The sequence below is a fragment of the Curtobacterium citreum genome (assembly GCF_006715175.1).
Taxonomy (GTDB): domain Bacteria; phylum Actinomycetota; class Actinomycetes; order Actinomycetales; family Microbacteriaceae; genus Curtobacterium; species Curtobacterium citreum.
This window is the reverse complement of sequence record NZ_VFMQ01000001.1, coordinates 1,537,915-1,767,037: the sequence shown is the minus strand read 5'-3', so window position 1 is coordinate 1,767,037 and position 229,123 is coordinate 1,537,915. Positions and strand designations below refer to the sequence as shown.

Genomic DNA, 229,123 nt, shown 5'->3' with positions numbered 1-229,123 from the left:
GCCGGGTGGCGACGACCTGGACGACGAGCGCGGCGGCGATGAGGACCGCCATCACCCCGCCCATCGCGAGCGCGGTCCCGCCGAGCACGCCGGCCAGCGGGGTCCCGAGCCCGCCGAGACCGAACGTCAGGCCGCCCTGCAGCGCCGCGGCCGTCCCGGGGTGCGCCGCACCGACGTGCTGCGTCCGCGTCATCGCCGCGGGCAGGACGAAGCCCCAGGCGCCGGTCACGACCGCGAGCCCGCACCACACCGGCACCGGCCCGGCACCGGTGAGCGCCGCGACGAGCACGACCGTGCTGCCGACGGTGCCGACGAGCAGCCCGACGGTCAGCAGGGTGTCCTCGGAGACACGGCCGACGACCCGGCGGAACACGAGCGTCGTGACGACCATCATCGTGGCGTTGGTCGCGAACACGAGGGTGTACAGCTGCTCGGAGAAGCCGTACTGCCGCTGGAAGACGAACGAGCTCGTCGCGATGTAGGCGAAGAACCCGATCGTCGAGAGCACCCCGGTCAGGACGTACGCGCGGAACCGCCCGATCGCGAGCAGGTCCCGGATCCGCCGGCCGTTGTCGCGGAAGCCGGTGCCCCCGCGGGACGCCGGGGGCAGCGTCTCGCCGAAGCGCAGCACGACGGCCGCCGCGAACCCCACCCCGAGCACCGCGAGCACGACGAACATGAGCCGCCACGACCCGACGGTGAGCACGGCTCCCCCGGCCAGCGGCGCGACGACCGGTCCGAGGGCGTTGATCGCCGCGAGGGTCCCGAACACCTTCGCCGTGCGGGCCCCGGTGGTGGTGTCCGACACCATCGCGCGTCCGGCCACCGCCGCCGCGGCCCCGGCGAGGCCCTGCAGGACCCGGGCAGCGACGAGCGTGCCGACGTCCGGCGCGACCGCGCAGCCGACCGACGCCAGGGCGAACGCCGTCGTCCCGACGAGCAGGAGCGGTCGCCGTCCGATCCCGTCACTGACCGGTCCGGCCAGGAGCTGCCCCACCGCGAACGCGACGAGGAACGCGGTGAGCGAGAGCTGCACGACACCGGGCGTCGTCCCGAGCTCGCGGGCGATCGCGGGGAGCGCCGGGATGTACATGTCCGTCGCGAACGGTGAGACGCCGACGATCAGCGCGAGCGGCACGATCGGCGGCAGCACCGCTCCGGTGGTCGGTCGGGTCCCCCTGCGCTTCGTCGTCACCCGCGCAACGCTACGCGCCCCGGATCGATTCGACAGTGCGACCGCGGCGGGTGGGTGGTGACCCCACGACGGACGGGAGGCACGTGGCGGGTCCGCCACGTGCCTCCCGTCCGTCAGGGGGTCGCGATCGCGACCCGCGGGGTCACCCGGTGTTCTGCAGGCCGGCGGCCACGCCGTTCACGGTGAGCAGGAGCAGCCGGTGGTCGGCGTCCGTCGGGTCGGTGCTGCCGGAGGTGCGGATCGCCCGCAGCGCGCGGAGCTGCAGGTGCGACAGGGCGTCGACGTACGGGCTGCGCAGGCGGACGGCGCGGGCGAGCACGGGCCGGTCCTCGAGGACGTCGCTCCCGCCCGAGACCCGGAGCACCCAGTCGCGGGTGCGGAGCATCTCGTCGAGGACCTTCGCGGCGAGGTCGTCACGGTCGGCGAGCTCGAGGTACCGTCGGGCGATCTGCTCGTCGGTCTTCGCGAGCGACATCTCGACGTTCTTGATCATCGCGCCGAACAGCGGCCACTCGGCGTACGCCGTCCGGAGCAGCTCGACGTCGCCGACCGCTTCGAGCGCGGAGCCGAGGCCGTACCAACCGGCGAGGTTGATCCGGGCCTGCGTCCACGAGAACACCCACGGGATGGCGCGGAGGTCCTCGAGCGACTCGACGCTCAGGCCACGGCGGGCCGGGCGGGAGCCGAGGGGCAGGAGGCCGATCTCCTCCATCGGGGTGACCCGGGCGAACCAGGGCGCGAAGCCGTCGGCCTTGACGAGGTCGTGGAACGCGGTCCGCGACACGTCGTCGAGCTGCTGCGCGAGGTCGGCGAACCGGGTCGCCGCGGCGGCGGTGCGGTCCTCGTTCGAGGGCGACGACGCGAACAGCGTGGCCGAGGCCATCTGCTCGAGGTGCCGCGCGGCGATGTCCTGGTCGCCGTACTGGGCGAAGATGACCTCGCCCTGCTCGGTGAGCTTGAGTCGACCGTCGATCGACCCCGGCGGCTGGGCGAGGACGGCTTCGTTCGCCGGTCCGCCGCCACGGCCGAGCGAGCCACCGCGGCCGTGGAACAGCGTCAGCTCGACGTCGTGGTCGCGTGCCCAGTCGGCGATGCGGGCCTGCGCGTCGTACAGCGCGAGGTTCGCCGAGACCGGGCCGACGTCCTTCGACGAGTCGGAGTAGCCGAGCATGACCTCGAGCTTCCTGCCCGTCGCGGCGAGCCGGCGCTCGAACGCCTCGGTGTGCACGGCCTCGTCGAGGATGTCGACGCTCGCGTGCAGGTCGGCGAACGTCTCGAAGAGCGGGATGACGTCGAGCACGGGTGCTGCCTCGACCGATCCGAGGGCCGCGACCGCGAGCTCGTGGACGTTCGCCAGGTCCTGGGCGGACTGCGTGAACGAGACGATGTAGCGGTGCGCCGAGCGGACGCCGTAGCGGCGCTGCAGGTCGGCGATCGTGCGGAAGACCGCGAGGACCTCTTCCGTGGTCTCGCTCAGCTCGCCGCCGGCGCGGATCTCGGCGAGGGCCGTGCGGTGCACCTGCGAGTGCTGGCGGACCTCGAGCTCGGCGAGGTGGAACCCGAAGGTCTCGACCTGCCAGACGAGGTTCTGCAGTTCGCCGTTCGCGGTGCGGGCGGCACCGGCGGCGACGAGCGAGGCCTGGATGACGCGCAGGTCCGCGAGCAGTTCCTCGGGTCCGGCGTAGGCCATGCCGTCCTGCCCACGGCGCGTGGCGCGGATGCGGGCGGCGACGAAGAGCAGCGCTCGACGGTGGGTCTCGTTCGGGGCGCGCACCCCGATGCGCTCGGCGACGGCGGGGTCGAGCGACTCCTGCGCGGCGACGAGGGCCTGGAGCCCGGCGTCCGCCGGGGTCTCGGCGGCGTCGAGCGTCAGGGCGGCACCGATGCGGGTGGCGGCGCGGGCGAGCCCGAGCAGGATGTGCTCGGCGGCGATGTCCGCGGCCTGCCTGGTGACCTCGGCGGTGACGTGCGGGTTGCCGTCGCGGTCGCCGCCGATCCAGGTGCCGAACCGCACGAACGCCGGTGCCGTGACGGGCAAGCTGCCGGCGTCCTCGCCGAGCAGCCGGTCGTCGAGCAGTCGGTAGACCTGCGGCACGATCTCGAACAGCGTCTGGTCGAACACGCTCATCGCCGTGCGGACCTCGTCGAGCGGGGTCGGCCGGGTCGTGCGGAGCGGCGAGGTGCGGAGGAGCGTCGTGATCTCCTCGAGCAGCCGGCGCTCGTTCTCGGCGCGGGCGGTGGCGTTGCGGGCCGCGTCGCGCTCGTCGATCAGGTCGGTGATGCGCCGGACGGCCGTGGTGACGGCACGGCGGCGGGCCTCGGTGGGGTGGGCGGTGAGCACCGGGTGGAAGCGGAGGTCACGGAGCCGCGCGGCTGCCTCGTCCGCGCCGACCTGCTCGACGAGGGACGCGTAGGTGGCGGGGAACGAGTCACCAGCGACACCGCCGTCGTCGCCACGGGCACGCAGCACGCGCACGCGGTGGTGCTCCTCGGCGAGGTTCGTCAGGTGGAAGTACGTCGTGAAGGCCTGGGCCACGGCCTCGGCACGCTCCGCCGACATCCCCGCGACGATCCGTTCGGCCCGGGCGGCACCGTCGGTGTCGGACCCCTCGTACGCGCCGATCACGGCGGCACGCAGGTCCTCCACGTCGTGCAGGAGTCCGTCTCCACCGGTCTCCCGCAGCACCCGCCCGAGCAGGTTGCCGAGGTACCGGACGTCCGCGCGCAGGTCGCTGTCGACCGCTCCGCTGACGTCGTCCCGTGCGCGCCCGTGGCGCGTCGATCCGTCGATCGCCGTCATGGGTTCCTCTCACGTCCGCCGGGAACGCGGCCCGGGTCCCCAGCAGCGTACCGGCGCGGACACGACCGTGACGACGACCGTCCGGACGGTCCCCGCGTCGGGCTCAGGCGGTCGCCGCGGGCAGGCCGTGGCCGATCGACCGGAGCACGGCGCGGTCGAGTGCGGCGGCCGTCTCGACCTCGGCCAGGACGGCGTCGCGCTCGGCGTCCGTCCACGGTGCGGCGTCGAGCTCGGCGCGGTAGGTCTCCTGGAACGCGGCCGGGTCGGCGACCTGGTCGAAGATCGTGAACAGGACGCCGTTCGTGTCGAAGCCGAACCGCTCCTCGAGCAGCGCGGCGAGGGTCGGACCCCCGCTGAGGTCGCCGAGGTAGCGCGTGTAGTGGTGCGCCACGAACCCGCCCGGCGAGGTCGCGGCGACCTCGTTGAGCCGCCGGACGTACGCGGTCGTCGCGGCGGTCGGGCAGCACAGCTCCGACCAGTCCGGACCGACGAGGTACTCCAGGTCCGCGGTGATCGCGGGCAGCCGGGTGAGCTGGTTCGTGACGAAGGGCGCCGCGACGGGGTGGTCGGCCATCCGCTCGGCGGCCCGTTCGAGGGCGGCGTAGACGTGGGCGTACTGGCCGAGCAGGTCGGCGTAGTCCGCGACGTCGCACTCCCCCGCGAACAGGCCCTGTGCGCCGGACGCAGCCGCCCCGGATGCGGCCGCGTCCGACCGGCCCGCCCGCCGCCGCAGCAGCTCGGAGAACGTCGTCACGGTCGCACCCATGAGGTAAGGCTAACCTCAGTGCTCGGAACGTCAAGCAGTCGACTGACAGGAAGTCCCCCGATGCACCCCAAGCCCCAGCGCCCGCAGCACGTCTTCGTGGTCGAGCGCACCGAGCGGCTCACGCCGCACATGGTCCGCGTGCACCTCGGCGGTCCGGCGTTCGCGGACTTCGTCGCCGCCGCCGACCCGGAGCGGCTCGCGTCGACGGACCGGTACGTGAAGCTGCTGCTCCCCGCACCCGGCTCCGACCTGCGGCCGCCGTACGACCTCGACGCACTCCGGGCGACGCTGCCGAAGCACGAGCTGCCCGCGCGCCGCACCTACACCGTGCGCGCGGTCGACCACGAGGCAGGCACCATCGCGGTCGACTTCGTGGTGCACGGCGACGAGGGGCGCGCCGGCCCCTGGGCCGCCACGGCGCGGCCGGGCGACCTGCTCGCGCTCTCCGGCCCCGGCGGCGGCTACGCGCCGTCCACGGACCCCGCCGTCACCCACGTGCTGCTCGGCGACGACAGCGCGCTCCCGGCGATCGGCTCCGCCCTGGAGGCGCTGCCCGCCGCCGCCACGGGCGTCGCCCTGGTCGAGGTGGCCGGTCCCGCCGACGAGCAGCCGCTCGCCCGTCCGGCCGGGCTCGACCTGCGGTGGCTGCACCGCGACGCCACCGGCGCCGAGCCGGGCACGCTCCTGCTCGCGGCGACCCGGGAGCTGCCCCGTGCCTCCCGGCCGGTCCAGGTGTTCGCGCACGGTGAGCGGACCGCGGTCAAGGCGATCCGTCGACTGCTGCAGGACGAGTGGGGACTCGAGAAGGCGGACCTGTCACTGTCGGCGTACTGGGCACTCGGGCGGGCGGAGGACCGGTTCCAGGAGGAGAAGCGCGAGCCGGTCGGGGTGATCTTCGACTGACCGGAGGCGCGGGCGGGCCGGCGGCCGCCGCCGGGGTCGGAGGCTGCCGGTAGCGTCCGGCGGGTGAGCTCCTCGTCTGCGGCCCGCTGCTGCGTCACCGGGTGCGGTCGCCCCACGGCACCCGGCACGCAGGGCGTGCTGCCGCTCTGTCCGGAGCACCTCGGGCTGGCGGCCGAAGCCGTCGAGGCCGGCGCTGCGTCCGGGCCCGCGTCCGGTTCGGTGTCCGGTGTGGAGGACGTGCTGCCGGGACCGTGCCCGGCGTGCGGTTCGCGGCTCGGCGTGCGGTACCCGTCGGGGATGCTGTGCGCCGTGTGCGAGTGGCGCTGGGGCGAGGTGCCCGACGGCGACCTCGCACCGCCGCGCGTGGACGTCGTCTACTACCTGCGGCAGCGCGACGACTTCGGCGACCGGATCAAGATCGGTACGACGGCGAACCCGCGGCAGCGACTCGCGGCGGTGCCGCACCAGGAGCTGCTCGCGTTCGAGCGCGGCGACCGGACGCTCGAACGGCGGCGGCACACGGCGTTCGCGGCGGACCGCTTCCCCGGGACCGAGTGGTTCCGGACCACGCCGGCGCTCCTCGACCACGTCGACGTCGTCGCCGCGGGCGTGCCGGACCCGTGGGTCCTCCACGCCCGTTGGCGGAGCGAGGCGCTGGCACTGCGGGGCTGAGGCAGCAGCCCGAGCCGATCCTCGGCCCCGGTGGCGGCGCGGGGTCAGGCCGCGGTGGCGGCGCTCCGGGCGCGGTCGGCGGCCGGGTCGTCGCGCAGGAACCGGTCGGCCGTGCGGAGCGAGAGCGCCATGATCGTCAGCGCCGGGTTCGCGATGACGGCGCTCGGGAACACCGAGTTGTCGCAGACCCACAGGTTCGGCACGTCCCACGAGCGCCCAGCCGGGTCGACGACCGAGCTCCCGGCGTCGAGGCCCATCCGCGCGGTGCCGATCGTGTGCGCGGTGCGCTCGAGCACCCGGACGTCGGTCCCGCCGGCCGCCTCGACGATCGCGGTCATCGTCCGGACGGCGTGCGCCCGGATGGCGTCCTCGTTCGCACCGGGCGAGAAGGTCACGCGCGCCCGCGGGACCCCGTGCTCGTCGAGCTCGTCGGACAGCACGAGCCGGTTGTCGTCGTACGGCAGGCACTCCGCGTTGATGCCGACGCCGGCCGTCCTCGGGTAGTCCCGCATCGCCCGGACGAGCTCGGCGCCGCGCAGCCCGCCGCCACGCACGAGCGTGGTGGCGAACGTGAGCGGCTGCACGCCGAGGGACTGGATGAGGTAGCCGCCGGCGAAGTCCGCGTCGGCGGGGCGGACGAAGTCCTCGGTGATGATCGACGACGGGTAGCCGCGGTACGAGCGCATCGATTCGTCGAAGGTCGCCCAGACCTGCGTCGCGCCGTGCGCGGTGAAGTTCCGCCCGACCTGGCCACTGCTGTTCGCGAGCCCGGTGTGGAGCAGGAGCCGCGGGGTCTCCACGCCGCCCGCAGCGAGCACCAGGGAACGGCACCGCTGCCGGCGCTCCTGACCGTCGCGGGTGTACAGCACCGCGCAGACCCGCCCCTCGGCGTCGAGCTCGATGCCGTGCACGAACGACTCGGGGCGGATCTCGGCCCCGAACGCCACGGCCGCGGGCAGGTACGTCGTGTCCATCGACACCTTCGACCCGTTCCGGCAGCCCTGGTGACACGAGCCGCACGACACGCAGGCCTGGCGGAGGCCGTGGTGCTCCTGGACGCGGTCCTCGGTCGTGAGTGCGACGGGGGCGTCGGTCGCGGTGATGCCGAGCGCCTCGGCGCCGCGGACCATCATGTCCGACGAGGCGTTCCGCGGCGGCGGACCCATCAGGTAGCGGCGCTCCGGGTCCCACGGGTAGTGCGCGGGACCCGCGACGCCGACCTCGTGCTCGACGCGCTCGATGTAGGCGGTGAGCTCGGCGTGGTCGACCGGCCAGTCCTCGCCCTGCCCGCTCTCGGTGCGCAGGCGCAGGTCGTGGACGCTCGGCCGGGGCGTGAAGGCACCCCAGTGCAGGGTCGACCCGCCGACGCCGGTGCCGCTGTTGTTCGGACCGAACGCGGTCGGTGCGGACCCGCCGCTGATCCGCTCGTCCATCCAGTTGATGTCCGCCGGGGCCTCGACCTCGTCGGGCAGGTGGTCCTCGGGCTCGGTGTTGCGGCCGGCCTCGAAGGCGACCGCGGTCAGGCCCTCGCGGGCGAGTCGGGCCAGGAGCGGGGCGCCACCGGCCCCCGTGCCGACCACGACCACGTCCACGACCTCGTCGTCCGGGTACCGGCGCTGTGCGTCGAGTCTCATCGTGCTGTTCCCTCCGGTTCCCATGCTTCCCGTTGCCCGGCTCCGAGCAACTGGAAGCCCTGCTTGCGGACGCCGTCGCCACCGTTGGCGAAGCCGTCGTAGTCGATGTCGGACATGGTCGCGGGGTGGGCGAGCCACTGCTTGACCAGGTCCACCCCGGCGTCCTCGAACCACGTCCGGAGCTGCCCGGCGTCGAGCGGACCGTCGGAGCGCAGTCGTCCGGCCGCGGCGTCCTCGAGCGCCGCGGGCAGGTCACCGGAGTCGGCGATCGGCGCGAGCACGTCGAGGGCGGCCCGGTAGGCGTCGGCGTCCGTCAGCATGCCGTCGGCGCGCCACCCGTCCCCCTGACCCGCGGCGAGCTGGGCGTCCAGGCGCAACGCGAGGTCGACCTGCTGCGGACCCGGCTGCGGGACGACGACGCGGGCGACCGCGCGGAGCGTGTCGAGCTGCCGGGCGGTCAGGGCGCGGGGTTCCGTCGCGGGGTCGTCCGGCAGTGCGCGGACGGCCAGGACCCCGCGTGTTCGGGCGCTCACCCGCGGCGACGCGAGCACCCGGGCGGTGTCGGCGGGGACGACCGGGGACGGCGCGACCCGGCGCGACCAGAACTCGCGGACGACGGCGGCCACCTCGACCGGGCGCTCCCACGGCAGCAGGTGGGCGGCGCCGTCGACGACGTGCAGCTCGGCGGCGGGCCAGTGCGGCATCGTCAGGCGTCGCTGGGCGTCGGCGTCCAGGTCGCCGTCCTCGGCACCGGCCAGGACGAGCGCCGGCGCGGGGTTGGGCTCGGCGTCGGCCGACCAGTCCTCACGGCTGCCGCGGAGCAGCCAGTCGCGCCAGGCCCGCGGGTCGGTGCGCTCGGCGTCGTGCACGGCCATCTCGTGCCGGTCCGGCGGCAGCGTGGACGCGGTGTTCGCGTCGACGAACTCGGCGGCGTGGTCGGGTCGGATGCGTCCGTGCTCGGCCCACGCGAGCATCGACTCCCGACGTTCCTCGGCCATCGGCTCGGGAGCGAGGGGCGAGGCCGCGAGGAGCACGACGGCGCGCAGCCCGAACAGGCCGTTCGCGCCGGAGAGCGTGCGGTCCGCGACCACCGTCGCGACCTTCCCGCCCATCGAGTGCCCCACCAGCGCCCACTCGGTGGCGCCGCTCGCGCCGATGGCCCGCTCGACCGCAACGGCCATCTCCTCGACGGTGGTCCCTGCGCTCGCGGGGCTGCGGCCGAAGCCGGGGAGGTCGATGCCGACCAGGTCGAGGTCGCCCGCGAGCTCGGAGCGGAGCAGCGCGAACTCCTCCGAACTCGACCCGAGGGCGTGGAGGCAGAACGCGGTCGCTGTCATCCTTCGTTCCTACCGGGGCGGAACGGCCGGACCCAGACTGGCGTACCCCGATCCTGTACCCCGTGCTGATCCTGTACCCCGCACTGGGTCCGGTCCCCGCGCTGGGTCCGGTCCCCGCGCTGGGTCCGGTCCCCGCGCCGGGCTGCGGTCAGTCGGTCGGGTCGCCCTCGTAGACCGACAGCAGCATCGCGGCGCCGAGGCGTGCCGCCCGTGCGGGCTGGGCGGAGCGCTGCACCGCCGACTCGACGCGGGCGCCCTCGACGAGGAGCGACAGGGCCTGAGCCACGTGGGCGGGCACCCCGGCGCGGGAGCAGAGCATCGTGAGGTGCGCCTCGACGTCGGCGAAGTGCTCCTGGGCGAGCGCGGCGATCGCCGGGTCCTGCCGCCCGAGCTCGGCGTGGCCGTTGATGAACGCGCAGCCGCGCCAGCCCTCGTCGGCGAAGCACTGCTCCAGGTAGCCGAACACCCCGAGGACCTCGTCCCGCGGGTCGTCGGAGGCCGCCGCGATCCCGTCGAGAGCGCGGCGCCAGGCTCCGTGCCACCGCTGCAGCACCGCGACGACGAGCGCACGCTTCGTCGGGTAGGCCGCGGTGAGCTCCGCACGGGTCAGCCCCGCCCGCTCCGCGACGTCGTCGAGGGTGACCGGGGTTACGCCGCGTTCGGTGAACAGGGCGTCGGCGGCACCGGAGGCCCGTCGCTGGACGGACGTCTCGCGGTCGGTCCGGACGAGGGTCGGGGTGACGGTGCTCATGCGCTCTCTGCTGATCGGGGCTGGTGTGGACGTTCGTGCGGGCTCGTTCGTGCGGGGTCGTTCGTGCGGGCTCGCTCGTGCGGGCTCGCTCGTGCGGTGAGCCTACTGACCGGGCACGCCCGACGTGTCGAGCGCCTCGGCGAGCAGGGCGCGCATGTCGATCGGCTGCGTCGCGGTGTCCGACGCCGCCGATCGACGCACCGGCAGCAGCGTGTCGGCGAGGGACCGGTCTGCCCCAGGGATCGCCCTGGTGCCCCGTGCGACCCGGGACCCGCGGATGCCGAGCTCGTTGCGGGGGATGCTCATGCGGAGACCCCGAGCAGGATCGCGGCCGACGCGGCCACCGTCACGGACACCAGCCCGGTCGTCACCGCGGCGACCTGCAGCCCGTGCTGCAGGCGGGCCTGACGGACCTCGGAGAAGGTGGTCCCCCGGCGGCTCGTCGACGAGACCGCGTGGCGGGCGCTCGTGGGTGCGGTGTCCAGGTCGGCGGCGATGGTCGTCACGGTGGCTTCCTCGTCTCGGGAGGTCCGGCTGCTCCGGACCCGTCGAGGACGACGCTAGGACGCCGTCCGCCGGGACGCGGTGCGGACGCCCGTGGTCGACGATTCCCGGACGTCCGAGCGCGACACCCGACGATCCGTGGACATCGACCGCGACCGCGGACCGGGCGGTCCACCCCCGGACCGGGGGCACGGCGATCCGGACAGGGCCGCGCGGAGCGGTCATCATGCACGAGACCCATGAACCCGACACCTCCGACCCGGATCGACGTGGACGAGCAGAGCTCGGACCTCGACGCCGCCCGCGACCTGCTCGCCACCACGTACGCGGGGAACGAGTGGCGCGCCGACGCGACCGCGATGCCGTTCGCGTTCCGGTTCGCGGCCGTCGGCGACACCGCGATGTCCCTCCGGACGATCCGCTTCGACGGGCACCTGCAGGGCGTGATGACCCCGTCCGAGGACTTCGTCGTGCAGTGGACGACCCGGGGGACCGCCACGATCGGCTCCGGGGACGACCAGCTCCTGATGGAGCCCGGTCGGCCGCAGCTCTGGCCGCAGCAGGGCGCGGCGTTCTCGTACCGGGACTACGAGCAGAAGATCGTGCAGGTGAACCGGGCAGCGCTCGAGGAGGTCGCCGGCGAACGCGGAACGGCACCGGGGCAGCTCGTCCTGGACCACACCGTCCGCCCCGACGAGCGCGCCCTGCGGGTGTGGCGGAGCAGTGTGCAGCTCATCTCGCACACCGTGCTCGACCGGAAGGCGTCGCCGCTGCTGCAGGCCGAGATGGGACGGCTCGGCGCCCTCGCCCTGCTCGAGCTCTACCCGGTGGTCAGCGCGTCGCTCCCCGACGAGCTGCTGCTCCCCCGCAACGCCCACGTCCGACGGGCCGTCGAGTACGTGCACGAGCACGCGCACCTGCCGATCACGAGCACCGACCTGGCCCGGGTGGCCTCGCTGAGCCTCCGTGCGCTGCAGATCGCGTTCCAGCGGGCGTTCGAGCTCTCCCCCAACGCCTACATCCGGCAGGTCCGGCTCGACCGGGTGCGGGACGCGCTGCTGCAGGGCGACCCGGCGACGACGAGCATCGCCGAGGTCGCGAAGCAGTGGGGCTTCGCGCACGCCGGACGGTTCTCCGCGACGTACCAGCAGCGCCACGGCGAGTACCCGCGGGACACCCTGCGCCGACGAGCGTAGCGCCCGGCCGACGGGTCGGAACCCGGGCGTCAGCGCCCGTAGGCGTCGACGAACAGCGGGCCGCGGACCGTGCGGAGGGTGTCGACGAGCTGGTCGACCGTCCGCCGCGAGATGCCGGAGACCTCGAGGTCGTACGGCCCGAGTGCGGGGAGCCGACCCGTGCGGATCCGCACGACCTCCCACCCGACGGCCCGGACCGCGCGGTCCTTCCGGCGGTCCGTCTCCTGCCGCGGCCCGACGTGCTCGAGCCCGTGTCGCCCCGTGCTGTCGTACTCGATCGCGACGCGGAGCTCCGGCAGCACGATGTCCGGCCACGCCTCGACGTGGTCGAAGAACGGCCGGTCGAGGCGGATCGCGGTGTGGTCGAACGTCAGCGCGAACCGCTCCTGCAGGGCCGCCCGGAGTTCGGCCTCGACCGCTGAGGCCGTCGCGGGGGCGCACACGCTCGGGAAGGACTCCCCCGACGGCAGCCGGGGGGTCTTCGGGCAGATCGTCCGCGGGACGGGCGGTCGTGCAGCCGTCCGCCGTCCACCGCCGCCGGTCGCACCGGACCGCCCGGGTCGCGCACGGCTCGACGCCACGGCACCCGTCGGGACCGCCGTTGCTCCAGTCGGGCCCGCCACACGCGGCGACGGTCCCGCGCCACGCGACGGTGCCGCGCCGCGCGCCGGTGCCGCGGGCAGGGTCTGGCGACCGGTCACGCGCTCGGCCCGCTGCGGCGCGGGCACGGTCGCCGGCCAGTCCGCGGGCAGCACGGGCCAGCGGCGGGGCTGCGCCTGGAGCTGGCACTCCGGGCACCACACCGACCGACGACGCTCCCGGCCCGGCCGCGACCGCTGCTCGGCCGGCGTCGCGACGAAGACGTGGCCGACGTCGCACTCCCACGTGAGCAGGACCTCGGCCGTCGGGGGCACCTGGGTCAGGACGACGCCGTGGTTCCACTCCGGGTGGTACTGCCGGATCAGCACGGGGTAGGACGCCCACGCCGACCGGAACTCGCCGACGGCGTACGGAACCGCGACGCCGCGGGACCACTGCCGGCGCCGCCACCACGCATCGACGGGTTCGACCACCCCGCCACGCTAGGGACGGCCACCGACACGGCGGCCCGTCGACCGCCCGGCCGAGCGGCCGTCCGGCCGCGCGACCCCCGGCCGCGCGACCACCCGGTCGCGCGCGGCCCTGTCGTCAGTCCTGCGGGGGCGTCGCGAACGTGAAGCGCTCCGGCCCGGACTCCGACCCGTCGTCGAGCACCCGGATCCCGGCTTCGCGGCACGCCGTGACCCCGTCGCGGTGCACGCGCTCCGGACGCGGCCGACGCGGGATGCCGGCCGCGCCGAACACCGCCCACGCGTTCGCCGCCGACGCGCTCGTGAACCGCGTGCTGTACCGCACCCCGGCGAAGCCCGCCGCGTCGAGGGCCCGTGCCCAGGCCTGCGGCACGCGGTAGTCCCCCATCGTCTGCAACTCCGCGCCGACGCCCCACCGCACCGCCGCCGGGTGCGTGACGTCCGCGAAGCGACGGCCGCGCGAGGCCCGGGCCGCGACGACGACCATCTCGCGGGCGCGCGACGCGAACACCGTGTTCGTCGTCAGGACGTGGTGCGCGAGGCGCTCGCGCACCGCGACCTCGACCGCGTCCGCCCAGTAGCAGGTGCCCCGCGGCACGGCGAGGTCGAACCGACCACCGTCGACCCCGTCGGCGTCCGGCTCCGTGCTCGCGAACCACCACGCGCCGCGGTCGTGCCGCTTCGCCCGGTAGAACGTGGTGCCGCGACTCTCCTCGGCGGGGAAGTCGGTCAGGTCGAGGTCGTCTCGCGGACGCTGCTGGGCGACGTCGGTGCGCCTGGGCGTCACGCGTCGGCCGCCCAGGCCGTGGCGGCACGACGGGCGGCGGCGAGGACCTGCTCGTGCCGGCCTTCGCGAAGCGCCTGCGCCGCGGTGGTGCCGCCGAACTCGTCCGCCACGGTGTGCAACCAGAGCGCGCTGCCCCACGGGTCGATCCGGTCGGGGTCGACGAGCGCGAGCACCTGCCGCAGGTGCGGCAGCGGCGTCCCGGACGCGCCGAACTGGAAGGACGGGAAGACGAGGCTGCCGTCGCCGATCTTCAGGCCGATCAGGTCGCGCTTCGCCACCGCCTTGCTGAGCGCCTGCCGGGTGACCCCACGCCAGGCCGCGAGCGTGGGGGTGTCGTAGAACGGCCCGATGAGCGCGTCGGCCTCGTGCTTGACGGAGGGCAGTGCGGCGAGCATCCGGTCGGCCAGGAGCTCCACGTCGACGCCGGACTCGAGCGCTCCGGCCGCGCGGCCGTTCGCGATCCGCCGGCGCAGTGCGTCGAGCAGGGCCGTCTCGTCCGCCGAGGGGCCGTCCGTCCCCCTGGGCTGCCGTGCGTGGGTCGTCGCTGCCATGGCACCTCCTGTCAACTGCGTCAACCGGATCCTACGCCGGCGCGACAACCGCGTCAACCACCGGCGCGCTGGCTCGGCGGCGCCGCGCTCAGCCGTCCAGGGCGCGCCGGACGTACCCCACGAGCGCGTTGGCGTGACCGTGGCCGAGCCCGTGCTCCTCCTTGAGCCACGACACGACCTCCATGTGACGGTGGTCGTCGAGGCGGTCGGCGACCAGGTCGAGCCACTCCTGCACCGGCCGGCCGTAGGTCCGTTCGATGCTCGGGAAGTACGAGGCCGGGCCGGAGACCTTCGTGCTGTCGGCGGGCGGCTGCGGTGCGGGGACGCGGTGCGTGGTCACGGTGGTCAGGGTAGCTGCGCGAGGGTGGCACCGACAGGGGTCCCGCGCACGCAGCACCGTCACGCGGGGGCACCGGAGGTCACGCGCGCGACGCTCCGTGACGTCCCGTTCCGTCCCGTGGCGAAGTGTTGCGAGGACCCGTTGTCAGAGGTCCGCAGGCCCTCCTACGGTCGCCCCATGACCGACACCACGGACCGCTCGACGCGCAGGTCCGCACCCCACGCGACCGCCCCGGCGACCGCAGTCGGCGCGCACGACGGGAGCAGTGCCTCCCGTCCGCTCGCCCCGACCGTCGACGCGGCCGCACGCGCCGCGCTCGACCGTGCCGTCCTACCGCTGCGCCACCCCGTGCGGTGGATCGCCGCCACGGTCGTCCTGGTGCTCCTGCTGAACGGGGTCGAGACGCTGTTCACCAACCCGGCGTGGGGGTGGCCCGCGGTCGGGAAGTGGCTGTTCAGTCCCGCGATCCTGACCGGACTGCAGCTGACGCTCGTCGCGACCGGGCTGAGCGCGGTGATCAGCTTCGCGGGCGGCGTCCTCGTGGCACTCGCGCGGCTGTCCCGCAACCCGGTGCTGTCCGGACTGGCGTGGGGCTACGTCTGGCTGTTCCGGTCGGTGCCGCTCATCCTCGTGCTCGTCTTCCTGTACAACCTCGGGTCGCTGTACCCGACGATCGGGATCGGGATCCCGTTCGGGCCGCAGCTCGAGGTACGGACGGCGAACGTGCTGGGCGACCTGGCGATCGGCGTGCTCGCACTGAGCCTGAGCGAGATCGCCTACGCGTCGGAGATCGTCCGGGCGGGGGTCCTCGCGGTGGACCACGGTCAGCTCGAGGCGGCGCAGGCCCTCGGGCTCCCCCGCCGTCGGCAGTTCGTGCGGGTCGTGCTGCCGCAGGCGCTCCGCTCGATCGTGCCGGCGTTCGTCAACCAGGTGGTCGGGTTGCTCAAGGCCTCGTCGCTGCTGTTCTACGTCTCCCTGCTCGACCTGTTCGGCGTCGTCCAGAACCTGTCGAGCACGTACCCGACCGACATCATCCCGCTGCTCGTGGTCGCGACGCTCTGGTACCTCGCGTTGACGAGTGCGGTGTCGGTCGTGCAGTACTACATCGAGCGGTGGACGACGCGCGGGTCCGCGCGGGCGCTGCCGCCGACGCCCCTGCAACGGGTGCGGGCGGCGGTCCGGCGGGTGGGGGCTGTCCGGCCTGGAGGCACGGGTCGTGTCGCGCAGGTCGCCGGTGCCCAGCGGGTGGTCGCGTCCGGCACCGGGGAGGGCGCCTCGTGAGCGCGGCCGTCGCGGTCGTCGGCGCGGTGAAGTCCTTCGGCGACCGGCGGGTCATCGACGGGGTCGACCTGGAGCTCGCCGCCGGGAGCGTCACCGTGGTCCTCGGGCCGTCCGGGTCCGGCAAGTCCACGCTGCTGCGCGCGATCAACCACCTCGAACCGCTCGATCGCGGCGTCGTGACGGTCGGCGGCGAGCCCGTCGGCGTGCGGTTGCGGACCGGACGGGACGGTACGACCCGCTGGAAGGAACTGCCGGAACGGGCGATCCTCCGGCAGCGCTCCCGGATCGGCTTCGTGTTCCAGCGATTCGAGCTGTTCCCGCACCTGACCGCGCTCGAGAACGTCGCCGAGGGGCCGATCGCCGCCGGGGTGTCCCGTCCGGTCGCGCTCCGACGTGCGCAGGAGCTGCTCGAGCGCGTCGGGCTCGGCGACCGCGGGGCGACCCGTCCACGGCAGTTGTCCGGCGGGCAACAGCAGCGTGTGGCGATCGCCCGGGCGCTGGCGCTCGACCCCGCAGTCGTCCTGCTCGACGAGCCGACCTCCGCGCTCGACCCCGAGCTGGTCGGCGAGGTCCTCGGCGTCATCCGGTCCCTGGCCGAGTCCGGCACGACCCTCGTCATCGTCACGCACGAGGTCGCGTTCGCCCGCGAGGTCGCCGACCACGTCGTCTTCCTCGACCACGGGCGCGTCGTCGAGCAGGGGCCGCCGGCCCAGGTCATCGACGCCCCGCAGCACCCCCGCACGCGCGACTTCCTGTCCCGCGTCCGCTGAGCCCGTCTGCCCCGTCTCAGCCTTCCGACCGTCCTCACCGTTCCCAACCAAGGAGTTCGCCTTGCCCACCACCGCTCTCTCCCGCTGGCGTCACCGCGCCGGAGCCCTCGTCCTCGCGACCGGCGTCGTCGTCGCCCTGGCCGGGTGCGCCGCGAACGCCTCCGCCGCCGGCGGCGCTGCCGGGTCCGCCGACGGCACCGTGACGATCGGCGCCGCGTCCAACGGCGCCGCGACCGAGACGAAGGTCCGGGTCTCCGAGGACACGAAGCTGCACGACGCGCTCCCCGCCGACGTGAAGTCGTCCGGGAAGCTCACGATCGGCATCGGCGCGCTGCCTGCCGGGTTCCCGCCGCTGGCCTTCACCGGGGACGACCAGAAGACGCTGACCGGTTCCGAGCCCGACCTCGGCCGGCTCGTCGCCGCGAAGCTCGGACTCCGGGCGGACGTGCAGAACGCCAACTGGGACAACCTGTTCGTCGGCATCGACGGCGGGAAGTACGACGCCGGGTTCTCGAACGTCACCGTGACCGAGCAGCGCAAGGAGAAGTACGACTTCGCGTCGTACCGGCAGGACAACCTCGCGCTCCAGGTGCTGAAGACCTCGAAGCTGACCTTCGACGGCGACCCGTCCGTGCTCGCCGGCAAGACGATCGCCGTGAGCTCCGGCACGAACCAGGAGAAGATCCTGCTCGAGTGGAAGGCCGACCTCGAGAAGGACGGCAAGACCATCGGCGTCAAGTACTACCCGGACGGCAACGCCGTGAAGCTCGCGCTCGACTCCGGCAAGATCGACGGCTACTTCGGCCCGAACCCGACCATCGCGTACGCGAACAAGCAGAGCGTGGAGAGCGCGCACCCGACGAGGACCGCGGGGACGTACTCCGGTGCCGGCTCGACCCTGCAGGGACTCATCGCGGCGACCACGAAGAAGGACAGCGGTCTCGCGAAGCCGATCGCCGACGCGGTCAACGAGCTCATCGCGGACGGGATGTACGCGAAGTGGCTGCAGGCGTACAACCTGTCGAACGAGGCCGTGCAGACCTCGCAGGTGAACCCGGAGGGGCTGCCGCTCGACAACAGCTGAGCGCGTCCCCTGTCCGTCGACACCCCTGTGACCGTCGTGGTCGCGGGGGTGTCCGGCGTGCGCGGTGCGGCTCGGTCGGCCGCGGTCACGTCTCGGCCGTGGCGCGGTGGCGGCGGCTCCGCGTCACGGTCGGCCGCGGACGCCCAGAGCGCAGGACACGCCGCGCGTCGCTCGCGCCGGGTGCACGACACGCCGTCCGGCAGCGCCGAGCGGGCCACATGTCGGCAACTCGGCGGGGCAACGCCGGCGCGCCCGACGCAGCGGGTCGCGTCGGGGCCTCCCCCGCTCGACACGCCCGACCGCGGACACCCAGAGCGCAGGACACGCCGCGCGTCGCTCGCGCCGAGGGCACGACACGCCGTCCGGCAGCGCCGAGCGGGCCACATGTCGGCAACTCGGCGAGGCGGCGCAGGCGGGGGCGGGCGCAGCGCGGCAGCGCGGCAGCGCGGCACGCCCGGGTCAGGCGGCCGGCGCCAGCGCCCGGCGCGCCCACTCGGCGGCGAGCAGCTCGTAGGAGCGGACGCGGGCGGCGTGGTCGTGCGTGATGGTCGTGACGAGCAGCTCGTCCGCCCCGGTCACACGGCGGAGCACCTCGAGCCGGTCGGCCACGTGCGCCGCGTCGCCGACGAACCGCGACACGAGCCGGTCCCGCACGGCGGCGACCGCCTCGTCGGGGAGCGGTGTCGCACGGGCCGCGTCGGGCGTCGGGTACGGGATCGCCCCGACACCGGAGCGGATCGAGTGCACCCACTGGCCGTACCCGAGGGCGAGCTCCTCGGCCTCGGCAGCGGACCGCCCGACGACGACGTCGGCCGAGACCACCACCCGCGGCGCATCGAGCACCCCCGGGCGGAACGACGCACGGTACGCCTCGACCGACGCCAGCACGGTGCCCGGCGACGAGTGGTAGTTCGCGCCGTACGGCAGCCCGAGGGACCCGGCGACGCGGGCGCTCTCGCCGCCGGTCGACCCGTGGATCCACAGTTCGACATCGGCGCCGGTCGCGGGCGGCGCCTCGACGACCTTCCCGCCGCGGGTCCAGGTGCCGGCGAAGAGGGCCCGGACGAGCGCGAGGTCGTCGTCGAAGCGCTCGACGTCGCCCGGCACGCGACCGAGCAGCTCGCCCTGCAGCGCGAACGTCGACCCCGGGGCGACCCGGAAGTCGAACGGTGCGGGGAGGAGCAGGCCGTCGACGACCTGGTCGGCACGAGGCGCGAGCGACGGCGGCTTCGGTGTCCCCGGCGCCGGGGCCCCGGACCGGCCGAGCCCGAGGTCGAACCGCGGTCCGTACAGCCCGGTGAGCGTCCCGAAGGTCTCCGCGATCTGCAAGCCGCGGACGTTCCCGACGAGCGTCGCGGCACTGCCGACCCGGATGCTGGACGTGACCGCGGCCACGGCACCGATCACCACGGTCGGCGCGCTGCCCGCGACGCCCGGGTTCAGGTGGTGCTCGGCGAGCCAGTAGCGGGCGTACCCGGCACGCTCGGCGGCGCGGGCCAGGTCGAGGGTGCGGTGCAGTGCGGTCGCCGACGACGACCCGGAGACGACCGGGACCAGGTCGAGGACCGAGAGCGGGACGGCGGTCACGCGGACACCGCCTGCCGGTCGCGGACGGCCCCGGAGAGGCCGAGGGTGTCGCGGAGCGTGGCGCCCTCGTCGTAGGACTCGCGGTACACCCCGCGCTCCTGCAGCAGCGGGACGACGCGGTCGACGAACTCGTCGAGGCCGTACGGGTTGGTGTGCGGGACGACGACGAACCCGTCCGACGCCCGCTCCTGCACGTACCGGTCGATCTCGGCGGCGATCGACGACGGCGTGCCGACGAACCCGCCGCGCGTCGAGACCTGGATGACGAGCTCGCGGATGGACAGGTGCTCGGCCGCGGCACGGTCGCGCCAGTCCTGCACCAGAGCGCGGGGGTCACGGACGTGGCGCACCCGTCCCCTGGTGATCGTCTCGGCGTCGACGTCCGGCTCGACGTCGGGCAGCGGACCGTCGACGTCGTACGACGACAGGTCCCGGTTCCAGACCTGCTCGAGGAACGCGATCGCCGTCGCCGGGCTGACCTGGGCGCGGCGGATCGCCCGCGAGTGCTCCTCGGCCTCGGCCTGGGTGTCCCCGAGCGTGAAGGTCGCCCCGGGCATCACGAGCAGTTCGGCCTCGGACCGTCCGACGCGCTCGAGCCGGGCGGTGACGTCGTCGTAGAAGGTGCGCGCGTCCTCGAACTCGGTGTGGAGCGAGAACACCACCTCGGCGTGCCGGGCGGCCAGGTCGCGCCCCTCGTCGGAGTCCCCGGCCTGGACGACCACCGGGTGTCGCTGCGGGCTCCGCGGGACGGGGAAGGTCCCGGTGACGTCGAACTGCGGTCCGTGGTGGTCGACGTCCCGGATGCGCGAGCGGTCGGCGAACCGTCCGGACGCCGGGTCCGCGACGACCGCGTCGGCTTCCCAGGAGTCCCAGAGCTCCCTCGCCGTCTCGACGAACTCCGCCGCCCGCGTGTACCGGTCGGCGTGGTCGAGGAACCCACCTCGGCGGAAGTTCGCCCCGTGGAACGCGTCCGAGCTCGTCACGACGTTCCAGCCCGCGCGGCCGTCGGTCAGGTGGTCGAGTGTGGCGAGCTGCTTCGCGAGCTCCACGGGCTCGTTGAAGGTGGTCTGCAGGGTGCCGACGAGACCGATGTGCGACGTGACCCCCGCCAGGGCAGCGAGGATCGCGAGGGTGTTCGGCCGCCCGACGACGTCGAGGTCGTGGATCCGCCCCTTCTGCTCGCGGAGCCGCAGTCCCTCGGCGAGGAACAGGTAGTCGAAGCACCCGCGCTCGGCGTTCCGGGCGAAGTGCTCGAAGGACGAGAACGCGATCTGGCTCTCGGCCCGCTCGTCGCTCCAGATCGTCGTGTTGTTGACGCCCGGGAAGTGGGCGGCGAGGTGGACCTGACGCTTCGTGCTCATGACGGGACCCCCTGGGTCGGGACGGCGTACCGGCTGACCGCCGGCGCGATGCCGAGCCGCGTGCGCAGGTCGACGGTGGGACGGGACGGCGGGTCGGCGCGCAGGCCGGCGGTGACGAGGGCGGGGACGAGCTGTCGGGCGACGGCCGTGCTGTCGGCGGACGTCCGCAGCGGCCGGAGCCGGACCCCGGCGTAGCCGATCGCACGGAGGTCCGCGATCCGGTCGACGAGGCCCGTCGCGGTGGTGACGAGCACGGCGGCGTCCGACGCAGCCGAGTACGGCGACCCGGACGCGGCGTCGAGGGCGGCGAGCTCGTCCTCGGCCTCGGCGACCGAGGACCCGAGGAGCACCGCGAGGTCCGCGAGGACCGGACGGACCGTGGCTGACCCGGCCGCCTGCTCGGCGTGACGGACGCGTGCCAGCGCGCCCCGCGCCTCCAGGCCGACACCGCCGACACCGCCGACTCCACCCGACGGACCCGACGCGCCCGGTGTGACGAGCACCACGTCGGCCGTGTCGACCGCCAGGCGAGCCGCGTCGTCGTCGTGCGCGAGCGCGAACACGGGCGGCCGCCCCTGCGGCGACCGCGGGACGATCGACGCGCCGTGCACCGAGACGTGCTCGCCCACGAAACGGGCGTCGTGGATCCGGTCGCGGTCGATGAAGCGGCCCGTCGCGACGTCGCGGATGATCGCGTCGTCGTCCCAGCTGTCCCAGAGACGGGAGACGACCTCGGCGACCTCGCGGGCCTCCGCGGCGAGCGTCGCCGGGTCGTCACGGCCGGACCGACGGCCGAAGAGCGCGGCCTCGCGGGTCGTCGGGCTCACCTGGATCCGCCACCCGGCTCGCCCCGCGGAGACGTGGTCCAGGGTCTGGAGGCCCGTGGCCACGTGGAACGGCTCGGTGTGCGTGACCGAGACGGTCGGCACCAACCCCACCGAGCGGGTCGCGGGTGCGACCGCGCTCGCGACCAGGAGGGCGTCGAGCCGCCCCACGACGGTCCGGGTGTCGAGGTCGCCGTCGGCGTCGAGAGGACCCGCGGTGAAGGCGTCCTCGAGCGTGACGGCGTCGATGCCGGCGCGGCCCTGCTCGACGACGACGCGGCGCCAGTGCGCGAGACGCGTGGTGTCGCGGGCGGCTGCGGGGTCGGCGCGCCAGGCGGCCGGGTGCCAGCCGGCGCCGTGGAGGGCCGTGACGAGGATGGTTCGGTCGGGCATGGAGCCGACGCTACGGCCGCGACGGTCAGGCGACGACGGGTGTTGCGGAGGATGACCGGGCGTTGCGTCGTGTGACGTCTGCCAGGCTCGTCGGATGGTGTCCTGCTTCCTGACCCACGCCGAGGTGGTCGTCGACCCGGAGGTCCCGATCGAGTCGTGGGGGCTGTCCGCCGCCGGTCGACGCCGAGCCGCCGTGGCCCACCGCGTCGCGTGGTCGCCCGAGGTCCGACGGATCGTCTCGAGCGCGGAGCGGAAGGCCGAGGAGACCGCAGCGGTGCTCGCCCGGGCCGTCGGAAGCGGACCGGACGTCGAGGTCGAGCCCGCGCTCGGCGAGATCGACCGCAGCGCGACGGGCTACCTGCCACCGGCCGAGTTCGAGGCCGTCGTCGACGCGTTCTTCGCCCGTCCGGACGAGTCCGTCCGGGGGTGGGAGCGTGCGGTGGACGCGCAGGCCCGGATCGTCGCGGCCGTCCGGGCGCTGACCAGGACCGGGGACGTGACGATCGTGTCGCACGGTGCGGTCGGCGCGCTGCTCCTCGCCGACCTCCGCGGCGTGCCGATCAGTCGGGCGCTCGACCAGCCGGGGATGGGCAGCGTGTTCACGTTCGACCCGCGGCGGTGGCGCGCGTGCTCCGGGTGGGCGCGGGTCGGCTGACCCGGGCATGCGGCGCACCCCGGCTCGTCGTCAGGCCGGCAGGCGCTCCCCCGCCTCGATCGCGACGTCGAGCCGGTTCTCCCGCGGGGGCAGCGGGCAGGTCGCGTGCGCGGTGTAGGCGCACGGCAGGTTCGTCGCCCGGGTGAAGTCGAGCCGCACGCGGCCGTCCGCACCGGGTGCTGGCACGTCGAGGCTCCGCGTGGCAGCGGTCGTCGTGCCGCTCGTCCGGTCGGTGAACAGCACGTGCAGCCCGTCGCCGTGCCCGTTGAACGCCAGGAGCGTCCGCGGTCCGTCGAGGTCGAACGACAGCGTGCCACGCGCGGCGAACACGTGCTGCAGGCCGTCGACGACGGACCCGACCGTCACCTCGCGCTGCACGTCGAAGGGCTCGAAGCGGGCCTCGACGACGAAGCGCTCGTCCGGCGCGAAGGTCGGCGTCCCGCGGTACGCCGTGCGCGTCGGGGTGGCCGGGTCGCGCGGACGGAGGAGGTCGCTGCCGCCGCGCCGGGCGATCTCGACGACGACGTCGCGGCCCTCCACGTGCCAGACGACGCGGGGCTCGGGACGGTCCTGCAGCCTGCCGAAGCGGTGGGTCCCGGTGACGGTCGCGCCGTCGACCTCGAGGGACTCGTCGGACGCGAGGGTGACGACGGGACCGGCCTCGTCCGTCGACCACGCCCCGGGGAGGTCGTCGAACCGCTCGGGCGTGGGCGTGAGCCAGCGCAGGCTCGTGATCGCGAGGAACCCGTGCTCGCTCGCCCGAGCGGCTTCGTGGGCGGCGTGCCACTCGGCCCACTCGGCCCAATCGGCGGCGGTGGTGCTGGCGGCTGTCCCGGTCGTCGTGCTCATGCTCCGACCGTACGGTCTCGACGCAGGAGGCTGGACGCGGCCGGACGCGCGCGGTAACACGAGCGGGCGGAACACGTCGTGCGGACGCGACAGGAGTGACCGAGACGGCCCGTTCGCGGCGCGGGCGGCCGGGACGGCCCGCTCGCGACGGTGGCGACGGGTACCAGGGTGGCCACGGTCCGGACGGGAGCCGCGGAGCGGGCTGGTGCCGTGCCTCCCGTCCGGCTCTGCCGCCGACGCGACGTTCCTGCCCATCGCACGCGCGATGAGAGGCGGGACCGCGCATGGCAGGCCCGGAGGAACGACACACCACGAGCGGAACGGCTTCGCATGCGCGGATCGGCAAAGTACGCGCGGATGGGCAGGCGGACGGGACGGGTGAGCGGGCGGACTGCGCGAGCGAGCGGACGGGGCGGGGCCGGCTCAGCGGCGGCGGAGCAGCACCGTGCCGACGACCGCGACGACGCCTACCCAGAGCAGCGGGCGCGTGACCCGGCGGCGCTTCGCGACCCACCCGCCGTCGGTGGCGTTCGCGTGGTCCGCCGGGGCGTAGAGGTTGCCGTCGGTGGGGTCCTGGCGGCCGCGGAGGGCGAAGACCTCGACTGCGGGCCGGGTGATGCGGTGGAACAGGCCCGGCACGACGAACTCGGCGGGCACGAGCGCGGCCTGCAGACGCCCGACGTACCGGTTCCGCTTCGGGTGCAGGGCCTGGGCGACGACGGCCTTCGCAGCGCGCTGCACGGAGACGGTCGGCGGCAGCGGGTGCGAGGCCTTGCCGGTGTAGTTCGCGCCGTTCTGGTAGATCGGGGTGTCGATCGTCGAGGGCAGCACGGCGCCGAAACGGATCCGCGTGCCCTGGTGCTCGTCGGCGAGCACGTCCATCAGGCCGAGGGCCGCGTGCTTGCTCGTGACGTACGCCGACTGGTACGGCGCGGACAGGAGCGACTGGATCGACCCGACGAGGACGTAGGTGCCCTCGCCCCGCTGCTGCCAGTGCGGGAGCAGGGCCTTCACGGCGTGGACGTGCCCGTGCAGGTTCGTGTCGACGACGCGCTTGAAGGCCTCGGTGGGCGTCTGCTCGAACAGGCCGTAGACGAACAGCGCCGCGTTGCCGACGAAGACGTCGATCCGGCCGTACCGTGCGGTCGTGGTCGCGACGAGGTCGGCGACCTGGTGCTCCTCGGCGACGTCGGTGGGGATGGCGACGGCCTCGGCGCCGAGGTCCCGGCACTCCTGCGCCGCGTCCTCCAGGCTCTGCCGGCCCCGGGCGGCGAGCACGAGGGTCGCGCCCTGCCGGGCGAACTCGTGGGCGGCGGCCCTCCCGATGCCGCTCGATGCACCCGTGACGACGACGATCTTCCCGCGGAACCTGTGTGCCATGACCCTGGTCGTACCCGGTCACCGCTCCACCGTCCCCCAGGCGTCGCGGTCTGCGAGCACACGGACACCGGTCGGACGGCGGCACCACGCTTCCGCACGTCGGAGGGAGGTGCCACGATGGGCGCATGCCCCGTGACGACCTGACCGTCGAGGAAGCGACCGCGATCGCCGAGCACGCCCGCTCCGGGTCGCTGCCGCTCGACGACCCCGAGGTCCGCAAGGTCGTCGACCAGGCCAACCGGACCCTCGTGCGCGCGCAGATGTGGGGCGAGGACCGCAGCCCGAAGCTCCGACGCCGTCGTCGGTTCGTCGCGTTCGCGGCCCTGGCGATGGTCCTGGTCTGGGTCGTCGGGTTGCTCGGGCCGCTGCTGCTCCGTCTCGGCGTCTGACGGCGCACCATGCCCCGGACGACGTGGGCGGCGCAGCGGACGGGACGGTCGCCCTACCAGTCCGACCTGCACGACACCCCGGCACCAGGAGTTGCCGAGTGATGCTCGAACCGGTTGACTCGGGCGGGTGACGAGCACCACCGACCGGAACGGCGTGACGTCGTGGACGACATCCGTCCGTGACGACACCGGACCGATCGTGCTGACCGGCGTGCGGGCCTCGTGGGAACCCCTCGTCAAGCAGACCGTCGTCGCGGTCCTCGTCGTGGGGGCCGCGGTCGCGAGCGTCCTGACGCCCTGGCTCGAGGTCACCGACGCACCGCTGATGTGGGCCGCCGTCGGGCTGGTCCTCGTCGGGCTGCTCGGCGGTGGGCTGATGGCCCGCTGGCCGGCCGTGACCCGGGTGGAGCTCGTGCTCCCGGCCCTCGACTTCCTGGCCGTCGGCCTGCTCCGCTACGGCACCGGCGAGGCGCGGTCGGTGTTCCTGGCGATCGTCGTCCTGCCGGTGATCTGGATGGCGACGAACCCCGGACGCCGACACGTGGTCTACCCACTGCTCGGCACCGCCGCGACGCTGCTCCTGCCCTACGTCCTGGACCCCGAGGCCCCGCAGCCGAGCGAGCTGGTCCGGCTGGTGGTCGCGCTCCTCGTCTACGCCGCGGCCGCCGCGGTGACGAACGAGCTCGCCCGCCGTGCCGACCTGCAACTGAGCGCCGTGCAGCGGAAGCGCCGGGTGGCCGAGGGCGAGATCGACCGAGCAGCACTCGTCCAGCGTTCCCTGCTGCCGACGACCACCGCCGGGCTGCCGGACGAGCTGCGCGCGGTCGGGGTCTGCCTGCCGTCCCGCACGGTCGGCGGTGACTTCTACGACTGGTTCCCCACGGGAGAGGGCGCCGCGTTCACCCTCGGCGACGTGATGGGCAAGGGCGTCGGTGCCGGGATGATCGCCGCCGCCGTGCGGTCCCTGATCCGGAGCACCGTCGACGAGACGGACCCCGCGGTCGCCGTCCGCCGAGCGGCCTCCGGGCTCGCGACCGGCGGCTCGGACCTGACGAGCGGCCAGTTCACGACCTGCTTCCACATCCGGGTCGACCGGGACGGGCACGCGCGCTGGGTCGACGCCGGTCACGGACTGACCGTCCTGCGTCGGGCGGGCGGCTCCGTGCACCCGCTGCGCGCCGGGCACCTGCCGATCGGCGTGGGCACGATGTGGACCGCCGACACGACGTCCCTCGACCCCGGCGACGTGGTGGTGGCGGTGAGCGACGGCGTGCTCGACCTGTTCGGCGGCGACCTCGACGCGCTCGACCGGTTCGAGACCTGGGTGGCCTCGCGCTCGCACGCACAGGAGATCGTCGACGGGATCGCGGAACTCGCCGCGTCGGGCGACCACCCGGACGACGTCACCGTCCTCTGCGTCGCGTACCGCCCCTGACCGCGAGCACGGCAGCGCAGGACACAGCACCGCCGGCCGCCACGCGCCCACACGCGCACGCGGCGGGCCGTCCCCCGCAGGAGGGTCCGTCGAAGTGCGGACTGGTGTACCGTCCGCGTCCGGGCGATGATCCAGCGACCCGATCCGCCCGAACCCCAGGGACCCCGCGATGCCCCAGCACCAGACCCCCGCTGCTGCGCGCGCGCTCGACCGGCGCCGCTTCCTCACCCTCGGCCTGACCGGGACCGCCGCCACCGCAGCCGCGGCGACCGCAGCCCTCGCCGCACCGGACGCTGCCGACGCAGCCACCCGCACCGCGGCCACCACGAGCACGACCACCCCGACCGAGCTGCTCGCCGCCGACGAGTTCGACGGCCCCGCCGGCAGCGCCCCGAACCCTGCCATCTGGCGCTTCGACACCGGCGCCGGCGGGTGGGGCAACCAGGAGCTCGAGACCTACACCGATTCCCGCCGGAACAGCGCCCTGAACGGCTCCGGGCAGCTCGCGATCACCGCGATCCGCGAGCCCGACGGCACCTTCACCTCGGCCCGGCTGAAGACCGAGGGCACCTTCACCGCGCAGTACGGCCGCGTCGAGGCGCGCATCAAGATCCCCCGCGGGCAGGGCATCTGGCCCGCGTTCTGGATGCTCGGGGCCGACATCGGCCAGGTCGGCTGGCCCGCGTGCGGCGAGATCGACGTCATGGAGAACGTCGGGTACGAGCCGACGATCGTGCACGCCACGGTGCACGGCCCGGGGTACTCGGGCGCGAACGGCCTGTCCGCCGCGTGCACGAACCCGACCGGCGCCGCCTTCGCCGACGACTTCCACGTCTTCGGCGTCGACTGGCGCCCCGACTCGATCACCTGGCTGGTGGACGGCGTCGAACGCGGCACCGTCACCCGGGCCGCCGTGGGCACGAACCCGTGGGTCTTCGACAAGCCGTTCTTCGTCGTGCTCAACGTCGCCGTCGGTGGCACCTGGCCCGGGTCGCCGGACGCGACCACGCGGTTCCCGCAGCAGATGCTGGTCGACTGGGTGCGCGTCTGGCAGCTGGGCTGACGCCGGACAGCAGGCCCGTGGCGGGCGCCGCCACCTTCCTGGTGTCCGGTGGGTGGTCGCGTCAGCGACGCTGGCGCGCCAGCAACCAGAGATAGGTGCTGTGGCCCGCGAGGGCCAGGCCGAAGAACACGGCGGCGACTGCGTAGACGCGGTCGAGCTTGCCCTGGCCGATCACGAGCATGACGACGCAGAAGACGACCGCGGCGGCGAGCACGCCCACCTGGATGGTCGACCAGATGCGGCGGAAACGGGGCATGCCGGAGTCGCTCACGCCTCCATCCTGCCCCAGTCCGGTCACTTCTCGGGGTCGTGGCCCCAGTTCATGAGCGAGTACCGCCACTTCGAGTCGTGCGTGTCGCCCTTCGGCTCCTGCTTGCCGTGTCGGGCGACGTACCCGACGACCTTCCGCATGTGGGCGTAGTCGTCGTCGGTGTAGTCGGCCTGCTTCTTCTCGAGGATCCGGACGATGTGCCGGCCGCTCTCGTGCCCAGTCGACTCGCCGCCGCTCGCGGGCTTCTGGCCGACCTCCTTCGACTCGTCGGAGTCGAGCCACCGCTTCAGCTCCGACGCGGTCATGTTGACGGCGTCGGCGAAGTCGTCCCTTGTCTGCTGCTCGTCGTGCTGGTCATCGCTCATGGCCGTCACGCAACCCGCGCCGCCTGGGCGACGACGCAGGAGCGGTTGTCCCCCGATCCGGTGCGCACATCGGACGCCGCTGCAGGTGCTTCCAGGGCCGAACGGGTTGTGTGTCCCCCGAACCCATCACCGAGAAGGAAGCGAGAGCAGCATGCGCGCAGTGGTCTGGCACGGGATCGGCGACATCCGACTCGACGACGTCCCCGAGCCCACCATCCAGCACCCGGAGGACGCGATCGTCCGGATCACCCGGAGTGCGATCTGCGGCACGGACCTGCACTTCGTCCGCGGGACCATGGCCCCGATGGAGGAGGGCACGATCCTCGGCCACGAGGCCGTCGGCGTCGTCACCGAGGTCGGCGACGCGGTGCGCGGCTTCAGCCCCGGTGACCGCGTCGTGATCAACTCGACGATCTCCTGCGGCGCCTGCCGGTACTGCCGGATGGGCAAGACCGCCCAGTGCGACGTCGCGAACCCGAACGGTCCGCAGGCCGGCACGAGCTTCTTCGGCGGCCCGCAGTCGACCGGCCCGGTGAACGGTCTGCAGGCCGAGTTCGTCCGGGTCCCGTACGCGCGGAACACCATGCACCCGCTGCCCGAGAACGTCAGCGACGAGCAGGCCATCCTGCTGTCGGACATCTTCCCGACCGGCTGGTTCGGCGCCGAGCTCGCCGGGGTCACCCGCGGGGACGTCGTCGTGGTCTTCGGCGCCGGCATCGTCGGGCAGTTCGCCGCGGCGTCGGCGTACAAGCTCGGCGCCGGTCGCGTGATCGTCGTCGACGGGGACGAGACCCGGCTCGCGGCCGCCCTGGCGCAGCACTGCGAAGTGGTCGACTACAACCGCGAGGACCCCGTGCAGGCGATCATGGACCTGACCAACGGCATCGGCGCGGACGCCGTGATCGACGCCGTCGGGGTCGACGCCGAGCGCCCGAAGCGCGGCCCGGCGGCGGTGTCCGACGAGCAGGCCGCGCAGTTCGACGCCGAGGTCCAGCAGGTCGCGCCGGACGCGTCCCCGGACGGCTTCGGCGACCTCGAGCAGTGGAAGCCCGGCGACGGTCCGTCGCAGGTCGCGCAGTGGGCCGTGGCCTCGGTCGCGAAGTACGGCCGGATCGGCATCATCGGCGTGTACGGCCCGACGGCGGAGCGCTACCCGATCGGGCAGGCGATGAACAAGAACCTGATGATCCGGATGGGCAACTGCGACCACCACTCGGTGACGCCGCCGCTCATCGACCTCGTGGCGTCGGGGCAGTTCGACCCGACGGCGCTCATCACCGAGCACGAGCCGGTCGGTTCGGCGATCGAGGCGTACGAGGCCTTCGACCGTCGCGAGCCGGGCTGGGTCAAGGTCGAGCTGGAGGTCGCGGAGTGACCGGGCCGATCGACCAGTACGCGTTCGGCGACCCGCGGACGCGCTACCCGGACGTCTCTCCGGAGCCGCAGACCCAGGACGAGCCGGGCCTGCAGTCCGCGATGACGCCCGTGCCGGACCTCGGTGAGGACTCCTACCGGGGCACTGGACGCCTGGAGGGTCGCCGTGCGGTGATCACCGGCGGCGACTCCGGCATCGGCGCGGCCGTCGCGATCGCCTTCGCCCGCGAGGGCGCCGACGTCGTCCTGGCATACCTGCCCGAGGAGCAGTCGGACGCCGACCACGTGGTCGAGCAGGTCGAGGCGGCCGGTCGTCGTGCCGTGACGGTGCCCGGTGACCTCCGGGACAAGGCGTACGCCGGGCAGCTCGTCGAGCGGGCGGTCGCGGAGCTCGGCGGCATCGACACCGTCGTCAGCGTCGCGGGCAAGCAGCGCTGGCAGCCGGACCTGCTCGACATCACCGACGAGCAGTTCGAGGCGACGTTCGACGTCAACGTGTTCGGGTTGTTCCGGCTCGTCAAGGCCGCACTGCCGCACCTCGAGCCCGGGTCGACGATCACGACGACCGCGTCGATGGAGGCGTACAAGCCCGCGCCCGACCGGCTCGACTACGCGGCGTCGAAGGGCGCGATCAACAACTTCTCGAAGGGGCTCTCGCAGCTCCTCGTGGAGCGCGGGATCCGCGTGAACGTCGTCGCTCCGGGGCCCACCTGGACCGTCCTGCAGCCGAGCGGTGGTGTCGACCCCGAGTCGCTGCCCGAGTTCGGCAGCAGCGAGTCACCGATGGGCCGCGCCGCGCAGCCTGCCGAGCTCGCCCCCGCCTACGTGTTCCTCGCCTCGCAGGAGTCGAGCTACGTCGTCGGCGAGACCCTCAACGTCAACGGCGGCATGGTCACCCCCTGACCGGGAATGCCGGAGCCCCCTCCGGCGTCGAACCACCCACCGACATGCGAAGGAGCACATCATGACCCTCGACCTCCACAAGGGGAACGGCGTCGACACCGAGCGCCGCTGGAACCCGACCACCACCACGCTGCGCGTGCTGCACGACGAGCCGCAGACGACCTTCGGTCGCTGGCTCGGCCAGATCAACGGGCAGCACTGATCGACGGGCAGGACTGATCGACGGACAGCACTGATCAAGGGCCAGCACTGACCGGCGGTCGGTACTGGACGACGGACGGGAGGCGCGGTGCCAGCGGGCACCGCGCCTCCCGTCCGTCTGCCGTGCCGCCTGCGGACCGGCGCGCGTCAGGCGGGGACGCCGCTGATGTTGACGAGCCAGGTGACCCCGAAGCGGTCGGTGAGCATCCCGAAGGTGTCGCCCCACGGGGCCTTCGTCAGCGGCTCGATGACGGTCGCACCGTCCGACAGGCCCTCCCAGTAGCCGGTGAGCCGGGCCTCGTCGTCGCCGCTCAGTGAGACGGAGATGTTGCTCACGGTCGGGGCGGGCATGCTCGACGGCGAGTCCGACGCCATGAGCGTCAGGTCGTCGGTTTCGATCTGGCCGTGCATGACCTTGTCGGCGTCCGCCGGGTCCTGGACCATGCCGCCCTCGGCGAAGGTCATCGTCTTCAGTTCGCCGCCGAAGACCGCGTGGTAGAAGCCGAGGGTGTGACTGCTCACGCTGATCTGCGCGGTTCTGATCACGCTCTCTTGCCTCACTCACCCGCGGGTGATGCTGCGCGGAGGTAGGCGTACACCGTCTCTCGGCTGACGCCGTACTCCTTTGCCAGTACCGTCTTCGGTACTCCGGTGCCGGCGCGGTATATCAGCTCCGCGATCTGCACCGCACCAAGCGATCGCGCCCGGCCGCGATACACGCCACGCTGCTTCGCCAACGCGATGCCCTCGCGTTGGCGTTCGCGGATCAGTTCGCGTTCGAACTCCGCAAACGCACCCATCATGTTCAGCAGCAGGTTCGCCATCGCGCTGTCTTCACCGGTGAAGGTCAGCTGCTCCTTGACGAATTCGACGCGAACCTTCTTCTCCGTCAGCCGGCGCACGACCCGGCGGAGGTCTTCAAGGTTCCGGGCGAGCCGGTCGGGACTGCTGCAGGTTCGGTTGACTCATTCGTTTAGGCCGCGAGTGCGACCTGTGGGTTGATGATCGTCTCGTACTCGATCGGGGTCAACTTGCCGAGACCTCGTTGCCGTCGTTTCCGGTGGTAGGTCGCTTCGATCCAGGTGATGATCGCGAGCCGGAGCTCTTCCCGGGTGGCCCATCGTGTCCGGTTGAGGACGTTCTTCTGCAGGAGCGCGAAAAAGGATTCCATCGCCGCGTTGTCCGCGCACGCCCCGACCCGCCCCATCGACCCAAGCAGCCCGGCGTCCTCGATCGCACGGACGAAGCGCTTGGAACGAAACTGGCTGCCGCGGTCCGAGTGCACGACCGTCCCGGCCGGGTTCCGGCGCTGCACTGCCATCTGCAGGGCCGCGACGGCGAGCGAGGAACGCATCCGGTCACTGATCGAGTAGCCGACGATGCGCCGCGAGCACGCGTCCTTGATCGCGCAGAGGTAGAGCTTGCCCTCACCGGTCCGATGCTCCGTGATGTCCGTCAACCACAACCGGTCCAGATCCGGTGCCGTGAACGCCCGTCGGACCCGGTCGTCGTGCACTGGTGGTCCCGCCTTGCGGTGCAGGCCGCGTTTCTTCGCGTGCAATGACCAGAGCCGCTGCTGGGAGCACAACCGCCACACCCGCCGTTCCGAAACCCGGTGGCCGGCCGCTTGGAGGTCGTCGGCGATGAACCGGTACCCGAACGTCGGGTCATCCCGGTGCGCGTCAATCGCAGCGTTGGTCAGGTGCGCGTCGTCCCAGTCGCGGTTCGACACGGGGCTCGCACGCCACCGATAGAACGCCTGCTTCGAGAATCCCAGCACCCGGCAGGCCACCGCGACCGGGATCCGGTCTGCGGCGAGTTCGAGGACCAGCGGGTAGATCATTTTGGGAGCTGCGACTGGGCGAAGTACGCCGCCGCCCGGCGGAGGATCTCGTTCTCCTGCTCGAGCAACCGGATCCGTTTCTGCGCGTCCCGCAGCTCCGCCTGCTCGACCGCTCTCCCCGACGGAGCCGCTGCAGCGCTGATGCCGTCGTCGCGGTCCGCGAGGCGCAGCCAGCGGGCCAGGCAGGACTCGGACACTCCGAAGTCCTTCGCGACCTGCCGCACCGACGCCTCACCCTTCCGAGCGACCGCGATCACATCACGGCGGAACTCTTCCGGATACGCCTTCACCATGGCGCACATCCTTCCAGCAGGAACCAGTGCCCCTACCTGTCAGGAGTCAACCAAACCTGCAGCAGTCCCGTCCATGGAGTGCACCAGCACGGTGTCCCCGTCGCGGACGAACCCGATCATCGCGTCGAGCTGCGGCCGGTCGACGTCCTTCCCGGATGCCTTGTCCTCGAACACCCGATCCAGCGCGACGCCGTCGAGCTGCCGCACAGTGCTCTGATCCAATGTGCTCACCCGCACGTACCCGACCCTCTGACCCGACACGGTGCCTCCAACCCACATCTGTCAGGTTAGAGTCTATGAGCCTCGCACGCCTCTGTCAGAGAAGGCCGAATTGGACCCTAGTCGGACGCGCGTCGACCGCTCATGTTGACGTCTAGTTGGGGTGTACCTCAGGTGGGCGATGTCGAAGGCGACGCTGCGTCTTGAGAACCTGCACCATTGAGGTTGACGGTGACGCTTTCACACAGGCGCCCGTCGGCAAAACGATGAACCCAGTGCACCAGTCCTGCGTCGGCGCGGTATGCAATGTCGAGGCGTTCTCCCCCCTCCACGAGGGCGAGAGCGCGAGTCAACGTAGCCATCACCTCCGGGTTGGTGTATGTCGCCGTGGTGAATTCATCTGCACCCACTTGTACGGAAGTGGGCTCGTCGATGTCGGCGAGGAGTGGCCGAACGTCCAGATAGGTACTCACGGCGGATACTTCGTGCCCGTCGAGCTCGATCGTCTCCGAGTCGTACGAGGTGACGAAGACCGATCCGACGACGCGCACGGTGTGCCAATCGTCACGATCCCCAGAGCTGGTCGCGGCGATGACGTTGCGGTTTCCGTCAAGAGCGACGGTCCATGTTCCTTCCCGAGGTGCACTACCGGATGGCTCTGCTCCAGGAATCGGGTAGAGGGTCCCAGGGTGACCTTCCACCCGATCCCAGAAAGCAGCGTTGCTGAGCAGCTGGTCCCGCCAGAACCGCATTTCGACCGTCGTGGCGGTGTCGTTGGATGACATGACGCTGCTCCTGTGACGTGCTTCTAACTGCAGGTGATGGTGTTGACGTTGCCCGTCACGTTGCCGTAAGTACGGTTCTTGACCTTGAGGTTCCATGCAACCGGTCGGAAGTGTGCGCTACCTCGGCACTTCGCGTACGTGTGCGCGACGTGATACGCGCCCGCGGTGTACGCCCCACCGTTCGCCGCGACATCCTCGCAGTCGAAGTCTTCCGGACCGCCGTCACGGGTGCAGTACTGGATCGCGATACCGGTTCGGGCAGCGACGCTCTCCGTGCACCGTAGCTGCGATCCCCACTGAAACTCGTGCTCTGCCGGGACGGCAGTGACGGCGGTGAAACTGCCCTCGCAACCCCCGATCGTCACCTTGGACTGCCCGAATCGCGGGTCGGTCGTGCCGTCAGTCGGGATCGGAATCTTCCAAGTCTCCGCCGCGACCGTGTCCGTGCTACCCGGCGTGAGAACCACCGACGCGGCCGCATCGTTACCTGGCGTTGTGTCTGCGGTCGCCGCTGTCGCCCCTCCGAACGCTAGAGCGAGCCCCGCAGCACAGGCCGCGAGAACCATCGCAGCGCTTCGCTGCTTCGAGCCAAAGAACATCTCAATCCCCTAACCGATCGGCCCAGTGCCGATGCGCCCAAAGCTAGGGATGCTGGTATCCACCGCACCGGAGCAGTCAGGTGAACGTCACCTGTACGGACGCCTCCGCTAGAAGCGCAACAGATCGCGAGCGAGATCGTGCATGTCATCGCGAATCATCACACGGACACCAGTTGTCCCAGCAGCTCCGGGGGAGTGGCACAGCTCCTTGAACGTCCGATAGCCGATCGGCTACCGGGACGCGGTCATGGATCCTGGTAGCGCCATATGGCTGCTCGCAAGGCTGATCCGCGCCAGGGTCGTCAGGCTGTCTTGGGTGGTGCGAGGAGTGTGCCGCGGATGACGGAGCCGTGGAAGGTGCGGACGGCGACGGTGATCCACGCGGTGGCGAGGCCGGCGTAGTAGACGACTGCGAGGACGGCGACGACGGTGAGTCCGGAGTGCAGGGCGAGGCCGTTGAGGCCGGTGACGCAGGTGCCGACGGGGAACGTGAACGACCACCAGGTCAGGCTGAACGGCAGGTGTTCTCGGGCGGTCCGGATGGTGATGGTGAGGGCGATGACGGTCCACAGCAGCGCGAAGCCGAGCATCGCGAACCCGTACACCAGCGCCACGACCAGCAGCGCGTGGGCGGTCGAGGCGTCAACGACGGTGTGCGCGTTCGAGGCGAGGAGGTTCACCGCAGTGATCGACTGCCCGACCGGTCCGAGGACGATCCACAGGGTCGGCACCATGCCGGCGGCTCCGACCCTGTGCTGCGCGAGTCGGTTCCAGATCAGCGTGATCACAACCAGCGACGTGATGAGGCTGAGGCCGAAGAAGCCGTAGCAGGCCCACAGCAGTGTCTCGCGCGCCTGTCCGGCGGGGGCGTACGGCAGGAGGAGTGCGCCGGTGGAGGCGGACACCATGGGCGGGACGATGGGCATCAGCCACCCGCCGAACGCGGAGTCGGGCTTGTTCTCGTGACGGGTGAACGCCAGGTACGGCACGAGGACTGCGGTGAGCAGCCCGCCGACCGTGCCGATGGCCCAGAGGACCCAGTCGACGGTGACGGCCGCGGGGAGGCCGATCCAGTCCTTGCCGAGCAGGATCGTGCCGGCGCCGACGGTGAGGAACGCCATTGGCGGTGCCCCGTAGAAGTGCGAGATCACCGGGTGCAGGTGGTGCTTTGCCGCGGTGCTCCGGTATCGGACCCAGTGCAGGACCGTCGCGATGGTGAGGGCGACGAGCAGGATCGCGGCGATCGCCCAGACGACTGTTGCGGCGGTGCGGAGCCCCGGGAACTGCAGTGGGAGTGATGCAGCTGCGACGGCGACGATCCCGGTGCCCATGATCGACGCGAACCAGTTCGGGGTCAGGTTCGACACGATCAGACCGGGCCGCTCCAGCTCCCGGAACAGCCGCCGGTCGCGCGCATCGTGCTCGGACGTCGCGGGTGCGTGGGCGAGGTGAGCGGACATGAACCCATCGTGCGTGTGTTCCCCGTGGGTCGGGAACGGCGGACTCGTTGGCAGGGCACAATGATGGTTTGTGGGACTGCGGCGGTTGACGGACCGGACTCTGGACCTCGACACCCTCGAGGTCCTCCTCCGCGTCGCGGAGACCGGTTCGTTGACCCGCGCGGCCGAGGTGTTGGGGGTGACGCAGCAGGCGGTGTCTGCGCGCTTGCGTGCCGCGGAGCAGGCGACCGGTCAGCCGCTGGCGCACCGGACGGCGTCCGGGACCGCGCTGACCGACGCCGGCCGGGTGGTGCTCGGTCTGGGCGTCCCGGTGTTGGAGGCATCCCGGCGGCTCGAAGCAGGCGTCGCCGCGCTGCGGGAACCGGCTGGATCCCTCGTGGTCGCAGCGTCGCAGACGATCGCCGAACTTCTGCTGCCTGGATGGTTGCTCGCCCATCGGGCTGCCGCGCCGGATGCGTCGGTGCGGTTGATCGCGGGGAACTCCGCCGACGTGACCGACCTCGTCCGTTCCGGCGCTGCCGACGTCGGGTTCACGGAGACTCCTGCTGCGCCGGCTGATCTGTCCTCGCTGGTGGTCGACGAGGACGAACTGGTGGTCGTCATCGCTGCGCACCATCCGTGGGCGAGGGCTTCGGGCATCACCGCGGATGACCTCGCGGAGACGCCGCTGCTACTCCGTGAGGAAGGGTCCGGCACCCGCGCCACGGTCGAGGCATGGCTCGACGACGCGGGTCTGACGCTGGTTCCGCCGGCGGCGGTGCTGGAGACGACGGGCATCATCCGCGCCAACGCTCGAGCGGGCATCGCACCGGCGGTGATGAGTCTCCGCACCGTCGACACAGACCTCGCCGACGGTGCCCTCGTCCGAGTGCCGCTACTCGGCCCGCCACTGATCCGATCGCTGCGCGCGATCTGGACCGGCCACCCGGGGCCCGCCGTCACGGCATTCCTCGACAGCGCTCAACAGTCCCGATAGCCGATCGGCTATCGAGACACCCAATTGCGGCCGCGTTGCGCGACGCGAACGTCTGTGGTCCTGCTGTGACCGTTCACGCTGTGTTGCCTGGTTCTGGTCACGCTGTTGTGCATCATCCGATGACGAGTGTGCTGGCTGCTGCTTCGATGACGTCGTCGGTGATGGTGTCGAGCTCGTTGATCTTGAGGACGCGAGCGACCTGGGGGAAGAGGCGTTCGAGGAGCCGGAAGTTTCCACGTGTGATGCGGGCGATGGCCGCAACGGCTTGGTGATCGGTGAAGTCGTCTGGGTCGAGTTCGTGGCCGAGGCGTTTCCACTGCCGGTCGAGGACGAACATGAGTTCCTCGGTGGTGAGGGGTTGATAGTTGTGGGCGAACCCGAGCCGGCTGAAGAGCTGCGGGTAGTGGCGGAAGCGTTGGTCAAGGCCCGGCATGCCGATGAGGACGACGGCGACGCGGGTGCGGTCGTGGAGGTCGCGGAGCATCTCCAGCGCGGTGGCGGAGAGGCGTTCGGACTCGTCGATGATGATCAGCTCGACGCGGCTGGGGCTGGTGGGTGTGAGAGTTTTCCAGTCGTCGAGATGTTGGGTGATGAGCAGGTCGATGTCGTCGCCGAGTCGCTTGAGTTCGCTGGTGAGGTTGCGGGTGCCGGTGGTGACGGGCGGGGTGTAGAACACGCTCCGAGCACGCCCGGCTGCGGTGACGAGCTTGTCGTCGATGTCCCGTGGGCCGAAGTGTCCGCCGAGGTGGGGTTCGATGGTGTCCCAGTTGGCGTAGCGGCGGCCAGACATCGTCTTGCCGACGCCGGCGTCGCCGTAGCAGATCCCGATGGTGTGTTCTTTGCGGACGACGTTGGCGAACTCGGTGAAGCGGCGGTGTTCCTTCGTGATGATGAACTTGCCGGTCATGGGTGGTCCTCTTCGTAGGTCCGGAGCTTCGGTTTGGGCCGCGGGGTGGGCGGCACAGACTGGTCGGGGTCACGCGCGGGTAGGGCCCGTGGGATGCGTTCGTTGATGCCGGCACGAAGTTGCCGGCGTCGTGCCCGTCGTGCGGTGTCGATGTCGTGCAGGGAGGGGCGGAGGTTGGGGTGGTCCTCGTCGACGGCGACGCAGATGAAGGTGTCGTGATCAAAGATGCGGATCTCGGAGACGTCGCGGGGGTCGTAGCGCACGGTTACGGGGTGACCGACGAAGCTGGCGAGGGTGGGGGCGAGGTAGCGCTGGCCGAGGAAGTGCACACCGTCGCGTTGCACGATTCGGCTGGTCGGCACGGTCAGCAGCAGTCCGTCGAGAGCTTCGAGCGAGTCAGGTAGGCGGGGCAGCCAACCGTCACCGATCCACGCGTCGTGGGGGCTGGTCTTAACCTCTCGATGCGTGCGGGTGTTGTAGCTGCTGATGAAGGATCGGACGGCGTCGTCGAGGTCCGGTAGCCGCAGCGTCGGCACGGCTTCGGTACCGGCGGCAAGGTGCCCGGGCAGCGTTGGGAGCAGTTCCGTGTTGATGGTGCCGAAGAAGCGTTCGATCTTCCCTCGGCCCTGTGGGCGGCCGACTGTGGAGTGGATGATCCGGACGTGCAGATCGCGGGTGGCGTGCTCGAGGTGGTGGCTGATGAAGTCGCTGCCGTGGTCGACGTGCAGCACGTCTGGAACACCGCACATCGCCCATGACGGGTCAGGTTTCGGCCAGATCGCTTGCCGGAGCGCGAGTGCGGTGTTCATCGCAGACGGTGCGCCGGAGAAGACCATGTAGCCGCAGATGGCGCGGGAGTAGTCGTCGAGGATGACAGTCAGCCACGGCCGGTCTGGTTTGTCGTCGGCGCCTCGGATGAGGATGTCGAGCATGGTGTGGTCTGCTTGCCACACCTGGTTCGGACGGGTTGCCCGTCGCCGGAGCACCAGTTCGTGCTTGTCGCGGTACGACGTCGGCCCGTCGAGGGCGAGCGTGATCATCGCGGGGTCAAGGCCGCGAACGATTCGTCGCACCGTTGAGTACGACGGTGCGATCGTTCCCACATCGGCTGCACCCTGGGCCACGAGCCGATGCAACGTCGCGACGGATGGTCGCGGCCTCGACAGTGCTAGCCCCTCGATGAGTCGGACCAGTTCCGGAGGCGTGGTCCGCTGGCCACTGTCGGAGCGGCGGGCGGTATCAAGTCCCGCGGCCCCGGCTTTCCGGTAGCGCGCCAACCAACTCGCGAGAGTCCGGACGGGGACGCCACTGTCGCGGGCGAGGACAGCGAGCGGGACCCGATCCTCGACGTGCAATCGGAGGATCTGCCACCGTGCTTCCGCGTCCACGCTGCGCTCGTTACATCGGTGACGTCGCTCCCGCGGCGTCACCCTGCAGGTGCCGGTAGATGGTGGGGCGGGAGACGCCGAAGGTGTCGGCGATCTCCTGGACGGTGTGCCCGCCGGCGTTGTACATCGCTCGGGCTTGCCGAATCTTGTTCGCGGTCATCTTGAACTTCGGCCCGCCGGAGCGTCCGCGGGCGCGGGCGGCGGCGAGTCCGTCGTGGGTGCGTTCGACGATGAGGTCGTGCTCGAACTCCGCGATCGCGGCAAGCATGTGGAAGAACAACCGCCCGCCCGGTGTCGTGGTGTCGATGCCCTGCGACAGCGCGCGGAGACCGACGCCGCGGTCGTGGAGCTCGTCGGCGATCTGCTTCAAGTTCTTCACCGACCGTCCCAGGCGGTCGAGCTTCGTCACCACGAGCGTGTCACCGCGGCGAAGGTAGCCGAGTGCTTCGGTCAGCGCCGGCCTCGTCGCGAGCGTGCCGGAGGCGTAGTCGACGAACACCTTCTCGCAGCCGGAGGCGTCGAGGACGTCGGTCTGCCCCTCGGCATGCTGCTCTCGCGTCGAGACTCGCGCGTATCCGACCGATGCCATGCGGGAACTGTAACGCGAACGCCGGGTTCGGTACATAGATCACGGACACGGATCACGAGACAGCGGCGCGCCGATTCCGCGCCAAGGCCAGCGCGCGTCTCGTGAACGACCGTTCACGAGTTGGATGCTTTCGCCCTAGTAATACCCCCGATACGGGTATATGCTCGATGTATGAGCACAGCCGAACTGCGGGAGCCGGCGTTCTGGGTCCTGACCACACTCGCTCGTGGTCGGGCCCACGGTTACGGGATCATTCAGTCCGTCGCCGAGCTTTCCGCGGGCAATGTCACGCTCGCAGTGACGACGCTCTACAAAACACTGGAACGGCTCGAGTCAGACGGTCTGGTGGAAGGCGCCGGAGACGAGGTCGTTGGGGGGCGTCTCCGGCGCTACTACACGCTTACCTCAGCGGGAACGCAGCGCTTGGAGGACGAAACCCAGCGCCTCGCGCTCAAGGTACGAGCTCTCGAAGCTGGCCTCCGTCGACCGGCCGTGGTCTCCGGTCGGGCGGTTGAAGCATGACCAGCGCAATGGAGCACCGGTACCGTCGCCTCCTCGCCTGGTATCCCCGCTCCTGGAGGGCGGCGCACGGCGAAGCCTTCCTGGGAACGCTCCTCGACGTCGCCGACGGTCAAAGCCGTGCGCATCCAACGTTCAAGGAGCGCTGGGCGATCGCCGAGCACGGGCTCGAGGCCCGCCTCGACCGTGTCGTCGTTCCAGAGGTTCGGAACGCCGCGAGCACCGTCGCGCTCGCGATGGGGGCCGGCCTGGCCCTGGCCGAGTTCGTCTTCACGAGTTGGTCTCCGTGGATCCGCAGCAACCCGACTCCGGGACTGATGGTCCAGGTCGGACCGTTCCGGGACACCGGCTTCGCGTTCGCCGCGCTCTGGATCATCGCGCTCCTGGCGGCGCTGACCGGGCGGTGGGCGATCGGGAGGGCAACGCTGTTCATCCTGATGCTGCTCGCTGGGGTGTCGCCGTACTTCTTCGCCTCCCCGTCCGGAGTGTGGAGCGTCGATCGAGCGACACTGTTCCTGCTCAGCATGTGTGCTGCCGTTGCGGCGATAGGCCGGCCGCACCGGTCGCATCACACCGCAGCCGCGACTGTTGGCTGGGCGCTGCTCGGTGCGCTCAGCTACGCCTCGACGAGCGACTTCACCGAGTGGCTCTACAGCCGATCGATCTGGAACGGAAACCTCTATGCCTGGTACGCAACGGGCGTCCTCGAGCTCGTAGCGATCGGGCTGGCTCTCGCCCGCTACTGGCGTCCTGCCTTCACGATCGTGCTGAGCCTGGTGCCGTACGTCGGGGCGCTCAGCTTCAATAGGCTTCGCGGGTACGTCGGTGACAGTGGTTCCGTCACCATCCTCGCCGTCCCACTCATCATCGGCTTGCTACTCCTAGCCCTTCACAGCGCTGGACGCCTGGAACTACCCCGCCCGCCGACCAAGCGGACAGCCAAACGAAGCGGTAGCTGAAGTTCGACGGCCGACTAGTTACGGCAAGAAAGCGTGACCACTTCTACGCAACTCAGCGTGAACGGCCACACCGAGGGCGTCGCGGGCCTGGTCGCGGAAGCCGATGTACGGGTTGAGCGTGACGGACACGGGTGGTTCCCTCCGGGTCGGGCGGACGTCGTCGTCCGGTGGGCACCATGCTGGCAGGTCAGGGCCCGCGACGGAAGCCTCTCGGGCAGCGCCGTCGGTCAGGCTTCGGCCCCGGTGACGTACGCGGAGGCGCCGGGGGTCGCCCACACACAGCCGTCCACCCCGAAGGCCAGGACGTCGACCGAGCCGTCGGCGGTCACCGCGGCGAGGTCCTGCTCGTCGCCCGCGAGGACCGCGGTGGCCAGGACGTCCGCGGTGACGACGTCCGGCGCGACGACGGTGACCTGCCGGAACACCGGGTCGGCCCGGCGCCAGACGTGCTCGCCGCGCTCGGCCGTGCCGGAGGTCGCGACCGCCCGACGGTCGTCACCGAGCGGGACCACGCCGACGACCCGCTCGCGGTCGAGCGGGTCGACGATGCCGACCTGCCAGGGATCGTCCCCACAGGTCCCCCGCGCGAGCACGTCGCCGCCGGCCGCGAGCATCCAAGCGGCGGACCCCGCCCTGCCACCTGCATCGGCTGCCGGACGCAACGAGCCGTCGAGGACGGCACCGGCGTCGCGGATCGCGAGGGCCTTCACGACCCCGGACAGGTCGAGCACGCGGTCCGGCCGGTGCGGGGTGAAGGCACCGTGCGTGCGCTCGCGCCATTCGAGGGCGAGCGCGTAGGTGTCGCGCACCTCCTGCGGCGCGTCCGCGAGCCGGAGCGTCCCGGCGGCGATGCGGCTGAGGTCGGAGTCCGGGTCGTACAGGCTGTACCGCCGGTCGTACGCGACGAAGACGTCCCGGACGGCCAGGGCGGTCGGGGTGTCGGCGCCGCGGAGGCTGACGACCGTGCCCATCGTCTCGAAGGTCCGCACGGCGGTCTCGGCCGCGGGACCGTCGACGCGGCTCACAGGCCCGCCTGGTCGAGGGCGGACTGCAGCGAGGTCGTGTAGCCCTCGCTCGTGTAGGTCGCGCCGCTGACCGCCTGGATCGTCGCGGACTGCGCCTGCAGGGCCTCCTGTCGGAGGATCGGCGCGGCCTGCTGGCTGATCGCCACCGACCGGCCGTCCCGGTTCGTCAGCTGCAGGGCCTGGACGTCGGTCAGCTTCCCTCCGCTGACGGTCACCTGGACCTGCACGGGGCCGTAGCGGGTCGCGGCGGCGGTGCCGGTGAACGTGCCGGACGCGCTGCTGCCACCGGACGTGCTGCCGCCGGCGGACGGGGCGGTGGTGGCCGGGCTGGTCGCAGTCGTGCCGCCGGTCCCGGTGCTCCCGCCGGCCGTGGCGCTCCCGCCGGTCCCGGCGGTTCCCGTGCCGCTCGTGGTGCCGGCGTTCGTCCCGGCCGTGGTGCCCGATGCGGCGACCTGGGCGGGCTGGCCGCCGAGCTGCCACCCGATGGCGAGCACCGCGACGGAGGACAGCGCGCCGATGACGACCCCGCGGGTCCGCACCGCGGTCACGAGGCGAACCGTTCCTGGTGGATGCGGTGCTCGGGGACGCCGGCCGCGCGGGCCTCGGCCACGACGAGGTCCGTCCAGACCTGCGGGCCGCAGACGTACAGGTCGGAGTCGAGCAGGTCGGGGAACACGCTCCGCAGGTGCACCCCGCGACGCAGGTCGTCCTCGGTCATCCAGCTCTCGGCCGACCCGGCACGCGGCCCGACCATGCCGTACACACGACTGCCGGTGCGACGGGCGAGCTCGGCGGTCTCCTCCCACAGGTACTGCTGGTCGCTGTCGGAGCCACGGAGGAGCACCGTCGCCTCGCCCGGACGCAGGTCGGCGTCCTCGAGCAGGGCGCGGATCGGGGTGATGCCGATGCCCGAGGCCACGAGCGCGAGCTTCGGCGCGGACCGGGCCTGCTTCGTGAAGAGCCCGTACGGCCCCTCGAGCGAGACGGCCGTGCCCGGGCGGATGCGGCCGAGCCGCGCGGACCCCGCGCCGAGGTCGCGCACCGTGATGCGGGCGCCGTTCCGGCTCGGGACCGCGGAGAACGACACCGGGTGGGCGTGCCACCAGGTCTGCCGGCTCCAGAAGCGCCAGACGCCGTACTGGCCGCCGTGCGCGCCGAGTGCGTCGAGGTCCCGGCCGGCCATGTGGATGGAGACGACCCCCGGAGCGATCGGTTCGACGCCGACCACCCGGATGCGGTGCCGGAAGGTCACGACGACGGGCAGCACGAACCGGTACAGGGCGACGAGTCCGAACGCGGCGACGTACAGCGCGATCCAGTAGGCCCGCTGCCAGCTGCCCGCACCGAGGACGCTGCCGGTGGTCATGTGCGGGAACGCGACGAGCACCGCCGCGTAGCTGAGCAGGTGGATCACGTGCCAGGCCTCGTACGGCAGCCGACGGCGGACCGCGACGATCGAGGTGCCGACCACGACGACGAACAGGCCGATCGACAGGTAGGCCAGCGGCATGTCCTGCGAGCCGAACAGCGCGACGGTCTCGGCGATCGGGCCCGTACCGTCGCCGATGCCGTAGCCGAGCGTCAGCAGTGCACCGTGCGCGAGCAGCAGGTACAGGACCGGCTTGCCGAGCGCCCGGTGGTGCGCGATCGCCACGTCCTGCCCGATCAGGCGGTCGATGACCGGCACCCGCGCGGCCAGGACCAGCATGACGAGCACGAGGTCGGTCCCGATCAGTCCCGCGACGATCCCGCCGGCCTCGAGCCAGCCACCGATGCCGGCGACGGTGTGCGACCCCGGGGTCGCGAGCCAGAGCGTGACCGCCACGGCTGCGGACAGCCAGGTCAGCACGGTCAGCAGGTCGACCCCGCGCAGGCGTCGACGGGTGGCGGCACGGCGGCGCTCGGCCGCGACGGGCAGCGGTTCGGGGGCCGGCGGCCGGTCGAGCGGGGTGCGGCGGGTGGTCGGCCGCGCGGTGTCGATCATCGGGTCGCTCCTGTCCAGCGGGGGTTCGGGTCCCTCACAGCATCGGAGCGCGACCTCGCAGGGACCTCGGAACGGGACCCGGACTTCGTTCGAGATCTCGAGTGCTCTGAGAACGGCTGCGGGTCGGAGCTCCTGGTCAGCGCCGCGGCAGCCGCACCTCGGCCTCGGCACCGCCGGTCTTCCGGTTGCGCAGCGTCGCCGAGCCGCCGGCGCGCTCGGCGGTGCCCCGGACGAGCGCGAGCCCGAGACCGCTGCCGCCCAGGGCGCTGTTCCGCGACGCGTCCGCCCGGGCGAACCGCTCGAAGGCGTGCGGCAGGAACGCGTCCGGCACACCGGGTCCGTCGTCGAGCACCCGGAGCACGAGCTCGTCGTCGCGCTGCGCGAGGTCGACCTGCACCGAGCCGCCCGTCGCCGCGGCGAGGGCGTTCGCGGTGAGGTTGTCGACCACCCGGGCGAACGCCGACCGACCGATGGCGTACCGGGCGTCGCCGTCCGGCACCGCGGTGACGAAGTCGACCTCGGTGGTGACCGCCTCGGGCAGGGCGCGGGCGCGGTCGACGGACGCCATCAGCTCGGAGACCAGCTCGTCCGCCGTCGAGGTCACGTGCTCGTCGGCCCCGTCGTCGAGCCGGCTGAGCTCGAGGAGCGACGCGGCGAGCGCCGACAGTCGGGCGGCGTCGCGTTCGGCGGCGGTCAGGTCGCCCTCGAGGGCGGGCGCGTCCCCGCTGTGCCGGTGGGCGAGCTCGAGTCGCGCGGTGAGGGCGGCGAGCGGTGTGCGGAGCTCGTGGGCGGCATCGGAGACCATGCGGCGTTCCCGGGCGGCGTTCTCGTGCTGCCGGTCGACGAAGCGGTTGAGGGTCCGGGCGAGGGCGGCGAGTTCGTCCTCGGCGGGTCCGACGGGCAGGTGTCCGTCCGCTCCCCCGTCGCCGAGGTCTTCGGCGCGGCGGCGCATCCGGGCGACCGGACGGAGGGCGAGCCCGGTGAGGACCCAGGCGGTGCCGGCGAACGCGGCGACGGCGAGCAGGGTGCCGACGACGAGTGAGCGGTCGACTCGGCGGATGGTCTCCTGCCCGGGGCGGGTGTCCCGTGCCGCCCAGACGACCGTGTCACCGACCTGCTGCCCGGCGACGACGTACGTGCGGCCGTCGGCGCGGACCTCGCGGGTCGCCACGCGGTCCCCGTCCTCGTCTCCACTGCCGTCCCGTCCGCCGTCCCGGTCCTGGTCGCCGTCCCCGTCGTCCTGGGGCCGGCCGTCCGTGGGACCGGACGTGCCCGCGGTGGTGGGCAGTGCCTCCCGGACGCCCCGCGGGAGCGTGTCGACCACCCAGCGGCCGTCGGCTCGGATGCCGACCAGCACGCCGCGTGTGGGTTCGTCGGGGAGTTCGTCCGGGTTCTGCCGGAGGTCCTGGACGAACGGTGCGAGGTCGCTCGCGGCGAGCGAGCGGTCGGTGTCCTCGGTGGCGGTCCGGACCTGGTGGTGCAGCGCGACGGAGGCGGCGGACAGGACGACGAGGCCGACCGCGACGCTGCCCAGGGTGATGCGCGTCCGGATGCTGCGGCGGAGGAGCCAGCGCCTCACGGGTGGTGCACGTCCAGGGCGTAGCCGACACCGCGCACCGTGCGGATGGCGACGTCCGCGTCGGCGGCGGCGAGCTTCTTGCGGACGTAGCTGACGTACTGGTCGACGATCGTCGGGTCGAAGTGCTCGGAGCTCCCCCAGACCTCCTCGAGCACGGCCGAGCGGCTCCGGGGTTCCGGGCTGCCCTGGATGAGGAACCGGAGCAGGGAGAACTCCTTGACGCTGAGGGGCAGGTCGCGGCCGCGCACGGTGGCACGCACGGCGACGGTGTCGAGCCGGACGGTGCCGGCCTGCGCCACGGTGGGGGTGCCGGCGGCGCGGCGGCGCAGGTGGGCTCGGAGGCGGGCGTTGAGCTCGGCGATGGCGAACGGCTTGGTGAGGTAGTCGTCCGCACCGGAGTCGAGCCCGAAGACGCGGTCGTCGACGGCGTCGCGGGCGGTGACGAGCACGACGGGCAGATCCTTGCCGAGCTCGCGGAGTCGTCGGCAGACCTCGAAGCCGCTCATCTCGGGGAGCATGACGTCGATCGCGGCGGCGTCGAAGTCCTCGCCGAGCGCCTGGCCGAGGGCGGCGTTGCCGTCGCGGACCAGGGTGACGTCGTGGCCCTCGTCGGTGAGGCCGCGTTCGACGAGGGTGCCCATCTCGGGGTCGTCCTCGACCACCAGGATCTTCGCCATCGTGTGTCCCCTCCCGGGTGTCCGTCGTCTGCGGTGGCGGCTGGCGGCGTCGGCCGGTGCCGCCGGCCGCTGCCGGTCGGCGCCGGCGTCAGACGACGCCGCTCGTCCCCAGGAGCGATCCGATCAGGAACGTGGCCGCCAGGGCGAGCGCCCCGCCGACGACGACGCGGATGGTCGCCCGTGGCACGGACCCCCCGCCGATCTTCGCACCGATCGCCCCGGTGAGCGCGAGGGCGAGGAGCACGACGACGAAGGTGACGGGGACCCGGACGGCGTCGGGCGGCAGCAGGATCGCGAGGAGCGGCAGGAGTGCCCCGACCGAGAACGCCACGGCCGAGGCGCCGGCGGCGTGCCAGGGGCTCACGACCTCGTCCTCGTCGATGCCGAGCTCCGTCGTCAGGTGTGCACGCAGGGCGTCCCGGTCGGTCAGCTCCGCGGCGACGCGCTCGGCGGTGTCCCGCTGGAGCCCGCGGTCCTGCCACAGCCGCGTGAGTTCCTCGAGCTCGGCGTCCGGGTCCTCGGCGAGCTCCCGGCGCTCCTTCTCGATCAGCGCGCGCTGGCTGTCGGACTGGCTGCTCACCGAGACGTACTCGCCGAGGGCCATCGACACCGCACCGCCGACCAGGGCCGCGATGCCCGCGGTGGCGATCGCCGGCACGGACGTCGACGCACCGGCGACGCCCACGACGATCGACGCGGTGGACACGATGCCGTCGTTCGCGCCGAGGACACCGGCGCGGAGCCAGTTCAGCCGCGAGGACAGGTCACCGGTGTGGGCCTCGCCGGGGTGCGGCTCGGCGGCCGACGGCTCTGCAGCGCGGGGCTCGGGTTCGCTCATGGGTCCGAGTGAACCAGGTCCGGCGGCCCGCGTTCGTGTGTGGTTTCGAGTGATCGCGGAGTGCGCTGATCGGCCCGTCGGGCGGGCGGTGGGCGGACCCAGCCGGTTGCCTGAGAGCGAGGCGTCGGACGGCCCGGCGCGCGAACCGGAAGGCCCCCTCGTGAACTGGCAGTTCGACGGCGTCCCGCTGCACCCCCTCCTCGTCCACCTGACCACCGTCTCGGTCCCGGTCGCCGCTCTGAGCGCCATCGTGGTCGCCGCGTGGCCCGCCGCCCGACGGTGGCTCGCGGTCGGTGCGCCGATCATCGCGCTCGTCGCCCTGGTGTCGGTGCCCCTGGCGACGTCGTCCGGCGAGTGGCTCGAGCACCGCGAGAAGGAGACCGCCCTGCTCGAACGGCACACCGAGCTCGCGGACGGACTGCTGCCGTGGTCGATCGCGGTGTTCGTGCTCGTGACGCTGTGGTGGGGGTGGCACCGGTTCGCCGCACCGCGCGTGACGAACACCGGGCTCGTGCGGGCCGTCGGCGTCGTCGGTCCGGTGCTGCTCGTCGCCGCCGGGATCGGCTCGATCATCGAGGTCGTCGTGATCGGCCACGCCGGCGCCGTGTCGGTCTGGAAGGGCTGACAGCCACCCAGCACGACCGGGCGGTCTGGACGGGCTGACAGCCTCCGACCGCACCCCTCCCGTGCTCCTCCCAGGCGGGGAGCGAAGCGTGACCACCGGCCCCCGCGTTCCGCGGACAGCATCGAACAGGAGCAGCGTTGAGCGAGAACAGCACGACCAGCAGCAACGGCGACCCGGACCACCGTGGCGCCGGGCACGGCGGCGCGGACCACCGCGACGCGGACGGCACCGACACCTGCAGCTTCCACATGGCCGGCTCCCTGCCGGCCGGCGGCGACCACCTGGGCGGCTCCTTCGGGCAGTCGCCGACCCTGGAGGCCTGGTACCCCCAGCGCCTCCGCGTCGAGCTCCTGCACCGCAACGGTGTGGACGCCGACCCGCTCGGTCCCGACTTCGACTACGCCGCGGCCTTCGCGACGATCGACCTCGAGGAACTCAAGCGCGACATCAAGACCCTCCTCACGACCTCGGTGGACTGGTGGCCCGCCGACTACGGCAACTACGGCCCGCAGATGATCCGGATGGCGTGGCACGCCGCCGGCACCTACCGCATCGCGGACGGCCGCGGCGGCGCGGGGACCGCGATGCAGCGGTTCGCCCCGATCGGCAGCTGGTGGGACAACGGCAACACCGACAAGTCCCGCCGCCTGCTCCAGCCGATCAAGCACAAGTACGGCAACGCCCTGTCCTGGGCGGACCTCATGGTCCTGACCGGCAACTGCTCCCTCGAGCTGATGGGTCTGCCGACGTACGGCTTCGGCGGCGGACGCCTCGACGCGTGGGAGCCGGACGACGGCACCTGGTGGGGCCCCGAGGTCTGGGACCCGCACGCCGTGACGAGCATGGACGAGATGGTCAGTCGTGACGAGCGCTGGCACGGGCAGAACGGCGACGCCGACTACGACCTGCAGAGCCCGCTGGCCGCGTCGCACCAGGCGCTCATCTACGTGAACCCCGAGGGCCCGTACGCGAACGGCGACCCGCTCGGCTCCGCCCGGGACATCCGGATCACGTTCACGCGGATGGCGATGAACGACGAGGAGACCGTCGCCCTGATCGCCGGTGGCCACGCGTTCGGCAAGAGCCACGGCATGGTGCCCGCGGCGAAGATCGGGCCGTCGCCGGAACTCGCACCCATCGAGTCGATGGGGCTCGGCTGGCACAACCCGCAGGGCGCCGGCAACGGCAAGGACACCTCGACGAACGGCATCGAGGGCAGCTGGACGCAGGACCCCACCCGCTGGGACAACAGCTACCTCGAGAACCTGTTCGGCCACGAGTGGGAGCAGACCCGCAGCCCCGCCGGTGCCCTCCAGTGGACGCCCGTCGACGCGGACGCCCCGCGCACGCCGGACGCCCACGTGCCCGGCGAGACCCACGCGCTCATGATGATGACGTCGGACCTCGCGCTGAAGGTCGACCCGGCCTACCGCGAGGTCTGCGAGCGGTTCCTCGCCGACTTCGACCTGTTCACGACCGCGTTCTCGAAGGCCTGGTACAAGCTGACGCACCGCGACATGGGGCCGAAGCACCGCTACCTCGGCCCGGAGACGACGATCTCCGACGAGCTGCTCTGGCAGGACCCGCTCCCTGACGCGACGGGCGCGCCCCTCGGCGAGGCCGACCTCGACACGCTCCGCCAGGCGGTCCGCGACACCGGGATCTCCGCCTCGGACCTCGTCGTCACCGCGTACTCCGCCGCGTCGACCTACCGCGACAGCGACAAGCGCGGCGGTGCGAACGGCGGCCGGATCGCCCTCGCGCCGCAGAAGGACTGGCCGGTGAACCGCCGGACCGTCCCCGTCGTCGAGGCGCTCCGCGGCGTCCAGGCCGACTTCGCCCGCGGCGGTGGCCACGTGTCCCTCGCCGACCTCGTCGTCCTCGCCGGCTGCGTCGGTGTCGAGGACGCCGCACGCGCCGCCGGCGTCGAGGTCACCGTGCCCTTCACCCCGGGCCGGGTGGACGCGACGCAGGAGCAGACCGACGTCGAGATGTTCGAGTGGCTCCGCCCGGTCGCCGACGGGTTCCGCAACCACGTCTCGGAACGCTTCGCGGACTTCGCCCCCGGGGTCGCACCGGAGGCCGTCTTCCTCGACCGCGCGAACCTCATGACGCTCACCGCACCCGAGTGGACGGTCCTGACGGGCGGGCTCCGCGTCCTCGGGGCGAACTGGGACGGCTCGTCGACCGGTGTCCTGACCGACCGGGTCGGGGCGCTCACGACGGACTTCTTCGTGAACCTGACGGACACCGACCTGGTGTGGACGAAGACCGACGACACCGAGACGACGTTCACCGGCACGGTGCAGGGCACCGGCGAGGAGCGCTGGACGGCGTCCCGCGCCGACCTGCTCTTCGGCTCGAACGCGCAGCTGCGCTCGATCGTCGACGCCTACGCGGGCAGCGACGGGCACGAGCGGTTCGTCCGCGACTTCGTCGCGGCGTGGGACAAGGTCATGATGCTCGACCGGTACGACGTCAAGGGGCACCGCCGGTACGGACCGATGGCGGCGTGAGCCCTCGACGCGGCGCGAGCCGGGCACGTGGCGCGACCGCGTGACGGACGGGAGGCGCGGTGCCAGCCGGCACCGCGCCTCCCGTCCGTCAGCCGGTCACCATCCACCGTCCGCACTCGCCCCCGGTGTGGGGCATCGACCGTCGGTGGAGACCGGCAGAATGTGGAGGGCATGCCCACCGATGCCGCGCTCCCGCACGACGTCGACCGCCGCAGTACCTCCATCGACGAGGCGGTCGCGTTCTACGAGCGCGTCTACGACAGCCCGGACATCAACGTCGGGCGCGCGGTGCCCGACGGGTTCTCCTGGCGCTACCGAGCCGTCGGCGACGACGAGGTCACGGTCGGCACCTCGTCCGTGGGCGCGAACCGCTGGGGCACGGTCGGGCAGGGCACCGGGTACGTGCTCGCCTGGGCGACGGCTCCCGGGCTGACGCTCGACTCGGCGTCCCGCGATCCCCTGCAGATGCAGCCCGGCGTCCCGGTGATGTACCCGGTCGGACGCGACTTCGCGTTCGAGGCGCTCCCCACCACGCAGCACCTCATCCGGTTCGACAGCGGCTTCCTCGAGTCCGTCGCCGCGGCCCGTCGCGCCACCGTGCCCGGCCCCCTGACGTTCACCAGCACGACGGACGCCGCGCACCTCGAACACCTCCGTGGCCTCATCCGTGCCGCCGCGCCGGAGCTCCTCGACCCCGGCACCGACCGGGACCGCCGTGCGGCCCTCAACATGCTCGTCGCCGAGTCGGTCGTCGACGCGTACGACGCCGCCCCGACGGTCGACGTCGCCCTGTTCGAGGGCCCGGCGACGATGCGGTTCGCACAGGAGTGGATGATCGCGAACGCACACCGTCCGATCACCGGGACCGACGTGGTCCGCGCTGCCGGGGTCAAGGCCCGCGCCCTGCAGGCGACCTTCCAACGGCACGCCGACACCACACCGATGGCGTTCCTCCGCCAGGTCCGGCTGCACCGGGTGCGGGCGCAGCTGGTGGCCGGCGACCCGACGTCCACGACGGTCGCGGCCACGGCGGGCGCGTGGGGGTTCGCGCACCTGGGCCGGTTCGCCGCGTTCTACGCGGAGTCGTTCGGGGAGCGACCGTCCGAGACGCTCCGACGGGTTCAGCGCTTCGGCTGACCGGGCTCCGCGTCCACCGGTCGGTCGTCCTCGAGGGCCTCGACCGGGGCGAGCGAGTTGACGAACTCGTCCACGAACCGCTGGTGGTCGTGGTCGTTCGGTCCGGGCTGCTGTGAGGGCACCGTGCCACCCTAGGCGAATTCGCTAGAGCGCCTAGCGATCGATCCGGTCCGCGCGGCGCGCGTGCTGCGCGTCGGGCGCGCCGTGCGTCGGGCGCGCTGCGTTCAGGGCGCGACGAAGAAGTCGCCGTAGGTCGGCTCCCGCGGGACGTCCTCACCGACCCGGCGGAGCACCATCGCCGCGATCTCGTCCGGGTGGCTCATCCCGCGGCGGTGCCACTCGACGGCCTGCGTCCGGGGGTCCTCGGCGTGCTCGTGTCCGGTCACGCCGGCACCAGGACGACGACGAGGACCGAGGCGGCAGCGGTGGCCAGGGCGAGCCCGAGCGCTGTGGCACCCGCGGCGACCAGACGCAGCCGTGGCAGGTCGCGGGGTGCGACGTGGATCGCGGGGATCGTCGTCGGTTCCATGTCGGGCCGCCTCACTGGTGCGCCGGGGAGCGCTCGTCACCAGCATGACGCCTCGAGGTTAGTTTGCCTAACTACGTTCGGGAACCGGATGGCGCCCGAGGCGGAGCGCAGGACGCGGACGGATCGGTGTCCCGCATCGCCGCCCACCGATCGGCCGGTTCCCGCACCGAGTCTCGGCCCCGGCGACGAGTTCCGCGTGCCCGGGTACGAGACTCGTCGCACCGCCCGAGACTCGGCCGGCGCCGGTCGCGCACCAGTGGGCCCTGCCGGGATCGAACCGACGACATCCACGGTGTAAACGTGGCGCTCTACCAGCTGAGCTAAAGGCCCCTGCCGTCGATCCTACCGGCACCGGTCGGCGCTGCCGATCCGTCAGGCGTCCCCGAACCGGTCGACGAGCTCCCGCTTGAGCACCTTCCCGCTCGGCCCGAGCGGCAGCGCTTCGAGGACGTGTACGACCCGCGGGTACTTGTAGACGGCGATCTCGTCAGCGACGAAGTGGATGAGCTCCTCCGGCGTGACGGTCGCCCCGTCGCGCAGGACCACGGCCGCGGCGACCTCCTGCCCGTGCACCTCGTGCGGGATCCCGAACACGGCGGCCATGGTCACGTCGGGGTGCGACGCGAGGACCTCCTCGACCTGCCGCGGGTACACGTTGTAGCCGTTCCGGATGATCATGTCCTTGGTGCGGTCGACGATCGTCAGGTACCCGTCGTCGCCCTTCGTGCCGAGGTCTCCGGTGCGGAACCATCCGTCCACCATCACGGCGGCGGTGTCCTCGGGGCGGTTCAGGTACCCGTTCATCAGGTTGTGCCCGCGGATCACGAGCTCGCCGATCTCGCCGTTCGGCAGGAACCGGACGGCGTCGGTGACCTCGGGGTCGGCGATCTCGATGTCGACGCCCCAGATCGGCGTCCCGATCGTCCCGGGGTGCGGCGCGGTGCCGACGTGGTTGAAGGACGCGACGGGCGAGGTCTCGGTCAGGCCGTAGCCCTCGTGGATCGGCGCGTCGTACACCTGCTGGAACTTCTCGAGCACGGCGAGCGGGAGCGACGCGCCCCCGGAGATCGCGTAGCGCAGGGCCGGGCGACCCTCGCTGCGGGTCGCCGCGTCGAGGAGCGCCATGTACATCGTGGGGACGCCCATGAAGATCTCGCAGCCGTGCTCGACCATGGCTGCGAGTGCGGCGTCGCCGTCGAACTTCGGCAGCATCACGATCGTCGCGCCGGTGCGGAAGCCGGTGTTCATGGTGCAGGTCTGCCCGAAGGTGTGGAACAGCGGGAGCGCACCGAGCAGGACGTCGCCGCGGTGCATGTCGAACGTGCTCATCAGGTTCGTGTTGACCTGCTCGAGGAGCGCGAAGTGCGATCCCTCGGCGCCCTTGGGGCGCCCGGTCGTGCCGCTCGTGTACAGGATCGTGGCCGTGTCGAACGGGTCCCGGGGCACGTACGTGGTGAGGGGCTCGCTCGACCCGGCCAGTGCCTCCAGTCGGTCGTGGCCGTCCGCGGAGTCCGCCGGTGCGAGCACGGTGACCACGTCGACACCGGCGAGGTCGGCGCCGGCGGCGCCCTCGCCGAGGAGCGGGGCGGCGCAGACCAGCAGTCGCGCGCCGCTGTCGCGGAGCACGTACTCGATCTCCTTCCGCTTGAGCAGTGCGTGCACGGGGACGACGACCGCGCCGAGCGCGAGCGTGGCGTAGTAGACGCGGGCGAAGTCGGCGACGTTCGGGACGAGCATGGCGACGCGGTCGCCCTCGGCGACCCCGCGGGCACGGAGCGCACCGGCGTAGCCGAGCGTCTCAGCCCACAGCTCGGCGTAGGTGGTGCGGCGGTCGCCCACGATGACGGCGACGTCGTCGGGGTAGCGGCTCGCGGACTCGGCCAGGATCGCGGCGACGGACGCGGTCGCCTGCGTGGTGCGCGCTCCGGCGACGGTGCTGGACGCGGGGTGCTCGGTGGTGCTGGTCATGCCGACCTTCCGTCTCGTGTGACGACTGCTCACGACGGAGCCTACGTCCCGGCCGCGGGCGGCGTCCGTGCGCCCCGCCGCGAGGGCACGCCCGGCTCGGTCGGTGCCTGCCGGCTCCGACGGGGCCGTGCGCCTGTACCCCGGTGCAGGCGTGTCCCCCGGTATTGTTCGGCGTACCGCAACAGGAGGTTTGCTCGTGGCCGAAGGCGACACGTACGACGCGACGGGGTACTGGTACCCCGATCGGCCGTCCCGGTCCGGCGTCGAGGTCCTGACCCTGATGCGGCGATACCGCGCCGCCGAGGTCGCGATGCGCGAGCGGACGCGGCGGTCGATGAAGATGAACGCGACGGACATGGAGGCGGTCCGCTTCCTCCTGCGCGCCGGCGAGCGTGACGAGCAGGTCCGCCCAGGCGACCTCGCGACCCACCTCGGCATCACGTCCGCGTCGACCACCGCGGTGGTGAAGCGCCTCGTCGCCTCCGGGCACGCCGAGCGCCGCCCGGACCCCACGGACGGCCGGGGCGCGCTGCTCGTCGCGACGGGGCACACCGACGAGGAGGTCCGGACCGAGCTCACCGACGTGCACGCCCGGATGATCGCCGCCGCCGAGCGGCTGTCGCCGCAGACCGTCGACGAGATGGCCGGGTTCTTCACGGAGCTGATCGCCGCGATGGAGGACGACGGATCAGAGGCGCGTGACCCGCTGTCCCATATGCGTACGCATTCAGATCAGTAGTTAGACAAACTAGAGAAACCAGCGCATGCTGGACCCAGCCACCGAGACGGTGGTCTCCGACGACACGGAAGGGCCGGCCATGAGCACCATCGACGCGACGCACTCGCAGTTCTCCGAGGTCCGCGAGGCAGCAAGGGGCCGCCTGCTCGCCGCCGTCGCGACGAGCCTCGGCATCGTCGCCGTGACCGTCGCCACCGCCGCCGTGACCGTCGTCACCCTGGGGGCCTGAGCACGATGGGCCACCTCCGCGAACTCAGCGAACTCCAGCGCCACCCGCACGAGTGGCACCGCCGCGGCATGCGCCACCCGGACGAGATCGACGCCCTCGTGCACCACCGCACCATCGGCGACGTGCCGCAGGAACCGTCGTACGGGGACTTCTTCCGCGCGGTCTGACGCCGCGCCGGTCTGGCTGGCTCAGCTCCGCCGGTCGTCCGCCCGCCGGCCGACCGACCGCAGCTCCGGGAACTGCTCGTCCCGCCACTCCCCCGCCACGGGTACGCCGTCTGCCACCGCGCGCTCCTCGCGCTCCCGCAGCTCGACCCGCCGGATCTTCCCCGAGATCGTCTTCGGCAGCTCTGCGAACTCGACCCGACGCACCCGGGCGTAGGCCGGCAGCGACGTCCGGGCGTGCCCGAGCACCGCGCGGGCGGTCTCGGCGGACGGCTCCCATCCCGCGGCGAGCGCCACGTAGGCCTTCACCACGTTGAGGCGGGCGTCGTCAGGAGCCGGCACGACCGCGCTCTCGGCCACGGCGGGGTGCTGCAGCAGGGCGCTCTCGACCTCGAACGGTGACACCTTGTAGTCCGAGGACTTGAACACGTCGTCGGTCCGCCCGATGAACGTCAACTGCCCATCGGCGTCCCGGCTCGCGATGTCGCCGGTGTGGAAGGAACCGTCGCGCATCGCGTCGTCCGTGCGGGCCGGGTCGCCGAGGTACCCCGACATCAGGTTCGTCGGACGCTCGGTCAGGTCGAGGCAGACCTCGCCCTCGTCACCCGGCTCCCCGGTGAGCGGGTCGAGCAGCACGACGGAGACGCCGGGCAGCGGCTGCCCCATCGCCCCCGGGGTGACCGGGGAGCCGGGGACGTTGCCGATGATCGCGGTCGTCTCGGTCTGCCCGTAGCCGTCGCGGATGGTGAGCCCCCACGCCGCCTGGACCCGCGCGATGACCTCGGGGTTGAGCGGCTCGCCCGCCGAGACGACCTCGCGCAGCACCCGCGGCTTCGGTCCGAGGTCCGACTGCAGCAGCATCCGCCACGCGGTCGGCGGCGCGCAGAAGGTGTCGACGCCGTCCTGGTCGAGCCGGGCGAGGAGCCCCGCCGGGTCGAACCGCGGGGTGTCGTACACGTAGACGGTGGCCTCGGCGATCCACGGCGAGAAGAAGCAGCTCCACGCGTGCTTGCCCCAGCCGGGCGAGCTGATCGCCAGGTGCACGTCACCGGGGCGGAGCCCCAGCCAGTGCATGGTGCTGAGGTGTCCGACCGGGTACGAGGTCTGCGAGTGCACGACCATCTTCGGCTTGGACGTCGTGCCCGAGGTGAAGTACACCAGGCACGGGTCGGTGGTCAGGGTCGTGACGACCGGTCGCTGCTCGTCGGCCGGTGCGGGCTCGCCGAGGTCCGTCGGGTACGAGCGCCACCCGTCCACGTCGCCGCCGATCACGATGCGGGACTCCGCCCCGGTCACGCCGTCGAACTTCGGCGTCTCGCCGCGGTTCGTCACGACGTGCGCGACGGCGCCGCGGTCGACGCGGTCCTGCAGGTCCGCGGTGTCGAGCATGGTGGAGGTCGGCAGGATCACGGCGCCGAGCTTGATGACGGCGAGCATGGTCTCCCACAGCTCGAGCTGGTTGCCGAGCATGACGAGCACGTGGTCGCCCTTCCGGACGCCCCACCGGTCCAGGTGCACCGCGAGCCGGTCCGACCGCGCGGCCATCTCGGCGTAGGTCGTGCGGGATCCGCCGTCCCCGTCCACGATCCACAGCGCCACCCGGTCGTTGTCCCGCGCGACCACGTCGAACCAGTCGGTCGCCCAGTTGAAGGTCGGGCCGAGGTCCGGCCACCGGAACGTACGGCGAGCGGCGTCGGCGCGGACGGGGTCCTGCTCGTCGAGGACGGCGAGGAGCTCGTCCCGGGCGGCACGGTAGGCGGTGGTCGGGTTCGTGGAGGGCACCGGTCGATCATGCCCGATGCGGGCGGGGATGCGCAGCGCTCCCGCACCGGACGGGGGTACGGTCGCACGCGTGGACGGTGTCGGTGTGGTCGACGAGGCCGGGCGGCTGCGGCTGCTCGGCGCCGCCGTGGCGGGCGCCGCGTTCGGCGGGGTGCTCGCCGTGCTCCTCGCGTCGTCGTGGACGGCCGCGACCACCGGTCTGCTCGTCGGGGTCGGCGTCCCCGCCGGCGCGGTCGGCGCCGGGATCGGCGTGTGGTCGCAGCTCCGGAGCTGGCGCACCGCCGGCGGCTACGAGCAGAGCGTCCGTGCCCAGCGGTGGGTCGCCGACGGCGCTGTTCCGTCCGGCGTCCCCGCCGAGACCTGGGTTCCGCTCCTGCAGGCACAGGCGGACCGCGAGGGCGCCGGCTGGAGCAAGATCGTCCTCTGCGTCCTGTGGAGCCTCATGACGTGGTCGGCCGAGCCGCAGCACGGACCGGTCCTGACGGTCCTGCTCGTCGGCCTGTGGGTCGGCATCGGCGCCTGGTCGGCGCTCTGGGTGATCCCCCGGGCCCGCGCTGCGCGCGCGGTCCTCCGTCGCGGGGTCACCACCGTCCCCTGACCAGGACGGCCTGGAGGCACGCCCCACCGCCGCCCCGCAGGTGCAGCGACAGCGTGGTCGGTCGGGTCAGCGCGGGGTCGGGGGCCGGACGCGCAGGCGCACCGCCCGCAGGACGAGACCGAGCAGGAGCACGACGGCCCCGGCGCCCAACGAGGCGGTGGGCAGCGTCACGACGAGGACGACGCACCCGAGGACGCCGGCGGCTGCGAGGACCCGCGGGTACCGGCGCTGCGCACGGTCCTGTGTCCACGCCGCGACGTTCGCGACCGCGTAGTAGAGCAGGACCCCGAACGCCGAGAACCCGATCGCACCGCGCAGGTCCGTGACGAGCACGAGCACCGCGACCACGACGCCGAGCAGCACCTCCGCGCGGTGCGGGACGCGCCACCGAGGGTGCACGGCCGACAGCCACCCGGGCAGGTCGCCACCCCGCGCCATCGCGAGGCTCGTCCTGCCGATCCCCGCGACGATCGCGAGCAGCGCCCCGAGCGACGCCGCTGCGGCACCCACCCGCACCACGACCGGCCACGGTCCGCCTGGGAGTGCGGCGACGGCCGCGAGCGGTGCGGGCGTCGCCGCCGTCCCGACCGGGCCGAGCGCGTGCAGGGTCGACACCGCGACCACCGCGTACACGACGAGTGCCGCCCCGAGCGCGAGCGTCACGGCGCGCGGGATGGTCCGCGCAGGGTCGACGACCTCCTCGCCCATCGTCGCGATGCGTGCGTACCCGGCGAACGCGAAGAACAGGAACCCGGCGCCCTGCAGCACACCGAGCGGTGCCGCAGGGGGCACCGGGAGCGCGGTCGTCGGCGCGGTGTGCGTCAGCCCCACGACCACGACGGCGGCCAGGGCGACGAGCGACACGGTCACCAGGACGCGGGTGACGAGGGCGGTCCTCGTGACGCCGAGCAGGTTCACCGTGGTGAGCGCGACGACCGCGAGCACCGCGACCGGCTTCGTCCACGGACCCGGCGCGGCGTACGTGGCGAACGTCAGCGCCATCGCGGCGGCGCTCGCGGTCTTCCCGATCACGAAGCACCACCCCGCGGCGTACCCGGCCCACGGGCCCAGCCGCTCCCGTCCGTACACGTACGCGCCGCCGGAGGTCGGGTACTGGGCGGCGAGCTGCGCCGACGACGTGGCGTTGCAGAACGCGACGGACCCGGCGAGCGCCAGGCTCAGCAGCAGCCAGCCGTGCGCGGCGGCCGCGGCGGGCGCGAACGCCGAGAACACCCCGGCGCCGACCATCGACCCCAGGCCGATCAGGACGGCGTCCGGCAGGGTCAGGCGGCGGGCGAGGGCGTCGGGTCGCGTGGGTCCGGGTCCGCTCACGGCACGATCCTGCCGTACCGGCGCAGGTCGTGGTGGCTACGCTCGGCAGCATGCAGAGTCGCACCCTCGGCCGTACCGGCCGCTCCGTGTCCGTCGTCGGTCTCGGCACCTGGCAGTTCGGCGGCGACTGGGGTCCCGTCAGCGAGCAGGACGCGAACGCCGTCATGGACGCCTCCGTCGAGGCCGGCGTGACCCTGTTCGACACCGCCGACGTGTACGGCGACGGGCGGAGCGAGCAGCTCATCGGCGCCTGGCGCCAGGACCACCCCGACGTCCCGCTGACCGTCACGACGAAGATGGGCCGCCGTGCCGAGCAGGTCCCGTCGAACTACGTCGCCGCGCACTTCCGCGAGTGGGTCGACCGCTCCCGGGGGAACCTGCGGCAGGACACCCTCGACCTGGTCCAGCTGCACTGCCCGCCGACGCCCGTCTACGAGGACGACGCCGTGTACGACGCCCTCGACGCCCTCGTCGCCGACGGGTCCGTCGCCGCCTACGGTGTCTCGGTCGAGACCGCCGACCAGGCGCTCACGGCGATCGCCCGACCGAACGTGGCGACCGTGCAGGTCATCCTCAACGCCTTCCGCCTGAAGCCGCTGGACCGGGTGCTCCCCGCGGCGCGCGGAGCGGGTGTCGGCATCCTCGCCCGCGTCCCGCTCGCGTCGGGACTGCTCTCCGGCAAGTACACGACGGACACGACCTTCCCGGAGCAGGACCACCGCAACTACAACCGGCACGGCGAGGCCTTCGACCAGGGCGAGACCTTCAGCGGCGTCGACTTCGCCGACGGGGTGCAGGCCGCGCAGGCCTTCGCCGCGGCGCTCCCGGAGGGCATGTCGGTCCCGCAGGCCGCGCTCGCGTGGATCATCGCGCAGGAGGGTGTCACGGCAGCGATCCCCGGGGCGCGCAACCCGGAGCAGGCCCGCTCGAACGCCGGCGCGGCGGACCTCGGCGAGGTGCCGGGGCTCGACGCCACGGTGCACGAGCTCTACGACCGGTGGTTCCGCGCCGCCGTGCACGACCGGTGGTGACGACCACACGACCCGGCCGGGCCGGGGACCGCGCCCGAGGCGCCCGGCCGACGGCGCCCCGCGCCGTCGTCGTGACGCTCGTCGCGGCGGTCGCCGTCCTGCTGCTGGCCGTCTGCACGGCGCCGGCGGCGGGGACGACCCGCACCGTGCCTCCCTGGCCGGCGCCCACCGACCTGCAGACGCGAGCCGACGCGGCGGGCCTGCACGACGTGTGGGGCGAGCCGCTGGCGGAGCACGTGCACACCCACCTCACCGTCCTGGACGGCGACGTGCCGGTGACGGTGCCGGCGAACGTCGGCCACTCCGACCGTGAACGGTTCGCCGCGGAGCTGCACACCCACGACACGTCGGGCATCCTGCACGTCGAGTCCCCCGAGCGACGGACGTTCACGCTCGGCCAGTTCTTCGACGAGTGGGACGTGTCGCTCGGCGCCGGGCACGTCGGCGGGCTGCGGGGTGAACTCACCGTCTGGGTCGACGGCCACCGGTACCTCGGCAACCCGCGCTCGATCGCGCTGACCGACCGCCGGCAGATCGTGCTCGCCGTGACCGGGATTGGGCAGGTCGCACACCTGCCGCAGCCGTTCGACTGGCCGCCGCAGTACCGCTGAGCCGTGCGGACGACCAGGGGCGCGCCCCCACGCCGTACGCTCGCATCGTGATGGCCATCCGCACCGGCACCGACCTCGCCGCCGTCGACGACGTCGTCGCGGCCGTCGCCGCACACGGCGAGCGCTACCTGTCCCGCGTCTTCACCGACCGGGAACGTGCCGACGCCGGGGACGACCCGGAACGCCTCACCGCCCGGTTCGCCGGGAAGGAGGCGGTGCTCAAGCTGCTCCGCCCCGCTCGCGACGAGGCGGTCCCGCTCCGCGACGTCGCGATCGTGCTCGACGTGGACGGCGCCCCCACGGTGGAGCTGTCCGGCCGGGCCGCAGCGCTCGCGGACGCCATCGGCTGCGGTGCGATCGCGGTGTCGCTGTCCCACGAACGGGGACTCGCGGTCGCGACCGCGGTCGCGCTGACCCAGCGCTGACGACGGCCGGTCCCGCGTCGGGGCTGGTCGGGCCCGGAGGCGTGCGGTTTCCCGCACCCGCACGGCGGCTTCCCGAGGCCCGGTCGTCCCTATGGTGGCGGGCATGGACCAGGACCCGAACCCCGTCGCCACCGCTGTCGCACCCGACGCCAGCGAGGTCGAGCAGGTCGTGCGCGGCGCCCTGGCGGACCACGGCCGGCTCGCCGTGAACGCCCGGGACGTCGCCTCGATCGCGGACCTCTACACGCTCGGTCTGACCTCGCACGCATCGGTGACCGTGATGCTCGCGATCGAGGACGACCTCGACACCGAGTTCCCGGACGCGCTGCTGCACCGCTCCACCTTCGCCACGGTCGAGGCCCTCGTCGCCGCGGCCACCACGGCACTCGTCGGCGCCGGCACCCCGACGGGGGCGGCAGCGTGAGCGCCCCCGTGCTCGACCGCCCCGCCGGGTCGGGGCCGGCTGCCCCGGCCGCCGCGGTCGCACCGGTCGCCTCGGCCGCTTCCGCCGCCGCGGTCGCACCGGCACCGGCCGTCGCGGACGCTCCGGCTCCCTCGGACCGCTTCGCCGAACGTGCTGCCCGGGTCGCCGAGGTCGCCGCCCGCCACGCGGACGAGGTCGACCGGGACGCCCGACCCCCGCGCGAGGCCATCGCCGCGATGCGCGAGCACGGCCTGCTCGCCGCCGCGGTGCCCGTCCGGCTCGGTGGCGAGGGCGCGACCCTCGCCGAACTCTCCCGCATCGCGACCACCCTCGGCCGCTCGTGCGCCGCCACCGGCATGGTGTTCGCGATGCACCACGGCCAGGCGATGGCCCTCTGGCGGCACGGCGGCCCCTCGGCCGGGATCGCCCGCACGGTCGACGCCGTCCGCGACGGGGCGCTCGTCGCGTCCGCGACCACCGAGCGCGGCGTCGGCGGCGACACCCGCCGCAGCACCTGCGCCGTCGAGACCACCGCTGACGGCCGCGTGCACCTGCACAAGGACGCGCCGGTGATCTCCTACGCCACCGAGGCCGACGCGGTCCTCGTCACCGCGCGCCGCTCCCCCGACGCGGCACCGTCCGACCAGCGTCTCGTCGTCTGCCTGCCGTCGGACACCACGCTGACGCAGACGTCGACGTGGGACACCCTCGGCCTCCGCGGGACCTGCAGCCACGGCTGGGTGCTCGACGCCGACACGGACGCCGACCTCGTGCTCCCCGAGGACTACGCCACGATCTCCGCGACGACGGTCCTGCCGGTGTCGCACGTCCTCTGGGCCTCGGTCTGGCTCGGCATCGCCGCCGACGCCGCCGACCGTGCCCGCGCCGCCGTCCGGAAGCAGGCCCGCGCCTCGCTCGGCACGACCCCGCCGTCCGCCCTCCGCCTCGCCGAGCTGCTCGTCGACCTGCAGGCGCTCGGCGACACCGTACGCCGGTCGGCCGACCGCTTCGACGAGGCCGCCGACGACCCGGAGACCCTCGGGTCGCCCGCCCACGCCCTCGCCGCGAACGCCCTCAAGGTGGGCGCCTCCGAGCGCGCCACCGACCTCGTCACCCGGGCGCTCCGCATCGTCGGGATCGCCGGGTACGCCGCGAGCGGCCAGACCAGCCTCGGCCGCCACCTCCGCGACGCGCACGGCGCCGCGGTGATGGTGGCCAACGACCGACTCCTCGCCGCCGACGCCGACCTCGCCCTCATGACGGGAGCACTGCTGTGACCATCACCCAGCCCACGACCCAGCCCGACACCGACCAGGCCCCCACCGCGCTCGACGCCGCGCGCGCCGACCTCCGCGGACGCCTGCTCGCCGACGGGGTCCTGCTCGACCTCGGCTCCCCCGGGCTCTACGGCCGCACGGGCGTCTTCGAGCGCGTGTACGCCGCCGTCGACGCCGCGGCGGTCCGGAGCCAGGCCGACCTCGACGCCGACGTCCTGCGCTTCCCGCCCGTCGAGCCCCTCGCCGCCTTCGAGCGCACCGACTACATCGCGTCCTTCCCGGACCTCGCCGCCGCCGTGTCCGGCTTCACGGGCGACGACCGCGCCCACCGCGCACTCCTGGCGGCCCGCGACCGCGGCGAGCGCTGGGAGTCGTTCCTCGAGCCCGCCGACCTCATGCTGACCCCGGCGGTCTGCCACCCCGTCTACGGGCTGATCGGCGACGTCGTGCCCGCCGGCGGCCGGAACCTCGACGTCCTCGGCGACTCGTTCCGCCGCGAACCATCCCTCGACCCCATGCGGCTGCAGGCCTTCCACATGCACGAGTTCGTGCACGTCGGCACCCCGGCGTCCGCCCGGGCGCACCGCGACGACCGCATCCCCGGCATGCGCGCGCTGCTCGAGTCCTTCGGTCTCGGCATCGACGTCGTCCCCGCGAACGACCCGTTCTTCGGACGGGTGGGGCAGGTCCTCGCCCGCAACCAGGTCGAGCAGTCGCTCAAGTTCGAGTTCGTCACGCACGTCTACGGCCCGGACCTGCCCGAGACGGCGATCAGCTCGGCGAACCTGCACGAGGACCACTTCGGCACGTCGTTCGGCCTCCGCACCGAGGACGGCGCGGTCGCGCACAGCGCCTGCCTGGCCTTCGGCCTCGAGCGCATCACGATCGCCCTGTTCGCGCTGCACGGCACCGCCCCGGACCGCTGGGACGGCGACGTCCGCGCGGCCCTCGGCCTGTGAGCACGCACCACGGCTGGTCCGGTCGCCCCGCGATGCGGGTCGCCGTCCAGCTCCCCGACGCCGCGCGCGCTGGCGTCGTCCTCTGCCCGCCGCTCGGCCAGGAGGGCGTGATCGCGTACCGCACGCTCCGCCTGCTGGCGGACGGCCTGGAGGATCGTGGCGTGGCCTCGGTGCGCTACGACCCGTCCGGACGTGGCGACTCCGCCGACGACGCGGCTCCGGACGCGCAGGTGCGTTCCGCCCGGTGCGCGGCGGCGCTGCTCCGCCGCGCGGGCGTCGAGCGCATCGCCTTCGTGGGACTGGCGTCGGCCGCGCTCGTCGCGGCGGCCGCCGCGACGGACGACGACGCGCTCGTCGTCTGGGACGCCCCGGCATCCGGCCGAGCATGGCTCCGGGGCCAGCGTGCCCTCGCGGCCGTGTCGGTCAGCGGCGCACTCACGGTGGACGGGGTCGAGTCGCTCGTCGGCATCGACCTCCCGCCGGCCGAGGTCGCAGTCGTCGAGGCACTGACCTACCCGGCGCGGAGCGGTCCGACGATCGCGGTCGTCCGGCCGGGCTCCCGCGCGCCCCGGGCCCTCGGGTCGGCCGAGGTGCTCGAGGTCCCGGGCACCGCGGAGCTGCTCGACGGCACGAGCATCGACGCGCGGATCCCCGGGGCAGCGGTCGCCAGGATCGTCGACCGGCTGGACGCCTGGGCACCCGCGGTCGCGACGCCGACCACGGCACCGGCGCTCGACGAGGTCCTCGACGTCGACGACCGCGTCGCCGAGCGCATCCTCCGGATCGGCCCACACGGGCTGTTCGCCGTCGAGACGGTGTCGTCGGCGCAGGACGAGGACGCCCCCGTCGTCGTCCTGCACAACGGCGGTGCCGAACACCGCACGGGCGCCACCGACTACCAGGTCGACCTCGCCCGGACCCTGGCCCGCGACGGCGTCCGGGTGGTCCGGGTCGACCGCCGTGGCACGGGCGAGAGCTCACCGGTGCACGCGGACGAGCAGGCGTTCCTGTTCGCCCAGGAGTGGCTGGACGACCAGCGAGCCGTCGTGGCCGCGTTGCGCGTGCCCGCCGAACGACTGGCGATCGTCGGGATGTGCGCCGGCGCCTGGCTCGCCGGCCGGGCGGTCGAGGAGCACCCGCGGCTCGTCGTCGAGATCAGCCCGAACGACTACCGCCGCACCCCGGCCGCGCCGGGGTCGTACGCCGAGACCGCGCAGGGGGTCGCGGACGCCTCCCCGCTGCGCCGCTGGCTGCGTGGTCCCTACAACCGCTGGGTCCCGGCCGGTCTCCGTGACCGCATCGCTCGTCGGGGTGCCCTGGGCAGCGTGGTCGGCCACCTCGGACCCGTGCTCGACCGCGGGACCGACGTCGTGGTCGTCGCCACCCCGGAGGACCTCGCGGTCTTCGACCGGTTCGGCGGTCGCCGTGCGGTCCGTCGGTGGGGCGCCCGGCTGACCGTCGTCGCGGTCCCGGACGGCGACCACGCACTCTTCTCCCCCGGTATGCGCCGGACCGTCGTCGCCGAGGTGCGGTCGCGGGTCGCCGAGACGTTCCCCGCGCGGGCCCTGTCCCGCTGAACGCGTCAGGACGTCCGTCAGGGGGTCGGCAGCAGCCCGGTGAACCGTGCGACGGCGGCGGGGTGCTCGACGTGCGCGAAGTGTCCGCAGTCCTCGAGCACCGCCGTGCGCACGGCGGGCAGGAGTGCGCGCAGGTCGTCGAGGTCGGACGGTCGGGCGAACACGTCCCCACGCCCGACGACCGCCGCGACCGGCACGCTGATCGTCCGCCAGCCGTCGACGTCGTACCCCGCGGCGGCGCGGGCGGTCAGGGCGAACAGCTCCGGGCGGAACTCCTGCACGAACGCGTCGAGCACGCTCCGGTCGAGCCGCCGCACGTGGGCGAACACCGGGGCGGCCAGCAGCGGCAACAGCCCGACCCGGGCGAGCCCGCGGAGCATGCCGCGTGCTGCACCACCCGTGACGAGCACCCCTGCGCGGAGCAGCGTGAACGCCGGCAGGGTCCGGAGCGCGCGGAGCGGGTGGGCGGCGGCACGTGCCGTCGCCGTCGTGGTCCCGGAGACCAGCCCGAGCGAGCGCACGCGGTCCGGGGCCGTCCGGGCCAGGTGGAGCCCGACGAACGCACCCATCGAGTGCCCGACGACGTCCGCGGAGGCCACCCCGAGCGCGTCGAGCACGTCCGCGACGACCCGTGCTCCCGCGTCGACGTCCACCGGGCGCTCCGGCGGCGGCGACGCGCCCCATCCCGGGAGGTCGAGGAGCACGAGCCCCCGGCCGTCGACGCCGTCAGCGGCCCGGAGCACCGGCGTCCAGGTCGTCCACGACCCCGCGACGCCGTGCAGCAGCACGACGGGACGCGGGCCTGGTCGGTGGTGCACCACGACCGGTCCGACGCCGGTCCGGACGACCGTACGACGCAGCGACCACGTGGTCGGGTCGGCCGTCACCGGGTACGGCGCGTAGTCCTCGTCCAGTCGACCGGGGACGGGGTCAGCCGACCGGGACGGGCGCGGTGCAGGCGGCGAGCCGGTCGAGCGCCGCGCGGTACTCGGCGACGTCGCGCTGCAGACCGGGCTCGGTGATGATCGACGCCTTGATGCGGCCCTGCACGTCGATGACGAAGGTCGCGCGGGTGGCGAAGCCCTTCTTCTCGAGGAAGACGCCGTACTCCTTCGACACGGCGCCGTGCGGCCAGAAGTCGGCGAGGAGCTCGAAGTCGTAGCCGTGCTGCTCCGCGAACGACCGCAGCGTGGCCTTCGAGTCGACGGAGACGCCGATGAGCTCGACCCGCTGGTCCTCGAACATCGCGATGTTGTCCTGCAGGGTGCACAGCTCGTTGGTGCAGCCCGACGAGAACGCGAGGGGGAAGAAGACGAGGGCGACCGGGCGGACGCCGCGGAAGTCGCTGAGGCGGACGTGCTCACCGAACTGGTTCGGGAGTTCGAAGTCCGGCGCGATCGAGCCGATCTCCAGGGCCATCGGTGCGTGCTTCTTCCTCGGGCGTGGGGTGTGCCCGTGTCGCGTGTGCAGGCGCGGGTCGCGCGTGCACGATCGGCAATCGTACGCCGACGGCACCCGAATGCAAGCGCGTGTCCACCTGCGCGTCACCATCAGGCTGCCGGTCGGTGGTGGGGCCTAGAGTGGTGTGGGTTTCCCCGCCGGTCGCGACCCGACCCGAACGGGAACCACCATGTCCACCACCACGAGAACGAACGAGGTCAAGGGTGACGGTGAACGACCAGGACCCGCGCAGCACCGCAGGGACCGACCAGGACCCGGAGGAGACCGCAGAGTGGCGTGAATCGCTCGACGGTCTCGTCGCGACGCACGGCCACCAGCGGGCCCGCGAGATCATGCAGAGCCTGCTGAAGCGCTCGAACGAGCTGCACCTCGGCGTGCCGATGGTCCCGACGACCGACTACGTCAACACGATCGCGCCGGAGGACGAGCCGGAGTTCCCCGGCGACGAAGAACTCGAGCGCCGCTACCGCCGGTGGATCCGCTGGAACGCCGCGATCACCGTGCACCGCGCGCAGCGCCCCGGCATCGCCGTCGGCGGCCACATCTCGACCTACGCGTCGAGCGCCGCGATGTACGAGGTCGGCTACAACCACTTCTTCCGCGCGCAGGACCACCCGTCCGGCGGCGACCAGGTGTTCTTCCAGGGCCACGCCTCCCCCGGCATGTACGCCCGCGCATACATGGAAGGCCGCCTCAGCGAGGACCAGCTCGACGGCTTCCGCCAGGAGAAGTCGCACGCCGGCGGCGGCCTGTCGTCGTACCCGCACCCGCGCCTCATGCCGCACTTCTGGCAGTTCCCGACCGTGTCGATGGGCATCGGCCCGATCAACGCGATCTACCAGGCCCAGCAGGCCAAGTACCTCACCAACCGCGGCATCAAGGACGCCGGCGACCAGCAGGTCTGGGCGTTCCTCGGCGACGGCGAGATGGACGAGGTCGAGTCGCGCGGTCAGCTGCAGGTCGCGGCGAACGACGGGCTCGACAACCTGAACTTCGTCATCAACTGCAACCTCCAGCGCCTCGACGGCCCGGTGCGCGGCAACGGCAAGATCATCCAGGAGCTCGAGGCGTTCTTCCGCGGTGCCGGCTGGAACGTCATCAAGGTCGTGTGGGGCCGCGAGTGGGACGACCTGCTCGCGCGTGACACCGACGGCGCGCTGCTCAACCTGATGAACGCCACGCCGGACGGCGACTACCAGACGTACAAGGCCGAGAACGGCGCCTACGTCCGCGAGAACTTCTTCGGGCGCGACCCGAAGGCGCTCGAGCTGGTCAAGGACTACTCGGACGACCAGATCTGGAACCTCAAGCGCGGTGGCCACGACTACCGCAAGGTCTACGCCGCGTTCAAGGCCGCGACCGAGCACAAGGGCCAGCCGACCGTCATCCTCGCGAAGACCGTCAAGGGCTACGGCCTCGGCCCGAGCTTCGAGGGCCGCAACGCGACCCACCAGATGAAGAAGCTCACGCTCGACAACCTCAAGCAGTTCCGCGACGAGATGCGCATCCCGATCTCCGACGCGCAGCTCGAGGAGAACCCCTACACGCCGCCGTACTACCACCCGGGCAACGACGACGAGGCGATCCGGTACATGCACGAGCGTCGCCGCGAGCTCGGCGGCTACGTGCCGGAGCGCCGGACGAAGTACACGCAGTTCACCCTCCCCGAGGACGCGAAGTACCAGGTCGTGAAGAAGGGCTCCGGCAAGCAGGAGGTCGCCACGACCATGGCGTTCGCGCGCCTGCTCAAGGACCTGCTCCGTTCCCCGGACTTCGGCGACCGCGTGGTCCCGATCATCCCGGACGAAGCACGCACGTTCGGCATGGACGCGTACTTCCCGACCGCCAAGATCTACAACCCGAACGGCCAGCACTACACCTCGGTCGACCGCGAGCTCCTCCTGGCCTACAAGGAGAGCCCGCAGGGCCAGATCGTCCACGTCGGCATCAACGAGGCGGGCGCACTCGCGGCGTTCACCGCGATCGGCACCTCGTACTCGACGCAGGGCGAACCGCTCATCCCGGTCTACGTCTTCTACTCGCAGTTCGGGTTCCAGCGCACCGGCGACGCCATCTGGGCGGCGGGCGACCAGATGGCCCGCGGCTTCATGATCGGCGCCACGGCCGGTCGCACCACGCTGACCGGCGAGGGCCTGCAGCACGCCGACGGCCACTCGCTGCTCCTCGCGGCGACGAACCCGGCGGTCGTGTCCTACGACCCGGCGTACGGCTACGAGATCGGGCACATCGTCCGCTCCGGTCTCGAGCGCATGTACGGCACGAACGAGGACGGCTCGCCGAAGCACGCCGACCCGAACGTCATGTACTACCTGACGGTCTACAACGAGCCGCTCGTGCAGCCGGCCGAGCCCGAGGGCGTCGACGTCGAGGGCATCGTCAAGGGCATGTACCTGCTCAAGCCGAGCGAGCACGACGGCCCCAAGGCCCAGCTGCTCGCGTCCGGTGTCGCGGTGCCGTGGATCCTCGAGGCGCAGCAGCTCCTCGCCGAGGACTGGGGCGTGTCCGCCGACGTCTGGAGCGTCACGAGCTGGGGTGAGCTGTACCGCGACGGTCTCGACGCGGAGCAGCACGCGTTCCTCAACCCGAACGAGCAGCCGCGCACCCCGTACGTGACCGAGCGCCTGCTCGGCACCGAGGGTCCGGTCGTCGCCGTGAGCGACTTCATGCACCAGGTGCAGGAGCAGATCCGCCCGTTCGTGCCGACCGACTACGCGACCCTCGGCGCCGACGGCTTCGGCTTCTCGGACACGCGTCCGGCCGCCCGCCGCTTCTTCCACATCGACGGCCCCTCGGTCGTCGTGCGGACGCTGCAGCAGCTCGCCCGCCAGGGCAAGGTCGACCAGGCCGTCGTCCAGCAGGCGATCGACCGCTACCGCCTGCACGACGTCACCGCCGGCACGACCGGCAGCGCTGGCGGCGAGAGCTGATCAGCAGGTGAGCACCCCCCGCACCGACACCGCCGTGGGCCGGGAGAGCGATCGTGACCGCGCGCTCTCCTGGCTCCGGCAGGTGTCGGGCGAACTCTCGACCGCGACGATCAAGCGGCTCGAGGACACCCTCCCGTGGTACAGCGAGATGCCCCCTGGGCGCCGCTCGGCCGTCGGGCTCGTGGCCCAGGCCGGCATCACGTCGTTCATCTCCTGGCTCGAGGGCAGCGCGTCGACGCCGTGGATAGCGGCCGCCGACGTCTTCGGCTCCGCGCCGCGCGAGCTCCTGCGCTCGGTGAGCCTGCAGCAGACCCTGCAGCTCATCCGCGTGGTGGTCACCGTCGTCGAGGAACGTGCCAAGGACGACGAGATGCTGCAGGAGGCGATCCTGAAGTACTCGCGGGACATCGCCTTCGCGGCAGCCGACGTCTACGCCCGCGCGGCCGAGGCCCGTGGGCTCTGGGACGCCCGGCTCGAGGCCCTCGTCGTCGACTCCATCCTGTCCGGCGAGTACGACGACGAACTCCCCTCCCGCATCGCGGCGCTCGGCTGGCACGGCCATGGCGAGGTCGCGGTCCTGGTCGGCAACGCCCCGAAGCAGCTCGAGGTCGACCAGATCCGGCGGACCGCACGGCACATGGACGCCGACGTGCTCATCGGCGTCCAGGGATCGCGGCTCGTGGTCGTCATCGGCCGCGCCACCCCGCGGGACGACGTCCCCGAGGGCGAGGAGCCCGTCTCCTTCACCGCCATCGCGCAGGCCCTCGAACCGTCCTTCGGCGAGGGCCACCTGGTCCTCGGCAACGAGGTCCCCGGGGTCGTCGACGCCTCGACCAGCGCGAAGGGCGCCCTCGCCGGGTTCGCCGTCGCGCGGGCCTGGCGCGGCGCCCCACGCCCGGCGCTGGCGGACGACCTGCTGCCCGAACGGGCCCTCGCCGGCGACCCGCTGGCCCGGTCCGCCCTCGTCCAGCGCATCTACGTGCCGCTCAAGGACCAGTCCACCGAGCTCCTCCAGACGCTCTGGTGCTACCTGGACACCGGCCGGTCGCTCGAGGCCACGGCCCGCGAGCTCTTCGTGCACCCGAACACCGTGCGCTACCGGCTCCGCCGCGTCGCCGACGTCATCGGGTGGGACGCCACGCACGCCCGCGACGCCCTCATCGTGCAGTCGGCGCTCATCCTCGGCGCCATGTCCGAGTCGAACACCGGCCGCCGGCGGCCTGCCGCGCGACGATAGGGATCGCACAAGGTCTCCGGCGGATCGCTGTCGGAAGTCCACACGCTCCTCGGCCGCCGCGGCAGGAAGGATCGATGGGTGATCGTCGTCGTCGCGCCCGGACAGGGCTCCCAGACCCCCGGCTTCCTCGCTCCCTGGCTCGAGGACGCCGCCGTCCGTGACCGCGTGGGCGCGTGGTCCGACGCGATCGGCGTCGACCTCGTGCACCACGGCACCGAGTCCGACGCCGACACCATCAAGGACACCGCGCTCGCGCAGCCGCTCATCGTGGCCGCGGGCCTGGTCACCGCCGACGCCCTGCTCGCCGACGGCCGTCGTGCCCTCGTCGGCGGGGTCGCCGGCCACTCCGTCGGCGAGTTCACCGCCGCAGCCGTGGCCGGGATCCTCGAGCCGACCGACGCCGTGTCGCTCGTCGCCGAGCGCGGCCGGGCCATGGCCGACGCCGCCGCCCTCAAACCGACCTCGATGGCCGCCGTCCTGGGGGGCGACCCGGACGCGGTCGCCGCGGCGCTCGAGCAGCACGGCCTCGTCCCCGCGAACCACAACGGCGGCGGCCAGACCGTCGTCGCCGGTCCGGCCGACGGCATCGCCGCCCTCGCCTCGGAGCCGCCCGCCAAGGCCCGCGTGGTCCCGCTCGCGGTCGCCGGCGCCTTCCACACGCGGTACATGGCCCCCGCCGTCGCCCGGGTCGCCCCGGTCGCGGCCGCCGCCACCGCGCACGACCCGAGCCTGCCGATCTGGACGAACGCCGACGGCTCCCGCGTCGACGACGGCCGCCGTTTCGTCGACCTCATGGTCCAGCAGATCGAGAACCCCGTGCACTGGGACGCCGTGATGGAGTCCTTCGCCGCCGCCGGCGTCACCGGCATCATCGAACTGGCCCCGGCCGGTGCCCTGGTCGGCCTCGCGAAGCGCGGCCTCCGCGGCACCCCGACCGTGGCGATCAAGACCCCCGACGACCTGCCCGCCGCCGTCGAGCTCCTGGAGCGCGACCGCGACCAGTCCGCAGGCCAGGAAGCAGACGCAACCGCATGACCGACGCGACCACGCCGTCCCCCGCCACCGACGGGACGGCCGCTCCCCGTGCCTCCCGTCCGCTGCTGCAGCAGCGTCGCGGCCACGAGTTCACCCGCATCCTCGCGTTCGGCGCCGCCCGCGGCGAGAACGTCGTCCCGAACGACGACCTCGTCGGCCCGATCGACTCCTCCGACGAGTGGATCCGGCAGCGCACCGGCATCGTGACCCGCAAGCGCGCGGGCGCCGACGTCGAAGCGGTCGACCTCGCCGAGGCCGCCGCGCGCGAGGCGATCGCGAAGGCCGGCATCGAGCCGTCGCAGATCGGCGTCGTGCTGGTGAGCACCGTCACGCACACCGTGGCGACCCCGTCGATGGCGTCCCTGCTCGCCGAGCGCATCGGCGCCACCCCGGCCGCGGCGTACGACGTCAGCGCCGCGTGCGCCGGCTACGCGTACGGCATCGCCCAGGCCGACTCGTTCATCAAGTCCGGTCTCGCCGACCACGTGCTCGTCGTCGGCGCCGAGAAGCTCAGCGACGTCGTCGACCCGACCGACCGTTCCATCTCGTTCCTCCTCGGTGACGGGGCGGGCGCGGCCGTGGTCGGCCCGAGCGACTTCCCCGGCATCGCCCCGACGATCTGGGGCTCGGACGGCTCGAAGTGGGACGCGATCGGCATGACCGCGACCTACAACGAGTGGGCCGCCGGCGCACCCCGACCGACCATGCGCCAGGCCGGACAAACGGTCTTCCGCTGGGCCGTGTGGGAGATGGTCAAGGTCGCCCGCCAGGCACTCGAGACCGCCGGGGTCCGCCCCGAGGACCTCGCCGCCTTCGTGCCGCACCAGGCGAACATCCGGATCATCGACGAGTTCGCCAAGCAGCTCGGCCTGCCTGACACGGTGACGATCGCCCGCGACATCACCACGACCGGCAACACCTCCGCCGCGAGCATCCCGCTCGCCACGCACCGCCTGCTCGAGGAGCACCCGGAACTGTCGGGCGGCCTCGCCCTGCAGATCGGCTTCGGCGCCGGACTCGTGTTCGGTGCCCAGGTGGTCGTCCTCCCCTAGTCCCCCGCGCCTCCGCGCACGGACCGAGCCCGTGCCCTAGGCTGTCCCACGGTCAAACGACACCCCCCTCAAGGAGAACCCTCATGGCCCTGTCCAACGAAGAAGTCCTCGCCGGCCTGGCCGAGCTGATCAACGACGAGACCGGCATCGCGACCGACACCGTCGCCGCCGACAAGTCGTTCACCGACGACCTCGACATCGACTCGATCTCGATGATGACCATCGTCGTGAACGCCGAGGAGAAGTTCGACGTGAAGATCCCGGACGAAGAGGTCAAGAACCTCAAGACCGTGGGCGACGCCGTCGACTTCATCGTCAAGGCGCAGGCCTGACGCGAGCTTCCTGAGCGCCGCGGCCCCGGCGGAACTGCCGCGGGCCGCGGCGCTCGTCTCGTCCACCCCCGGCTCCCCACGCGAGCCAGCTCGTCCAACGAAAGAACACGTCGTTCCATGACCAACAAGACCGTCGTCGTCACCGGGATCGGTGCCATCACGCCCCTCGCCGCGACCGCCCCGGAGACGTGGGAGGCGCTGCTCGCCGGCAAGTCCGGCATCACCCGCATCGAGGACCCGCGCTACGCCGAGCTCGAACTCCCCGTCGAGTTCGCCGGCCAGGGCCGCCGGTTCCTCACCGACCAGCTCACCCGCCCGGAGACGAAGCGCCTCGACCCGTCGTCGCAGCTGTCGCTCGTCGCCGCGCGCGAAGCCTGGGCCGACGCCGGCATCGACCCGGAGACCGTCGTCCCCGAGCGCCTCATCGTCGACTGGGCGACCGGCATCGGCGGCGTCAACACGCTGCTCGACGCCTGGGACACCCTGCGCGAGAAGGGCCCGCGCCGCGTCATGCCGATGACGGTGCCGATGCTCATGGCGAACGGCCCCGCCGCCGCCATCGAGATGGAGTTCGGCGCCCGCGGCGGAGCCCGCACGTACCTCTCGGCCTGCGCGTCCTCGACCGAGTCCCTCGCCGAGGCCTACCGCCACGTCGCATCGGGCGAGGCCGACATCGTCATCACCGGCGGCGCCGAGGCCGCGCTGCACCCGCTGCCCCTCGCCGCGTTCGCCGCGATGCAGGCCCTGTCGCGCCGCAACGACTCCCCGGAGACCGCCTCTCGGCCGTACGACGTGACGCGTGACGGCTTCGTCCTCGGTGACGGCGCTGCGGCGCTGATCCTCGAGACCAGGGAGCACGCCGAGGCCCGCGGCGCGAAGATCTACGCCGAGGTCGCCGGTGCCGGCATCACCTCGGACGCGTTCCACATCACCGCCCCGGACCCCGAGGGCAGCGCCGCCGCCCGCGCGGTCATCACGGCGCTCGAGCACGCCGGCGCCGCCCGCGAGGACGTCGTCCACGTCAACGCGCACGCCACCTCCACCCCGGTGGGCGACGTCGCCGAGTACCACGCCATGCGTCGCGTCTTCGGCGACCACCTGGACAACGTCGTCGTCTCGGCGACCAAGGCGTCCACGGGGCACCTGCTCGGCGGTGCCGGCGCGATCGAGGCCGCGTTCACCGTCCTCGCCCTGCACGAGCGCGTCGCGCCGCCGACGATCAACCTCACGCAGCAGGACCCGGAGATCGTCATGGACGTCGCCACCGCGCCGCGCGAGCTGCCGGCGGGTGACCTGCTCGCGGTCAGCAACTCGTTCGGCTTCGGCGGGCACAACGCCGTGGTCGCGTTCCGTTCCGTCTGACCCCCGGTCACGGCCTGGAGGCCCGTCCTGCGTCCGCAGGGCGGGCCTCCGTCGCGTCGAGGCCGGCCCCGGCACGCCCGGCGACCACCGGGAACGACGGACGCCGCCCGCTCCGGAGGGAGCGGACGGCGTCCGAGTTGCGGGAGGAACCGGGCGGGCGGAACCGTGCGGGTCAGCCGACGCGGTGCAGCCAGACGACGGGGTTGCCCTCGGCTGCGTGGCGGAACGGCTCGAGTTCGTCGTCCCAGGCCTGCCCGAGGGCGAGTCGGAGCTCCCGGTGCAGCTCGAGGGCGTTGCTCCCGGCGAGCTCCATGGCGTAGCGGACCCGGTCCTCGGGGACGACCATGTTGCCGGACACGTCGGTCTGCGCGAAGAAGACACCGAGGTCGGGCGTGTGCATCCACCGGCCGCCGTCGGACTCCGCCGTCGGTTCCTCGGTGACCTCGAAGCGCAGGTGCTCCCAGCCGCGCAGGGCAGAGGCGATCGCCGCGCCGGTGCCGACCTGCCCGGTCCAGGTGAACTCCGTCCGACGGGAGCCGTCGAGCGCGGGCTGGTCGAGCCACGAGAAGTTCACGGCGCGGCTCATCGCGCGACCTGCCGCCCATTCGACGTGCGGGCAGAGCGCGCGTGGTGAGGAGTGCACGTAGAGCACTCCTGTCGTCGTTCCGTTCACGATTCCTCCGCTTCGTCAGGTGCGACTTCCCCATCGACCTGTGGTGCGGAGTCCCGGAACGGGACATCGGTATCCGATTGTGATGTCCTTGCGGACACGCCCATTATGCATGTCACCGGCTGCGAACGCCACACCCGGGCCGCACGGATCGCGGCGACGTCAGTGCATGACGGCTCCGGTTGCGTCGACCGGGTGGCGCTCCCCCGCGCGGAGCGGGACCGGGATCCGGTTCTGCTCGGGTGGGATCGGGCAGGCGAACTGGAACGAGAACGCGCACGGCGGCAGGACGAGGCGGTCCCAGTCGAGCAGCACCTCGGCACCGGAGTCGTCGGCGGCGAGGGCATCGGCGCCGGGGTCGTCGAGGTACAGGAAGCGGCCCATCGAGTACGAGCTGCCGGGGTCGTCCTCGGGCAGGGCGCTCGTGGCGTCCTGCACGATGAGCTGCAGGCGGGCGACACCGTGGTGGACCGCGGAACGCACCGCCAGGAGCTCCAGGGGGGCGCCGTCGACCTCGGTCGAGACGGTGCCGGCGACCACGAGCGGATCGCCGGCGGCGTCGACGACGCTGCCACGATCCTCCTGGCCGGTGGTCGCCCGGAACCTGCCGGAGGTGACGTGCGACGGCGACGCGTCGAAGCGCGCGATCGTCGCGAAACGGGTGACCGCGTCGCTCGCCGGGTCCCACACCCGCAGCGTGTGACCGTGCACCGTGGCGGCCGTGCCGTCCGCGAAGGCGACCGTCGAGGGGACGACCGCCTGGTCGCCGGCGACGAGCACCGCCCCGTCGACCGGGAACCCGTCGACGACGATGCCGTCCGCAGCCTCGGCCGTGACCGTCAGTCCGCCGGGTGCCGGCGCCCACCGCCCCGGCACAGGCCAGACCGGCTGGGGCTGTTCGACGAGCTGCGTCGTCACCAGCGCGAGCGGTCCCCGCGCGCTGCGGGCCCAGTGGTCGCGCTCGGCGACGTGGTCCGCCAGGGACGGCTCGGTCACGACTGCTCCTGGCGGGGGTAGATGACCTTCTGGACGATGATGATCACCGAGGCGGCGAACGGCACGGCCACGAGCGCGCCGAGGACTCCGCCGATCGTGCCGCCGGCCACCGCCGCGATCACCACGAGGGCGCCGGGGACCTGCACCGCACGGGACATGATGCGCGGCGAGATGAGGTAGGCCTCGACCTGCATGTAGACGAGGTAGTAGATCGCCGCGGCCAGTGCGGTCGCGGGCGAGGCGAACAGGCACAGCAGCGAGATGATGATCGCTGCGGCCAGCGTGCCGACGAGCGGGATGAGCGACCCGAGGAACGCGAAGGTCGCCAGGAGCACCGGCAGCGGCGCCCCGATGATGAGCAGGAACACGAGGCTGAGGATGCCGTTGATGAGCGCTTGGCTGATCTGCCCGACGACGTAACGACCGACCGCCTGGGTGATCTGCTCGCTGACGTCGATGAAGTTCTCGCGCCGGGTGGCCGGGACGAACCGGTACGCCATCGACTTGAGGCCGCGCATCGACGCCAGGAAGTACAGCATCAGGATGATGACGATCACGGCGCCGGTCAGGCCGGAGAGGATCCCGCCGCCGACCGCCAGGATGCCGCCGCCCAGGCTGAGCAGGTTGCCCGGGTCCTCGACGAAGGACTGCAACGACTGCAGCGCGTGGTTGATGTCGAACGAGCCCGCGAACTGCTGCGAAAGGTCCTGCACCCACTCCTGCCGCGAGATGTCCTGCACGATCTCAGGGAAGTTCTGGATGAGGTTCGTCGCCTGCTGGATGAGGATCGGGACGACCGCGAACACGACCCCGGCGAAGGCCGCGAGGACCCCGACGACCACGATCGTGATCGCCGACCACCGCGGGATGTACCGCTCGAGGAACGACACCAGCGGGTCGATGCCGAGCGACAGGAACAGGGCGACGCCGATGTAGACGAGGACCGTGCTCAGCTCGCTGACGATCGTGCCCACGAGCAGGGCGATCAGGACGCCGAGCGCCCCCGTGAAGCCGATCCGGAAGGCGTTGACCCGGACCCCGGTGCCGGCCTGGGTCGTCTCGAACGTCACGTTCGGGGTCGGGCCGTGCTCCTCCGACTCGTCGTGCTTGCGCTTGAACTGCATGGGAGACGGGTCAGCCTTCCTCGGGCGTTTCGCGTAGGGCGGGCGGGACTTGAACCCGCGGATCGTTCGGTTATGAGCCGACTGCCTTGACCAGCTTGGCTACCGCCCCTCGGAGGCCGTTCAGGCCACCGCTTCCCCACGATACAGCGACTCGAACGTCGACAGCGTGCGGTTGATGTCGTGTGCCTCGATCATCGCCAGGCTGCGCTCGCGCATCGTCGTGTAGTCCTCGTCCGACGCGGTCAGCACCGTCGTGAGCTTCGCCGCGAGGTCGGCGGCGTCGCCCGGGGTGAAGAGGTACCCGTTGCCGTCGATCAGGTGCGGCAGCGCCATCGAGTCGGCCGCCACGACGGGCAGCCCGGAGGCCATCGCCTCGAGCGAGGAGATGCTCTGCAGCTCGGCCGTCGACGGCATCGCGAACACGGTGCCGTTCGTCAGGGCCTGCCGCTTCGCCTCGTCCGTGACGAAGCCCGCGAACCGCACCCGGTCGTCGAGGCCGAGCTCGTGCACGAGCGCCGTCAGCTTCGGGATCATCTCGCCGCCGCCGACGATGGTCAGGTGGGCCTGCAGCTCGGCGGGGATGAGCGGGAGCGCCCGTACCAGGACGTCGAGGTTCTTCTCGGGGGCGACGCGGCCGACGAAGACGATCTCGTTCGTGGCCGGTCGTCCCGGTCGCGCGGTGTAGCGGGAGGCGTCGATGCCGCACGAGATCGCGAGGACCTGCTGCCCGGCGATCGCCTTGCGCAGGTAGTCGGCGGCGAGCACTGTCGGCGTCGTGATCGCGTCGGCCAGCCGGTAGGTCTTGGCGGCGTCGTTCCAGGCGATCTTGAGCGCGATCGGCAGCGTGAACCGACCGAACGGCGTGTACTCGAGCAGGTTCTCGGGCATGAAGTGGTTGGTGCCGACGACGCGGATGCCGCGCTCGTGGGCCTCCTGCACGATCCCGCGCCCGATGACGATGTGGGACTGGATGTGCACGACGTCCGGCTGCACGGCGTCGAGGATCGGGCCGGTCCACTTGCGGACGCTCCAGGGCCAGACGAAGCGGAGCCACGCGTGCCACGGCCACTTGTACGACTTCAGCCGGTGCACCGTGAGGGTGACGCCGCGGTGCTCCTCGTCGAAGGTGCCGTGGTGGGCGCTCGACGCCGGGGCGACGACGTGGACCTCGTGCCCGCGTTCGGCGAGGCCGACGGCGAGCTGCTCGGCGAACGTGGCGGCGCCGTTGACGTCCGGCGGGAAGGTGTCCGCGGCGATCAGGACACGGAGCGGTCGGGAGCCGCCCGTCGCACCCGTCGGTTCGGCGGTGGCGGTGGTGGCGTCCTCTGACACGGCTGGCGTCGTCCTCTCGTGGGCGGGTGCTGGTCGGTCCTCGACGGTACCGCACGCTCCCGGAGGGACGCGTCCGCCTCGCGGCGGACCCGGGCGGCGGTCAGGCGGGCAGGCGGCAGCGCGCAGCACAGCGCCGCTGGTCAGCTCCGCACAGCGCCGCTGGTCAGCTCCGCACAGCGCCGTCGGTCAGCTCCGCACAGCCCCGCTGGTCAGCTCCGCGACTCCGGGTGGTGCTTGGCGAGCAGGAAGACCCCGGTGATTGCCACGACCGCGGCGACGAGGAACCCGAGCACGGCGAACCAGGGCGCCCCCTCGGCCTCGCCGAGCACCAGGACACCGATGCCGACCGCCACGATCGGGTCGATCACCGTGAGCCCGGCGATGACCAGGTCGGCCGACCCGCTCGAGTACGCGTTCTGCACGAAGTACCCGCCGAGCGCCGCCGCGACGACGACCCCGACGATCGCGAGCACCGTGAGCCAGTCGAACGTGCCGGCGACGAACCGGTTGAGCACGACCTTCGCGAGCGTCGCGACGAAGCCGTAGAGGACGCCCGCCGCGACGATGTAGTACAGCGCGACCTGGTGCTTCGCGGCGAACCGGAACGAGACGAGCACGACCGCCAGCACCACGACCAGGATGAGCAGGATCGTCGTCAGCTGGGCGGCGTCGATCGCGCTCTCCCGACCGACGAAGGCTGCGATCGCGACGAAGATCCCGACGCCGACGATGCACGTCCAGACGGCGCGACGGGCTTGCTGCCCGAGCGGCCGGCCGCTCGACCGCGACGAGAACCACGTGGTGATGACGAGGGCCACCGCCCCGAGCGGCTGCACGACGATGAGCGGCGCGTTCGTGATGCTGAAGAGCTGCAGGACGACCGCGAGCCCGAGCATGAGCGTGCCGAGCACCCAGTACCCGCTGCCGAGCAGCGCGAGCACGTGCCGGACCGAGAGCCCCTCGGACTGCCGGCCGAGCTTGGCCTCGACCCGCTGGACTCCGCGGCTCTGGAACTGCGCGCCGAGCGACAGGAAGACCGCACCGACGAGGGCGACGGGGATCATCAGGGCCTGGAAGGGTGTCAGGTTCACCGCATCCGGGATCGGGAGGTCCGTCGTCACGCGATGAGGCTACCGGTCACCGCCGGATAACCTGGGTGAATGGCCGTTCTCCCCATCCGCATCACCGGCGAACCCGTCCTGCACGAGCGCGCAGCCGAGGTCACCGTCTTCGACGACGACCTGCGCACCCTGGTCGACGACATGTTCGAGACCATGGACCTGGCCCCGGGGGTGGGCCTGGCCGGCCCGCAGGTCGGCGTCGGGAAGCGGCTCTTCGTGTACGCATGGACCGATGATGATGAGGTCCTGCACCGCGGCGTCGCGGTGAACCCCGTGCTGTGGACGAGCCCGCTCGTGCCCGAGGCTGTGGAGGAACTCGACGAGGACGACGAGTCCGAGGGCTGCCTCTCGATCCCGGGCGAACGCTTCCCGCTGCGCCGCGCCGAGGGGGTCCTGCTCCGCGCCGTCGACGCCGAGGGCACCCCGTTCGAGGTCGAGGCCCACGGCTGGCTCGCCCGGATCTTCCAGCACGAGTACGACCACCTCGACGGCTACCTGTACGCCGATCGCCTCGGGCACCCCTACGCCAAGCAGGCGGCGAAGGCCGTCCGCAAGAACAGCTGGGGCGGCCCCGGCAAGTCCTGGCTCCCCGGCCGCGACCACCCCGAGGGCTGACGCGGCGCGGTCAGGTGCGGACCGGCGCGCTCACGGACCGGCCAGGAGGCGCGGGTCACCCCCGGTGGGCGAGCAGCGCCTCCTGCAGGCGGTCCCGCTCCGGGTGGCCGGGGCAGTACTCGAGGAGTCCGGCCGCCACGCGCGCCTGGTCGTCCGTCTCGACGGCGGAAGTCCACGGTGCGACCCCGCGCTCCGCGCAGGTCGCCGCGAGGTCGCGCAGGTCGACGGCGTCGTCCGCTGCGCGGACCGCCGCCTGCTGCTGCGCGGACATCTCGGTCCCGGTGATCGACTTCGCCGTGCAGTCCGTCCGGTCTGCCTCCCACGCGGCCGCGTAGGTCGTGTAGGTCTCCGTCGCGTCGCCCTGCCCCGTGCGGCACACGAACGCGAACACGATCGGCGCGCTGCCGGACGCGGCGACCTCGGCCCCGGAGGTGGCGTCGACCGAGCCGTCCAGCTCGGGCTCCACCCCGGCCGTGCACCCCGCCAGCCCGAGCGCCGCGGCGACGACGACCGTCGTGGCGAGGGCGCGGCGCAGGGTGATCACCTGTGAACGCTAACAGCTTCCGTCCGGGCGCGACCTGCGAACCCGGCGCTGGCAGGCCGACCCGCCACGGCCAGCGGCCCCGAGACCCAGCCCGCCCCGGCCGGCGGCCCGAGACTCGGCCCGGTGGACAAGACTCGCGGCGCGCAACGCGCGTCTCGCCCGCAAGCGCGGGACTCGGCGCACGCGGTCCGGGCGACCATCCCGCGCGCGGCCCGCGCGGCCCGCGCCCGGACCTCGCGCACCCGAACCACGCACGCGAACCTCACCCCGGAACGCGAGAAGGCCCCCACCGCGAACGGTGAGGGCCTGCCTGCTCCCCGAGTTGGACTCGAACCAACAACCTGCCGGTTAACAGCCGGCTGCTCTGCCAATTGAGCTATCGAGGATCACTGCCCGCTGAGGTGAACCCCCTGCGAACAACGGGTACCAGCATAGCAGGACGCGGCGCCCGCTCCGCGCATCCGCCGCGCATCCCGGGCGCGCCGCCTCCGGAACCCGCGACGTCCGCGCGCGGTCAGTACCCGGCGGCGGGGTCGACCACCCCGACGAACCCCTCGCCCGCACCGCCCAGGAACGCGGTCGTGTTCGTCCGGACCCGCTCGGCGAGGAGCGGCGCCACCATCTTCGGCGTGTCCGCCTGGTGCGGCGTGATGACGACCCCGGGTGTGGTCCACAGCGGGTGTCCGTCCGGCAGCGGCTCGGGATCCGTGACGTCCAGCCCGGCGCCGGCGACCTCGCCGTCGTGCAGCGCGGCCACCAGGGCGTCGGTGTCGACCAGACCGCCGCGGGCGATGTTCACGATCCGGGCGCTCGGCTTCATGCGGACGAACTGCGGTGCCCCGAGGAGCTTCGCGGTGCCGCTCGTCATCGCCGCGGCGACCATCACGACGTCGGCGTCCGGCAGCACGGCGTCGAGCTCGTCGGTCGTGACGGTGCGGTCGGCGCCCGGGACGGGGTCGCTCGAGCGCCGCACCACGGTCACCGACACCTCGAACGGTGCGAGCAGTCGGATGTACTCGAGCGCGATGCCCCCGGCGCCGATGACCACGACGTTCCGGCCGTACAGCGAGACGCCCTCGGGCTCGGTCGCCCACGAGGTCGCCCGCGCACGCTTCGGCAGGACCCGCAGCGTCGCGAGCGTCAGGGCCAGGGCGTGCTCGGCGACCGGTTCGGCGTACGCGCCCTTGGCCGAGGTGAAGAGCACCCGGTCCCCGTGCTCCTCGATGAGGTGGGCGAACGCGTCCACCCCCGCGAACGGCAGCTGCACCCACCCGACGCCCGGCGCCCGGTCGAGCGCCGCGGCGAGCCCGTCGGGGTCGCGCGCGTCGAGCCAGACGACCGCGCGGGTGTCCTCGTCGAGCGGCGCGACCGTCCCGCCGGCGTCGGTGACCGCTGCGACGTGCAGGTCGGCCGGAGACGGCAGGATCGCGACCGGTCCGGCGGTGGGCGGCGCCACCGGGAGCGGTGCGCCGGCGTCGGTCACGACGGCACGGTGGCCGCGGGTGGGGGTCCCGGTGGTGGTCGTCATGCGTGCTCCTGTCGTTCGGCGCGAGGGCCGGTGCCGGCCGCGGCGACGGGCCGACGGGGTACGGCGGACCGTGCCCCGGAAGCGGTGGCGGGTCGGCGCTTGACCGGCCGGGACGCCGTCGCCGCCAGGGTCTTGACGTACGGGTCGACGGGGTTGTCGAGGACCTCGTCGAAGGTGCCGAGCCCGACCACACGGCCGTCGGCCATCACGGCGACGCGGTCGGCCAGGGCACGGGCCTCGCGGAGGTCGCTCGAGACGACCACGGCGGAGAACTGCCGGCCCCGCTGCAGGTTCGTGAGTGCCTCGAGCACGGACTGCCGCACGAGCACGTCGACACCGCGGGCCGGCTCGTCGGCGACGAGGAGCTGCGGCTCGAGGACGAGCGCACGGGCGAGGGCGACGCGCTGCCGCTGGCCGCTCGAGAGCTCCCAGGTGTTCAGTCGCATGACGCCGAGCGGCAGGTGCACGGCGTCGACCAGGCGGGCCACGATGAGCCCGGCCTCCTTCCGGTCGAAGCGACGGTCGCGCACGTAGATCGGTTCGGCGATCGCCTCGCCGACGGTCAGGTCCGGGCTCAGCCGGTCGGCGCCGTCCTGCGGCAGGTACCCGATCCGACCGGTCAGCCGGGCGGCCTTGCGCGACGTCGGTCGGAGCCCGCGCACCTTCTGCCCGAGCACGGTGAGCTCGCCACCGGTGATGTGCCGTCGGTGCGCCCCCTCGCCCTCGCCGGTCGCGCCGAGCTGGCCGGCGATCGCCGCGGCGAACGTGGACTTGCCCGAGCCGGACTCGCCGAGCACGGCGAGGATCTCCCCCTGTCGGACGGTCAGGCTCACCCCGTCGACGGCCCGGATCGCGGCTGCGCCGCGAGCCCCCCGGTACTCGATCGAGACGTCGTCTGCGACGACCGCCGGGCCGTTCACCGCGATCATGGATCCCCTTCCGCGGCGCCCCTGACTGCGACCGCGCCTGTCGGTCGCGACGGTGCGGTCACGACGTGGTGCGGTGGAGGTGACCGCCTGGAGGCGCGACCCGCGTCGCGGACGCGGGTCGCGCCTCCAGGCTGGTCGCCACCGGATCAGGACCCGGCGTGCTCCAGTTCGACCAGCGTACGCCGTCGCTCGGCCTGCTCGGCCGGGTCCGGGACCGGCAGCGACGCGAGGAGCCGCTGCGTGTACGGGTGCTGCGGCGCGCCGAGCACCTCGGCGGTCGTGCCGGTCTCCACGAGGTCGCCACGGTAGAGGACCGCGATGCGGTCAGACAGCGCCCCCACGACCGCCAGGTCGTGGCTGATGAACAGCGAGGCGAAGCCGAGGTCCTGCTGGAGCTCGAGGAACAGCTCGAGCACGCGGGCCTGCACGGACACGTCGAGCGCGCTCGTCGGCTCGTCCGCGATGAGCAGCTTCGGCCGGAGCGCGAGCGACCGGGCGAGCGACGCGCGCTGCCGCTGGCCACCGGAGAGCTCGTGCGGGTAGCGGTCGCCGTACGCGGCGGGCAGCTGCACCGCCTCGAGCAACTCGTCGACGCGCTTCCGGGCGGCTCGGGGGTTCCGGACCTCGCCGTGCACGACGAGGGGTTCGGCGACGCACTCCGCGATCGTCAGCAGCGGGTTGAACGAGGTCGCCGGGTCCTGGAAGACGAACCCGATGTCCTTCCGGTGCCGCTTGAAGTCCCGTTCGCGGTACCCCAGCATCTCGGTCCCGAGGACGTTCAGCGAGCCGCCCGTGATCCGGGTGAGTCCTGCGATGGCCCGGCCGATGGTGGTCTTGCCGGAGCCGGACTCCCCCACCAGGCCGAGGACCTCGCCCGGACGGATCGCCAGGTCGACGCCCTTCACCGCGCGGAACGCCGGAGAGCCGAGCCGGCCCGGGTACTCGATCTCCAGCCCGCGGGCCGACACGAGCGGCTCGACGTCCTCGGTGATCGCGGCACGACGGGCGGTCCCGGTCGAGGCCTCGAGCCGAGGCACGGCGGCCAGGAGCTTCTTCGTGTAGTCGGCCTGCGGCGCCGCGAAGAGCTCGGCGACCGGGGCCTCCTCGACCACCTCGCCCTGGTACATCACGGCGACGCGGTCGGCCAGGTCGGCGACGACGCCCATGTTGTGCGTGATGATGACGATCGCCGCGCCGAACTCGTCGCGGCAGCGGCGGAGCAGGTCGAGGATCTCCGCCTGCACCGTCACGTCGAGCGCGGTGGTCGGCTCGTCGGCGATGATGACGCTCGGCTCGAGGGCCAGGGCGGACGCGATGACGACGCGCTGCTTCTGCCCGCCGGAGAACTGGTGCGGGTAGTGGTCGACGCGCTGCTCCGGGTCGGGGATGCCCACCCGCCGCAGGTAGTCGACCGCCTTAGCCCGCGCCTCCTTCTTCGAGACGCCGCCGTGCGCCCGGAGGCCCTCGGCGATCTGCCACCCGACCGTGAAGACCGGGTTGAGCGCCGTGGACGGCTCCTGGAACACCATCGCACCGGCGGTCCCGCGGAGCTCCCGCAGCTTCGCCGGGCCGACGCTGACGACGTCGGTCCCGTCGAGGTACACCGCGCCGCCGAGCGTCGCCGTCTCCGGCATGAGGCGGAGCATGCTCCGGGCCGTGACGGACTTGCCCGATCCGGACTCGCCGACCAGGGCCAGGACCTCGCCGGGACGGACGTCCAGGCTGACACCTTTCACGGCGTCGACGGCGCCGCCGTCGGTCGCGAAGGTGACGGTCAGGTCGTCGACGACCGCGACGGGTGCGTGCTGCTGGTCGTTCGCTGCGCCGGTCATGCCGTCGCCCCTTCCGTGGTCGCGGCCTGCTTGCGCGACACCAGCTGCTTCAGCCGGCGACGGGCGCGGAGACGCGGGTCGGAGATGTCGTTGAGGCTCTCGCCGATGAAGGTCACGCCGAGCACGAGCACGACGATCGCGACGCCGGGGAACACGCCGGTCCACCAGACGCCGGAGGCGACGTCCGACAGCGCGCGGCTGAGGTCGTAGCCCCACTCGGCGCCCGCGGTCGGGCCGATGCCGAACCCGAGGAACCCGAGGCCGGCGAGCGTCAGGATCGCGTCGCTCGCGTTGAGCGTGAGGATGAGCGGGAGCGACCGCGTCGAGTTCCGGAGCACGTGGCGCGTCATGATCCGCCACGGGTTCGTGCCCACCACGCGGGCGGACTCGACGAAGGCCTCGTTCTTCAGCCGGACGGCCTCGGCACGGACGACGCGGAAGTACTGCGGCACGTAGACGACCGTGATCGAGATGGCCGCGGCGACGATGCCGCCGGAGTAGCTCGAGTTGCCGCCGGAGATGACGATCGAGACGACGATCGCCAGGAGCAGCGACGGGAACGCGTAGATCGCGTCCGCCACGACGACGAGCACCCGGTCGAGCCAGCCGCCCAGGTAGCCGGACACCATGCCGAGGATGACGCCGATCGTGATCGAGACGACCACGGCGACGATGACCACGAGCACCGCGGTCCGCGCGCCGAACACGACGCGGCTGAACACGTCGAACCCGCCGACCGTGGTGCCCCAGATGTGCTCGGGGCTCGGAGCACCGGTGCGCGGGAAGCCCTGGCCGTCGGCGCCCTGCAGCTGGCCGAAGCCGTACGGGGCGATGAGCGGCGCCGCGATCGCGACGATCAGGTACAGGGCGCAGATGACCACGCCGGTGATGAGCATGGCGCGCTGCCAGCCGGTGCTCCGGCGGAGCTGGACCACCACGGGCAGCCGCTTCCAGAGCGGCTCGTGGCGGTCGACGAGCGAGACGTCGGCCATCGCTAGAACCTCACTCTCGGGTCGATGAGCGCCGCGACGACGTCGACGACGAAGTTCGTCACGGCGACGATCACGGCGAGCATCGCGACGATGCCCTGGACCGCGACGAAGTCGCGGGCCGACAGGTACTGGTTGAGCTCGAAGCCGAGTCCTCGCCAGCCGAAGGTGGTCTCGGTGAGCACCGAGCCGCCGAGCAGCATGGCGATCTGCAGACCCATCACGGTGATGATCGGGACCAGCGCCGGACGGAACGCGTGCGTCCGGACGAGGCGAGCCTCCCGGACGCCGCGCGAGCGGGCCGCGTCGACGTACTCGGAGCCGAGCGTGCCGATCATGTTGGCGCGCACCAGGCGCAGGAAGATGCCGGCGGTGAGCAGCCCGAGCGTCAGCGCGGGCAGAACGGCGTGCGCGAGCACGTCGCCGATGATCTGGGCGTTGCCGGTGCGGAGCGCGTCGACGATGTAGATGCCGGTCGCGCCCGGGATGTTGTCGAGGACGAGCGACACCCGGGTCGACGCGCGGTCGCCGAGCGGCAGCCACCCGAGCCACACCGAGAAGACGAGCTTGAGCAGCAGGCCGCCGAAGAAGACCGGCGTCGCGTAGGTCAGGATCGCGAGCGCACGGAACAGCACGTCCGGCCACTTGTCGCGGACGTACGCGGCGAGCATGCCGAGCGGGATGCCGAGGACGAGCGCCACGATGAGCGCCCAGAACACGAGCTCCGCGGTGGCACCGCCGTACGTGACGATGATCTCGGTGATCGGACGGTTGTCGGTCGACGTCGTGCCGAAGTCGCCGCGGACGATGTTGCCGAGGTACTCGAGGTACTGCACGATGACCGGCCGGTCGTACCCGGCGGCGTGCAGGCGCTCCTGGAGCTGCGCCGGCGTCAGGCGACCACCGACGGACGCGGTGATCGGGTTGCCGATGACGCGCATCAGGAAGAAGACGAGCGTGACCAGGATGAACACGGTCGGGAAGATGAGGAGGAAGCGGACCAGGATGTACCGGCCGAGCCCGCCGCCCTGCCCGCGGGCACGTCGCTGTGCCTGGGGCTTGGTGGGGTCGGTGGCCAGCTCCGAGGTCGCCTCCGGGGTGCTGAAGGTCACGAGGACGGGTGCCTTTCGGTGCCGTTCGGGACGCGGCCACGGGGGCGTTCCTCGTGGGAACGCCCCCGTGGGCCGACGCCGGTGTTACTTGGAGAGGGTGGCGTAGCGGAACTTGTACGAGGAGTCGAGGACCAGGCCCTTGACGTCCTTCGAGGCGACCGCGACCGACTTGCCCTGCAGCAGCGGCAGCGTCGAGATCTGGGTGGCCTCACGCTCCTGCGCCTGCTCGATCAGGTCGGCACGCTTGCTCTTGTCCGATTCCTGCTGCTCCTGCGAGATCAGGTCCTGGATCGTCGGGTCGTCGTAGTGGTTCTGCACGAAGTTCTCCTTCGTGAAGAACGGCGACAGGTAGTTGTCGGCGTCCGAGAAGTCCGGGAACCAACCGAGCTGGTACACCGGGTAGGCGTCCTTCGTGCGCTCCTGCGCGTACGTCGTGTAGACCGTCGACTGGATGTTCACGGTGAACAGGCCCGAGTTCTCGAGCTGCGTCTTGAGCTCGGCGTACTCGTCGTCCGAGGTCGAGCCGTAGTGGTCCGGCGCGTACTGGATGTCGAGCTGGACCTTGCCGGTGACGCCGGCCTTGGACAGTGTCTCCTTCGCCTTGTCGACGCTCGGACCACCGTTGCCGTCGCCGTAGAGCTGCTCGAACGGCTTCGCGGCACCGGTCAGGCCCTCGGGGACCATCGAGTACAGCGGCGAGTAGGTGTCGTTGTAGACGTCCTTGGCGAGCTTCTCGCGGTCGACGACGTCGGCGACGGCCTGACGGACCGCGAGGGCCTTCGTCTCGTCCTTGTCGGACTGGCTCGCACCGAACGGCTGCGTGTTGAAGTTGAAGACCAGGTAGCGGATCTCGCCGCCGGGGCCGTCGGTGACCTCGAGCTTGGAGTCCTTACGGAGGTCCGCGATGTCGGTCGGCGTCAGGGAGCGGTACGCCACGTCGACGTCGCCCTTCTGCACGGCGAGCTTGAGGTCGGTCTCCTTGGTGTAGTAGCTGGCGGTGACCTCGTCGGTCTTCGCCTTGCCGAGGAGCCCGTCGTACTTCGGGTTCGCCTTGTACTGGATGGTGTCGTTCTCCTTGTACGAGGTGATCTCGTACTGCCCGGCGAACGCCTTGCCCTTGACGATGTCGGCCGCGGGCGTGAGCTTGTCGGCCGAGAACACCTGCTCGTCGACGATCGGGCCGGCGGGGCTCGAGAGCACCTGCGGCCAGGTCTGGTCGGCGTGGTCGAGGTTGAACACCACCGTCGTGTCGTCCGGGGTGTCGATGCTCTTGAGGTTGGCGAGCAGCGACTGCGGGCCGTTCTCGTTGTTGATCTTCAGCTCGCGCTCGAACGAGAACTTCACGTCGCTCGACGTGAGGTCGTGGCCGTTCGCGAACTGCAGGCCCTTCTTGAGCGTGACGGTGTACGTCGTCGGGTTCGTGAACTCGCCCTTGGTGGCGATGTCCGGCTTCACGTCCGGGCTGTTGACCGGGGTGTTCATCAGGAACGGGAACACCTGGTTCTGCACGGCGAAGGAGCCGTTGTCGTAGGAGCCCGCCGGGTCGAGGGACGTGATCTTGTCCGTCGTGCCGATGCTGATGCCGTTCAGGGCGGTGTCGGAGACGCTGCTGCTCGCGCAGCCCGTGAGCACCAGCGCCGTCGCTGCTGCCCCGGCGCCGAGCGCGAGACCGCGCTTGCCCCACTTGGTCACGGATGCCATGTCCGCTCTCTCTCTGGTGATGGTTGCAAGGGTCCTGGACAGGGCGGTGGTTCGACTGTGTGCCCGGCCAGGAACGCTCATTGGTACCACCCTGACACGGAATCTCCGGCGCCGGAGGGCATTTGTTTACACCCTTGTAATGCAGGACCGCGTCGCATGGCGCATGATGCGCGCGTGGCGCCCCGGCGTGTCACGCACGATTGTTGCGTTCGGCAACGGGGCCGCGCGAGCAGGCCGAGCGTGCCACTTGTGGCCCGCTCGGCGCTCCAACCCGACACTTCTCGACCGCTCGAAGTCGAGCACGCGGCGTGTCCTGCCCGTTCGGCGGAGGGCAGACAGCGGGCATGCCGGGCAGCGCGTACGCCGGACAACGGGCACGCCGGCCAGCGGGCACGCCCGACAGCGGGCACGCCGGACGGCGAGGAGGACGAGTCCCTAGGCGGACGCCTCGCCGTCGGCCCGGAGCCGCATGCGCTGGGCGTCGAGCTCCACGAGCTCTCGCTGGATCTCGGCGCGGCGGTCGCCCTGCTCGTGCGGGTCGGCGCGCTGCAGCTGCCCGAGGAGCGCGGCCTTGCGGGCGAGCAGGTCACGCTCGACCAGGGCCTGCACGATGCTCCGGGCGTAGAGCGCGAGGTCCTCGTCGGTGCGGGCTGGGATCGGCGCGAGCGCGAGCTCCTGCACGAGGCCGCGGAACGGCGCCGGCACGTCCTGCAGCAGCCGGTCGAGCCAGTCCCCCGCGCCGATCGCGTCGACGTTGGCCACGACGGCGTCACGGACGACCGACAGCATCGGCGCCGAGAACGTCGCCGATGCAGCGAGCCAGATCAGCGGCGTCCCGACGTACCCGGGCTGCTGCACCATCGCCATCACGGCGTCGCGCTCCATCCGGGTGACCGGGTCGTTCGGCAGCAGTCGAAGCCCGGCCACGGGCTCCTCCGGAGGGGCGACCAGCTCGCCACCGGGACCCGCCTGTCCGACCGGCACCGAGCCTCCTGACTGGTCCTGGCGAGTCGATCCCTGCCGCTGCCGCGCGTTCTCGACCGCGCGCCGGACCTCCGGGATGTCGATACCGAGCCACTTGGCGGTCTCGCGGACGTAGGCGCTGGCCAGGGTGCGGTCGCGGATGCCGGCCACGACGGGTGCGGCGTCGCGGAGCCCGGCGACCCGGCCCTCGGCGGTCTCGATGTCGTGGGACGCCAATCGGCGACGGATCATGAACTCGAACATCGGGCGCTTGGTCTCGACGAGCCGCTCGATCGCGGCGTCACCGCGCGTCAGCCGGAGGTCGCACGGGTCGAGGCCACCCGGCGCGACCGCGACGTAGGTCTGCGAGGCGAACCGGCTCTCCTCGGCGAAGGCGCGTGCCGCGGCACGCTGCCCGGCCTCGTCCGGGTCGAACGTGAAGACGATGTCGCCGAGCTGCGACAGGTGCGCACCGGCCGAGTCGCCGAGCATCGGCCGCAGGACCTTGATGTGGTCGACCCCGAAGGACGTGCCGCACGTCGCGACCGCGGTGGTCACGCCCGCGAGGTGGCACGCCATCACGTCGGTGTAGCCCTCGACGATCACGACCTGCTTCTGCTTCGAGATGTCCCGCCGGGCGAGGTCGAGCCCGTAGAGCACCTGGCTCTTGTGGTAGATCGGCGTCTCGGGGGTGTTGAGGTACTTCGGCCCCTTGTCGTCGTCGAGCAGGCGACGCGCACCGAAGCCGATCGTCGCGCCGGTGACGTCGCGGATCGGCCACATCAGGCGTCCGCGGAAGCGGTCGTACGGCGACCGGTCCCCCTGGCCGGCGAGTCCGGCGGCGAGGATCTCGTCCATCGAGAACCCGCGGCTGCGCAGGTGCTCGCGCGTCGCGTCGTACGACTGCGGCGCGAAGCCGACCCCGAAGTGCTGCGCGGCGGCGGGATCGAACCCGCGCTCCCCGAGGAACCGGCGGGCGGGTTCCGCGCCCACGGTCGTGAGCTGCGCCTGGTAGAACGCCAGCGCGGCTTCGTTCACGGCGATCAGCCGCGCGCGCTGGTTGTAGTCGGTGCGGGGTCCGTCGCCTTCTTCGTAGTGGAGGGTGAAGCCGATCTTCGCCGCCATCCGCTCGACGGCTTCCTGGAAGGTCGTGTGGTCCTGCTTGATGATGAACTCGAAGACGTCGCCGTCCTCACCGCACCCGAAGCAGTGGTACCGACCGACCTGGGGCCGCACGTGGAAGGACGGGGATCGCTCGTCGTGGAAGGGGCAGAGGCCCTTGAGCGACCCGACACCGGCGGACTTCAGCGTGACGTAGTCGCCGACGACGTCGGCGATGTTGACACGCGAGCGGACCTCGTCGATGTCGTTCCGCGCGATCCTGCCAGCCACCCTTCGATCCTAGTTCGTGCCGGTGACCCCGGCGGACGGTCGCGCCCGCCTGTGGACGAGCGTCCGCCTGTGGACGGGTGACGGCCTGGAGGAGCGGGGCACGTCCGGCACGTCGACTGCGGTCGCGGAGAGGTCCGGGCCGGAGGCGTCCACGTCCGCGTCCGCGCCCGGTCCCGCCGAGACGGTCCGGTCGCGCCGAGACCGTCACCTCCCACCGAGACGGTCCCGGAACCGGCGGCGTCCCGCGCGCACGAGGGCGTCTCGCGGGTCCGGGACCGGCACCGGCACCCGGCTCAGACCGGGATGTGCGTCGTCTCCCGCTCACCGACGACGAGCCGCCTGTGCCACGCCAGTGCCCCCTGGTCGGTCAGGCTCGCCACCTGGTCGACCACGGCCCGCAGCCGCCCGGCGTCGTCGGACGCCGCTCGCCAGTCCGCCGCGAAGCCCGGCTCGAGGTCCGCGCTCCCCGTCGCCGCGAGGGCGTCGAGCAGCTCGGTGAGGACGCGACGCTGGTCCTCGTACACCGGCTGCCGGTCCCCCTGGGTCATCACGAACGCCGCGACGATGCCCTTGAGCACCGCGATCTCCCCGATGATCTCGGGCGGGGTGACGACGGACGCCGCGAACCGCACGAGCGACCCGGACGCGTAGGACTCCCGTGTCGCCGCCGTCGCCGTGCGCGCGAAGCGCCCGATGAGCTGCGACGTCAGGTTCTTCAGCCGCGCCATGTCCCGCCGCGACCCGTCGTACGAGGTCATCCACAGCGGCAGGGAACGCAGCCGGTCGAAGGCCTCGAGCAGCTCGTCGCGGCTGAGGTCGGACCCCACCCACGCGTGCATCGCCGTGACGATGTCGTTCTCGCCGACCCGGTCGCCGAGCGCCGCCACGTCGATGAAGCCCGCGACGACCGCGTCCTCGAAGTCGTGCACCGAGTACGCGATGTCGTCGGACAGGTCCATGACCTGCGCCTCGATGCACCGCTGCCGGCGGGGAGCCCCCGCACGGAGCCACTCGAAGGCGTCGTGGTCGTCGTCGTAGAAGCCGAACTTCGTGCGCCCGGACGACGCCTCGGCCACACCCTGCGCCGCCGGCCACGGGTACTTGCAGCTCGCGTCGAGGGAGGCCCGGGTGAGGTTGAGCCCGTACGGACGGTCGTCGTCCGGACCGACGCCGTAGACCTTCGGCTCGAGTCGCGTGAGCAGACGCAGGGTCTGCGCGTTGCCCTCGAACCCGCCGATCCCGGCAGCCCAGGCGTTCACGGCCGTCTCGCCGTTGTGGCCGAACGGCGGGTGGCCGATGTCGTGCGCCAAGCAGGCCGTGTCGACGACGTCGGGGTCGAGCCCGAGCGAGTCGGCGAGCTCGCGGCCGACCTGCGCGACCTCGAGCGAGTGCGTCAGGCGGTTCCGCGCGAAGTCGAGCCCCGTGGTCGGGCTGAGCACCTGGGTCTTCGCGGCGAGCCGCCGGAGCGCGCTCGAGTGCAGCAGTCGGGCACGGTCGCGGGCGAAGTCGGACCGACGGTTGCCGTGGGTCTCGGGCAGCCAGCGCTCGGCGTCGGCGGGCCCGTACGAGGCGGTGGCGCTCATCCGCCGCTGTGGTGCAGCTCGGCGGCGGCGAGGACCTTCCGGAACGCCTCGTCGACGTCGCGGGACTCGAGCCAGCGGTCCGGAAGGGCCGTGCGCTTCGGGTGCCCAGCGCGACCGCGCGGCCCCTCGACGTCGGCGCCCGGGTACGGGGCCGACCAGTCGAGCTGCCCGAGCAGGTCGTCGATCTCCTGCAGGCTCGACGCCATCGACAGAGCCGAGCGGACGTCGCCGCCGATCGGGTAGCCCTTGAAGTACCAGGAGACGTGCTTGCGGGCGTCACGGCAGCCGTGGTCCTCGGACCCGAAGAACTCGACGAGCAGCTCGGCGTGCCGGCGGAACGCGTTCGCGACGTCGCCGAGGGACGGCATCGCACGGACGTCCTCGCCGCGGAACGCCGCCGCGAGGTCGCCGAACAGCCACGGACGCCCCAGGCACCCGCGGCCGACGACCACGCCGTCGCAGCCGGTCTCGTCGACCATGCGCAGCGCGTCGGCGGCGGACCAGATGTCGCCGTTGCCGAGCACCGGGATGTCGGTGATCGCTTCCTTCAGCGTCGCGATCGCCGACCAGTCCGCGTGCCCGGAGTAGTGCTCGTTCGCGGTGCGGGCGTGCAGCGAGATCGCGGCCACACCCGCGTCCCGGGCGATGCGCGCCGCGTCGAGGTACGTGAGGTGGTCCGCGTCGATGCCCTTGCGCATCTTGACGGTCACCGGGACGTCACCGGCGGCCTTGACGGTCTTCTCGACCAGGTCCTTGAACAGGTCGAGCTTCCACGGCAGGGCCGCTCCCCCGCCCTTCCGCGTGACCTTGGGCACCGGGCACCCGAAGTTCAGGTCGATGTGGTCGGCCCGGTCCTCGCCCACCAGGATCGTCGCGGCCTCGGCCACGGTGTTCGGCTCGACGCCGTACAGCTGGATCGACCGGGGCGTCTCCGACTCGTGGTGCTGGATGAGCTGCATCGAGACCGGGGTCCGCTCGACCAGGGCGCGCGAGGTGATCATCTCGCAGACGTAGAGACCCGCGCCGTACTCGCGGCAGAGTCGGCGGTAGGCCATGTTCGTGATGCCCGCCATCGGAGCGAGCACCACGGGCGCGTCGACCTCGATGGGGCCGATGCGCAGGGGCTTCGCCGGTCGGGTCGCCGTCCGGGGCGCGTCAGTGATCGTCATACGTCGTCCATTCTCCCATGCCCGTTCCGCGCCGGTAGCGTTCTCCACATGTCCGACACCGCCATCGCCCGCTTCGACGCCGACGCAGCAGCCAGGGGGCTCGACGTCGAGGTCGTCGAACGCCCCGCGGCCGACTCGCTCGAGCAGGCCGCCGCACTGCTCGGGATCATCCCGGGCGACATCGTCAAGACCCTCGTCGTCAAGCGGCACGACGGCGGCTTCCTGCTCGCGCTCGTACCGGGAGGGCGGAGCATCGCGTGGAAGAAGCTCCGCACGGTCGTCGGGGTCAACAAGCTCTCGATGCCCGACGCGGCCACCGCGCTCGAGGCCTCGGGCTACGAGCGCGGCACGATCACCCCGATCGGTGCGACGGGTGACCTGCCGGTCGTCGCCGACGAGCGCGTGCTCGGCCGACGGATCGCGCTCGGCGCGGGACGGCACGGCGCGAGCGCGTTCGTCGACGCGGACGCCCTGGTCGCCGCCTACGACGCGACGGTCGCGGACATCACGGACGAGGAACCCGTCCGGGGCTGACCCGGGCGCGGGTCCGTCAGTCCGGGACCTCGGTCCAGCTCCCCTCGGCGCCGGGCACGAAGCAGCTGTCGCCCTCGCAGACCGGCGCGCCGCCGGTCACGGGGAACGTCAGCAGTGCGGGTCCGGCGGACGGGTTCGACCCGGCCTGGAGGCCCGGTGCGGCCCCGCCGGTCGTCGTCACGTCGCTCACCGGGCCGCCGCCGCATCCGCTGCCGCGTCGTCCTCGGCGCGCTGCTGCTCAGCTGCGAGCTCCTCGGGTGTGGACGAGCGCAGCGCCACGACCTGGCGGAGCACCTGCTCGAAGGCCGCCGGGTCCTGGGCGCCGGAGACGCCGTACTTGCCGTCGATGACGAAGAACGGGACGCCGTTGATGCCGAACGCCTGTGCCTGGGCCTGGTCGGCACGGACGGCGGCGAGCTGCCCGTCGTCGCGCAGGGTCGTCAGGACCTCGTCGCGGTCCAGGCCGACCTCGGCGGCCAGGTCCGCGAGGGACTCGTCCTGCCCGACGTGCTCGCCCCGCTCGAAGTACGCGGTGAAGAGCCGCTCGACCATGTCGAGCTGCTTGCCGTGCTGCTTGGCGAGGTGGATGACCTGGTGCGCCTTCACAGTGTTGGTGTGGTGCATCGCGTCGAAGTCGTAGTCCAGGCCGACACCCTCTGCGATGCCGGCGACGTGCTCGAGCATCTGCTGCGCTTGCTCGACGGGCATGCCCTTGTGGCCGGACAGGAACTCGGCCTCGGTTCCCTCGAAGTCGACCGGGGTGTCCGGGCTGAGCTCGAACGAGTGGTACTCGACCTCGACGGGCGCGGCGTCGGGGCCGGCGCCGAACGCCGCGGCTCCCGCCTCGAACTTGCGCTTGCCGATGTAGCACCAGGGGCACGCGATGTCGGACCAGACATCGACCTTCACGGAGTCGTTCACGCGGACGACAACGCGGCCACAGCCCGGGTATTCCCGGGCCGTGGCCGCGTGTGTCTGTCCGTCGGTCGGGCGGTCGGTGCTACGCGCCGAGCAGCCGCTGCGCCAGGTAGCCCTGCAGCTGGTCGAGGGACACGCGCTCCTGTGCCATGGTGTCGCGCTCGCGGACCGTCACGGCCCGGTCGTCGAGCGTGTCGAAGTCGACCGTGATGCAGAACGGCGTACCGATCTCGTCGTGGCGACGGTAGCGACGACCGATCGCACCGGCGTCGTCGAAGTCGACGTTCCAGTGCTTGCGGAGGTCGTCGGCGAGCCCACGGGCGACCGGCGAGAGCTGCTCGTTGCGCGACAGCGGCAGGACCGCGGCCTTGACCGGGGCGAGCCGCGGGTCCAGGCGCAGGACGGTGCGCTTGTCGACGCCGCCCTTCGCGTTCGGGGCCTCGTCCTCGTGGTAGGCGTCGAGCAGGAACGCCATGAGCGCACGGGTGAGCCCGAACGACGGCTCGATGACGTACGGCACGTACTTCTCGTTGGCGGCCTGGTCGAAGAACCGGAGGTCCTTGCCCGAGGACTCGATGTGGTTGTTGAGGTCGAAGTCGGTGCGGTTCGCGACGCCCATGAGCTCGCCCCACTCGGACCCGGCGAAGCCGAAGCGGTACTCGATGTCGGCCGTGGCGTCGGAGTAGTGTGCGCGCTCCCCGTCCGGCACGTCGAACCGGCGGAGGTTCTCCGGGTCGATGCCGAGGTCGGTGAAGAACGCGACCGAGTCGGCGATCCACTGCTCGTAGTGGGTGTCGACGTCGGCCGGCGGCACGAAGTACTCGATCTCCATCTGCTCGAACTCGCGGGTCCGGAAGATGAAGTTGCCGGGCGTGATCTCGTTGCGGAACGCCTTGCCGACCTGGCCGATGCCGAACGGGGGCTTCATGCGGCTCGTCGTGACGACCTGCGCGAAGTCGACGAAGATGCCCTGCGCGGTCTCGGGGCGCAGGAAGTTCAGGCCTTCTTCGGACTCGACCGGGCCGAGGTACGTCTTGAGCATCCCGGAGAACTCACGGGGCTCGGTCCACTCGCCGCGGGTGCCGCAGTTCGGGCAGGCGATCTCCGCCATGCCACCCTCGGGGTCGCGGCCCTTCTTGGCGACGAAGGCCTCGACCAGGTGGTCCTCGCGGAAGCGGTGGTGGCAGTGCAGGCACTCGACGAGCGGGTCGGTGAAGGTCGCGACGTGGCCGGAGGCCTCCCACACCTTGCGCGGCAGGATGACGGCCGAGTCCAGGCCGACCATGTCGCCACGGCCGCGGACGAACCGCTGCCACCACTGGCGCTTGATGTTCTCCTTGAGTTCGACACCGAGGGGCCCGTAGTCCCACGCGGAGCGCGATCCGCCGTAGATCTCCCCCGACTGGAAGACGAAGCCGCGGCCCTTGGCCAGGGCGATGACGCTGTCGAGACGGGAGGACGGTGCCAAGAGGGACTCCTGTGGTCGCCGGACTGGGTGCCCGGGTCGGAACGGTACCCGGCAAGCGTACCGGCCCGTCGAGCGGGGGCGGACGGGCTACCGCACGCTGTGGACGAGCGGCCGCTCCACCGGTCGGAAGCTGCCAAGTCCCCCGAGCACCGCGACGACGCGATCGACGTCCTCGGCGTCGTTCCACAGGTGGAAGGCGAGCCGCAGCCGCCCGGCCCGGCCGCTCGCGGTGACCCCGGCGTCCGCCAGTGCGCGGAGCGCCGTGCCGTCAGGGTCCGGGAACGTCGTGATCGCCTGCCCGGGTCGGGGCCTCCCGAGCGCGTCGGCGAGCCGGTCCGCGAGACCGGTGGCGTGCCTCCAGGCCGAGGCCGCGTCGACGGACGCGAGGTGCCGCAGGGCGGCGACCGCCCCGGGCCAGGCCTGCCAGGCCGGGGAGACGTCGAAGCGACGGGCGTCGTCGGCGAGCCGCATGTCGGGTCCGTAGCACGAGGACCACACGTCGGCGCCCGCGTACCAGCCCGCCTGCACGGGCCGGAGCTCCGCGAGCGCGCGGTCCGAGAACGTCGCGAACGCGACCCCGCGCGGCGCGCAGAGCCACTTGTAGGCGTGCGTCACGGTGACGTCGAAGGGTGCCGCGTCGACGGGGAGCACTCCGGCTGCCTGCGTGAGGTCGCACAGCGTCAGGGCGCCGACCGCCCGGGCCGCGGCGAGCACGGGCGCCGGGTCGGTCACCACGCCGGAGGCGGACTGCACGGCGGACCACGCGACGAGTCGGGTGCCCGGGCGCACGGCGTCGGCGAGGTCCGCGAGCGGGACGCTCCGCACCCGGACCCCGCGGTGGGCCTGGGCGAGGAACGGGAAGACGACGGAGCTGAAGTCCCCGTCGGGGACGACGACCTCGGCGCCGTCGGGCAGCGAGGCGGCCACGACGGCGACCATCGCCGACGTCTGCGAGCCGGTGGCGACCCGCGCCCGGTCGACGCCGACGATCCCCGCGAACAGTTCGCGGCCCTGTTCGACGAGTGCGCCGTAGCCGGTCGGGGTCGTCGCCGCCCGGGACCACGCGTCGAGGTCCGCGCGCTGGGCGGTGAGCGTGCCGAGCGTCGGCAGCCCGGCGGTGCAGGCGGCGAGGTACCCGGTGCCGTCGACGAAGGAGTCCATGCGTCCAGCGTCGACGGCGGGCGGCCATCACACCAGGGCAGCTTTCTTCGGCACCCCATAACATCGTGTTGTGGACGACCTCGACCCCCAGCTGCTCCGTGTGCTCCGTGCCGTCCGCGACGCCGGGTCGATCAGCCGCGCCGCGAACGTCCTCGGGTACAGCCAGCCGGCCGTCAGCCAGCTCCTGGCGCGGGCCGAGCGTCGGCTGGGCCACGAGCTCGTGCTGCGCGGGGGAACCGGCGGGAGCGCCGGGCCCGGCGGGAGCGCCGGGCCCGGTGGCAGCGCCGGCACCGGCGTCGGCGGTCGCGGCGGGCCCGCGGGTCGTGGTGGGCGCGGCGCCACCCTCACCGAGGCCGGTGCGGTGCTCGCCGGCCACGCGCAGGCGGTCGAGTCCGCGCTGGCCGCCGCACGCGAGGACCTGGACGCCGTCGGCGGACTCGCACGCGGACGGGTGCGGTTCGCCGGGTTCCCGAGTGCCTCGTCCACCCTGGTGCCCGCCGTGCTCGCCACGCTCGCGGCGGACCACCCCGGGGTCGTGACCTCGTACGTGGAGGCCGAACCGCCCGAGGCCGTCGAGCTCGTCCGCCGCGGCGAGGTCGACGTCGCCCTGGTCTTCTCGCACGCCTTCGTCGAGCCCGCCGACGACACCACCACGGACCCGATGCTCCGCACCCGGGCGCTCGGACGCGACCCGCTCGCACTCGTGACGCCGGGCCCGGGCGGTGGCGACGGAACACTTCCGGTCGATTGGTCCGGCGGGAGCGTCGCGGACCTCGCCGACCACCGCGAGGCGCGCTGGATCGGCGGCTGCCCGCGCTGCCGGGGACACCTGCTCGCCTCGTGCGCCGCCTCCGGGTTCACCCCGGAGATCGTGCTCGAGACCGACAACGCTGCGGCGGTCGTCGGGCTCGTCGCGGCCGGCCTCGGGGTGGCGCTCCTGCCCCGGCTCGCGCTCGTGTCGACCGTCATCCCGGCCGGCGTCGCCGTCACCCCCGCCGAGGACGACCTGGCCAGGCGGGTCGAGGTGGTCGTCGCGCGCGGGGCGGACCGGGTGCCGAGCGTCCGCGCCGCGCTCGACGCGGTCCGTGGGGCGGCGCACCTGCTCGACTGACGGGGCTGGTCGGTGTCGGACGGGAGGATCGTGGCGGCGCCCGCCACGCGCCTCCGGTCAGGCGGTGGGTGCGTCGACGGCGCCGCCGTACCGGCGGTCCCGGCTCGCGTACTCCTCGATCGCGCCCCAGAGGTCCGTCCGCCGGAAGTCCGGCCAGAGCCGGTCGAGGAACACCATCTCGGCGTAGGCCGACTGCCAGAGCATGAAGTTCGAGGTGCGCTGTTCCCCCGAGCTCCGGAGGAACAGGTCGACGTCCGGCAGCTCCGGCACGTACAGCCGCTTCGCCAGGGCCTTCTCGGTGACCTGGCTCGGCTTCATCCGCCCGGCGGCGACGTCCTCGGCCATGCCGCGGACCGCGTCGACGATCTCGTTCCGGCCGCCGTAGTTCACGCACATCGTCAGCGTGAGACGAGCGTTGTCGGCCGTCATGCGCTCGGCGGTCTGCAGCTCGTCGACCACGCTCCGCCAGAGCCGCGGGCGCCGTCCGGCCCACCGGACCCGGACGCCCCAGGCGTGGAGCTGGTCCCGTCGGCGGTGGATGACCTCGCGGTTGAAGCCCATCAGGAAGCGGACCTCGTCCGGGGAGCGCTTCCAGTTCTCGGTCGAGAACGCGTACGCCGAGACGTGCTTGACGCCGATCTGGATGGCGCCGGCGACGACGTCGAGGAGCGAGGCCTCGCCCGCCTTGTGCCCCTCGACCCGCGTCAGTCCGCGCTGGTTCGCCCACCGGCCGTTGCCGTCCATCACGATCGCGACGTGCTCGGGCACGAACTGCGCGGGGATCGCGGGCGGCTGCTCCCCCGTCCAGTCGACGGGCTTCATCGGCTCGGACGCTGCTGACCGGCGTGGGCTCATGCAGGGGCTCCTTCGGGATCGGACGGCACGGTGTCGGTCGGCACGGGGACCGTGGGTGCCGGTGTCGCGGAGACCGCGGCGGGGACCCCACCCGGCGTCGGTGCGACCGGTGCCGGGTGCTCGCTGCGGTCGACGTGCGGCAGGGACCGGAGCGATCGTTCCAGGTGCCACTGGGCGTACGCCGCCACCACGCCGGAGGCCCGGGAGCGCGTCCGTTCGTCCGCGACGTCCACGGTCGCCCAGTCGCCCGCGAGCAGGGCTCCGAGCAGGCCGAGCGTGTCGATGTCCAGGCGCGGGGTGCCGGGCGGCGCCGCCCGGTCGGCCACGACGCCGCCGAGTTGCACGACGAAGGCGGTGTGCGGCCCGGGCTCCCCGGTCACCGCGCAGTCGCCGAACGAGGGCGCCCAACCCGCGATGCTCATCGCCCGAAGCAGGTAGGAGTCGAGCGTCGCGCTCGTGACGTGCTCGCGACGGGACAGCGAGCGCAGCGCCCCGACGAGCAGCAGGTACTGCTGCAGCCCGGCGTCCGCCTCGCTCAGGCGGTCGGCGGTCTCGACCATCGCACTCGCGGCCGTGTACGCGCCGTAGTCGGCGACGATCTGGGCACCGTACGACCCGAGGCTCTCGGCCTGCGTGACGATGTCGAGCGTGCGGCCCTCGTAGAACTGCGCGTCGACGACCATGAACGGCTCGAGCCGAGACCCGAACTTCGACGCGGTACGCCGGACGCCCTTCGCGACGGCCCGGATCTTGCCGTGCTGCCGGGAGAGCATCGTGACGATGCGGTCGGCTTCACCGAGCTTGTGGGTGCGCAACACGACGCACTCGTCCCGGTACAGCGGCATCGCACCAGTATCCCCCGCCCCGCCGACAGCCGGGTGCGGGGGCGCTGCCCGTTCCGTGCGTGGGAGACCGATCCGCGCGTCGGAGACCGATCCGCGCGTCGGAGACCGATCCGCGCGTCGGAGACCGCGAGTTCCGTCCTCCTGTGAGCGATCCGTCGTCCCATGTCGGTTGCGATGGGACGGAACGCACCACGCGACGGCGAGCGCGACGGGTCGGGACGGCACCACGGACGGGAGGCGCGGTGCGGGTCGGACCCGCACCGCGCCTCCCGTCAGGTGGTCGCGCTGAGCGCGCGGTTACGCGGAGACCAGCTCCGGCGCGCCGGACGCGGCCCCGGCGCGGACCGCGCGGTTGACCGCCGAGACGATCGCCTTGAGGGAGGCCGTCGCGATGTCTGCGTCGATGCCGACGCCCCACAGGCGGACGCCGTCGACGTCGAGCTCGACGTACGAGGCGGCCTGCGCGTCACCCGAGGCGCTCATCGTGTGCTCCGAGTAGTCGTACAGCGTCACGGCCACGCCCTGGTCGCGCATCACCGACAGGAACGCGTCGATCGGCCCGGTCCCGACCGCCTGCGCTTCGACCGACCCCTCGTCGACGCGCATCGCGACCGAGAGCTTCGTCGTGCCGTCGAAGTCGCTCGACGTCGCCGTCTTCGTGATCTCGTAGCGACCCCACTTGTCCTCGTCCGTGGTCGCGGGCAGGTACTCGTCGCGGAACAGGTCCCAGATGCGCTCCGACGAGAACTCGCCGCCCTCGGAGTCGGTGCGCTGTTGCACGACACCGGAGAACTCGATCTGCAGCTTGCGGGGCAGGTCGATCGCGTGGTCGGTCTTGAGCAGGTAGGCAACACCGCCCTTGCCGGACTGCGAGTTGACGCGGATGACGGCCTCGTACGACCGGCCGATGTCCTTCGGGTCGACCGGCAGGTACGGCACCGCCCAGGCGATCTCGTCGACGGTCGTGCCGGCCGCCTCGGCCTTCGCCTGCATGGCGTCGAAGCCCTTCTTGATGGCGTCCTGGTGCGACCCGCTGAAGGCGGTGTACACGAGGTCGCCCGCCCAGGGCTGACGCTCGGGCACCGGCAGCTGGTTGCAGTACTCGACCGTCCGCTTCACCTGGTCGATGTCGCTGAAGTCGATCTCGGGGTCGATGCCCTGGGTGAACAGGTTCATGCCGAGGGCGACGAGGTCCACGTTGCCGGTGCGCTCCCCGTTGCCGAACAGGCAGCCCTCGATGCGGTCGGCGCCGGCCATGTAGCCGAGCTCCGCAGCGGCGACGGCCGTCCCGCGGTCGTTGTGCGGGTGCAGCGAGAGGATGACGTCCGCACGGTGGTCGAGGTTCCGCGACATCCACTCGATCGAGTCGGCGTAGACGTTCGGCGTCGCCATCTCGACGGTGGCGGGCAGGTTGATGATGACCTTGCGATCAGGGGTCGGCTCGAAGACCTCGAGCACGGCGTTGCAGATCCGGACCGCGACCTCGAGCTCGGTGCCCGTGTAGGACTCCGGTGAGTACTCGTAGAACACCGTCGTGTCGTGCTGCAGCGCCGCCTCGGCCGCCTTGCACATCCGCGCGCCCTCCACCGCGATGTCCACGACACCCTGCACGTCCGTCCGGAAGACGACCTCGCGCTGCACGATCGACGTCGAGTTGTACAGGTGCACGATCGCCTGCTTGGCACCGTCGATCGCCTCGTACGTGCGGGTGATGAGGTGCTCGCGGGCCTGCGTGAGGACCTGGATCGTGACGTCGTCGGGGATGGCTCCGTCGTCGATGAGCGACCGGACGAAGTCGAAGTCGGTCTGCGAGGCGCTCGGGAACCCGACCTCGATCTCCTTGTAGCCCATCCGGACGAGCAGGTCGAACATCGCCCGCTTGCGCTCGGAGTCCATCGGGTCGATCAGGGCCTGGTTGCCGTCCCGGAGGTCGACCGCGCACCACCGCGGTGCACGGTCGATGCGCTTCGTCGGCCAGGTGCGGTCGGGCAGCTCGACCGCGATCTGCTCGTGGAACGGGACGTACTTGTGGATGGGCATCCCGGAGGGGCGCTGCGTGTTCTGCATCGGTTCGTCGCTTTCGTCGTCAGGTGTGTGTCAGGCCACGACGGACTCCGCGACGAGGTGGGCCGTTGTGTCAGGCCTCGTCGCGGCAGCGAAGGAGGAGGAGTGCCGGATACATCACCGCCACCGTAGCACTGGTACACCAGCGCGGTGCAAGTGCGTGACGCTGCCGGCGCCCGGGCCTGGGTGCTGCAGTCCTGGCCCGGGCGCTGCTGTCCGGGCACTGCTGCCCGGGCCAGGTGCCGTGCTCAGTCGACGGCGAGCGCCTCGGTCGGCGGGACCCGCATCGCCCGTCGGACCGGCGCGACGGTCGCGACCACCGCCAGGACGAGTGCCCCGACGACGACCACGGCGACGGTACCGAGCGGCAGCACGGGCGGCACGACGGTGCCGATCGAGCCGAGGAGCGTCTGCCCGCCGACCCAGCCGTAGCAGGTGCCGAGCACGAGTCCGGTCACGACCGCCGCGACGACCATCTGCACGGCCTCGGTCACGATCATCCGCCGGACCTGCGCCCCGGTGAGCCCGAGCACACGGAGCAGACCGAGCTCACGGCGACGCTGGAGCACGCCGAGGGCGAGGGCGTTCACGACCCCGACCGCGGCGATCACGGCGGAGAACCCGACGATCACGCTGACGACAGCGTTGAGCTGCACGAAGAAGTCGCGCTGCGCCTGCAGGACCTCGGGCGTCATCGTGCCGTCGTCCATCGCGGAGAGCTGCTGCTCGAGCACGTGCTGCATGATCCCGAGCGCGACCGCGAACGTCACGAGGAGCGTCACGCCGATGACGAGTCCGATCGTGGCACGCGAGGCCCGCCCGGGCGCCCGCATCGCGTTCCGACCGGCGAGGAGCACCACGGGGTCGCGGGAGCCGATCCGTCCGATCAGCTGCAGGACCGGCGGCATCACGATGGTCGCTCCGACGGCGACGCCCGCGAAGGACACGAAGCCGCCGAGGGCAGCAGGCAGGACCGCGAACGGCGAGCTCACGCTGACGCCCAGCCCGAGCAGCATCAGCAGCGCGCCCGCGGCCATGAGCAGGATCGCCCACACCTTCCGCGCAGTGCCGGACCGGACGTCCTCGTGCGCGGGTTCGACACTCGACGACAGCGCCTGGAGCGGGGTCATCGTCAGGACGCGCCGCGACCCGGCGGCGAAGGCACCCCAGGTCGCGAGGACGACGGCGACGAGCGGCAGGACGAGCTCCCACGGGACGAGGGTGTACGCCGTGTCCGGCAGGAAGCCGTTCCCGCGCAGCACCGCGACGAACACGACCGACAGCCCGGTCCCCACGACGACACCGATCGCACCGCCGAGCGCGCCGACGAGCAGCCCGGTCCGGGTGATGCGGGCGCGGAGCGTGGCGCCCGTGGCACCGACGAGCCGCTGCAGCGCGATGATGCGCGTCTGGCCGGCGATGAGGGTGGCGCAGGTGTTGGCCGTGACGATCGCCCCGACGTACAGGGCGATGCCGAGGAAGAGCCAGCCGATCACCGCGAGGATCGCCTTGACCGGACCGAGGTCGCTCAACCCCGCCGCGGCCATCGCCTGGGTCACGACGCCCGGTGCGATCACGAGCGCCGAGCCGAAGGTGGTGCCGAGCGCCGCGACGAGCACGGTGGGCGCGAAGGCGCGGAGGCCGCTCATGCTGCCGCCTCCATCCCGAGCATCGTGGCGGAGATGTCCGACGCGGTCATCGCCGGACGGTCGTCCACGATGCGGCCGTCGGCGAGGAACAGGATGCGGTCGGCGTTCGCCGCCGCGACGGGGTCGTGCGTGACCATGACGACGCTCTGCCCCCACTCCTGCACGGCGCCACGGAGGATCCCGAGCACGTCGCGCCCGGTCCGCGAGTCGAGGGCTCCGGTCGGCTCGTCGGCGACGACGACGGCCGGACGCGAGGCCAGCGCCCGCGCGATCGCGACGCGCTGCTGCTGTCCGCCGGAGAGCTGGTGGGGACGGTGGCCCAGGCGGTTCCCGAGGCCGAGCATCTCGACCAGCCGGTCGATCCACGCCGACTCGTCCCGCGTGGGCTTCTGCCCACCGAGCAGGAACGGCAGGCGGATGTTCTCGGCGACGTCCAGGGTGGGCACGAGGTTGAACGACTGGAACACGAAGCCGAGACGGCGCCGACGCAGCTCGGTGAGCTCGCGGTCCGCCAGCCCGGTGATCTCGACCCCGTCGATGCTGATCCGCCCCGACGACACCACGTCGAGTCCGGCGGCGACGTGCATCAGTGTCGACTTGCCTGAGCCGGACGGACCCATCACGGCGGTGAACTCCCCCGCACCGATGTCGACGCTGACGTCGTCGAGGGCGGTGACCCGGCGCGCGGCGTCGCCGTAGTGCTTGGAGACGTGGTCGAGTCGGATGATCGGCGTCTGGTTGGTGGTCATGGCACCACCCTCCCGGTCGGGAGGCACGCCCCGCGTCGGTCCGTCGTCTCCTGTGGATCGTCCGCTCGGCTCGGTTCCCTGTGGAGGGGTCATCCTGTCGGATGACGGTCGGTCACTCCGCCTTCGGCACGAGCCCGTGCTCGTGCGCGAACACCACGAGCCGCACGCGGTCCCGGAGGTCGAGCTTCGTCAGCACCCGCGAGATGTGCGTCTTCACGGTCGCCTCGCTGACGTACTCGTGCTGGGCGATCTCGCTGTTGCTGAACCCACGGGCCGCGAGGTCGAAGATCTCGCGCTCGCGCGGGGTCAGCTCGGCGAACGACGGCGGGACCGGCGCGGACTGTCCGGCGGTGTCGTCGTACCGGCGCAGGAGCTCGCGGGTGGCCGACGCGGCGAACACCGCGGTGCCGGCGTGCACCGTGCGGACGGCGGCGAGCAGGAACTCGGGGTCGGCGTCCTTCAGGACGAAGCCGCTGGCCCCCGCGCGGATCGCCTTCGCCGCGGCCTCGTCGAAGTCGAACGTGGTCAGGACGAGGACCTTCGCGGCGTCCGGACCACTCTGCTCGACGATGCGGGACGTCGCGGTGATGCCGTCCATCACGGGCATCCGGACGTCCATGAGCACGACGTCCGCCCGGGTCCGGCGGACGAGCTCGACACCCGCTGCTCCGTCGCCCGCCTCGCCGACGAAGAGGAGGTCCGGCTGCGAGTCGACGAGCATCCGGATGCCCGTGCGGAAGAGCGCCTGGTCGTCGACGAGCGCGACACGGATCTGGGGGGCGGTGGCCGCGGTGGTGGTCATCGGGTGGTGCGCTCCTGCTGGGTCGAGGTGATCCGGTCGCGGGGCATCTGCCCGCTGGCCGGGACGGCGGGCATCCGGACCGCAACCGTGAAGTCGTCGCCGCGGGGTCCCGCGGTCATCGTGCCGCCGGTCATCGTCGCCCGTTCGCGCATCCCGACGAGCCCGTGCCCGGTGCCCGGGCCGCGGGTGCCGTCGTCGGCGCGCCGGTTCACCACGGTGATCTCGACGGTGTCCGGACGGTACGTCAGCGACGCGTGCACGGGGGCTCCGGGCTGGCCGTGCTTCCACGCGTTCGTCAGGCTCTCCTGGACGATGCGGTAGACCGCGAGCTGCGTGGTGGTGGGGAGCCGTCCGGGGTCGCCCTCGCGGTCGACGCGGACGTCCAGCCCGACGTCGCGCATCTCGCCGACGAGCTTCTCGATGTCGTCGACCTCCGGCGTCGGGGCGGTCCCCTGCTCGTGCCGGAGTGCCCCGAGGAGCTCACGGACGTCGCCGAGGGCTCCGCGCGCCGTGCTCGAGATGGTGCCGAGGGCCTGGTCCGCGATCGCGGGGTCGGCCTTGAGCGCGTACCGCGCCCCGTCCGCCTGGGCGATCACCACCGCGAGCGAGTGCGCCACGATGTCGTGCATGTCCCGGGCGATCCGGACCCGCTCCTGCTCGACGGCGACGGCGCGGTCGGCCCGGGCTGCGTCCCGCTCGGCGACGAGCTGCGCTTCGCGGCTCATGCTGGCGGACCGGCGCGTCCGGACCACGAGGCCGGCGAGCCACGGCAGCAGGAGGAGCAGGAGCGTGACGGCGAAGAACGAGATCGTCACCTGCAGGGACTCCTGCAGCGGCGTCGTCGCAGTGGCCTCGCCGACCCGCACCCCGTAGTCCGTGACCCCCTCGTAGAGCGCGGCCGTGACCGACCCGCCGATCGCGGACGCCAGCCCGAGGCCCCGGACCCGCGGACTGCCGTACGCGCTCGTCGTGTACATGATCGGCGCGATGAACAGGTTCGCGATGCTCGGCGTCTGGCCCGTGACCATCTGGAACGCCGCGAAGACCCATGCGATACCGAGGGCGAGCCCCGGGGAGAGTCGGCGGAACGCCAGCGCGGCGGTCAGTCCGACCACCGTCAGCCAGCTGACCGGGCCGTCCACCCCGCGCGTCGACACCACGAGCACGAGCAGCCCGAGCACCGACGCCGTGACGACGTCGGTGACGATCTGCGAGCGCAGCATGGGACGGAACACCACCCCACGGTACGTCCGGCCGGCCACGAGCGCGTCCGTCCGGCGGATGACGCGGGTCAGAACCCCAGGCGCCCGAGCTGCTTCGGGTCGCGCTGCCACTCCTTCGCGACCTTCACCCGGATGTTCAGGTACACGTGCCGGCCGCCCAGCAGGGACTCGATCTCGGCCCGGGCACGCGACCCGACGTCCTTGAGCCGCTCGCCGCCCCGGCCGATCACGATCGCCTTCTGGCTGTCCCGCTCGACGAACAGGTTCGCGAAGATGCGCAGCGGCCCGTCCGGGTCGTCCTCGTCGTCGGGTTCGACGACGTCCTCGACCACGACGGCCAGCGAGTGCGGGAGCTCGTCGCGGACGCCCTCGAGCGCGGCTTCCCGGATGAGCTCGGCGATGCGGTCCTCGTCGGTCTCCTCGGTGACGGTCGCGTCGTCGTAGAGCTGCGGCGACTCGGGCAGCAGCGAGGTGATCTCCCCGAGGAGCGCCTCGAGCTGCAGGCCCTTCGTGCCCGAGGTCGGGACGATGGCGTCCCAGTCGCGCAGCTTCGAGACCGCCAGGAGTTGCTCCCCCACGGTGTCCTTCGCGGTGCGGTCGATCTTCGTCACGATCGCGATCTTCTTCGCGCGCGGGTACTGGTCGAGCGACTCGTTGATCCAGCGGTCACCGGGGCCGATCGGTTCGTTCGCCGGCACGCAGAACCCGATCACGTCGACGTCGCCGAGCGTCGACTGCACCAGGTCGTTCAGCCGCTCGCCGAGGAGCGTCCGCGGCCGGTGCACGCCGGGGGTGTCGACGATGATGACCTGGCCGTCGGGTCGGTGCACGATGCCGCGGATCGCGCGCCGCGTGGTCTGCGGCTTCGACGACGTGATCGCCACCTTCTCGCCGACGAGCGCGTTGGTGAGCGTCGACTTGCCGACGTTCGGGCGACCGACGAACGACACGAAGCCGGCGCGGTAGGGGCGCTCGGGGGTCGTCGGTCCGGTCTCGGTGTCGGTCATGCGTTCGTGGTTCCCGTCGTGGTCGGTGTCGTGTCGTCGAGGGCGTCCTCGGCGTCCTGCAGCGCGGCGGTCCGCTCCGCGAGGACGGTGACCAGGTGGCGGCGCTTGCCCTCCACCCGGTCGGCGGTGAGCAGCAGACCGGACACGCTGACCTGCTCGCCGCTGGCCGGCAGTCGGCCGAGTTCCTTGGTGAGGAGTCCGCCGGCGGTGTCGACGTCGTCGTCCTCGAGCTCGATGCCGAACAGGTCGCCGAGCTCGTCGATCGGCAGCCGGGCCGCGATGCGCCAGACGCCGGGCTCGACCTCGGTGCGGTCGACGACGGTGCGGTCGTACTCGTCGGAGATGTCCCCGACGAGCTCCTCGATGAGGTCCTCCATCGTGACGAGCCCGGCGACCCCGCCGTACTCGTCCACGACCAGGACCAGGTGGTTCTTCGCGAGCTGCATGTGCCGGAGGGTGTCGTCGGCGTGCTTCGACTCCGGCACGAACTCGGCCGGACGCAGCAGCGTCGTCACGGGTTCCTGCCCGGCGCCCTGCCGCTCGTACAGCGCGCGGGACACGTCGCGCAGGTACAGCACCCCGAGGACGTCGTCGCTGTCCTTGCCGGTCACGGGCATGCGCGACACTCCGGCGACGAGGAACTGCTCCATCCCGGCCGCGAGGGTGTCGTCCCCGTCGACGGTCAGCATGTCGGTGCGCGGCACCATGACCTCACGCACGAGGGTGTCGCTGAACTCGAACACCGAGTGGATGAGCTCCCGGTCGTCCTGCTCGAGCACGTTGCTCTCGGTCGCCTCGTCGACGAGCGACAGCAGCTGCTCCTCGCTCGACACCGTCGACGCGCTGCGACCGCGTCCGGGCGTGACCCGGTCACCGATCGCGACGAGCAGCCCGGCGAGCGGACCGAGCACGATCCGGACACCGCGGACGAGCCCGCCGGTCGCGGCGATGAAGCGCTCGGCGTGCGCCCGCCCGACGCTGCGCGGACTGGACCCGACGAGCACGAACGAGACAGCGGTCATGATCGCCGCGGACACGATGAGCGCCACCCACCAGGTGTCGAACACCGTGACGAGTGCGATCGTCACGAGCACCGCGGCGGCGGTCTCGGCCAGGACCCGGACGAAGTTCAGGGCGTTGACGTGCGCGCCGACGTCGTCCGCGATCGCCTCGATCGCCCGACGGCGGCTGCTGTCCTTCGCGATCTCGTCGAGGTCGGCGCGGGACAGCACCGTGAGCGCTGCGTCGGACGCGGCCAGCAGACCACCGACGACGACGAGCACGAACGCCACCGCGAGCAGGACGGCGACGAGCACCATCAGGTCACCGCCCGCGCTGCTGGGCGGCGAACGCGGAGAGGATCTCGCCCTGGAGTCCGAACATCTCGGCCTTCTCCTCCGGCTCGGCGTGGTCGAACCCGAGCAGGTGCAGGATGCCGTGGCAGGTGAGGAGCAGCATCTCGTCGGTGCTCGTGTGCCCGGCGGTCTTCGCCTGCTCCGCCGCGACCTGCGGGCAGACGACGATGTCGCCGAGGAGTCCGGCGGGCGTCGGCTCGTCCTCGGTCCCTGGACGAAGCTCGTCCATCGGGAAGCTCAGCACGTCGGTCGGTCCGGGCTCGTCCATCCACCGGACGTGGAGCTGCTCCATGGCGCCCTCGTCGACGAGCACGATCGCGAGCTCCGCGTCCGCGTGGACGTGCATCGCGTCGAGCGCGAAGGCGGCGAGGCGCTGGATGGCTGCCTCGTCGACCTCGACGCCGGACTCGTTGTTGAGCTCGATGCTCACCGGTTGCCTCCTCGGGCGTCGTTCTGGGGGTACGGGGACTGCTGGCGGTCCTGCGGCGGCCGTCCCCGACGCTCGGCGCGGTTCGCTCCGGCGGGGTTGCCGGCGGGCGCGGTGCCCCGACCGCCGGGGCGGTGTCCGGCCTGCTCGGCGAGACGTTCCTCGTCGTAGACGGTGTAGGCGTCGACGATCCGGCCGACGAGCGTGTGGCGGACGACGTCCTCGCTGCCGAGCCGGGCGAAGTGGATGTCCTCGACGTCGCCGAGGATCCGCGTCACGAGCCGGAGCCCGGACAGGTTGCCGGGCAGGTCGACCTGGGTGATGTCGCCCGTGACGACCATCTTCGAGCCGAAGCCCAGGCGCGTGAGGAACATCTTCATCTGCTCGGGCGTGGTGTTCTGCGCCTCGTCGAGGATCACGAACGAGTCGTTGAGCGTCCGGCCGCGCATGTAGGCGAGCGGAGCGACCTCGACCGTGCCGGCGGCGAGGAGCTTCGGGACCAGCTCCGGGTCCATCATCTCGTTCAGCGCGTCGTACAGCGGGCGCAGGTAGGGGTCGATCTTGTCGGTCAGCGTGCCCGGCAGGAACCCGAGCCGCTCGCCGGCCTCGACCGCGGGGCGGGTCAGGATGATCCGGTTCACCTCGCGCCGCTGCAGGGCCTGGACCGCCTTGGCCATCGCCAGGTAGGTCTTGCCGGTACCGGCCGGACCGATGCCGAACGTGATGGTGTGCTCGTCGATGGCGTCGACGTAGGCACGCTGCCCGTCCGTCTTCGGACGCACCGACTTGCCGCGGCTCGAGACGATCGGGGTGCCGAACGTGTCCGAGGGCTTGCGGTCGTCGTCGAGCATCCGGGCGGAGACCGGGATGTCGGACGGCCCGATGTCCTGGCCGCGCCGGACCATCCCCACGAGCTCGTCGACGAGCGCGTGGGCGCGGGCGACGTCCCGCTCCGGGCCGGTCAGTGTCACCTCGTTGCCGCGGACCAGGACCCGCACGCCCGGGTACTGCCGTTCGACGGTCTTGAGCAGGCGGTCCTGGGGGCCGAGGAGCTGGACCATCGCGATGCCGTCGACCTGGATGTCGACGGTGACGTCCGACGGTTCGGCGTCGTGGTGGGCGGTCGTGTCAACCGGCAAGGAGGTTCCCTTCGTGCAGTTCGCCCGCGAGCACGTGCGCGTGCACGTGGAAGACGGTCTGGCCGGCGGCTTCGCCGGTGTTGAAGACGAGTCGGTACTGCCCACCCGCGCGCTCGTCGGCGATGCGCTGGGCGGTGGCGACGACGTGGGCCAACAGGTCCGGGTCGCCCGCGGCGAGGGCGCCGACGTCGCGGTACTGCTCGGTCTTCGGGATCACGAGCACGTGCACCGGGGCCTGCGGCGCGATGTCCTCGATCGCGATCACGCGGTCGTCCTCGGCCACGACGGTGGCGGGGATCTCGCGCGCGATGATCTTCGAGAAGACGCTCGGGGTGCTGGTGCTCATTGGTCCATCGTAGAACGCGGGTCCGACGCCGGGCCTTCCCGGTCCACCGCTACCAGCGTCCGAGCCGCGTCTGGAGGACGGCCAGGGCCGCCGGGCCCGCGGTGGAGGTGCGCAGCACCGTGTCGCCGAGCCGTACCCGCACCGCACCGGCGTGCTCGAGCCGGTCGAACTCGGCGCTGTCGATCCCGCCCTCCGGGCCGACCACCAGGACGATCTCGTCGACGTCCGACGGCGGTTCCCACGCCGACAGCCGCACCGCGCCCACCGGGTCCAGCACGACCAGCGCACGCCGAACCTCCTGGCCGACACCGGACGACGGGCCGACACCCGACGACGATGCCAGCTGCGCCGTCGTCACCGGTGCGTCCACCTCGGGGACGCGGGACCGGACGGCCTGCTTCGCGGCTTCCTGCGCGATCGCGGCCCATCGGGCCCGACCCTTCTCGACCTTCGCGCCGTCCCACCGCGACACGCTGCGCGTCGCCGCCCACGGGACGATGCGGTCGACCCCGATCTCGGTCGCGGCCTGCACCGCCATCTCGTCGCGGCCGCCCTTCGCGAGCGCCTGCACGAGCACGAGCGCCGGTCGGGGCGCCGACTCGACCGTGACGGCGTCGACGGTGAGCGTCAGCTCGTCGCGGCCCGTCGCGGTGACCGTCCCGGCCACCACCGTGCCGCGGCCGTCGGCGATGCGCAGGGCCTCGCCGACCCGGACCCGCGCGACCGACACGGCGTGCCGGCCCTCTGGACCGTCGAGGGTGACGGCGTCACCGACCCCGACGCCGTCGAGCGTGCCGGGGTCGACCAGGTGGAGGGAAGCCATCAGAAGTGCAGGAAGCGGTCGCGCAGCTTGCCGAACATGCCCTGCTGGAACCGGGCGAGCTGCGGCTTCGCGGCCTTGTGCGACTTCGCGAGCTGCTCGACGAGCTGGCGCTCCTTGTGCGAGAGCTTGGTCGGGGTGACGACCTGCACGCCGACGCGCAGGTCGCCGCGACCGTTGCCGCGGAGCTTGGTGACACCGCGGTCCTTGATCACGAGCACGTCGGCGCTCTGCACGCCCGGGCGCAGCTCGAGCTCGACCGGGCCGTCCAGACCGTCGATGGTCGTGTGCGCGCCGAGGATCGCGTCGGTCATCTGGACCTCGAGCGTCGCGAGCAGGTCGTCGCCGTCGCGGCTGAAGACGTCGTGGTGGCGGACCTTCACCTCGAGGTAGAGGTCACCCGAGGGGCCACCGGCCGGACCGACCTCGCCCTGACCGGGCATCTGCAGTCGGAGCCCGGTCTCGACGCCGGCGGGGACGTCCACCGGGATCGTGCGGCGCGCACGGACGCGGCCCTGGCCCTGGCAGGTCGGGCAGGGGCTCGGGATGACGGTGCCGTAGCCGCGGCAGGTGCCGCACGGGGCGCTCGTCACCACGTTGCCGAGGAGCGACCGGACCTGACGCTGGATGTGGCCGCTGCCGGCGCAGATGTCGCACGTGCGCGGGCTCGTGCCGGGTGCACAGCACGAGCCGTTGCAGGTCTCGCAGACGACGGCCGTGTCGACCTCGACGTCCTTGTGGGTGCCGAAGACGACCTCGTCGAGGTCGACCTCGATGCGCAGCAGGGCGTCCTGTCCACGCTCGGCCCGGCTGCGCGGGCCGCTGCCCCGCCCGCCACCGCCGCCGCCGAAGAACGCGTCGAAGATGTCGCTGAACCCGCCGGCGCCGCCACCGAAGGGGCTGTCCGCCTGCGGTCCGGCGTCGTACCGCCGCCGCTGCTCGGGGTCGCTCAGCACGTCGTACGCGTGCGTCACGTCCTTGAAGCGCTCGGCCGCGTCCGGGCTCGGGTTCACGTCCGGGTGCAGCTCGCGCGCGAGCCGGCGGTACGCCTTCTTGATGTCGGCATCGGAGGCGTCCTGCTGGACGCCGAGGACGTCGTAGTGGTCTGCCACGTATCCCTCAGTCGGTTCGGTCGGTGCGGCGTTCGCCGCCGGTCAGGTCGGTCTGGAGGCACGGATCACCCGGGCGGGGCGGCCTGTGCCCGTCGGGGGCCGGGTCCGTCAATGTTCGCCCAGGAGCTTGGACAGGTACCGTGCGACGGCGCGCACCGCGGCCATGTTCGTGCCGTAGTCCATCCGCGTCGGCCCGAGCACCCCGAGCCGCGCGACCTCGCCGCCGCCGGCCAGGTAGCCGCCCGCGACGATGCTCGTGGCGTCGAGCCCGTACTCGGCGTTCTCGGCGCCGATGCTCGCGGCGACCGCGACGTCGTCCACCTGCATCTCCCCGAAGAGCCGGAGCAGGGTGACCTGCTCCTCGATCGCCTCGAGCACGGGGAACAATCCGCCGGAGAAGTCGCGTTCGCTCTTCGCGAGGTTCGCCGCCCCCGCCATCACCAGGCGGTCCTGTCGGTTGGCCGCGACCTGCTCGATGAGCGTCGCGACGACGACACCGGCGAGCGTCTGGGCGTCGGGGCGGAGCTGCTGCGGGACCGCCCGGAGCGCCCGGGGTACGTCGTGCAGGAGCAACCCGACGGACGCGCCGTTGAGCACCGAACGCAGTTCACCGAGAGCTGCTTCGTCGAGCGGGACGTCGGTCTCGACGACGCGCTGCTCGACCCGGGCTGTGTCGGTGATGAGCACCACCATGAGCCGCGTGTCGCCGAGGCGGACGAGTTCGATGTGCTGCACCCGCGCGCGCACCATGGACGGGTACTGGACGAGTGCGACCTGGTTCGTGAGCTGGCTGAGCAGCCGGACGGTGCGGCCGAGGACCTCGTCGAGGTCGTTCGGGGTGCCGAGGAACGTCTCGATCGCGTGGCGCTGCGCGCTGGAAAGCGGGCGGGCGGCCGCGAGGTGGTCGACGAAGACCCGGTACCCCTTGTCGGTCGGCACCCGGCCCGACGAGGTGTGCGGGGCCACGATGAGCTGTTCGTCCTCGAGCAGGGCCATGTCGTTCCGGATCGTCGCGGCGCTCACCCCGAAGGCGTGCCGGTCGACGATCGACTTCGAGCCGACGGGCTCGCGCGACGCGACGTAGTCCCGCACGATGGCCTTGAGGACCTCGAGGGAGCGTTCGCTGACCATCCGGACCCCTTCCGTTCGATGCTGGCACTCGGACGTCTCGACTGCTGATCCTACGCCCGACCGCCGACGGACCGGGACCCGGGCGGGCCCCTCCCGCTACGCTCTGGGCATGAGCTACGGACAGCAGCCCGGAGGGCCCTACGACCAGCAGCCCGGGGGGCCGGCGAACCCCGGCGGACCGCAGTACCCGCAGGGGTACCAGGTCCCGCAGCCGATGTCGCCGGAGGACCAGCGGCTGTGGGCGACCCTGACGCACGTCGGCGGCATTTTCTTCAACTTCCTCGTGCCGTTGATCGCCTACCTGGTGCTCCGCGACCGCGGGTCGTTCATCAAGGAGCACACCCGCACGGCGCTGAACTTCCACATCACCGCGGCCATCGCGTACATCGTCGCGGGGCTGCTCTGCATCGTCCTGATCGGCTTCGTGCTGCTCCCGATCATCGGGGTGCTCGTCATCGTCTTCGCGATCATGGCGGCCATCGCAGCGAACCGTGGCGACCTCTACAAGTACCCGCTCACGATCGAGTTCATCAAGAACTAGGCCGCTCGAGCAGGACCAGGTCAGTCGAGCAGCTCGCGGACCACCGCGTCCGCGAGCAGCCGACCCTGCAGGGTCAGCTCGAGCCGCCCCCGCACCGCGGCCGGACCGTCCACGAGTCCGCGTGCGATGAGCCCGGCGACCCGCTCGCGTGCCGACGGTCGGAGCTCCGCCGTGGTGAGCTCGCCGCGGACCCGCGCGGCGAGCAGGACGCGCTCGACGTACCGGGTCTCGTCGTCGAGCGTCTCGCGGCCGGCGGCGGGTGACTCCCCCGCGAGCACCCGGTTCGCGTACGCGGCCGGGTGCTTCACGTTCCACCAGCGGGTGCCGGCCACCGCGGAGTGCGCGCCAGGTCCGATCCCCCACCAGTCGTGTCCCTTCCAGTACGACAGGTTGTGCCGGCTCGCGTGCTGCGCCGGACTGCCGTCCGCGTCCGCCCGGGCCCAGTTCGAGACCTCGTACCAGGTGTAGCCGGCGTCGCCGAGGACCCGGTCCGCCAGCTCGTACATGTCGGCGGCGAGGTCGTCGTCCGGGGCCGGGAGCTCGCCGCGGGACACCGCGCGGCCCATCGCCGTGCCCTCCTCGACGATGAGCGAGTACGCCGAGACGTGGTCGGGCCGGCACGCCAACGCCGCGTCGAGTGACGTCCGCCAGTCGTCCAGGGACTCGCCGGGCGTCGAGTAGATGAGGTCGAGCGAGACGTCGAGCCCGTGCTGCTTCGCGAGGTCGACGACGACGGGCACCCGTTCGGGGTCGTGCGTGCGGTCGAGCGTCGCGAGGACGTGCGGCACCGCGGACTGCATGCCGTAGCTCATCCGCGTGAAGCCCGCGCGCTGCAGGGTGCCGATCGCGTCCGCGTCGACGGAGTCCGGGTTCGCCTCGGTCGTGACCTCTGCCCCGAGCAGGATCCCCCACGTGTCGTCGATCGCCCGCAGGATCATCGCGAGGTCCGACGCAGGGAGCATCGTCGGGGTGCCGCCGCCGAAGAACACCGTGGAGACCGGTCGGCGCGGGACACCGGAGCGGTCGAGCACCTCGGCCGCCCAGGCGATCTCCTGCACCGCGTGGCCGGCGTAGTCGTCGCGGCGGACCCCGCGGAGCTCGGACGCCGTGTAGGTGTTGAAGTCGCAGTAGCCGCAGCGCACCCGGCAGAACGGCACGTGCACGTACACGCCGAAGGGGACGTCGCCCGCTCCGGGGCCGGGGATGATCAGGCCGTCCGACGGCGCGGGGTCGGCGATCGGCAGAGCACTCGGCATGGACTCCATTCTCGGTCATGATGGAGGGCATGGAGCACCACACCGTCCCCACCACGGTGCTGTGGGACATCGACGGCACCCTCGTGTTGAACGCCGTCTCGCCCGGCAACCTCTACCACCTCGCGCTCGAACGGGCCGTCGGTCGCGACCTCGCCCTGCGCGTCGGGCACCAGCACGGGCGCACCGACGCGGGGCTCATCGCCGAGCACGTCCGGGCGCACCACCTCGACGACGCGCTCATCCCCACCGTCACCGGGCACCTGCGGGACCTGACCGACGAGCGGCACCGGCGGGGTGACCGTCGTTCGCCCGCACCGGGGGCGACCGCGCTCGTGCAGCGGTTCGCCGCCCTGGGCTGGCGGAACGGGCTGCTCACCGGCAACTCCGAGCACCGGGCGCGCGTGAAGCTCGCCGGCGCCGGGTTCGCCGTGGACGCCTTCGACTGGGAGCACTCGTTCTTCGGCGACGAGGAGGTCGACCGGTCCGGCGTGACCGCGAGGGCCGCCGCCGCACTGGCGGGCACCCGCGCCGTGATCGTCGGGGACACCCCGCGGGACGGCGAGGCCGCGGACACCGCGGGGATTCCGTTCCTCGCCGTCGCGACCGGGGTCTACGACGTCGACGCCCTCCGCACGACCAACGCCGTCACGGTCGCGCGGGACTGCGTGCAGGACGCGGGGCTCATCGAGGACGCGATCGCCGCGCTCCCCCCGCTGCGGTAGCGCACCCGTCGCGGAGCGCGGCGTCAGTCGTCGCGCAGCGCAGGGTCAGTCGCCGCGCAGCGCCTCGAGGTACTTCGCCGCCATGACCTTCTGCTGCCGCTTGAGCAGCGGCGACAGGAAGCGCCACTTCGGGCTCGCCGGCTGCGAGAACTGCCGGACCTGCAGCCAGACCGACCCGTCGGCGGTGCGCTCGACCACGAACGACTCCTCGCCCGACAGCGGGTGTCCCTCGAGCGTGCCGTAGGCGAAGCCCTTGCGGTCGGTCTCGTCGATGATCGACACGACCCGGACCGGCGCGTGCACGGTCCGCCCGAACGCGTGCATCTCGAGCGTGGCCGTCGTGCCGGCCGTCAGGAGCGGTGTGCCGTCGGCCGCGAACTTCTCGACGCGCGGGGTCCCGATCGACGCCGGCGCGATCGGCACGCCCCGTTCGTCGAAGGTCACCGGGTTGTAGCGCACCTCGTCGTCGTCGGGCTGGTCCTCGACGCGCACCCGGATGCCGCTGCGCTCCTGGATCTGCCAGGACAGCGTCTGCGTGACGGCGGTCTCGAAGCGCTGGTCGCCGTGCCCGATCCGGGCCCGCGACTCCGCCGGGACGAAGCCCTCGGGCGGGTAGGTCATGAGGTCCGCCGCCTGGGTCGCGCCCACGGCGCCGTACGTCAGGGCGGTCCGGTAGCTGCCGCGGGAACTCATGCGGCAAGCCTACCCGGGCGGCTCGGGCGCACCCGCCCGCCCGGGCTCCGCGCTACTTCTTCTTCTCTTCGACGTCACCCGAGAGCGCGGCGATGAAGGCTTCCTGCGGAACCTCGACGCGACCCACCATCTTCATGCGCTTCTTGCCCTCCTTCTGCTTCTCGAGGAGCTTGCGCTTGCGGGTGATGTCACCGCCGTAGCACTTCGCGAGGACGTCCTTGCGCATCGCCCGGATGCTCTCGCGGGCGATGATGCGCGCACCGATCGCCGCCTGGATCGGGACCTCGAACTGCTGGCGCGGGATGAGCTTGCGGAGGCGTTCGGTCATGAGCGTGCCGTACGCGTACGCCTTGTCGCGGTGCACGATCGCGCTGAACGCGTCGACCTGCTCGCCCTGCAGCAGGATGTCGACCTTCACGAGGTCGGCAGCCTGGTCGCCGGTGGGCTCGTAGTCGAGGGAGGCGTAGCCCTGCGTCTTGCTCTTGAGCTGGTCGAAGAAGTCGAAGACGATCTCGCCGAGGGGCATCTCGTAGCGGATCTCCACGCGGTCCTCGCCGAGGTACTCCATGCCGAGCAGGGAGCCGCGACGCGACTGGCAGAGCTCCATGATCGCGCCGACGTAGTCCTTCGGCGCGAGGATCGCGGCACGGACCATCGGCTCGCGGACCTCGACGATGCGGCCGCCGGGGAACTCGGACGGGTTCGTGACCTCGGTCACGGTGTTGTCCTCGTTCGTGACCTCGTAGATCACGCTCGGCGCGGTGGTGATGAGGTCGAGCCCGAACTCGCGGGACAGGCGCTCGGTGATGATCTCGAGGTGGAGCAGACCGAGGAAGCCGCAGCGGAAGCCGAAGCCGAGCGCGACCGAGGTCTCCGGCTCGTAGACGAGCGCCGCGTCGGACAGCTTGAGCTTGTCGAGCGCTTCGCGGAGGTCCGGGTAGTCGGAGCCGTCGATCGGGTACAGGCCCGAGAACACCATCGGCTTCGGGTCGGTGTAGCCCGCGAGCGCTTCGGTCGCGGGCTTCTGCGCGGTCGTGACGGTGTCGCCGACCTTCGACTGGCGGACGTCCTTCACGCCGGTGATCAGGTAGCCGACCTCGCCGACGCTGAGGCCCTTCGTCGGCTTCGGCTCGGGCGAGGACACCCCGATCTCGAGGATCTCGTGCGTCGTCCCCGTCGACATCATCTGGACCTTCTCGCGCGGCTTGATCGTGCCGTCGACCATCCGGACGTAGGTGACGACGCCGCGGTAGCTGTCGTAGACGGAGTCGAAGATCATCGCGCGGGGCGATGCGTCGACGGTCCCGACGGGCGGGGGCACGGAGCCGACGACACGGTCGAGCAGCTCGGGCACGCCGACGCCGGTCTTGCCGGAGACGCGCAGGACGTCCTCCGGCTTGCCGCCGATGAGCTGCGCGAGCTCCGCGGCGTACTTGTCCGGATCCGCGGCGGGCAGGTCGATCTTGTTGAGGACCGGGATGATCTCGAGGTCGTTCTCGAGCGCCAGGTACAGGTTGGCGAGCGTCTGCGCCTCGATCCCCTGGGCGGCGTCGACGAGCAGGATCGCACCTTCGCACGCGGCGAGGGACCGGGAGACCTCGTACGAGAAGTCGACGTGCCCCGGGGTGTCGATCATGTTGAGCGCGAAGGTCTGCCCGTCGAGCTCCCACGGCATGCGGACGGCCTGCGACTTGATCGTGATGCCGCGCTCGCGCTCGATGTCCATGCGGTCGAGGTACTGCGCGCGCATCGCACGGTCCTCGACGATGCCGGTGATCTGCAGCATGCGGTCGGCCAGCGTCGACTTCCCGTGGTCGATGTGCGCGATGATGCAGAAGTTGCGGATCGACCCGGCCGGGGTCGCGGCGGGCTCGAGTGGCGCGGATGCTTGTGGGCTCACGGTTCCTCAGGGGTCGGGACGGTCGAACGATTGTCCCACGGTTGTGCGCGCGGAGCGCGCAGCGCCGGCACACCTGTGGACGGCGGGCGCCGCACCAGGTGGTGTGGAGGACGGACTGGAGGCGCGTGGCGGGGCCGCCCCGCGCCTCCAGTCCGTCAGACGGCCACCGTTGCGGGGGCGGGCAGCGCGCCGAGGCCGCGGCGGAGGTCGTCCGCGGTGGCGGCGAGGCAGACACGGATCCAGCCCTCGCCGGAGCGACCGAAGGCGCTGCCGGGCGCGACCGCGACGTGCTCGCGGTGCAGGAACGCGAGGGCCCACTCCGCGACGTCGCCGGCGGCGGCGTGCGACACGTCGACCCACAGGTAGAACGCCCCGCGGGGGTCGAGGTAGCGGATCCCGGCGGCGTCGAGGACCTCCTTCGCGACGGCGAGGTTCGCGCGGTAGTGCTCGCGGGCGTCCTGCACGGACTGGTGGTCACCGACGATCGCGGCCAGCGCCGCCCACTGGTCCGGCTCGGCGACGCAGCTGATCATCGCCTCCTGCGTGGTGCGCATCGTCGGGCCGAGGCCCTTCGGTGTCACGAGGTAGCCGACGCGGACACCGGTCATCGCGTAGGTCTTGCTCAGGGAGAAGGCACTGAAGACGCGGTCGTCCTCGTCGAGGGCGGCGATGCTGACGTGTCGGGTGCCGTAGGTGAAGTACTCGTAGACCTCGTCGCTGATCACCCAGAGGTCGTGCCGCTTCGCGAGGGCGAGCAGGGCGCGCAGGGTGTCCTCGCCGAACACCGAGCCGAGCGGGTTGGACGGGGAGTTCACGACGAGCGCCCGGGTCCGCTCGGTGATGCTCGCCTCGAGCGCGTCGAGGTCCGGCTCGAAGCCGTGCTGCGGCTCGAGCCGGTACGGCACCGGGGTCGCGCCGAGGATGTGCGCGTTCATCGTGAAGGTCGTGTACCCGGGGTCCGGCACGAGCACCTCGTCGCCCGGGCTGAGGACGAGGGTCATCGCCTGGAACAGGGCCTGCGTCGCGCCGATCGTCATCCAGACCTGCTCGAGGTCGACCTCGATCCGGTTCTCGCGGCGCAGCTTCTCCTGGATCGCAGCACGCAGCGGGGCGATCCCGCCGTTCGGCGTGTAGTCGGTGCGGTCCTCGGACCAGGCACGGCGCGCCGCCTCGCCGACGTGCGGGGCCACCGGGACGTCCGGCTCGCCGATCACGAGCATCGCCACGTCGGTGCCGTCGGCCTGGAGCAGGGCGGCCTGCTCGTACACCCGGCGGATGCCGGAGGCGGGGACGGTGTCGATCCGGGGCGCGAGGGAGGGCATGCCGTCACGGTAGCGGCTGCGTGTTGCCGGGCGGTTTCCGACCGCGACGCTCCGGTCTTTGGTGGGACCCCGTCCTGCTGGTAGAGTTGGTGGCTGGCTTCCGCGTTCCCCGCCCACGGGTGGAACGCGATGCGACGGAGGGCCCCTCTACCCAGACGTCGCGACCACCCGGAGAGACGACAAGGAGCAACACGCATGGCGAACATCAAGTCGCAGATCAAGCGCATCAAGACCAACCTGAAGGCCCAGGAGCGCAACAAGGCCTACCGCTCGGAGCTCAAGACGGTCATCCGTCACACCAACGAGGCCGTCGCCGCCGGCGACAAGGACAAGGCCACCGCGGCCCTCGTCCTCGCCTCGAAGAAGCTCGACAAGGCCGTGAGCAAGGGCGTCATCCACAAGAACCAGGCGGCGAACCGCAAGTCGGCCATCGCCAAGAAGGTCTCTGCCCTCTGAGATCCTGCCCTCTGAGATCGGGTTCTCTGATCCACTGAGTGCCGCACGAAGGCCCCGCACCGATCGGTGCGGGGCCTTCGTCGTTGTCGGAGCCGACGGCGGCCGGGAGGCCCGGCGCCGGTGCCGGTGCCGGTGCCGGCATGGTCGCCAAGGGCCGGCGCCGGGGCGTGTATGCGAGCCGCGGGCGGGCACGACGCGGCACAACCGGAAGCACGACGCGCCGCGGAAGTGCGTGGTTCGGCGTGCTTCCGGTTGTGCGATCGCACGACGCGCCACGCACGAGCGCCAGCACCGCGCGGCAGCACGGGCGCCGTCGCGTCAGCGGGCCTCGCCGCGCCGGGCGATCGTGCGGACCATGACCTCGAGCGCGTAGTGCGCGTCCCGCGAGCCGCCCTTCACCGCGGTGTCCGCCTCGGCGATGCTCGTGATCGCGTTCGCCAACCCGGCCTCGCTCCACCCGGCGACGTCCCGCTGTGCACGCTGGACCTGCCACGGCGCCATGCCGAGGGCGGACGCCGCCTGGCCGCTCGTGCCACGGAAGGAGCTGACCTTCGCCATCGTGCGGATCTTGCTCGCGAACGCGGCGACGATCGGGACCGGGGCCTCCCCCGTCGCCAGGGCGTGCCGCAGCTCGAGGATCGCCGGGGCCGAGCGCCCCGCGAGTGCGATGTCGGCGACCTTGAACGCGTTCGTCTCGACGCGCCCGCCGTAGTACTTGTCGACGACCTTGTCGGTGATCTCCTCGGCCTCGTCCGCCAGGAGCTGCCGGCACGCGGCCGCGAGCTCGGCCAGGTCGTCGGAGAACGCCGCCACGAGCGTGCGCACGGCCGAGGGGACGACCTTGCGACGGGCGGCTCGGAACTCCGCGTTGACGAAGTCGATCTTGTCGGTGTCGCGCTTGAGCTCGTCGCACTGGACCTCGACGCCGCCGCCGACCCCGCTGCGGATCGTGTCGAGGAGCTTCTTGCCGCGGACCCCACCGCCGTGCCGCAGGACGAGCGTGACGTCGTCCGCCGGACCCTGCAGGTACGCGATGGTCTCGGTGATGAAGGCGTCCGTGCACTTCTCGACGTTGGTGACCCGCACGAGTCGGGGCTCGCCGAAGAGCGACGGACTCGCGAGGGTCGCGAGCAGGCCCGGTGCGTACTGGTCGGCTTCGAGGTCGTGCACCTCGAGCGCGGGGTCCTCGCCCACGAGCAGGTCGCGCAGGACGCCGATCGCACGGTCGGCGAGGAACGCCTCCGGCCCGGTGACGAGCACCACGGGCGCGGGACGGATCCCCGACCACGGCACCTGGTCGATCGCGGCGGCGGCGCGCGAGGGCTTCTTGGCGGGCATGCGGTCCTTCCGTCGCGGGCGGGGTCGTGGACGTCGCCGAGGTCGGCGCCGGGGTCGGCTCCGGGGTCGATCGTGGCCCGCGACGATCCTACGGCCGGCCGCCGACGGCTCGGCCCGCACTCCCCCGGTCGGCCCCGGAGATGCGCCGTCCGGGTGTTCCGTCCAGACCCGGAGCGCCCCGGAGCGGCCCCGTGAGACGACGACCGTCCCCTGCACATCGGTCCGGAACGCCGTCGTCCCCGCGGCCCGGAGCAGATCGAGCGTCCGCTGCGTGGGGTGCCCGTACGTGTTGTCCGCCCCGACGCCGATCAGCCCCACCGGCGCCGCCAACTGCCGGTAGAGCCCCGGGTCCTGGTCGGCCGACCCGTGGTGCGCGACCTTGACGACGTCGGGGTGCACGTCCAGGTGCGGGCGGAGCCGCCGCTGCGCCCGCTCACCGAGGTCCCCGAGGAAGACGCCGGACACGCAGGTCCCGCACCCGGCGCCCGCGGTCGTGGCGAGCACGACGCTCGCGTCGTTGCCCGCGTCGCCGGACCCCGACGGCGGCCACACCGCCCGCCACCCGAGGGCACCCAGCGTGCCCTCAGTCGTGTCGTCGGCCGTCCCGACCTGCACCTCGGCACGGCGCAGGTCCTCGACGACCTGGGCGTCCTCGGCGCGCCCGACCGGTCCGATGAGCGCACGGTCGACCAGCCCCGCGACGGCGGGCAGTGCGCCGACGTGGTCCCGGTCGAAGTGCGTCAGGACGAGCAGCGCCACCCGCTCCACCCCGAGCAGGTCGAGGCACGCGAGCAGGCGTGGTCCGTCGTCCCCGGTGTCGACGAGTGCGATCGGGCCGTCCGGCGCCCGGACGAGCACCGCGTCCCCTTGTCCGACGTCGCACATCGCCACCGACCAGTCCGCCGGCACGCTCGACCGCAGGACCGCACGGGGTACCGCGACCGCGCCGACACCCAGCGCGAGTGCCACCGCACCGACGAGGAGCACCGGGACCCGCTGGCGCTCGCGGACGAGCACGGCCGCCGCGACGGCTCCGCTCACGACGACCGCGGCGACGATCCCCGTCCCGCCGGCGGGCCACCCGATCGACGCTGCGGGGAGCGCGGCCGCGGCGTGCGCCACCCACCCGATCGCGGCGGCCGGTGCCCAGGCGACGCCGGCGAGGACCTCCGCCGCTGCGGGCCACACCGGTGCCACCGTGCACGCAGCGAGGCCGAGGACCGTGACGACCGGCGCGAGCGGCTCGGTGAGCAGGTTGGCCGGCACCGCGTAGGTCGGGAACACCGGGGCGAGCACGATCGTCACCGGCCAGCAGGCCGCCTGCGCCGCGACCGGGACCGCCACCGCGGCTGCCACCGGTGGCCAGAGCCGCCGCGCGAGCAGCTCGGTGAGCGGTGGCCCGAGCACGAGGATGCCGCCGGTCGCGAGCACCGAGAGCGCGAACGCGATCGCCCGCCCGGTCCAGGGGTCGACGACGAGCATCCCGAGCACGGCCAGGGCGACGAGGGGCACGCCGCGGACCGGCCGCCCGGTCAGGCGGACGACGAGCACGACGACGGCCATCACGGTCGCCCGCAGGATGGACGGGTCCGGGCGGACGAGCACGACGAAGGCGACGAGGAGCGCCACCGCCGCGACGGCGCGCATGCACCTGGGCGCGCCGAGCCCGCGGCCGACCGCCACCACGAGTGCGACCACCACCGCGCAGTTCGAGCCGGACACCGCCGTCAGGTGGGTGAGCGCCGACGTCTCCATCGCGGCTTCCGTCCTGGGGTCGAGCCCGCTGCGGTCGCCGATCGCGAGACCGCGGAGGAGGGCGGCGCCCGGTTCCGGCAGGTCCGCCGTGACTGCGACGAAGGCCCGGCGGACCTCGGCCGTCGCCGCCAGTGCGCCGGTCGGTGGCTCCCGCTCGGGCTCGCCGCGCAGGAAGAGCACCGCCGCGGTCGGCGATCCCGGGTCGTCCCGCTCGACGGTCGCGCGCCCGGTGAGCACGCTCCCCGCTGGCAGCACCGTGTCGGAGGTCGTGACCACCCGCACCGGCACGGCCCCGACACCGTGCCCGTCCACCGCGCGGAGCGCTCCGAGCACCGATCGGTCGGCCGGCGCGAGGTCGCGGCGCAGGTCGACAACGACCGTGGCGCTGTGGCCGACGGCACGCCGCAGGGCCTCGGGGTCGCGGTGCACATGCCCGACCGCGATCGACACCGCGACGAGCACGCAGCACGCCCCCGCGGTCAGCACGACGGCGCCGACGGCGCGCACCCGCGGACGGAACGTCTGGTGCCCGGTGACGACTCCGCCGAGCACGGCGACGCCGGCCGCGACCGCTGCGACGACGATCGCGGACCCGGGCTGCGCGACCAGGAGCACCGCGACCACCCACGCCACGGCGACCGGGCCGGCGAACCGCAGGTCCGTGAGGACCGGACGGAGGTCGACGGCCCTCACACCCGGACCCGCTCCCGGAGCTCCGCGAACCGGGTGTCGCCGATGCCGCTGACGTCGAGCAGGTCCTCGACCGTGGTGAAGCCGCCGTGCTCGTCCCGCCAGGAGATGATCCGCGCGGCGAGGGCCGGCCCGATCCCGGGCAGGGTCTCGAGCGTCGCCTGGTCCGCCCGGTTCAGGTCGACGACGTCCCCCGCGCCGCCGGCACCGGCAGCCGAGCCGCCACCGGCGCCAGCCCCGGCACCACCGCCGGCGCCGCCCGCCACGTCCGGACCGAGCGCCGCCGGCACCTCGGTCTCGCCCACCGCGGGCACGTACAGCCGCTCACCGTCGACCACCGGGCGCGCCAGGTTCACCCGCGTCAGGTCCGCGACGTCGGTCGCCCCGCCCGCTCGTTCGATCGCGGCCTGCACGCGGGAGCCGTCCGGCAGCTCGACGACCCCCGCGCGAGCGACCGCGCCGACCACGTACACGGAGACGAGCGCCGCCGTCGGTGACGGAGCCGGCCCACCTGTCGGACGCGCGTCGAGCGACCGGGGCGCCCCCGTGCCTCCAGGCCGACCGTCCGTCCCGGCGGACGCGGCCCCGGACGCCGACCCAGACCCCGCGACCGACCCGGCCGGCCCACCGGACACCGTGACCTGCCCCGTCGAGCGCTCCCCCACGGCACCCACGCCGACGATCGCGAGCGCGACCGCGACGACCACCGCCCCGAGCGCCACCGCCGTCCGCGGCGTCAGCGTCCAGCGTCGCCAGCGGGCGTCGGGGACCGGGTCAACAGGAGCCATGCCGGCACGTTAGGAACGCCGGACCGACGACGACGGCCCGGCGTCCGCCCCTGTGGAGGGCGACGCCGGGCCGATGCCTGTGGAGGAGGGCCTCAGCCCTTGATCGCGATGTTCACGAGCTTCGGCGCCCGCACGATGACCTTCACGATCTCGCGCTCGCCGATGTACCGCTGCACGTTCGCCGACGCACGCGCGAGCTGCTCGAGCTCGTCCGCTTCGATCGACTTCGACACCTCGAACGAGTCCCGGACCTTGCCGTTGACCTGCACGACCGCCGTCAGGGTGTCCTGCACGAGCAGCGTCGGGTCGGCCTTCCGCCAGCCGTACGTGGCGACGGTGGCCTCGTAGCCCAGCTTCTCCCACATCTCCTCGCCGGTGTACGGCGCGAACACGGCGAGGGCCAGTGCGACGGTCTCGGCGGCCTCGCGCACGGCGGGGTCACCGGCGCCGGGGCCGCTGTCGATGGCCTTGCGGGTGACGTTCACCAGGTCCATGAGCCGCGCGATCACGACGTTGAACTTGAACGACTCCATGAGGCCGGGGGCGTCCGCCAGGAAGCGGTGCGTGACCTGCCGGAGTGCACGGTCGCCGTCGGCCCACACGGCGTCGGGCGACGACGTGACGTCGGTCGCCAGGCGGTAGGCACGGGCGAGGAAGCGCGCGGACGCCGACGGAGAGACGTCCTCCCAGTTGATGTCGTCCTCCGGCGGGCCGGCGAAGCCCATCACCAGGCGGATCGCGTCGACACCGTTCGCGTCGAGCTCGTCGCCGAGCGAGACGCCGCCCTTCGACTTCGACATCTTCGAACCGCCGGACAGCACCATGCCCTGGTTGAGCAGCGCCGAGAACGGCTCGGTGAAGTCGAGGTACCCGAGGTCGAACAGGACCTTCGTGACGAAGCGGGCGTACAGCAGGTGCAGGATCGCGTGCTCGATGCCGCCGATGTACTGGTCGACCGGAGCCCACTTGCGCGCGATGGCCGGGTCGAACGCCTGCGTGTCGTCGTTCGCGGCGAGGAAGCGCAGGAAGTACCACGACGAGTCGACGAACGTGTCCATCGTGTCGGTGTCGCGCAGCGCCGGCGAGCCGTCAACCGGGTTCGGCACGTTCACCCAGTCAGTGGCGCCGCCGAGGGGCGAGGTGCCCTTCGGCTTGAGGTCGAGGCCCTCGGTCGACGGCAGGCGCACCGGCAGCTGGTCGAACGGCACCGGGTGCTCGGTGCCGTCGGCGCCGTGGATGATCGGGATCGGGGTGCCCCAGAAGCGCTGCCGCGAGATGAGCCAGTCGCGCAGGCGGTAGGTCTTCGCGGCACGACCGGTGCCGCGCTCCTCGAGCAGGCCGATCGCCGCGGTGATCGCGTGCTGCTTCGACATGCCGTCGAGCGGGCCGGAGTTGATCATCCGTCCCTGGCCGGTCAGCGCCTCGCCGGTGGAGACGGGGTCGAGGGCGGGCAGGTCCTCGAGCGTCGCGCCCTCGGGGATCACCGGGATCGCGCCGGTGACGGCGGCGTTCGTGTCGACGACGACCTTGACGGGCAGGTCGAACGCCCGCGCGAAGTCGAGGTCGCGCTGGTCGTGCGCCGGGACGGCCATGACCGCACCGTGGCCGTAGTCGGCGAGCACGTAGTCGGCGGCCCAGATCGGCAGACGCTCGCCCGTCAGCGGGTGGATCGCGAAGCGGCCGAGCGGGACGCCCGTCTTCGGACGGTCAGCGTTCTGCCGGTCGATCTCGGAGGTCTTCTGCGTCGCCGTCAGGTACTCGTCGAACGCGTCGCGCACCGCGGGCTCAGCGGAGGAGACCAGCGACGCCGCCAGGTCGGAGTCCGGCGACACGACCAGGAACGTCACGCCGTGGATCGTGTCCGGGCGCGTGGTGAAGACGGTGACCGGCTCGTCGCGACCCTCGATGACGAAGTCGACGTCGGCACCGACCGAGCGGCCGATCCAGTTGCGCTGCTGGGCGATGACCTTCGCCGGCCAGCGGCCCTCGAGCTGGTTGAGGTCGTCGAGCAGGCGGTCGGCGTACTTCGTGATCGCGAAGTACCACTGCGTCAGCTTCTTCTTGACGACGACGGCGCCGGAGCGGTCCGAGGTGCCGTCGGGCAGCACCTGCTCGTTCGCGAGCACGGTCTGGTCCACCGGGTCCCAGTTGACCCAGCTGTCCTTCCGGTACGCCAGGCCCTTCTCGTACATCTTGAGGAACAGCCACTGGTTCCACTTGTAGTACTCGGGGTCCGAGGTGTGGATCTCGGTCGTCCAGTCGAAGGACGGCGCGTAGCGCTTGAACGACGCCTTCTGCTGCTCGATGTTCGCGTAGGTCCACTCACGCGGGTCGACCCCGCGCTTGATGGCGGCGTTCTCGGCGGGCAGCCCGAACGAGTCCCAGCCGATCGGGTGCAGCACGTTGAAGCCCTGCTGCCGCCAGTAGCGCGCCACGAAGTCGCCCAGCGCCCAGTTCTCGGCGTGGCCCATGTGCAGGTCGCCGGACGGGTACGGGAACATCTCGAGGATGTACTTGCGCGGGCGGCTGTCGTCGAGGTCGGTGGTGAAGAGTCCGAGCTCCTCCCACCGCGGCTGCCACTTCTCCTGGATGCGCCGGAAGTCGTAGGCGTCGGGGTCGACGGGTGCCTGCTCGGTGGGGTGCTCGGTGGTCACGGTCACCCAGCGTACAAGGCCTGGAGGCACGGCTCGGCCCCGCCCCGCACCGTCGCTCCCGCCACCGGGTCACGCCCACCCCGGACCGCGGGCCACATCCGTCACGACGCCCGTCCGGCCCCGCCTCCGGCCCGCGGCTCACGCCGAGACGAGCCGCCCGTCCCGCATCCGCAGCGTCCGGTCCACGAGGTCGGCCGGCACCGGTACGTGCGACACGACGAGCACCGTCCGTCCGGCCGACCGCGCCGCCCCGACGAGGTCGCGCAGCACGGCGTCGCCGAGGTCCGGGTCGACGTCCGCGGTCGGCTCGTCGAGCACGAGCACCGGGAACGCGTGGAGCAACGCCCGCGCCAGGGCGAGCCGGTGCGCCTGGCCGCCGGACAGCAGCGTGCCGCGCTCCCCCGCGGGTGCGTCGAGTCCGCCGCGTCGGGCGAGCCAGCCGCCCAGGCCGACCCGTTCGAGGGCGTCGACGAGCTCGGCGTCGGTCGCGGTGTCGCGGGCGAAGAGCAGGTTCTGCCGCACGGTCTGGTCGAACACGAACGGGTCCTGCTCGACGAGTCCGACCCGGGCGCGCACGGCGTCCGGGTGCAGCCGTCGCGCCTCGACGCCGTCGAGCGTGTACGAGCCCTCGTGGTCGACGAACCGGACCAGGGCGTCGACGAGCGTGGACTTCCCCGCGCCGCTCGGCCCCGTGAGGACGACGACCTCGCCGGGTCGCAGGTCGAGGTCGACCCGGTCGACCGCGGGTGTCCCGGCGCCGGGCCACCGGACGGTGAGGTCGCGGAGGGCCACGGTCACCGGCCCGTCGACGGCGAGCTCATCGGCGGTCGCGGGCTCGTCCGGCTCGGGGACGATCCCGGCCGGCACCGCTGCCGGGACGACCTGCTCCACCCGCTCGGCGGCGGCCCGGACCCGACGGAGCGTCAGGACGGCGAGCGGCACACCGCCGACGACCTCGAACAGGGCCAGCGGCACGAACACCGCGAGCGCCCACAGCGGTCCGTCCAGCGCACCACGGACGACGGCGGGTGCGCCGACGGCAAGGACGCCGACGACCGCGCCGCCGCCGAGCAGCCCGACGAGCGCCCCGACGAGCGACTCGACGGTCGCGCGACGCCGCACCGCCCGCGTGACCCGGTCGTCGAGCGCCGCGATCGTCGCGAGCCGGTCCGGCAGCGTGCCGTACGCGGCGAAGACGTCGAGCGTGCGCACGGTGTCGAGCACCAGGTCCGCGACCCGGCCGCGCTCCGCGGCGGTCTCGCGGTCGGACCGCCGGGCGACCGCGAGCGTCACGACCGTCCCGAGCACCGCGGCGGCACCGAGGGCGAGGAGCAGCACGAGCGCGGCCGGCCACCAGACGAGCGCGACGGCGACCACGGACAGCACCGCGACGACCCCCGCCGACACCAGCGGCCCGACGACGCGGATCGGCAGGTCCTGCAGGCGGTCGGTGTCGGTCACGAGCCGCGTGAGCAGGTCGCCGCGACCGGTGCGGCCGAGCCCGGCCGGGGCGATCGACGCGAGCCGGCGGTACATCTCCGTCCGGACGACGGCGAGCTGCCGGAAGGACGCGTCGTGCCCGGCGAGCCGGTCGACGTAGCGCAGGGCGGCCCGACCGAGGGCGAACGCCCGGACGCCGACCATCACGAGCGTCAGGTACAGGATGGGCGGCTGCTCGGCCGCTCGCGTGATCAGGTAGCCGCTCGCCGCGAGGAGCGCGACCGCGCAGAGCGCGCTGGTCGTGCCGGCGGCGACCGCCTTCGCCCAACCCGCACCGTGCGGCAGGGCGAGCCGCAGGACCGACGTGCGCCGTGCCTCCCGGCTCATGCCCGCACCGCCCGTCGGGCCGTCACGCTCGTCGCGCCGTCCGCGTGCAGGTCGACGCGCACGTCGGCCGCGTCGAGCACGGCCGGGCGGTGGCTGGCGACCACGACGACCGCGCCGTCGTCCGCGAGGGCGCGCAGGGCGCGCACGACGGTCTGCTCGGCCTCGGCGTCGAGGGCCGACGTCGGTTCGTCGAGCAGGACGAGCGGTGTCCGCTCGCGCCGGGCGCGGTACAGCGCGCGGGCCACCGCGACCCGCTGCGCCTGGCCGCCGGAGAGGCCGGCTCCGCCGGGTCCGACCGGGAGGCCCGGGTCGAGTCCCAGCCCCGCGTCGCCAAGGGCGCGCCGCACGTCGGCCGTGTCGGGTCGGGAGTGCAGGGCGACGTTCTCGGCGACCGTGCCGCGGACGAGGCGCGGCCGCTGGTCGGCCCACGTGGTGCGCTCGGCGACCGACCGCGTCGCCGGGTCCGCCCGGCCGGTCCCGGACGGGACGGTGACCGTGCCGTCGTGCGGGAGGACGCCGCGGATCGCGGCGATGAGGCTCGACTTGCCGGAGCCGCTCGGGCCGGCCAGCGCGACGACCGTGCCGGGGGCGGCGCGCACGTCGAGCGGGCCGATGACGGTGTCGGGGCGGGTGACCGTGAGGCCGGTGAGGACCAGGTCGGTCCCGGGGTCCGTCGGTCCGTCGTGGTCGGGTGCGCGCGGGACGACGCGGTGGTCGCCTGCGGGGTCGTCTCCTGCGCGGTCGTGTCCAGCGCGGTCGTCGAGCACGTCGAGGACGGCCGCGGACGCTTCGACGCCGTCCTGGGCGGCGTGGAAGTCGGCGCCGACCTGCCGGATCGGCGCGAAGGCCTCCGGCGCGAGGACGAGCACGAACATCGCGGCACCGAGGCCGAGCGAGCCGTCGACGAGCCGGACGCCGATCGACACCGCGACGAGCGCGACGGACAGGCTCGCGGCGAGCTCGAGCGCGAAGCCGCTGACGAACGACAGCCGCAGCACGCCGAGGGTGCCGCGACGGTACTCGTCGGTGACGTCGCCGATCCGGCCGACCTGGCGGCGGGCGCGGCCGAACACCTTGAGCGTCGCCAGGCCCTCGACGGCCTCGGTGAACGCGCTCCCGAGACGGGCGAGGGCATCGGCCTGCCGGCGCTGCAGCGACTGGGTCGCGAGCCCGATGAGCACCATGAACACCGGGATCACCGGCATCGCGAGCACGATGACGACCGCACTCGTCAGGTCTCCGGCCCCGATCGCGAGCAGCAGGACCGGGGTCGCCACGGCGGTGAGGGCGAGCTGCGGCAGGAACCGGCCGAAGTACGCGTCGAGCGCGTCGAGCCCGGGGCCGAGGGTGGTCGCGAACGCGGCGCTCGACCGCCCCTGCAGCCACGCCGGTCCGCGCTCCGCCGCACGCGCCAGGACGGTGGCCCGGAGCTCGCTCTTCACCCGCGCACCCGCCCGGGCAGCGAGGTCGTCGGTCGCCCACGCGGCGACGGCCCGCACGACGAAGGCCGCGCCGAGCAGGGCGAGCGTCGGGGTGAGCGCGGCGGGGACGACGCGGTCGCGCACCCCGTCGACGCCGAGGGTGACGGCGGTGGCGATGCCCCAGGCGATCGCGACGGTGGCGAGCGTCCGGACCAGGCCGGTGGCCGCCGACGCCGCGACGGCCCCGCGCGCCGTGCGCGACAGGCGGAGCAGTCGGGGGTCGAGCGGCTTCACGGCGGTGTCCTCCTAGTGCGCGGCCTGCGCGATGTGGGCCCGGGAGACCCGCTTGCGGAACACCCAGTACGTCCAGGCCTGGTAGGCGAGCACGAGCGGCACGAAGATCAGCGCCACCCAGCTCATCACCGTCAACGTGTAGGTCCCGCTCGCGGCGTTGACGACGTTCAGGCTGTTCGCCGGGTCGTTCGACGCGGGCATGACGTCCGGGAAGATCGCGGTGAACATCGCCAGGACGACCGCGGCGATCGTGACGGCCATGAGCGCGAACGCCCGGCCCTCCTTCCCCCACGCCGAGCAGAGCACCGCGAGCACGAGGGCCAGCGCCGCGACGACCGAGAGCACGAGGCTCGCCGGGGTTGCGCGGACGAACGCCATCGCGACGAGGAACGCCGCGGCGACGACGATCGTCAGCACACCCGCCCGCGTCGCGAGGCGCTTCGCCCGCTCTCGGATCTCGCCCTCGGTCTTCAGCGCGACGAACACCACGCCGTGTGTGAAGAACACGAGCAGGGTCGCGAGCCCGGTCAGGAGCGCGAAGGGGTTGAGCAGGTCGAGGAAGGTGCCGGTGTAGTTGTGCCCGGCGTCCATCGGGATGCCCCGGACGACGTTGCCGAACGCGACACCCCACAGGAACGACGGGACCGCGCTGCCGACGACGATCATCAGGTCGAACCGGCGCTTCCACGCCAGGTGCTTCTCCTGGTGCCGGTACTCGAACGAGACCCCGCGGGCGATGAGCGCCGCGAGGATGAGCAGCAACGCCAGGTAGAACCCGGAGAACATCGTCGCGTACCACTCGGGGAACGCCGCGAACAGGCACGCCCCCGCGACGATGACCCACGTCTCGTTGAGGTCCCAGACCGGGCCGATCGTGTTGATGAGCACGCGACGGTCGGTGTCGTCCCTGCCGAGGAACGGCAGCGACATCCCGACGCCGAAGTCGAACCCGTCGAGCACGAAGTACCCGACGAAGAACAGACCGACGATCGCGAACCAGAGAACGGGGAGGTCCATGGTCAGACAGTTTCCATTTCTAGTAGACCGTCACTTCGTGCTTGACCGCGCCGGTCTGCTCGTCGACCTCTGCCGGGGCGGCGGGGCCCTCCTGCGCGACCTTCTTGATCAGGCGGAACTCGACGACCGCGAGCGCGCCGTAGATGAGTGTGAACACGACGAGCGAGATGAGGACCTCGACCCCGGTCACGTTCGGGGAGACCCCGTCGGCGGTCTTGAGCAACCCGAACACGAGCCACGGCTGACGGCCCATCTCGGTGAAGACCCAGCCCATGATCATCGCGGCCATCGGCAGCGGCACCGACCAGGTCGCCACGCGCCACACCCACCGCTGCGTCGGGAACCGACCCTTGCGGGTCAGCCAGAGCCCGACCAGGGACACGAGCACCGCGCCGACACCGAGCGCGATCATCCACCGGAACGACCAGTAGGTCACCCAGATGATCGGCTTGTAGTCGCCTGGGCCGTACACCTGCGAGTACTGCGCCTGCAGGTCGTTGATGCCCTCGACCGTGCCGGTGAACGTGTGGGTCGACAGGAACGACAGCAGGTACGGGATGCGGATCGAGAACAGCTCGTGCACGCCGTCCGGCGTCCCCAGCGTGAAGATCGAGAAGGAGGCGTCCTTGCCGGTCGAGGTGTTGTAGAGCGCCTCGGCCGCTGCCATCTTCATCGGCTGCGTGTCGACCATCGTGAGCCCGAGCTGGTCGCCCGACAGCACCGTGAGCGCACCCGACGCGAGCATCGTCCACATGCCGAACTTCAGCGCCGGCAGCATGGTCTCGAGGTGCTGGTTCCGCGCCAGGTGGTACGCCGCCACCGCGACGATGACCGAGGCCGCGACCATGAACGCGCCGAACAGCGTGTGCGGGAAGGCGGCGAGGGCGACCTTGTTCGTCAGGACGGCCCAGATGTCGGTGAGCTCCGCGCGACCCTTGGCCTCGTTGATCGCGAAGCCGACCGGGTGCTGCATGAACGCGTTCGCCGCGAGGATGAAGTACGCGGACAGCATCGTGCCGACGCTGACGCACCAGATGCTCGCCAGGTGCACGGCCTTCGGCAGGCGGTCCCACCCGAAGATCCAGATGCCGATGAACGCGGCCTCGAAGAAGAACGCCAGGATGCCCTCGAGGGCGAGCGGGGCGCCGAAGACGTCACCGACGAACCGAGAGTAGTTCGACCAGTTCATGCCGAACTGGAACTCCTGCACGATGCCCGTGACGACACCCATCGCGAAGTTGATGAGGAAGATCCGCCCGAAGAACCGCGTGAGCTGCAGGTAGTGCGCCCGGCCGGTGCGGACCCAGGCGGACTGGAACACGGCCACGACGAGGGCCATGCCGATCGTCAGCGGGACGAAGAGGAAGTGGTAGATCGTCGTCAGGCCGAACTGCCACCGCGACAGGATCAGGGGGTCGAGGATGTCGTTCATGCGGCGCGTCCATGCCGGGTCGCCGCGCGCTGGTGCTGCACGTCAGTTGCTTCCTGTGGAAGGGGGACTTCTGCTGTCACTGGCCGTTGGGACACCTTCACGCTACCGGCGGGACACCTGCTTCGACAAGTTGTAGAGGGTAGAACTGCACGAACGTGCAGGGCCTGTGATCGGCACAACCGTGCGGAACATCGGTGCTGGACGGACCCCTCCCGGAACGACGACAGGCGCCGGGCTCGATGCCCGACGCCTGTCGTCTCCTGACGCTGTGGAACCCCTACAGGAGGCCCTTCGAGGAGAGGAAGTCCTTCGCGATCTGCGACGCCTTCTCCTTGTCGACGGTGCTCTTCGAGTTGACCTCGATGAGCGCGGCCTCGGTGAGCACCTTGTTCACCTTGTCGATGTCCGCCGCGGCCTTGTCGTCGACCTTCTTCGAGACGACCGGGATGACGTTCTGCGGCAGGATCAGGTTCTCCGGGTCCTTGAGCGAGACGAGGTCGTTCGCCTTGATGCTCGGGTCCGCGGTGTAGATGTCGGCGAGCTGGACGGTGCCGTCCTTGAGCGCCTTGACGGTCAGGGCTCCGCCGGAGTCCTCGATCGCCTTGAAGTCGACGTCCACGCCGTAGACCGACTTCAGGCCGTCGGGGCCGTACGGGCGGGTCTGGAACTCGGAGTTCGCGCCGACGGTGAGCTTCTCGCTGACGTTCTTCAGGTCGGCCAGGCTCGTGACGTCGTTCTTCTCGGAGAACTCCTTGGTCACGGTGTAGCTGTCCTGGTCGGTGGCCTCGGCCGCGTCGAGGACCCGCAGGCCGGACGGGAGCGCCTTGGACAGGCCCTCGTCGATCTGGCTGGCGGTCTTCGCCGTCGACTCCTTGTCGAAGTACTGCAGCAGGTTGCCGCTGTACTCGGGCATGACGTCGATCGCGCCCTTCTCGAGCTGCGGGATGTAGATCTCACGCTGACCGATGTTGAAGTTCCGCTTCACCGTGAAGCCGTCCTTCTCGAGGACCTGCGCGTACATCTCGGCGATGATCTCGTTCGAGTAGTACTGCTGCGAACCGATGACGATGGTCTTCGAGTCGCTCGACGCACTCGAGCCGCTGTCGAGCGGGTTGCTCGACGCGCAGCCGGTCAGGGCGGCGGCGACGCCCAGTGCCAGCGCTGCTGCGACGCCGGCACGGATCTTTGCTGTGATCACGATGGATTTCCTTCCGGGATGGGATTGCGGGAGCGCTCGCGCGACCCCTGGCGCCGCCGGGCCGACGGGTCGACGGTGCCCTTCGGCACCGCCGCCCGCTGGAGAGCGGCGAACACGATCTCGAACGCGATCGCGAGGGCGATCACGAGGATGGAGGCGCCGAGCATCTCGGCGTAGTCCTGGGTCTTGAGCCCGAGGAAGAAGTAGCCGCCCAGACCACCGGCGCCGACGTACGCGGCGAGCGTGGCGGTCGCGACGACCTGCAGGACCGCGGCGCGGAGGCCGCCGATCAGGAGCGGCAGCCCGAGCGGGATCTCGACCTTCCACAGGACCTGCCACCCGGTCATCCCCTGCGCCTTCGCCGCGTCGACCGTCACCGGGTCCACCGACTCGATGCCCGAGTAGGCGCCGGCGAGCACCGACGGGATCGCCAGGATGACGAGGGCCAGGAGCGGCGCCTGCAGGCCGATGCCGAGCAAGAGTCCGAACAGCGAGAGCACGCCGAGCGTGGGCAGTGCCCGGATGCCGCCGGACAGCGCGATGGAGAACCCGCGGGCTCGTCCGGTGTGACCGATCGCGTACCCGATCGGGACGGCGACGACCGCGGCGATGAGCACGGCGAGCAGCGTGATCCAGACGTGCTCCCACACCCGCCCCGGGATGGCGTTGAAGCCCGTGTAGTTCTGCGGGTCGAAGACCCACCCGAACGCCTGCGCGATGATCACGACGCCACCTCCGCCCGCTGCAGCACACGCCGGACCGCACGGCGGCTCCGGGGTGCACGACGGGTCCACGGCATGACGAGCCGGCCGAGCAGCACCAGCAGCCCGTCGAGCGCGAAGGCCAGGACGAGCACCATCACGATGCCCGACAGGATCTCCTCGTAGATGCCGCGACCGAGACCGTCCGTGAAGAGCGACCCGAGGCTCTGGATGCCGAGCACCGCGCCGACGGTCGTGAGCGAGATCGTCGACACCGCCACGACCCGCAGCCCCGCGAGCAGGACGGGCCCGGCCAGCGGCAGCTCCACGCGGAAGAAGCGCTGCAGGCCCGAGTACCCCATGGCGGTCGCCGCGGCCTTCGTCCCGGCGTCGACCGAGGTGAGCGCGTCGACGGTCGAGCGCACCATGAGCGCGAGGCCGTAGAGCGTCAGGCTGATGATGAGGTTGACCGGGTCCTGCAGCCCCGTGCCGATGACGGCGGGCAGGGCGACGAAGAGCGCGAGGGACGGGATCGCGTAGAGGAGCCCGGCGACGGTCACGATGCCGGTGCCGACACCCGCGGCGACGCGGGAACCTCCGGGGCGCTGCAGCCGGACGACGAGCCAGCCGACCGGGATCGACAGCAGGAACGCGATGAAGATCGGTGGGATCGCGATCGCGAGGTGCGCGAGCGTGGCGTCACTGATCGTGTCGAGGTTCGACAGGACCCACTTCACCGGGGTCCCCCACCCTGCGCCGGAGCACCCGGGGCGGTGTCACGCGCCCCGGCCTCTGCACCCTGCGGCACGGCGGCTGCCGCGTCCACCACCGTCACCGGACCGGTGAGCACGCCGGCCGCCCGGCCGTCGCCGTCCACCACGATCGGCCCGGTCGGGGTCTGCTCCACCCGGAGCGCCCGCCGACCACGGCCGACGCCGATGAAGTTCGCCACGAACTCGTCCGCCGGCTCGGCGAGGATCTCGGCCGGGGTCCCGAGCTGGGCGATCTCGCCGCCCTTCTTGAGGATGACGACCTGGTCGCCGAGCTTGAAGGCCTCGTCGATGTCGTGCGTGACGAAGACCACCGTCTTGCCGAGCTCGCGCTGCAGCCGGATGAGCTCGTCCTGCAGGTCGTTGCGGACGAGCGGGTCGACGGCGCCGAACGGCTCGTCCATGAGCAGGACGTTCGGGTCCACCGCGAGGCCACGGGCCACACCGACGCGCTGCTGCTGGCCGCCGGAGAGCTGCGACGGGTACCGGTCCGCGAAGGCCCGGTCGAGCCCGACGGTGTCCATGAGCTCGAGCGCGCGCGCCCGGGCCTCGCCCTTCGAGACACCGGTCAGGAGCGGGACGGTCGCGATGTTGTCGACGACCTTCCGGTGCGGCAGGAGCCCGGCGTTCTGCATCACGTACCCGATGCGCCGCCGGAGCTGCACGGGGTCGACACCTGCGACGTCCTCGTCGTCGATCGACACGGTGCCCGAGCTCGGGTCGACCATGCGGTTGATCATGCGGAGGAGGGTGGTCTTGCCGCAGCCGCTGGACCCGACGAAGACCGTCGTGGTGCGGGAGGGGATGACGAGGCTGAAGTCGTCGACCGCCGTCGTACCGTCCGGGTACGTCTTGCGCACCGAGCGGAACTCGATCATGTGGGTGCCCTTCTGTCCGGAGGTAGCCCGACTCCGACCGAGCGTACACACGCGGTCATCGTCCGGTCCGCGTGGTGACGGCCCATGACGGCTCGCGGACAACGCTCCCCCCCCGACTGCGCGGTCCCGATCGCGACGACGCCCGCGACTCCTCTTCGGAGCGCGGGCGTCGGCAGGTGGGTCGGCCGGTCGGCCGGGCGGGTCGCGCCCGGCGGCGGGGCCGGGATCCGATCAGGAGGCGGCGGCCACCGCTTCGAGGTGCGCCCGGCTCATCGTGCGGTACTCCTCGATCAGCGCGGTGTCGGGCTCCGCCCGGTCACGCACGGCGCGCGCGATGACGGCGTGCGCGGACTCCGCGAGGACGACCCACGTGCGCTCGACGCGCTCCCCCGTCGGGAAGTCGAACCGGTCGTGCAGGACCTGCGCGACGGCCGCCCCCAGCGCGGCCATCCGGTCCTCGGCGTCCCCGGTCCCGGTGTCGGCCGGGTCACCGAAGCGGATCGCCCGGAAGCCCGGCTCGGTGCGGTACATCTCGACGGTCGCGTCGATGAGTGCGTCGCAGGCGTCCTGCCAGGTCGTCGCGTCGCTCTCGTCGAGCGCCGTGAGGAACCGCTCGGCGAGCCGCTGCGTGCTCCGGATCGCGAGGGCCTCGACCACGGCGATGCGGTCCGGGAAGTACCGGTAGACCGTGCCGATGGACGCACCGGCGCGCTCCGCGACCATGGCGGTCGTCAGGCGCTCGAAGCCGATCTCGTCGATGACGGCCGCAGCGGCGTCGAGGAGTCCCGCGAGGCGCGCCGAACTGCGGGCTTGGACCGGCTCGTTCCTGAGCAGTGATGATCCCCCCGGCAGTGCGTTCGATACCTCGGTGACGAGCACGTGTTCTCCTCTTGCGCCCGGACGGACGCGGTCATGTGGGATGTGACGGGGCAACTCTCGCAGAGACCGGCTGGAACATCGCTGCGACTCACCACAGCCTCCGACAGCGTGGGATAGTGGACGAATGCCCGACTGGACGCCCCACGAGCCGTCGTTGGCCGAGCCGATCCTGCACCGAGCCGCCCGCATCGAGGATGCCGTGCAGGAGTTCCGGGAGCACCGTGCCCGTCGTCGTGGGCTCGTGCCGACCGTGATCCCGTACACCGGGTACGGCGCTCCGGGCTGGATCCGCGTCCTCTGCCGCGTCCTGCTCACCCGGCGCGGGCTCGCCTCGGACGCCTCGTACTACGGCGTGCGCGGGTGGAAGAGCTTCACGAGCGTCGCCGTCGACGACGCCGAGGTCACGGTGACCGCGGGTGGCACGACCCACGTGGTGCAGTCCGACCGCGGCGGCGTCGTCGACGTGAAGGTCCCGATCGACCTCGAACCGGGGTGGCAGACCGTGCGGCTTTCGGCCGGTGGGATGCGCGACGTCGAGGCGGACGTGTTCATCGTCGACCCGGCGACGCGCTTCGGGCTCCTCTCCGACATCGACGACACGGTGATGGTGACCTCGCTCCCCCGCCCGATGCTCGCCGCGTGGAACTCCTTCGTGCTCACCGAGCACGCCCGCCGCCCGGTGCCGGGGATGTCCGTGCTCTACGAGCGCATCCTCGCGCAGCACCCCGGTGCCCCCACGGTCTACCTGTCGACCGGGGCGTGGAACGTCGCGCCGACCCTGCAGCGTTTCCTGACCCGCAACATGTACCCGAACGGCACGATGCTGCTCACCGACTGGGGTCCCACCCACGACCGCTTCTTCCGCAGTGGTCAGCAGCACAAGCGCGACAACCTCCGCCGTCTGGCGCGGGACTTCCCCGACGTGCAGTGGCTGCTGGTCGGTGACGACGGGCAGCACGACGAGACGCTGTACGGCGACTTCGCCCGCGAGCACCCGGACAACGTCGCCGGCGTGGCGATCCGGCAGCTCTCCACGAGCGAGGCCGTGCTCGCCGGTGGCCGCTCCCGTGCGCAGGAGCGCTCACGCGACTCGGCGGCGCCGTGGGTCTACGCGCCGGACGGTGCCGGCCTCTGGACCGAGCTCGCCCGGGTGGGCGTCGCCGACGCGGACCCCCAGGCTCCCCTACCCGGCGCCTGAGCCCGGTGCCCTGCGCCCGGCGCCTGAGCGCTCCTTCAGCGCCCCTCCCGCCGCGGACTGGTGGCGGTGGTTCGATGTGCGCATGAGCACCGCGACGCCGCGCAACCGCATCGAGGACCACGCCCTGATCGGCGACACGTACACCGCAGCCCTCGTCGGCCGCGACGGGACGATCGACTGGGCGTGCCTGCCCCGCTTCGACAGTCCGTCCACGTTCGCGTCCCTCCTGGGCACCGAGGACCACGGACACTGGACGCTGCGACCGAGCGACCCGCACGCGACCTCGGTCCGGCACCACCACCGTGACACGCTCGTGCTCTCGACCGTGTGGACCACGGCGACCGGTGTCGTCGAGGTCACCGAGTTCATGCCCGTCGGGGCGCACCGGGCCGCGATCGTCCGCCGTGTCCGCGGTCTGCAGGGATCGGTCGAGGTCGAGCAGACCCTCCGCATCCGCTTCGACTACGCGCGTGCGCTGCCCTGGGTCCGGCAGATCGGCGGCGACGAGGACCCCGCCCTCCTGGCGACCGCCGGCCCGGGGTCGGTCGTCGTCCGCGGCGTCCGTTTCCGCGCGGACGACCACCGGCACACGAACACGACCACCGTGCGCGACGGCGAGGTCCTCGACACCGTCCTGACCTGGTACCCGTCCCACCGCGAACCGCCGGCGCCGCTCGACGTCGACGCGGCCCTGCACCGGACCGAACGCTGGTGGCGGGACTGGATGGGGACCGCGCACACCGAGGGGAAGTACGCCGAGGCGAGCCGACGCTCCCTGCTGCTCCTGCGCGCGATGACCCACGGCGAGACCGGCGGCGTCGTGGCGGCCGCGACCACGAGCCTCCCGGAGGACCCCGGCGGAGAACGCAACTGGGACTACCGCTACGTGTGGTTGCGCGACGCGTCGCTCGCCCTGGCGTCCCTGATCGCCCACGGGTACCGCGACGAGGCCGCGCACTGGCGCGGCTGGCTGCTCCGCGCGATCGCCGGGGACCCCGCCGACGTCCAGATCATGTACGGCATCGCCGGGGAGCGCGAGCTGCCGGAGCGCACCCTCGAGGAGCTCCCCGGGTACCTCGACTCGACCCCGGTCCGGCTCGGCAACGGCGCCTCGACCCAGTACCAGGGCGACGTCTTCGGCGAGGTCCTCGCCGCGCTCCACGACGCCCGCGAGCTCGGCGTCGAGGAGAACGCGGACTCCTGGGCGCTGCAGCGTGCCCTGCTCGGCTACGTCGAGGAGCACTGGCAGGAGCCCGACAACGGGATCTGGGAGATGCGCGGTCCGCGACGGCACTTCACGCACTCGCGGGCGATGATCTGGGCCGCGTTCGACCGGGGCGTCGCGGCCGTCGAGGAGTTCGGGCTCGAGGGTCCCGTCGACCGCTGGCGGACGCTCCGCGACCAGGTCCGCGCCGAGATCGAGGAGCACGGCTGGAACGCCGACCGCGGCGCCTTCCGCCAGCACTACGACACCGACGAGGTCGACGCGAGCCTGCTCGTCCTGCCCCAGATCGGGTTCTGCCGCGCCGACGACCCCCGGATGACGGGCACGGTCGCCGCGATCGAGCAGGACCTGCGCGTCGGCGACCACGGACTCGTCCTGCGCTACCGGACGAGCGCCGGCTTCGACGGGCTCTCCGGCAGCGAGCACCCGTTCCTGGCGTGCTCGTTCTGGCTCGTCGAGCAGTACGCGGCCTCCGGTCGGGTCGAGGACGCCGAGCGCCTGATGGACGTGCTCGTCGGGTACGCCAACGACGTCGGCATGCTCTCCGAGGAGATCGACGTCGCCACCGGCCACCACATCGGCAACACGCCGCAGGTGCTGTCCCACCTGACGCTCGTGTCCGCGGCGGACGCGATCGCGCGGGCCCGCGGCGAGGCGTCCGGGCACCGCACGCGGCTCGCCGTGCACGACGGCGGCACGCGCTCGTGGACGGGCGGCGGCCGCCGGGCCGGCTCCCCCTCCTGACCCAGCGGATCCGCGCGTGTGATGCCGTTCCGCGCAAGGGGTGCCGATCCGCGCATGGTGTGCCGATCCGCGCACAGGATGCCGATCCGCGCGTGGGATGCCGTTCCTTCCGGCCTCCGATGCGCGGATCGGTCTCCCATGTCGGTCGCGATGGGCAGGAACGTCGCGGTCGTGCCGTGGGCGCGACCACATGACGGACGGGAGGCGCGGTGCCAGCTGGCACCGCGCCTCCCGTCCGTCAGGGGGTGACGTCCGTCAGGACGCTCGGTCCGTCAGGACGACGAGACCCACTCCGCCGGGCCGCGCGAGCCCGCGCGGTACTCCTCGAGCGGGACCGAACCGGACTTCCAGGCCTCGACGACCGGCTCCACGATCTCCCAGCAGCGCTCCGCGACGTCGCCGCGGATGGAGAGCAGCGGGTCGTCGTGGAAGATGCCGTTGAGGACCTCGCCGTAGGGGGTCAGCTCACCGTCGTCGAACGTCGACGAGAGCGTGACCTGCCCCATCTCGAACGGGTTGCCGCCGCCGTTCGCCGACACCGACAGCTCGATCTCGTCCGGGTTGAGGACGATGCGCAGCGTGTCCGCCTTCGGGCGACCGGACAGGCCGGAGGGCAGGCGCGTCACGGGCTTGAAGGTGATGAGGACCTCCTTGCGGCTGGCGCCGAGCGCCTTGCCGGAGCGGAGGGTGAACGGGACGCCCTTCCAGCGCGCCGTGTCGACCTCGACCTCGATCTCAGCCAGGGTCTCGGTGCCGCGCGACTTGTCGACGCCGTCCTCGTCCTGGTACGACGGCAGTTCCTTGCCGTCGATGGTGCCGGCCGTGTAGACGGCGCGGCGGGAGGCGATCGTCGCGTCGCCACCCTTGAGCTCGGTCGACCGGAGGACACGAGCCAGGGACGAGCGGAACTCGACCGCGTCGATGTCCGCCGGGGCGTCCATCGTCACGATGCCGAGGATCTGGAGCAGGTGCGACTGGATCATGTCGACCATCGCGCCGGCCTCGTCGTAGTACTGCGCGCGGTTCTCGAGACCGAGGGTCTCGTCGTAGAAGATGTCGACCTTCTCGATGTTGTCCGCGTTCCAGATCGGCTCGAACAGGCGGTTCGCGAAGCGCAGACCGATGATGTTCAGGACCGTGGTGCGACCGAGGAAGTGGTCGGTGCGGTGCACGCGCTCCTCGGGGACGAGCTTGAGCACCGTCTCGTTCAGAGCCTTCGCGCTGGCGACGTCGGTGCCGAACGGCTTCTCGAACGCCAGGGTCGTGCCCGCGGGGAGCTCGACCTCCTGCAGCGCCTCGCAGATGTCCGACGCGATCTGCGGCGGCAGCGCGAAGTACAGGATGGGCTCGGCGTCGGCCGCGGCCAGGAGCGCCTCGAGGTGCTTCGGGTCGGTCGGGTCGCCCTGGATGAACTGCGTCGACGCGAGGGTGGCGTCGACCTCCTCGCCCTTGACGTCCTGCGATGCGAAGGACTTCGTGACGACGTCCTTCCACTGGTCCTCGCTGCGGGCGCTGCGACCGGTACCGATGAGCTGGACGGGAACCGCTCGACCGCTCTGCAGGAACGTGCCGAGGCCCGGCAGCAGCAGGCGGGAGGCGAGGTCGCCCGTCGCGCCGAAGATGATGAGGGTGCGCTTGTCGGTCACCGGAGGTGAGTCCTTTCGCTGTGGTGGAGAGGGGTCCGCTCGAGGCCAAGCCGAGAGCGGGCCGGTTGATTCCCGATCGGTACCGGTTCTGCGCGGATCGATGCGGGAGGTCGTGGGGGGCACGTACGAGTCTGCTCGGACCAGCTTGCTCGCGTACGGCTGGCCCCGGACGCACTTCGGGCGGCACCGGTGGTGGTGCCGCCCGAAGGTGTCAGGTGCGGTGGGCCGCAGCCCGCCGGGACTCAGTGCCCGAAGTTGCCGCGGTAGTACTCGTAGACCCAGCCGACGAGCGTCACGGTGACGAGCGCGAGCCCGATCGGGACGATCCACAGGCCGGCGGCGAGACCGAGGAAGCAGACGGCGGTGGAGCCGGCCAGGAGGATCGGCCACCACGACCACGGGCTGAAGTGCCCGAGCTCGGCGTCGCCGTCCTCGATGTTGGCGTCGGCACGGTCCTCCGGGAGGACCCCGCCCTGCGACGACATCACCTTTCCGAGGTAGAACGCGATGAACGCGCTCATGATGCCGGTGAGGCCGATCGCGACCGTGCCCACCCACTCCGGGTGCCCGTAGTAGAGCATCGCCCAGATGGTGTACGTGGCGTCCGCGAGGATGAAGAACCCGAAGAGGATCCAGAACAGGTTGACGTTGGCGCGCATCGCCTTACTTCACCTCGCCCTTCGCGGCGTCGTAGGTCGGAGCGTCCGGTGCGTCCTTCGCAGGACCCACACCGATCGGCACACCCGCTTCGGGGTGGTTCAGGTCGAAGGCCGGGGACTCGGAACGGATCCGCGGGATCGACGTGAAGTTGTGCCGGGGCGGCGGGCAGCTGGTCGCCCACTCGAGCGAGCGGCCGTAGCCCCACGGGTCGTTCACGGCGACCTTCGGCGCGTTCCGGGCCGTGACGTAGACGTTGAAGATGAACGGCAGGAACGAGATCGCGAGGATCATCGAGCCGATCGTCGACAGCTGGTTCATCCAGGTGAACCCGTCGTTCGGCAGGTAGGTCGCGTAGCGACGCGGCATGCCGATGACGCCCAGCCAGTGCTGGATGAGGAACGTCGTGTGGAAGCCGATGAACAGGAGCCAGAAGTGGATCTTGCCGAGGCGCTCGTTGAGCATCTTGCCGGTCCACTTCGGCCACCAGAAGTAGAAGCCGGAGAACATCGCGAACACGACGGTGCCGAAGACCACGTAGTGGAAGTGCGCGACGACGAAGTACGAGTCGGACACGTGGAAGTCGAGCGGCGGCGACGCCAGGATCACACCGGTGAGACCACCGAACGTGAAGGTGATGAGGAAGCCGACGGCCCACAGGAGCGGCGTCTCGAACGTGACCGAACCGCGCCACATCGTGCCGACCCAGTTGAAGATCTTCACGCCGGTCGGGACCGCGATGAGCATCGTCATGAGCGAGAACCACGGGAGCAGGACGCCACCGGTGACGTACATGTGGTGCGCCCACACCGTGACCGAGAGGGCCGCGATGGAGATGGTCGCGTAGACGAGGGTCTTGTACCCGAAGATCGGCTTGCGGCTGAAGACCGGGAAGACCTCGGACACGATGCCGAAGAACGGCAGCGCGATGATGTACACCTCGGGGTGCCCGAAGAACCAGAACAGGTGCTGCCACAGCAGTGCCCCGCCGTTGGCCGGGTTGTAGATCTGGGCGTCGAACACACGGTCGAGACCGAGGCCGAACAGCGCGGCGGCGAGGACCGGGAAGGCCATCAGCACGAGCAGCGAGGTCACGAGGGTGTTCCACGTGAAGATCGACATGCGGAACATCGTCATGCCGGGGGCACGCATCGTGATGATCGTCGTGATGAAGTTCACCGCGCCGAGGATCGTCGAGAAGCCCGTCATGCCGAGGCCGAAGACCCAGAGCGTGCCCCCGAGACCCGGTGTGAACGTCGTGTCACTCAGTGGCGCGTAGGCGAACCACCCGAAGGACGCGGCGCCCTGCGGGGTGAGGAAGCCACCGACCGCGATGAGCGAGCCGAACAGGTACAGCCAGAAGGCGAACCCGTTCAGACGCGGGAAGGCGACGTCCGGCGCACCGATCTGCAGCGGCATGATCGCGTTCGCGAAGCCCGAGAAGAGCGGCGTCGCGAACATCAGCAGCATGATCGTGCCGTGCATCGTGAAGAGCTGGTTGTACTGCTCCTTCGTCGCGACCACGTGCAGGCCGGGCTCGAAGAGCTGGGCACGGATGACCAGCGCCATCACACCCGCGAGCAGGAAGAAGACGAACGAGGCGATCAGGTACATGTACCCGATGGTCTTGTGGTCGGTGGAGGTGATCCACCGGACGATGATGTTGCCCTTCCGCCCGACCTTCGACGCCTGGAAGTCCGGCGTCGAGGGCCTGGTCGGCTGGCCGACGAGTGACGTTGTCATCAGACGAGCCCCTACTTGTTCTCGCTCGACGCCTCGACCGGCGCCTTGTTGTTCGGTTCGTTCGTGTTGGTGTCGTACTCGTTGCCGAGCAGACCGACCTTGCCCTGCTCGCGCAGCGTGTCGAGGTACTTCTCGTAGTCCGAGTCGGACACGACCTTGACCTGGAAGAGCATCAGCGAGTGGTACTCACCGCAGAGCTCCGCGCACTTGCCCTGGTACGTGCCGATCTTCTGCGGGATGAAGTACTCGTAGTTCGTCTTGCCCGGGAGCATGTCCTTCTTGTAGAGGAAGTCGATGATCCAGAACGAGTGGTCGACGTCGCGCGAGCTGAGCTCGATCTTGACCTTCTTGTCGACCGGCAGGTACAGCGTCGGCAGCTGGGACTCGTCGATCGAGCCGTTCCCGTTCTCTTCTTCCTGGGCCTGGATGCCCTGGTAGTAGACGCTGTCCTCGGGGTTGTCCTTGTCGATGTAGTTGAAGTCCCACGCCCAGCGCTTGCCGTAGACGTGGATCGTCGCGTCGGGGTCCGTGAAGGGCTTCTCGATCGCGGACTGGTCCTTGGCGGTGAAGGCGAAGAAGCCGAGCACCAGGATGAGCGGCACGATCGTGTAGAAGATCTCGAGCGGCATGTTGTACCGCATCTGCACCGGGAGGCCGGTCTGGCCCTTGCGGCGGCGGTAGACGATCGCGGCCCAGATGATGAGGCCCCACACGATGAGACCCACCGCGAGCAGGACGACCCAGCTGGTGGTCCACAGGCCGACGACGCGGCTCGTGTGGTTCGTGACGTCCTTCGTCTCCTCCGTGCCGGGGAGCCACCCGTTCAGCTGCTGCTGCGAGCAGCCAGCCAGTGCGATGACCAGACCGACGGCCACCGGGACGGCCGCCCAACGTATACGGCGATTCGAACGCACTGTTACCTCTCGGAAGACGTGGCGGGGAACCGAGCACGCCAAGGCGGCTCATTGCTGGTTCCCAGCTTGGTTGGAACACTCCTAGCTTACTCGCAGCTCGCCGACACTCGTGCACACGCGGCCCGTTCGGCGGCCGATCCGGGTGCCGGACTCGCACGTCGGACACCGATGACCGCACGGCTTTCCCCCGGTCGCGCGCGCCCGGGCCCCCCACGGACGACGAGCGGGGAGCGACCAGATCGGTCGCTCCCCGCTCGCGTGTCGATCACGGGTGGTGGACACCCGGACCCGGCGACGCCGAACCTGACAGCGTCAGTGGAAGCTGTCGCCGCACGCGCAGCTGCCCTGCGCGTTGGGGTTGTCGATGGTGAAGCCCTGCTTCTGGATGGTGTCCTCGAAGTCGATGGTCGCGCCGTCGAGGTACGGGACGCTCATCTTGTCGACGACGACCTCGACCCCGCTGCCGAACTCGGCCGTGGCGTCGCCGTCGAGCAGGCGCTCGTCGAAGTACAGCTGGTAGATCAGGCCCGAGCACCCGCCGGGCTGGACCGCCAGGCGCAGGCGGAGGTCGTCGCGGCCCTCCTGCTCCAGCAGGCTCGCCACCTTCGCCGCGGCCGTCTCGCTGAGCGCGACGCCGTGCGAGCGTGCGTCCGTCGCCGGTGCGTTGTCGATGATGGTGTCGCTCATCGCGCGTCTCCCTCCGGGCGGTGACGATCACCGCGCCTGGTCACGATTGTAAGCACGCCGGCCGAAAGCGCGAGCATCGCTCCACAGTCCGGCTCGCGAGCCGGCGACGGACGGACGGGAGGCCCGTGGCGGGCCCGCCACGTGCCTCCCGTCCGGTGCGGCGTCAGCCGCGCGACGCCAGTCGTGCCAGCAGGATCGTCTCGGACGCGATCGCGCGGTGCAGGACGCCCAGGTGCTGCGACTCGTTCGGGCTGTGCGCGCGGGTGTCCGGGTCCTCGACGCCGGTCACCAGGATCTGCGCGTCCGGGAACTCCGCGGCCAGGTCGGACACGAACGGGATCGAGCCGCCGATGCCCTGCTCGACGGCGGGGTTGCCCCAGCCCTCGTGCATGGCCGTGCGGGCCTCCTGGACGGCCCAGCCGGCGGTGTCGACGAGGAAGCCGTCGCCCGTGTCGACCTCGGTGAGCTCGAGTCGCGCACCGAACGGCACGTGCGCGCGGAGGTGACGCTCGACGGCGGCGAACGCGTCGGTGGCGGCCTGCCCGGGGGCGACGCGGACCGAGACCCGCGCGGCGACCGTCGGCAGCAGCGTGTTCGAGGCGTTCGCGACGCTCGGGACGTCCAGGCCGGTGACCGTGATCGACGGCTGGAACCACATACGGGACAGCACCGGGCCGGTGCCGACCGGCTGCACGCCCTCGAGGAGCGCGGCGTCGGAGGCGAGCTCGGCGTCGGAGCGCTCGGGGACGTCGGCCTCGTACGCCGTGAGCCCCTCGACCGCGACCGAGCCGGCGTCGTCGTGCAGCGAGGCGAGCAGGCGGGCCATCGGGATCATCGCGTCCGGGGCCGCTCCCCCGAACATGCCGCTGTGGCTGGCGTGCTCGAGCGTCGTCAGGGTGAGCTTGAACGTGACGTTGCCGCGCAGCGAGACCGTGATGGAGGGGACCTCGGCCGACCAGTTGTCGCTGTCCGCCACGACGATGACGTCGGCGGCGAGGTGCTCCTTCTGCTCGCGCAGGAACGTGCGGAACGACCGGGAGCCGAACTCCTCCTCGCCCTCGACGAACAGCACGACGCCGAGGTCGAGGTCGTCGCCGAACTGCGCGTGCAGGGCCCGGAGCGAGGCGATGTGGGTCATCACGCCGGCCTTGTCGTCCGAGGCGCCGCGGCCGTAGAGGCGGTCGCCGCGGAGGGTCGGCTCGAAGGGCGGGGTCTCCCAGAGTGCGTCGTCGCCCTGGGGCTGCACGTCGTGGTGCGCGTAGAGCATCACGGTGGGCTTGCCGTTCCGGGCCGGGCGGACCGCGAGGACCGCGGGCTGGCCGAGTTCGACGTCTGCGGCGCCGTCGGCGGCTGCGGTGCCGGTGGCGGCGTCGTTGTCGGTGGTCGGGGTGTCCGCGCTCGGGGTGTCGCCCTCGACGGCCGAGCGGACGATGCGGACGGCGTCGTCGGCGAAGACCCCGGTGGAGCGCGCCAGGTCCGCGACGGCCTCGGCGCTCGCCTGCACGTTCGCCGGGTCGAAGGCCGACCAGGAAACCGACGGCAGCCGGACCAGGGCGGAGAGGTCCGCGATCGTGGTCGGCAGCGCCCCCTGGACGTGTTCGCGCAGGGCGTCGAGGAGCGCGGGGTCGGTCGCGGTGCTGTGCTGGTCGGTGTCGGTCATGTCCCGTAATCTAGAGGACGATCCAGCACGCAACCGCAGTCAGGAACGCACCGTGGCGAAGGCAGCCCCCAAGACCAACACGACCGTCAACCCCTCCGAGGAAGAACTCCTCGTCGAGCAGGGCAAGGGTCGCCCGACGCCGTCGCGTCGCGAGCGTGAGGCAGCCAACCGCCGTCCCCTCGTCGGCAACAGCCCGCAGGACAAGAAGGCCGCGCGCGCCCGGCTGAACACCGAGCGCGAGAAGGCCCGCGTCGGCATGGCCAACGGCGAGGAACGGTACCTGCCCGCCAAGGACAAGGGCGAGCAGCGCCGGTTCGTGCGCGACTGGATCGATGCGCGCTGGAACGTGGGCGAGGTCATGATGCCCGTGCTCGTGCTCTTCCTGATCCTCGGCTTCGCCGCTGCGCAGACCGTGATCGCGTCGTACGCGCTCCTGATGGTCTGGGCGTTCGTGGCGCTGTTCGTGCTCGACTGCATCGTGCTCTGGCTGTCCCTGCGCAAGAAGCTCACCGCGAAGTTCGGCGAGATGCAGCGCGGGACCTTCCTCTACATCCTGACCCGGGCGTGGCAGCTGCGCTTCCTGCGCCTGCCGAAGCCGCAGGTGCGCCGCGGGCAGTACCCCGCGCTGTAGCACGCGAACCGCTCCCCTGAAGCGCCGTCCGGTCCACCGGACGGCGCTTCGTCGTTCCGAGGGCGCGGCGGGCGCTGCGCACCGAGCTGGGCGCGAGGTTGTGTCGGCGCCCCGGACGTCGATGGAGCAGAAGACGTCGGGGTCCCGGTCTGGACCCGACGGTTCCTGCTCCATCGCCGGCGCAACGAGACCGGCGCCCCAACGAGACCAACGCCGCCGGAGGCGCCACGCCGCGAGTTCGACGCCCGCGGGAGCTCAGCGCGCGGCGCGCCGCAACCGACGACGACGGAGACGATTGATCCGCGTCGCCCAGGTCGGCCCCTCGTAGAGGAACGCCGTGTAGCCCTGCACGAGCGTCGCCCCCGCATCGATGCGGTCCTGCACGTCCTGCTCGGTGGTGACCCCACCGACGGCCACGACGCAGAAGTCCGACGGCACCGCGGCGCGCACCCGCCGCAGGACCTCGAGCGACCGGGCAGCGATCGGCGCACCGGACAGACCGCCGGCACCCATCGCCGCGACCTGCTCGGCCGGGGTCACGAGCCCGGTCCGCTCGATCGTCGTGTTGTTCGCGATGATGCCCGCGAGCCCGAGCGCCACCGCGAGTCCGGCGACGGCGTCGATCTGCTCGTCGGTCAGGTCCGGCGCGATCTTCACCAGTACCGGGGTCTTCCCGGCGGCGTCCCGCACGGCGGTCAGGAGCGGTCGGAGCTGGTCCTCCTCCTGCAGGCCGCGGAGGCCGGGCGTGTTCGGGGAGCTGACGTTCACCGCGAGGTAGTCCGCGAACGGCGCGAGGAGCCGGGTCGACTCCAGGTAGTCGTCGACGGCGTCCTCGACCGCGACGACGCGGCTCTTCCCGATGTTGACGCCGATCACCGGTCGCCCCGGGTTCCGTCGCGCGCGCTCGAGGCGACGGGCGGCGCGGGCTGCACCGTGGTTGTTGAAGCCCATCCGGTTGACGAGCGCCCGGTCGGCGATCAGGCGGAACAGCCGCGGACGGTCGTTGCCGGGCTGCGGCTTCGCCGTGATGGTGCCGACCTCGACGTGGCCGAAGCCGAGCAGTCCGAGGCCGGCGATGCCGCGGGCGTCCTTGTCGAAGCCGGCCGCAAGCCCGAATCGCGACGGGAAGTGGATGCCCATCGTCGTCACGCCGTCCTCGGCCGCGGGGCGGGAGTACCGCTCGACGATGCCGCTCACGACGGGGATCCCGGGCAGCGCCTTGATCACCCCGAAGGCCAGGTGGTGTGCCCGTTCCGGGTCCATGTTCGCGAACACGGCACGGAACACGACGGCGTACCCGCCGCGGACGATCCGCTCGGCGACGCCGCTCACGCCGCGCCGCCGGCAGGGTCCGCCGCGTGGTGGTCGAGGCGCAGCTGTCCGATGGCGTCCTCGAAGTCCTCGAGCGACTCGAACGCCTGGTAGACGCTCGCGAACCGCAGGAACGCGACCTCGTCGAGCTCACGAAGCGGCGCGAGGATCGCGAGCCCGATGTCGTTCGCATCGATCTGGCTCGAGCCCGAGGACCGCACGGTCTCCTCGACGCGCTGCGCGAGCACGGCCAGGTCGCCGTCGGTGACCGGGCGGCCCTGGCACGCCTTGCGCACGCCGGAGACGATCTTGTCGCGGCTGAACGGCTCGGTGACGCCGTTGCGCTTCACCACGTTGAGCGAGGCGGTCTCGGTCGTCGAGAACCGACGCCCGCAGTTCGGGCACTGGCGGCGGCGACGGATCGAGGTGCCGTCGTCACTCGTGCGGGAGTCGACGACGCGGGAGTCCGGGTGGCGGCAGAAGGGGCAGAACATGTCCGTCCCAGGCTACCGGCTTCCCGGTCCGTCCAGGCGCGAGCGGTCGGCTCAGGCGCGCCCGGTCCGCTCGGTGACCGCGGCGCCGTGGCCGGGCAGCTGCTCCTCGGTCGCGAGCGCGACGATGTGCGGTGCGACCTCGGTCAGGGCCGTCGCGGAGTACCGGATGACCTGCTGGGGGCGGAGGAACGTCGACGCGGAGAGTCCGGAGCCGAAGCGCGCCTGGCCGCCGGTCGGCAGCACGTGGTTCGACCCCGCCAGGTAGTCGCCGAGGCTGACGGGCGTGCTCGGCCCGACGAACACGGCACCCGCGGCGTCGATGTCCGCGAGCACAGCGTCGTCGTCCGCGGTCTGGATCTCGAGGTGCTCCGGCCCGTACGCGTTGCTGACTGCTGCCGCGTCGGCGAGCGAGTCCACCAGGACGACCGCCGACTGCGGACCGTCCAGGGCGGCCTGGAGGCGCGTGGCCGTCCCGAGCGCAGCCACCCGTTCCGGGATGGCCGCCTCCACCGCATCGGCGAACGACGCCGACGTCGTCACGAGGACGCTGCCGGCCTGCTCGTCGTGCTCGGCCTGGCTGACCAGGTCTGCCGCGACGAAGCCCGCGTCGGCGCTGTCGTCCGCGATGACGAGGATCTCGGTCGCTCCGGCCTCGGAGTCGATGCCGACGACGCCGCGCACGAGACGCTTCGCCGCGGCGACGTAGTTGTTCCCGGGCCCGGTGACCAGGTCGACGGGCTCGAGGCCGATCGACGCGACGCCGTAGGCCAGCGCGCCGACCGCTCCGGCGCCGCCCATCGCGTAGACCTCGTCGATGCCGAGGAGCCCTGCCGCCGCGAGGATCGTCGGGTGCACCCGCCCGCCGTGGTCCCGCTGCGGCGGGGAGACGAGGGCGATGGACCCGACGCCGGCGACCTGCGCGGGGACGACGTTCATCACGACGCTCGAGGGGTACACGGCCTTGCCGCCAGGGACGTAGAGTCCCACGCGGCGCATCGGCTGCCAGCGCTGGTGCACCTCGGCGCCGTCGGCGAGCGTCGTCACCGAACCGGCCGGCACCTGGGCCGCACTCGCGGCACGGACGCGGCGGATCGCCTCGTCCAGCGCGGCGCGGAGCTCCGGGGTGAGCCCGGCGACCGCGGCGGCGATCTCGTCCGCGGGGACCCGGACGTGCTCGGGCGCTCCCCCGTCGAAGCGCTCGGCCTGCTCGTGCAGCGCATCGGCCCCGCGGCGTCGCACGTCGTCCACGAGCTCCCGCGCGGCGGCGACGGCGGACGAGACGTCACCGGCGGCACGCGGCATCAGGCGGAGGAGGTCGGCACGGGCGGGCAGGCCGCCACGGAGGTCGATTCGCTGCATCATGGGACGTCCAGCGTACCGGCGCTCCCCGACAGCAGTGCGTCCACGACGGGACGGTGCCGCACGTGCTGCTCCGTGTCCCACGCGCCGAGCAGGTGCAGCGTGACGATCCGGAACGCGAGCGCCCGCACGAGCAGCTGCGGCCACTCGGGCGCCTCGGCGAGCGAGCGGAGTGCCGCGAGCCGGTCGAGCGGCGTGCCGTGCCAGCAGACCGCGTCGACGACCGCCACCGCGGCACCGTAGCCGGCGGGTCGCCAGGTCGGCGCCCAGTCGAACACGGCCGGCGGTCGTCCGGCGGCGAACAGCACGTTGCCGAGCAGGTCGCGGTGGACGAGCTGGCACCGACCCCGGACCGGGCGCAGGGCGCCGGTCAGGCGTCGGACGAGCGGGTCGTCCGGGAGCCGGTCGGCGCCCGCGGGTCCGTCGGCCCAGACGAGCCGCTCGGCACGGCTCCACGGGTCGTCGACGCGGTCGAGGAACGACGGCCGGGCGAGGCCCGAGACCGCTCGGTGGAACGCCGTCCCGGCGCGGACGACGTCCTCGACGCGAGCGGGATCGGGCGTGCCCTCGAGCCACTCCCACGCCTCCCAGCCGTCGACGACCCAGCGGTCGCCGACCCGGCCCCCGCCCGACGCGGGGACGGGGCGCGGCGTGCGGAACGCGACCGTGTGCGGGAGGCGGGCCAGCACGTCGGACCGCCACTGGGCCTCCTGGACGTCACCCGCCGGACGCAGGACGACGTCACCGACGCGCCACGTCGTGCCCCGGCCGCCGGGGAGCCGCTCCGGGACGTGCCCCGCGACACGGAACGCCCGGAGCACCGCGGCCGAGGGCCGTGGTGCTCCGGGCGTCGTCACCGCTCTCCTAGACCAGGCAGCGCGGGCCGAGCAGGCTCTTCAGCTCGCCGAAGAGGTCCGGCGTCAGGTTAACCGGGAACGGCAGCTCGAAGGTGCGCGCGACGTCCTCCTTCAGCAGCCGCAGCCGCACCTCCGTCTCGCCCTGGTGCCGCCCGAGCACCGCCGCGAGCTCGGTGACCGTCGTCGTGGTGGCCTGGCGCTCCGGCAGGGACAGCGTGAGCGGACCGGACCCCATCGCGTCGCCGACGTTGGGCTGGAACATGCTGACCGCGTGCAGCGCCTTGCCGTCGTCGCGGACGTTCACCCGGCCGCGCAGCACGACGATCGAGTCGGCCACGAGCGAGGGCCCGAACTCGGCGTACGTCTTGCCGAGGAACATGACGCCGATCTCGCCGCCGAAGTCCTCGATCTGGACGATGCCGTACGGGTTGCCGCTCGACTTCGCGACGCGGTGCTGAACGCTCGTCAGGAGCCCCGCGACCGTGACGGTCTCGCCCTCGACCGAGTCGTCCGCCGCGATGAGGTCGGCGATGGTGATCGACTGGTGCTTCGCGAGCTCGATCTCGAGCCCGGCGAGCGGGTGGTCGGACACGTAGAGGCCGAGCATGTCGCGCTCGAAGGCGAGCTTGTCGCGCTTTGCCCACTCCGGGCGTTCCGGCACCTGCGACACCGGGGCTGAGGACGGCTGTTCCTCGGCGACCTCGGCGAACAGCGAGTCGAAGTCGAAGCCGACGTTCCCGTGGGCCTCGTCGCGCTTGACCTTGACGGCGCTCTCGACCGCGCCCTCGTGGATCTCGACGAGCGCGCGGCGGCTGTCGCCGAACTCGTCGAAGGCGCCCGCCTTGATGAGCGACTCGACGGTCCGCTTGTTCGCCGACGAGATCGGGATCTTCCGCAGGAAGTCGTGGAACGACTCGAACGCGCCCTTCTCGGTCCGGGCCTGCACGATGTCGTCGACGACGTTGAAGCCGACGTTGCGGATCGCGCCCATGCCGAAGCGGATGTCGTCACCGACGGCCGCGAAGAAGCCGATCGACTCGTTGACGTCCGGCGGCATGACCTTGATGCCCATCCGGCGGCACTCGTTGAGGTACAGCGCGAGCTTGTCGCGCGCGTCGCCCACGCTGGTCAGGAGAGCGGCCATGTACTCGGCCGGGTAGTGCGCCTTGAGGTACGCCGTCCAGAACGAGACCACGCCGTACGCCGCGGAGTGCGCCTTGTTGAACGCGTAGTCGGAGAACGGCAGCAGGATGTCCCACAGCGTCTTGATCGCCGCGGCCGAGTAGCCGTTGTCCTGCATGCCCTTCTCGAAGCCGGCGTACTGCTTGTCGAGCTCGGACTTCTTCTTCTTGCCCATCGCGCGGCGGAGGATGTCGGCCTGTCCGAGGGAGAAGCCGGCGACCTTCTGCGCGATGGCCATGACCTGCTCCTGGTAGATGATCAGGCCGTAGGTCGTGCCGATGATGTCCTGGAGCGGCTCCTCGAGCTCGGGGTGGATCGGGGTGATCGGCTGCTCGCCGTTCTTGCGGAGCGCGTAGTTCGTGTGCGAGTTCGCCCCCATCGGCCCCGGACGGTACAGGGCGATGAGCGCGGAGATGTCCTCGAAGTTGTCCGGCTTCATCAGACGGAGGAGCCCGCGCATCGGGCCGCCGTCGAGCTGGAACACCCCGAGCGTGTCGCCGCGCTGCAGGAGCTGGTACGCGGCTTCGTCCTCGAGGCCCATCGTCTCGAGGTCGAGGTCGACGCCCCGGTTGCTCTTGATGTTGTCGAGGGCGTCACTGATGATCGTCAGGTTCCGGAGGCCCAGGAAGTCCATCTTGATCAGGCCGAGCGACTCCGCGGCCGGGTAGTCGAACTGCGTGACGATCTGGCCGTCCTGCTCGCGCTTCATCACCGGGATGATGTCGATGAGCGGCTCGCTCGACATGATCACACCGGCCGCGTGCACGCCCCACTGCCGCTTCAGGCCCTCGAGCCCGAGCGCGGTGTCGAACACGGTCTTCGCCTCGGGGTCGGTCTCGACGACCGTCCGGACGTCCACCGCCTCCTTGTAGCGCGGGTGGTCCTTGTCGAAGATCCCGGTGAGCGGGATGTCCTTGCCCATCACGGGCGGCGGCATCGCCTTGGTGAGCTTCTCGCCCATGCCGAACGGGAAGCCGAGGACGCGCGACGAGTCCTTCAGCGCCTGCTTCGCCTTGATCGTGCCGTACGTGACGATCTGCGCGACGCGCTCCGACCCGTACTTCTCGGTGACGTACTTGATCGCCTCACCGCGGCGCCGGTCGTCGAAGTCGACGTCGAAGTCGGGCATCGAGACGCGGTCCGGGTTGAGGAACCGCTCGAAGATCAGGCCGTGCCGGATCGGGTCGAGGTCGGTGATGCGCATCGCGTACGCCACCATCGAGCCGGCACCCGAACCACGACCGGGACCGACGCGGATGCCGTTGTTCTTCGACCAGTTGATGAAGTCGGCGACGACCAGGAAGTAGCCCGGGAAGCCCATCTGGTTGATGATCCCGACCTCGTAGTCGGCGCGCTCCTGGACCTCTCTCGTGATGCCCTCGGGGTAGCGGTACTCCAGCCCCTTCGCCACTTCCTTCTCGAACCACGAGTGCTCGGTCTCGCCCTCGGGGACGGGGAACTTCGGCATGTAGTTCGCCGCGGTGTCGAACTCGACCTCACACCGCTCGGCGATGAGCAGCGTGTTGTCGCAGGCCTCGGGGTGGTCGCGGAAGACGTGGCGCATCTGCTGCGGGGTCTTCAGGTAGAACTCGTCGGCGTCGAACTTGAAGCGGTTCGGGTCGTTCAGCGTCGAGCCGGACTGCACACAGAGCAGGGCCGCGTGCGACTTGGCGTCGTGGGCGTGCGTGTAGTGCAGGTCGTTCGTGCCGACGAGCGGGATACCGAGGTCCTTCGAGATCCGGACGACGTCCTCGATGACGCGGCGCTCGATCTCGAGCCCGTGGTCCATGATCTCGGCGAAGTAGTTGTCCTTGCCGAAGATGTCGCGGTAATCGGCGGCGGCCTTGAGCGCCTCGTCGTACTGCCCGAGCCGCAGGCGGGTCTGGATCTCGCCCGAGGGGCAGCCCGTCGTCGCGATGATGCCGTCGTGGTACTGGTCGAGCAACTCGATGTCCATGCGGGGCTTGAAGTAGTAGCCCTCGATCGAGGCCCGCGACGACAGCCGGAACAGGTTGTGCATGCCCGTCGTGTTCTCGGCGAACATCGTCATGTGCGTGTACGCACCCGAACCGGACACGTCGTCACCGCCACCGTCGCCCCAGCGCTCTCGGGTCTTGTCGGAGCGGTGCGTCCGCGGCGTGATGTAGGCCTCGGTCCCGATGATCGGCTTGACACCGCCGGCCTTCGCGGCCTTCCAGAACTCGAACGCCCCGAACATGTTGCCGTGGTCGGTCACCGCAACCGCGGGCATGCCCTGAGCGGCGGTCTCGGCGACCAGGTCGGTCAACCGCGCTGCACCGTCGAGCATCGAGTACTCGCTGTGCACGTGCAGGTGGACGAAGGAGTCGGAATCCGACACGGGACCTCCGGTTCGACGGATGGCTGCGGGGCGGGACAAGCCTAACCGCGGGCACCGACTTCTCCGCGCGTGTCGTCGGGGCGCTCGGTGCGCCCTGCGCGCTCGCGCGGCGGGGTCGCTCGACAGCGTCGCTCGAGCGGGCAGGACACGCCGTCGGTGTGTCGCCGAACGCGCACGACCGGTCGCCGGAGGCGACCCGTCGTGACAGATGTGGCGCGCTCGGGGGGGACCAGCACATCGAGCGCGGCACGGGCGGGCGGTGACCGAGTGGCGGACTGGAGGCGCGGGGCGACGCCGCCACGGGCCTCCAGTCCGACGCTGTCCAGCCGCGGCCGACGCGAGCGGGCACGGTCGACGCGAGCGGCGCGGTCGACGCGAGCGGGCACGATCGACGCGAGCGGGCACGATCGACGCGAGCGGGCACGGTCGACGCGAGCGGCGCGGTCGACGCGAGCGGCGCGGTCGACGCGAGCGGGCACGATCGACGCGAGCGGGCACGATCGACGCGAGCGGGCACGATCGACGCGAGCGGGCACGATCGACGCGAGCGGGCACGATCGACGCGAGCGGGCACGACATGCCGCGCGCGTTGCGCGGCGTGGGCAGTACTGGTCACCTCGAGGGACCGAGCGTGACAGATGTGGCCCGCTCGCGAGCGGACCGCCCCGCCTGCCCGGCTACGCCGCGCGGATGCGGTCCAGAGCCTGCTGCAGGTCGTCGGGGTAGGACGCCTCGAACGTGACCCACTCCCCCGTGCGCGGGTGCTCGAACCCGAGCCGCACGGCGTCGAGCCACTGGCGGGTCAGCCCGAGCTCGTTCGCGAGCACCGGATCCGCGCCGTACATCGTGTCGCCGACGAGCGGGTGCCGCGTCGCCGCCATGTGCACGCGGATCTGGTGCGTCCGGCCGGTCTCCAGGTGCACCTCGAGCAGGGTCGCGGCGCGGAAGGCCTCGAGCGTCTCGTAGTGCGTGACGCTCGGCTTGCCGTCGGCCGTGACCGCGAACTTCCAATCGCTCGACGGGTGTCGACCGATCGGGGCGTCGATCGTCCCCGAGGTCGGGTCCGGGTGTCCCTGGGCGAGGGCGTGGTAGACCTTCTCGACCGTGCGCTCCTTGAAGGCACGCTTGAGGTGCGTGTAGGCGAGCTCGGTCTTGGCGACGACCATCAGGCCGGACGTACCGACGTCGAGCCGGTGCACGATCCCCGCGCGCTCGGCGGCGCCCGAGGTGGCGATGGTGAAGCCGGCCGCGGCGAGGCCGCCGGGCACGGTCGGACCGTCCCACCCGGGCGAGGGGTGCGCGGCGACACCGATCGGCTTGTCCACCACGACGATGTCGTCGTCGTCGTGCACGACCGTCATGCCCGGGACCGCGACCGGGACGATGCGCGGGGGTTCCTTCGGCGACCACTCGACCTGGAGCCATGCGTCGGGGTGCAGGCGGTCCGACTTGTCGACGGTGACCCCGTCGACGGTCACGCCGCCGGCGGCGACGACCTCGGCCGCGAAGGACCGGCTGAACCCGAGGAGCTTCGCGATGGCGGCGTCGACACGCTCACCGGCGAGCCCGTCGGGCACGGGCAGGGAACGTGACTCGGTCACGTCGCGTCGTGCCCGAGGGCATCCCGGTCGTCGCGCGGGGCCCGGGGGTCCGGGGCGCCGGCGGTCCGAGTGGCCGCAGGAGCCGTGTCGGAGGGAGCTGCGGCGGCGTCCGCTCGGGCGTCGGCTGCGCGCTGCTGCTTCGCGGAGAGCGCCCGCGTGCCGTCGAGGTTCACGCCGAAGACGACGAGCAGGACGAAGACCACCATGCTCACGCAGATGAACGAGTCGGCGATGTTGTAGATCGCAGGCATCATCCACGGCGTCGAGATGAAGTCGACCACGTGCCCGCGGCCGAAGCCGGGCTCACGGAAGAGCCGGTCGAGCAGGTTGCCGAGCGCGCCGCCGAGGAGCATGCCGAGCACGATCGCCCACCACATCGAGCGGATGCGCCGGGCGAAGACGATGATCGCGACGACGACGGCCGTGCTGACGATCGAGAACACCCAGGTCATGTTCACCGCGAACGAGAACGCGGCACCGGGGTTCCGGACGTACAGGAACTGCAGCGCGTCGCCGAGGACCGGCACGGCCTGGCCGTACGGCAGGTTCGCGACGACGAGGGCCTTGACGCCCTGGTCGAGCGCCACCACGACGACAGCGGCGAAGGCCAGTGCCGCGATCGCGCGGACACTGACCTTCGCTCGTGTTGCTGGTCGCGACAACGTCAGTTGCCGAAGCCCTGCGCCGAGGCCGGCGCCGGGGTGAGGCCGGACTGCTCCGACCCCGACCCGTCCAGCTCGGACAGCTGGGACTGGATGTAGCTCTTGAGCTGCGCACGGTAGTCGCGCTCGAAGGTGCGGAGCTCGTCGATCTTGCCCTCGAGCTGACGCTGCTCCTGCTCGAGCACGGCGACCCGCTGGCGGTTCGTGTTCTCGGTGTCGGCGATGATCTGGCGCTGCTTCGCCTCGGCCTCGGAGACCAGGCGGGCGGCCTGCGCGGTGCCCTCGGCGATGAGCGCGTCGCGCTTCTCGATGCCCTCGCGGACGTGCTCCTCGTGCAGACGACGAGCGAGCGTGAGGAGGTTCGTGGTGCCCTCGGTGTCCTCGTCGGCGGGGACCGTCGAGGCGGCCGGCGCTGCTGCGGCGACCGGAGCGGGCTCCGGGGCAGCGGCGACGGGAGCCGGGGTGGGCTCGGGCTCGGGAGCGGCGGCCGGCTCCGGCTGCTCGGTCTTCTCGAGCTTCGGCGCCGACTCGGCGGCCTGCAGGCGCTGGCGGAGCTCGTCGTTCTCGGCCGTCAGGCGGCGGAGCTCGACGACGACCTCGTCCAGGAAGTCGTCGACCTCGTCCTGGTCGTAGCCCTCGCGGAACTTCGTCGGCTGGAACCGCTTGTTGACTACGTCTTCCGGCGTCAAAGCCATTGCCGTCACCTCAATAGAACTGCTGAACGTGTGGAACCACTTGCGTCACGACCGAACCTACCAGTCGTGCCGTGTGGTGCGGAGGCCCGCCGGGGCGGGCATCGATCCCGACCACCGTACACCGACGCGCGTGTCCGACCGTGACCTCTGGGCGGGCGTGGCGCGATTCGTGTGCGGGTGGTGGATCAGAAGGAGCGAGCGAGTCCGCCGACGATCACCCGGAGGATGATCACGACGAGCATCACGAGGGTCCAGCCGAAGTCGAGCGCGACGGGTCCCATCCGCAGCGGCGGGAGCAGCCGACGGACGAACCGGATCGGCGGGTCCGTCAGCGTGTAGACGACGTCGGCGACCACGAGCATCGCGCCACGGGGACGCCAGCTGCGGTTGTAGGCCTGGACGATGTCGAACGCGAACCGACCCCACATCACGAAGAAGTAGAGCAGGAGGGCGAAGGACAGGATCCCGAAGACCAGTGACACGGTGGGGCTCGCTCGGCTCGGGTGCGGTGCTCAGGCGATCACCGCACAGGGGCTACTGGGCCGGGGTCCGGCTCAGGACTGGGCGAAGAAGGACGCCTCGATGTCGGACTCTACCTCAGCGGGCTCACCGCTCACCGCGACGTGCGCCGGCGACAGCAGGAAGACCTTGTTGGTGACGCGCTCGATCTTGCCGTACAGCCCGAGCGACAGCCCCGAGGCGAAGTCGATCATGCGGCGGGCGTCGGACTCGGTCATCTGCGAGAGGTTGATGATGACGGGGATGCCGTCTCGGAAGCTCTCGGCGATGGACTGGGCGTCCTTGTACTCGCGCGGGTGGACGGTGAGGATCTCGTTCATTTCCTGGACCGGGGTCGCCTTCTGTGCGGTCGTGTGCGCGCGCCGGAGCGGGGTGACCTGCGCGCCGCGCTGGTGGGTGTGCGTCTTGGGCTCCGCGGGCACCGCGGCGGGGGCGGCCGCGACGGGGGCCTCCTGCACGGGAGCAGCGGCGGGGACCGCGGTGGGGGCCGGAGCGGCCTGCTGGCGCGCCTGGGCGGGCGCCGGCTGCTGCTGCTCGTCCTCGTACAGTTCCTCGTCGGCGAGGCCGAGGTAGACCATCGTCTTCTTGAGCGGGTTGGCCATGGTTCCTCCGGAGTTCGTGCTCGTGGATGCCCTGGGACGAGGCTAGGGCGCGGTGGGCCGGTTTCCCGTGATTGCGGTCCCGATCCGGAGGTGTGTCGCGCCCTCGGCGATCGCGTCGGCGTAGTCACCGCTCATGCCGGCGGACACGTCCGTTGCGTCGGGCGCGAGCGAGACCACGCGCTCCGAGATCGTGCGGAGCCGGGCGAAGGCCCGTCGGGGCTCCTCGTCGAGCGGTGCGACGGCCATCACGCCGCGGAGTCGGATGGTCCCGGTGTCGAGCACGCGGGTCACCATCGCCTCGACGTCGTCCGGCTGCACCCCACCACGACCGGGGTCGTCGGTGAGGTTGACCTGCACGAAGCCGTCGACCACCCGCGGGTCCGGCTCGGCCTCGGTCGGCGCGAAGGCGTCCACCACCGAGTCGCGGTCGAGCGACTGCACCACGTCGGCGTACCGGCGCACCTGGCGGGCCTTCTTCGACTGGAGCTGCCCGACGAAGTGCCAGGTCAGGTCGAGGTCGGCCAGCTCGGCGGCCTTGGCCTGCGCCTCCTGGTGGCGGTTCTCCCCCACGTCCGTGACACCGAGGGCGGCGAGCTCGCGGACGAGCGACGCCGGGTGGTACTTCGTCACGACGACGAGCGTCAGCTCGTCGACGCTCCGACCCGCGGCGCGGGCCGCGTCCGCGATCCCGGACCGTACGGACGCGAGACGCGCCTCCGGTCCGTCGTCGGGTGACGAGGCGGACGGGAGGCGCGTGTCGGCTACCAAGGACGGCTTACTTCAGGAAGTCGGGGACGTCGAGCTCGTCGTCGCCGTCGAAGGCCGGGTCGGCCGCGCGCTGCGCGGGGGCCTCGTGCTGCTGCGACGCCCAGGACGGGCTCGTGGTCGCGGTGTCCTCCACCGAACCGGTCGCACCGGCGGCGGACGACGCGGCGCCCGACTCCGGGTCGACCCAGCTCGAGCGACGCTCCTTCTGCTGCGTGCTCGGCTCGCCACCGTCGAACCCGGCGGCGATGACCGTCACGCGGACCTCGTCGCCGAGGGTGTCGTCGATGACCGCACCGAAGATGATGTTCGCCTCGGGGTGGACCGCCTCCTGCACCAGGCGCGCGGCGTCGTTGATCTCGAAGATGCCGAGGTTCGAGCCGCCCTGGATCGAGAGCAGCACGCCGTGCGCACCGTCGATCGAGGCCTCGAGCAGCGGGGACGCCACGGCGAGCTCGGCCGCCTTGATCGCCCGGTCCGCCCCGCGGGACGAGCCGATGCCCATGAGCGCCGAGCCGGCACCCTGCATGACCGACTTGACGTCGGCGAAGTCGAGGTTGATCAGACCCGGGGTCGTGATGAGGTCCGTGATGCCCTGCACGCCGGCGAGGAGCACCTGGTCGGCGGTCGCGAACGCCTCGACCATCGAGATGCCGCGGTCGGAGATCTCGAGCAGGCGGTCGTTCGGCACGACGATGAGGGTGTCGACCTCGTCCTTGAGGCCCGCGACGCCGTTCTCGGCCTGGGACTGGCGGCGCTTGCCCTCGAAGCTGAACGGCTTCGTGACGACACCGATGGTGAGCGCACCGATCGACTTCGCGATGCGCGCGACGACGGGCGCACCACCCGTGCCGGTGCCGCCACCCTCGCCCGCGGTGACGAAGACCATGTCGGCACCCGCGAGGGCCTCCTCGATTTCCTCGGCGTGGTCCTCGGCGGCGCGACGGCCGACCTCGGGGTCCGCGCCGGCGCCGAGACCACGGGTGATCTCGCGGCCCACGTCGAGCTTGACGTCGGCGTCGCTCAGCAGCAGTGCCTGCGCGTCGGTGTTGATCGCGATGAACTCGACGCCGCGGAGGCCGAGCTCGATCATGCGGTTCACGGCGTTCACGCCGCCGCCGCCGACACCGACGACCTTGATGACGGCGAGGTAGTTGTGGTTCGTGGTCACGTCAGTCGGGCCTCCGGTTGAACCCTCAACCTCTACTTGAAGTTCAGGGGCAATGCTGGTAGATGTGGTGCTCCCGACGACGCTACGGGTGCGCTCCGCGCACTGTCGCCCCGCCACGCCGCGTGTCGCGCGATTCCGCCTCGACATCGCCGGTCGACCGACGCACCGCCCGGCCCCGCGGTCAGGACTTCGCGCGGACGATGCCGTTGTCCGGCGCCGACACGTCGTACTCGACGACCGAGCCGGGACTGCGGGCCTCGTGGTCCTTGACGAGCGCGGCGAGCAGGGCTGCCTTGGCGCTCGAGTCTCCGGGGCTCCCCCACACGACCGTCGACCCGCCCTGCAGGGTGAGCGTCACGTCGTCGGCGGTCGAGGCGGCGACGTCGGTGACCTGCGCCCGCACGGTCGACGGCAGCGCGAGGACGACCTCGGTCATCGTGCGGAACACCGGCGAGCCGAGCTTCGCACGGGCAACGTCGGCGAGCGGCATGCCGTCCGGACGCGAGGGCGAGGACTGCACGACGATGCCGGCGGGGTCCACGAGGTCGAACGCGTCGCCGGACTGCACCGCGACGACCGGCGTCCGCTCGGTGACGGTGACGACGAGCGTGTGCGGCGGCACCTCTTCCGTCACGTAGCTCTCGATGAGCGGGAAGCTCGCGATGTCGCGCTTCACCTCGTCGAAGTCGAGCCGCGCGAGCGGGGTGCCGACCTGGTCGGACAGCGCCTGCCGGAGCGCGGCGTCGTCGACCCGGTTCGTGCCCTTGACCTCGATGGTCTGCAGCGCCATGAGCGGCGAGTAGACCGCCACCAGGAGCGATGCGCCGAAGACCACGACCACCACGCCCGCGGTGATCCAGGCCGCTCGGCGGTGGCGGGCGCGACGGGTGAACCGTCGGACCTCGGCCCGCTCGAGCAGGCGCCGGCGCCGCTTCGCGACGCGCGCCTCACGCGCGGTCTCCGCAGCGCGGACACCGGCACCGATGGGCGCGTCGCCGTGGTCGTCCCGAGTGTCGTGGCCGTCCGCCTCCGGGTCGGTCGACCGGGAGGCACGGTGCACGTCGAGCACGTCGGTCACGGTCGCGACGTGGTCGCGCTCGGCGGTCCGACGCGACGCGCTCGGGTGCTCCTCGTCCGGTGAGTAGCCGCGGAGCTGCTCCGCCACCGACGAGAAGCCGGCGCCGAGCCGCCGTCCGGCGGCGCCCGCGAGCGCGCCCGCGCGCTCGCGGTTGGAGGGTGCGGCCGCGCGGTCGGTCACGCGGTCGTCGACGGGATCGGCCGTCTCGTCGTCCGTCACGGGCGCGTCGGCCGCGGGGCGTGCCTCCAGGCCGTCGTCCGGAGCACCCGCGTCGGCGACCGGGCGGGACGGACGGCGCGCCGACCAAGGAACAGGGCGCTGCCTGGGACCACGACGCTGCCGGGGAGCCGACGCGCCCTCGGCCGGACCGGCCGGCTCGTCCGGTCGGTCGTCGAAGCCCTCCGGCCGCTTCATCGCGCCGGGGTGTCCTCGTCCTGGCGCAGGGCGCCGAGCACCTGCGGGATGATGCGGTACACGTCGCCGCAGCTCAGGGTCATGATGATGTCGCCGTCGCGCGCGACGGCGGCCGCGCGGGCCGAGGCCTCGTCCCAGTCCGGCAGGAACTCGACGCGTGACTGGTCCGCGAAGCGCTCCTGGACCAGGGCGCCGGTGACGCCGGGCTCCGGGTCCTCGCGCGCGCCGTAGACGTCGAGCACGACCGTGTGGTCGGCGAGCTCCTCGTAGACCTTCGCGAAGTCGCCGGCCATCAGCCGGGTGCGCGAGTACAGGTGCGGCTGGTGGATCGCGATGATCCGGCCGTCGCCGACCACGTTGCGGGCCGCGCGGAGGGCGGCCGCGACCTCGGTCGGGTGGTGCGCGTAGTCGTCGTAGACCGACACGCCGCGCTCGACGCCGTGCAGCTCGAAACGGCGCTCGGTCCCGCCGAACGCCTCGATGCCCCGGATCGCGTCCGTCGGCTCGACGCCGAGCCCGGTGAGCACGGCGAAGGCGCCGACCGCGTTCACCGCGTTGTGGCGGCCCGGGACGCGCAGCGTCAGGTGGTGCGACGCACCGCCCGCGGTGAAGTCGACCTCGACGCTCGCGGCCTCGACGATGCGGTCGATCCGGACGTCGGCGTCGGCGGCCTCGCCGAAGGTGACGATCTCGGGCGCGTGCTCGCGTGCACGGACCCCCGCGGTGACGCGCTGCGCCCCGGCGTCGTCGCTCGACACGACGATGCGCTCGCTCGCCTTGCCGGCGAACTCGACGAACGCGTCGATGAACGCCGCTTCGCTGCCGTAGTGGTCGAGGTGGTCCGCGTCGACGTTCGTGATCAGCGCGACCGCGACGTCGTAGAGCAGGAATGAACCGTCGGACTCGTCGGCCTCGACCACGAACAGGTCGCTGCTGCCAGGGGCGGAGCTCGTGCCGAGGGACTGGATGACCCCGCCGTTGACGAAGCTCGGGTCCAGGCCGAGCTCGACCATCGCCGTGACGATCATGCCCGTGGAGGTGGTCTTGCCGTGGGCGCCGGCGACCGCGACGAGGCGGTGCTCGGCGATGAGCGCGGCGAGGGCCTGGGACCGGTGCAGGACCGGCAGACCACGGCGCTGCGCCTCGAGCAGCTCGGGGTTGTCCGGCCAGAGGGCGCTGGTCACGACGATCGTGTCCGCCGCGCCGACGTTCGCCGCGTCGTGGCCGATGTGCACATCGGCGCCGAGGTCGCGCATCGTGGCCGTGGTCGCGGTCTCGCGGGAGTCGCTGCCGGTCACGCGGTGCCCCGCGGCGAGGAACATGCGGGCGATGCCGCTCATGCCGGAGCCGCCGATGCCGACGAAGTGGACCGTGCCGAGGTCGTCCGGGATCGGCTGGGTCAGGTCCGGCTTGATGGTCATCGTTCCTCCGTGGTGCTGGTCGTGCTCGGGGCTGCAGCCGCGTCGCGGACGAGCTCGGTCATCCGGTCGGCGCCGTCGCGGTGTCCGACGCTGCCGGCCCGGACGGCCATGTCCGCGATCCGGGCGCGGTCCTGCAGGATGCCGAGCAGGTGGAACGTCACCCACTGCTCGTCGAATTCCCCGTCCGCCACGAGCACCGCTCCCCCGGCGTCGACGACGTCCTTGGCGTTGTGCCGCTGCTCGCCGTTGCCGACCGGGTAGGGCACCAGGACGCTCGGCAGCCCGACGGCCGTGAGCTCGCACACCATGCCGGCGCCCGAGCGGGACACCACGAAGTCGGACGCCGCGTACGCCAGGTCCATCCGGTCGCAGTACGGCAGCACGTGGTAGCCGTCGAGGTCGCTCGGGCCGATGTCCGACTTGCCACCGACGACGTGCAGCACCTGCCACCCGGCGCCGACGATCGTCGCCGCCGCGCGGTTCACGGTGCGGTTGATGCTGCGTGCGCCCGAGGACCCGCCGGTCACGAGCAGCACCGGGCGGTCCGGGTCGAGCCCGAACTCGGCGAGGCCCTCGGCACGGGACACCCGGCGGTCGAGCGTCTCGATCTCGCGGCGGAGCGGCATGCCCACCACGCGGCCGTGCCGGAGTCGGGTGTTCGAGAAGGTCAGGCCGACGTGCTTCGTCAGGAACGCCGCGAGCCGGTTCGCGAGCCCGGGCTTGGCGTTCTGCTCGTGCACGACGATCGGGGTGCCGGTCCGCTTCGCGGCGATGTACGCCGGCGCGGCCGCGTAGCCCCCGACGCCGAGGACGACCTCGACGTCGTGCTCGCGGATGAGCTGCTCGGTCCGACGGACGGCGGCCAGGAAGCGGCCGGGGAACCGGAGTGCGGCGCCGTTCAGCTTCCGCGGGAACGGCAGGCGCGGGATCGTCAGCAGCTCGTAACCGCGCATCGGGACGAGCCGGGCCTCGAGGCCCTCCGCCGTGCCGAGGACGAGGACGCGGGCGTCCGGGTCACGCTCGGTCAGCCGGTCGGCGACCGCGAGCAGCGGGTTCACGTGCCCGGCGGTCCCGCCGCCGGCGAAGAGGTAGGTGCTCACCGGAGCCGTCCGTTCTGTGGTGCGGTGCCGCCCGCGCCGAAGGTCCTCGGGTCGAGGCCGGTGTCGGTGCGGCGGCCGGGGAGGTCGCGCGCGAAGGACAGCACGACGCCGATGGCGATGAGCGTCATGATGAGCGCGGACCCACCGGCGGAGATGAGTGGGAGGGGCACGCCGAGAACCGGCAGCAGCCCGAGCACGACGGCGATGTTGACGAGCGCCTGCCCGATGATCCAGGCCATGATCGCGCCGGTCACGGTCTTGACGAACGGGTCGTCCGACTGCCGGATCACCTTGATCATGCTCACCGCGAGGACGATGAACAGCGCCAGCACGACGACGGCGCCGACGAGCCCGAGCTCCTCGCCGATGATCGCGAAGATGTAGTCGTTGTCCGCCTCGGGCAGCCACGACCACTTCGCCTTGGAGTTGCCGAGCCCGACGCCGAACACGCCGCCGGACGCGAGCGCCCACATGCCGTGGACGGGCTGCCAGCAGAGGTCCTGGTACTGGTTCGAGTCGGTGCACCCGGAGAGCCACGCACTGATGCGGACCTGGCGGGACGCCGAGGACATCGTGACGAACGGCAGCACGACCGCGATCGACCCGAGGATCACGAGCAGGTGCCGCGCCCGGGCACCGCCGATGTACAGCGCGCCGAGCACGAGGATGAGCATGATCATCGCCGTGCCCTGGTCGCCGCCGAGGAGCACCATGCCGAGCGGCAGCACCGTGGCGATTCCGACCGGGACGAAGATCTCCTTCCAGTCGTCGAGCTTGTCGCGCTTGACGTACATGATGGCGCCGATGCCGAGCGCGAGGGCGAGCTTGATCGCCTCGGACGGCTGCGCCGTGAAGGAGCCGAACCCGACCCAGTTCCGGTTGCCCTGCACCTCGATGCCGAGCGGTGTGTAGACGAGCAGCTGCAGCGCGAGGGCCGCGCCGAAGAAGCGCATCGCCCACTTCCGCCAGACCCGCGCCGGGATGCGGCTCGCGACGAGCATGAGCGGGACACCGAGGACGGCGTAGAGACCCTGGCGGGACGCGGCGCCGAAGAAGTCGTGCGTCTTGGCGTACTGCTCGACGCTCGAGGACGACAGCACCATCACGACGCCGAAGACGACCAGGAACAGCGTGACGCCGAGGATCGTGTAGAACGTGCTCGACTCGGCGACGAAGACGTTCTTCACCGCGACGACCGCGCCGTGCGGACGGCGGGGAGCAGTCCCGCTCGCGCCGCGTCCAGCGCTGCTGCCGGGACGCCCGCTACGGCTGCTCGGGAGATCCGTGGTCGCCATCGGCTGTGCCTCCCAGGTGCTCGTGGACCGCCGCCGCGAATCGTTGCCCCCGGTCCGCGTACGACCCGAACTGGTCGAACGACGCGGCGGCCGGGGCGAGGAGGACCGTGTCGCCCGGTCGTGCGACCGAGGCGGCATGCCGGACCGCCTCGGGCATGACCTGCTCAGTGTCCGTCGCCTCGACCTGGAGGACCGGGACCCCGGGCGCGTGTCGCGCGAATGCCTCGAGCACGGGCGTCCGGTCGGTGCCGATCACGACGACCGCGCGCACACCGGGACCGAAGCGCTCGACGAGACCGTCGACGTCGACGCCCTTGAACAGGCCGCCGACGATCCACACCACGGTGTCGAACGACGCCAGCGAGGCCGTCGCCGCGTGCGGGTTCGTGGCCTTGGAGTCGTCCACCCACGTGACGCCGTCGGCGGTCGCCACGTGCTCGGTGCGGTGGTGGTCGGCACGGAAGCCCTGCACGGCGGCCCGGATGTGCGCGGGCTCGACCGAGGCGGCGCGGGCGAGGGCCGCCGCGGCCAGGACGTTCATCGTCATGTGCGGGCTCGCCAGCCCGGCCTGCTCGAGGTCGGCCAGGGTCGCGAGCTCGAGCGCGCTGTTCCGCCGGTCCTCGGTGAAGGCGCGGTCGCAGAGCACGTCGTCGACGATCCCGACGTCGCCGGGCGCCGGGACCCCCGGGGTGAAGCCGACGGCGCGGCAGCCCTCGACGACGTCGGCGCCCTCGACCATGCGCCGCGTGGCGTCGTCGGAGGTGTTGTAGACGCACGCCATCACCGAGCGCTCGTACACCTTGGCCTTGGCGGCGCGGTAGGCCTCGGCCGAGCCGTGCCACTCGAGGTGGTCGTCGGCGATGTTCAGGCACGCGCTGGCGAGCGGGACGACGGCGCCGTCGCCGGTGGTCGGCATGTAGTGCAGCTGGTGGCTCGACAGCTCGACCACGAGCACGTCGAAGCCCTCGGGGTCGCGGACCACGTCGAGCACCGGCACGCCGATGTTCCCGCAGGCGACCGCCCGGAGCCCGGCGGCGGCGAACATCGCCGTCGTCAGCTGCGTGGTGGTGGTCTTGCCGTTCGTGCCGGTGATGGTCACCCACGGCGCCGCGATCGGTCCGCGGACGACCTTGTCGCGCACGCGCCAGGCGAGCTCGACGTCGCCCCAGACGGTGCTGTGCTCGACGGCCCAGCGGACGGAGGCGTTGTGCGGCGGCAGACCGGGCGAGACGACGACCAGGTCCGGTGCCTGCTGCTCGAGCGCTGCGGGCACGGTGTCGAGCGCGGTGCGTTCGAACCCGGCGCCGATCACGTCGAGCAGCTCGACCGTGTCGGCGGGGCCGTCCGGCGCGTACACCGTGACGGCGCTGCCGAGCTCGACGAGGGTGTCGGCGACCGAGAACCCGGTGGCGCCGAGGCCGAGGACGGCGACCCGCAGCCCCTTCCAGCCCTCGGCGTACCAGCTGTCGAGTCCGTCCAGGCGTTCAGCCGACACGCGCGATCCACTCCAGGTAGAAGAGCCCGACCCCGGCCGCGACGCAGAGCCCCGCGATGATCCAGAACCGGACGACGACGGTCACCTCGGCCCACCCCTTCAACTCGAAGTGGTGGTGCAGCGGACTCATCCGGAAGATCCGCTTGCCGTGGGTGATCTTGAAGTACGCGCGCTGCAGGATGACCGACCCGGTGACGATGAAGAACAGGCCACCGATCAGGATCAGCAGGAGCTCGGTACGGCTGAGGATCGCGAGACCGGCCAGGGCACCGCCGAGGCCGAGCGAGCCGGTGTCGCCGAGGAAGATCTGCGCGGGCGACGTGTTGTACCAGAGGAAGCCGATCAGCCCACCGCACACGGCGGCCGCGACGACCGCGAGGTCGAGCGGGTCCGAGGTGCTGTAGCAGGCGTGCTCCGTCGAGGCGTCGAGCCGGACACCGCCGCAGATCTGGTTCGACTGCCAGAAGCCGATGATGACGTACGACCCGATCGCGAGGATGCTCGAACCGGTTGCCAGGCCGTCGAGCCCGTCGGCGACGTTCACGCCGTTCGAGGTGGACACCGTCAGCAGGACGATCCACGCCAGGAACAGCACGGTGCCGATCACGGTGCCGAGTGCCATGAAGTCGAGCCACGGCACGTCCCGGATCGCCGAGATCATCGTCGACGCCGGGGGCTTGCCGTTGCCGGTCGGCACCACGAGCGCGATCGTCGCGAACACGACGCCGACGATCACCTGCCCGAGGACCTTCGCCCAGCCGCCGAGCCCGAGGCTCCGCTGCCGCCGGACCTTGAGGAAGTCGTCGATGAAGCCGACGAAGCCGAGTCCGACCATGAGGAACAGCACGAGGAGGCCGGACAGCGTCACCGAGTCACGGCCGACGAGGTGTCCGACGAAGTACCCGAGCACCGCGCCGATGATGAGGACGATGCCGCCCATGGTCGCCGTGCCGCGCTTGGTGTGGTGCGACTGCGGACCGTCGTCGCGGATGAACTGTCCCCAGCCGAGGCGGTGGAACAGCTTGATGAAGAGCGGCGTGGTCAGCAGTGTGAACACCAGCGCGACGGCGCCGGCGATCAGGAGTGCGATCATTCGGGGACACCTCCGAGGCGGTCGCCGAGGAATCGCAGTTCGGCGGACTTCGAGGACTTGACGAGGACGACGTCGCCGGGGCGGACCATCTCCTGCAGGGAGTGGACGGCGTCGTCGACGTCCTCGATGAACACGGACTCGCCGTCCCACGATCCCTCGAGGGTGGCGGCCTGGTGGATGGCCATCGCGCCACGGCCGACGACCACGAGCTGTCCGATGCCGAGACGGACGACGAGCCGGCCGATGCGGTCGTGCTCCTCCGTCGAGAACTCCCCGAGCTCGGCCATCTCGCCGAGCACGGCGACGGACCGCTCCCCTGGTCGCACGACCTGCGCGAGGGTGCGCAGCGCCGCGGCGGTCGAGTCCGGCGACGCGTTGTACGCGTCGTTGATCACGGTGACGCCCTCGGGGCCGCCCTGCAGGAGCTCCATGCGCCAGCGCTCGGCGCGCGTCATCGACGCGAGCGCCGCGGCGCCGTCCGCGAGCGGCACGCCCCACAGGTGGGCGACCGTGAGCGCGGCCGACGCGTTCATCGCGTGGTGCTCACCCAGGATGGCGAGCCGGACGTCGACCTGCTCCGTCCCGGCGGGACGGCTGTCGCCACCGCTCACGGGAGGCGCGGTGAGGGTGAAGCGTGTGCCGCTGCGGTCCGTCTCGATGCCGGTGATGCGGTAGTCGGCCGTCTCCGACGTGCCGAACCCGACGACGTGGGCGGCCGTGAGGCCGCGCATCGACGCGACGCGGTCGTCGTCGACGTTGAGGAGGGCCGTTGCGGTCGCGGGGAGGTCGGTGACCATCTCCGACTTCGCGCGCTGGGTGGCCTCGATCCCGCCGAACTCGCCGGCGTGCGCGAGTCCGACCTTGAGGACGACGCCGACGTCCGGCTCGGCGATCGAGACGAGCTTGGCGATGTGGCCCTTGCCGCTCGCGCCCATCTCGACGACCAGGAACCGGGTGTCGTGCGTGATCCCGAGCATCGAGATCGGGGCGCCGACGTGGTTGTTGAACGAGCCCTGCGGCGCGACCGTCTCGCCCTGGGTGGCGAGGATCGTGCGGAGCATGTTCTTCGTGCTCGTCTTGCCGTTCGACCCGGTGATGCCGACGACGCGCAGCGGTGCCGGGCGTCCATCGGCGTCGACGCGGTCCGCGGTCGATGCCCGGACGCGGGCGACGACCTCGTGCGCGAGCGCGGCGAGGGCGGCGTACCCGTCGCCCACGACGACCTGCGCGGTTGCGGAGCCCTCGGGCAGGTCGACCACGCGCTCGGTGACGACGAGCGCCGCACCGGCCTCGGCGGCGGCCGGGACGAAGCGGTGGCCGTCGGTCTCCTCGCCGAGCAGGGCGAAGAACACGCTGCCGGGGCCGACGAGCCGCGAGTCCGTCTGCACGGACCCGTCGACGACCTGCTCCGGGGCACCGCTGACGAGCTCGCCGCCGATCGCGGCAGCGATCTCGGCGAGGGTCACGGCGATCATCGGATCTCCTCCGCCGGGCCGCTGTTCGGCTCCCATCCGGCCTCGCGGAGCGCCTGACGCGCTTCGTCGCGGGCCGAGTAGGGCGTGCGGACGCCCTGGATGTCGCGGTAGTCCTGGTGACCGGGACCGGCCCACAGGATCGAGTCGCCCTCGCCGACCAGGCCGACGGCCGTGCGGATCGCCGCCTCGGGCGGGCTGACCTCGTGGAGCTCGTGGTCGGGGAACGCCTCGCGCGCCGCGTCGACCAGCGTCTTCCGGATGCTCGCGGCGTCCTCGAAGCGCGGGTGGTGGTCGGTGATCACGAGGATGTCGCTCCCCGCGGCGGCGACGCGCGCCATGTCGCCGCGCTTCGTCGTGTCGCGGTCACCGTCGGCGCCGAACAGCATCAGGACGCGGCCGGGCGTGAACTGCCGGACGGCGGCGAGGGTGTTCTCGAAGGCGTCGGCGGAGTGGCCGAAGTCGACGTAGACGCTCGGGCCGTGCGGACCGGACACCCGCTCGGTGCGACCGGGCAGGTAGCACTCGATCGCGCTGATGCGGGGGCCGTCCTCGGTCTCGTCCGGGTATCGGCGGTGCCCGGACTCGAGCGCCTGGGCGATCGCGCCGAGCTCGAAGCCGCCCTCGACGAGCATGACGATCGCGAGCGCCGCGTTCGCCGCCATGTGCCAGCCGATGAGCGGCACGCGGGTGGTGAGCTCGCGGCCCTCGGGACCGGTCAGGCGGAACTCGGTGAAGGCCGCGTGCGCGGCGGTGACGTCGACGTGCCACTCGGCCTCGACGTCCGGGTGCACCGTGATGGTCGTCACCGGGATGCGGGAGTCCTGCACCACGCGGTGGCCCCAGTCCGTGTCCAGCGAGACGACGCCGCGGCGGGCGTGCTCGGGCTGGAACAGCGGGAGCTTCGCCTGGTAGTACTCCTCCATGTCGGCGTAGTCGTCGAGGTGGTCGTGCGACAGGTTCGTGAAGCCGGCCACGTCGAACACGATGCCGTCGACCCGGTGCCGGCTGAGGGCCTGGGCGCTGACCTCGACGGCCACGGCGCGGACCTCGGACTCGCGCATGCGGGCGAGCAGGGCGTGCATCTCGCTGGCCTCTGGTGTGGTCAGCCGGCTCGTGACGCTGAGCGAGCCGATGTGGCGCTCCGCGGTCGAGCTCAGACCGGAGACCAGGCCGAGCTGCTTGAGGATGCCCTCGAGGATGTAGGACGTGCTCGTCTTGCCGTTCGTGCCGGTCGTCGCGAAGAGCTGCGGCAGGTCGGTGGCCTCGTCCGGGTGGGTGCGGTAGACCCACGCCGAGACGTCGCCGAGGGCCGCGCGCGGGTCCTCGACCACGAGCACCGGCAGCCCGGAGGGCTCTGCCAGGGCGGCGCCGTCGGCATCGGTCAGGACGGCCACCGAGCCGCGCTCGGCGGCCTCGGCGGCGAACTGCGCACCGTGCCGGTTCGCTCCGTGCACGCCGACGAACAGGTCACCCGGCTGCACCTCGGCGGCGCTCAGGGTGACGCCCGTCGTCTCGACGGCGTCGACCGTCCCCACGACGCGCATGCCGAACGCGTTCGCGAGCTCGGCCACGCTCCTCGGGGTCGGGTGTTCGGGTCGGAGGACCGGGGGGATCCGTGCGGACAAGTGCTCCTTCTTCCTCACCACGTGGACGGGTACAGCTGCGCCTCGGACGTGGAGGGGGCTACTCGGTACTTCTCGAGCACCTGGGACATGAGTGTGCGGAACGCCGGAGCCGCTCCGCTGGACCACTTGTTGGTCTGCGGCTTCGTGAACGTCACCGTGACAACATACTGGGGGTCCTCGGCGGGTGCCATTCCGGCCACCGAGGTGATGCGCTGACCGCCGTAGCCCTTGGACCCCTCGGCGACCTCGGCGGTACCGGTCTTCGCGGCCACGTTGTAGCCGGAGATCGGCTTCATGCCGACGAGCGTGCCGCCCGTGACGACGCTCTGCAGCATCTTCACCGTCTGCTGCGCGGCCGCCGGCGAGACGACCTGCGTCCCCTGCACGTCGGGCGCGTCGATCATCTTGCCGTCGGCCGTCTGGCAGCCCTTGACCATGTGCAGCGGGATCCGGACGCCGTTGTTCGCCAGGGTCTGGAAGACGCTCGCGACCTGGATCGCGGTCGTGGAGATGCCCTGGCCGAACATCGAGTTGATGTTCGTCTGGCTGCTCCAGTCCGGCGTGGCGCCGTACTGCATGGACGGCTGGCCCGGGTACTGGATCGCCGACTCCGGTTCGAACAGGCCGAACTTCTTCATGTACTCGTAGCGCTGCTGCTGCGTCAGGCGTTCACCGAGCTCGGTGATGCCGACGTTCGACGAGTTCTGCAGGATGCCGGTCAGCGTCAGGTTCTCGGTGGGGTGGAACTCCGAGTCCTGGATCCGTCCGCCCCACGGGAACGAGCGGGAGTACGGCACCACGGCGCGGTCGGTCGGGCTCGACTTGCCCTCGTTGATGAGCGCGGCGGCGATCGCCGCCTTGATGGTCGAGCCCGGCTCGTACGTCGCGGTCAGGGCGCGGGAGCCGTAGGCACCGGTGTCCTTCGTCGCGTCGACGTCGTTCGGGTCCACCGTCGGGTAGTCCGCGACCGCGAGGAGCTCGCCGGTCTTCGCGTTCGTCACCGTGGCGGTCGCCGACTCGGCCTGCAGCTCCTTCGCCGCGGAGGCGATGGTCTGCTGCGCCATGTACTGCAGGTCGCTGTCGATCGTGGTCTGCAGCGTGCCGCCGTCCTTGGCCTGCTGCTTCGTCACCGTGCTGCCGGGGAGCTGGACGCCGTCCTCGCCGCGCTCGTACGTCTCCGAGCCGTTCGTGCCCGCGAGGCACTGGTTGTAGGAGTACTCGAGGCCGGCCTGGGCGCCGTCGGTCCCCATGAAGCCGGTCAGGGCACCGGCGGTCGCACCGGTCGGGTAGATGCGCGCGGACTGCTGCTCCGGGTAGAGCCACGGCACCTCGAGGTCGCGGACGGCCTCGTAGTGCTTCACGTCGAGGCCCTTGACCAGGTACGCGAAGTCCGACTTCGGGTTCGCCGCGATGTTCTTCTGCATCGTGGCGACGTCCCCGCCGGACGCCTTCGCGATCGCCTGGAGAGCGTCGTCGACCGACACGTCCTTCACGCGCGTGCCGCCGAGCTTGCCCTTGAAGGGTGCGACCAGGCGCGGGGCCGTCGTGATGTTGTAGCGGTTCACACTGTCCGCGAGCTCGACGCCGTTGCGGTCGACGATGTCACCGCGGGTGCCGTAGATCGTGACCGGGATGCTGCGCTTGGCCTTCGACTGTTCGTTGAGCTCGGCGGCCTGCACGACCTGGATGTCCACGAGACGGATCACGAAGACCGCCACGAGGGCGATCACCGCCATCATCACGATGCCGTAGCGCAGTCGGCGGTTGCGGATCGTCTTCGTCACGCGGTGCGGTCCTTCCCGGATGGTGCGGCAGGGTGTCCCGACCCGCAGGTCACCGGGTGGCGGGGGCCTGGAGCTGGTTCGGGTCGGACTCTACGTCGGGGGTGGAGGATGCCCCGGCCGACGCGCTGGACCCTGTGGTCTTCCCAGCGTCGCCGGTCGACGGTGCGCTCGTCGAGGACGCGTCCGTCGAGGGTGCGCTCGTCGCCGATGCGTCGGCTGCGCCGCCCGTCTCCTTGCTGGCGGCCGTGTCGCCGGACTTCGCGGCGAGCGGCACCTGGTCGAGCAGGGCGTTCGGGACCTGGTTGTCGCTGCTCGCCGTCGCCTCGTCCGGGGCGGCGGGCGTCGGCGTGCCGAACACCTGCCCGGTCTTCGGGTCGAGGTACACCGGCGTCGAGTTCGCGATCATCCCGAGCGACTGCGCGTTCCTGGCGAGGTTCTGCGGGGAGTCGAGCACCCGGAGCTCCTCGGACAGCGACTGCTGCGTCCGGGAGAGCGCGGTCTGCTCGGCCCCGAGCGAGCTGAGCGTGTACGCGCCCTGGCTCAGGACCATGCTGATCCCGAGCTGCGCGAGCAGCAGCACGCCGAGCGCCGCGACCGCCACCACCGCGTAGGCGATGCGGGGCCGGGCCCGTCGCTGCGCCTTGGTCGGGGCGACCTCGACGAGCTCGGGACGCTCGTGACGGGAGCCGCGGGGCGCACGGGGCGGGGCGACGGCAGGGTCGACGAGTGCGAGGTTCGTGCTCATGTCACTTCCGGATCCGCTGGGCCGCGCGCAGGCGCACGGGGATGGCTCGGGGGTTGGCGGCGCGTTCGGTCTCGTCGGCCAGTTCCGCGCCCTTGACGACGAGGGAGAAGGTGGGGGCGTGCTCGGGCAGCTCGACCGGCAGGCCGGCGGGCGCGCTCGAGGTGGTGCGCTCGGCGAGGGCCCGCTTGACGAGCCGGTCCTCGAGGGACTGGTAGGACTCGACGACGATCCGACCGCCGACCGCGACGGCGTCGAGCGCCGCCGGGATCGCCCGCTCGAGGACCGCCAGTTCGGCGTTGACCTCGATCCGGAGTGCCTGGAAGACCCGCTTGGCGGGGTGCCCCTGCCGCTGCACGGCGACGGGGGTCGCGTCGTGCAGGACCTGGACGAGGTCGCCGGACATCTCGAACGGACGCTCGGCCCGCCGCGCGACGATCGCCCGGGCGTAGCGGCCGGCGAGTTTCTCCTCGCCGTAGCGCTGGAAGATCCGGCGCAGCTCGCCCTCGTCGTACGTGGCCAGGACGTCGGCGGCGGTCTGCCCCTCGGTCCGGTCCATGCGCATGTCGAGTGGCGCGTCCTGGCTGTACGCGAAGCCGCGCTCGGCCCGGTCGAGCTGCAGCGAGGACACGCCGAGGTCGAACAGCACGCCGTCCACCGCGTCGAAGCCCTCGCCCGCGATCGCGTCGGCGATCCCGTCGTAGACCGTGTGCACCAGGCGGACGCGGTCACCGAAGCGGGCGAGCCGCTCCCCCGCGATGCCGAGCGCGTCGGTGTCCCGGTCGAGCCCGATGAGCGTCAGGTCCGGGAAGCGCTCGAGCAGGCCCTCGGAGTGGCCGCCCATGCCGAGCGTGGCGTCGACGACGACCTTGCCCGGGCCGTCGAGGGCGGGCACGAACAGCTCGACGATGCGGTCGAGCATCACCGGCGTGTGCGGGAACTTCGGCTGGTCGTCGGCCATGTGCAGCCCCTCGGACTCCTGGGCCACGCACCCGGATCCCCATCCATGCGACCTGACACCGGGGAAGGTGTGTCAGGGCACCACGGCTGGGAGTCCCGATCCGCGGATCAGAAGATCCCCGGGATCACCTCCTCGTCGTTGTCGGCGAAGCCCTCTTCGACCTCGGCGTAGTAGGCCTCCCACGCGGGGGTCGACCAGATCTCGGCACGGTCACCGCTGCCGATGACCGTGAGGTCCCGCTCGAGCCCCGCGTACTCGCGGAGGTTCTGCGGGATCGTCACGCGGTTCTGCTTGTCCGGGGTCTCCGCGCTCGCTCCGGAGAGGAACAGGCGCATGTAGTCCCGGGTGCGCTTCGAGGTCATCGGCGCCGTGCGGATCCGCTCGTGCAGCTGCTCGAACGTGTCCGCGCTGAAGACCACGACGCAGCGCTCCTGCCCACGGGTCATCACGAGCCCGCCGGACAGTTCGTCCCGGAACTTGGCGGGGAGGATCACGCGACCCTTCTCGTCGAGCTTCGGGGCATGGGTACCGAGCAGCACGTCGGGGCCTCCCCTCCGCTCCACCGGACCGTTGTGTTCCCCACTTTACTCCACTTCGCTCCCCGCAAACCGGTTGCGGCCCCACGAATTCCCCGGATGCCCCGGAATGGGGGCGTCCAGACCCAGATCGGCGAACTGCGCGGTGGACCACATCCCCGGAATTACGGCGATCCGGGCGCGGCTCGGCGCCGTGGAGGAAAGTGGAGGACTTTCAGAGGGTCGTGGCGGTCCGAGGGCGCGCCGGACGGGAGGATCGTGGCGGTGCCGCCACGATCCTCCCGCCAGCCCTCCCCCCACCTGGCGCGCGATCCTCCCCATCGCAGGTGACCTGGGATGCCGATCAGCGCGTGGGATGCCGGAAGGAACGGCATCCGATGCGCGGTTCGGCTTCCCATGCGCGGATCGACCTCCGACGCGCAGATCGGCAACAGTCGCGCCCGACCCGATCGCTCCCCCACGCACGACGACGGGGCCGGTCCCGAAGGACCGGCCCCGTCGTGGTGGAGGCGTGTGGAGGGCTGCTACTGCTGCCCGTGGTCGTTGCGCTTGTCCCAGCGCTCGTTCATGCGGTCCATGAACGAGCCACCGGACGAGGACGGCCGCGTGGGCTTCGAGGAGCCGCCGGAACGAGGCGCCTTCGCCCCGGACTTCGGCATCCGCATGCCCGGCCGCAGCGCCCACAGGACGCCGGCGAGCATGACGACGAACCCGGGCAGACCGAGCCACGGCTGCTTGAAGGCGAGTGCGAGGACGACGATCGCGACGCCGACCAGCGCAGCGAGGACGCCCAGCGTGATGGACGTGTAACTCGGACGACCCTGACGGCGCGTGACCCGCGCCACGAAGTCGGAGTCGTTCTGGTAGAGGCTGCGCTCCATCTCCTCGAGGAGTCGCTGCTCTTGCTCCGAGAGTGGCATCTCGTTTCCCTCTGTTCCTGGGGATGCTGTTGCCTGGCGGCATCGGGTGTCGTCGTCGCCAGAAGTGGACCGATTCTATGTCTCGACCGCTCCACTAGGGTAGGGACCGTGGCTGAGAGTACGCGATTAGTGGACCTCGTTTCGGCGCGGATCGACCGGGCGCTCGACGAGCAGCGGGAGCGGCTCCTCGCCATCAGTCCCGACCTCGAGCAGTTCGACCGGTACGCCCGCGACCTGCTGTCCGGCGGGAAGCGCTTCCGGGCGCTGTTCTGCTACTGGGGATGGCAGTCCGTGGCGGGGCGGTCCGGCTCGTTCGACCCCCTGGCCGAGGGCTCCCGGCAGACCACGGCCGAGGCCGTCGTCACGGTCGCCGCCGCGCTCGAGGTCTTCCACGCGGCCGCCCTCGTGCACGACGACATCATGGACCGCTCGGACACCCGTCGCGGGCGTCCCGCCGCGCACCGCCGCTTCGAGTCCCAGCACGCGGAGTCCGGGTGGGCCGGCGACCGCGCGCTGTACGGCACGAACTCCGCGCTGCTCCTCGGCGACCTGCTGCTGTCGCTCAGCGACTCGGTCTTCGACGAGGGCCTCGCACTGCTCGACCCGGCGCGCGCCCGCATCGTGCGCCAGGAGTTCCACACCATGCGACTCGACGTCACCGCGGGGCAGTACCTCGACGTGCACGAGGAGACCGCCTGGCCGACGATCGACGAGTCCGAGCACCTCGTGCGGGCGCAGCGCGTCATCGTCTTCAAGTCGGCGAAGTACTCGATCGAGGCACCGCTCGTGATCGGCGCCCTCGTGGCCGGTGCCACCGAGGCGCAGCTCGAGGGCCTGCGGTCCTTCGGCCTGCCGCTCGGCGTGGCCTACCAGCTGCGCGACGACCTGCTCGGGGTGTTCGGCGACCCCGAGGTCACCGGGAAGCCGGCCGGCGACGACCTCCGCGAGGGCAAGCGCACCGTCCTCATCGCCTCGGCGCGGAAGACCCTGGGGGCCGGTCCGCGCCAGCTGCTCGACGAGCTCCTCGGCGACCCGGACCTCGACGAGGCCCAGGTGCAGATGCTCCGGGCGACGCTCACCGAGTCCGGCGCGGTCGCGGCCGTCGAGCGCTCGATCGAACGGCACGTGCAGCGCGCGAAGGCCGCGCTCGACGCCGCGCCGCTCACACCGTCGGCGCGCGACCAGCTGGTCGCGCTGGCCGACACCGTGAGCCGCCGGGTCGCGTAGACGGGGACGACGAGACGGACAGGAGGATCGTGGCAGCGCCGCCACGATCCTCCCGTCCGAGCCGTGGTGGGGTCCGGAGCAGCGGTCGGGTCTAGAGCAGTGACTGGGCCACGCGGCGCACCTCGGCCTTGCGGCCGGCGCGCAGCGCCGCGATCGGCGAGGTGCCGAGCGCGGGGTCCTCGCTGAGCATCCAGCGCACGGCCTCGTCGTCGGAGAACCCGTTGTCACCGAGGACGACGAGGGTGCCGCGGAGTTCGGGCAGGGGCTCGTCACCGTCGAGGAACTCGCTCGGGACGCGGAGCACGCCGCCGACCCGTGCCGGCAGCAGGGTCTTCTGCTCGAAGAGCCGGTGGATGCGCCCCGGGGTCACGCCGAAGCGTTCCACGAGGTCGGGCACCGTCAGCCAGCGCTCGGAGAGGGTCGTGTCGTCGGTGGGTGCAGCGCTCACGCACCCCATGTTGCCAGAGTGTCCGGCCACCTCGGCGCGTCCCGTTCATCACACGAGTCACACACACCACATCCGACTCTCTGGTTGACTTGGGAATCAGCCCATGCCAGCGTTGAGTCACCTGTGAGTGCTCGCACGCGCGCGCACGGCCCCGAGATCAGGCCCCGAGATCAGGAGAGTCCCGTGGACAACGCTGCAGACGAAGGCGCCCGGCGCGCACGATCCGCCCGGTTCGCCACCATGCCCATCGTCCTCGCGGGGACGATCGCCGTGACCGCCGGCCTGACGGGCCCGATCGCGCACGCCGAGCCCCGGCACGACGACGACGCCGCGAAGAAGCGGCACGTCGACCAGGACCGCAACGTCGGCGACCGCCCGGTGTTCGGCACGGCCGTCGCCCGCCCGGCGGAGACCACGGTGACCACGGTGGCCGCCGTGCAGCGCACCCCCACGACCGCTGCGCCCACGAACTACACCGTGCAGCAAGGCGACACCGTCTCGGGCATCGCCGCCCGCTACGGCCTCTCCGCGCAGGAGGTCCTGGTGCGGAACGGCCTCGGCTGGAACACGATCATCCACCCGGGACAGACCCTGCACCTGACCTCCCAGCCGGCGTCTGCCCCGGTCGCCGCGTCGTCGTCGCACGCGTCGTCGTCGAGCACCGCGACCGGGAGCTACCACGTCAAGCAGGGCGACACCGTGTCGGGCATCGCGGCGCGGGTCGGCGTGTCGACCTCGGCACTCCTCGGCGCCAACAACCTGTCGCAGCGCTCGGTGATCTACCCCGGGCAGACGCTCACGGTCCCCCGCGCCGGGACCCCGGCGCCCGCTCCTGCCCCGGCCGCGAAGCCCGCCGCGACGACCTCGACCGCGTCGGCCCGCTCGAACAGCGTGAAGATCGTCGCCGGGGACACCATCGCGGCGATCGCCGTCAAGCACGGCGTGTCCGTCAAGGCGCTGCTGGCGGCGAACGGCCTCAGCTACACGAGCACCATCTACGCCGGCAAGACGCTCGTGATCCCCGGTTCCGGTGCCGTCGCGACGACGACCTCGTCCCGGCCGACGAGCGTCAACGGCGTCTCGCTCTCCGCCGAGCAGCGCGCCAACGCGGCCACGATCGTCTCCGTCGGCCGCACCATGGGCGTGCCGGACCGCGGCATCGTCATCGCCCTCGCCGCCGCGCTGCAGGAGTCGAGCCTCCGGAACCTGTCGCACGGCGACCGCGACTCGGTGGGGCTGTTCCAGCAGCGGCCGAGCCAGGGCTGGGGCGACAAGGCGACGCTGCAGGACCCGTCCGCCGCGACGAAGCTCTTCTTCCGCGGCAACCCCGGCAAGACGCGCGGACTGCTGTCCGTCCCCGGGTGGTCGTCGATGCAGCTGACCGACGCCGCGCAGGCCGTGCAGGTGTCCGCGTACCCGGGCGAGTACGCCAAGTGGGAGCAGACCGCCTCGGCGCTGCTCGCCTCGTTCTGACGCCCGGCCTGTCCGGGCGACCGAGCCGACTCATCCTCGAGATCGAGATTGGGTCACGACCGGTGCGTCAGTGCGGGACCGGCCAGCGCCGCTTCGTAGAATGCCGCCGATGACCACGAACGCCGCCACGGACCCGATGATCGGTCGCATGATCGACCAGCGGTACCGCGTGCGCTCCCGCATCGCGCGCGGGGGCATGGCGACCGTGTACCTCGCGACCGACGTCCGGCTCGAGCGCCGGGTCGCGATCAAGATCATGCACGGGCACCTGGCCGACGACCAGGCCTTCCGGGAGCGCTTCATCCAGGAGGCCCGGAGCGCCGCCCGGCTGTCGCACCCGAACCTGGTCGGCGTGTACGACCAGGGCGCCGAGGACGACACGGCGTACATCGTGATGGAGTACATCCCGGGCATCACGCTGCGGGACCTGCTGCAGGAGCACCACGCGCTGACCCCGGAGCAGGCGACGGACATCCTCCGCGCCGTGCTCGCCGGCCTGGCCTCGGCCCACCGCGCCGGGATCGTGCACCGCGACCTCAAGCCCGAGAACGTCCTGCTCGCCGACGACGGCCGGATCAAGCTCGGCGACTTCGGGCTCGCCCGTGCCACGACCGCGAACACCGCGACCGGTGCCGCCCTGCTCGGGACGATCGCGTACCTGTCCCCCGAGCTCGTCACGCGCGGCGCGGCGGACTCCCGGAGCGACATCTACGCGCTCGGCATCATGCTCTACGAGATGCTCACCGGCGAGCAGCCGTACAAGGGCGACCAGCCGATGCAGATCGCGTACCAGCACGCGAACGACACCGTGCCCGCGCCGAGCGCCGCCGTTCCGGGGGTCCCGCCGGAGCTCGACGACCTCGTCGCCTGGGCCACGGCCCGCGACCCCGAGGACCGGCCCCGCGACGCGCGCGAGCTGCTCGACCACATGTCGGGCAACCAGCAGCGCGCCACGGGGCAGTACCGCACGGCTGTCCTGCGCCCCGAGAACGCGACCGCGATCCTCCCTGCCGGTGGCGCCTCGCCGGACTCGGCACCGGACACCGACGACCCGACGACCGTGCTCGACCGGACGCCGGCGGACACGCGCTCCCCGGTCCGCCGGGGCGCACCGGGCCCGCGACGCACCGGATCCCAGCCGGGCGTCCTCTCCCCCGCCGGGCAGCGCCTGGCGGATCTGTCGGCACGGCGCCGGAAGCGCGGCTGGATCGCCCTGGCGATCGTGCTCGTTCTCGTCCTGGCCGCCGGGGTCGTCGGCTGGGCGTTCGGACCCGGACCGTGGGGCAACGTCCGGATCCCCGAGGTCACGGGCAAGTCCGTCTCCCAGGCCCGGCAGCTGCTCGAGGCCCAGGGGCTCCAGACCGCCCGCGCGACGGCGACCCGCTTCGACGCGGTCGTCGCGAAGGGACAGGTCTCCACGACGAAGCCCGCCGCCGACCGCGAGGTCCGGAAGGGCACGGCCGTCCAGATCGTCGTGTCGGACGGACCGCGGCTGATCACCCTGCCCGCGATCGTCGGCCAGCCGGTGTCGACCGTGACGGCCGCGCTCGACGACGACTTCCAGCTGCAGGACGACCAGTACGAGTTCTCGGCCGACGCGCCGAAGGACACCGTCATCGCGGCGACCGGCGTCGGGACCGACGGTGCGACCGTCGACCTCGCGCAGGTGCAGCAGTACGGCGAACGCGGTCCGGTGACCCTCACGGTGTCGCTCGGACCGGTGCCGGACGTCGCCGGCAAGTCCGTCGCCGACGCCACCGCCGCCCTCGACGCCGTCGGGCTGACCGTGGGCACGCAGTCCGCACAGTTCTCGGACGACGTCGCGAGCGGCCAGGTCATCTCGCAGTCGGTGCAGGACGACCCTGCGAAGCAGGGCTCGGCGGTCGACCTCGTGGTGTCGAAGGGTCCGGCGCCGATCGCGCTGCCGGACGTCGCGGGCAAGACGGTGCGCGACGCCACGAGCACGCTCGAGGCCCTCGGGCTCGAGGTGAAGGTGCCGGAGTGCACGAACATCCTGTGCCGCATCTCGGACTGGAAGTCTGTGCTGCCCGTGACCTCCACGGACCCGCCGGCCAAGTCGACGGTGCACCGCGGCGACACGATCACCCTCGCCTACGACGACTGAGCCCGTCCCGCCCGCCGGAGGCCGTTTCGCGCGTCGGAGACCGTTCCGCGCGTCGAAGGGCGTTCCGCGCGTCGGAGACCGATCCGCGCGTAGAACGTCGTTCCTTCCGCCCTCCGACGCGCGGATCGTCCTCCCATCACACCCGCGATGGGTAGGAACGTCGCGCGCCGTCTCATGGGGATCACCCGACGAACGGGAGGCGCGATGCCAGCTGGCACCGCGCCTCCCGTCCGTCAGCCCGTCCCGCGGGCCGCTCGTGGCTACGCCCGCTGGTACGGGTGCGCGCTGAGCTCCTCGGCGACGAGGAACGCGAGCTCGAGCGACTGCATGTGGTTCAGGCGTGGGTCGCACAGCGACTCGTACCGGGTGGCCAGGGTCGCCTCGTCGATCTGCTCCGACCCGCCGAGGCACTCCGTGACGTCGTCACCGGTGAGCTCGACGTGCATGCCGCCGGGGTACGTGCCGACCTGCCGGTGCGCCTCGAAGAAGCCGAGGACCTCGTCCACGACGTCGTCGAAGCGGCGGGTCTTGTAGCCCGTCGGCGTGGTCAGGCCGTTGCCGTGCATCGGGTCGGTGACCCAGAGCGGCTTCGCGTCCATGCCCTTGATCGCCTCGAGGAGCTTCGGGAGCTCGTCGCGGATCTTGCCGGCGCCCATGCGGGTGATGAACGTGAGCCGGCCGGGCTCGCGCTCCGGGTCCAGCTTGTCGACCAGGGCACGCATGTCGTTGACCGAGGTCGTCGGGCCGAGCTTCACGCCGATCGGGTTCCGCACCCGCGACAGGAAGTCGACGTGCGCACCGTCGATGTCGCGCGTGCGCTCCCCGATCCAGATGAAGTGGCCGGAGGTGTCGTACGCCTGCCCGGAGCGGGAGTCGATCCGGGTCATCGGGCGCTCGTAGTCCATGAGCAGGCCTTCGTGCGAGGCGTAGAACTCGGTGTGCTTGAGCGCCTCGAAGTCGGCACCGCAGGCGTCCATGAAGCGGACCGCGCGGTCGATCTCCTGCGCCATGTGCTCGTACCGGGCGTTCGCCGGGTTCGACGCGAAGCCCTTGTTCCACGAGTGCACCTGGCGGAGGTCCGCGAACCCGCCCTGCGTGAAGGCGCGCACGAGGTTCAGCGTGGAGGCGGCCGTGTGGTACCCCTGCACGAGGCGCCGCGGGTCGGCCTGGCGGCTCTCCGGCGTGAAGTCGTACCCGTTGACGATGTCGCCGCGGTAGGCCGGCAGCGTGACGTCGCCGCGCGTCTCGAAGTCGCTCGAGCGCGGCTTGGCGAACTGCCCCGCCATGCGACCCATCTTGATGATCGGCATCGAGGCGCCGTAGGTCAGGACGACAGCCATCTGCAGGATCGTCTTGACGCGGTCGCGGATGGAGTCGGCGGTCGCGCCGGCGAAGGTCTCGGCGCAGTCACCGCCCTGGAGCAGGAACGCGCGGCCCGAGGCGGCTGCAGCGAGCCGGTCGCGGAGCTTGTCGACCTCGCCTGCGAACACGAGCGGGGGCAGCGTGGCGATCTCGGCCGAGGCGGCCTCGGCTGCGGCGGTGTCCGGCCAGGTCGGCTGCTGCTTGATCGGGAGCGTCCGCCAGTGGTCGAGGCCCTCGATCACGTCCGGATCCTGCAGGGCGACGAAGTCGGTCGACTCGAGCACGGTGGTACCTCGGGGGTTCTGGGGCGTACCGCCTGCGGCGCAGGCGCACCGGCGGGCGCCGGAGTCCTCAGATCCTACCGTCCGGGTGCCGCTGCCCGGTCCTTCATGACCTGCTCGCGGGCGCTGCTCGCGCGCTCCTTGACGCTCGTCGCGTAGACGTCGACGTACTCCTGCCGGCTCAGCCCGGCGAGCTCGTGCATGACCTCGTCCGTGACGCTCCGGAGGATGAAGCGGTCGGTCTCGAAGCCCTCGAAACGCGAGAAGTCGAGCGGCTTGCCGAACACGACGCCGACCCGCTTGAACTTCGGGAACTTCTGGCCGATCTGCTGCACCTCGCGCGTGCCGATCATCGCGACCGGCACGACGGTGACGCGCCCCTCGAGGATCATCCGGGCGATGCCGGTGCGACCGCGGTACAGCTTGCCGTCGGGGCTGCGCGTGCCCTCGGGGTAGATGCCGAGCTGCTCGCCGCGGGCGAGGACCTGGAGTCCGGTGCGGAGCGACGCCTCTGATGCCTTGCCGCCGGAGCGGTCGATCGGGAGCTGGCCGATGGCGTTGAAGAACGTCTTCGTCGCCCAGCCCTTGAGCCCCCGGCCGGTGAAGTAGTCGCTCTTCGCGAGGAACGACATCCGGCGGTCCAGCACGGCCGGCAGGATCACCGAGTCGATGAACGAGATGTGGTTCGAGGCGAAGATCACCGGCCCCTTCGCGGGGACGTGCTCGCGCCCGATGACCCACGGTCGGAACAGGGTGAGGATGAGCGGGCCGAGCAGGAAGTTCTTCAGCAGCCAGTAGGTCATCGTCGACTCCAGTCGTTCGCCGAGGCGACCCTACGCCGTGCGGGCGTGGATCCGGGCGAGGTCCGCGGCACCGACGACGCCGGCGTCGTTCACGAGCTCGGCGATGACGAAGTCGGGCTCCGGGTGGTAGCCGCGCGCCGGGAGGTTGCTCAGGTAGGCCTGCTTGATCGGCTCGAGCAGCCGGTCCCCCGCGCTCGCGACACCGCCGCCGAACACGAAGAGCTGCGGGTCGAGCACGGCGGAGAGCGACGCGCAGGCCTCGCCGAGGTGGCGGCCGAGCCGGCGCAGGGCCGCGAGGGCGCCCGGGTCGTCCGCCAGGATCAGGTCGCCGACGATCCCGCCGTCGAGCTGGCCACCGTTCTGCTCGCGGGCGTCGGCCAGGGCGGAACCGATGCCGCCGGCGTCCGCGACGTCGTTCGCCATGCGCTGCAGGGCACGACCCGAGCCGTACTGCTCGATGCAGCCGCGGGCACCGCAGCCGCACGGCAGCCCGTTCGGGACGATGCGCAGGTGCCCGATCTCGCCGCCGGTGCCGAAGCCGCCGCGGAACAGGCGGTCCTCGGTCACGATCGCGCCGCCGACCCCGGTGCCGATGGTCAGCATGGTCATGTCCGACACGAGCCGGCCGGCACCGAAGCGGAACTCCGCCCAGCCGGCGGCGTTCGCGTCGTTGTCGACCGTGATGTGCAGGTCGCCGAGCCGCTCCTGGAGCTTCTGCCGCAGGGGTTCGTTCCGCCACCGGATGTTCGGCGTGTAGTAGACGATCGACTGCGAGGCGTCGATGAAGCCAGGGGCCGCGACGCCCACCGCGCCGACCTCGTGGGCCGCCCGGAGTCGCGACACCATGGTCACGACGTCGTCGAGCATGGCGTCCGGGTCCGCCGCGTTGGTGGCCACGCGGTCCTCGGCGACGATCTCGCCGAGTTCCGTCACGACCGCTCCCGCGATCTTGGTGCCCCCGATGTCGATTCCGATGGCATGCACGAGCATCGACCCTACCGTCTCCCGGTGGCCACGGAGAACGTCCGCGACGCCCGGATGCACACGGAACCCCCGGCTGCTGCCCATATGCTGACGGTGTCGCCTCGTCGCTGAGGCGTCCTCGTATCGAATCGGCCGACAAGGGAGTCAACCGTGAACGATCAGCGGCAGCCCGCACCCACCTCCGCGCCCGACCACGGCTCCGCGGCCCGACTGCTCTCGGAGCGTGCCCGACGCACCCCGGACCGGCCGATCCTCGCCGAACGCCACGGCGACACGTGGACGACCATCACCGCGGCGGACGTGCTCGCCCGCGTCCGCGGCATCGCGAAGGGCTTCGTCGCCGCCGGCCTGGAGCCCGGAGCGCACGTCGCGATCCTGTCCCGCACCCGGTTGGAGTGGACGCTGGTCGACTTCGCCGTGTGGACCGCCGGGCTCGTGTCCGTGCCCGTCTACGAGACGAGCTCCCCCGACCAGGTCCGCTGGATCCTGTCCGACTCGGAGACCGTCGCGATCGTCGTCGAACAAGAGGAGCACGCGCGCCGCGTGGCCTCGATCGCCCCCGACCTGCCGCTCCTCGGGCAGCACTGGACGATCGACGGCGGCGGGCTCGACGACCTGACCCGGCTCGGCGAGACCGTCACCGACGCCGAGCTCGACGCCCGCACCGCCGACGTGCACGGGCACGACGACGCGACGATCATCTACACGTCGGGCACGACCGGTCGACCCAAGGGCTGCGTCCTGCGTCACGACAACTTCACCGCGACCGTCGAGGGCGCGACCGAGGCGATGCCCGAGGTGGTCGCCGAGGGGTCCTCGACGCTCCTCTTCATCCCGATGGCCCACGTCTTCGCCCGTTTCATCGCGGCGATGTCCGTGTCGACCGGCGTGCTCGTCGGGCACGAGCCGGACACCCGCGACCTCATGCAGGCCGTGTCGACCTTCAAGCCGACGTTCCTGCTCGCGGTGCCGCGCGTCTTCGAGAAGATCTACAACTCCGCCGAGCAGAAGGCCGACCTCGGCGGGAAGGGCAAGGTCTTCCGCGCCGCCGCCGGTGTCGCCGTCGCGCACTCCGAGGCCCTCGCAGCCGGCCGGGTCCCGCTCGGCCTGAAGCTCCGCTTCGCCCTGTTCGACAAGCTCGTCTACGCCAAGCTCCGCGCCGCGATCGGCGGCCGGGTGCAGTACGCCATCAGCGGTTCGGCGCCGCTGTCCCCGCGGCTGTCGCACTTCTTCCGCTCGATCGGGGTGCTCATCCTCGAGGGCTACGGCCTCACCGAGACCACCGCCCCCGCGACCGTGAACCGGGCCGCCGAGCTCCGGATCGGCACGGTCGGGCGGGCCCTGCCCGGCGTGGAGGTCCGGACCGCCGACGACGGCGAGATCCTCATCCGCGGGGTCGACGTGTTCGACCGGTACTGGAAGAACGAGGAGGCCACCGCGAAGGCGTTCGAGGACGGCTGGTTCCGCACCGGCGACCTCGGCCGGCTCGACGGCGACGGCGTCCTCACCGTCACCGGCCGCGCGAAGGAGCTCATCGTCACGGCGAGCGGCAAGAACGTCGCCCCGGCACCGCTCGAGGACGGCATCCGCGAGCACCCGCTCGTCGGGCAGGTCGTGGTCGTCGGCGAGGGCAAGCCCTTCGTCGCCGCCCTCGTGACCCTGGACCGCGACATGCTCCCCGGGTGGTGCGAGGCGCGCGGCATCGTCCCAGGTCTCTCACCGCGCGAGGCCGCCTACGACGAGCGCGTGCACCAGGCGGTGCAGGAGGCGATCGACACCGCGAACCAGCGGGTCTCGCGGGCCGAGTCGGTCCGGTCGTTCACGATCCTCGACACCGAGCTCACCGAGGCGTCCGGGCACCTCACCCCGAAGCTCACCATCAAGCGGGCGATCGTGATGCGCGACTTCGCAGCGGACGTCGAGCACATCTACTCCGGCTCGAAGGTGCAGACCACCGCCACGCCCGTCGTGGCGTCGCGTCGTCGACGCGGCTGACGGCGGTCGGGCTGACGGCAGACTGGAGGCCCGGTGCCGGTCCGTGGGACCGGCACCGGGCCTCCATTGCGTTGCCAGTCGGGACGGCGCCGCGGCGCCGCGCCCGGCTCAGCCAGCCTGCGCGACCTCCATGTCGACGTCGGCGATGACGCCCGTCGCGGCGGTCGCCACGGGGACCGGCTCGGGGCGGCGGTTGGTGCGGGTGCGGTGAGAGCTGAGCTCGTCGTTCTGTGAGGCCATGGTGCTCGTCCTGGGTGATGGGGTGACACGTCGGTGGGTGCCGACCGGGACACGGTACCTCCTCGTCAGGACGAACCGACAATCCCGCGAAGGGGTGTCACGGGAGACCGCAACGGAACGTGCGGTCCCACGCCGCGGGCGGGCCGACGCTCAGCGCGAGACCGTCCGGCAACCGAGGTTGGTGTTCGACCCCGGCCCGACGGTGATGGCGAACGCGCACACGCTGTGCGATCCGCTGCCGATCGGGATCGACCCCTGCCACCCGGCGTTCGCCGGCGCGCCCGAGACGTTCCGCTGGACGTCCGGACGGGGACGCCCGGTCGTCGTCGCACCGAGGTAGCTCGCACCCTCGTAGAAGCGGATCGTGGTCGGCGCGCCGTCGACGTCGAAGGCCCAGCCCGCGAGCACCGCTGAGGACCCGGAGACGGACGCGGTGTCGAGACTGCCCCGCGGGTCGTGCGACGTGTCCGCGCGCACCGTCACCGAGCGGCATCCGAGCGTGGTGTTCGATCCGGCGCCGACCGAGATCGCGTAGGCGCAGACCGAGTGCGTCCCGGCAGGGAGCGACAGCGTGCCCTGGAACCCTGAGGCGGCCGGGGCACCGGGGTGCGCCCGCTGGACGTCGGCGCGACGGACGGAGGTGGTCACCGCTCCGAGGTACGACGCGCCCTCGTAGAAGCGCACCGCGATCGGCGATCCGTCGGGGTCGAACGCCCAGCCGGCGACCGTGGCCGTGCCGGCCCCGCCGGCCAGCGAGTCGAAGCTTCCGAGGGGGTCGTGCGACGGGTCCCGCTGCATCACCACGACACCGGGCGACAGCGCGGACTGGCTCCCGGTGTCCGGGTGCGTGATCGTCACGCGGACGCGGTAGGTGCCGGCGTCCAGCCCGTTCCCGAGCCGGAAGGGCACCGCGTTGCTGCCCTGGGTGACGGCGACGCCGGTGGCGATGTCGGTCCAGGTCGACGTCCCGGCTGCCTGCACCGCCACGGACGCGGTCGCGCCGGCGACCCACGCGGTGTCGTGGAACGTGACCGTCGTCGCGCCGCGTGCGACCGGGTCGGCGCGCAGGTGGATCGCCCGGAGGTGCCACGTCAGCGCGCCCGGGTCCTCGTTCGGGTCGAAGCGGAACTGGTCGATGGTCGCGCCGTTCCACTCGAACCGCGGCTGGAGCGCGTCCTCGTCGAGATCGCTCTGGGCGTTCAGGTCGATCGACACCTGCCGCGCGTTCACCCCGGCGGCTGTGAGCACATCGTTGCCGATCTGCGGTGTGCCCGACGAGCGGTCCCACCAGATGATCCGCGCGAGCTTCCCGCCACCCGGGGTGTCCGCGAGCGAGAACGGTCCGTCGTACGTGTAGTCGAAGGACAGGTTGTGGTACTTCGCGCCGGAGAAGGCCGACACCGGGATGTGCAGCTGCGAGTCACCGGGGTGGACGCCTGAGTTCCTGGCGACCATGCCGGTCGAGTCGTAGCCGAGGACGGTGGCGTTCTCGACCGTGATCCCGGCGGCGCCCGCCGCGGACGTGAAGTCCCACGGCCGACCGCGCTGCGTGGTCGCCAGGTCCTCACCCTGGGACGGGTTCGGGGAGTCGACCACCGGACGCGGGCGTGCCGCGACCGAGAACGAGCCGTGGTCGCCCGGCGGGTAGGCGGCGTGCGCGCCACCCTTCCCGTGGAGGCGGGTCCAGTCGATGGACGCGGTCCCGGTCTTCCCCGCGGGGAGCACGACGGGGTCGAGGCGGAGCGCGACGACCTTGCCCGACCAGGGTCGCTTGCCCTGCAGCGTCGACGACACGTCCAGCGGGAGGTCGTAGACGCGGGACCCGGCCGTCACCGAGAAGGTGATGCCGCCGCCGCACGCCGACGTCTTCTCGCGGCAGGTCCACCAGTAGACCGCGCCGATCTGGTTCGAGAACGGCTGGTCCATGCTGAAGGACAGCGACGAGTACCGCGACGTGTCGACGGGCTGCACGACGCCGTCCCGGCCGTACGGCAGGCTCCCGCTGGTCGTGTCGACGAGCGGGATCGAGTCCCCCGAGCGCAGGTCGACGCGCAGCACGCCGCCCGTGACGGTCGTCGTCGTCCCGGTCGACGACGTGTTCTGGTCCTCGACGTTCGCGTAGTCCCACGGGTCGCCGTAGGTGTCCGACGCGAAGTCCGGGGCCTCCGGTTCCGCCGTGGCCGCGTGCGCCGGCGACGCACCGCCGGTCGTCGCGACGACCCCCAGGGTGCCGACCGCCAGCGCGGTCACCACCAGTCCGACCACGAAGCGTCCACCGACCGTCCGGCGCATGCCGTCCCCTTGCCGCTCGACCCGTGCGCCCTGCAGCGTGCGGGTTGCCCGCCGGCGCGCCCTCGAGCGCCGGCCGGGAGTGCACGTTCGGGTGCGCGCGATGTCCCTGCGCGGAGCCTACGGTCTCGGGGGACGTGGGCGCAACGGACGGACGGCAGCGGCGCGCGTGCGGATCAGTGGAACCAGTCCTGGGCCCGGATGTCCCGCAGGGCCTGCCGGCGGGTCTCCGGGTCGAGCGTCATGACGTACACGGTGCCGTCGAGGTGGTCGCACTCGTGCTGCAGCGCCTCGGCCATCAGGCCGTCGCCCTCGAGCACCACAGGGTTGCCGTCGACGTCGACGCCGCGGACCTTCGCGTGCGGGAAGCGCCTGGTCGGGTAGCCCAGGCCGGGCACGGACAGGCAGCCCTCGTCCATCAGCTCGGGTTCACCGGAGACCTCGACGAGCTCCGGGTTGAGCACGTACCCGACCTCACCGTCGACGTTGTACGAGAACGCCCGGAGGCCCACGCCGATCTGCGGGGCGGCGACACCGGCGCGCCCGGGCTCCTTGACGGTGTCGATGAGGTCCTGCACGAGTTCACGGACGCCGTCGGCACCGATGCGGACCGGGTCGGCGGGCGAACGGAGGACGGGGTCGCCGAACAGGCGGATGGGACGGACGGTCACGTTACTGCAGCACCACCAGGAGGTCGCCGGCGTCCACCTGCTGGGTCGCCGGGATCGCGAGACGGCCGACGGTGCCCGACACGGGCGCCGTGATGGCCGCTTCCATCTTCATCGCCTCGATGCTCGCCACGGCCTGACCGGCCTCGACGACGTCACCGACGGCGACCTTGAGCGTCACGACACCCGAGAACGGGGCCGCGACGTGCTTCGGGTCCGCCTTGTCCGCGCGTTCGGCGGCCTTGGTCTCGACCTCGACCGAACGGTCGCGGACGGACACGGGGCGGAGCTGGCCGTTGAGGGTCGCCATCACCGTGCGCATCCCGCGCTCGTCCACCTCGCCGATCGCCTCGAGCCCGACGAACAGGTTCACGCCGCGGCCGAGCGGCACCACGTGCTCCTGTCCGGGGCGCAGGCCGTAGAGGTAGTCGACGGTCGGGACGACGGACAGGTCGCCGTACTGCTCGCGGACACTCGCGAACTGGCGCGTGGGCTGCGGGAAGAGCAGCCGGTTCAGGGCCTGCTGCCGCTCGGGACCGGGCGTCGCGAGGTGCGCGCGCTCGGCGTCCGGCACCGGGGTGACCTCGAGCCGGACGTCGCGCCCGGCGAGGACCTTCGACCGGAACGGCTCCGGCCAGCCACCGGGCAGGTCGCCGAGCTCCCCGGCCATGAAGCCGACGACCGAGTCCGGGACGTCGTACTTCTGGGGGTTCTCCTCGAAGTCGGCGGGGTCGGCGTCGACCGCGGCGAGCTGCAGGGCGAGGTCGCCGACGACCTTCGAGGACGGCGTGACCTTGGTCGGGCGACCGAGGATGCGGTTCGCCTCGGCGTACCAGTCCTCGACCTGCTCGAAGCGGTCGCCGAGGCCGAGCGCGATGGCCTGCTGGCGGAGGTTCGAGAGCTGCCCGCCCGGGATCTCGTGGTGGTACACGCGGCCGGTCGGCCCGGGCAGGCCGGACTCGAACGGCGCGTACGCGCGGCGAACGGCCTCCCAGTAGGGCTCGAGCGCGCCGACCGCGGCCAGGTCGAGCCCGGTGTCCCGCTCGGTGTGGGCCAGGGCGGCGACGAGCGCGGACATGCTCGGCTGGCTCGTCGTGCCGGCCATCGGGGCCGCCGCGACGTCCACCGCGTCCGCTCCCGCGCGGGCCGCGGCGAGGAGCGTGGCGAGCTGTCCGCCGGCCGTGTCGTGCGTGTGCACGTGGACGGGCTGGTCGAAGCGCTCCCGCAGGGCGCCGACGAGCCGCTCGGCCGCACCCGCGCGGAGCAGGCCGGCCATGTCCTTGATGCCGATGACGTGCGCGCCGGCCTCGACCATCTGTTCCGCGAGCCGGAGGTAGTAGTCGAGCGTGTAGAGGTCCTCGGCGGGGTCGAGCAGGTCGCCGGAGTAGCAGAGGGCTGCCTCGGCGACGGCCGTGTCGGTGGCGAGCACGGCCTCGAGCGCGGGACGCAGCTGCGACACGTCGTTCAGGGCGTCGAACACGCGGAAGACGTCGACGCCGGTGGCCGCGGCCTCGGCGACGAACGCGTCGGTGACCTCGGTCGGGTACGGCGTGTAGCCGACCGTGTTCCGGCCGCGCAGCAGCATCTGGATCGGCAGGTTCGGCATCGCGGCCCGCAGGGCGCTCAGTCGTTCCCAGGGGTCCTCGCCGAGGAACCGGAGCGCGACGTCGTACGTCGCACCGCCCCAGGCCTCGACGCTGAGCAGCTGGGGGGTCAACCGGGCGACGTGCGGGGCGACCGCGACGAGGTCCTTCGTGCGGACCCGGGTCGCCAGGAGTGACTGGTGGGCGTCGCGCATCGTCGTCTCGGTGACGGCGAGGGCGGTCTGCTCACGGAGCGACCGGGCCCACGCCGCCGGACCCATCGCGACCAGCCGGTCGCGCTGCCCGGCCGGCGGCGGGGTCGACAGGTCGACCGCCGGGAGCTTCTCGCTCGGCTCGACGGTCTGCGGGCGCCGCTCGCCGTTCGGCTTGTTCACCGTCACGTCGGCGAGCCAGCCGAGCACCTTCGTGCCGCGGTCCTTCGACACGTGGCCGCCGAAGAGCTGCGGGCGCTCCTCGATGAACTTCGTCGAGACGTCGCCGCGGGCGAAGTCGGGGTCGTCGAGCACGGCCTGCAGGAACGGGATGTTCGTGCTGACCCCGCGGATGCGGAACTCCGCGAGCGCACGCTTCGCGCGGGCGACGGCCGCCGGGAAGTCCCTGCCGCGGCAGGTCATCTTCGCGAGCATCGAGTCGAAGTGCGGGCTGATCTGCGCGCCGGTCGCGACCGTGCCGCCGTCGAGCCGCACGCCCGCGCCGCCCGGGCTGCGGTAGGTGGTGATGCGCCCGGTGTCCGGTCGGAAGCCCTGGGTGGGGTCCTCGGTCGTGATGCGGGTCTGGAGGGCGGCGCCGTGCACGCTGACGGTGTCCTGCGTCAGGCCGAGGTCGGCGAGGGTCTCCCCCGCGGCGATGCGCATCTGCGACTGCACGAGGTCGACGTCCGTCACCTCCTCGGTCACGGTGTGCTCGACCTGGATGCGCGGGTTCATCTCGATGAAGACGTGCTGCCCGGCGCGCTCGCCCTCGGTGTCCAGCAGGAACTCCACGGTGCCGGCGTTGACGTACCCGATCGACCGGGCGAACGCGACGGCGTCGCGGTGCAGGGCGGCGGCGATCGACGGGTCGAGGTCCGGCGCAGGGGCGATCTCCACCACCTTCTGGTTCCGGCGCTGCACCGAGCAGTCGCGCTCGAACAGGTGGATCGTGCCGGCCCCGGTGCCCGTGGCGTCGGCGAGGACCTGCACCTCGATGTGCCGCGGCCGGATGACGGCCTGCTCGAGGAACATCGTCGGGTCACCGAAGGCGCTGTCGGCCTCGCGCATGGCCTCCTCGAGGGCGGCACGGAGCTCGGCCTTCGTCTCGACACGCCGCATGCCGCGACCACCACCACCGGCGACGGCCTTCGCGAAGACCGGGAAGCCGATCGCGTCCGCACCGGCGAGGAGCTCGTCGACGTCGCGGCTCGCCGGGGTGCTCGCGAGGACGGGGACACCAGCCGCGACCGCGTGCTCCTTCGCGGTGACCTTGTTGCCGGCCATCTCGAGGACGTGCTCGCCGGGGCCGATGAAGGTGATGCCGTTCGCCGCGGCGGCCGCCGCGAGCTCGGGGTTCTCGGACAGGAAGCCGTAACCGGGGTAGATCGCGTCGGCGCCCGACTCGCGGGCGACCCGGATGATCTCGGCGACGTCGAGGTACGCGCGGACGGGGTGGCCCCGCTCGCCGATGACGTACGCCTCGTCGGCCTTCAGACGGTGCAGGGAGTTGCGGTCCTCGTACGGGTAGACGGCGACGGTCCGCGCCCCCAGCTCGTACGCGGCACGGAACGCGCGGATGGCGATCTCGCCACGGTTCGCCACGAGGATCTTGCTGAACACGACGTCCCTTTCAGCCCGGGTTGAGGTGTCACAACCCTACTGGCGGTAACGTGGCTCACCGTGCATGTACTCAGCGTGAGCTCCCTCAAGGGTGGTGTCGGCAAGACGACGGTGACGCTCGGCCTGACTTCGGCCGCGTTCGCCAAGGGACTGCGCACGCTGGTGGTGGACCTGGACCCGCAGTCGGACGTCTCCACCGGCCTCGACATCGACATCTCCGGACACCTCAACGTCGCCGACGTCCTCGAGAACCCGAAGGAGAAGGTCGTCCGTCAGGCGATCGCCCCGTCGGGCTGGACGAAGGGCTCGCAGGGCAAGGTCGACGTGCTCGTCGGCTCCCCCTCGGCGATCAACTTCGACGGTCCGCACCCCTCCATCCGGGACATCTGGAAGCTCGAGGAGGCGCTGGCGAACGTCGAGCAGGACTACGAGCTCGTGCTCATCGACTGCGCACCCTCGCTGAACGCCCTCACCCGCACCGCCTGGGCAGCGTCCGACCGCGTCACGGTGGTCACCGAGCCGGGGCTGTTCTCCGTCGCGGCTGCCGACCGTGCCCTCCGCGCGATCGAGGAGATCCGTCGCGGTCTCTCCCCCCGGCTGCAGCCCCTCGGCATCATCGTGAACCGGGCCCGCGTCCAGTCGCTCGAGCACCAGTTCCGCATCAAGGAGCTCCGCGACATGTTCGGTCCGCTCGTCCTGTCACCGCAGCTGCCCGAGCGCACCTCGCTCCAGCAGGCCCAGGGTGCCGCGAAGCCCCTGCACGTGTGGCCCGGCGAGTCCGCGCAGGAGATGGCGCGCAACTTCGACCAGCTGCTCGAGCGCATCATGCGCACGGGCAAGATCGGCCCGTACGCCGAGGGCGGCGCCGCCTAGGTCCGTCGCGCGGTCCGGCGCGGGTCGGCCGGGGGCGTCGGCGAGCGAGCCAGATCTGTCCCGCTCGACCCTCCCCGGCGACGACCATTGCACACAGCGCAGCCAGCGCACGGCGTGTCCTGCACGTTCGGCGCCGACGGTCGTCCCCTTCACGCGCGCGCACGGTCGACCGCCGTGCAGCCGAGGCCTGGGCCGCGGCGCCGTCCGGACGGACAGCGGTACCCGTCGAGGGAGCAGGACACGCCGCGTGCTGTTCGTCGAGCGTGCACTTCCGGTCGGGCACGCCCGTCGAACGGGACAGAAATGGCGCGCTCGGCGAAGACAGGCTCGGGTGCGCACGGGCATGTCCGCGCACGGCGAGCGGGTGTGCGCGAGCGCGTGCTCGCGGATCGGAGGCGGCGCCTGCGCGCGCCGGCGTCAGGACGCGCGCGAAGCGCGGCGCGCTGCGAGCTCGTCGTCGGGGTCGGCCGCCGGGGTGGCGTCGAGCTCGACGAGGGAGCTCTCGACCTCGCGCAGGACCTTGCCCACCGCGATGCCGAAGACGCCCTGGCCGCGGGACACGAGGTCGATGACCTCGTCGTCGGAGGTGCACAGGTAGACCGAGGCGCCGTCCGACATGAGCGTCGTCTGGGCGAGGTCGGACACGCCCGACTCTCGGAGCTGGTTCACCGCGGTGCGGATCTGCTGCAGCGAGATGCCCGTGTCGAGCAGACGCTTCACGAGCTTGAGCACGAGGATGTCGCGGAAGCCGTACAGCCGCTGCGACCCGGAGCCGGCGGCCCCGCGGATCGTCGGCTGGACGAGCTCGGTGCGGGCCCAGTAGTCGAGCTGGCGGTACGAGATGCCGGCTGCACGGGCGGCGACGGTGCCGCGGTAGCCGTTCTGCTCGTCGTGTTCGGGGAGACCGTCGGTGAAGAGCAGGCCGAGGTCGTACCGGGTCATCTCGGACTCGGTACCGGGGGTGTCAGTCCCACTCATGTGCATGCCTTCCACGACGTTCGAGCTCACACCCGAAGGTTCAACGACGGGTTGAGAGTTGTTCCGAGGTCCACGGTAGCGACTCGGACGCGGTGCGCCCGGTACATCCGCCCCGGCGCGTCCGGCGTGTCGAGGATACGCCCCGACCACCGACGACCGACAGGTGCAGCTGTCCGCCGGAGCAGGTCGATCGACCGGGGTGTCATCCGTCGAGACGACCGATGGCCGAGCGGATCAGGCTCGACCGGATGACCTCGAGGTGCGCCGCGATCTCCCGTGCGAGCTCGGTGGCCTTCGCCCGCGAGGTGGCGTCACCGCGACGGGACACCGGCATGAGGGCGGACTCGATCAACCCGACCTCGCGCTCGGCCACGCCCCGCATGGTGCGGAGGTGCCGCGGCTCGATGCCGGTCCGCTGCAGTTCGACGAGCGCCTTGAGCACCGCGACCGAGTCGTCGGCGTAGGTGTCCGCGGCGGGGAGCAGCGAGGCCGAGACGGCGTCGGACAGGAGCATCGGCGTGGCCCCGGCCGCCCGGATGGTCTCGTCCCGTGTGAAGCGCCGCTCTCGCGCGAGGATCGACGGCTTCGGCGCGTCCCCACCACCGGGGAGGACGGGGTCGCGCCCCGCGTCGAGGTCGGCGAGGTAGTCCTTGATGACCTTGAGCGGCAGGTAGTGGTCGCGCTGCAGGCCGAGCACGATGCGGAGCCGCTCGACGTCGGCCGCCGAGAACTTCCGGTAGCCGCTCGCCGTGCGGATCGGCGTGACGAGCTCGCGTTCCTCGAGGAAGCGCAGCTTGGAGCTCGACAGGTCCGGGAAGTCGGGCTTGAGGCGTGCGATGACCTGCCCGATGGTGAGCAGGTCCGGGACCGCGGACCCCGCCCGGGCCGCGGCGGACCGCGCCGCCACTACGCGTTCGCCAGGCGCGCCAGGTCGACCCGGGAGGCGTAGAAGGTGAGGCGGAACTTGCCGACCTGGACCTCGGACCCGTCGGTGAGCAGCGCTTCGTCGATGCGGACGCCGTCGAAGTACGTGCCGTTGAGCGACCCGTTGTCCTTGACGCTGAAGGCCGTCCCGTGCCGCAGGAACTCGGCGTGCTTGCGCGAGACCGTCACGTCGTCGAGGAAGATGTCGGCGTCCGGGTGGCGCCCGGCCGTCGTGACGTCGGAGTCGAGGAGGAACCGCGCACCCACGTTCGGACCGCGGCGCACGACGAGGAGCGCCGATCCGGACGGGAGCGCGTTGATCGCGTCGCGTTCCTCGGTCGAGACCCCCGACTCCGCGGTGAGTGCTGCCCCCATGTCCATGCTGAAGGTCAGGGTGGTGTCGACCAGCCGCTGTTCCGGGGTCTTCTGACCGTCCGGCTGCGGAACCACTGGCTCTGGCATCGTGGACCTCCTCCTCTTGGCGCACCAGCGTATCGGAAACGGGTGACTCTCCGGCAGCCCCGAACGGGGCCGTGGACAAGTCGGGATCACGCGTACAGCGAACGTACCGGGAACACACCGATGACGGCCTGGAGGCACGGTGCCAGCTGGCACCGTGCCTCCAGGCCGCCGACCGGCCAGAAGTCGGTCACTGCCCGGTCACCGCCCGACGGACGGCGACGCGGTCGGTGACCCCGTCGGCGCAGCGGATGCCGGTACGGACGGCGCGCCGGTGGCGGCCGACGACGGGATCGACTTCCCGGCCCGCTGGTCCGCGAGGATCCGCTCGATCTCCGCGTCCTTGAGCCGCACCCAGGGCGACCCGTCGGGGTCGCTCGTCGACGCCTCGGGGCTGTCGCCCGTGTTCCACCACTTCGCCTGGTACGGCACGCCGTGGAACAGGACCCGGTCGCCGGTGTCGTGGACCGCCTCGCCCGACCAGGCTGGGAAGGTCCCCACCGGGAGCGTCAGCGGCTGCACCGGGCGCTCCCCCGGCAGCACCGGGCCCACGAGTCGCCACGGCGTCTCGTACGCGCTCAGCACCGGGTCGTCGGGCAGGTCGCCGGAGGTCCACCACTTCGCCTCGTAGACGTTGTGGTGCCAGACGATCTTCGTGCCCTCGAGGTAGGCGGCGTCCGCGCTCCACACCGGGTACGGGCTCGTCGAGGGGTCGTCCGTCGGCTGCTCGGTGGCGCTCGGCTCGGCCGTCGTCACGTCGCCGGCCGCCGCGGTGATGCGACCACCGAAGCCCTTGCCGAGCACGTCCGCGAAGAGCTGGCCGCCCTGGTCGACCCCGGAGCACGAGTTCGACACGGTCGACAGGTTGACGTAGTTCGTCCCGCACGTGGTGTCGCGGTTGAGCGACCACATGGACATCCGGCCGAGCCCCTGGTCGCGTGCCCAGGCGTTGAGCTTCCGCGCGTCGGCGAGCCCGAAGACCTCGTCACGGACGTCGTTCTGACCGATCATCGGCGTCGCGCCGACCTTCCGCCAGAGCGTCGCGTCACCGAGGGGCGTGCCGGCACGGTCGTACAGGACCCCGAGCTGCCGGTGGACCTCCTGCAGGGTCTGCACCGAGGCCGAGTACATGCTCTGGCTCGACCCCTTCCCCTCGCCGAAGTCCATCGTCATCGCGTTGACACCGGCCAGGTCGACGCCGGCCGCCAGGAACTGCGACACCGCCGTCGTGCCGTCCGTGGTCAGCCCGGACGGCGCCGCCGGCAGGGTCAGCCACACGGCGAGGGGGTGCCCCGCCGCCCGGCGTGCCTGCTGGAGCTCGGCGACCGCGGCCGCCCGGCGCTCACCCCCGGCGCGGTTCGTCAGGTCGTCGCCCTCGACGTCGAAGTCGACGGTGCTGACGTCGTACCGCTGCACCACCGACGCGTACGCGGCGACGAGGTCCTTCGGGTCGGTGCAGGTCGTCGCGAGCTCGTCGTTCGCGAGACCGCCGAACGAGACGCCGACCTCGCCGTCCTGCTGCTCGAGCCGGGCGATCCGGCGGTCGAGGTCGAGCGTGTCCGCGGCGCCGTCCAGCGTGTACGCGGAACCCCAGGTCGGCGTGCAGGCGGCGTCGTGGTCGGCGACCACGAAGGACAGCATGACGTCTCGGCCTCGGGCGGACTTGACGTCCTCGAACGCGAAGGTCGGCGTGACCGTCACGTCGGTGTAGGCCGCGAACCACGGCTTCTCGGACTCGGCGGCGTGGGCGGACTGCCAGCGGTCGAAACCGACGTACCCACCGGCACCGACGGCGACGACGGCCAGGACCGCGACGGCGACGCGGAGCGGCGACAGGCGACGCGCGGCCATCAGGCGGCGCTCCGCTCGTCGGCGCGGGCGGTGCCCTGATCGGCGCGGGCCGGGCCCTGCTCGGCGGCGCGGGCCGCCCGGCGACTGTCCGGCGTCGCGGTGTGCGGCGACCGGACCGCCTGCGGGCCCGTCGAGACGACGTGCTGCTCGGTCAGGGTCCGGCCGCGGTCACCGAAGTACAGCACCGCGCGCCAGTCCTCGGTCACGACCACCGGCTCCGGCACGAGCCCGCGGCGCGCCCGGCGCCGCTCGCTCCGTGCGGCCTTCCGGGCCTCGCGACGGGAGCGCCGCGCCTCCGGGTCGTAGTACATCCACGCCGTCGCCCACATCCAGACGTCGACGACCGAGTTCCACACACCGATGTACGCGACGATCGCGTACGAGGCGAGGACCGCGTTGAACACCGCGAAGGCCGCGTTGCCCCAGTTGTGCGCCTGGGCGTCGCGGGCGAACGTGAACACCGAGAACAGCACCATCGCGTACGGGGCGAGGACGTAGAGCGCCGGGGCCGCTGTCCGGTCGCGGACCTTCGGCGTGCGGGCGAACGGGATCTTCTTCGCCGTGAGCATCTGCTGGACGCTCTTGAGCACCCCGGCGACGTTCACCGGCATGAGCACGAGGTTGAAGCCGTAGATCCGGAATACGTCCGAGCGCTTGTAGCCGCAGTACCGCAGGTCGCTGCCGAGCATCCAGAAGTACGGCAGCGCGGCGAGCAGGACCATCGGGCTGAGCAGGCGCGAGTCGTACGGGTAGGCGAGCAGGAAGATCAGCCCGAACGACGCCCAGGCGATCGACGCCATGTAGTTCACGCGGAGTGCCATCTCGACGACGCCGACCCGTTCGCCCCGGGCGCGGCGCTCGCGGACCTGCCGGATGTACTTCGGCAGGATGAGGAGTCCGCCGTTCGCCCAGCGGCGGCGTTGGACGACGAGCGACCCGAAGTCCGGCGGCGTCGCACTGTACGACAGCCGCTCGGGGTAGTTCACGAGCGTCCAGCCGTGCATGCCGAGGTCGACGCTCGACTCGGTGTCCTCGATCACCGTGCGGTCCTGGACGAACCGGCGGACCTCGAAGCCGCCGACGGTCTCGACCTCCTCGATGTCCCGCAGCGCCCGCGTCCGGATCACGGCGTTCGCGCCGACCCAGAAGGTCGCGGCGTACCGGGACATGCCCTGGTGCAGGATGTGCTGGATGTCGGTCGTCGCGCCCGCCAGCCGCTCGATGCGGGTCGCCGCGCCCCGGAAGGACGAGTACGGCGTCTGCGTCACCGCGACGCGCTCGTTCTCGGGCTGCTCGAGGAAGTACACGAGCCGGAGGCAGTAGTCGCGGAGCAGGACCGAGTCGGCGTCGAGGGTGAGCAGGTAGTCGGACGCGGGGAGGACGAGGTCCGCGGCGGACTCGTCGGCGACCGGACGGAGCACGGTGCCGGACGCGGTCTCGTCGGCGACGTAGGCCCCGCCGAGCAGCCCGATGTAGGCGTTGAGGTTCATCGCCTTGTTCGCCTCGTGCGACAGGTTCGCGTAGCGCTTCCGCTCGAACGTCGTCACCTCGGCGGTGAAGGTCCACGCGAGGCGGCGGTGCAGCTCGAGCACGCGCTCGGACGTGACCTCGGTGACCGTGGTCCCGCCGGCGACGGCGCTGTCGACCGCGGCCCCGAGCGCCTCGGCGGTCAGCCGGAGGTCGTCGGCGAGCCCGGTGAGCACCTGGTCGTGGAAGAAGTGGTCGACGTGGTCGACGACCTCGTGCTCGCGGGCGTGCCGCCGGAGCCAGGCGTCCGCCCAGCGGTGGTGCTCGACGAGGGCGCGCAGGGTCTCGACGCTCGCGCACGGGGTCCGGGACGCCTCGACCTCGGCCGCGAACAGGGCCTCCTGGAACCGACGGGACGGTGCGGCGAGCTGCTGCTGGATCGACGTGGCGACGGCCCGGGTGCGGTCGAGCTTGGCGGCGGTCTCCGGGTCGGTCGGGAACGGGGCGTCGTCGACGAGCAGGACGATGCGGAGCGCGGGGTACTCCTGCAGCGCGGCCGACCAGAGCGTCGTCGCGACGACGTCGGGTTCCTCGGCGTAGCTCGGCACGAGGACGGTCATCGGTGCGGTGTGACCGGTCGCGAAGTGGCGGTCGAGCTCGGCGCGGGGCACGCGGACGTGGGTCGCGAAGCGCTCGAGGGCACCCTGGCGGGCGACCAGGTGCATGAGCGCCGAGAACGTCAGGAACGTGACGACCACCAGGTACGACAGCGCCTCGGTCGTGAAGCGGAAGCTCTCCGTGCCGTAGTCGAGGAACTGCCGGATCACGGTGTACACCACGTAGGCGACCCAGAAGGCGATGGTCAGGATGATGGCGACCCGGCCGGAGACGAGCTTCCGGTCGCTGGGTCGCGCGTGCAGGGTGTCGAGCGGCTGGGTCCGCCGCTCGGAACCCCACTGCCGGCGTCGCGCGGGGGCGGCGCCTCGGTGTTCGGTCATGTCGGTCGTCGTCCTTCGGTGCACGTGGACCAGCGGCCCGTCGGGTCGGGAGCTGTCGGGGAGCCCGTGCGGTCGCGACGACCGTACGGCCGACGGTCGGCTCGCGGGGACCCTCGGACGGGGGGTCGAAGGGGTGTCGTGCGGGAAGCCGCCAGGACGTTGCGCGACGCCGCTGCGGACCTCGCGGGATCGACGCAGCAACGCGCGCCCGCGCCCGGCTCCGTCAGCGCCCGCGTGCCAGCAGCCAGAGCAGGTACGGCGCGCCGACGACCCCGGTGACGACGCCGACCGGCAGCGCGTTCCCCGGGATCGCGAACTGCGCGACGAGGTCGCTCGCGAGCGTGATCGCCGCACCGACCGCCGCGGTGACCCCGAGCGCGACCCGCCCGTTGCCGACCAGTCGTCGGGCGATCGGCGCCGCCATGAGCGCCACGAACGCCACCGGCCCCGCGGTCGCCACGGCCCCCGCGGTCAGGCACACCGCGGTCAGGAGCAGGAGCACCTTCGCGCGGTCGGGTCGGAGTCCGAGCGCGGCCGCGACCTCGTCCCCGAGGGCGAGGACCGTCAGCCGGCGCGACTGCACGAGGGCGGCCGCGAGCAGCACGACGACCGCGACGCCGAGGATCCCGACGAGCCCGCGGTCGACGGCGTTCAGGCTGCCGGACAACCACAGGAGCGCCGTGCCCGCCTGCTGCACGCTCCCCGAGGTGAGCATCCACCCAGTGATGCTCAGGCAGATCGCGGCGACCCCGATGCCGACCAGCACGACCCGGTTGCCGGTGATCCCCCGCCGCCAGGACAGCGCCGCGATCACGATCGACACGAGCACGGCCCCGACGACCACGACGGCGAACAGCGTCCCGCCGCTCGCGCCGAACAGCACGATCGCGGTGAGCCCGGCCGCGCTCGCCCCGGACGTGATGCCGATCACGTCCGGGCTCGCGATCGGGTTCCGGACCACGCTCTGCACGATGCCGCCGGCGACCCCGAGGGCCGCCCCGACGAGCACGGCGCCGGCGACCCGCGGACCGCGGAGCTGCCCGATCACGAAGTCGGAGACCGTGTCGCCGCGCCCGACGAGCGCGGCGCCCACCTGCAGCGGCGACAGCGGGATCTCCCCGACGCCGAGCCCGACGGTCACCAGGGCGACGAGGACCAGGAGGACGGCGCCGAGGACGGTGACCTCGCGGCGGACGGCGCTCACAGGCCGGTCACCACGCGTGAACGGACGAGCCAGATGAACACCGGCGCGCCGATGAGCGCGGTCACGATGCCGACCTGCAGCTCCCCCGGGTACGCGACGACCCGGCCGACGACGTCGGCGACGAGCAGGAGCGCGGGCGCGACGAGGGCGGACAGGAGGATCGTCCAGCGTTGGTCGGGTCCGCTCAGTCGGCGGACGGCGTGCGGCACGGCCAGGCCGACGAAGGCGATCGGCCCGGCGGCGGCGACGGCCGACCCGGCGAGCAGGACCGTGACGACACCGCCGACGACCCGCACGAGGACGACCCGCTGCCCGAGCGACGCCGCGAGCTCGTCACCGAGCGCGAGGGTGTTCAGGGAACGGCCGAGTCCGGCGGCGACGACGAGCCCGACGAGCACCGGCACGGCGATCACTGCGGCCGTGCCGAGGTCCTTGCCGGCGAGCGCCCCGACCTGCCAGAACCGCAGCTGGTCGAGCAGGCTCTGGCTCGTCACCAGGACCGCCGTGGTGATCGACGACAGGGCGGCGGCCACGACGGCCCCGGCGAGCGCGAGCCCGACCGGGGAGAGGCCGCGGCGGGCGAGCGCGGCGACCCCGTAGACCAGGAGCGCGGCGAGGCCGGCGCCGACGAACGCGAAGGGCAGGTACGCGGCGGTGCCGCTGATGCCGAACACGGCGATGCCCACCACCACCGCGAGGGCCGCGCCGGCGTTGATGCCGAGGACGCTCGGGTCGGCCAAGGGGTTCCGTGTCACGCCCTGCATGACGGCACCGGCGCCCCCGAGGGCGGTGCCGGCGAGCAGTCCGACGACGGTGCGGGGCACGCGGTTGCCGAGGACGATGAGCCCGATCTCGTCCTGCCGTCCCGGGTGCAGGACCGTGCCGAGGACGGTGCCGAGCGGGATCGGCCGCGAGCCGAAGGCCACCGAGAGCGCCACCGCGACGGCGAGCACGACCACTGCGGTCACCGCGGCGCCGACGAGTCGTCCGCGGGACACCGGCTCTGGCCGTGGCCGGAGGAGCGGAGCGCGGCGGAGGCGGGGACGGGGGCGGGGAGCGGACGCGTGCATGGGCAGTGGTGCAAGCCTATGCGCGTGCCCTGCTCGGCGGCCCCCGAGGAACCCCGGAGCAGCCACCGGGTTCGTTCATAGGCTCGTCATGGGTTCGGCGCCTGTACTGGGTCCCACGACGCTCGACCAGGGCGCCGAGGACGACCGGAGAGCACCGATGAACGAGACCCCGAACCCCGCAGCGGCCGACGACGAGCACGACGCGCAGCAGGCACCGCGGACCGAGTGGGAGGCGCCGCACGCCGACCGCACCACGCTCCGCCCGGCGTACGCGTTCGACGGCAGCGGCCCCTACCTGTACGGCGCCGACGGCTCGGGCCCCTACGCCTACACGCAGGACGGACGCGGCCCGTACCTCGTCGGCTCCGCGGCGCTCCTCGGCGGGGCGTCGCTCGGCAACCCCGCCGGTGCGCACGGCCAGCAGCACTGGGCCGGTGCCGCCGCCGCCGCGGACCACGCCGGCGGCTGGGCGCACGCCGGTGGCTGGGCGCACACCACCGGGAAGAACGGCAAGCCCCGTCGGCTCGGCCTGGTGATCGGCTCCGGCGTCGCGGCGCTCGCGATCCTCGGCGCCGCGGGCGGCACGGCACTCGGCCTGTCCACGCAGCACACCACGACGACGTCGAGCCAGACGCAGGGCACCCTGCCCGACACCGGCTCCGGCACGGGCACGGGCGGGTCCGGGACGAACGGCTTCACCGTCCCCGGGTACGGCGACGGCAGCGGGACCGGCGGCAGCGGCACGGGTGGGACGGGCACCGGTTCCGGCACGGCGACCGAGTCGGCCGCCACCGCCGCGACCGCCGCGCAGAAGAAGGGCGTCGTCACGATCGACACGGTCCTCAACTACGACGCGTCGTCGCAGGCCGCCGGCACCGGGATGATCCTGACCTCGGACGGGACGATCCTGACGAACAACCACGTCGTGCAGGGCGCGACGAGCATCACCGTGACGGACGAGACGACCGGCAAGCAGTACGACGCCGAGGTCGTCGGCACCGACGCCACGCACGATGTCGCCGTCCTCAGGCTCAAGGACGCCTCCGGGCTCTCCACGGTCACGCTGGACGACGACGGCGGCGCGAAGACCGGCGACGCGATCACCGACGTCGGCAACGCCGGCGGCACGGGCGACCTGGTGTCCGCCCAGGGCACCGTGACCGCGACCGACCAGGACATCCAGGTGCAGAGCGAATCCGGCACCGGGACCGAGTCGCTGCAGGGGCTCCTGCAGGTCGCCGCGGACATCGTGTCGGGTGACTCCGGCGGCCCGGTGCTCGACAGCGAGGGCGAGGTCGTCGGCATGGCGACCGCCGCGTCCTCGGGGTCGGCGGACGTCACGGGCTACGCCATCCCGATCGCGACGGCGAAGTCCATCGCGGACGAGATCCTCGCCGGGCACGCGTCGGACACGATCACGATCGGCCTGCCGGCGTTCCTCGGGGTCGAGGTGAGCGGAACCGCCACGAGCGGCGGCGTCGCGGTCGCCGGGACGGTCGCGAACTCGGGCGCCGCCCTGGCCGGGCTGACCGAGGGCGACACGATCACGAGCCTGGACGGCTCCGCGGTCACCTCGAGCGACGCCCTCACGGCGGCGATCCGCGCCCACTCGGTGGGTGACGAGGTGACGGTCGGCTACACCGACGCCACGGGCGCCGCGAAGACCGTCACAGTCACCCTGACCGCGGGTCCGGCCGCCTAGGCGGCCGGCGCGGCGAGCACCGCGCGCACCACGCTCCGGTACACGTTGGCCGGGGAGTCCGTCCGGAAGGACGTCTCCCCGGCCGTCGTGCGTCCGACGCGCGCGAAGCCGTGCCCGGCAGCGTGCACGATCGTGACGGGCTCCGGACGGCCGGGACGCAGCAGGTGCGAGACGGTCCACGGGGCGGACCAGAACCGGGCCAGCCGCGGGTCGCCCTCGGCGACCGACGCGGGCAGGTCCGGCGCGTCGGTACCGCCGCCGACGCGGCGACCCAGCAGGTCCGCCCGGAGCGACCCCGTGCGGAACGGGAAGGTCCACGTCGGACCGATGCCGAGCCTCCCGGCCAGCAGCGCGACGACCCGTTCCGGCGTGGCGGAGCCGACCACGACGTCGTCCGTCCCGTCGACGACGGTGTCGGACCAGGCCTGGAGGCGCGTTCGCCGCCCGTCGGGCAGGTGCTGTTCCAGCGTGACCGGCTGGGTGCCCTCCTGCCAGGGTGCGAGGAGCGCCTGCGTGGACTCGGGCAGGGTGCCGAGCCGGCCGACGAGGCCGGCCTCGACGAGCTCGCGGCCCGCCTCGGTGCGGAGGAGGGTGGGGTTCCAGCGGCGGCCGACCAGGCCCTGCAGGGTGGCGAGTGCGGCGACGCTCACCCGCGGTCCGTCGAGGACCGGTGCGGGCGCGGGGGCGGGCAGCGGCTCGAGGTCGCGCTGCGGGCGTGCCGGGGTCGGCTCGGTCGCACGGACCGACTCGAGCACGGCGAAGACGAGGTCGTCGGTGGCGACGAGCCGGCGGAGCGGACGTTCGACGGTGACGTCGACCCGGTGCCGACCGGTGACGAACAGCAGGTGCGCACCGGCGACGTCGCCGCCCTCGGTCCACTCGTCCGCGGTGGGTCGGACGTACTCGACGAGGCGTGCGGGGGCCCCGGCCGCGGTCCACGCGTCGGAGCCGATCAGGCGCAGCCCCCCGACGGACCCGGGGAGCCGTTCGAGGAGGCTCGTGTGCTCCTCGGCGATCGTCCGGTCGCTCGGGCGGGACCGGACGGTGAGCGCGACGTCGTCACCGGTGATGCGGAGGTCCGCCTGCTGCGCGTCCTCGCGGTGCCAGTGGTCGGGGCGGTGGAGGGTCAGCCGGGCGGTCCGGTCCTCGGTGCCGAGCGGGACGGGGACGACCATGCCCCGAGGCTACGGGTGGGCCGCTGCGTGGTCGGGTCGCCTCGCCGCAGCAGGGCGAGGTGGGCGGTCCGGCGCGGGGGTCAGGTGCGGGGGTCAGGTGCGGCGAGGCCGTGGTGCCGGGGGTGGCGGGACGGGCTTCGCGGCGACGACGGCGTCCAGGGGCACGACGACCGTGCCGCGGCGGGTCGCGATCGACACCGTCCTCGGGGTGCGGGCGACGAGCTCGCCGAGGGCGTCCCGGGCGCCGTCGCCGTGGTGTGCGCGGACGACGAGCCGGTCCCCGGGGGCGGCGGTGGCGAGGACTGCGAGGGCGCGGGCGCGAGCGAGCGCGGCGGGGTCGGACTGCGGGGTCGGGTCGGACGGCGTCGCCGCGGGCTGGGTCGCGTCGGGCTCGTCGGACTGGGGCACGGCTGCGAGCCTAGGGTGCGGGGACGGCCGCAGCCTGGGACGCGGGGACGGCCGCGTAGGGTGGTCGAGTGGAGAAAGCGCGCGTGGACAGCTGGATCTGGGCGGTGCGGATCACGAAGACCCGCTCGGCCGCGACCGCCGCGTGCAAGGCCGGGCACGTCCGGGTGAACGGCGAGCGGGCGAAGGCCGCGCAGCCGGTCGCCCCCGGGGACGAGGTGCGGGTCCGCCAGAACGGCTTCGACCGGATCGTGGTCGTCCGCGGCATCATCCTGAAGCGGACGAGCGCCCCGGAGGCCGCGAAGCACTTCGAGGACCGCACCCCGCCGCGGCTCCCCCGCGAGGAGGCCGGCTTCGTCCCGACCCGAGAGCGCGGTGCCGGACGCCCGAGCAAGCGGGAGCGCCGGGACCTGGAGAAGCTCCGCGGGTACTGAGGCGGTCCCCCCGCGCAGCGCGCGGTCAGACGAAGCGGACGGTCTGCTGCAGCTGGTCGCGCACCGCGAAGACGTCAACGTTGCCCTCCGGGGACCACACGCCGTTCAGGACCTGCCGGAGCGCGCTGCGGCGGACCACGAAGGCCGTCGGCTTCCGCGCGGGCCCGACGACCTGCACGTCCTCGTCCACCGCGGTGTCGGGCACGACCAGCAGCCTGCCGGTGAACCGGACGCGCGTCTGCTTCTGCACCGCGCGGGCCGCCCGGACGAGCTCCTTGACGGGGCGCTCCCCCGGCGCCAGGGTCTCGCCGGTGACCTCGCCGTGCTCGATGCGGACGGGGCCGCCCCAGTCGATCGACTCGACGGCCCAGAGCCCGGCGGTGGTGAGGACGGCGTGGTCGAGCTTGCCCTCGGCGCCGGCGTCCAGGTCGTGCCACACGGTCACGCCGATGCCCATGTCCGCGACGATCGACGCGGTCGCCTCCTCCGCCAGGGCCTCGCCGAGCAGGCGCCGGACGTGCCGGGGTGCCGAACGGACGAGCACGGGGTCGTAGGGGTCGTCGATCGGGTCGCCGAGTCCCACCCACTCGCGCTCCGCCTGCAGGAAGACCTCGCGGGACCGGCCGCCGGGGTGGCCGTGCGACCGGGCGCGCGGACGGGAGTCACGGCGCGCGGCCGGCGGCGCGTACGCGTCGCGGCCGGGGTCGCTCCGCCAGCTCGACGACCCGGACGGCCCGCTCGTGCCGGCGGACCCCGACGTCGCCCGGGACCCGGCGTCGTACGCACGACGGGCAGCGGGGGTGCCGATGCGCTCCCACGCGACCTGGACCTGCCGGAAGCGCCGGGCGTCCCCGCCCAGGTCGGGGTGGGATTCGCGGGCGGCCCGGCGGTAGGCGCGACGGAGCTCGTCGTCGTCGGCGGTGGGGAGGACGCCGAGCACCTCGTACGGGGTGGCGTCGGCCGGGCTGTCGGTCATGGCCTCCCGACGCTACCGGACGATCCGTCGGAGTCCGCCGCGTGCGGGCTGCACGCTGCCTGGGCGCGGTCCGTCCGTCAGAGCGCGGTGACCGCCTGGTGGATCGCGTCCGCGTTCGCCTCGATGTACGCCACGTCGGCCCGGTAGAGCTCGGCGTGGCCGTGCTCCAGGTCGCTGATGAACTTCGGGTTGCCGGCGGCGGCCTCGGTCTCCATGGTCGTCACGAGGGCGACGAGCGAGGCGGTCATCGTCTCGACGAGCACCCCGCGGGACCGGTCGTCGAGCTCGTAGGCGCGGCAGAACTCCGCGGCCCGCTCGAGTCGCTCGTCCAGGGTCGGGGCCGTGCTGCCCTCGACCTGGCCGGTGGTGAACGGGGCGAACCGGTACACCGCGCTCGCGACGTCCCACACCCGCGGACCGGGGTGCGCGGTGTCGAAGTCGATGAGCCCGACCGCCGCGATGCCGTCGTAGACGCAGTTGTACGGCGCGAAGTCGCCGTGCACGATCGTCTCGACCGGCAGGCGTTCGGCCTGCGACCACACGTCGGTCGCGCTGCGCGGGTACGTGGCCGCGGCGTCGTGGTACTGCCGGAGCAGGCGCGCGGAGGTGACGAGGGCCGCCTCGCCCGCGATCTCGGCGCTCCACGGGTAGTTGCCCGCGACGCCGGGCACGAAGGTGACCGTCTCGAGCGCGTCGCCGAGGGCGATGGGCTCGGGCGCCGCGACGAAGCCCTGCTCGTGCAGGTGCGTGAGCAGCTGGTGCACCGTCGGCGTCCAGGGCCCGGCTGGGCGGTGGACGCGGTCGTCGGCTCTCGTGACACGCTCCATCGTGACCTCCTGTCGGCACGTCCCCGTCGACGTGGGCGCCAGCGTATCGGCACGGAGGCCGGTCCGTCACGGTTCGGTCACGATGCGCGTCGCACGGCGACCGGAACCGGAGCCCGGCGGTCGCTCAGCCCTGCTCGCGGAACCACCCGGGACCGCGGACCTCGGCCCCGAGCGCCCCGACGCGTTCACGCAGCTCACGGTCCGCCGTGACGACCACGACGGGCGCGTCGCCCGCATCGACCGCGGCCGCCGTCGCCGCGACCACGGCGTCGTCCCCGGACCCCTCGGCGCGCACCACGGTCACGTCCGCACCGACGTCGTCCGCACCGCGCGCGGCGCCCTCGAGCACCACGGTCCAGCGTGGCCACCACCGGTCGAACCCGAGCCCGAGGGCGTCGGCGGGCAGCCCGGCCGCGGCGAGCGTCGACACGGACGCCAGCAGTCGCGACGCCGCACCGGCGCGGTCCTTCCACCAGCCGTCGGGCACGCTGCCGACGACGTTCGCGGCGTCGACGACGACGTGCGGGGTGGTCGTGATGGCGTCGCGGAGCGCCGGCCAGGAGGCGCCGAAGCCCGGGTGCAGCGGCAGGTCGAGGACCTGGTCGAGCGGGATCCAGGACAGCGCGAGGCTCTCGCGGTCCGCGATCACCGGGTCGAACGGCCGGGAGGCGCGGCCCACCACGGTCGTGTAGGTCCAGAACCCGAGGTCGAGGACGGCCGTGTGGCGCAGGTCGACACCGTCCTCGGGTACCCCGGCCTCTTCCGCGGACTCGCGGAGCGCGCCGGTGACGGCGTCCTCGCCCTGGTGCCGGGCGCCGCCGGGGATGCCCCAGGTGCCGCCGTGGTGGCTCCACTCGACGCGGTGCTGCAGGAGCACGCGGCCGTGACCGTCGTCGACGAGCAGGCCGGCGGCGCCGAAGCGGCCCCACGCCTTCGTCCCGTCGGGTCCGACCGCCCACGCGTCGCCGGGGTCGCGCGGACCGGGCGGGGGTCCGGGAGGCGTCGGATGTGGCACCCGTCAACCCTGGCACACGGGCCCCCTCGATGACTGCGGACGGCTCGTGTACCGTGTGCCCCGAGACACGGGGTGCCGCCACCGGGCGGCTGAGATCACACCCGTCGAACCTGCTCGAGCTCGTACTCGCGAAGGGATCGTCCATGGAGAACGCTGCGCCCTCCCCTGCCTGGGCCCACCGCACCGCCGACCTGCTGGAGGCCGTCCGGGCCCGCTCGCCGCTCGTGCAGTGCATCACGAACACCGTCGTGCAGAACGTCACGGCCAACGTCCTGCTGGCCCTCGGTGCCTCGGCCGCGATGGTCGACGTCACGACCGAGGCCGGTCCGTTCGCCCGGGTCGCCGACGCCCTGCTGGTGAACACCGGCACCCCGCACGCCGAGCCGCGCGCCGCGTCCGTCGAGGCCGCGACCGCCGCCGTCGAGGCGGGCACCCCGTGGGTCCTCGACCCGGTCGCCGTCGGCTCGCTCCCGGTGCGCACCGCGCTGGCGCGCGAGCTCCTGGCCCTGCGCCCCACGGTGCTGCGCGGCAACGCCTCCGAGGTCCTCGCCGTGCTCGGCGCGAGCGCCGGTGGGCGCGGGGTGGACAGCACGGTCGGCCCCGACGACGCGCGTGCGGCGGCCGTCGGGGCGTCGGACGGGAGGATCGTGGGCGCGCTGGCCGTGTCCGGTGCGGTCGACCTCGTGGTCGCGCCCGGCACCGGCGTGGTGCGGGTGGCGAACGGGACGGAGCTCCTGACGCGGATCACGGGCGGCGGGTGCGCGCTCGGTGCGGTCGTCGCGGCCTTCACGGCGGTGGCCCCGGACGACCCCGGGGTCGCGGCCGTCGCGGCGACGGCGGTGCACACGATCGCCGCCGAACTCGCGGCGGCGGACGCCGGCGGTCCGGGGACGTTCCAGCCGCTGTTCCTCGACCGGCTGGCGTCCCTCACCCCGGAGGACGTCGTCCGCACCGCCCGGATCACCGCCGAACCGGGCACGACCGCCCCGCAGGGGGTCGGCGCGTGACCGCGGACGTGGGTGTCTACCTGGTGACCGACCCCGTGCTGTGCGACCGGCACGGTCTCGGCGTGCTCGCGGTCGTCCGTGCGGCGGTGCACGGCGGTGTGCGGATCGTGCAGGTCCGCGACAAGACGGCGTCGGCCCGGGACCTGCTCGCCCTGACCGCGGCGGTCGCGGACGCGGTGGGCGACCGTGCGACGGTCGTGGTGGACGACCGGCTCGACGTGGCCCTGGCGGCGCGGCACGCCGGGCACGCCGTCGCCGGGGTGCACCTCGGCCGGTCGGACGTCCCGGTGACGGCGGCGCGTGCCCTGCTCGGCGCGGACGCCCATGTCGGGCTGACCGCGAACACGCCGGAGCACCTGGCGGCCGTCGAGCGGCTCCCCCGCGGGACGGTGGACCTGCTCGGGGTCGGCGTGGTGCACCCGACGACGACGAAGCCGGACCACCCGCCGGCGCTCGGGCACGACGGGTTCGCGCGGATCGCCGCCGCCACGGACCTGCCGTGCGTGGCGATCGGCGGGGTCGGGCTGGACGACGTCGCGCCGCTCCGGGTCGCCGGCGCCGCCGGCGTCGCGGTGGTGTCGGGCATCTGCGCGGCGGCCGACCCGGGCGCGTCCGCCGTCGCGCTCGTCGCGGCCTGGGACGCCGCCGGGCCCGGCCACCGGGCGGACCGGACGGACGACGGCGGGGGTGGGGCGTGCCTCCAGGCCGGCGCACCGGACCACGGGGCGGACGCGTGACCGGGGGTGTGCCCCGCGTGCTGAGCATCGCGGGGACGGACCCGACGGGCGGGGCCGGCGTGCAGGCGGACGTCAAGGCGATCGCGGCGCACGACGGGTACGGCATGGCGGTCGTGACGGCGCTCGTCGCGCAGAACACGCACGGCGTGCGGTCGGTGCACGTGCCGGAGCCGGCGTTCCTGCGGGAGCAGCTCGACGCGGTGTCCGACGACGTGACGGTGGACGCGGTGAAGACGGGCATGCTCGGCACCGCGGCGGTCGTCCGCGAGGTCACGGCGTGGCTCCGGGCGCACCGGCCGCCGGTCGTCGTGGTCGACCCGGTGATGGTGGCGACGAGCGGCGACCGGCTGCTCGACGCGGACGCGGTCGAGGCGGTCCGGGAGCTCCTCGGGCTCGCCGACCTGGTGACGCCGAACCGGGCGGAGCTCGCGGTGCTGGCGGAGCTGGCAGCGGGCGCACCGGACGTCGAGGATCCGGCCCTGCTCGTCGCACGGACGTGGGACGTGCGGGTCCTGGCCAAGGGCGGCCACGACGACGGGGGCACGGCGGACGACGAGCTCGTGGAGCCCTCGGGCGCGCGGCGGACGTTCTCGGCGCCGCGGGTCGCGACGACGAACACGCACGGCACGGGGTGCTCGCTGTCGAGCGCGATCGCGACGCTCGTGGTGCGGACGGGCGACTGGGAGCTCGCGGTCGGTGAGGCGAAGGCGTGGCTCGGTGCCGCACTGGCCGGGGCGGACGACCTGCGCGTGGGGAGCGGGAACGGACCGGTCGACCACGGTGCCGCCGTGCGGGCCCTCCTGCCCCCGGTGCGGTGGACGGACCGGTGGTGGACGGACGTCGCCGGCGTGCTCGAGGAGATCCTCGCGACGCCGTTCCTGGTGGGGCTGCGGGACGGGACGCTGTCGACGGAGGTCTTCGCGGGGTACCTGGCGCAGGACGTGCACTACCTGCGGGCGTACCAGGGGCACCTGTCGGCCCTGGCTTCGGCGGCGACGCCGTCGTCGGACGAAGCCGCGTTCTGGGCGGGTGCCGCGCAGGGGTGTGCGGACGAGGCGCGGGACCTGCACCACCGCCGGCTCGCGGGCTCCCGGGCGGACGACCCCGTGCACCCGGAGTGCGCCGGGTACCTCGCGCACCTGCAGCGGGCGGCGGACACCGGCTCGGCGGCGGTCCTGGCGGCGGCGGTGCTGCCGTGCTTCCGGGTCTACGCCTGGGTCGGGACGTGGCTCGGCCGGGCACCAGAGGGACACCCGTTCGGCGATTGGCTCGGAGCCTACGGCGACCCGGGGTTCGCGGCGGCCTCGGCGGCGGCGACGGACTGGGTCGAGCGGCACGCGGCCGCGGCGAGCGCCGAGGAACGCGGGCGGATGACGGCGGCGTTCCGGACGTCGACGGCCTGGGAGCTGGCGTTCTTCCGGATGCCGACGGACTGACGGGGCGGCGCGTGCCCCGGGGCGGGCCCGGGGTCAGCGCGCCCGGGTCCGCATGCCGGGGGTCAGCGCGGGGGCAGACGGACCAGCTCGACGGTCAGGTCGCTCCCGGACACCTCGCCGCGCATCCACGTGTGGTCGGGCTGGCGGCGGCGGTCCGTCGGCGATCCCGGGTTGAGCAGCCGCATGCCCGACGGGGCGACGGTGTCCCACGGGATGTGCGAGTGCCCGAACACGAGCACGTCGGTGTCCGGGTGGTCCCGGTCCGCCCGGCGTTCCCGCCCCGTCGCGGCCCCGGTCTCGTGCACGACCGCCCAGCGCAGGTCCTCGACCAGCAGGTGCGCGACGAGGGGCAGCCGGTCGTCGAACTCGGGACCGTCGTTGTTGCCGCGGACGCCCGCGAAGCGCCGGGAGCGTGCCTGCACGGCGTCGACGGTGGCCAGGTCGACCCAGTCCCCCGCGTGCACCACGAGGTCCGCGGCGTCGATGTCCGCCCAGAGCCCGGCGGGCAGGTCCTTCGCGCGCTTCGGCAGGTGCGTGTCGGACAGCAGGACGAACGACGTCGTCACGAGGCCGTGCGACCGGGCATCGGCAGGCCGGCCTCGTCCGCGGCGCCGAGCCGCTCGAGCAGCCCGGCGAGCAGGGCGACGTCGTCGTCGGACCACTCGGCGAGACGTTCCTCGAGGGCGCTGCGGTGCATCCGGACCGACCGGTCGAGTGCGGCACGTCCGGCGTCGGTGGCCTCGAGCGGCTTGGCGTTTCCCGAACCACCGTCGGTCGTGCGGACGAGCCCGGCGGCGAGCAGCCCGGACAGCTGCCGCGAGATCGTCGAGCGGTTGAGCCGCAGGTACCGGGCGATGTCGATGGCCATGCAGCCGGGGTGCTGCACGACGAAGTCGACGAGGGACTGGTCGACGACGCTCAGTGCCTCGTCGTCACCGCGGGCGCGGATGCTCGCGCGTCGGGTGATCCGGGAGAGTTCCGTGTAGGCGCGGCCGATGTCGCTGTTCCGGACGTCGCTGTTCCGGACGGCTCCGTCGCGGAGGTCTCCGTCCCGGACGTCGGAGCTCGGGCTGCTCATCTCGGTCTCCAGCCTCTCGCGGGGGTGCGCCGTCCGTCGGCGCCGATCGGTCCCGCCACCATACCGGCGGGTACGTGCGCGGAACCCTCAGTGACCCGCCGCCGCGGCCCGGAGTGCGGGGATGTCGAGCTTGACCATCTGCTGCATGGCCGCGAAGACCCGGGCGTTCGCCTCGGGGTCGCCGCTGCCGGTCATGAGCTCGCCCATCATGGACGGGGTCACCTGCCACGACAGGCCCCAGCGGTCCCGGAGCCAGCCGCACGCGACCGGCTCGCCGCCGTCGGCGAGCAGCGCGTCCCAGACGCGGTCGAGTTCGTCCTGCGTGTCGACGTCGACCTGGAACGACACCGCGTCGGTGTGCGGGTGGCCGGGTCCGCCGTTCATCGCGCGGTACGGCTGTCCGAGGAGCGTGAACTCGACGACCAGTGCGGACCCGTCGGGCATCCGCGCGACGCTGTCGACGCGGCTGTCCCCGAACAGGCTCGTGTAGTGCCGCGCCGCGGGCTCTGCCTGGTCGTCGTACCAGAGGAAGGGGGTGATCGTCGGCATCGTCGCCTCCGCGTGGTGGAGTCAGTCCGCGGCGCCGCGGCTGAGCAGGTCGGCCTTCTCGGGGTGCTCGTCGAACCACTTCGCGACGAACCAGCACATCGGGACGATGCGCTTCGTGGTGGTGGCCTCGACGTCCGCGACGGCGTGCTCGACGAGCTGCGCCGCGTACCCGTGGCCGCGGTGCTTCGGCACCGTGTAGGTGTGCGGGAACGACACGGCGTCGTCGGTCGCGCGGCGGTCGAGCACGCTGACGAGCTCGCCGTCGACGTACATCGCGTAGCGGTCGCGGTCGGCTTCGTCGCGGAACTCGTGGGCCATGCGGCCATCATGCACCCGGCCGAGACTCGCCGTCCCACCCGGCCGGGACTCGGCGTCCCACCCGACCGGGACTCGCCGCCCCACCCGGCCGGGACGGGCCGTGCACCGTGCGGGAATGCGCCGCCGCACGCGGTGTTGCAGGTCGCATGACCACCATCGGCATCATCGGAGCAGGCAACATCGGATCCCAGCTCGCACGTCTCGCGGTGCAGCACGGCCACCAGGTCGTGATCGCGAACTCGCGCGGACCGGAGACGCTGCAGGACCTCGTCGCGGAACTCGGCGACGGCGCCCGTGCGGCGACCCGTGACGAGGCGGCGGCCGCCGGCGACGTCGTCGTCGTGACCACCCCGCTCGCCGCGATCGAGACCATCCCCGTCGAACCCCTCGTCGGCAAGGTCGTCATCGACACGAACAACTACTACCCGCAGCGCGACGGCCACATCGCGGCCCTCGACGACGAGACCACCACGACCGCCGAGCTCCTGCAGGACCACCTGCCCGGCGCCCGCGTCGTGAAGGCCTTCAACCACATCGCCGCGACGGCCCTCACCGACGAGGCCCAGCCCGCCGGCACCCCGGACCGCCGCGCCCTGGTCGTCGCCGGTGACGACCAGGACGCCAAGGCCGTCGTGTCGGAGCTCATCGACTCGTTCGGCTTCGACGTCGTCGACGCCGGACCGCTCGCCGAGGGCTGGCGCATCCAGCGGGACACCCCCGGGTACGTCACGCGGTACACGGCCGACGAGCTGCACGGCAAGCTCGCCGAGGCGAAGCGCTACCGCGACATGTGACCCCCGCCCGGCGCAGCCCCGCGTCCCCGGAACTGGGGCTGCGCCGAGGTCCATGCGGACGGATAGAACTGACGATGGATCAGTACGGACGAGGGAGCACCAGTGGCGTCGCACCGCATGCCGGACCGGGACCGGCCCCGCCGACCGGTACCCGCCTGGGTCACCGCGCCGCCGCACGCTGCGGTCACGAGCGTGGTCGCGGACCCCGGCCTGGAGGCACACCCCGCCCCCGTCGTCGCGTCGCACCTGTCCGAGCGGGTCGCCAGCACGGCAGCCGCCGCGGAGCTCCCGCCCGCCGCGGTCGCGAGCGCAGAGCCCGACTCCGGCGCGCAGCTCCCGTCACCGGAGGACGTCGTCGTCCCCGACTTCCCGCCGCAGCAGGACCTCCTGCCACCGGCACCGACCTCGCCCGCCGTGCAGGTCCCGACCACCGACGCGGTCCCGGTGTCCCCGACCGCCGTCGCCCCCTCGTCGACCCCGGCGCCGACCGTCGCCGCCGCGCTCCCAGCTCCGCCGGCGCCGGTGCAGCCCGCCGTCCCCGAGGTCGGGCAGCCGCGCTTCTCGGTCCCCGGGCTCGAGCACGTCGTCGTCGAGGGGACGGAGCCGGAGCCCTCCGGGCCGATCGGGTACCGGACCCCCGCGCGCTTCGCCCGACAGCAGGCACCGCTGCCTGCTGCCGCCCCGCCGCAGCCCGACGCGGCGACCCGGGCGTTCGACGCGATCATCACGCCCGCCGCACCGGCATCGACGCCGGCCGACGCTGCCGCGCCCGCCGCCTCCGCCCCGGCCCCGTCGAACGTGTCCACCACCGACGCGGGCCACCGGACCCAGGAACTGCCGCGACCCGACCAGGCGACGACCGCGAGGGGACGTGGCGGACGGGCGCCGCGCCTCCAGGCCGGAGCGGCGCCCACACGGACCGACCGCCGGCCCGCCGTCGGCGCAACCCCGGGAGCGGCGCTCGGTGCCCTGACCGGGATCGCGACGCTCGCGTTGGCGGCCTGGTGGTTCACCGCACCGACGACCGTGCACGCGACCGGACTCGCGCTCGGGGTCGTGGCGCTGCTGCTCTCGGCGACCGTCCTGCGGGACCGGACGGCGACGTGGCAGCGGCCGCTCGCACTCCTCGGAGCCGTGCTCGGCGGCGTCGGGACCCTCGTGCTCCTGTGGGCGGTCGCGACCGCACTCCTGCCGCTCGCCGGCGTGACGCTGCCGGACCTGACCGGCACGGGCGCGACGACGACGCTCGCCCCGTAGGGGCGCCGGGTCAGACCGCCCGGACGACCCCACGCGAGGTGATCGCGTTCGTCAGGGCGTCGATCGGCTCGCGCTGCACCGTCGGGTTGGCGATCAGGACGTAGTCGACGGCCGGCAGGTCCGGCAGCGACAGGCGCTGCGACACCTTCACGAGGTCCGCGGGGATGAGCGAGTGCGGGAAGACCGCGACGCCGATCCCGGCCCGCACCGCCGCGAGGACCCCGTTGACGTCCCGCGTGTTGCAGGTGATCCGCCAGGTGCGGCCGGCGGCCTCGAGCGCGTCGATCGCCATCTGCCGGCTGATGCTCGGCGCCTGGTACGCGATGAGCGGCACCGGCTCGCCGGGTTCGAGGGCGATGCCGTCCTGCGCCATCCACACCATCTGGTCCGTCGCGACGCGGGTGCCCTCGGCGGACTCCCCCGCGGTCTGCTTGATGAAGACCAGGTCGAGCTGTCCGGCGTGCACGCGGCGCAGGAGCGGTGCGGACTGGTTCACCGTGAGCTCGAGGTTCACCTGAGGGTGCAGGCGTCGGAAGTCCCGCAGGATCCTCGGCAGCTGCGTGATCGCGAGGTCGTCCGCTGCGCCGAAGCGGAGCCGTCCGCGGGTGGCGGCGCCGGAGAAGTACGCGTCGGCGGTGGCGTGCGCGGCGAGGATCGTCCGCGCGAACCCCGCCATCGCGTCCCCGTTGTCGGTGAGCGCGACGCCGCGGGTGTCCCGGGCGACGAGGGTGCGGGCGACCGCGGTCTCGAGGCGGCGGACGTGCTGGGAGACCGTCGGCTGGCTGATCCCGAGACGCTGCCCGGCGAGCGTGAAGCTGCCGGACTCGGCGACGGCCAGGAAGGTGCGCAGCAGGACGGGGTCGAGCATCGGCGCTCCCTCCTTCATTCGACATCGCAATCGAGTGATAGCCACCATACGGGAGCCGAATGGCTCTCGTGGAACTAGTTTCGAGTGGGTACTGACCACCCGTCCGCCCGCGACGATCCGGAGCCCCACCACCGTGAGTGCGTCATCGACGACCCTCCCCCCACCCACCGAACCCCTCCCGATCCAGGCCGAACGCCCGCCGTGGCGCCACACCCTCATCGCGCTCTCCGTCCCGAACTTCCGCCTGTTCACGGCGACGAACCTCGTGGCGATGACCGCGGGGTGGATGCAGCGCATCGCGCAGGACTGGCTCGTCCTGCAGCTGACCGGGTCCGTGGCGCAGGTCGGCATCACGGTGGCGTGCCAGTTCGCCCCGATGCTGCTGTTCGGGCTCTGGGGCGGGGTGCTCGTCGACCGGTTCTCGAAGCGGGCCCTGATGATGCTGACGCAGGGCGCGTTCGCGGTGCTCTCCACCCTGCTCGCCGTGCTCACCCTGACCGGCGTCGTGCAGGCGTGGCACATCTGGGTGATCGCGTTCCTGGTCGGCATGGTGACCGTGATCGACAACCCGGCGCGCCAGGTGTTCGTCACCGAGATCGTCGGCCACCAGCACCTGCGGAACGCGATCAGCGTGAACTCGAGCGTGTTCCAGCTCGGCGGGATGATCGGGCCGGCGCTCTCCGGCGCCCTGCTCGTCGCGGTCGGTGCCGGGTGGTCCTTCGGCGTCAACGCGGTCGCGTGCGTGGCCGTCGTCGTGACCCTCGGGTTCCTGCGGGTGTCCGAGCTGCACCGCACCCCACCGGCACCGCGGACGAAGGGGCAGCTCGTCGAGGGCCTGCGCTACGCCGTCCGGAAGCCCACGATTCTGGTGCCGGTCGTCCTGATGGTCTTCTTCTCGGTCTTCGCGCTGACCATGCCCGTGCTGCTGTCGGCCTTCGCGTCGCAGGTGTACGGCGTCGGCGCGGGCGGCTACGGCCTGTTCAACTCCGCGGTCGCCGTCGGTGCCCTCGCCGGGGCGCTGCTGTCCACGCGTCGGGCGACCGTCCGGCTCCGCACGATCGTCGGCGGGGTGTTCTGGACCGGGGTGCTGCTCGTGGTGTCCGGCTCGATCCCGGTCATCGCGCCGTTCACCGTCGCCCTGGTCGCGGTCGGGATGTCGCAGCTGCTGTTCATGACGGCGTCGAACTCGCTCGTGCAGCTGTCGTCGAACGTGGCGATCCGCGGCCGGGTGATGTCCCTCTACGTCCTGGTGCTGCTGGGCGGCCAGGCGATCGGCGGTCCGCTCATGGGCCAGGTCGTCGACCACTTCGGGGCCCACGTCGGCATGGTCGTCGCCGGGGGCGTCCCGGCGGTGGCCGCCGCGGTGGTCGGGCTCGTGCTCGCCCGGCGGGGCGGGCTGCACCTGGCGGTGCGCATGCGCCACCACCTACCGCTGCCGGCGATCGTCGGGCAGCGGTAGGGCGCGGCGCGCGCGCCGGGTGTTCCGCACAACGGGAAGCACGCCGCGCCACGCGATCACGTGGCACGGTGTGCTTCCGGTTGTGCGCGAGCAGGACGCACCACCCGCCGGACGGGAGGCACGGAGCACGGCCGCCACGCGCCTCCAGGCCCGTGGGCGGTCGCGCACGCGCGCCGCGGGGTGCTCCCGCGGATCGCACACCGCTCCGGACACTGCACCCCGCCACAGCGGGGTGCAGTGTCCACTGCCGGGTGCGACACCGACGCGGTCGCCTTGCACAACGGAAGGCGCGCCGCGCCACGGAAGTCCGTGACGCGGCGTGCCGTCGATTCGCGCGCGGGGCGCCGCGCGTCAGTACGCGACGCCGAAGCGGGCGCGGTGGTGCGCGGGGTGCTCGACCTCGTCGACGAAGGCGATCGCGAAGTCCTCGCCGGAGATGTCCGAGTTGCCCTCGGCGTCGGTGAGCAGCAGGTCGTCCGTGGTGCGGTAGGTGCCCTTCCGCGCGCCGGGGTTGTAGCCGCCGAAGGCCGCCGCCGGGCTCACGTAGAACCAGTCGACCTCGGTGCCGGAGGTCTTGAGCGCCTCGAGGACCTCGGCGTGGCTCTTCGCCTCGCCCTTGAACGCGTCGGGGAAGTCCGGGGTGTCGAACAGCGCCGGACCACCCTCGGCGACGAGCAGCGAGCCAGCGCCGCCGACGATGCCCAGGCGCGCACCGGCTGCGGCTGCGGCGTCGACGAAGTGCTGGAACTTGTCCTTGAGCTCGCTGCCGTCCGCCTGGACCGCGTGCAGGGCGACCACGACGACGTCGGCGCCCTTCGTGACGTCCGCGACGAAGTCGGCGTCGAAGGCGTCGCCCTGCGCGAGGGTCAGCCCCTCGGCGGCGTCGAGCTTCGAGGTGTCGCGCGCGACGGCGGTGACGGCGATGCCGCGGGACAGTGCCTCGCGGGTGATGGCGGAGCCGGCGTACCCGGTGCCGCCGAAGACGACGATGCTCGTCATGGTGGTCCTTTCCTCGGACGTGGATCTGGTGCGACCGACCGTACTCGCGTTACTCTCTTTCAGGAAGTAGGCACCTGTCAGTGCGTAACGGAGGTCGTGATGTCTGCACTCGAGTACAGCCCCTACGCGGCGGACTGCCCCTCGCGGCAGCTGCTCGACCGGATCGGGGACCGGTGGAGCGTCCTGACGATCGGGTCGCTCGCGGGTGGTCCGCTCCGGTACTCGGCGCTCGCGTCCCGAGTGCAGGGCGTGTCGCAGAAGATGCTGACGCAGACCCTGCGCGCCCTCGAGCGTGACGGCCTGGTCACGCGCACGGTGTACCCGGAGATCCCGCCGCACGTCGAGTACGAGCTGACCGAGCGCGGCCGGTCGCTCCGGGCCGTGCTCGAACCGCTCGAGGACTGGGCGACGACGCACATGGCCGAGGTGCAGGACTCCCGCGACGCCTACGACGCCCGCTGAGCGGACGCGCACCGGAGCCGACCGGAGCGCACGCCCGGCGGCGCGCACGCCCGCTGAACGTCGCCGGGAAGCCCCCGGCCCCCGCGGTGGTTGCCTGGTCCCATGCGATCGATCGTCTACACGAAGCCCGGAGCCAGCAGCGTCCTCGACCTGGTCGACCGGGAGGTCCCGCAGCCCGGCCCCGGCGAGGTCCGCGTCCGCGTCGTCGTCTCCGGCGTGAACCCCACCGACTGGAAGGCCCGCGCCGGCGGCACCTACGGTGACGCCCTGCCCTTCCCGGAGATCACCCCGAACCAGGACGGAGCCGGGGTCGTCGACGCCGTCGGCGAGGGCGTCACCGACCTGGCCGAGGGCGACCGCGTCTGGCTCTACATGGCCGCTGCGAGCCGCCCGACCGGCACCGCGCAGGAGTACACCGTCGTCCCCGCCGCGCGTGCTGTCCGGCTCCCCGAGGGCACGAGCTTCGACGTTGGCGCCTCGCTCGGCGTCCCCGCGATGACCGCCCACCGCGCCCTGACCACGCACGAGCACGGCCCGGCGCGCCTGTCCCCCGGCGCGCTCGAGGGCCGCACCGTCCTGGTCGCCGGTGGCGCCGGAGCCGTCGGGCACGCGGCGATCCAGCTCGCCCGCTGGGCCGGCGCCACCGTTGTCACGACCATCAGTTCGGACGCCAAGGCGGCCCTCGCGACCGCCGCCGGCGCGCACCACACCGTGAACTACCGCGACGAGGACGCCGCTGCCCGCATCCGCGAGATCGCCCCGGACGGCGTGGACATCGTCGTCGAGGTCTCGATCCCGCAGAACGCCGGGCTCGTCGCGGACGTCCTCGCGAACCACGGGGTCGTCTCGATCTACGCGAACAACGGCGGGGACGACGCGACCCTGCCGATCCGCCCGAACATGAGCGTGAACGCCCGCTACCAGTTCCTGCTGCTCTACACGATCGGCGACGACGCGCTGGCGGCCGCCGCCGAGGACGTCACCGCCGCGCTCCGGGACGGCGTCCTGCCCGTCGGCGAGGACGCCGGCCTGCCGCTCGTGCGTTTCGGGCTCGAGGACACCGCCGCGGCCCACGACGCCGTCGAGGGCGACGCGGTCGGCAAGGTGCTCATCGACGTCGCGTCGGTCTGACGCGGTGACGGACGGGAGGATCGTGGCGGGGCCCGCCACGATCCTCCCGTCCGCTGTTCCCGGACCTGGTAAGCAGGTCGCATGAGCGAACTCGCCACCCCCGCCCCCGGTACCCGAGCACTCGTCCTGGGCGGTGGCGGCGTCGCCGGCATCGCGTGGGAGGTCGGCGTGCTCTCCGCCCTGCAGAACGCCGGGGTCGACCTCGACGCGGCCGACCTGGTGGTGGGCTCGAGCGCCGGCAGCGTCGTCGGGGCGTTCGTCCGCGCCGGGCAGGTGCAGGCCGCGTACGACCAGCAGCACGCGCCGCTGCCGACGAGCTACGAGGAGCCCGCCCGGATCGCGTCCGAGGACTACCAGGAGCGGCTCGTGCAGATCCTGACCGGTGCCGCCTCGGAGCAGGAGGCCCGCGCACGACTCGGGGCCGTGGCGCAGCAGGTCGTCACCGGGCAGACCGACGAGGAGCGCATCGCGACGTTCTCGCACACGCTGCCGACGACCGAGTGGCCGACGAAGCCGTTCGGCGTCACTGCGATCGACGCCGTCGACGGGACCTTCCGGGTGCTCACGGCCGAGTCCGGCGTCCCGCTCTCCCGCGCGGTCGCCGCGAGCTGCTCGGTGCCGTTCGTCTGGTCGCCCGTCCGTGTCGACGGGGTGCCGCACATCGACGGCGGGATGCGTTCCGCGACGAACGCCGACGTCGCTGCCGGATACGAGCGGGTGCTCGTGATCGCCTGCGGTCCCGAGGGGCCGTCGCCGCTCGGGCCGTGGCTCAACGTCGCGGTCGAGGGCCTGCGCGCCGGCGGGAGCTCGGTCGAGGTCGTCGTCGCGGACAGTGCCTCGCAGCACGCGTTCGGGGACAACTCGCTGTCGCTGTCGACCCAGGCGCCCGCGTCGACCGAGGGGCGGCGACAGGGGCAGACGGTCGCCGAGGCGATCGCGGCGTTCTGGGCCTGAGCGGCTCCGCCTGGCGGGCCTGAGCGGCTTCGTCGCCGGTGCCCCCTGTTGCACGGTGCACGACAGCCGTAGCGTGAGGGCATGACGACGCCGTTCTCCGACCTGGACCAGTACACCGCCCTGCCCCGCGTGGACGGGATCGCCCTGAGTCCGGACGGCACGCGCGTCGCCCTGACCGTGAGCGCCCTGGACGAGCGCGGCACCGGGTACCGACGGTCGGTGTGGCAGGTGCCGGCAGCCCCGTCCGACACCGACGGCTCCGCCACCCCGGTGCGGCTGACGCGCTCGGCGAAGGGCGAGGGCGGGGTCGCCTTCACGCGCTCCGGCGACCTGCTGTTCGTCTCGGCACGCCCCGACGAGTCCGGGGACGAGCCCGAGGGCGCCCAGCTCTGGCTCCTGCCCGCGGCCGGGGGAGAGGCACGACCCGTGACGGCCCTGGCGGGCGGCGTCGGCGGCGTGTTCGGCGTCGCGCCCGCGGCCGACGCCGTCGTCCTGACGGCCGACCTGCTGCCCGGTGCCGGGACCGACCGCGACACCGTGGTCGCCGAGGACGCCCGACTGCGGGACCGGCGGAAGGACCGTCGGGTCCGCGCGGTCCTGCACGAGACCTACCCGGTGCGGTTCTGGGACCACGACCTGGGTCCGGCGCAGCCGCACCTGCTCGTGCTGGACACGTCCGAGCTGCGGGAGCCCGAGGCCCCGGTGCCGTCGACGGCAGCCACCGACGCCGCGCCCGAGCCGGGCGCGGACGAGGATCGTGCTGCCGGGTACCCGGCGCACCTGCCGGTCCCCCGCGACATCACGCCGGCGCCCGGTCGCACGCTCGACCACGTGGGCGGCACGGTGTCGCCGGACGGGTCGACCGTGCTCGCCGCGATCGGCGTGCAGGAGGCCCGCGGCACCCGGTCGGCCGTCGTCACGATCGACGTCGCGACGGGCACCCGGACGGTGCTGTTCGACGAGGAGGGCGTCGACCACGAGCTGCCGACCCTGAGCCATGACGGCACCACGATCGCCTGGGTGCGGACGGTCCGGTCGACCCCGGCCGGCGCGCACGAGCAGGAGGTGTGGGTCGCCGCGGTCGACGGCTCGGGGGCGCGTCGCGTCGCCACGGACTGGGACCGGTGGCCGTCCGAGCTCGTGTTCACGCCGGACGACGGTGCGCTCCTGGCGGTGGCGGACCAGGACGGGCGTGCGCCGCTCTTCCGGATCCCGCTCGACGGCGGCGCCGTCGAGCAGGTGACCCACGACGACTGGGCGTACTCCAGCCTGCGCGTGGCGGGCGGGACGGACGTCGTGGTGGCGCTCCGTGCCTCCTGGGCGGCGCCGCTGCACCCCGTCCGGATCGCGACCGACGGGACGGTGACCCCGCTCGCGACCCCCGCGCCCCTGCCGGAGGTGCCCGCGCGGACCGAGGAGGTCGCGGTGACCGCGGCCGACGGTGCCCGCGTGCGCGGTTGGCTGCTGCTGCCGGAGGGCGACGGGCCGCACCCGCTGCTGCTCTGGATCCACGGCGGACCGCTGAACTCGTGGAACCAGTGGTCCTGGCGGTGGAACCCGCAGCTCATGGTCGCGCGGGGGTACGCCGTGCTGCTGCCGGACCCGGCGCTGTCGACCGGCTACGGGCTCGACTTCGTGAACCGCGGGTGGAACGCGTGGGGGCAGGCGCCGTACACCGACCTGATGGCGATCACGGACGCCGTGGTCGCGCGGGACGACATCGACGAGACCCGGACCGCGGCGATGGGCGGGTCCTTCGGCGGGTACATGGCGAACTGGGTCGCCGGGCACACCGACCGGTTCCGGGCGATCGTCACGCACGCGAGCCTGTGGGCGCTCGACCAGTTCGCCGGGACGACCGACTCGGCGCAGTACTGGCAGTCGATCTTCGACGAGCGGGGGCTGCACGAGAACGACCCGCACCGCTTCGTGGCGGACATCACGACGCCGCTCCTGGTCGTGCACGGGGACCGCGACTACCGGGTGCCGATCGGCGAGGGGCTGCGCCTGTGGGCGGAGCTCGCCGAGCACCACGCGGGGCCGGACGGGTCGATGCCGCACCGGTTCCTGTACTTCCCGGACGAGAACCACTGGGTGCTCGCGCCGCAGCACGCGGTGGTCTGGTACCAGACGGTGTTCGCGTTCCTGGCGGAGCACGTGCTGGGCGAGGCGTGGGAGCGGCCGGAGTTGCTGGGGTAGGCGGGCACGGGCACGGGCGCGGGCCGGGCGCGGCGCGGGGCGCGGCGCGGGCGCGGC

211 protein-coding genes, 3 tRNA genes, 2 pseudogenes and 1 riboswitch (1 of these 217 cut by a window edge) are annotated in these 229,123 nt (G+C 72.4%); of the genes and pseudogenes, 62 read left to right on the top strand and 154 right to left on the bottom strand.

The features are described from left to right. From FB462_RS08365 to FB462_RS08355, 3 genes are all read right to left on the bottom strand, one after another. A protein-coding gene (locus FB462_RS08365) for a multidrug effflux MFS transporter (RefSeq protein ID WP_229666717.1) crosses the window boundary here: on the bottom strand, nt 1–1,195 show its 5' portion. 17 nt of this gene lie to the left of the window's left edge; the window shows 1,195 of its 1,212 coding nt (coding positions 1–1,195); it begins with the start codon at nt 1,193–1,195; the stop codon falls past the left edge of the window. Nucleotides 1,196–1,337: 142 nt separating this feature from the next. Further along, on the bottom strand, nt 1,338–3,995 hold the full coding sequence (locus FB462_RS08360; protein ID WP_141861323.1) for a phosphoenolpyruvate carboxylase: 2,658 nt from the start codon (nt 3,993–3,995) through the stop codon (nt 1,338–1,340). A 103-nt stretch (nt 3,996–4,098) separates the two neighbouring features. Then, entirely contained in the window at nt 4,099–4,761 is a 663-nt protein-coding gene (locus FB462_RS08355) for a biliverdin-producing heme oxygenase (RefSeq protein WP_114850905.1), read from the bottom strand. Between the two features lie 60 nt (nt 4,762–4,821). On the opposite strand from FB462_RS08355, the gene FB462_RS08350 reads away from it, so the two are divergent. After that, complete coding sequence (locus FB462_RS08350) at nt 4,822–5,664, top strand: siderophore-interacting protein (protein WP_141861321.1); 843 nt, start codon at nt 4,822–4,824, stop codon at nt 5,662–5,664. Nucleotides 5,665–5,727: 63 nt separating this feature from the next. Beyond that, the gene (locus FB462_RS08345; RefSeq protein ID WP_373286837.1) at nt 5,728–6,336 is read left to right on the top strand and encodes a GIY-YIG nuclease family protein; all 609 of its coding nucleotides are present in this window, start codon (nt 5,728–5,730) and stop codon (nt 6,334–6,336) included. Nucleotides 6,337–6,380: 44 nt separating this feature from the next. Here the strand turns inward: FB462_RS08345 and FB462_RS08340 are convergent, their stop codons facing one another. From FB462_RS08340 to FB462_RS08320, 5 genes are all read right to left on the bottom strand, one after another. Next, entirely contained in the window at nt 6,381–7,970 is a 1,590-nt protein-coding gene (locus FB462_RS08340) for a GMC family oxidoreductase (RefSeq protein WP_114850907.1), read from the bottom strand. Beyond that, entirely contained in the window at nt 7,967–9,307 is a 1,341-nt protein-coding gene (locus tag FB462_RS08335) for an alpha/beta fold hydrolase (protein ID WP_141861319.1), read from the bottom strand. Before FB462_RS08335 ends, FB462_RS08340 begins: the two co-directional genes overlap by 4 nt. 148 nt (nt 9,308–9,455) lie before the next feature. Further along, nucleotides 9,456–10,058 carry a TetR/AcrR family transcriptional regulator gene (locus tag FB462_RS08330; RefSeq protein ID WP_058743146.1) on the bottom strand — a complete coding sequence of 201 codons (603 nt, stop codon included), beginning with the start codon at nt 10,056–10,058 and terminating at the stop codon, nt 9,456–9,458. A 102-nt stretch (nt 10,059–10,160) separates the two neighbouring features. Continuing rightward, on the bottom strand, nt 10,161–10,364 hold the full coding sequence (locus FB462_RS08325) for a hypothetical protein (RefSeq protein ID WP_114850909.1): 204 nt from the start codon (nt 10,362–10,364) through the stop codon (nt 10,161–10,163). Continuing rightward, nucleotides 10,361–10,564 (bottom strand): hypothetical protein, encoded by a 204-nt coding sequence (locus FB462_RS08320; RefSeq protein ID WP_114850910.1) that lies wholly within the window; start codon nt 10,562–10,564, stop codon nt 10,361–10,363. The genes FB462_RS08325 and FB462_RS08320 overlap by 4 nt, the downstream gene beginning before the upstream one ends. A gap of 237 nt (nt 10,565–10,801) precedes the next feature. On the opposite strand from FB462_RS08320, the gene FB462_RS08315 reads away from it, so the two are divergent. Next, a complete protein-coding gene (locus tag FB462_RS08315) occupies nt 10,802–11,758 on the top strand; it encodes a helix-turn-helix transcriptional regulator (RefSeq protein ID WP_141861316.1) in 957 nt (318 codons plus the stop codon). 29 nt (nt 11,759–11,787) lie between these two features. Here the strand turns inward: FB462_RS08315 and FB462_RS08310 are convergent, their stop codons facing one another. The 4 genes from FB462_RS08310 to FB462_RS08295 all read right to left on the bottom strand — a co-directional run bounded on the left by FB462_RS08310 (nt 11,788) and on the right by FB462_RS08295 (nt 14,506). Then, entirely contained in the window at nt 11,788–12,831 is a 1,044-nt protein-coding gene (locus FB462_RS08310) for a PDDEXK family nuclease (protein ID WP_114850912.1), read from the bottom strand. Between the two features lie 115 nt (nt 12,832–12,946). Then, nucleotides 12,947–13,615 carry an RES family NAD+ phosphorylase gene (locus FB462_RS08305; RefSeq protein WP_058743151.1) on the bottom strand — a complete coding sequence of 223 codons (669 nt, stop codon included), beginning with the start codon at nt 13,613–13,615 and terminating at the stop codon, nt 12,947–12,949. After that, complete coding sequence (locus FB462_RS08300; RefSeq protein ID WP_141861314.1) at nt 13,612–14,166, bottom strand: hypothetical protein; 555 nt, start codon at nt 14,164–14,166, stop codon at nt 13,612–13,614. The genes FB462_RS08305 and FB462_RS08300 overlap by 4 nt, the downstream gene beginning before the upstream one ends. A gap of 88 nt (nt 14,167–14,254) precedes the next feature. Further along, a complete protein-coding gene (locus FB462_RS08295; protein WP_141861312.1) occupies nt 14,255–14,506 on the bottom strand; it encodes a DUF4287 domain-containing protein in 252 nt (83 codons plus the stop codon). 177 nt (nt 14,507–14,683) lie between these two features. On the opposite strand from FB462_RS08295, the gene FB462_RS08290 reads away from it, so the two are divergent. The 3 genes from FB462_RS08290 (at nt 14,684) to FB462_RS08280 (ending at nt 17,641) form a co-directional block, all read left to right on the top strand. Further along, nucleotides 14,684–15,787 (top strand): amino acid ABC transporter permease, encoded by a 1,104-nt coding sequence (locus FB462_RS08290; protein WP_141861310.1) that lies wholly within the window; start codon nt 14,684–14,686, stop codon nt 15,785–15,787. Continuing rightward, nucleotides 15,784–16,557, top strand: a complete 774-nt coding sequence (locus tag FB462_RS08285) for an amino acid ABC transporter ATP-binding protein (protein WP_141861308.1) — start codon at nt 15,784–15,786, stop codon at nt 16,555–16,557. The genes FB462_RS08290 and FB462_RS08285 overlap by 4 nt, the downstream gene beginning before the upstream one ends. Nucleotides 16,558–16,618: 61 nt before the next feature. Beyond that, a complete protein-coding gene (locus FB462_RS08280; protein ID WP_141861306.1) occupies nt 16,619–17,641 on the top strand; it encodes a transporter substrate-binding domain-containing protein in 1,023 nt (340 codons plus the stop codon). A gap of 459 nt (nt 17,642–18,100) precedes the next feature. Here the strand turns inward: FB462_RS08280 and FB462_RS08275 are convergent, their stop codons facing one another. From FB462_RS08275 to FB462_RS17505, 3 genes are read right to left on the bottom strand one after another with little or no spacing between them, the layout of a single operon-like run. Next, complete coding sequence (locus tag FB462_RS08275; RefSeq protein WP_114850918.1) at nt 18,101–19,228, bottom strand: LLM class flavin-dependent oxidoreductase; 1,128 nt, start codon at nt 19,226–19,228, stop codon at nt 18,101–18,103. After that, on the bottom strand, nt 19,225–20,589 hold the full coding sequence (locus FB462_RS08270; RefSeq protein WP_141861304.1) for an NtaA/DmoA family FMN-dependent monooxygenase: 1,365 nt from the start codon (nt 20,587–20,589) through the stop codon (nt 19,225–19,227). Before FB462_RS08270 ends, FB462_RS08275 begins: the two co-directional genes overlap by 4 nt. Continuing rightward, nucleotides 20,586–21,806, bottom strand: a complete 1,221-nt coding sequence (locus FB462_RS17505) for an LLM class flavin-dependent oxidoreductase (RefSeq protein ID WP_141861302.1) — start codon at nt 21,804–21,806, stop codon at nt 20,586–20,588. The genes FB462_RS08270 and FB462_RS17505 overlap by 4 nt, the downstream gene beginning before the upstream one ends. A 94-nt stretch (nt 21,807–21,900) precedes the next feature. Here FB462_RS17505 and FB462_RS08260 point away from each other — a divergent pair, with 94 nt between their 5' ends. Beyond that, nucleotides 21,901–22,461 (top strand): histidine phosphatase family protein, encoded by a 561-nt coding sequence (locus FB462_RS08260; protein ID WP_141861300.1) that lies wholly within the window; start codon nt 21,901–21,903, stop codon nt 22,459–22,461. A gap of 30 nt (nt 22,462–22,491) precedes the next feature. Here the strand turns inward: FB462_RS08260 and FB462_RS08255 are convergent, their stop codons facing one another. Further along, on the bottom strand, nt 22,492–23,310 hold the full coding sequence (locus FB462_RS08255; protein ID WP_141861298.1) for a DUF1684 domain-containing protein: 819 nt from the start codon (nt 23,308–23,310) through the stop codon (nt 22,492–22,494). A gap of 423 nt (nt 23,311–23,733) precedes the next feature. Continuing rightward, nucleotides 23,734–24,690: an SDR family NAD(P)-dependent oxidoreductase gene (locus FB462_RS08250; protein ID WP_141861296.1), complete on the bottom strand. Its 957-nt coding sequence runs from the start codon at nt 24,688–24,690 to the stop codon at nt 23,734–23,736. Between the two features lie 125 nt (nt 24,691–24,815). On the opposite strand from FB462_RS08250, the gene FB462_RS08245 reads away from it, so the two are divergent. From FB462_RS08245 to FB462_RS08235, 3 genes are all read left to right on the top strand, one after another. Then, complete coding sequence (locus tag FB462_RS08245) at nt 24,816–25,079, top strand: hypothetical protein (protein WP_141861294.1); 264 nt, start codon at nt 24,816–24,818, stop codon at nt 25,077–25,079. Between the two features lie 127 nt (nt 25,080–25,206). Further along, on the top strand, nt 25,207–26,514 hold the full coding sequence (locus FB462_RS08240) for a PP2C family protein-serine/threonine phosphatase (RefSeq protein ID WP_141861292.1): 1,308 nt from the start codon (nt 25,207–25,209) through the stop codon (nt 26,512–26,514). A 169-nt stretch (nt 26,515–26,683) separates the two neighbouring features. Next, entirely contained in the window at nt 26,684–27,577 is an 894-nt protein-coding gene (locus FB462_RS08235; protein WP_141861290.1) for a glycoside hydrolase family 16 protein, read from the top strand. A gap of 61 nt (nt 27,578–27,638) precedes the next feature. Here FB462_RS08235 and FB462_RS08230 read toward each other — a convergent pair whose 3' ends face one another. Beyond that, on the bottom strand, nt 27,639–27,848 hold the full coding sequence (locus tag FB462_RS08230; RefSeq protein ID WP_114850926.1) for a hypothetical protein: 210 nt from the start codon (nt 27,846–27,848) through the stop codon (nt 27,639–27,641). Between the two features lie 23 nt (nt 27,849–27,871). After that, nucleotides 27,872–28,213 (bottom strand): DUF3140 domain-containing protein, encoded by a 342-nt coding sequence (locus FB462_RS08225; protein WP_058743218.1) that lies wholly within the window; start codon nt 28,211–28,213, stop codon nt 27,872–27,874. A gap of 151 nt (nt 28,214–28,364) precedes the next feature. Between FB462_RS08225 and FB462_RS08220 the strand changes: the two genes are divergently transcribed. The 3 genes from FB462_RS08220 to FB462_RS17320 all read left to right on the top strand — a co-directional run bounded on the left by FB462_RS08220 (nt 28,365) and on the right by FB462_RS17320 (nt 30,692). Continuing rightward, complete coding sequence (locus FB462_RS08220) at nt 28,365–29,588, top strand: zinc-dependent alcohol dehydrogenase (RefSeq protein WP_141861288.1); 1,224 nt, start codon at nt 28,365–28,367, stop codon at nt 29,586–29,588. Then, nucleotides 29,585–30,490 carry an SDR family oxidoreductase gene (locus FB462_RS08215; RefSeq protein WP_229666719.1) on the top strand — a complete coding sequence of 302 codons (906 nt, stop codon included), beginning with the start codon at nt 29,585–29,587 and terminating at the stop codon, nt 30,488–30,490. Before FB462_RS08220 ends, FB462_RS08215 begins: the two co-directional genes overlap by 4 nt. 61 nt (nt 30,491–30,551) lie before the next feature. Beyond that, nucleotides 30,552–30,692, top strand: coding sequence for a hypothetical protein (locus FB462_RS17320; RefSeq protein ID WP_167510052.1), 141 nt, complete (start codon nt 30,552–30,554; stop codon nt 30,690–30,692). 146 nt (nt 30,693–30,838) lie between these two features. Here FB462_RS17320 and FB462_RS08210 read toward each other — a convergent pair whose 3' ends face one another. From FB462_RS08210 to FB462_RS08180, 7 genes and pseudogenes are all read right to left on the bottom strand, one after another. Then, nucleotides 30,839–31,213, bottom strand: a complete 375-nt coding sequence (locus FB462_RS08210; protein ID WP_280114174.1) for a VOC family protein — start codon at nt 31,211–31,213, stop codon at nt 30,839–30,841. Nucleotides 31,214–31,248: 35 nt separating this feature from the next. Continuing rightward, nucleotides 31,249–31,638: pseudogene (locus FB462_RS08205) on the bottom strand (recombinase family protein); the annotation flags it as partial. Nucleotides 31,639–31,664: 26 nt separating this feature from the next. After that, nucleotides 31,665–32,827, bottom strand: a protein-coding gene (locus FB462_RS08200) for an IS3 family transposase (RefSeq protein ID WP_114850488.1) whose coding sequence is annotated in 2 segments (ribosomal slippage) — nt 31,665–32,548 and nt 32,548–32,827 — 1,164 coding nt in all. Because the reading frame shifts where the segments join, the coding sequence is not laid out codon by codon here. Nucleotides 32,828–32,866: 39 nt separating this feature from the next. Further along, nucleotides 32,867–33,106 carry a recombinase family protein gene (locus FB462_RS08195; RefSeq protein WP_425277723.1) on the bottom strand — a complete coding sequence of 80 codons (240 nt, stop codon included), beginning with the start codon at nt 33,104–33,106 and terminating at the stop codon, nt 32,867–32,869. 110 nt (nt 33,107–33,216) lie between these two features. After that, nucleotides 33,217–33,831, bottom strand: coding sequence for a hypothetical protein (locus tag FB462_RS08190; protein WP_141861286.1), 615 nt, complete (start codon nt 33,829–33,831; stop codon nt 33,217–33,219). 23 nt (nt 33,832–33,854) lie between these two features. After that, nucleotides 33,855–34,397 carry a hypothetical protein gene (locus FB462_RS08185; protein ID WP_141861284.1) on the bottom strand — a complete coding sequence of 181 codons (543 nt, stop codon included), beginning with the start codon at nt 34,395–34,397 and terminating at the stop codon, nt 33,855–33,857. 335 nt (nt 34,398–34,732) lie between these two features. Further along, nucleotides 34,733–35,890 (bottom strand): TDT family transporter, encoded by a 1,158-nt coding sequence (locus FB462_RS08180; protein ID WP_114849221.1) that lies wholly within the window; start codon nt 35,888–35,890, stop codon nt 34,733–34,735. A 70-nt stretch (nt 35,891–35,960) separates the two neighbouring features. On the opposite strand from FB462_RS08180, the gene FB462_RS08175 reads away from it, so the two are divergent. Further along, complete coding sequence (locus tag FB462_RS08175) at nt 35,961–36,866, top strand: LysR family transcriptional regulator (protein ID WP_114849222.1); 906 nt, start codon at nt 35,961–35,963, stop codon at nt 36,864–36,866. 112 nt (nt 36,867–36,978) lie between these two features. On the opposite strand, the gene FB462_RS08170 is transcribed toward FB462_RS08175, so the two are convergent. Genes FB462_RS08170 through FB462_RS08160 form a run of 3 tightly spaced genes read right to left on the bottom strand, consistent with a single transcriptional unit; the run spans nt 36,979 to nt 39,750 of the window. After that, on the bottom strand, nt 36,979–37,773 hold the full coding sequence (locus tag FB462_RS08170) for an AAA family ATPase (RefSeq protein WP_141861282.1): 795 nt from the start codon (nt 37,771–37,773) through the stop codon (nt 36,979–36,981). Continuing rightward, nucleotides 37,770–39,161 (bottom strand): Mu transposase C-terminal domain-containing protein, encoded by a 1,392-nt coding sequence (locus tag FB462_RS08165; RefSeq protein ID WP_141861280.1) that lies wholly within the window; start codon nt 39,159–39,161, stop codon nt 37,770–37,772. Before FB462_RS08165 ends, FB462_RS08170 begins: the two co-directional genes overlap by 4 nt. Before the next feature lie 10 nt (nt 39,162–39,171). Further along, the gene (locus tag FB462_RS08160) at nt 39,172–39,750 is read right to left on the bottom strand and encodes a recombinase family protein (RefSeq protein WP_114849225.1); all 579 of its coding nucleotides are present in this window, start codon (nt 39,748–39,750) and stop codon (nt 39,172–39,174) included. 171 nt (nt 39,751–39,921) lie between these two features. On the opposite strand from FB462_RS08160, the gene FB462_RS08155 reads away from it, so the two are divergent. Then, a complete protein-coding gene (locus FB462_RS08155; protein ID WP_114849226.1) occupies nt 39,922–40,272 on the top strand; it encodes a PadR family transcriptional regulator in 351 nt (116 codons plus the stop codon). Further along, nucleotides 40,269–41,228, top strand: a complete 960-nt coding sequence (locus tag FB462_RS08150) for a hypothetical protein (RefSeq protein ID WP_114849227.1) — start codon at nt 40,269–40,271, stop codon at nt 41,226–41,228. Before FB462_RS08155 ends, FB462_RS08150 begins: the two co-directional genes overlap by 4 nt. Before the next feature lie 227 nt (nt 41,229–41,455). Here FB462_RS08150 and FB462_RS08145 read toward each other — a convergent pair whose 3' ends face one another. The 6 genes from FB462_RS08145 to FB462_RS08120 all read right to left on the bottom strand — a co-directional run bounded on the left by FB462_RS08145 (nt 41,456) and on the right by FB462_RS08120 (nt 47,331). After that, nucleotides 41,456–42,253 carry an FAD:protein FMN transferase gene (locus FB462_RS08145; RefSeq protein WP_229666889.1) on the bottom strand — a complete coding sequence of 266 codons (798 nt, stop codon included), beginning with the start codon at nt 42,251–42,253 and terminating at the stop codon, nt 41,456–41,458. Continuing rightward, a complete protein-coding gene (locus tag FB462_RS08140; protein WP_308423682.1) occupies nt 42,250–42,801 on the bottom strand; it encodes an FMN-binding protein in 552 nt (183 codons plus the stop codon). Before FB462_RS08140 ends, FB462_RS08145 begins: the two co-directional genes overlap by 4 nt. Further along, nucleotides 42,798–44,237, bottom strand: a complete 1,440-nt coding sequence (locus FB462_RS08135) for a ferredoxin reductase family protein (protein ID WP_141861278.1) — start codon at nt 44,235–44,237, stop codon at nt 42,798–42,800. Before FB462_RS08135 ends, FB462_RS08140 begins: the two co-directional genes overlap by 4 nt. A gap of 136 nt (nt 44,238–44,373) precedes the next feature. After that, nucleotides 44,374–45,816 carry an ATP-binding protein gene (locus FB462_RS08130; RefSeq protein ID WP_141861275.1) on the bottom strand — a complete coding sequence of 481 codons (1,443 nt, stop codon included), beginning with the start codon at nt 45,814–45,816 and terminating at the stop codon, nt 44,374–44,376. Beyond that, nucleotides 45,813–46,493: a response regulator transcription factor gene (locus FB462_RS08125; protein WP_141861273.1), complete on the bottom strand. Its 681-nt coding sequence runs from the start codon at nt 46,491–46,493 to the stop codon at nt 45,813–45,815. Before FB462_RS08125 ends, FB462_RS08130 begins: the two co-directional genes overlap by 4 nt. An 88-nt stretch (nt 46,494–46,581) precedes the next feature. Beyond that, nucleotides 46,582–47,331, bottom strand: coding sequence for a VIT1/CCC1 transporter family protein (locus FB462_RS08120; protein WP_141861271.1), 750 nt, complete (start codon nt 47,329–47,331; stop codon nt 46,582–46,584). Nucleotides 47,332–47,491: 160 nt separating this feature from the next. On the opposite strand from FB462_RS08120, the gene FB462_RS08115 reads away from it, so the two are divergent. From FB462_RS08115 to FB462_RS08105, 3 genes are all read left to right on the top strand, one after another. Further along, nucleotides 47,492–47,956 (top strand): DUF2231 domain-containing protein, encoded by a 465-nt coding sequence (locus tag FB462_RS08115; RefSeq protein WP_058741366.1) that lies wholly within the window; start codon nt 47,492–47,494, stop codon nt 47,954–47,956. A 248-nt stretch (nt 47,957–48,204) separates the two neighbouring features. Further along, nucleotides 48,205–50,472 (top strand): catalase/peroxidase HPI, encoded by a 2,268-nt coding sequence (gene katG / locus FB462_RS08110; RefSeq protein ID WP_058741374.1) that lies wholly within the window; start codon nt 48,205–48,207, stop codon nt 50,470–50,472. Between the two features lie 171 nt (nt 50,473–50,643). Beyond that, nucleotides 50,644–51,609: an AraC family transcriptional regulator gene (locus tag FB462_RS08105; protein WP_141861269.1), complete on the top strand. Its 966-nt coding sequence runs from the start codon at nt 50,644–50,646 to the stop codon at nt 51,607–51,609. Here FB462_RS08105 and FB462_RS17315 read toward each other — a convergent pair. From FB462_RS17315 to FB462_RS08095, 5 genes are all read right to left on the bottom strand, one after another. Beyond that, entirely contained in the window at nt 51,594–51,731 is a 138-nt protein-coding gene (locus FB462_RS17315) for a hypothetical protein (RefSeq protein WP_167510051.1), read from the bottom strand. The two genes, FB462_RS08105 and FB462_RS17315, sit on opposite strands and share 16 nt — an antisense overlap. A gap of 102 nt (nt 51,732–51,833) precedes the next feature. After that, a complete protein-coding gene (locus tag FB462_RS17310) occupies nt 51,834–51,995 on the bottom strand; it encodes a hypothetical protein (RefSeq protein WP_167510050.1) in 162 nt (53 codons plus the stop codon). Beyond that, entirely contained in the window at nt 51,992–52,138 is a 147-nt protein-coding gene (locus FB462_RS17305) for a hypothetical protein (RefSeq protein WP_167510049.1), read from the bottom strand. Before FB462_RS17305 ends, FB462_RS17310 begins: the two co-directional genes overlap by 4 nt. 257 nt (nt 52,139–52,395) lie before the next feature. Continuing rightward, nucleotides 52,396–52,468, bottom strand: a tRNA-Val gene (locus FB462_RS08100). A 42-nt stretch (nt 52,469–52,510) separates the two neighbouring features. Continuing rightward, on the bottom strand, nt 52,511–54,106 hold the full coding sequence (locus FB462_RS08095; RefSeq protein WP_141861267.1) for a long-chain-fatty-acid--CoA ligase: 1,596 nt from the start codon (nt 54,104–54,106) through the stop codon (nt 52,511–52,513). 196 nt (nt 54,107–54,302) lie between these two features. Here FB462_RS08095 and FB462_RS08090 point away from each other — a divergent pair, with 196 nt between their 5' ends. The 3 genes from FB462_RS08090 to FB462_RS17295 all read left to right on the top strand — a co-directional run bounded on the left by FB462_RS08090 (nt 54,303) and on the right by FB462_RS17295 (nt 55,241). After that, nucleotides 54,303–54,845 (top strand): MarR family winged helix-turn-helix transcriptional regulator, encoded by a 543-nt coding sequence (locus FB462_RS08090; protein ID WP_141861265.1) that lies wholly within the window; start codon nt 54,303–54,305, stop codon nt 54,843–54,845. Between the two features lie 79 nt (nt 54,846–54,924). Next, nucleotides 54,925–55,074 carry a hypothetical protein gene (locus FB462_RS17300; RefSeq protein WP_167510048.1) on the top strand — a complete coding sequence of 50 codons (150 nt, stop codon included), beginning with the start codon at nt 54,925–54,927 and terminating at the stop codon, nt 55,072–55,074. A 5-nt stretch (nt 55,075–55,079) separates the two neighbouring features. Beyond that, a complete protein-coding gene (locus FB462_RS17295) occupies nt 55,080–55,241 on the top strand; it encodes a hypothetical protein (RefSeq protein ID WP_167510047.1) in 162 nt (53 codons plus the stop codon). Nucleotides 55,242–55,262: 21 nt separating this feature from the next. Here FB462_RS17295 and FB462_RS08085 read toward each other — a convergent pair whose 3' ends face one another. Continuing rightward, nucleotides 55,263–57,020, bottom strand: a complete 1,758-nt coding sequence (locus FB462_RS08085) for an AMP-binding protein (RefSeq protein WP_141861263.1) — start codon at nt 57,018–57,020, stop codon at nt 55,263–55,265. A 70-nt stretch (nt 57,021–57,090) separates the two neighbouring features. On the opposite strand from FB462_RS08085, the gene FB462_RS08080 reads away from it, so the two are divergent. Beyond that, on the top strand, nt 57,091–57,618 hold the full coding sequence (locus FB462_RS08080) for a hypothetical protein (RefSeq protein WP_141861261.1): 528 nt from the start codon (nt 57,091–57,093) through the stop codon (nt 57,616–57,618). Between the two features lie 66 nt (nt 57,619–57,684). Here the strand turns inward: FB462_RS08080 and FB462_RS08075 are convergent, their stop codons facing one another. After that, nucleotides 57,685–58,950 (bottom strand): APC family permease, encoded by a 1,266-nt coding sequence (locus FB462_RS08075; protein ID WP_259550406.1) that lies wholly within the window; start codon nt 58,948–58,950, stop codon nt 57,685–57,687. A 50-nt stretch (nt 58,951–59,000) separates the two neighbouring features. Between FB462_RS08075 and FB462_RS08070 the strand changes: the two genes are divergently transcribed. The 7 genes from FB462_RS08070 (at nt 59,001) to FB462_RS08040 (ending at nt 65,254) form a co-directional block, all read left to right on the top strand. After that, nucleotides 59,001–59,981, top strand: a complete 981-nt coding sequence (locus FB462_RS08070; RefSeq protein ID WP_141861259.1) for an aldo/keto reductase — start codon at nt 59,001–59,003, stop codon at nt 59,979–59,981. Further along, nucleotides 59,978–60,592, top strand: coding sequence for a hypothetical protein (locus tag FB462_RS08065; protein ID WP_141861257.1), 615 nt, complete (start codon nt 59,978–59,980; stop codon nt 60,590–60,592). Before FB462_RS08070 ends, FB462_RS08065 begins: the two co-directional genes overlap by 4 nt. A gap of 50 nt (nt 60,593–60,642) precedes the next feature. Next, nucleotides 60,643–61,017 carry a holo-ACP synthase gene (locus FB462_RS08060; protein WP_167510046.1) on the top strand — a complete coding sequence of 125 codons (375 nt, stop codon included), beginning with the start codon at nt 60,643–60,645 and terminating at the stop codon, nt 61,015–61,017. A 103-nt stretch (nt 61,018–61,120) separates the two neighbouring features. After that, the gene (locus FB462_RS08055) at nt 61,121–61,441 is read left to right on the top strand and encodes an acyl carrier protein (protein WP_141861253.1); all 321 of its coding nucleotides are present in this window, start codon (nt 61,121–61,123) and stop codon (nt 61,439–61,441) included. Continuing rightward, nucleotides 61,438–62,718 carry an acyl-CoA dehydrogenase family protein gene (locus FB462_RS08050; protein WP_208738902.1) on the top strand — a complete coding sequence of 427 codons (1,281 nt, stop codon included), beginning with the start codon at nt 61,438–61,440 and terminating at the stop codon, nt 62,716–62,718. Before FB462_RS08055 ends, FB462_RS08050 begins: the two co-directional genes overlap by 4 nt. Then, nucleotides 62,715–63,677: an amino acid--[acyl-carrier-protein] ligase gene (locus FB462_RS08045; RefSeq protein WP_208738901.1), complete on the top strand. Its 963-nt coding sequence runs from the start codon at nt 62,715–62,717 to the stop codon at nt 63,675–63,677. The genes FB462_RS08050 and FB462_RS08045 overlap by 4 nt, the downstream gene beginning before the upstream one ends. Continuing rightward, entirely contained in the window at nt 63,674–65,254 is a 1,581-nt protein-coding gene (locus FB462_RS08040; protein ID WP_141861251.1) for an alpha/beta fold hydrolase, read from the top strand. Before FB462_RS08045 ends, FB462_RS08040 begins: the two co-directional genes overlap by 4 nt. A gap of 17 nt (nt 65,255–65,271) precedes the next feature. Here the strand turns inward: FB462_RS08040 and FB462_RS17290 are convergent, their stop codons facing one another. Further along, the gene (locus FB462_RS17290) at nt 65,272–66,141 is read right to left on the bottom strand and encodes an alpha/beta fold hydrolase (protein WP_167510045.1); all 870 of its coding nucleotides are present in this window, start codon (nt 66,139–66,141) and stop codon (nt 65,272–65,274) included. A 43-nt stretch (nt 66,142–66,184) separates the two neighbouring features. Beyond that, nucleotides 66,185–66,673 (bottom strand): peroxiredoxin, encoded by a 489-nt coding sequence (locus FB462_RS17285; RefSeq protein ID WP_058741353.1) that lies wholly within the window; start codon nt 66,671–66,673, stop codon nt 66,185–66,187. A 245-nt stretch (nt 66,674–66,918) separates the two neighbouring features. Between FB462_RS17285 and aceE the strand changes: the two genes are divergently transcribed. From aceE to FB462_RS08005, 6 genes are all read left to right on the top strand, one after another. Further along, a complete protein-coding gene (gene aceE / locus FB462_RS08030; RefSeq protein WP_141861247.1) occupies nt 66,919–69,663 on the top strand; it encodes a pyruvate dehydrogenase (acetyl-transferring), homodimeric type in 2,745 nt (914 codons plus the stop codon). Nucleotides 69,664–69,670: 7 nt separating this feature from the next. After that, nucleotides 69,671–70,900, top strand: coding sequence for a PucR family transcriptional regulator (locus tag FB462_RS08025; protein ID WP_141861245.1), 1,230 nt, complete (start codon nt 69,671–69,673; stop codon nt 70,898–70,900). A gap of 78 nt (nt 70,901–70,978) precedes the next feature. Further along, entirely contained in the window at nt 70,979–71,935 is a 957-nt protein-coding gene (locus FB462_RS08020) for an ACP S-malonyltransferase (protein ID WP_141861243.1), read from the top strand. Next, nucleotides 71,932–72,987 (top strand): beta-ketoacyl-ACP synthase III, encoded by a 1,056-nt coding sequence (locus tag FB462_RS08015; protein WP_058741349.1) that lies wholly within the window; start codon nt 71,932–71,934, stop codon nt 72,985–72,987. Before FB462_RS08020 ends, FB462_RS08015 begins: the two co-directional genes overlap by 4 nt. Before the next feature lie 83 nt (nt 72,988–73,070). Continuing rightward, a complete protein-coding gene (locus FB462_RS08010) occupies nt 73,071–73,319 on the top strand; it encodes an acyl carrier protein (protein WP_058741348.1) in 249 nt (82 codons plus the stop codon). Nucleotides 73,320–73,436: 117 nt separating this feature from the next. Continuing rightward, nucleotides 73,437–74,681, top strand: coding sequence for a beta-ketoacyl-[acyl-carrier-protein] synthase family protein (locus FB462_RS08005; RefSeq protein ID WP_141861241.1), 1,245 nt, complete (start codon nt 73,437–73,439; stop codon nt 74,679–74,681). A 172-nt stretch (nt 74,682–74,853) separates the two neighbouring features. On the opposite strand, the gene FB462_RS08000 is transcribed toward FB462_RS08005, so the two are convergent. The 6 genes from FB462_RS08000 to FB462_RS07975 all read right to left on the bottom strand — a co-directional run bounded on the left by FB462_RS08000 (nt 74,854) and on the right by FB462_RS07975 (nt 79,924). Further along, a complete protein-coding gene (locus tag FB462_RS08000) occupies nt 74,854–75,333 on the bottom strand; it encodes a DUF3145 domain-containing protein (protein WP_083519863.1) in 480 nt (159 codons plus the stop codon). 180 nt (nt 75,334–75,513) lie between these two features. Then, nucleotides 75,514–76,347 (bottom strand): DUF1684 domain-containing protein, encoded by an 834-nt coding sequence (locus FB462_RS07995; protein WP_141861239.1) that lies wholly within the window; start codon nt 76,345–76,347, stop codon nt 75,514–75,516. Continuing rightward, nucleotides 76,344–77,471: an AI-2E family transporter gene (locus tag FB462_RS07990; protein ID WP_141861237.1), complete on the bottom strand. Its 1,128-nt coding sequence runs from the start codon at nt 77,469–77,471 to the stop codon at nt 76,344–76,346. The genes FB462_RS07995 and FB462_RS07990 overlap by 4 nt, the downstream gene beginning before the upstream one ends. Before the next feature lie 34 nt (nt 77,472–77,505). Further along, a tRNA-Ile gene (locus tag FB462_RS07985) sits at nt 77,506–77,580 on the bottom strand. Nucleotides 77,581–77,591: 11 nt separating this feature from the next. Further along, nucleotides 77,592–78,803, bottom strand: a complete 1,212-nt coding sequence (locus tag FB462_RS07980; protein ID WP_141861234.1) for a glycosyltransferase — start codon at nt 78,801–78,803, stop codon at nt 77,592–77,594. A 209-nt stretch (nt 78,804–79,012) separates the two neighbouring features. Continuing rightward, the gene (locus FB462_RS07975; RefSeq protein ID WP_180225180.1) at nt 79,013–79,924 is read right to left on the bottom strand and encodes a DMT family protein; all 912 of its coding nucleotides are present in this window, start codon (nt 79,922–79,924) and stop codon (nt 79,013–79,015) included. A gap of 39 nt (nt 79,925–79,963) precedes the next feature. Here FB462_RS07975 and def point away from each other — a divergent pair, with 39 nt between their 5' ends. After that, entirely contained in the window at nt 79,964–80,539 is a 576-nt protein-coding gene (gene def / locus FB462_RS07970) for a peptide deformylase (protein WP_141861232.1), read from the top strand. 55 nt (nt 80,540–80,594) lie between these two features. Here the strand turns inward: def and FB462_RS07965 are convergent, their stop codons facing one another. From FB462_RS07965 to dusB, 11 genes are all read right to left on the bottom strand, one after another. Further along, nucleotides 80,595–81,083 carry a hypothetical protein gene (locus FB462_RS07965; protein WP_141861230.1) on the bottom strand — a complete coding sequence of 163 codons (489 nt, stop codon included), beginning with the start codon at nt 81,081–81,083 and terminating at the stop codon, nt 80,595–80,597. 313 nt (nt 81,084–81,396) lie between these two features. Further along, nucleotides 81,397–81,469, bottom strand: a tRNA-Asn gene (locus tag FB462_RS07960). 128 nt (nt 81,470–81,597) lie between these two features. Beyond that, the gene (locus FB462_RS07955) at nt 81,598–82,611 is read right to left on the bottom strand and encodes a D-isomer specific 2-hydroxyacid dehydrogenase family protein (protein ID WP_141861228.1); all 1,014 of its coding nucleotides are present in this window, start codon (nt 82,609–82,611) and stop codon (nt 81,598–81,600) included. Further along, nucleotides 82,608–83,540 carry an ATP-binding cassette domain-containing protein gene (locus FB462_RS07950; RefSeq protein WP_141861226.1) on the bottom strand — a complete coding sequence of 311 codons (933 nt, stop codon included), beginning with the start codon at nt 83,538–83,540 and terminating at the stop codon, nt 82,608–82,610. The genes FB462_RS07955 and FB462_RS07950 overlap by 4 nt, the downstream gene beginning before the upstream one ends. 146 nt (nt 83,541–83,686) lie before the next feature. Then, nucleotides 83,687–85,372, bottom strand: coding sequence for an ABC transporter ATP-binding protein (locus FB462_RS07945; RefSeq protein ID WP_141861224.1), 1,686 nt, complete (start codon nt 85,370–85,372; stop codon nt 83,687–83,689). Continuing rightward, nucleotides 85,369–86,364, bottom strand: a complete 996-nt coding sequence (locus tag FB462_RS07940) for an ABC transporter permease (protein WP_058742427.1) — start codon at nt 86,362–86,364, stop codon at nt 85,369–85,371. Before FB462_RS07940 ends, FB462_RS07945 begins: the two co-directional genes overlap by 4 nt. 2 nt (nt 86,365–86,366) lie before the next feature. Further along, nucleotides 86,367–87,473: an ABC transporter permease gene (locus FB462_RS07935; RefSeq protein ID WP_188868870.1), complete on the bottom strand. Its 1,107-nt coding sequence runs from the start codon at nt 87,471–87,473 to the stop codon at nt 86,367–86,369. A gap of 84 nt (nt 87,474–87,557) precedes the next feature. After that, a complete protein-coding gene (locus FB462_RS07930) occupies nt 87,558–89,174 on the bottom strand; it encodes an ABC transporter substrate-binding protein (RefSeq protein ID WP_058742429.1) in 1,617 nt (538 codons plus the stop codon). Nucleotides 89,175–89,609: 435 nt separating this feature from the next. Continuing rightward, a complete protein-coding gene (gene dnaG, locus FB462_RS07925; protein ID WP_141861222.1) occupies nt 89,610–91,529 on the bottom strand; it encodes a DNA primase in 1,920 nt (639 codons plus the stop codon). 293 nt (nt 91,530–91,822) lie between these two features. Then, nucleotides 91,823–93,112 carry a deoxyguanosinetriphosphate triphosphohydrolase gene (locus FB462_RS07920; protein ID WP_141861219.1) on the bottom strand — a complete coding sequence of 430 codons (1,290 nt, stop codon included), beginning with the start codon at nt 93,110–93,112 and terminating at the stop codon, nt 91,823–91,825. After that, on the bottom strand, nt 93,109–94,281 hold the full coding sequence (gene dusB / locus FB462_RS07915) for a tRNA dihydrouridine synthase DusB (RefSeq protein ID WP_141861217.1): 1,173 nt from the start codon (nt 94,279–94,281) through the stop codon (nt 93,109–93,111). The genes FB462_RS07920 and dusB overlap by 4 nt, the downstream gene beginning before the upstream one ends. A 48-nt stretch (nt 94,282–94,329) precedes the next feature. Between dusB and FB462_RS07910 the strand changes: the two genes are divergently transcribed. Continuing rightward, a complete protein-coding gene (locus tag FB462_RS07910; RefSeq protein WP_058742433.1) occupies nt 94,330–94,815 on the top strand; it encodes an aminoacyl-tRNA deacylase in 486 nt (161 codons plus the stop codon). A 16-nt stretch (nt 94,816–94,831) separates the two neighbouring features. Here FB462_RS07910 and FB462_RS17280 read toward each other — a convergent pair whose 3' ends face one another. The 4 genes from FB462_RS17280 to FB462_RS07895 form a co-directional block, all read right to left on the bottom strand. Continuing rightward, nucleotides 94,832–94,996, bottom strand: coding sequence for a hypothetical protein (locus tag FB462_RS17280; protein ID WP_167510044.1), 165 nt, complete (start codon nt 94,994–94,996; stop codon nt 94,832–94,834). A gap of 5 nt (nt 94,997–95,001) precedes the next feature. Next, a complete protein-coding gene (locus FB462_RS07905; RefSeq protein ID WP_058742434.1) occupies nt 95,002–95,736 on the bottom strand; it encodes a DsbA family oxidoreductase in 735 nt (244 codons plus the stop codon). Between the two features lie 79 nt (nt 95,737–95,815). Further along, a complete protein-coding gene (locus tag FB462_RS07900) occupies nt 95,816–97,201 on the bottom strand; it encodes a glycine--tRNA ligase (RefSeq protein WP_058742435.1) in 1,386 nt (461 codons plus the stop codon). Between the two features lie 87 nt (nt 97,202–97,288). After that, the gene (locus tag FB462_RS07895; protein WP_141861214.1) at nt 97,289–98,362 is read right to left on the bottom strand and encodes an aminotransferase class V-fold PLP-dependent enzyme; all 1,074 of its coding nucleotides are present in this window, start codon (nt 98,360–98,362) and stop codon (nt 97,289–97,291) included. Nucleotides 98,363–98,432: 70 nt separating this feature from the next. Between FB462_RS07895 and FB462_RS07890 the strand changes: the two genes are divergently transcribed. Next, a complete protein-coding gene (locus FB462_RS07890; protein ID WP_141861212.1) occupies nt 98,433–99,473 on the top strand; it encodes a LysR family transcriptional regulator in 1,041 nt (346 codons plus the stop codon). A 57-nt stretch (nt 99,474–99,530) separates the two neighbouring features. On the opposite strand, the gene FB462_RS07885 is transcribed toward FB462_RS07890, so the two are convergent. From FB462_RS07885 to hrcA, 15 genes are all read right to left on the bottom strand, one after another. Next, the gene (locus tag FB462_RS07885) at nt 99,531–100,328 is read right to left on the bottom strand and encodes an isoprenyl transferase (RefSeq protein ID WP_058742438.1); all 798 of its coding nucleotides are present in this window, start codon (nt 100,326–100,328) and stop codon (nt 99,531–99,533) included. Next, complete coding sequence (recO, locus tag FB462_RS07880) at nt 100,325–101,173, bottom strand: DNA repair protein RecO (RefSeq protein ID WP_141861209.1); 849 nt, start codon at nt 101,171–101,173, stop codon at nt 100,325–100,327. The genes FB462_RS07885 and recO overlap by 4 nt, the downstream gene beginning before the upstream one ends. A gap of 297 nt (nt 101,174–101,470) precedes the next feature. Beyond that, the gene (leuA, locus tag FB462_RS07875; RefSeq protein ID WP_141861207.1) at nt 101,471–103,240 is read right to left on the bottom strand and encodes a 2-isopropylmalate synthase; all 1,770 of its coding nucleotides are present in this window, start codon (nt 103,238–103,240) and stop codon (nt 101,471–101,473) included. Nucleotides 103,241–103,485: 245 nt separating this feature from the next. Next, the gene (locus FB462_RS07870) at nt 103,486–104,886 is read right to left on the bottom strand and encodes an ABC transporter permease (protein ID WP_141861205.1); all 1,401 of its coding nucleotides are present in this window, start codon (nt 104,884–104,886) and stop codon (nt 103,486–103,488) included. Further along, nucleotides 104,883–105,635 carry an ABC transporter ATP-binding protein gene (locus FB462_RS07865; protein ID WP_141861203.1) on the bottom strand — a complete coding sequence of 251 codons (753 nt, stop codon included), beginning with the start codon at nt 105,633–105,635 and terminating at the stop codon, nt 104,883–104,885. Before FB462_RS07865 ends, FB462_RS07870 begins: the two co-directional genes overlap by 4 nt. Before the next feature lie 112 nt (nt 105,636–105,747). Then, entirely contained in the window at nt 105,748–106,437 is a 690-nt protein-coding gene (locus FB462_RS07860; protein WP_141861201.1) for a response regulator, read from the bottom strand. Continuing rightward, a complete protein-coding gene (locus FB462_RS07855) occupies nt 106,434–107,672 on the bottom strand; it encodes a sensor histidine kinase (protein ID WP_141861199.1) in 1,239 nt (412 codons plus the stop codon). The genes FB462_RS07860 and FB462_RS07855 overlap by 4 nt, the downstream gene beginning before the upstream one ends. A 56-nt stretch (nt 107,673–107,728) precedes the next feature. After that, nucleotides 107,729–108,667: a GTPase Era gene (gene era, locus FB462_RS07850; RefSeq protein ID WP_058742445.1), complete on the bottom strand. Its 939-nt coding sequence runs from the start codon at nt 108,665–108,667 to the stop codon at nt 107,729–107,731. Next, nucleotides 108,664–109,986: a hemolysin family protein gene (locus tag FB462_RS07845; protein WP_141861197.1), complete on the bottom strand. Its 1,323-nt coding sequence runs from the start codon at nt 109,984–109,986 to the stop codon at nt 108,664–108,666. The genes era and FB462_RS07845 overlap by 4 nt, the downstream gene beginning before the upstream one ends. A gap of 4 nt (nt 109,987–109,990) precedes the next feature. Continuing rightward, nucleotides 109,991–110,452, bottom strand: coding sequence for an rRNA maturation RNase YbeY (ybeY, locus tag FB462_RS07840; RefSeq protein ID WP_058742447.1), 462 nt, complete (start codon nt 110,450–110,452; stop codon nt 109,991–109,993). Further along, nucleotides 110,449–111,510: a PhoH family protein gene (locus FB462_RS07835; protein WP_229666903.1), complete on the bottom strand. Its 1,062-nt coding sequence runs from the start codon at nt 111,508–111,510 to the stop codon at nt 110,449–110,451. Before FB462_RS07835 ends, ybeY begins: the two co-directional genes overlap by 4 nt. A 67-nt stretch (nt 111,511–111,577) precedes the next feature. Then, on the bottom strand, nt 111,578–111,934 hold the full coding sequence (locus tag FB462_RS07830) for a histidine triad nucleotide-binding protein (protein ID WP_058742449.1): 357 nt from the start codon (nt 111,932–111,934) through the stop codon (nt 111,578–111,580). Nucleotides 111,935–111,983: 49 nt separating this feature from the next. Next, entirely contained in the window at nt 111,984–112,757 is a 774-nt protein-coding gene (locus FB462_RS07825) for a 16S rRNA (uracil(1498)-N(3))-methyltransferase (protein WP_141861195.1), read from the bottom strand. Further along, nucleotides 112,757–113,866 (bottom strand): molecular chaperone DnaJ, encoded by a 1,110-nt coding sequence (gene dnaJ, locus FB462_RS07820; protein WP_141861193.1) that lies wholly within the window; start codon nt 113,864–113,866, stop codon nt 112,757–112,759. Before dnaJ ends, FB462_RS07825 begins: the two co-directional genes overlap by 1 nt. A 108-nt stretch (nt 113,867–113,974) precedes the next feature. Then, the gene (gene hrcA / locus FB462_RS07815) at nt 113,975–114,997 is read right to left on the bottom strand and encodes a heat-inducible transcriptional repressor HrcA (protein ID WP_058742452.1); all 1,023 of its coding nucleotides are present in this window, start codon (nt 114,995–114,997) and stop codon (nt 113,975–113,977) included. A gap of 109 nt (nt 114,998–115,106) precedes the next feature. Here hrcA and FB462_RS07810 point away from each other — a divergent pair, with 109 nt between their 5' ends. Continuing rightward, entirely contained in the window at nt 115,107–115,538 is a 432-nt protein-coding gene (locus tag FB462_RS07810) for a DUF4870 domain-containing protein (RefSeq protein ID WP_229666891.1), read from the top strand. Nucleotides 115,539–115,558: 20 nt separating this feature from the next. Here FB462_RS07810 and hemW read toward each other — a convergent pair whose 3' ends face one another. Beyond that, nucleotides 115,559–116,794 carry a radical SAM family heme chaperone HemW gene (gene hemW / locus FB462_RS07805; protein WP_141861191.1) on the bottom strand — a complete coding sequence of 412 codons (1,236 nt, stop codon included), beginning with the start codon at nt 116,792–116,794 and terminating at the stop codon, nt 115,559–115,561. A 29-nt stretch (nt 116,795–116,823) separates the two neighbouring features. Between hemW and FB462_RS07800 the strand changes: the two genes are divergently transcribed. Beyond that, entirely contained in the window at nt 116,824–117,516 is a 693-nt protein-coding gene (locus tag FB462_RS07800) for an HAD family hydrolase (RefSeq protein WP_167510043.1), read from the top strand. 45 nt (nt 117,517–117,561) lie between these two features. Here the strand turns inward: FB462_RS07800 and FB462_RS07795 are convergent, their stop codons facing one another. The 3 genes from FB462_RS07795 to FB462_RS07785 form a co-directional block, all read right to left on the bottom strand. Next, nucleotides 117,562–118,209, bottom strand: a complete 648-nt coding sequence (locus FB462_RS07795; RefSeq protein ID WP_058742454.1) for a DUF1990 family protein — start codon at nt 118,207–118,209, stop codon at nt 117,562–117,564. Nucleotides 118,210–118,261: 52 nt separating this feature from the next. Then, a complete protein-coding gene (gene lepA, locus FB462_RS07790; RefSeq protein ID WP_114850978.1) occupies nt 118,262–120,109 on the bottom strand; it encodes a translation elongation factor 4 in 1,848 nt (615 codons plus the stop codon). A 155-nt stretch (nt 120,110–120,264) separates the two neighbouring features. Beyond that, a complete protein-coding gene (locus tag FB462_RS07785; RefSeq protein ID WP_141861187.1) occupies nt 120,265–121,431 on the bottom strand; it encodes a pyridoxal phosphate-dependent aminotransferase in 1,167 nt (388 codons plus the stop codon). 195 nt (nt 121,432–121,626) lie between these two features. Here FB462_RS07785 and rpsT point away from each other — a divergent pair, with 195 nt between their 5' ends. Continuing rightward, entirely contained in the window at nt 121,627–121,887 is a 261-nt protein-coding gene (gene rpsT / locus FB462_RS07780; protein ID WP_058742457.1) for a 30S ribosomal protein S20, read from the top strand. Nucleotides 121,888–122,205: 318 nt separating this feature from the next. Here the strand turns inward: rpsT and holA are convergent, their stop codons facing one another. The 13 genes and pseudogenes from holA to FB462_RS07720 all read right to left on the bottom strand — a co-directional run bounded on the left by holA (nt 122,206) and on the right by FB462_RS07720 (nt 139,529). Next, complete coding sequence (gene holA / locus FB462_RS17680) at nt 122,206–123,225, bottom strand: DNA polymerase III subunit delta (protein ID WP_229666904.1); 1,020 nt, start codon at nt 123,223–123,225, stop codon at nt 122,206–122,208. A 702-nt stretch (nt 123,226–123,927) separates the two neighbouring features. Continuing rightward, a pseudogene (locus tag FB462_RS17675) lies at nt 123,928–125,160 on the bottom strand (ComEC/Rec2 family competence protein); the annotation flags it as partial. A 509-nt stretch (nt 125,161–125,669) separates the two neighbouring features. After that, nucleotides 125,670–126,458 carry a ComEA family DNA-binding protein gene (locus FB462_RS07770; RefSeq protein ID WP_141861183.1) on the bottom strand — a complete coding sequence of 263 codons (789 nt, stop codon included), beginning with the start codon at nt 126,456–126,458 and terminating at the stop codon, nt 125,670–125,672. A gap of 92 nt (nt 126,459–126,550) precedes the next feature. Then, on the bottom strand, nt 126,551–129,112 hold the full coding sequence (leuS, locus tag FB462_RS07765; RefSeq protein WP_141861181.1) for a leucine--tRNA ligase: 2,562 nt from the start codon (nt 129,110–129,112) through the stop codon (nt 126,551–126,553). A 138-nt stretch (nt 129,113–129,250) separates the two neighbouring features. Further along, on the bottom strand, nt 129,251–130,939 hold the full coding sequence (gene cydC, locus FB462_RS07760; protein WP_141861179.1) for a thiol reductant ABC exporter subunit CydC: 1,689 nt from the start codon (nt 130,937–130,939) through the stop codon (nt 129,251–129,253). Beyond that, nucleotides 130,936–132,654: a thiol reductant ABC exporter subunit CydD gene (cydD, locus tag FB462_RS07755; protein WP_141861177.1), complete on the bottom strand. Its 1,719-nt coding sequence runs from the start codon at nt 132,652–132,654 to the stop codon at nt 130,936–130,938. The genes cydC and cydD overlap by 4 nt, the downstream gene beginning before the upstream one ends. A 12-nt stretch (nt 132,655–132,666) precedes the next feature. After that, entirely contained in the window at nt 132,667–133,671 is a 1,005-nt protein-coding gene (cydB, locus tag FB462_RS07750) for a cytochrome d ubiquinol oxidase subunit II (RefSeq protein WP_141861175.1), read from the bottom strand. Between the two features lie 19 nt (nt 133,672–133,690). Further along, a complete protein-coding gene (locus FB462_RS07745) occupies nt 133,691–135,103 on the bottom strand; it encodes a cytochrome ubiquinol oxidase subunit I (RefSeq protein ID WP_141861173.1) in 1,413 nt (470 codons plus the stop codon). 277 nt (nt 135,104–135,380) lie between these two features. Continuing rightward, entirely contained in the window at nt 135,381–136,301 is a 921-nt protein-coding gene (locus FB462_RS07740) for an ABC transporter substrate-binding protein (RefSeq protein WP_141861171.1), read from the bottom strand. Next, nucleotides 136,298–137,026 carry an ABC transporter permease gene (locus FB462_RS07735; RefSeq protein ID WP_058741683.1) on the bottom strand — a complete coding sequence of 243 codons (729 nt, stop codon included), beginning with the start codon at nt 137,024–137,026 and terminating at the stop codon, nt 136,298–136,300. Before FB462_RS07735 ends, FB462_RS07740 begins: the two co-directional genes overlap by 4 nt. After that, nucleotides 137,023–137,739, bottom strand: coding sequence for an ABC transporter permease (locus FB462_RS07730; RefSeq protein WP_141861169.1), 717 nt, complete (start codon nt 137,737–137,739; stop codon nt 137,023–137,025). Before FB462_RS07730 ends, FB462_RS07735 begins: the two co-directional genes overlap by 4 nt. Beyond that, entirely contained in the window at nt 137,736–138,650 is a 915-nt protein-coding gene (locus FB462_RS07725) for an ABC transporter ATP-binding protein (RefSeq protein WP_058741685.1), read from the bottom strand. The genes FB462_RS07730 and FB462_RS07725 overlap by 4 nt, the downstream gene beginning before the upstream one ends. Before the next feature lie 231 nt (nt 138,651–138,881). Beyond that, nucleotides 138,882–139,529 (bottom strand): TetR/AcrR family transcriptional regulator, encoded by a 648-nt coding sequence (locus tag FB462_RS07720; RefSeq protein ID WP_058741686.1) that lies wholly within the window; start codon nt 139,527–139,529, stop codon nt 138,882–138,884. Between the two features lie 124 nt (nt 139,530–139,653). Between FB462_RS07720 and FB462_RS07715 the strand changes: the two genes are divergently transcribed. Beyond that, a complete protein-coding gene (locus FB462_RS07715; protein ID WP_058741687.1) occupies nt 139,654–140,727 on the top strand; it encodes an App1 family protein in 1,074 nt (357 codons plus the stop codon). Nucleotides 140,728–140,809: 82 nt separating this feature from the next. Beyond that, the gene (locus FB462_RS07710; RefSeq protein ID WP_141861164.1) at nt 140,810–142,696 is read left to right on the top strand and encodes a glycoside hydrolase family 15 protein; all 1,887 of its coding nucleotides are present in this window, start codon (nt 140,810–140,812) and stop codon (nt 142,694–142,696) included. A gap of 272 nt (nt 142,697–142,968) precedes the next feature. Here FB462_RS07710 and FB462_RS07705 read toward each other — a convergent pair whose 3' ends face one another. The 6 genes from FB462_RS07705 to FB462_RS07680 form a co-directional block, all read right to left on the bottom strand. Further along, on the bottom strand, nt 142,969–144,342 hold the full coding sequence (locus FB462_RS07705; protein ID WP_058741689.1) for a glucose-6-phosphate dehydrogenase: 1,374 nt from the start codon (nt 144,340–144,342) through the stop codon (nt 142,969–142,971). A 242-nt stretch (nt 144,343–144,584) separates the two neighbouring features. Beyond that, nucleotides 144,585–145,001 carry a cytochrome c oxidase subunit 4 gene (locus FB462_RS07700; RefSeq protein ID WP_141861162.1) on the bottom strand — a complete coding sequence of 139 codons (417 nt, stop codon included), beginning with the start codon at nt 144,999–145,001 and terminating at the stop codon, nt 144,585–144,587. Between the two features lie 4 nt (nt 145,002–145,005). Next, on the bottom strand, nt 145,006–146,742 hold the full coding sequence (gene ctaD / locus FB462_RS07695) for an aa3-type cytochrome oxidase subunit I (RefSeq protein ID WP_058741691.1): 1,737 nt from the start codon (nt 146,740–146,742) through the stop codon (nt 145,006–145,008). 11 nt (nt 146,743–146,753) lie between these two features. Continuing rightward, nucleotides 146,754–147,656, bottom strand: a complete 903-nt coding sequence (ctaC, locus tag FB462_RS07690) for an aa3-type cytochrome oxidase subunit II (protein ID WP_058741692.1) — start codon at nt 147,654–147,656, stop codon at nt 146,754–146,756. A 312-nt stretch (nt 147,657–147,968) separates the two neighbouring features. Continuing rightward, nucleotides 147,969–148,343, bottom strand: coding sequence for a HesB/IscA family protein (locus tag FB462_RS07685; RefSeq protein ID WP_141861160.1), 375 nt, complete (start codon nt 148,341–148,343; stop codon nt 147,969–147,971). Between the two features lie 163 nt (nt 148,344–148,506). Continuing rightward, complete coding sequence (locus FB462_RS07680; protein ID WP_141861158.1) at nt 148,507–150,003, bottom strand: dipeptidase; 1,497 nt, start codon at nt 150,001–150,003, stop codon at nt 148,507–148,509. Nucleotides 150,004–150,055: 52 nt separating this feature from the next. Between FB462_RS07680 and FB462_RS07675 the strand changes: the two genes are divergently transcribed. Further along, nucleotides 150,056–150,634, top strand: a complete 579-nt coding sequence (locus tag FB462_RS07675; RefSeq protein WP_229666892.1) for a DUF3043 domain-containing protein — start codon at nt 150,056–150,058, stop codon at nt 150,632–150,634. A 255-nt stretch (nt 150,635–150,889) separates the two neighbouring features. Here the strand turns inward: FB462_RS07675 and FB462_RS07670 are convergent, their stop codons facing one another. The 25 genes from FB462_RS07670 to FB462_RS07550 all read right to left on the bottom strand — a co-directional run bounded on the left by FB462_RS07670 (nt 150,890) and on the right by FB462_RS07550 (nt 180,150). Then, complete coding sequence (locus FB462_RS07670) at nt 150,890–151,966, bottom strand: quinone-dependent dihydroorotate dehydrogenase (RefSeq protein ID WP_114850879.1); 1,077 nt, start codon at nt 151,964–151,966, stop codon at nt 150,890–150,892. After that, nucleotides 151,963–152,439 (bottom strand): transcriptional regulator NrdR, encoded by a 477-nt coding sequence (gene nrdR, locus FB462_RS07665; RefSeq protein WP_058741696.1) that lies wholly within the window; start codon nt 152,437–152,439, stop codon nt 151,963–151,965. Before nrdR ends, FB462_RS07670 begins: the two co-directional genes overlap by 4 nt. Nucleotides 152,440–152,490: 51 nt before the next feature. Beyond that, nucleotides 152,491–153,801, bottom strand: coding sequence for a histidinol dehydrogenase (gene hisD / locus FB462_RS07660; protein WP_141861156.1), 1,311 nt, complete (start codon nt 153,799–153,801; stop codon nt 152,491–152,493). Further along, nucleotides 153,798–154,655, bottom strand: a complete 858-nt coding sequence (locus FB462_RS07655; protein ID WP_141861154.1) for a hypothetical protein — start codon at nt 154,653–154,655, stop codon at nt 153,798–153,800. Before FB462_RS07655 ends, hisD begins: the two co-directional genes overlap by 4 nt. A gap of 7 nt (nt 154,656–154,662) precedes the next feature. Next, complete coding sequence (gene dnaE, locus FB462_RS07650) at nt 154,663–158,145, bottom strand: DNA polymerase III subunit alpha (protein ID WP_229666906.1); 3,483 nt, start codon at nt 158,143–158,145, stop codon at nt 154,663–154,665. A gap of 728 nt (nt 158,146–158,873) precedes the next feature. Next, nucleotides 158,874–159,797 carry an RluA family pseudouridine synthase gene (locus tag FB462_RS07645; protein ID WP_141861150.1) on the bottom strand — a complete coding sequence of 308 codons (924 nt, stop codon included), beginning with the start codon at nt 159,795–159,797 and terminating at the stop codon, nt 158,874–158,876. Beyond that, nucleotides 159,794–160,459, bottom strand: a complete 666-nt coding sequence (lspA, locus tag FB462_RS07640; protein WP_259550440.1) for a signal peptidase II — start codon at nt 160,457–160,459, stop codon at nt 159,794–159,796. The genes FB462_RS07645 and lspA overlap by 4 nt, the downstream gene beginning before the upstream one ends. Before the next feature lie 2 nt (nt 160,460–160,461). After that, complete coding sequence (locus tag FB462_RS07635) at nt 160,462–161,154, bottom strand: DivIVA domain-containing protein (RefSeq protein WP_058743347.1); 693 nt, start codon at nt 161,152–161,154, stop codon at nt 160,462–160,464. Nucleotides 161,155–161,339: 185 nt separating this feature from the next. After that, a complete protein-coding gene (locus FB462_RS07630; protein ID WP_141861148.1) occupies nt 161,340–161,636 on the bottom strand; it encodes a YggT family protein in 297 nt (98 codons plus the stop codon). Between the two features lie 72 nt (nt 161,637–161,708). Then, complete coding sequence (locus tag FB462_RS07625) at nt 161,709–162,275, bottom strand: cell division protein SepF (RefSeq protein WP_114850874.1); 567 nt, start codon at nt 162,273–162,275, stop codon at nt 161,709–161,711. A 42-nt stretch (nt 162,276–162,317) separates the two neighbouring features. Next, on the bottom strand, nt 162,318–163,043 hold the full coding sequence (locus tag FB462_RS07620; RefSeq protein ID WP_114850873.1) for a YggS family pyridoxal phosphate-dependent enzyme: 726 nt from the start codon (nt 163,041–163,043) through the stop codon (nt 162,318–162,320). Between the two features lie 7 nt (nt 163,044–163,050). Next, a complete protein-coding gene (ftsZ, locus tag FB462_RS07615) occupies nt 163,051–164,211 on the bottom strand; it encodes a cell division protein FtsZ (RefSeq protein ID WP_114850872.1) in 1,161 nt (386 codons plus the stop codon). 181 nt (nt 164,212–164,392) lie between these two features. Then, nucleotides 164,393–165,703, bottom strand: coding sequence for a cell division protein FtsQ/DivIB (locus FB462_RS07610; protein WP_141861146.1), 1,311 nt, complete (start codon nt 165,701–165,703; stop codon nt 164,393–164,395). After that, a complete protein-coding gene (gene murC, locus FB462_RS07605) occupies nt 165,700–167,124 on the bottom strand; it encodes a UDP-N-acetylmuramate--L-alanine ligase (RefSeq protein ID WP_141861144.1) in 1,425 nt (474 codons plus the stop codon). Before murC ends, FB462_RS07610 begins: the two co-directional genes overlap by 4 nt. Continuing rightward, nucleotides 167,121–168,224: an undecaprenyldiphospho-muramoylpentapeptide beta-N-acetylglucosaminyltransferase gene (murG, locus tag FB462_RS07600; RefSeq protein ID WP_114850869.1), complete on the bottom strand. Its 1,104-nt coding sequence runs from the start codon at nt 168,222–168,224 to the stop codon at nt 167,121–167,123. The genes murC and murG overlap by 4 nt, the downstream gene beginning before the upstream one ends. Continuing rightward, a complete protein-coding gene (ftsW, locus tag FB462_RS07595) occupies nt 168,221–169,411 on the bottom strand; it encodes a putative lipid II flippase FtsW (RefSeq protein ID WP_229666894.1) in 1,191 nt (396 codons plus the stop codon). The genes murG and ftsW overlap by 4 nt, the downstream gene beginning before the upstream one ends. A 76-nt stretch (nt 169,412–169,487) precedes the next feature. Beyond that, nucleotides 169,488–171,014 (bottom strand): UDP-N-acetylmuramoyl-L-alanine--D-glutamate ligase, encoded by a 1,527-nt coding sequence (murD, locus tag FB462_RS07590; protein ID WP_141861142.1) that lies wholly within the window; start codon nt 171,012–171,014, stop codon nt 169,488–169,490. Next, nucleotides 171,004–172,107 carry a phospho-N-acetylmuramoyl-pentapeptide-transferase gene (gene mraY / locus FB462_RS07585; protein ID WP_058742388.1) on the bottom strand — a complete coding sequence of 368 codons (1,104 nt, stop codon included), beginning with the start codon at nt 172,105–172,107 and terminating at the stop codon, nt 171,004–171,006. Before mraY ends, murD begins: the two co-directional genes overlap by 11 nt. Beyond that, nucleotides 172,104–173,582 carry a UDP-N-acetylmuramoyl-tripeptide--D-alanyl-D-alanine ligase gene (locus tag FB462_RS07580; protein WP_141861140.1) on the bottom strand — a complete coding sequence of 493 codons (1,479 nt, stop codon included), beginning with the start codon at nt 173,580–173,582 and terminating at the stop codon, nt 172,104–172,106. Before FB462_RS07580 ends, mraY begins: the two co-directional genes overlap by 4 nt. Beyond that, nucleotides 173,579–175,207: a Mur ligase family protein gene (locus tag FB462_RS07575; RefSeq protein ID WP_141861138.1), complete on the bottom strand. Its 1,629-nt coding sequence runs from the start codon at nt 175,205–175,207 to the stop codon at nt 173,579–173,581. Before FB462_RS07575 ends, FB462_RS07580 begins: the two co-directional genes overlap by 4 nt. 14 nt (nt 175,208–175,221) lie before the next feature. Beyond that, nucleotides 175,222–176,991, bottom strand: a complete 1,770-nt coding sequence (locus FB462_RS07570) for a peptidoglycan D,D-transpeptidase FtsI family protein (RefSeq protein ID WP_141861136.1) — start codon at nt 176,989–176,991, stop codon at nt 175,222–175,224. A 49-nt stretch (nt 176,992–177,040) separates the two neighbouring features. Continuing rightward, nucleotides 177,041–177,736 (bottom strand): cell division protein FtsL, encoded by a 696-nt coding sequence (ftsL, locus tag FB462_RS07565; protein ID WP_141861134.1) that lies wholly within the window; start codon nt 177,734–177,736, stop codon nt 177,041–177,043. Between the two features lies 1 nt (nt 177,737). Next, entirely contained in the window at nt 177,738–178,694 is a 957-nt protein-coding gene (gene rsmH, locus FB462_RS07560) for a 16S rRNA (cytosine(1402)-N(4))-methyltransferase RsmH (protein WP_141863295.1), read from the bottom strand. A 107-nt stretch (nt 178,695–178,801) separates the two neighbouring features. After that, the gene (gene mraZ, locus FB462_RS07555; protein ID WP_058729729.1) at nt 178,802–179,233 is read right to left on the bottom strand and encodes a division/cell wall cluster transcriptional repressor MraZ; all 432 of its coding nucleotides are present in this window, start codon (nt 179,231–179,233) and stop codon (nt 178,802–178,804) included. A gap of 521 nt (nt 179,234–179,754) precedes the next feature. Further along, nucleotides 179,755–180,150 (bottom strand): DUF3040 domain-containing protein, encoded by a 396-nt coding sequence (locus tag FB462_RS07550; RefSeq protein ID WP_141861132.1) that lies wholly within the window; start codon nt 180,148–180,150, stop codon nt 179,755–179,757. Between the two features lie 108 nt (nt 180,151–180,258). On the opposite strand from FB462_RS07550, the gene FB462_RS07545 reads away from it, so the two are divergent. Continuing rightward, nucleotides 180,259–181,377: a polyprenyl synthetase family protein gene (locus tag FB462_RS07545; RefSeq protein WP_058742394.1), complete on the top strand. Its 1,119-nt coding sequence runs from the start codon at nt 180,259–180,261 to the stop codon at nt 181,375–181,377. A 91-nt stretch (nt 181,378–181,468) separates the two neighbouring features. Here FB462_RS07545 and FB462_RS07540 read toward each other — a convergent pair whose 3' ends face one another. Next, complete coding sequence (locus tag FB462_RS07540; protein WP_141861130.1) at nt 181,469–181,834, bottom strand: Rv2175c family DNA-binding protein; 366 nt, start codon at nt 181,832–181,834, stop codon at nt 181,469–181,471. 174 nt (nt 181,835–182,008) lie between these two features. Here FB462_RS07540 and FB462_RS07535 point away from each other — a divergent pair, with 174 nt between their 5' ends. Both FB462_RS07535 and pknB read left to right on the top strand, forming a co-directional pair. Further along, nucleotides 182,009–183,298 (top strand): muramidase family protein, encoded by a 1,290-nt coding sequence (locus tag FB462_RS07535; RefSeq protein WP_229666896.1) that lies wholly within the window; start codon nt 182,009–182,011, stop codon nt 183,296–183,298. A gap of 109 nt (nt 183,299–183,407) precedes the next feature. Continuing rightward, on the top strand, nt 183,408–185,423 hold the full coding sequence (pknB, locus tag FB462_RS07530; protein ID WP_229666897.1) for a Stk1 family PASTA domain-containing Ser/Thr kinase: 2,016 nt from the start codon (nt 183,408–183,410) through the stop codon (nt 185,421–185,423). Nucleotides 185,424–185,683: 260 nt separating this feature from the next. Here the strand turns inward: pknB and FB462_RS07525 are convergent, their stop codons facing one another. The 3 genes from FB462_RS07525 to FB462_RS07515 all read right to left on the bottom strand — a co-directional run bounded on the left by FB462_RS07525 (nt 185,684) and on the right by FB462_RS07515 (nt 188,853). Continuing rightward, the gene (locus FB462_RS07525) at nt 185,684–187,027 is read right to left on the bottom strand and encodes a class II 3-deoxy-7-phosphoheptulonate synthase (RefSeq protein ID WP_141863292.1); all 1,344 of its coding nucleotides are present in this window, start codon (nt 187,025–187,027) and stop codon (nt 185,684–185,686) included. Nucleotides 187,028–187,143: 116 nt separating this feature from the next. Beyond that, nucleotides 187,144–187,869, bottom strand: a complete 726-nt coding sequence (locus FB462_RS07520) for a lysophospholipid acyltransferase family protein (protein WP_058742399.1) — start codon at nt 187,867–187,869, stop codon at nt 187,144–187,146. 30 nt (nt 187,870–187,899) lie between these two features. After that, nucleotides 187,900–188,853: an ROK family protein gene (locus tag FB462_RS07515; RefSeq protein WP_141861128.1), complete on the bottom strand. Its 954-nt coding sequence runs from the start codon at nt 188,851–188,853 to the stop codon at nt 187,900–187,902. 150 nt (nt 188,854–189,003) lie between these two features. On the opposite strand from FB462_RS07515, the gene FB462_RS07510 reads away from it, so the two are divergent. Further along, nucleotides 189,004–190,848, top strand: coding sequence for an AMP-dependent synthetase/ligase (locus tag FB462_RS07510; protein WP_141861125.1), 1,845 nt, complete (start codon nt 189,004–189,006; stop codon nt 190,846–190,848). 108 nt (nt 190,849–190,956) lie between these two features. Here FB462_RS07510 and FB462_RS17810 read toward each other — a convergent pair whose 3' ends face one another. The 4 genes from FB462_RS17810 to FB462_RS07495 all read right to left on the bottom strand — a co-directional run bounded on the left by FB462_RS17810 (nt 190,957) and on the right by FB462_RS07495 (nt 197,460). Next, the gene (locus tag FB462_RS17810; RefSeq protein ID WP_257222091.1) at nt 190,957–191,088 is read right to left on the bottom strand and encodes a hypothetical protein; all 132 of its coding nucleotides are present in this window, start codon (nt 191,086–191,088) and stop codon (nt 190,957–190,959) included. Between the two features lie 150 nt (nt 191,089–191,238). After that, nucleotides 191,239–193,380: a hypothetical protein gene (locus FB462_RS07505; RefSeq protein WP_141861123.1), complete on the bottom strand. Its 2,142-nt coding sequence runs from the start codon at nt 193,378–193,380 to the stop codon at nt 191,239–191,241. Between the two features lie 173 nt (nt 193,381–193,553). Next, a complete protein-coding gene (locus tag FB462_RS07500; RefSeq protein ID WP_058742401.1) occupies nt 193,554–194,048 on the bottom strand; it encodes a peptide deformylase in 495 nt (164 codons plus the stop codon). Nucleotide 194,049: 1 nt separating this feature from the next. Further along, nucleotides 194,050–197,460, bottom strand: a complete 3,411-nt coding sequence (locus FB462_RS07495; protein WP_141861121.1) for a pyruvate carboxylase — start codon at nt 197,458–197,460, stop codon at nt 194,050–194,052. 60 nt (nt 197,461–197,520) lie between these two features. Here FB462_RS07495 and FB462_RS07490 point away from each other — a divergent pair, with 60 nt between their 5' ends. Then, nucleotides 197,521–198,333: a ParA family protein gene (locus tag FB462_RS07490; RefSeq protein ID WP_114850858.1), complete on the top strand. Its 813-nt coding sequence runs from the start codon at nt 197,521–197,523 to the stop codon at nt 198,331–198,333. A gap of 417 nt (nt 198,334–198,750) precedes the next feature. Here FB462_RS07490 and FB462_RS07485 read toward each other — a convergent pair whose 3' ends face one another. The 7 genes from FB462_RS07485 to FB462_RS07455 all read right to left on the bottom strand — a co-directional run bounded on the left by FB462_RS07485 (nt 198,751) and on the right by FB462_RS07455 (nt 207,212). Continuing rightward, nucleotides 198,751–199,311 (bottom strand): MerR family transcriptional regulator, encoded by a 561-nt coding sequence (locus FB462_RS07485; protein WP_058729221.1) that lies wholly within the window; start codon nt 199,309–199,311, stop codon nt 198,751–198,753. Between the two features lie 202 nt (nt 199,312–199,513). After that, the gene (gene ftsR / locus FB462_RS07480) at nt 199,514–200,218 is read right to left on the bottom strand and encodes a transcriptional regulator FtsR (protein WP_141861119.1); all 705 of its coding nucleotides are present in this window, start codon (nt 200,216–200,218) and stop codon (nt 199,514–199,516) included. After that, nucleotides 200,218–200,697, bottom strand: a complete 480-nt coding sequence (locus tag FB462_RS07475) for an FHA domain-containing protein (protein WP_058742405.1) — start codon at nt 200,695–200,697, stop codon at nt 200,218–200,220. Before FB462_RS07475 ends, ftsR begins: the two co-directional genes overlap by 1 nt. A gap of 198 nt (nt 200,698–200,895) precedes the next feature. Further along, nucleotides 200,896–202,545: a chitinase gene (locus tag FB462_RS07470; RefSeq protein ID WP_141861117.1), complete on the bottom strand. Its 1,650-nt coding sequence runs from the start codon at nt 202,543–202,545 to the stop codon at nt 200,896–200,898. Further along, entirely contained in the window at nt 202,545–205,010 is a 2,466-nt protein-coding gene (locus tag FB462_RS07465; RefSeq protein ID WP_208738900.1) for a glycosyltransferase family 2 protein, read from the bottom strand. Before FB462_RS07465 ends, FB462_RS07470 begins: the two co-directional genes overlap by 1 nt. Before the next feature lie 223 nt (nt 205,011–205,233). Further along, complete coding sequence (locus FB462_RS07460; RefSeq protein WP_141861115.1) at nt 205,234–206,214, bottom strand: FecCD family ABC transporter permease; 981 nt, start codon at nt 206,212–206,214, stop codon at nt 205,234–205,236. Continuing rightward, nucleotides 206,211–207,212, bottom strand: a complete 1,002-nt coding sequence (locus FB462_RS07455) for a FecCD family ABC transporter permease (RefSeq protein ID WP_229666898.1) — start codon at nt 207,210–207,212, stop codon at nt 206,211–206,213. Before FB462_RS07455 ends, FB462_RS07460 begins: the two co-directional genes overlap by 4 nt. Before the next feature lie 229 nt (nt 207,213–207,441). On the opposite strand from FB462_RS07455, the gene FB462_RS07450 reads away from it, so the two are divergent. After that, a complete protein-coding gene (locus tag FB462_RS07450; RefSeq protein ID WP_141861110.1) occupies nt 207,442–208,986 on the top strand; it encodes a S1C family serine protease in 1,545 nt (514 codons plus the stop codon). Here the strand turns inward: FB462_RS07450 and FB462_RS07445 are convergent. Together FB462_RS07445 and FB462_RS17500 are read right to left on the bottom strand one after the other, a co-directional pair. Continuing rightward, nucleotides 208,983–210,161 (bottom strand): hypothetical protein, encoded by a 1,179-nt coding sequence (locus tag FB462_RS07445; protein WP_141861108.1) that lies wholly within the window; start codon nt 210,159–210,161, stop codon nt 208,983–208,985. The genes FB462_RS07450 and FB462_RS07445 overlap by 4 nt on opposite strands. Before the next feature lie 93 nt (nt 210,162–210,254). Further along, nucleotides 210,255–210,569 (bottom strand): ferrous iron transport protein A, encoded by a 315-nt coding sequence (locus FB462_RS17500; protein ID WP_188868871.1) that lies wholly within the window; start codon nt 210,567–210,569, stop codon nt 210,255–210,257. Nucleotides 210,570–210,637: 68 nt separating this feature from the next. Here FB462_RS17500 and FB462_RS07435 point away from each other — a divergent pair, with 68 nt between their 5' ends. After that, nucleotides 210,638–211,000: an RNA-binding S4 domain-containing protein gene (locus FB462_RS07435; RefSeq protein WP_114850849.1), complete on the top strand. Its 363-nt coding sequence runs from the start codon at nt 210,638–210,640 to the stop codon at nt 210,998–211,000. A 25-nt stretch (nt 211,001–211,025) separates the two neighbouring features. Here the strand turns inward: FB462_RS07435 and FB462_RS07430 are convergent, their stop codons facing one another. The 3 genes from FB462_RS07430 to FB462_RS07420 all read right to left on the bottom strand — a co-directional run bounded on the left by FB462_RS07430 (nt 211,026) and on the right by FB462_RS07420 (nt 213,818). Next, entirely contained in the window at nt 211,026–211,976 is a 951-nt protein-coding gene (locus FB462_RS07430) for a J domain-containing protein (protein ID WP_141861106.1), read from the bottom strand. 77 nt (nt 211,977–212,053) lie between these two features. Continuing rightward, nucleotides 212,054–212,740, bottom strand: a complete 687-nt coding sequence (locus tag FB462_RS07425) for a phosphotransferase (RefSeq protein WP_167510042.1) — start codon at nt 212,738–212,740, stop codon at nt 212,054–212,056. Nucleotides 212,741–212,927: 187 nt separating this feature from the next. Beyond that, the gene (locus tag FB462_RS07420) at nt 212,928–213,818 is read right to left on the bottom strand and encodes an NUDIX domain-containing protein (protein WP_141861102.1); all 891 of its coding nucleotides are present in this window, start codon (nt 213,816–213,818) and stop codon (nt 212,928–212,930) included. A gap of 58 nt (nt 213,819–213,876) precedes the next feature. Beyond that, nucleotides 213,877–213,973: riboswitch (TPP riboswitch) on the top strand. Here FB462_RS07420 and thiM point away from each other — a divergent pair. The 3 genes from thiM (at nt 213,962) to thiD (ending at nt 216,998) form a co-directional block, all read left to right on the top strand. After that, nucleotides 213,962–214,825 carry a hydroxyethylthiazole kinase gene (gene thiM / locus FB462_RS07415; protein ID WP_141861100.1) on the top strand — a complete coding sequence of 288 codons (864 nt, stop codon included), beginning with the start codon at nt 213,962–213,964 and terminating at the stop codon, nt 214,823–214,825. Its footprint overlaps the riboswitch before it by 12 nt. Then, nucleotides 214,822–215,562 carry a thiamine phosphate synthase gene (thiE, locus tag FB462_RS07410; RefSeq protein WP_141861098.1) on the top strand — a complete coding sequence of 247 codons (741 nt, stop codon included), beginning with the start codon at nt 214,822–214,824 and terminating at the stop codon, nt 215,560–215,562. Before thiM ends, thiE begins: the two co-directional genes overlap by 4 nt. Next, on the top strand, nt 215,559–216,998 hold the full coding sequence (thiD, locus tag FB462_RS07405; RefSeq protein WP_229666899.1) for a bifunctional hydroxymethylpyrimidine kinase/phosphomethylpyrimidine kinase: 1,440 nt from the start codon (nt 215,559–215,561) through the stop codon (nt 216,996–216,998). Before thiE ends, thiD begins: the two co-directional genes overlap by 4 nt. A 62-nt stretch (nt 216,999–217,060) precedes the next feature. Here thiD and FB462_RS07400 read toward each other — a convergent pair whose 3' ends face one another. The 4 genes from FB462_RS07400 to FB462_RS07385 form a co-directional block, all read right to left on the bottom strand. Then, entirely contained in the window at nt 217,061–217,564 is a 504-nt protein-coding gene (locus tag FB462_RS07400) for a metallophosphoesterase family protein (RefSeq protein ID WP_141861095.1), read from the bottom strand. After that, nucleotides 217,561–218,076 carry a MarR family winged helix-turn-helix transcriptional regulator gene (locus tag FB462_RS07395; RefSeq protein ID WP_141861094.1) on the bottom strand — a complete coding sequence of 172 codons (516 nt, stop codon included), beginning with the start codon at nt 218,074–218,076 and terminating at the stop codon, nt 217,561–217,563. The genes FB462_RS07400 and FB462_RS07395 overlap by 4 nt, the downstream gene beginning before the upstream one ends. 87 nt (nt 218,077–218,163) lie before the next feature. Next, entirely contained in the window at nt 218,164–218,625 is a 462-nt protein-coding gene (locus tag FB462_RS07390; RefSeq protein WP_141861092.1) for a VOC family protein, read from the bottom strand. A gap of 21 nt (nt 218,626–218,646) precedes the next feature. Beyond that, entirely contained in the window at nt 218,647–218,943 is a 297-nt protein-coding gene (locus FB462_RS07385) for a GNAT family N-acetyltransferase (protein WP_058743238.1), read from the bottom strand. A 146-nt stretch (nt 218,944–219,089) separates the two neighbouring features. Between FB462_RS07385 and FB462_RS07380 the strand changes: the two genes are divergently transcribed. Both FB462_RS07380 and FB462_RS07375 read left to right on the top strand, forming a co-directional pair. Further along, the gene (locus FB462_RS07380; protein WP_141861090.1) at nt 219,090–219,737 is read left to right on the top strand and encodes an NADPH-dependent F420 reductase; all 648 of its coding nucleotides are present in this window, start codon (nt 219,090–219,092) and stop codon (nt 219,735–219,737) included. 102 nt (nt 219,738–219,839) lie between these two features. Then, entirely contained in the window at nt 219,840–220,994 is a 1,155-nt protein-coding gene (locus tag FB462_RS07375) for a hypothetical protein (RefSeq protein ID WP_141861088.1), read from the top strand. Nucleotides 220,995–221,004: 10 nt separating this feature from the next. Here the strand turns inward: FB462_RS07375 and FB462_RS07370 are convergent, their stop codons facing one another. Beyond that, on the bottom strand, nt 221,005–221,862 hold the full coding sequence (locus FB462_RS07370) for a LysR substrate-binding domain-containing protein (protein WP_141861086.1): 858 nt from the start codon (nt 221,860–221,862) through the stop codon (nt 221,005–221,007). A gap of 133 nt (nt 221,863–221,995) precedes the next feature. On the opposite strand from FB462_RS07370, the gene FB462_RS07365 reads away from it, so the two are divergent. Further along, nucleotides 221,996–223,321, top strand: coding sequence for an MFS transporter (locus FB462_RS07365; protein WP_141861084.1), 1,326 nt, complete (start codon nt 221,996–221,998; stop codon nt 223,319–223,321). 351 nt (nt 223,322–223,672) lie between these two features. Here FB462_RS07365 and FB462_RS07360 read toward each other — a convergent pair whose 3' ends face one another. Next, a complete protein-coding gene (locus tag FB462_RS07360) occupies nt 223,673–224,320 on the bottom strand; it encodes an NAD(P)-dependent oxidoreductase (protein ID WP_141861082.1) in 648 nt (215 codons plus the stop codon). Between the two features lie 99 nt (nt 224,321–224,419). On the opposite strand from FB462_RS07360, the gene FB462_RS07355 reads away from it, so the two are divergent. The 4 genes from FB462_RS07355 (at nt 224,420) to FB462_RS07340 (ending at nt 229,066) form a co-directional block, all read left to right on the top strand. Beyond that, entirely contained in the window at nt 224,420–224,782 is a 363-nt protein-coding gene (locus tag FB462_RS07355; RefSeq protein ID WP_058741795.1) for a winged helix-turn-helix transcriptional regulator, read from the top strand. A gap of 102 nt (nt 224,783–224,884) precedes the next feature. Further along, nucleotides 224,885–225,913, top strand: coding sequence for an NADPH:quinone reductase (locus FB462_RS07350; protein WP_141861080.1), 1,029 nt, complete (start codon nt 224,885–224,887; stop codon nt 225,911–225,913). Nucleotides 225,914–225,994: 81 nt separating this feature from the next. Then, on the top strand, nt 225,995–226,867 hold the full coding sequence (locus tag FB462_RS07345) for a patatin-like phospholipase family protein (RefSeq protein WP_141861078.1): 873 nt from the start codon (nt 225,995–225,997) through the stop codon (nt 226,865–226,867). A gap of 81 nt (nt 226,868–226,948) precedes the next feature. Continuing rightward, nucleotides 226,949–229,066, top strand: a complete 2,118-nt coding sequence (locus FB462_RS07340) for a S9 family peptidase (protein WP_141861075.1) — start codon at nt 226,949–226,951, stop codon at nt 229,064–229,066. Nucleotides 229,067–229,123: the final 57 nt, after the last annotated feature.

Excerpts from the sequence above, each read along its gene's own strand:
- FB462_RS07580 (WP_141861140.1), bottom strand. The coding sequence starts at position 173,582 with ATGATCGCCGTGACCCTCGCCGAGATCGCTGCCGCGATCGGCGGCGAG.
- ctaD (WP_058741691.1), bottom strand. The coding sequence starts at position 146,742 with ATGACAACGTCACTCGTCGGCCAGCCGACCAGGCCCTCGACGCCGGAC.
- FB462_RS07825 (WP_141861195.1), bottom strand. The coding sequence starts at position 112,757 with ATGGCTTCCCTCCACCTGGTCGACCCCGGCACGCTCGACGGCGTCGGG.
- FB462_RS08150 (WP_114849227.1), top strand. The coding sequence starts at position 40,269 with ATGACCAGCGCAATGGAGCACCGGTACCGTCGCCTCCTCGCCTGGTAT.
- FB462_RS08270 (WP_141861304.1), bottom strand. The coding sequence starts at position 20,589 with ATGAGCACGAAGCGTCAGGTCCACCTCGCCGCCCACTTCCCGGGCGTC.
- FB462_RS08170 (WP_141861282.1), bottom strand. The coding sequence starts at position 37,773 with ATGACCGGCAAGTTCATCATCACGAAGGAACACCGCCGCTTCACCGAG.
- FB462_RS08220 (WP_141861288.1), top strand. The coding sequence starts at position 28,365 with ATGCGCGCAGTGGTCTGGCACGGGATCGGCGACATCCGACTCGACGAC.
- rsmH (WP_141863295.1), bottom strand. The coding sequence starts at position 178,694 with ATGGCCGACGACCAGCCGAAGTTCCCGCACACGCCGGTGATGCTCGAC.
- holA (WP_229666904.1), bottom strand. The coding sequence starts at position 123,225 with ATGCCCGCCAAGAAGCCCTCGCGCGCCGCCGCCGCGATCGACCAGGTG.
- FB462_RS08180 (WP_114849221.1), bottom strand. The coding sequence starts at position 35,890 with ATGTCCGCTCACCTCGCCCACGCACCCGCGACGTCCGAGCACGATGCG.
- FB462_RS07930 (WP_058742429.1), bottom strand. The coding sequence starts at position 89,174 with ATGGCATCCGTGACCAAGTGGGGCAAGCGCGGTCTCGCGCTCGGCGCC.
- FB462_RS07700 (WP_141861162.1), bottom strand. The coding sequence starts at position 145,001 with ATGCGCGCCAACGTCAACCTGTTCTGGATCCTCTTCGGGTTCTTCATC.
- FB462_RS08225 (WP_058743218.1), bottom strand. The coding sequence starts at position 28,213 with ATGAGCGATGACCAGCACGACGAGCAGCAGACAAGGGACGACTTCGCC.
- FB462_RS08195 (WP_425277723.1), bottom strand. The coding sequence starts at position 33,106 with ATGTGGGTTGGAGGCACCGTGTCGGGTCAGAGGGTCGGGTACGTGCGG.
- FB462_RS07355 (WP_058741795.1), top strand. The coding sequence starts at position 224,420 with ATGTCTGCACTCGAGTACAGCCCCTACGCGGCGGACTGCCCCTCGCGG.
- FB462_RS08135 (WP_141861278.1), bottom strand. The coding sequence starts at position 44,237 with ATGATCGACACCGCGCGGCCGACCACCCGCCGCACCCCGCTCGACCGG.
- FB462_RS08105 (WP_141861269.1), top strand. The coding sequence starts at position 50,644 with ATGCCCACCGATGCCGCGCTCCCGCACGACGTCGACCGCCGCAGTACC.
- FB462_RS08235 (WP_141861290.1), top strand. The coding sequence starts at position 26,684 with ATGCCCCAGCACCAGACCCCCGCTGCTGCGCGCGCGCTCGACCGGCGC.
- FB462_RS08060 (WP_167510046.1), top strand. The coding sequence starts at position 60,643 with ATGGCCATCCGCACCGGCACCGACCTCGCCGCCGTCGACGACGTCGTC.
- FB462_RS17285 (WP_058741353.1), bottom strand. The coding sequence starts at position 66,673 with ATGGCCCTGGAGATCGGCTCGATCGCGCCGGACTTCGAACTCCCGAAC.
- FB462_RS07710 (WP_141861164.1), top strand. The coding sequence starts at position 140,810 with ATGAGCACCGCGACGCCGCGCAACCGCATCGAGGACCACGCCCTGATC.
- FB462_RS08255 (WP_141861298.1), bottom strand. The coding sequence starts at position 23,310 with ATGAGCACGACGACCGGGACAGCCGCCAGCACCACCGCCGCCGATTGG.
- FB462_RS07885 (WP_058742438.1), bottom strand. The coding sequence starts at position 100,328 with ATGAGCCCACGCCGGTCAGCAGCGTCCGAGCCGATGAAGCCCGTCGAC.
- FB462_RS07385 (WP_058743238.1), bottom strand. The coding sequence starts at position 218,943 with ATGGCCCACGAGTTCCGCGACGAAGCCGACCGCGACCGCTACGCGATG.
- FB462_RS07485 (WP_058729221.1), bottom strand. The coding sequence starts at position 199,311 with ATGAGTGGGACTGACACCCCCGGTACCGAGTCCGAGATGACCCGGTAC.
- FB462_RS08330 (WP_058743146.1), bottom strand. The coding sequence starts at position 10,058 with ATGAGCACCGTCACCCCGACCCTCGTCCGGACCGACCGCGAGACGTCC.
- FB462_RS07920 (WP_141861219.1), bottom strand. The coding sequence starts at position 93,112 with ATGAGCGCCACCGCCTCGTACGGGCCCGCCGACGCCGAGCGCTGGCTG.
- FB462_RS07800 (WP_167510043.1), top strand. The coding sequence starts at position 116,824 with ATGGAGCACCACACCGTCCCCACCACGGTGCTGTGGGACATCGACGGC.
- FB462_RS07360 (WP_141861082.1), bottom strand. The coding sequence starts at position 224,320 with ATGACGAGCATCGTCGTCTTCGGCGGCACCGGGTACGCCGGCTCCGCC.
- def (WP_141861232.1), top strand. The coding sequence starts at position 79,964 with ATGGCCGTTCTCCCCATCCGCATCACCGGCGAACCCGTCCTGCACGAG.
- FB462_RS08350 (WP_141861321.1), top strand. The coding sequence starts at position 4,822 with ATGCACCCCAAGCCCCAGCGCCCGCAGCACGTCTTCGTGGTCGAGCGC.
- FB462_RS08015 (WP_058741349.1), top strand. The coding sequence starts at position 71,932 with ATGACCGACGCGACCACGCCGTCCCCCGCCACCGACGGGACGGCCGCT.
- murC (WP_141861144.1), bottom strand. The coding sequence starts at position 167,124 with ATGACCATCAAGCCGGACCTGACCCAGCCGATCCCGGACGACCTCGGC.
- FB462_RS07475 (WP_058742405.1), bottom strand. The coding sequence starts at position 200,697 with ATGCCAGAGCCAGTGGTTCCGCAGCCGGACGGTCAGAAGACCCCGGAA.
- FB462_RS17305 (WP_167510049.1), bottom strand. The coding sequence starts at position 52,138 with ATGGAACCGACGACGATCCCCGCGATCCACGTCGCACCCCGCGACCTG.
- FB462_RS07725 (WP_058741685.1), bottom strand. The coding sequence starts at position 138,650 with ATGATCGAGTTCCGCTCGGTGCGCAAGACGTACCCGGACGGTACGACG.
- FB462_RS07430 (WP_141861106.1), bottom strand. The coding sequence starts at position 211,976 with ATGACCGACAGCCCGGCCGACGCCACCCCGTACGAGGTGCTCGGCGTC.
- FB462_RS07785 (WP_141861187.1), bottom strand. The coding sequence starts at position 121,431 with ATGCCCTCCCTCGCGCCCCGGATCGACACCGTCCCCGCCTCCGGCATC.
- FB462_RS08010 (WP_058741348.1), top strand. The coding sequence starts at position 73,071 with ATGGCCCTGTCCAACGAAGAAGTCCTCGCCGGCCTGGCCGAGCTGATC.
- FB462_RS08250 (WP_141861296.1), bottom strand. The coding sequence starts at position 24,690 with ATGGCACACAGGTTCCGCGGGAAGATCGTCGTCGTCACGGGTGCATCG.
- cydB (WP_141861175.1), bottom strand. The coding sequence starts at position 133,671 with ATGGACCTCCCCGTTCTCTGGTTCGCGATCGTCGGTCTGTTCTTCGTC.
- era (WP_058742445.1), bottom strand. The coding sequence starts at position 108,667 with ATGACCGACACCGAGACCGGACCGACGACCCCCGAGCGCCCCTACCGC.
- FB462_RS08340 (WP_114850907.1), bottom strand. The coding sequence starts at position 7,970 with ATGAGACTCGACGCACAGCGCCGGTACCCGGACGACGAGGTCGTGGAC.
- FB462_RS07625 (WP_114850874.1), bottom strand. The coding sequence starts at position 162,275 with ATGGCCAACCCGCTCAAGAAGACGATGGTCTACCTCGGCCTCGCCGAC.
- FB462_RS07865 (WP_141861203.1), bottom strand. The coding sequence starts at position 105,635 with ATGACCACCAACCAGACGCCGATCATCCGACTCGACCACGTCTCCAAG.
- FB462_RS08095 (WP_141861267.1), bottom strand. The coding sequence starts at position 54,106 with ATGACCAGCACCACCGAGCACCCCGCGTCCAGCACCGTCGCCGGAGCG.
- dnaE (WP_229666906.1), bottom strand. The coding sequence starts at position 158,145 with ATGCTCGACGGTGCAGCGCGGTTGACCGACCTGGTCGCCGAGACCGCC.
- pknB (WP_229666897.1), top strand. The coding sequence starts at position 183,408 with ATGACCACGAACGCCGCCACGGACCCGATGATCGGTCGCATGATCGAC.
- FB462_RS07635 (WP_058743347.1), bottom strand. The coding sequence starts at position 161,154 with ATGGCTTTGACGCCGGAAGACGTAGTCAACAAGCGGTTCCAGCCGACG.
- FB462_RS08155 (WP_114849226.1), top strand. The coding sequence starts at position 39,922 with ATGAGCACAGCCGAACTGCGGGAGCCGGCGTTCTGGGTCCTGACCACA.
- FB462_RS08005 (WP_141861241.1), top strand. The coding sequence starts at position 73,437 with ATGACCAACAAGACCGTCGTCGTCACCGGGATCGGTGCCATCACGCCC.
- FB462_RS17810 (WP_257222091.1), bottom strand. The coding sequence starts at position 191,088 with ATGGCCTCACAGAACGACGAGCTCAGCTCTCACCGCACCCGCACCAAC.
- FB462_RS07465 (WP_208738900.1), bottom strand. The coding sequence starts at position 205,010 with ATGACCGAACACCGAGGCGCCGCCCCCGCGCGACGCCGGCAGTGGGGT.
- FB462_RS17320 (WP_167510052.1), top strand. The coding sequence starts at position 30,552 with ATGACCCTCGACCTCCACAAGGGGAACGGCGTCGACACCGAGCGCCGC.
- FB462_RS07895 (WP_141861214.1), bottom strand. The coding sequence starts at position 98,362 with ATGGACTCCTTCGTCGACGGCACCGGGTACCTCGCCGCCTGCACCGCC.
- hrcA (WP_058742452.1), bottom strand. The coding sequence starts at position 114,997 with ATGGTCAGCGAACGCTCCCTCGAGGTCCTCAAGGCCATCGTGCGGGAC.
- katG (WP_058741374.1), top strand. The coding sequence starts at position 48,205 with ATGGCCGGCTCCCTGCCGGCCGGCGGCGACCACCTGGGCGGCTCCTTC.
- mraY (WP_058742388.1), bottom strand. The coding sequence starts at position 172,107 with ATGATCGCACTCCTGATCGCCGGCGCCGTCGCGCTGGTGTTCACACTG.
- FB462_RS07910 (WP_058742433.1), top strand. The coding sequence starts at position 94,330 with ATGTCCGACACCGCCATCGCCCGCTTCGACGCCGACGCAGCAGCCAGG.
- FB462_RS08335 (WP_141861319.1), bottom strand. The coding sequence starts at position 9,307 with ATGACAGCGACCGCGTTCTGCCTCCACGCCCTCGGGTCGAGTTCGGAG.
- FB462_RS07830 (WP_058742449.1), bottom strand. The coding sequence starts at position 111,934 with ATGAGCACCAGCACCCCGAGCGTCTTCTCGAAGATCATCGCGCGCGAG.
- leuA (WP_141861207.1), bottom strand. The coding sequence starts at position 103,240 with ATGCAGAACACGCAGCGCCCCTCCGGGATGCCCATCCACAAGTACGTC.
- FB462_RS07955 (WP_141861228.1), bottom strand. The coding sequence starts at position 82,611 with ATGACGACCACCACCGGGACCCCCACCCGCGGCCACCGTGCCGTCGTG.
- ftsL (WP_141861134.1), bottom strand. The coding sequence starts at position 177,736 with ATGAGCACGAACCTCGCACTCGTCGACCCTGCCGTCGCCCCGCCCCGT.
- recO (WP_141861209.1), bottom strand. The coding sequence starts at position 101,173 with ATGCCGCTGTACCGGGACGAGTGCGTCGTGTTGCGCACCCACAAGCTC.
- FB462_RS07860 (WP_141861201.1), bottom strand. The coding sequence starts at position 106,437 with ATGACCACCACCGCGGCCACCGCCCCCCAGATCCGTGTCGCGCTCGTC.
- FB462_RS08190 (WP_141861286.1), bottom strand. The coding sequence starts at position 33,831 with ATGTCATCCAACGACACCGCCACGACGGTCGAAATGCGGTTCTGGCGG.
- FB462_RS08160 (WP_114849225.1), bottom strand. The coding sequence starts at position 39,750 with ATGGCATCGGTCGGATACGCGCGAGTCTCGACGCGAGAGCAGCATGCC.
- FB462_RS17300 (WP_167510048.1), top strand. The coding sequence starts at position 54,925 with ATGAGCACCATCGACGCGACGCACTCGCAGTTCTCCGAGGTCCGCGAG.
- FB462_RS07990 (WP_141861237.1), bottom strand. The coding sequence starts at position 77,471 with ATGCAGTTCAAGCGCAAGCACGACGAGTCGGAGGAGCACGGCCCGACC.
- FB462_RS07380 (WP_141861090.1), top strand. The coding sequence starts at position 219,090 with ATGACCACCATCGGCATCATCGGAGCAGGCAACATCGGATCCCAGCTC.
- thiM (WP_141861100.1), top strand. The coding sequence starts at position 213,962 with ATGGAGAACGCTGCGCCCTCCCCTGCCTGGGCCCACCGCACCGCCGAC.
- cydC (WP_141861179.1), bottom strand. The coding sequence starts at position 130,939 with ATGAGCCGGGAGGCACGGCGCACGTCGGTCCTGCGGCTCGCCCTGCCG.
- dusB (WP_141861217.1), bottom strand. The coding sequence starts at position 94,281 with ATGACGATCACTGACGCGCCCCGGACGGCGACCCGACCGGCGAAGCCC.
- FB462_RS08120 (WP_141861271.1), bottom strand. The coding sequence starts at position 47,331 with ATGAGCGAACCCGAGCCCCGCGCTGCAGAGCCGTCGGCCGCCGAGCCG.
- FB462_RS07685 (WP_141861160.1), bottom strand. The coding sequence starts at position 148,343 with ATGAGCGACACCATCATCGACAACGCACCGGCGACGGACGCACGCTCG.
- FB462_RS07940 (WP_058742427.1), bottom strand. The coding sequence starts at position 86,364 with ATGGCCGACGTCTCGCTCGTCGACCGCCACGAGCCGCTCTGGAAGCGG.
- FB462_RS08315 (WP_141861316.1), top strand. The coding sequence starts at position 10,802 with ATGAACCCGACACCTCCGACCCGGATCGACGTGGACGAGCAGAGCTCG.
- FB462_RS07350 (WP_141861080.1), top strand. The coding sequence starts at position 224,885 with ATGCGATCGATCGTCTACACGAAGCCCGGAGCCAGCAGCGTCCTCGAC.
- FB462_RS07950 (WP_141861226.1), bottom strand. The coding sequence starts at position 83,540 with ATGATCGCGGTGAACGGCCCGGCGGTCGTCGCAGACGACGTCTCGATC.
- FB462_RS07520 (WP_058742399.1), bottom strand. The coding sequence starts at position 187,869 with ATGACCTACTGGCTGCTGAAGAACTTCCTGCTCGGCCCGCTCATCCTC.
- FB462_RS07540 (WP_141861130.1), bottom strand. The coding sequence starts at position 181,834 with ATGGGGTGCGTGAGCGCTGCACCCACCGACGACACGACCCTCTCCGAG.
- FB462_RS07450 (WP_141861110.1), top strand. The coding sequence starts at position 207,442 with ATGAACGAGACCCCGAACCCCGCAGCGGCCGACGACGAGCACGACGCG.
- FB462_RS08325 (WP_114850909.1), bottom strand. The coding sequence starts at position 10,364 with ATGAGCATCCCCCGCAACGAGCTCGGCATCCGCGGGTCCCGGGTCGCA.
- FB462_RS07845 (WP_141861197.1), bottom strand. The coding sequence starts at position 109,986 with ATGGTGCTCGTCGCCGTCCTGCTCGCGGTGGCGTTCGTGCTCGTCGTC.
- rpsT (WP_058742457.1), top strand. The coding sequence starts at position 121,627 with ATGGCGAACATCAAGTCGCAGATCAAGCGCATCAAGACCAACCTGAAG.
- FB462_RS07715 (WP_058741687.1), top strand. The coding sequence starts at position 139,654 with ATGCCCGACTGGACGCCCCACGAGCCGTCGTTGGCCGAGCCGATCCTG.
- FB462_RS07340 (WP_141861075.1), top strand. The coding sequence starts at position 226,949 with ATGACGACGCCGTTCTCCGACCTGGACCAGTACACCGCCCTGCCCCGC.
- FB462_RS07745 (WP_141861173.1), bottom strand. The coding sequence starts at position 135,103 with ATGAACGACATCCTCGACCCCCTGATCCTGTCGCGGTGGCAGTTCGGC.
- hisD (WP_141861156.1), bottom strand. The coding sequence starts at position 153,801 with ATGATGCAGCGAATCGACCTCCGTGGCGGCCTGCCCGCCCGTGCCGAC.
- FB462_RS08055 (WP_141861253.1), top strand. The coding sequence starts at position 61,121 with ATGGACCAGGACCCGAACCCCGTCGCCACCGCTGTCGCACCCGACGCC.
- FB462_RS08360 (WP_141861323.1), bottom strand. The coding sequence starts at position 3,995 with ATGACGGCGATCGACGGATCGACGCGCCACGGGCGCGCACGGGACGAC.
- FB462_RS07370 (WP_141861086.1), bottom strand. The coding sequence starts at position 221,862 with ATGCTCGACCCCGTCCTGCTGCGCACCTTCCTGGCCGTCGCCGAGTCC.
- FB462_RS07870 (WP_141861205.1), bottom strand. The coding sequence starts at position 104,886 with ATGAGCGGCCTCCGCGCCTTCGCGCCCACCGTGCTCGTCGCGGCGCTC.
- FB462_RS08260 (WP_141861300.1), top strand. The coding sequence starts at position 21,901 with ATGGTGTCCTGCTTCCTGACCCACGCCGAGGTGGTCGTCGACCCGGAG.
- FB462_RS08300 (WP_141861314.1), bottom strand. The coding sequence starts at position 14,166 with ATGGCAGCGACGACCCACGCACGGCAGCCCAGGGGGACGGACGGCCCC.
- FB462_RS07610 (WP_141861146.1), bottom strand. The coding sequence starts at position 165,703 with ATGAAGCGGCCGGAGGGCTTCGACGACCGACCGGACGAGCCGGCCGGT.
- FB462_RS07810 (WP_229666891.1), top strand. The coding sequence starts at position 115,107 with ATGAGCTACGGACAGCAGCCCGGAGGGCCCTACGACCAGCAGCCCGGG.
- FB462_RS08070 (WP_141861259.1), top strand. The coding sequence starts at position 59,001 with ATGCAGAGTCGCACCCTCGGCCGTACCGGCCGCTCCGTGTCCGTCGTC.
- nrdR (WP_058741696.1), bottom strand. The coding sequence starts at position 152,439 with ATGTTCTGCCCCTTCTGCCGCCACCCGGACTCCCGCGTCGTCGACTCC.
- FB462_RS07505 (WP_141861123.1), bottom strand. The coding sequence starts at position 193,380 with ATGCGCCGGACGGTCGGTGGACGCTTCGTGGTCGGACTGGTGGTGACC.
- FB462_RS07390 (WP_141861092.1), bottom strand. The coding sequence starts at position 218,625 with ATGCCGACGATCACCCCCTTCCTCTGGTACGACGACCAGGCAGAGCCC.
- FB462_RS07770 (WP_141861183.1), bottom strand. The coding sequence starts at position 126,458 with ATGGCTCCTGTTGACCCGGTCCCCGACGCCCGCTGGCGACGCTGGACG.
- FB462_RS08185 (WP_141861284.1), bottom strand. The coding sequence starts at position 34,397 with ATGGTTCTCGCGGCCTGTGCTGCGGGGCTCGCTCTAGCGTTCGGAGGG.
- FB462_RS08290 (WP_141861310.1), top strand. The coding sequence starts at position 14,684 with ATGACCGACACCACGGACCGCTCGACGCGCAGGTCCGCACCCCACGCG.
- FB462_RS17505 (WP_141861302.1), bottom strand. The coding sequence starts at position 21,806 with ATGCCCGACCGAACCATCCTCGTCACGGCCCTCCACGGCGCCGGCTGG.
- FB462_RS08125 (WP_141861273.1), bottom strand. The coding sequence starts at position 46,493 with ATGGCGAAGATCCTGGTGGTCGAGGACGACCCCGAGATGGGCACCCTC.
- FB462_RS07680 (WP_141861158.1), bottom strand. The coding sequence starts at position 150,003 with ATGACCGACACCGACCAGCACAGCACCGCGACCGACCCCGCGCTCCTC.
- FB462_RS08245 (WP_141861294.1), top strand. The coding sequence starts at position 24,816 with ATGCCCCGTGACGACCTGACCGTCGAGGAAGCGACCGCGATCGCCGAG.
- FB462_RS07470 (WP_141861117.1), bottom strand. The coding sequence starts at position 202,545 with ATGGCCGCGCGTCGCCTGTCGCCGCTCCGCGTCGCCGTCGCGGTCCTG.
- FB462_RS07795 (WP_058742454.1), bottom strand. The coding sequence starts at position 118,209 with ATGAGTTCCCGCGGCAGCTACCGGACCGCCCTGACGTACGGCGCCGTG.
- FB462_RS07445 (WP_141861108.1), bottom strand. The coding sequence starts at position 210,161 with ATGGTCGTCCCCGTCCCGCTCGGCACCGAGGACCGGACCGCCCGGCTG.
- FB462_RS07945 (WP_141861224.1), bottom strand. The coding sequence starts at position 85,372 with ATGACCGGCGCAGCGAACGACCAGCAGCACGCACCCGTCGCGGTCGTC.
- FB462_RS07550 (WP_141861132.1), bottom strand. The coding sequence starts at position 180,150 with ATGCCACTCTCGGAGCAAGAGCAGCGACTCCTCGAGGAGATGGAGCGC.
- hemW (WP_141861191.1), bottom strand. The coding sequence starts at position 116,794 with ATGCCGAGTGCTCTGCCGATCGCCGACCCCGCGCCGTCGGACGGCCTG.
- FB462_RS07345 (WP_141861078.1), top strand. The coding sequence starts at position 225,995 with ATGAGCGAACTCGCCACCCCCGCCCCCGGTACCCGAGCACTCGTCCTG.
- FB462_RS17295 (WP_167510047.1), top strand. The coding sequence starts at position 55,080 with ATGGGCCACCTCCGCGAACTCAGCGAACTCCAGCGCCACCCGCACGAG.
- FB462_RS08355 (WP_114850905.1), bottom strand. The coding sequence starts at position 4,761 with ATGGGTGCGACCGTGACGACGTTCTCCGAGCTGCTGCGGCGGCGGGCG.
- FB462_RS07395 (WP_141861094.1), bottom strand. The coding sequence starts at position 218,076 with ATGAGCAGCCCGAGCTCCGACGTCCGGGACGGAGACCTCCGCGACGGA.
- FB462_RS07835 (WP_229666903.1), bottom strand. The coding sequence starts at position 111,510 with ATGGTCCAGCTCCTCGGCCCCCAGGACCGCCTGCTCAAGACCGTCGAA.